The sequence below is a fragment of the Pedobacter frigoris genome, assembly GCF_032678645.1.
GTDB classification, from domain to species: Bacteria; Bacteroidota; Bacteroidia; order Sphingobacteriales; family Sphingobacteriaceae; genus Pedobacter; species Pedobacter frigoris_A.
The window spans coordinates 692,059-922,744 of record NZ_JAVTSP010000001.1 but is presented as its reverse complement, the minus strand read 5'-3'; the positions used below and the strand labels follow the sequence as shown (position 1 = coordinate 922,744).

Annotated in this window: 224 protein-coding genes, 1 other RNA gene, 2 pseudogenes and 3 riboswitches (2 of these 230 running past the window's edge); of the genes and pseudogenes, 139 read left to right on the top strand and 88 right to left on the bottom strand. The window is 39.6% G+C overall.

Features of this window, described 5'->3' with window-relative positions:
• From R2Q78_RS04105 to R2Q78_RS04090, 4 genes are all read left to right on the top strand, one after another.
• Positions 1 to 872, top strand: the 3' portion of a protein-coding gene (locus tag R2Q78_RS04105) for a PKD-like family lipoprotein (RefSeq protein ID WP_316789127.1). 676 nt of this gene lie to the left of the window's left edge; only the last 872 of its 1,548 coding nucleotides appear in the window; its start codon lies beyond the left edge, outside the window; its stop codon occupies positions 870 to 872.
• A 19-nt stretch (positions 873 to 891) separates the two neighbouring features.
• On the top strand, positions 892 to 2,001 hold the full coding sequence (locus tag R2Q78_RS04100) for an AhpC/TSA family protein (RefSeq protein WP_316789125.1): 1,110 nt from the start codon (positions 892 to 894) through the stop codon (positions 1,999 to 2,001).
• Between the two features lie 8 nt (positions 2,002 to 2,009).
• Positions 2,010 to 3,176 (top strand): TlpA disulfide reductase family protein, encoded by a 1,167-nt coding sequence (locus R2Q78_RS04095; RefSeq protein ID WP_316789123.1) that lies wholly within the window; start codon positions 2,010 to 2,012, stop codon positions 3,174 to 3,176.
• Between the two features lie 113 nt (positions 3,177 to 3,289).
• A complete protein-coding gene (locus R2Q78_RS04090) occupies positions 3,290 to 3,691 on the top strand; it encodes a hypothetical protein (RefSeq protein ID WP_316789122.1) in 402 nt (133 codons plus the stop codon).
• Between the two features lie 33 nt (positions 3,692 to 3,724).
• Here R2Q78_RS04090 and R2Q78_RS04085 read toward each other — a convergent pair whose 3' ends face one another.
• Complete coding sequence (locus R2Q78_RS04085) at positions 3,725 to 4,243, bottom strand: hypothetical protein (RefSeq protein ID WP_316789120.1); 519 nt, start codon at positions 4,241 to 4,243, stop codon at positions 3,725 to 3,727.
• A 152-nt stretch (positions 4,244 to 4,395) separates the two neighbouring features.
• On the opposite strand from R2Q78_RS04085, the gene gatB reads away from it, so the two are divergent.
• The 5 genes from gatB (at position 4,396) to R2Q78_RS04060 (ending at position 10,352) form a co-directional block, all read left to right on the top strand.
• The gene (gatB, locus tag R2Q78_RS04080) at positions 4,396 to 5,859 is read left to right on the top strand and encodes an Asp-tRNA(Asn)/Glu-tRNA(Gln) amidotransferase subunit GatB (protein WP_316789118.1); all 1,464 of its coding nucleotides are present in this window, start codon (positions 4,396 to 4,398) and stop codon (positions 5,857 to 5,859) included.
• 1 nt (position 5,860) lies between these two features.
• Positions 5,861 to 6,970 carry a TlpA disulfide reductase family protein gene (locus R2Q78_RS04075; RefSeq protein ID WP_316789116.1) on the top strand — a complete coding sequence of 370 codons (1,110 nt, stop codon included), beginning with the start codon at positions 5,861 to 5,863 and terminating at the stop codon, positions 6,968 to 6,970.
• A 105-nt stretch (positions 6,971 to 7,075) separates the two neighbouring features.
• Positions 7,076 to 7,765 (top strand): response regulator transcription factor, encoded by a 690-nt coding sequence (locus R2Q78_RS04070; protein ID WP_316789114.1) that lies wholly within the window; start codon positions 7,076 to 7,078, stop codon positions 7,763 to 7,765.
• A 69-nt stretch (positions 7,766 to 7,834) separates the two neighbouring features.
• Positions 7,835 to 8,557: an RNA pseudouridine synthase gene (locus tag R2Q78_RS04065; RefSeq protein ID WP_316789112.1), complete on the top strand. Its 723-nt coding sequence runs from the start codon at positions 7,835 to 7,837 to the stop codon at positions 8,555 to 8,557.
• A 10-nt stretch (positions 8,558 to 8,567) separates the two neighbouring features.
• Positions 8,568 to 10,352 carry a chloride channel protein gene (locus R2Q78_RS04060; RefSeq protein ID WP_316789111.1) on the top strand — a complete coding sequence of 595 codons (1,785 nt, stop codon included), beginning with the start codon at positions 8,568 to 8,570 and terminating at the stop codon, positions 10,350 to 10,352.
• 16 nt (positions 10,353 to 10,368) lie between these two features.
• On the opposite strand, the gene R2Q78_RS04055 is transcribed toward R2Q78_RS04060, so the two are convergent.
• Positions 10,369 to 11,592 (bottom strand): TlpA disulfide reductase family protein, encoded by a 1,224-nt coding sequence (locus R2Q78_RS04055; protein ID WP_316789109.1) that lies wholly within the window; start codon positions 11,590 to 11,592, stop codon positions 10,369 to 10,371.
• Between the two features lie 246 nt (positions 11,593 to 11,838).
• On the opposite strand from R2Q78_RS04055, the gene R2Q78_RS04050 reads away from it, so the two are divergent.
• From R2Q78_RS04050 to R2Q78_RS04040, 3 genes are all read left to right on the top strand, one after another.
• Entirely contained in the window at positions 11,839 to 13,617 is a 1,779-nt protein-coding gene (locus tag R2Q78_RS04050) for an ATP-binding protein (protein ID WP_316789107.1), read from the top strand.
• A 131-nt stretch (positions 13,618 to 13,748) separates the two neighbouring features.
• The gene (locus tag R2Q78_RS04045; RefSeq protein WP_316789104.1) at positions 13,749 to 14,378 is read left to right on the top strand and encodes a hypothetical protein; all 630 of its coding nucleotides are present in this window, start codon (positions 13,749 to 13,751) and stop codon (positions 14,376 to 14,378) included.
• Between the two features lie 325 nt (positions 14,379 to 14,703).
• Complete coding sequence (locus tag R2Q78_RS04040; RefSeq protein WP_316789103.1) at positions 14,704 to 15,297, top strand: RNA polymerase sigma-70 factor; 594 nt, start codon at positions 14,704 to 14,706, stop codon at positions 15,295 to 15,297.
• 3 nt (positions 15,298 to 15,300) lie between these two features.
• On the opposite strand, the gene R2Q78_RS04035 is transcribed toward R2Q78_RS04040, so the two are convergent.
• Entirely contained in the window at positions 15,301 to 15,507 is a 207-nt protein-coding gene (locus R2Q78_RS04035; RefSeq protein ID WP_316789102.1) for a helix-turn-helix transcriptional regulator, read from the bottom strand.
• 99 nt (positions 15,508 to 15,606) lie between these two features.
• A complete protein-coding gene (locus R2Q78_RS04030; RefSeq protein ID WP_316789101.1) occupies positions 15,607 to 15,960 on the bottom strand; it encodes a hypothetical protein in 354 nt (117 codons plus the stop codon).
• Positions 15,961 to 16,106: 146 nt separating this feature from the next.
• Between R2Q78_RS04030 and R2Q78_RS04025 the strand changes: the two genes are divergently transcribed.
• Positions 16,107 to 17,351: a FecR family protein gene (locus R2Q78_RS04025; protein ID WP_316789099.1), complete on the top strand. Its 1,245-nt coding sequence runs from the start codon at positions 16,107 to 16,109 to the stop codon at positions 17,349 to 17,351.
• 6 nt (positions 17,352 to 17,357) lie between these two features.
• Here the strand turns inward: R2Q78_RS04025 and R2Q78_RS04020 are convergent, their stop codons facing one another.
• The 7 genes from R2Q78_RS04020 to R2Q78_RS03990 all read right to left on the bottom strand — a co-directional run bounded on the left by R2Q78_RS04020 (position 17,358) and on the right by R2Q78_RS03990 (position 24,500).
• Positions 17,358 to 18,659 carry a TlpA disulfide reductase family protein gene (locus R2Q78_RS04020; RefSeq protein ID WP_316789098.1) on the bottom strand — a complete coding sequence of 434 codons (1,302 nt, stop codon included), beginning with the start codon at positions 18,657 to 18,659 and terminating at the stop codon, positions 17,358 to 17,360.
• A gap of 206 nt (positions 18,660 to 18,865) precedes the next feature.
• A complete protein-coding gene (locus R2Q78_RS04015; RefSeq protein WP_316789097.1) occupies positions 18,866 to 20,272 on the bottom strand; it encodes a sigma-54 dependent transcriptional regulator in 1,407 nt (468 codons plus the stop codon).
• Between the two features lie 59 nt (positions 20,273 to 20,331).
• Positions 20,332 to 20,711, bottom strand: an RNA gene (rnpB, locus tag R2Q78_RS04010) — RNase P RNA component class A.
• 22 nt (positions 20,712 to 20,733) lie between these two features.
• Positions 20,734 to 22,872 (bottom strand): hybrid sensor histidine kinase/response regulator, encoded by a 2,139-nt coding sequence (locus R2Q78_RS04005; protein ID WP_316789095.1) that lies wholly within the window; start codon positions 22,870 to 22,872, stop codon positions 20,734 to 20,736.
• A gap of 21 nt (positions 22,873 to 22,893) precedes the next feature.
• Positions 22,894 to 23,388 carry an SRPBCC domain-containing protein gene (locus R2Q78_RS04000; RefSeq protein ID WP_316789093.1) on the bottom strand — a complete coding sequence of 165 codons (495 nt, stop codon included), beginning with the start codon at positions 23,386 to 23,388 and terminating at the stop codon, positions 22,894 to 22,896.
• A 33-nt stretch (positions 23,389 to 23,421) separates the two neighbouring features.
• Positions 23,422 to 23,844: a cytochrome c gene (locus tag R2Q78_RS03995; protein WP_316789090.1), complete on the bottom strand. Its 423-nt coding sequence runs from the start codon at positions 23,842 to 23,844 to the stop codon at positions 23,422 to 23,424.
• A gap of 2 nt (positions 23,845 to 23,846) precedes the next feature.
• Positions 23,847 to 24,500 carry an SCO family protein gene (locus tag R2Q78_RS03990; protein ID WP_316789088.1) on the bottom strand — a complete coding sequence of 218 codons (654 nt, stop codon included), beginning with the start codon at positions 24,498 to 24,500 and terminating at the stop codon, positions 23,847 to 23,849.
• A 173-nt stretch (positions 24,501 to 24,673) separates the two neighbouring features.
• Positions 24,674 to 24,861: riboswitch (cobalamin riboswitch) on the top strand.
• A 259-nt stretch (positions 24,862 to 25,120) separates the two neighbouring features.
• Here R2Q78_RS03990 and metE point away from each other — a divergent pair.
• The 10 genes from metE (at position 25,121) to R2Q78_RS03940 (ending at position 38,389) form a co-directional block, all read left to right on the top strand.
• Positions 25,121 to 27,439 carry a 5-methyltetrahydropteroyltriglutamate--homocysteine S-methyltransferase gene (gene metE, locus R2Q78_RS03985; protein ID WP_316789086.1) on the top strand — a complete coding sequence of 773 codons (2,319 nt, stop codon included), beginning with the start codon at positions 25,121 to 25,123 and terminating at the stop codon, positions 27,437 to 27,439.
• Positions 27,440 to 27,494: 55 nt separating this feature from the next.
• Positions 27,495 to 28,493 carry a beta-ketoacyl-ACP synthase III gene (locus R2Q78_RS03980; protein WP_316789083.1) on the top strand — a complete coding sequence of 333 codons (999 nt, stop codon included), beginning with the start codon at positions 27,495 to 27,497 and terminating at the stop codon, positions 28,491 to 28,493.
• A gap of 106 nt (positions 28,494 to 28,599) precedes the next feature.
• On the top strand, positions 28,600 to 28,986 hold the full coding sequence (locus tag R2Q78_RS03975) for an acyl-CoA thioesterase (RefSeq protein WP_316789081.1): 387 nt from the start codon (positions 28,600 to 28,602) through the stop codon (positions 28,984 to 28,986).
• A gap of 53 nt (positions 28,987 to 29,039) precedes the next feature.
• Positions 29,040 to 29,405: a hypothetical protein gene (locus R2Q78_RS03970; protein ID WP_136836216.1), complete on the top strand. Its 366-nt coding sequence runs from the start codon at positions 29,040 to 29,042 to the stop codon at positions 29,403 to 29,405.
• A gap of 189 nt (positions 29,406 to 29,594) precedes the next feature.
• On the top strand, positions 29,595 to 31,901 hold the full coding sequence (locus R2Q78_RS03965) for a TonB-dependent receptor domain-containing protein (RefSeq protein WP_316789079.1): 2,307 nt from the start codon (positions 29,595 to 29,597) through the stop codon (positions 31,899 to 31,901).
• Entirely contained in the window at positions 31,902 to 33,182 is a 1,281-nt protein-coding gene (locus R2Q78_RS03960) for a sialidase family protein (RefSeq protein WP_316789077.1), read from the top strand.
• A gap of 26 nt (positions 33,183 to 33,208) precedes the next feature.
• Positions 33,209 to 33,643 (top strand): hypothetical protein, encoded by a 435-nt coding sequence (locus R2Q78_RS03955; RefSeq protein ID WP_316789076.1) that lies wholly within the window; start codon positions 33,209 to 33,211, stop codon positions 33,641 to 33,643.
• The gene (locus R2Q78_RS03950) at positions 33,643 to 34,275 is read left to right on the top strand and encodes an SCO family protein (protein ID WP_316789074.1); all 633 of its coding nucleotides are present in this window, start codon (positions 33,643 to 33,645) and stop codon (positions 34,273 to 34,275) included. The genes R2Q78_RS03955 and R2Q78_RS03950 overlap by 1 nt, the downstream gene beginning before the upstream one ends.
• 48 nt (positions 34,276 to 34,323) lie before the next feature.
• On the top strand, positions 34,324 to 37,254 hold the full coding sequence (locus tag R2Q78_RS03945) for a DEAD/DEAH box helicase (protein WP_316789072.1): 2,931 nt from the start codon (positions 34,324 to 34,326) through the stop codon (positions 37,252 to 37,254).
• 25 nt (positions 37,255 to 37,279) lie between these two features.
• Positions 37,280 to 38,389: a DUF4185 domain-containing protein gene (locus R2Q78_RS03940; protein WP_316789070.1), complete on the top strand. Its 1,110-nt coding sequence runs from the start codon at positions 37,280 to 37,282 to the stop codon at positions 38,387 to 38,389.
• Here the strand turns inward: R2Q78_RS03940 and R2Q78_RS03935 are convergent.
• Positions 38,366 to 40,150, bottom strand: a complete 1,785-nt coding sequence (locus R2Q78_RS03935) for a hypothetical protein (RefSeq protein ID WP_316789068.1) — start codon at positions 40,148 to 40,150, stop codon at positions 38,366 to 38,368. The two genes, R2Q78_RS03940 and R2Q78_RS03935, sit on opposite strands and share 24 nt — an antisense overlap.
• A 137-nt stretch (positions 40,151 to 40,287) precedes the next feature.
• Here R2Q78_RS03935 and R2Q78_RS03930 point away from each other — a divergent pair, with 137 nt between their 5' ends.
• The 3 genes from R2Q78_RS03930 (at position 40,288) to hemN (ending at position 43,409) form a co-directional block, all read left to right on the top strand.
• Positions 40,288 to 41,472: a PAS domain-containing sensor histidine kinase gene (locus R2Q78_RS03930; RefSeq protein WP_316789994.1), complete on the top strand. Its 1,185-nt coding sequence runs from the start codon at positions 40,288 to 40,290 to the stop codon at positions 41,470 to 41,472.
• A gap of 109 nt (positions 41,473 to 41,581) precedes the next feature.
• Positions 41,582 to 42,055, top strand: a complete 474-nt coding sequence (locus R2Q78_RS03925; protein ID WP_316789067.1) for a lactate dehydrogenase — start codon at positions 41,582 to 41,584, stop codon at positions 42,053 to 42,055.
• Positions 42,045 to 43,409 carry an oxygen-independent coproporphyrinogen III oxidase gene (gene hemN / locus R2Q78_RS03920; RefSeq protein WP_316789064.1) on the top strand — a complete coding sequence of 455 codons (1,365 nt, stop codon included), beginning with the start codon at positions 42,045 to 42,047 and terminating at the stop codon, positions 43,407 to 43,409. Before R2Q78_RS03925 ends, hemN begins: the two co-directional genes overlap by 11 nt.
• A 25-nt stretch (positions 43,410 to 43,434) precedes the next feature.
• Here hemN and R2Q78_RS03915 read toward each other — a convergent pair whose 3' ends face one another.
• The 9 genes from R2Q78_RS03915 to R2Q78_RS03875 form a co-directional block, all read right to left on the bottom strand.
• Positions 43,435 to 43,809: a group III truncated hemoglobin gene (locus tag R2Q78_RS03915; RefSeq protein ID WP_316789063.1), complete on the bottom strand. Its 375-nt coding sequence runs from the start codon at positions 43,807 to 43,809 to the stop codon at positions 43,435 to 43,437.
• Positions 43,810 to 43,814: 5 nt separating this feature from the next.
• A complete protein-coding gene (locus tag R2Q78_RS03910; RefSeq protein ID WP_316789062.1) occupies positions 43,815 to 44,474 on the bottom strand; it encodes a sulfite exporter TauE/SafE family protein in 660 nt (219 codons plus the stop codon).
• A gap of 23 nt (positions 44,475 to 44,497) precedes the next feature.
• Positions 44,498 to 44,920, bottom strand: coding sequence for a FixH family protein (locus R2Q78_RS03905; RefSeq protein WP_316789061.1), 423 nt, complete (start codon positions 44,918 to 44,920; stop codon positions 44,498 to 44,500).
• Between the two features lie 4 nt (positions 44,921 to 44,924).
• Positions 44,925 to 46,322 (bottom strand): cytochrome c oxidase accessory protein CcoG, encoded by a 1,398-nt coding sequence (gene ccoG, locus R2Q78_RS03900; protein WP_316789060.1) that lies wholly within the window; start codon positions 46,320 to 46,322, stop codon positions 44,925 to 44,927.
• A complete protein-coding gene (locus R2Q78_RS03895; RefSeq protein WP_316789059.1) occupies positions 46,322 to 47,119 on the bottom strand; it encodes a cbb3-type cytochrome c oxidase N-terminal domain-containing protein in 798 nt (265 codons plus the stop codon). The genes ccoG and R2Q78_RS03895 overlap by 1 nt, the downstream gene beginning before the upstream one ends.
• Complete coding sequence (locus R2Q78_RS03890; protein WP_316789057.1) at positions 47,116 to 47,283, bottom strand: hypothetical protein; 168 nt, start codon at positions 47,281 to 47,283, stop codon at positions 47,116 to 47,118. The genes R2Q78_RS03895 and R2Q78_RS03890 overlap by 4 nt, the downstream gene beginning before the upstream one ends.
• A 19-nt stretch (positions 47,284 to 47,302) precedes the next feature.
• Positions 47,303 to 49,414: a cytochrome-c oxidase, cbb3-type subunit I gene (gene ccoN, locus R2Q78_RS03885; protein WP_316789055.1), complete on the bottom strand. Its 2,112-nt coding sequence runs from the start codon at positions 49,412 to 49,414 to the stop codon at positions 47,303 to 47,305.
• 73 nt (positions 49,415 to 49,487) lie between these two features.
• Positions 49,488 to 49,670 (bottom strand): cbb3-type cytochrome oxidase assembly protein CcoS, encoded by a 183-nt coding sequence (ccoS, locus tag R2Q78_RS03880; RefSeq protein ID WP_316789054.1) that lies wholly within the window; start codon positions 49,668 to 49,670, stop codon positions 49,488 to 49,490.
• Positions 49,667 to 52,066 (bottom strand): heavy metal translocating P-type ATPase, encoded by a 2,400-nt coding sequence (locus R2Q78_RS03875; RefSeq protein WP_316789053.1) that lies wholly within the window; start codon positions 52,064 to 52,066, stop codon positions 49,667 to 49,669. Before R2Q78_RS03875 ends, ccoS begins: the two co-directional genes overlap by 4 nt.
• A 475-nt stretch (positions 52,067 to 52,541) precedes the next feature.
• Here R2Q78_RS03875 and R2Q78_RS03870 point away from each other — a divergent pair, with 475 nt between their 5' ends.
• A complete protein-coding gene (locus R2Q78_RS03870; protein ID WP_316789052.1) occupies positions 52,542 to 52,931 on the top strand; it encodes a DoxX family protein in 390 nt (129 codons plus the stop codon).
• Positions 52,932 to 52,998: 67 nt separating this feature from the next.
• On the opposite strand, the gene R2Q78_RS03865 is transcribed toward R2Q78_RS03870, so the two are convergent.
• Positions 52,999 to 53,229 (bottom strand): DUF4287 domain-containing protein, encoded by a 231-nt coding sequence (locus R2Q78_RS03865; protein WP_316789050.1) that lies wholly within the window; start codon positions 53,227 to 53,229, stop codon positions 52,999 to 53,001.
• A gap of 144 nt (positions 53,230 to 53,373) precedes the next feature.
• Here R2Q78_RS03865 and R2Q78_RS03860 point away from each other — a divergent pair, with 144 nt between their 5' ends.
• From R2Q78_RS03860 to R2Q78_RS03835, 6 genes are read left to right on the top strand one after another with little or no spacing between them, the layout of a single operon-like run.
• Positions 53,374 to 54,579 (top strand): Pycsar system effector family protein, encoded by a 1,206-nt coding sequence (locus R2Q78_RS03860; protein WP_316789048.1) that lies wholly within the window; start codon positions 53,374 to 53,376, stop codon positions 54,577 to 54,579.
• A 4-nt stretch (positions 54,580 to 54,583) separates the two neighbouring features.
• Positions 54,584 to 56,524, top strand: coding sequence for a polyphosphate kinase 1 (gene ppk1 / locus R2Q78_RS03855; RefSeq protein WP_316789046.1), 1,941 nt, complete (start codon positions 54,584 to 54,586; stop codon positions 56,522 to 56,524).
• A gap of 8 nt (positions 56,525 to 56,532) precedes the next feature.
• A complete protein-coding gene (locus tag R2Q78_RS03850; protein ID WP_316789044.1) occupies positions 56,533 to 57,402 on the top strand; it encodes an SdiA-regulated domain-containing protein in 870 nt (289 codons plus the stop codon).
• A gap of 42 nt (positions 57,403 to 57,444) precedes the next feature.
• The gene (locus tag R2Q78_RS03845) at positions 57,445 to 59,784 is read left to right on the top strand and encodes a GAF domain-containing protein (protein ID WP_316789042.1); all 2,340 of its coding nucleotides are present in this window, start codon (positions 57,445 to 57,447) and stop codon (positions 59,782 to 59,784) included.
• A gap of 1 nt (position 59,785) precedes the next feature.
• Positions 59,786 to 62,368: a BamA/TamA family outer membrane protein gene (locus tag R2Q78_RS03840; protein WP_316789040.1), complete on the top strand. Its 2,583-nt coding sequence runs from the start codon at positions 59,786 to 59,788 to the stop codon at positions 62,366 to 62,368.
• A 33-nt stretch (positions 62,369 to 62,401) separates the two neighbouring features.
• Complete coding sequence (locus R2Q78_RS03835; protein ID WP_316789039.1) at positions 62,402 to 62,725, top strand: c-type cytochrome; 324 nt, start codon at positions 62,402 to 62,404, stop codon at positions 62,723 to 62,725.
• Between the two features lie 10 nt (positions 62,726 to 62,735).
• Here the strand turns inward: R2Q78_RS03835 and R2Q78_RS03830 are convergent, their stop codons facing one another.
• The 10 genes from R2Q78_RS03830 to thiS all read right to left on the bottom strand — a co-directional run bounded on the left by R2Q78_RS03830 (position 62,736) and on the right by thiS (position 71,174).
• Complete coding sequence (locus tag R2Q78_RS03830) at positions 62,736 to 63,581, bottom strand: S1 RNA-binding domain-containing protein (RefSeq protein ID WP_316789037.1); 846 nt, start codon at positions 63,579 to 63,581, stop codon at positions 62,736 to 62,738.
• A gap of 169 nt (positions 63,582 to 63,750) precedes the next feature.
• On the bottom strand, positions 63,751 to 64,044 hold the full coding sequence (locus tag R2Q78_RS03825; RefSeq protein WP_316789035.1) for a hypothetical protein: 294 nt from the start codon (positions 64,042 to 64,044) through the stop codon (positions 63,751 to 63,753).
• Between the two features lie 124 nt (positions 64,045 to 64,168).
• Positions 64,169 to 65,209: a HesA/MoeB/ThiF family protein gene (locus R2Q78_RS03820; protein ID WP_316789033.1), complete on the bottom strand. Its 1,041-nt coding sequence runs from the start codon at positions 65,207 to 65,209 to the stop codon at positions 64,169 to 64,171.
• An 18-nt stretch (positions 65,210 to 65,227) separates the two neighbouring features.
• Positions 65,228 to 66,337 (bottom strand): 2-iminoacetate synthase ThiH, encoded by a 1,110-nt coding sequence (gene thiH, locus R2Q78_RS03815; RefSeq protein WP_316789032.1) that lies wholly within the window; start codon positions 66,335 to 66,337, stop codon positions 65,228 to 65,230.
• A gap of 5 nt (positions 66,338 to 66,342) precedes the next feature.
• A complete protein-coding gene (locus R2Q78_RS03810) occupies positions 66,343 to 67,110 on the bottom strand; it encodes a thiazole synthase (RefSeq protein WP_316789030.1) in 768 nt (255 codons plus the stop codon).
• Positions 67,091 to 67,744, bottom strand: coding sequence for a thiamine phosphate synthase (locus tag R2Q78_RS03805; RefSeq protein ID WP_316789028.1), 654 nt, complete (start codon positions 67,742 to 67,744; stop codon positions 67,091 to 67,093). Before R2Q78_RS03805 ends, R2Q78_RS03810 begins: the two co-directional genes overlap by 20 nt.
• Complete coding sequence (locus R2Q78_RS03800; protein ID WP_316789026.1) at positions 67,741 to 68,496, bottom strand: hydroxymethylpyrimidine/phosphomethylpyrimidine kinase; 756 nt, start codon at positions 68,494 to 68,496, stop codon at positions 67,741 to 67,743. Before R2Q78_RS03800 ends, R2Q78_RS03805 begins: the two co-directional genes overlap by 4 nt.
• Positions 68,490 to 69,059 carry a thiamine phosphate synthase gene (locus tag R2Q78_RS03795; RefSeq protein ID WP_316789024.1) on the bottom strand — a complete coding sequence of 190 codons (570 nt, stop codon included), beginning with the start codon at positions 69,057 to 69,059 and terminating at the stop codon, positions 68,490 to 68,492. Before R2Q78_RS03795 ends, R2Q78_RS03800 begins: the two co-directional genes overlap by 7 nt.
• Positions 69,060 to 69,065: 6 nt before the next feature.
• Positions 69,066 to 70,949, bottom strand: a complete 1,884-nt coding sequence (gene thiC, locus R2Q78_RS03790; RefSeq protein ID WP_316789022.1) for a phosphomethylpyrimidine synthase ThiC — start codon at positions 70,947 to 70,949, stop codon at positions 69,066 to 69,068.
• A gap of 21 nt (positions 70,950 to 70,970) precedes the next feature.
• Complete coding sequence (gene thiS / locus R2Q78_RS03785; protein ID WP_316789020.1) at positions 70,971 to 71,174, bottom strand: sulfur carrier protein ThiS; 204 nt, start codon at positions 71,172 to 71,174, stop codon at positions 70,971 to 70,973.
• A 71-nt stretch (positions 71,175 to 71,245) separates the two neighbouring features.
• Positions 71,246 to 71,333, bottom strand: a riboswitch (TPP riboswitch).
• A gap of 197 nt (positions 71,334 to 71,530) precedes the next feature.
• Here thiS and R2Q78_RS03780 point away from each other — a divergent pair.
• Positions 71,531 to 72,670, top strand: coding sequence for an MFS transporter (locus tag R2Q78_RS03780; protein WP_316789018.1), 1,140 nt, complete (start codon positions 71,531 to 71,533; stop codon positions 72,668 to 72,670).
• A gap of 21 nt (positions 72,671 to 72,691) precedes the next feature.
• Here the strand turns inward: R2Q78_RS03780 and R2Q78_RS03775 are convergent, their stop codons facing one another.
• The gene (locus R2Q78_RS03775) at positions 72,692 to 73,084 is read right to left on the bottom strand and encodes a YtxH domain-containing protein (RefSeq protein ID WP_316789016.1); all 393 of its coding nucleotides are present in this window, start codon (positions 73,082 to 73,084) and stop codon (positions 72,692 to 72,694) included.
• 78 nt (positions 73,085 to 73,162) lie between these two features.
• Between R2Q78_RS03775 and R2Q78_RS03770 the strand changes: the two genes are divergently transcribed.
• The 4 genes from R2Q78_RS03770 (at position 73,163) to R2Q78_RS03755 (ending at position 79,235) form a co-directional block, all read left to right on the top strand.
• Positions 73,163 to 74,242: a peptide-N-glycosidase F-related protein gene (locus R2Q78_RS03770; protein WP_316789013.1), complete on the top strand. Its 1,080-nt coding sequence runs from the start codon at positions 73,163 to 73,165 to the stop codon at positions 74,240 to 74,242.
• A 6-nt stretch (positions 74,243 to 74,248) separates the two neighbouring features.
• Positions 74,249 to 77,119: a tetratricopeptide repeat protein gene (locus R2Q78_RS03765; protein WP_316789011.1), complete on the top strand. Its 2,871-nt coding sequence runs from the start codon at positions 74,249 to 74,251 to the stop codon at positions 77,117 to 77,119.
• Between the two features lie 68 nt (positions 77,120 to 77,187).
• Entirely contained in the window at positions 77,188 to 78,360 is a 1,173-nt protein-coding gene (locus R2Q78_RS03760; protein ID WP_316789010.1) for an MFS transporter, read from the top strand.
• An 86-nt stretch (positions 78,361 to 78,446) separates the two neighbouring features.
• Complete coding sequence (locus R2Q78_RS03755) at positions 78,447 to 79,235, top strand: DUF3050 domain-containing protein (protein ID WP_316789008.1); 789 nt, start codon at positions 78,447 to 78,449, stop codon at positions 79,233 to 79,235.
• Here R2Q78_RS03755 and R2Q78_RS03750 read toward each other — a convergent pair.
• Positions 79,225 to 79,710 carry a peroxiredoxin family protein gene (locus R2Q78_RS03750; RefSeq protein WP_316789006.1) on the bottom strand — a complete coding sequence of 162 codons (486 nt, stop codon included), beginning with the start codon at positions 79,708 to 79,710 and terminating at the stop codon, positions 79,225 to 79,227. The two genes, R2Q78_RS03755 and R2Q78_RS03750, sit on opposite strands and share 11 nt — an antisense overlap.
• Positions 79,711 to 79,857: 147 nt before the next feature.
• On the opposite strand from R2Q78_RS03750, the gene R2Q78_RS03745 reads away from it, so the two are divergent.
• From R2Q78_RS03745 to rpiB, 4 genes are all read left to right on the top strand, one after another.
• Positions 79,858 to 82,635 carry an outer membrane beta-barrel protein gene (locus R2Q78_RS03745; RefSeq protein WP_316789004.1) on the top strand — a complete coding sequence of 926 codons (2,778 nt, stop codon included), beginning with the start codon at positions 79,858 to 79,860 and terminating at the stop codon, positions 82,633 to 82,635.
• Positions 82,636 to 82,723: 88 nt separating this feature from the next.
• Positions 82,724 to 84,184 carry an aminoacyl-histidine dipeptidase gene (locus R2Q78_RS03740; RefSeq protein WP_316789002.1) on the top strand — a complete coding sequence of 487 codons (1,461 nt, stop codon included), beginning with the start codon at positions 82,724 to 82,726 and terminating at the stop codon, positions 84,182 to 84,184.
• A 20-nt stretch (positions 84,185 to 84,204) separates the two neighbouring features.
• Positions 84,205 to 86,499 carry a c-type cytochrome gene (locus R2Q78_RS03735; protein ID WP_316789001.1) on the top strand — a complete coding sequence of 765 codons (2,295 nt, stop codon included), beginning with the start codon at positions 84,205 to 84,207 and terminating at the stop codon, positions 86,497 to 86,499.
• An 11-nt stretch (positions 86,500 to 86,510) separates the two neighbouring features.
• On the top strand, positions 86,511 to 86,960 hold the full coding sequence (gene rpiB, locus R2Q78_RS03730) for a ribose 5-phosphate isomerase B (protein ID WP_316788999.1): 450 nt from the start codon (positions 86,511 to 86,513) through the stop codon (positions 86,958 to 86,960).
• On the opposite strand, the gene R2Q78_RS03725 is transcribed toward rpiB, so the two are convergent.
• Both R2Q78_RS03725 and R2Q78_RS03720 read right to left on the bottom strand, forming a co-directional pair.
• Positions 86,961 to 87,674, bottom strand: coding sequence for a DUF4397 domain-containing protein (locus R2Q78_RS03725; protein ID WP_316788997.1), 714 nt, complete (start codon positions 87,672 to 87,674; stop codon positions 86,961 to 86,963).
• 142 nt (positions 87,675 to 87,816) lie between these two features.
• Positions 87,817 to 89,457 (bottom strand): murein L,D-transpeptidase, encoded by a 1,641-nt coding sequence (locus tag R2Q78_RS03720; protein WP_316788996.1) that lies wholly within the window; start codon positions 89,455 to 89,457, stop codon positions 87,817 to 87,819.
• A gap of 668 nt (positions 89,458 to 90,125) precedes the next feature.
• On the opposite strand from R2Q78_RS03720, the gene R2Q78_RS03715 reads away from it, so the two are divergent.
• From R2Q78_RS03715 to R2Q78_RS03655, 13 genes are all read left to right on the top strand, one after another.
• The gene (locus R2Q78_RS03715) at positions 90,126 to 90,761 is read left to right on the top strand and encodes an outer membrane beta-barrel protein (RefSeq protein ID WP_316788994.1); all 636 of its coding nucleotides are present in this window, start codon (positions 90,126 to 90,128) and stop codon (positions 90,759 to 90,761) included.
• 79 nt (positions 90,762 to 90,840) lie between these two features.
• Positions 90,841 to 92,190 (top strand): PhoH family protein, encoded by a 1,350-nt coding sequence (locus R2Q78_RS03710; RefSeq protein ID WP_316788992.1) that lies wholly within the window; start codon positions 90,841 to 90,843, stop codon positions 92,188 to 92,190.
• 98 nt (positions 92,191 to 92,288) lie between these two features.
• The gene (locus R2Q78_RS03705) at positions 92,289 to 92,891 is read left to right on the top strand and encodes an RNA polymerase sigma factor (protein WP_316788990.1); all 603 of its coding nucleotides are present in this window, start codon (positions 92,289 to 92,291) and stop codon (positions 92,889 to 92,891) included.
• 62 nt (positions 92,892 to 92,953) lie between these two features.
• Positions 92,954 to 94,162, top strand: coding sequence for a FecR family protein (locus R2Q78_RS03700; protein WP_316788989.1), 1,209 nt, complete (start codon positions 92,954 to 92,956; stop codon positions 94,160 to 94,162).
• Positions 94,163 to 94,318: 156 nt separating this feature from the next.
• Entirely contained in the window at positions 94,319 to 97,750 is a 3,432-nt protein-coding gene (locus tag R2Q78_RS03695; RefSeq protein ID WP_316788988.1) for a TonB-dependent receptor, read from the top strand.
• 21 nt (positions 97,751 to 97,771) lie between these two features.
• Positions 97,772 to 99,592, top strand: coding sequence for a RagB/SusD family nutrient uptake outer membrane protein (locus R2Q78_RS03690; RefSeq protein ID WP_316788986.1), 1,821 nt, complete (start codon positions 97,772 to 97,774; stop codon positions 99,590 to 99,592).
• Positions 99,593 to 99,691: 99 nt separating this feature from the next.
• The gene (locus tag R2Q78_RS03685; protein ID WP_316788984.1) at positions 99,692 to 101,245 is read left to right on the top strand and encodes a beta-N-acetylhexosaminidase; all 1,554 of its coding nucleotides are present in this window, start codon (positions 99,692 to 99,694) and stop codon (positions 101,243 to 101,245) included.
• A gap of 60 nt (positions 101,246 to 101,305) precedes the next feature.
• Complete coding sequence (locus R2Q78_RS03680) at positions 101,306 to 103,177, top strand: M1 family metallopeptidase (RefSeq protein WP_316788982.1); 1,872 nt, start codon at positions 101,306 to 101,308, stop codon at positions 103,175 to 103,177.
• Between the two features lie 55 nt (positions 103,178 to 103,232).
• Positions 103,233 to 103,436 carry a hypothetical protein gene (locus R2Q78_RS03675; protein ID WP_136836168.1) on the top strand — a complete coding sequence of 68 codons (204 nt, stop codon included), beginning with the start codon at positions 103,233 to 103,235 and terminating at the stop codon, positions 103,434 to 103,436.
• A gap of 13 nt (positions 103,437 to 103,449) precedes the next feature.
• Complete coding sequence (locus R2Q78_RS03670; RefSeq protein WP_316788980.1) at positions 103,450 to 103,749, top strand: hypothetical protein; 300 nt, start codon at positions 103,450 to 103,452, stop codon at positions 103,747 to 103,749.
• 47 nt (positions 103,750 to 103,796) lie between these two features.
• Positions 103,797 to 104,480, top strand: a complete 684-nt coding sequence (locus R2Q78_RS03665) for a pseudouridine synthase (RefSeq protein ID WP_316788978.1) — start codon at positions 103,797 to 103,799, stop codon at positions 104,478 to 104,480.
• Positions 104,473 to 104,865 (top strand): (deoxy)nucleoside triphosphate pyrophosphohydrolase, encoded by a 393-nt coding sequence (locus R2Q78_RS03660; RefSeq protein ID WP_316788976.1) that lies wholly within the window; start codon positions 104,473 to 104,475, stop codon positions 104,863 to 104,865. The genes R2Q78_RS03665 and R2Q78_RS03660 overlap by 8 nt, the downstream gene beginning before the upstream one ends.
• A 38-nt stretch (positions 104,866 to 104,903) precedes the next feature.
• Complete coding sequence (locus R2Q78_RS03655; protein WP_316788975.1) at positions 104,904 to 105,200, top strand: Dabb family protein; 297 nt, start codon at positions 104,904 to 104,906, stop codon at positions 105,198 to 105,200.
• 53 nt (positions 105,201 to 105,253) lie between these two features.
• Here R2Q78_RS03655 and R2Q78_RS03650 read toward each other — a convergent pair whose 3' ends face one another.
• The 4 genes from R2Q78_RS03650 to R2Q78_RS03635 form a co-directional block, all read right to left on the bottom strand.
• Complete coding sequence (locus tag R2Q78_RS03650; RefSeq protein ID WP_316788974.1) at positions 105,254 to 105,460, bottom strand: hypothetical protein; 207 nt, start codon at positions 105,458 to 105,460, stop codon at positions 105,254 to 105,256.
• A gap of 159 nt (positions 105,461 to 105,619) precedes the next feature.
• On the bottom strand, positions 105,620 to 106,792 hold the full coding sequence (locus tag R2Q78_RS03645) for an MFS transporter (RefSeq protein WP_316788973.1): 1,173 nt from the start codon (positions 106,790 to 106,792) through the stop codon (positions 105,620 to 105,622).
• Between the two features lie 107 nt (positions 106,793 to 106,899).
• Positions 106,900 to 107,115 (bottom strand): hypothetical protein, encoded by a 216-nt coding sequence (locus R2Q78_RS03640; protein ID WP_316788971.1) that lies wholly within the window; start codon positions 107,113 to 107,115, stop codon positions 106,900 to 106,902.
• A 111-nt stretch (positions 107,116 to 107,226) separates the two neighbouring features.
• Positions 107,227 to 107,418, bottom strand: coding sequence for a cold-shock protein (locus R2Q78_RS03635; protein WP_136836161.1), 192 nt, complete (start codon positions 107,416 to 107,418; stop codon positions 107,227 to 107,229).
• A gap of 121 nt (positions 107,419 to 107,539) precedes the next feature.
• On the opposite strand from R2Q78_RS03635, the gene R2Q78_RS03630 reads away from it, so the two are divergent.
• From R2Q78_RS03630 to R2Q78_RS03620, 3 genes are all read left to right on the top strand, one after another.
• Positions 107,540 to 107,911: a DUF2784 domain-containing protein gene (locus R2Q78_RS03630; protein ID WP_316788966.1), complete on the top strand. Its 372-nt coding sequence runs from the start codon at positions 107,540 to 107,542 to the stop codon at positions 107,909 to 107,911.
• The gene (locus R2Q78_RS03625; protein ID WP_316788964.1) at positions 107,908 to 108,999 is read left to right on the top strand and encodes a GNAT family N-acetyltransferase; all 1,092 of its coding nucleotides are present in this window, start codon (positions 107,908 to 107,910) and stop codon (positions 108,997 to 108,999) included. Before R2Q78_RS03630 ends, R2Q78_RS03625 begins: the two co-directional genes overlap by 4 nt.
• Before the next feature lie 94 nt (positions 109,000 to 109,093).
• Positions 109,094 to 109,285: a hypothetical protein gene (locus R2Q78_RS03620; RefSeq protein WP_316788962.1), complete on the top strand. Its 192-nt coding sequence runs from the start codon at positions 109,094 to 109,096 to the stop codon at positions 109,283 to 109,285.
• A gap of 4 nt (positions 109,286 to 109,289) precedes the next feature.
• Here R2Q78_RS03620 and R2Q78_RS03615 read toward each other — a convergent pair whose 3' ends face one another.
• Entirely contained in the window at positions 109,290 to 109,535 is a 246-nt protein-coding gene (locus R2Q78_RS03615; RefSeq protein ID WP_316788960.1) for a hypothetical protein, read from the bottom strand.
• 120 nt (positions 109,536 to 109,655) lie between these two features.
• Between R2Q78_RS03615 and R2Q78_RS03610 the strand changes: the two genes are divergently transcribed.
• The 4 genes from R2Q78_RS03610 to R2Q78_RS03595 all read left to right on the top strand — a co-directional run bounded on the left by R2Q78_RS03610 (position 109,656) and on the right by R2Q78_RS03595 (position 114,192).
• Entirely contained in the window at positions 109,656 to 111,533 is a 1,878-nt protein-coding gene (locus R2Q78_RS03610) for a gamma-glutamyltransferase family protein (protein ID WP_316788958.1), read from the top strand.
• A 43-nt stretch (positions 111,534 to 111,576) separates the two neighbouring features.
• A complete protein-coding gene (locus R2Q78_RS03605; protein ID WP_316788957.1) occupies positions 111,577 to 112,230 on the top strand; it encodes a hypothetical protein in 654 nt (217 codons plus the stop codon).
• A 27-nt stretch (positions 112,231 to 112,257) separates the two neighbouring features.
• On the top strand, positions 112,258 to 113,286 hold the full coding sequence (locus R2Q78_RS03600) for a glycoside hydrolase family 18 protein (protein WP_316788956.1): 1,029 nt from the start codon (positions 112,258 to 112,260) through the stop codon (positions 113,284 to 113,286).
• An 81-nt stretch (positions 113,287 to 113,367) separates the two neighbouring features.
• On the top strand, positions 113,368 to 114,192 hold the full coding sequence (locus R2Q78_RS03595; protein ID WP_316788954.1) for a hypothetical protein: 825 nt from the start codon (positions 113,368 to 113,370) through the stop codon (positions 114,190 to 114,192).
• 12 nt (positions 114,193 to 114,204) lie between these two features.
• Here R2Q78_RS03595 and R2Q78_RS03590 read toward each other — a convergent pair whose 3' ends face one another.
• A complete protein-coding gene (locus R2Q78_RS03590; RefSeq protein ID WP_316788952.1) occupies positions 114,205 to 115,053 on the bottom strand; it encodes a prephenate dehydrogenase in 849 nt (282 codons plus the stop codon).
• Positions 115,054 to 115,082: 29 nt separating this feature from the next.
• Positions 115,083 to 116,231, bottom strand: a complete 1,149-nt coding sequence (locus R2Q78_RS03585) for a pyridoxal phosphate-dependent aminotransferase (protein ID WP_316788950.1) — start codon at positions 116,229 to 116,231, stop codon at positions 115,083 to 115,085.
• Between the two features lie 209 nt (positions 116,232 to 116,440).
• Between R2Q78_RS03585 and R2Q78_RS03580 the strand changes: the two genes are divergently transcribed.
• Positions 116,441 to 117,349 (top strand): sugar phosphate isomerase/epimerase, encoded by a 909-nt coding sequence (locus tag R2Q78_RS03580; RefSeq protein WP_316788949.1) that lies wholly within the window; start codon positions 116,441 to 116,443, stop codon positions 117,347 to 117,349.
• 189 nt (positions 117,350 to 117,538) lie between these two features.
• Complete coding sequence (locus R2Q78_RS03575) at positions 117,539 to 120,538, top strand: glycoside hydrolase family 2 protein (protein ID WP_316788947.1); 3,000 nt, start codon at positions 117,539 to 117,541, stop codon at positions 120,536 to 120,538.
• Between the two features lie 78 nt (positions 120,539 to 120,616).
• Here R2Q78_RS03575 and R2Q78_RS03570 read toward each other — a convergent pair whose 3' ends face one another.
• From R2Q78_RS03570 to R2Q78_RS03560, 3 genes are all read right to left on the bottom strand, one after another.
• Complete coding sequence (locus tag R2Q78_RS03570; protein WP_316788945.1) at positions 120,617 to 121,267, bottom strand: hypothetical protein; 651 nt, start codon at positions 121,265 to 121,267, stop codon at positions 120,617 to 120,619.
• A gap of 87 nt (positions 121,268 to 121,354) precedes the next feature.
• The gene (locus R2Q78_RS03565) at positions 121,355 to 121,723 is read right to left on the bottom strand and encodes a YccF domain-containing protein (protein WP_316788943.1); all 369 of its coding nucleotides are present in this window, start codon (positions 121,721 to 121,723) and stop codon (positions 121,355 to 121,357) included.
• 54 nt (positions 121,724 to 121,777) lie between these two features.
• Positions 121,778 to 122,434: an alpha/beta hydrolase gene (locus R2Q78_RS03560; protein WP_316788941.1), complete on the bottom strand. Its 657-nt coding sequence runs from the start codon at positions 122,432 to 122,434 to the stop codon at positions 121,778 to 121,780.
• 100 nt (positions 122,435 to 122,534) lie between these two features.
• Between R2Q78_RS03560 and R2Q78_RS03555 the strand changes: the two genes are divergently transcribed.
• Complete coding sequence (locus R2Q78_RS03555; protein WP_316788939.1) at positions 122,535 to 123,314, top strand: hypothetical protein; 780 nt, start codon at positions 122,535 to 122,537, stop codon at positions 123,312 to 123,314.
• 83 nt (positions 123,315 to 123,397) lie between these two features.
• On the top strand, positions 123,398 to 124,039 hold the full coding sequence (locus tag R2Q78_RS03550; protein ID WP_316788937.1) for an NAD(P)H-binding protein: 642 nt from the start codon (positions 123,398 to 123,400) through the stop codon (positions 124,037 to 124,039).
• A 68-nt stretch (positions 124,040 to 124,107) separates the two neighbouring features.
• Here the strand turns inward: R2Q78_RS03550 and R2Q78_RS03545 are convergent, their stop codons facing one another.
• Together R2Q78_RS03545 and R2Q78_RS03540 are read right to left on the bottom strand one after the other, a co-directional pair.
• A complete protein-coding gene (locus R2Q78_RS03545) occupies positions 124,108 to 125,208 on the bottom strand; it encodes a DUF5074 domain-containing protein (protein ID WP_316788935.1) in 1,101 nt (366 codons plus the stop codon).
• 164 nt (positions 125,209 to 125,372) lie between these two features.
• Positions 125,373 to 125,565, bottom strand: a riboswitch (cobalamin riboswitch).
• A 53-nt stretch (positions 125,566 to 125,618) separates the two neighbouring features.
• A complete protein-coding gene (locus R2Q78_RS03540) occupies positions 125,619 to 126,488 on the bottom strand; it encodes a DUF808 domain-containing protein (RefSeq protein WP_316788933.1) in 870 nt (289 codons plus the stop codon).
• A gap of 78 nt (positions 126,489 to 126,566) precedes the next feature.
• On the opposite strand from R2Q78_RS03540, the gene R2Q78_RS03535 reads away from it, so the two are divergent.
• The 3 genes from R2Q78_RS03535 to R2Q78_RS03525 all read left to right on the top strand — a co-directional run bounded on the left by R2Q78_RS03535 (position 126,567) and on the right by R2Q78_RS03525 (position 131,508).
• On the top strand, positions 126,567 to 127,313 hold the full coding sequence (locus R2Q78_RS03535) for an AAA family ATPase (RefSeq protein ID WP_316788932.1): 747 nt from the start codon (positions 126,567 to 126,569) through the stop codon (positions 127,311 to 127,313).
• Between the two features lie 106 nt (positions 127,314 to 127,419).
• Positions 127,420 to 128,661: a 6-bladed beta-propeller gene (locus R2Q78_RS03530; RefSeq protein ID WP_316788930.1), complete on the top strand. Its 1,242-nt coding sequence runs from the start codon at positions 127,420 to 127,422 to the stop codon at positions 128,659 to 128,661.
• Positions 128,662 to 128,673: 12 nt separating this feature from the next.
• A complete protein-coding gene (locus R2Q78_RS03525; protein WP_316788928.1) occupies positions 128,674 to 131,508 on the top strand; it encodes a TonB-dependent receptor in 2,835 nt (944 codons plus the stop codon).
• Between the two features lie 8 nt (positions 131,509 to 131,516).
• Here R2Q78_RS03525 and R2Q78_RS03520 read toward each other — a convergent pair whose 3' ends face one another.
• A complete protein-coding gene (locus R2Q78_RS03520; protein ID WP_316788926.1) occupies positions 131,517 to 133,304 on the bottom strand; it encodes a mechanosensitive ion channel family protein in 1,788 nt (595 codons plus the stop codon).
• A gap of 131 nt (positions 133,305 to 133,435) precedes the next feature.
• Between R2Q78_RS03520 and R2Q78_RS03515 the strand changes: the two genes are divergently transcribed.
• Positions 133,436 to 134,032 (top strand): hypothetical protein, encoded by a 597-nt coding sequence (locus tag R2Q78_RS03515; protein WP_316788924.1) that lies wholly within the window; start codon positions 133,436 to 133,438, stop codon positions 134,030 to 134,032.
• 5 nt (positions 134,033 to 134,037) lie between these two features.
• On the opposite strand, the gene R2Q78_RS03510 is transcribed toward R2Q78_RS03515, so the two are convergent.
• Entirely contained in the window at positions 134,038 to 135,219 is a 1,182-nt protein-coding gene (locus R2Q78_RS03510) for a TlpA disulfide reductase family protein (protein WP_316788922.1), read from the bottom strand.
• 77 nt (positions 135,220 to 135,296) lie between these two features.
• Between R2Q78_RS03510 and R2Q78_RS03505 the strand changes: the two genes are divergently transcribed.
• Genes R2Q78_RS03505 through R2Q78_RS03495 form a run of 3 tightly spaced genes read left to right on the top strand, consistent with a single transcriptional unit; the run spans position 135,297 to position 136,726 of the window.
• Positions 135,297 to 135,770 (top strand): DUF6265 family protein, encoded by a 474-nt coding sequence (locus R2Q78_RS03505; protein WP_316788920.1) that lies wholly within the window; start codon positions 135,297 to 135,299, stop codon positions 135,768 to 135,770.
• An 8-nt stretch (positions 135,771 to 135,778) separates the two neighbouring features.
• On the top strand, positions 135,779 to 136,273 hold the full coding sequence (locus R2Q78_RS03500; protein WP_316788917.1) for a YdeI/OmpD-associated family protein: 495 nt from the start codon (positions 135,779 to 135,781) through the stop codon (positions 136,271 to 136,273).
• A gap of 48 nt (positions 136,274 to 136,321) precedes the next feature.
• Complete coding sequence (locus R2Q78_RS03495; protein ID WP_316788915.1) at positions 136,322 to 136,726, top strand: hypothetical protein; 405 nt, start codon at positions 136,322 to 136,324, stop codon at positions 136,724 to 136,726.
• Between the two features lie 57 nt (positions 136,727 to 136,783).
• Here the strand turns inward: R2Q78_RS03495 and R2Q78_RS03490 are convergent, their stop codons facing one another.
• Entirely contained in the window at positions 136,784 to 137,062 is a 279-nt protein-coding gene (locus tag R2Q78_RS03490; RefSeq protein WP_316788914.1) for a zf-TFIIB domain-containing protein, read from the bottom strand.
• Between the two features lie 170 nt (positions 137,063 to 137,232).
• On the opposite strand from R2Q78_RS03490, the gene R2Q78_RS03485 reads away from it, so the two are divergent.
• The 7 genes from R2Q78_RS03485 (at position 137,233) to R2Q78_RS03455 (ending at position 142,082) form a co-directional block, all read left to right on the top strand.
• Complete coding sequence (locus tag R2Q78_RS03485) at positions 137,233 to 138,243, top strand: hypothetical protein (RefSeq protein WP_316788912.1); 1,011 nt, start codon at positions 137,233 to 137,235, stop codon at positions 138,241 to 138,243.
• A 16-nt stretch (positions 138,244 to 138,259) separates the two neighbouring features.
• Positions 138,260 to 138,817: a GNAT family N-acetyltransferase gene (locus R2Q78_RS03480; protein ID WP_316788910.1), complete on the top strand. Its 558-nt coding sequence runs from the start codon at positions 138,260 to 138,262 to the stop codon at positions 138,815 to 138,817.
• A 77-nt stretch (positions 138,818 to 138,894) separates the two neighbouring features.
• Positions 138,895 to 139,764: a hypothetical protein gene (locus R2Q78_RS03475; protein ID WP_316788908.1), complete on the top strand. Its 870-nt coding sequence runs from the start codon at positions 138,895 to 138,897 to the stop codon at positions 139,762 to 139,764.
• Positions 139,765 to 139,829: 65 nt separating this feature from the next.
• Complete coding sequence (locus R2Q78_RS03470; RefSeq protein WP_316788906.1) at positions 139,830 to 140,204, top strand: hypothetical protein; 375 nt, start codon at positions 139,830 to 139,832, stop codon at positions 140,202 to 140,204.
• A gap of 147 nt (positions 140,205 to 140,351) precedes the next feature.
• Positions 140,352 to 141,074: a phytanoyl-CoA dioxygenase family protein gene (locus R2Q78_RS03465; protein WP_316788904.1), complete on the top strand. Its 723-nt coding sequence runs from the start codon at positions 140,352 to 140,354 to the stop codon at positions 141,072 to 141,074.
• Between the two features lie 6 nt (positions 141,075 to 141,080).
• Positions 141,081 to 141,542 (top strand): SRPBCC family protein, encoded by a 462-nt coding sequence (locus R2Q78_RS03460; protein ID WP_316788903.1) that lies wholly within the window; start codon positions 141,081 to 141,083, stop codon positions 141,540 to 141,542.
• Between the two features lie 162 nt (positions 141,543 to 141,704).
• Positions 141,705 to 142,082: a hypothetical protein gene (locus R2Q78_RS03455; RefSeq protein ID WP_316788902.1), complete on the top strand. Its 378-nt coding sequence runs from the start codon at positions 141,705 to 141,707 to the stop codon at positions 142,080 to 142,082.
• An 86-nt stretch (positions 142,083 to 142,168) separates the two neighbouring features.
• Here the strand turns inward: R2Q78_RS03455 and R2Q78_RS03450 are convergent, their stop codons facing one another.
• Positions 142,169 to 142,702, bottom strand: a complete 534-nt coding sequence (locus tag R2Q78_RS03450; protein ID WP_316788900.1) for a hypothetical protein — start codon at positions 142,700 to 142,702, stop codon at positions 142,169 to 142,171.
• Between the two features lie 50 nt (positions 142,703 to 142,752).
• A complete protein-coding gene (locus R2Q78_RS03445) occupies positions 142,753 to 143,334 on the bottom strand; it encodes a hypothetical protein (protein WP_316788898.1) in 582 nt (193 codons plus the stop codon).
• A gap of 72 nt (positions 143,335 to 143,406) precedes the next feature.
• Here R2Q78_RS03445 and R2Q78_RS03440 point away from each other — a divergent pair, with 72 nt between their 5' ends.
• Together R2Q78_RS03440 and R2Q78_RS03435 are read left to right on the top strand one after the other, a co-directional pair.
• On the top strand, positions 143,407 to 144,099 hold the full coding sequence (locus tag R2Q78_RS03440; protein ID WP_316788896.1) for an energy transducer TonB: 693 nt from the start codon (positions 143,407 to 143,409) through the stop codon (positions 144,097 to 144,099).
• A 38-nt stretch (positions 144,100 to 144,137) separates the two neighbouring features.
• Positions 144,138 to 144,659: a TlpA disulfide reductase family protein gene (locus tag R2Q78_RS03435; protein ID WP_316788894.1), complete on the top strand. Its 522-nt coding sequence runs from the start codon at positions 144,138 to 144,140 to the stop codon at positions 144,657 to 144,659.
• A gap of 20 nt (positions 144,660 to 144,679) precedes the next feature.
• Here R2Q78_RS03435 and R2Q78_RS03430 read toward each other — a convergent pair whose 3' ends face one another.
• A complete protein-coding gene (locus tag R2Q78_RS03430) occupies positions 144,680 to 145,147 on the bottom strand; it encodes a hypothetical protein (protein WP_316788893.1) in 468 nt (155 codons plus the stop codon).
• Between the two features lie 112 nt (positions 145,148 to 145,259).
• Between R2Q78_RS03430 and R2Q78_RS03425 the strand changes: the two genes are divergently transcribed.
• The 3 genes from R2Q78_RS03425 to R2Q78_RS03415 all read left to right on the top strand — a co-directional run bounded on the left by R2Q78_RS03425 (position 145,260) and on the right by R2Q78_RS03415 (position 147,255).
• The gene (locus tag R2Q78_RS03425) at positions 145,260 to 145,724 is read left to right on the top strand and encodes a response regulator transcription factor (protein WP_316788891.1); all 465 of its coding nucleotides are present in this window, start codon (positions 145,260 to 145,262) and stop codon (positions 145,722 to 145,724) included.
• A 112-nt stretch (positions 145,725 to 145,836) separates the two neighbouring features.
• On the top strand, positions 145,837 to 146,364 hold the full coding sequence (locus R2Q78_RS03420; RefSeq protein WP_316788889.1) for a DUF4199 domain-containing protein: 528 nt from the start codon (positions 145,837 to 145,839) through the stop codon (positions 146,362 to 146,364).
• Between the two features lie 189 nt (positions 146,365 to 146,553).
• The gene (locus R2Q78_RS03415; RefSeq protein ID WP_316788888.1) at positions 146,554 to 147,255 is read left to right on the top strand and encodes a hypothetical protein; all 702 of its coding nucleotides are present in this window, start codon (positions 146,554 to 146,556) and stop codon (positions 147,253 to 147,255) included.
• Between the two features lie 324 nt (positions 147,256 to 147,579).
• Here R2Q78_RS03415 and R2Q78_RS03410 read toward each other — a convergent pair whose 3' ends face one another.
• The gene (locus R2Q78_RS03410; protein WP_316788886.1) at positions 147,580 to 148,209 is read right to left on the bottom strand and encodes a DUF2185 domain-containing protein; all 630 of its coding nucleotides are present in this window, start codon (positions 148,207 to 148,209) and stop codon (positions 147,580 to 147,582) included.
• Positions 148,210 to 148,245: 36 nt separating this feature from the next.
• Complete coding sequence (locus R2Q78_RS03405; protein ID WP_316788884.1) at positions 148,246 to 148,605, bottom strand: hypothetical protein; 360 nt, start codon at positions 148,603 to 148,605, stop codon at positions 148,246 to 148,248.
• A gap of 278 nt (positions 148,606 to 148,883) precedes the next feature.
• Here R2Q78_RS03405 and R2Q78_RS03400 point away from each other — a divergent pair, with 278 nt between their 5' ends.
• Positions 148,884 to 150,500: a sensor histidine kinase gene (locus R2Q78_RS03400; protein WP_316788882.1), complete on the top strand. Its 1,617-nt coding sequence runs from the start codon at positions 148,884 to 148,886 to the stop codon at positions 150,498 to 150,500.
• 4 nt (positions 150,501 to 150,504) lie between these two features.
• Positions 150,505 to 151,287, top strand: a complete 783-nt coding sequence (locus tag R2Q78_RS03395) for a LytTR family DNA-binding domain-containing protein (RefSeq protein WP_316788881.1) — start codon at positions 150,505 to 150,507, stop codon at positions 151,285 to 151,287.
• Positions 151,288 to 151,599: 312 nt separating this feature from the next.
• On the opposite strand, the gene R2Q78_RS03390 is transcribed toward R2Q78_RS03395, so the two are convergent.
• The gene (locus R2Q78_RS03390) at positions 151,600 to 151,878 is read right to left on the bottom strand and encodes a hypothetical protein (RefSeq protein WP_316788879.1); all 279 of its coding nucleotides are present in this window, start codon (positions 151,876 to 151,878) and stop codon (positions 151,600 to 151,602) included.
• Between the two features lie 198 nt (positions 151,879 to 152,076).
• On the opposite strand from R2Q78_RS03390, the gene R2Q78_RS03385 reads away from it, so the two are divergent.
• Positions 152,077 to 152,988, top strand: coding sequence for a helix-turn-helix transcriptional regulator (locus R2Q78_RS03385; protein WP_316788877.1), 912 nt, complete (start codon positions 152,077 to 152,079; stop codon positions 152,986 to 152,988).
• A gap of 77 nt (positions 152,989 to 153,065) precedes the next feature.
• Entirely contained in the window at positions 153,066 to 154,853 is a 1,788-nt protein-coding gene (locus R2Q78_RS03380) for a phospholipase D-like domain-containing protein (protein WP_316788875.1), read from the top strand.
• Between the two features lie 77 nt (positions 154,854 to 154,930).
• On the opposite strand, the gene R2Q78_RS03375 is transcribed toward R2Q78_RS03380, so the two are convergent.
• The 3 genes from R2Q78_RS03375 to R2Q78_RS03365 form a co-directional block, all read right to left on the bottom strand.
• The gene (locus tag R2Q78_RS03375) at positions 154,931 to 155,569 is read right to left on the bottom strand and encodes a DUF6266 family protein (RefSeq protein ID WP_316788874.1); all 639 of its coding nucleotides are present in this window, start codon (positions 155,567 to 155,569) and stop codon (positions 154,931 to 154,933) included.
• A gap of 5 nt (positions 155,570 to 155,574) precedes the next feature.
• A complete protein-coding gene (locus R2Q78_RS03370) occupies positions 155,575 to 156,201 on the bottom strand; it encodes a DUF6266 family protein (RefSeq protein ID WP_316788872.1) in 627 nt (208 codons plus the stop codon).
• Positions 156,202 to 156,654: 453 nt separating this feature from the next.
• Positions 156,655 to 157,233: a hypothetical protein gene (locus R2Q78_RS03365; RefSeq protein ID WP_316788871.1), complete on the bottom strand. Its 579-nt coding sequence runs from the start codon at positions 157,231 to 157,233 to the stop codon at positions 156,655 to 156,657.
• A 394-nt stretch (positions 157,234 to 157,627) separates the two neighbouring features.
• Between R2Q78_RS03365 and dcm the strand changes: the two genes are divergently transcribed.
• From dcm to R2Q78_RS03345, 4 genes are read left to right on the top strand one after another with little or no spacing between them, the layout of a single operon-like run.
• Positions 157,628 to 158,926 carry a DNA (cytosine-5-)-methyltransferase gene (gene dcm, locus R2Q78_RS03360; RefSeq protein WP_316788868.1) on the top strand — a complete coding sequence of 433 codons (1,299 nt, stop codon included), beginning with the start codon at positions 157,628 to 157,630 and terminating at the stop codon, positions 158,924 to 158,926.
• A gap of 1 nt (position 158,927) precedes the next feature.
• A complete protein-coding gene (locus R2Q78_RS03355) occupies positions 158,928 to 160,463 on the top strand; it encodes an ATP-binding protein (RefSeq protein WP_316788866.1) in 1,536 nt (511 codons plus the stop codon).
• A 4-nt stretch (positions 160,464 to 160,467) separates the two neighbouring features.
• The gene (locus R2Q78_RS03350; RefSeq protein WP_316788864.1) at positions 160,468 to 162,669 is read left to right on the top strand and encodes a Z1 domain-containing protein; all 2,202 of its coding nucleotides are present in this window, start codon (positions 160,468 to 160,470) and stop codon (positions 162,667 to 162,669) included.
• Between the two features lie 2 nt (positions 162,670 to 162,671).
• The gene (locus R2Q78_RS03345; protein WP_316788862.1) at positions 162,672 to 163,655 is read left to right on the top strand and encodes a PD-(D/E)XK motif protein; all 984 of its coding nucleotides are present in this window, start codon (positions 162,672 to 162,674) and stop codon (positions 163,653 to 163,655) included.
• A 1-nt stretch (position 163,656) separates the two neighbouring features.
• On the opposite strand, the gene R2Q78_RS03340 is transcribed toward R2Q78_RS03345, so the two are convergent.
• Positions 163,657 to 164,349 carry a hypothetical protein gene (locus tag R2Q78_RS03340; protein ID WP_316788861.1) on the bottom strand — a complete coding sequence of 231 codons (693 nt, stop codon included), beginning with the start codon at positions 164,347 to 164,349 and terminating at the stop codon, positions 163,657 to 163,659.
• Between the two features lie 51 nt (positions 164,350 to 164,400).
• Positions 164,401 to 165,654, bottom strand: coding sequence for a restriction endonuclease (locus R2Q78_RS03335; protein WP_316788858.1), 1,254 nt, complete (start codon positions 165,652 to 165,654; stop codon positions 164,401 to 164,403).
• 212 nt (positions 165,655 to 165,866) lie between these two features.
• Between R2Q78_RS03335 and R2Q78_RS03330 the strand changes: the two genes are divergently transcribed.
• A complete protein-coding gene (locus tag R2Q78_RS03330; RefSeq protein WP_316788856.1) occupies positions 165,867 to 166,940 on the top strand; it encodes a hypothetical protein in 1,074 nt (357 codons plus the stop codon).
• Positions 166,940 to 168,190, top strand: a complete 1,251-nt coding sequence (locus R2Q78_RS03325) for a radical SAM protein (protein ID WP_316788854.1) — start codon at positions 166,940 to 166,942, stop codon at positions 168,188 to 168,190. Before R2Q78_RS03330 ends, R2Q78_RS03325 begins: the two co-directional genes overlap by 1 nt.
• A 96-nt stretch (positions 168,191 to 168,286) precedes the next feature.
• Here R2Q78_RS03325 and R2Q78_RS03320 read toward each other — a convergent pair whose 3' ends face one another.
• Entirely contained in the window at positions 168,287 to 168,529 is a 243-nt protein-coding gene (locus R2Q78_RS03320; RefSeq protein ID WP_316788852.1) for a helix-turn-helix transcriptional regulator, read from the bottom strand.
• A gap of 183 nt (positions 168,530 to 168,712) precedes the next feature.
• Between R2Q78_RS03320 and R2Q78_RS03315 the strand changes: the two genes are divergently transcribed.
• The 4 genes from R2Q78_RS03315 to R2Q78_RS03300 all read left to right on the top strand — a co-directional run bounded on the left by R2Q78_RS03315 (position 168,713) and on the right by R2Q78_RS03300 (position 170,786).
• A complete protein-coding gene (locus R2Q78_RS03315; protein WP_316788849.1) occupies positions 168,713 to 169,162 on the top strand; it encodes a hypothetical protein in 450 nt (149 codons plus the stop codon).
• Positions 169,163 to 169,239: 77 nt separating this feature from the next.
• The gene (locus tag R2Q78_RS03310) at positions 169,240 to 169,719 is read left to right on the top strand and encodes a hypothetical protein (RefSeq protein WP_316788847.1); all 480 of its coding nucleotides are present in this window, start codon (positions 169,240 to 169,242) and stop codon (positions 169,717 to 169,719) included.
• A gap of 145 nt (positions 169,720 to 169,864) precedes the next feature.
• Positions 169,865 to 170,080, top strand: a complete 216-nt coding sequence (locus tag R2Q78_RS03305) for an RNA 2'-phosphotransferase (protein WP_316789992.1) — start codon at positions 169,865 to 169,867, stop codon at positions 170,078 to 170,080.
• 55 nt (positions 170,081 to 170,135) lie between these two features.
• The gene (locus R2Q78_RS03300) at positions 170,136 to 170,786 is read left to right on the top strand and encodes a hypothetical protein (RefSeq protein WP_316788845.1); all 651 of its coding nucleotides are present in this window, start codon (positions 170,136 to 170,138) and stop codon (positions 170,784 to 170,786) included.
• Positions 170,787 to 170,992: 206 nt separating this feature from the next.
• On the opposite strand, the gene R2Q78_RS03295 is transcribed toward R2Q78_RS03300, so the two are convergent.
• The 6 genes from R2Q78_RS03295 to R2Q78_RS03270 all read right to left on the bottom strand — a co-directional run bounded on the left by R2Q78_RS03295 (position 170,993) and on the right by R2Q78_RS03270 (position 174,446).
• A complete protein-coding gene (locus R2Q78_RS03295; RefSeq protein ID WP_316788843.1) occupies positions 170,993 to 171,604 on the bottom strand; it encodes a hypothetical protein in 612 nt (203 codons plus the stop codon).
• A gap of 9 nt (positions 171,605 to 171,613) precedes the next feature.
• Positions 171,614 to 172,144 (bottom strand): hypothetical protein, encoded by a 531-nt coding sequence (locus tag R2Q78_RS03290; protein ID WP_316788841.1) that lies wholly within the window; start codon positions 172,142 to 172,144, stop codon positions 171,614 to 171,616.
• Between the two features lie 34 nt (positions 172,145 to 172,178).
• Entirely contained in the window at positions 172,179 to 172,769 is a 591-nt protein-coding gene (locus R2Q78_RS03285; protein WP_316788840.1) for a hypothetical protein, read from the bottom strand.
• Positions 172,770 to 172,835: 66 nt separating this feature from the next.
• Positions 172,836 to 173,366, bottom strand: a complete 531-nt coding sequence (locus R2Q78_RS03280) for a hypothetical protein (protein ID WP_316788838.1) — start codon at positions 173,364 to 173,366, stop codon at positions 172,836 to 172,838.
• Between the two features lie 44 nt (positions 173,367 to 173,410).
• Positions 173,411 to 174,040 carry a DUF6266 family protein gene (locus R2Q78_RS03275; RefSeq protein ID WP_316788836.1) on the bottom strand — a complete coding sequence of 210 codons (630 nt, stop codon included), beginning with the start codon at positions 174,038 to 174,040 and terminating at the stop codon, positions 173,411 to 173,413.
• Positions 174,041 to 174,287: 247 nt separating this feature from the next.
• On the bottom strand, positions 174,288 to 174,446 hold the full coding sequence (locus R2Q78_RS03270; protein WP_316788834.1) for a hypothetical protein: 159 nt from the start codon (positions 174,444 to 174,446) through the stop codon (positions 174,288 to 174,290).
• Between the two features lie 454 nt (positions 174,447 to 174,900).
• On the opposite strand from R2Q78_RS03270, the gene R2Q78_RS03265 reads away from it, so the two are divergent.
• Positions 174,901 to 175,356 carry a hypothetical protein gene (locus tag R2Q78_RS03265; protein WP_316788832.1) on the top strand — a complete coding sequence of 152 codons (456 nt, stop codon included), beginning with the start codon at positions 174,901 to 174,903 and terminating at the stop codon, positions 175,354 to 175,356.
• On the opposite strand, the gene R2Q78_RS03260 is transcribed toward R2Q78_RS03265, so the two are convergent.
• Entirely contained in the window at positions 175,316 to 175,501 is a 186-nt protein-coding gene (locus R2Q78_RS03260; protein ID WP_316788831.1) for a hypothetical protein, read from the bottom strand. The genes R2Q78_RS03265 and R2Q78_RS03260 overlap by 41 nt on opposite strands.
• Positions 175,502 to 175,890: 389 nt before the next feature.
• Between R2Q78_RS03260 and R2Q78_RS03255 the strand changes: the two genes are divergently transcribed.
• The 3 genes and pseudogenes from R2Q78_RS03255 to R2Q78_RS21885 form a co-directional block, all read left to right on the top strand.
• Complete coding sequence (locus R2Q78_RS03255; RefSeq protein WP_316788830.1) at positions 175,891 to 176,430, top strand: hypothetical protein; 540 nt, start codon at positions 175,891 to 175,893, stop codon at positions 176,428 to 176,430.
• A 115-nt stretch (positions 176,431 to 176,545) separates the two neighbouring features.
• The gene (locus tag R2Q78_RS03250; protein ID WP_316788828.1) at positions 176,546 to 176,764 is read left to right on the top strand and encodes a hypothetical protein; all 219 of its coding nucleotides are present in this window, start codon (positions 176,546 to 176,548) and stop codon (positions 176,762 to 176,764) included.
• A gap of 55 nt (positions 176,765 to 176,819) precedes the next feature.
• Positions 176,820 to 176,936 (top strand): annotated as a pseudogene (locus tag R2Q78_RS21885) (sigma factor-like helix-turn-helix DNA-binding protein); the annotation flags it as partial.
• 54 nt (positions 176,937 to 176,990) lie between these two features.
• On the opposite strand, the gene R2Q78_RS03245 reads toward R2Q78_RS21885, so the two are convergent.
• A complete protein-coding gene (locus R2Q78_RS03245; protein WP_316788827.1) occupies positions 176,991 to 180,467 on the bottom strand; it encodes a gliding motility-associated C-terminal domain-containing protein in 3,477 nt (1,158 codons plus the stop codon).
• A 600-nt stretch (positions 180,468 to 181,067) separates the two neighbouring features.
• On the opposite strand from R2Q78_RS03245, the gene R2Q78_RS03240 reads away from it, so the two are divergent.
• Complete coding sequence (locus R2Q78_RS03240; protein ID WP_316788825.1) at positions 181,068 to 181,424, top strand: response regulator; 357 nt, start codon at positions 181,068 to 181,070, stop codon at positions 181,422 to 181,424.
• An 18-nt stretch (positions 181,425 to 181,442) separates the two neighbouring features.
• Here R2Q78_RS03240 and R2Q78_RS03235 read toward each other — a convergent pair whose 3' ends face one another.
• Entirely contained in the window at positions 181,443 to 181,700 is a 258-nt protein-coding gene (locus R2Q78_RS03235; RefSeq protein ID WP_316788824.1) for a hypothetical protein, read from the bottom strand.
• 104 nt (positions 181,701 to 181,804) lie between these two features.
• Entirely contained in the window at positions 181,805 to 182,104 is a 300-nt protein-coding gene (locus R2Q78_RS03230) for a GIY-YIG nuclease family protein (RefSeq protein WP_316788822.1), read from the bottom strand.
• 613 nt (positions 182,105 to 182,717) lie between these two features.
• Between R2Q78_RS03230 and R2Q78_RS03225 the strand changes: the two genes are divergently transcribed.
• The 19 genes from R2Q78_RS03225 to R2Q78_RS03135 all read left to right on the top strand — a co-directional run bounded on the left by R2Q78_RS03225 (position 182,718) and on the right by R2Q78_RS03135 (position 201,885).
• Complete coding sequence (locus R2Q78_RS03225) at positions 182,718 to 183,308, top strand: RNA polymerase sigma-70 factor (RefSeq protein ID WP_316788821.1); 591 nt, start codon at positions 182,718 to 182,720, stop codon at positions 183,306 to 183,308.
• Between the two features lie 84 nt (positions 183,309 to 183,392).
• Positions 183,393 to 183,647, top strand: coding sequence for a type II toxin-antitoxin system prevent-host-death family antitoxin (locus tag R2Q78_RS03220; RefSeq protein ID WP_316788819.1), 255 nt, complete (start codon positions 183,393 to 183,395; stop codon positions 183,645 to 183,647).
• Entirely contained in the window at positions 183,644 to 183,898 is a 255-nt protein-coding gene (locus tag R2Q78_RS03215) for a Txe/YoeB family addiction module toxin (protein WP_316788818.1), read from the top strand. Before R2Q78_RS03220 ends, R2Q78_RS03215 begins: the two co-directional genes overlap by 4 nt.
• 13 nt (positions 183,899 to 183,911) lie before the next feature.
• Positions 183,912 to 184,394, top strand: a complete 483-nt coding sequence (locus tag R2Q78_RS03210) for an HAD domain-containing protein (protein ID WP_316788816.1) — start codon at positions 183,912 to 183,914, stop codon at positions 184,392 to 184,394.
• 140 nt (positions 184,395 to 184,534) lie between these two features.
• Positions 184,535 to 185,368: an ATP-binding protein gene (locus R2Q78_RS03205; protein WP_316788814.1), complete on the top strand. Its 834-nt coding sequence runs from the start codon at positions 184,535 to 184,537 to the stop codon at positions 185,366 to 185,368.
• A 128-nt stretch (positions 185,369 to 185,496) separates the two neighbouring features.
• Positions 185,497 to 186,780: a FecR family protein gene (locus R2Q78_RS03200; protein ID WP_316788813.1), complete on the top strand. Its 1,284-nt coding sequence runs from the start codon at positions 185,497 to 185,499 to the stop codon at positions 186,778 to 186,780.
• A gap of 241 nt (positions 186,781 to 187,021) precedes the next feature.
• Positions 187,022 to 190,684: a SusC/RagA family TonB-linked outer membrane protein gene (locus R2Q78_RS03195; RefSeq protein WP_316788812.1), complete on the top strand. Its 3,663-nt coding sequence runs from the start codon at positions 187,022 to 187,024 to the stop codon at positions 190,682 to 190,684.
• 4 nt (positions 190,685 to 190,688) lie between these two features.
• Entirely contained in the window at positions 190,689 to 192,095 is a 1,407-nt protein-coding gene (locus tag R2Q78_RS03190; RefSeq protein WP_316788810.1) for a RagB/SusD family nutrient uptake outer membrane protein, read from the top strand.
• A 48-nt stretch (positions 192,096 to 192,143) separates the two neighbouring features.
• On the top strand, positions 192,144 to 193,445 hold the full coding sequence (locus R2Q78_RS03185) for a TlpA disulfide reductase family protein (RefSeq protein ID WP_316788808.1): 1,302 nt from the start codon (positions 192,144 to 192,146) through the stop codon (positions 193,443 to 193,445).
• A 17-nt stretch (positions 193,446 to 193,462) separates the two neighbouring features.
• Positions 193,463 to 194,515: a TlpA disulfide reductase family protein gene (locus R2Q78_RS03180; protein ID WP_316788806.1), complete on the top strand. Its 1,053-nt coding sequence runs from the start codon at positions 193,463 to 193,465 to the stop codon at positions 194,513 to 194,515.
• Positions 194,516 to 194,518: 3 nt separating this feature from the next.
• A complete protein-coding gene (locus R2Q78_RS03175; protein WP_316788804.1) occupies positions 194,519 to 195,946 on the top strand; it encodes a trypsin-like peptidase domain-containing protein in 1,428 nt (475 codons plus the stop codon).
• Between the two features lie 4 nt (positions 195,947 to 195,950).
• Entirely contained in the window at positions 195,951 to 197,288 is a 1,338-nt protein-coding gene (locus tag R2Q78_RS03170) for a TlpA disulfide reductase family protein (RefSeq protein ID WP_316788802.1), read from the top strand.
• Positions 197,285 to 197,779, top strand: a complete 495-nt coding sequence (locus R2Q78_RS03165; RefSeq protein ID WP_316788799.1) for a protein-disulfide reductase DsbD domain-containing protein — start codon at positions 197,285 to 197,287, stop codon at positions 197,777 to 197,779. Before R2Q78_RS03170 ends, R2Q78_RS03165 begins: the two co-directional genes overlap by 4 nt.
• Before the next feature lie 5 nt (positions 197,780 to 197,784).
• Entirely contained in the window at positions 197,785 to 198,084 is a 300-nt protein-coding gene (tnpB, locus tag R2Q78_RS03160; protein ID WP_316788797.1) for an IS66 family insertion sequence element accessory protein TnpB, read from the top strand.
• A gap of 4 nt (positions 198,085 to 198,088) precedes the next feature.
• Entirely contained in the window at positions 198,089 to 198,595 is a 507-nt protein-coding gene (locus R2Q78_RS03155; RefSeq protein WP_316788796.1) for a hypothetical protein, read from the top strand.
• Between the two features lie 228 nt (positions 198,596 to 198,823).
• A complete protein-coding gene (locus R2Q78_RS03150; protein ID WP_316788794.1) occupies positions 198,824 to 199,180 on the top strand; it encodes a hypothetical protein in 357 nt (118 codons plus the stop codon).
• 295 nt (positions 199,181 to 199,475) lie between these two features.
• A complete protein-coding gene (locus tag R2Q78_RS03145; protein ID WP_316788792.1) occupies positions 199,476 to 199,841 on the top strand; it encodes a BRO family protein in 366 nt (121 codons plus the stop codon).
• A gap of 3 nt (positions 199,842 to 199,844) precedes the next feature.
• Positions 199,845 to 200,138 carry a GIY-YIG nuclease family protein gene (locus R2Q78_RS03140; protein WP_316788790.1) on the top strand — a complete coding sequence of 98 codons (294 nt, stop codon included), beginning with the start codon at positions 199,845 to 199,847 and terminating at the stop codon, positions 200,136 to 200,138.
• A 541-nt stretch (positions 200,139 to 200,679) separates the two neighbouring features.
• Complete coding sequence (locus R2Q78_RS03135) at positions 200,680 to 201,885, top strand: hypothetical protein (protein WP_316788788.1); 1,206 nt, start codon at positions 200,680 to 200,682, stop codon at positions 201,883 to 201,885.
• Positions 201,886 to 202,162: 277 nt separating this feature from the next.
• On the opposite strand, the gene R2Q78_RS03130 is transcribed toward R2Q78_RS03135, so the two are convergent.
• Together R2Q78_RS03130 and R2Q78_RS03125 are read right to left on the bottom strand one after the other, a co-directional pair.
• Complete coding sequence (locus R2Q78_RS03130; RefSeq protein ID WP_316788787.1) at positions 202,163 to 203,167, bottom strand: type IV toxin-antitoxin system AbiEi family antitoxin; 1,005 nt, start codon at positions 203,165 to 203,167, stop codon at positions 202,163 to 202,165.
• Positions 203,168 to 203,447: 280 nt separating this feature from the next.
• On the bottom strand, positions 203,448 to 204,413 hold the full coding sequence (locus R2Q78_RS03125; RefSeq protein ID WP_316788785.1) for a peptidoglycan DD-metalloendopeptidase family protein: 966 nt from the start codon (positions 204,411 to 204,413) through the stop codon (positions 203,448 to 203,450).
• A 230-nt stretch (positions 204,414 to 204,643) separates the two neighbouring features.
• On the opposite strand from R2Q78_RS03125, the gene R2Q78_RS03120 reads away from it, so the two are divergent.
• From R2Q78_RS03120 to R2Q78_RS03110, 3 genes are all read left to right on the top strand, one after another.
• Positions 204,644 to 205,288: a DUF6266 family protein gene (locus tag R2Q78_RS03120; RefSeq protein WP_316788783.1), complete on the top strand. Its 645-nt coding sequence runs from the start codon at positions 204,644 to 204,646 to the stop codon at positions 205,286 to 205,288.
• Between the two features lie 195 nt (positions 205,289 to 205,483).
• A complete protein-coding gene (locus tag R2Q78_RS03115) occupies positions 205,484 to 205,855 on the top strand; it encodes a hypothetical protein (RefSeq protein WP_316788781.1) in 372 nt (123 codons plus the stop codon).
• Positions 205,856 to 205,947: 92 nt separating this feature from the next.
• The gene (locus R2Q78_RS03110; protein WP_316788779.1) at positions 205,948 to 206,463 is read left to right on the top strand and encodes a peptidoglycan-binding protein; all 516 of its coding nucleotides are present in this window, start codon (positions 205,948 to 205,950) and stop codon (positions 206,461 to 206,463) included.
• Positions 206,464 to 206,536: 73 nt separating this feature from the next.
• On the opposite strand, the gene R2Q78_RS03105 is transcribed toward R2Q78_RS03110, so the two are convergent.
• The gene (locus R2Q78_RS03105; RefSeq protein ID WP_316788776.1) at positions 206,537 to 207,628 is read right to left on the bottom strand and encodes a DUF695 domain-containing protein; all 1,092 of its coding nucleotides are present in this window, start codon (positions 207,626 to 207,628) and stop codon (positions 206,537 to 206,539) included.
• A gap of 194 nt (positions 207,629 to 207,822) precedes the next feature.
• Here R2Q78_RS03105 and R2Q78_RS03100 point away from each other — a divergent pair, with 194 nt between their 5' ends.
• Entirely contained in the window at positions 207,823 to 208,236 is a 414-nt protein-coding gene (locus tag R2Q78_RS03100; RefSeq protein WP_316788775.1) for a hypothetical protein, read from the top strand.
• Positions 208,237 to 208,275: 39 nt separating this feature from the next.
• Complete coding sequence (locus R2Q78_RS03095; protein WP_316788774.1) at positions 208,276 to 208,746, top strand: YdeI/OmpD-associated family protein; 471 nt, start codon at positions 208,276 to 208,278, stop codon at positions 208,744 to 208,746.
• A 43-nt stretch (positions 208,747 to 208,789) separates the two neighbouring features.
• Here R2Q78_RS03095 and R2Q78_RS03090 read toward each other — a convergent pair whose 3' ends face one another.
• Entirely contained in the window at positions 208,790 to 209,149 is a 360-nt protein-coding gene (locus R2Q78_RS03090; protein WP_316788772.1) for a nuclear transport factor 2 family protein, read from the bottom strand.
• A 370-nt stretch (positions 209,150 to 209,519) separates the two neighbouring features.
• Here R2Q78_RS03090 and R2Q78_RS03085 point away from each other — a divergent pair, with 370 nt between their 5' ends.
• Positions 209,520 to 210,386: an Rpn family recombination-promoting nuclease/putative transposase gene (locus R2Q78_RS03085; RefSeq protein WP_316788770.1), complete on the top strand. Its 867-nt coding sequence runs from the start codon at positions 209,520 to 209,522 to the stop codon at positions 210,384 to 210,386.
• A gap of 13 nt (positions 210,387 to 210,399) precedes the next feature.
• Here the strand turns inward: R2Q78_RS03085 and R2Q78_RS03080 are convergent, their stop codons facing one another.
• The 4 genes from R2Q78_RS03080 to R2Q78_RS03065 form a co-directional block, all read right to left on the bottom strand.
• Positions 210,400 to 210,858 (bottom strand): SRPBCC family protein, encoded by a 459-nt coding sequence (locus R2Q78_RS03080; RefSeq protein ID WP_316788768.1) that lies wholly within the window; start codon positions 210,856 to 210,858, stop codon positions 210,400 to 210,402.
• Between the two features lie 108 nt (positions 210,859 to 210,966).
• Positions 210,967 to 211,380, bottom strand: a complete 414-nt coding sequence (gene arr / locus R2Q78_RS21880) for an NAD(+)--rifampin ADP-ribosyltransferase (RefSeq protein WP_410478477.1) — start codon at positions 211,378 to 211,380, stop codon at positions 210,967 to 210,969.
• A gap of 514 nt (positions 211,381 to 211,894) precedes the next feature.
• Complete coding sequence (locus tag R2Q78_RS03070; protein ID WP_316788765.1) at positions 211,895 to 212,443, bottom strand: dihydrofolate reductase family protein; 549 nt, start codon at positions 212,441 to 212,443, stop codon at positions 211,895 to 211,897.
• Positions 212,444 to 212,538: 95 nt separating this feature from the next.
• Positions 212,539 to 213,492 carry a CvpA family protein gene (locus R2Q78_RS03065; protein ID WP_316788763.1) on the bottom strand — a complete coding sequence of 318 codons (954 nt, stop codon included), beginning with the start codon at positions 213,490 to 213,492 and terminating at the stop codon, positions 212,539 to 212,541.
• 128 nt (positions 213,493 to 213,620) lie between these two features.
• Between R2Q78_RS03065 and R2Q78_RS03060 the strand changes: the two genes are divergently transcribed.
• Both R2Q78_RS03060 and R2Q78_RS03055 read left to right on the top strand, forming a co-directional pair.
• A complete protein-coding gene (locus R2Q78_RS03060) occupies positions 213,621 to 214,262 on the top strand; it encodes a hypothetical protein (RefSeq protein WP_316788761.1) in 642 nt (213 codons plus the stop codon).
• Positions 214,259 to 215,107: a nucleotidyl transferase AbiEii/AbiGii toxin family protein gene (locus tag R2Q78_RS03055; protein ID WP_316788759.1), complete on the top strand. Its 849-nt coding sequence runs from the start codon at positions 214,259 to 214,261 to the stop codon at positions 215,105 to 215,107. The genes R2Q78_RS03060 and R2Q78_RS03055 overlap by 4 nt, the downstream gene beginning before the upstream one ends.
• Before the next feature lie 66 nt (positions 215,108 to 215,173).
• Here the strand turns inward: R2Q78_RS03055 and R2Q78_RS03050 are convergent, their stop codons facing one another.
• The 7 genes from R2Q78_RS03050 to R2Q78_RS03020 all read right to left on the bottom strand — a co-directional run bounded on the left by R2Q78_RS03050 (position 215,174) and on the right by R2Q78_RS03020 (position 223,038).
• Complete coding sequence (locus R2Q78_RS03050; protein WP_316788757.1) at positions 215,174 to 216,901, bottom strand: DUF4091 domain-containing protein; 1,728 nt, start codon at positions 216,899 to 216,901, stop codon at positions 215,174 to 215,176.
• Between the two features lie 224 nt (positions 216,902 to 217,125).
• The gene (locus R2Q78_RS03045; protein ID WP_316788755.1) at positions 217,126 to 218,649 is read right to left on the bottom strand and encodes a hypothetical protein; all 1,524 of its coding nucleotides are present in this window, start codon (positions 218,647 to 218,649) and stop codon (positions 217,126 to 217,128) included.
• A gap of 11 nt (positions 218,650 to 218,660) precedes the next feature.
• Positions 218,661 to 219,419, bottom strand: coding sequence for a LytTR family DNA-binding domain-containing protein (locus R2Q78_RS03040; protein ID WP_316788753.1), 759 nt, complete (start codon positions 219,417 to 219,419; stop codon positions 218,661 to 218,663).
• Entirely contained in the window at positions 219,416 to 221,158 is a 1,743-nt protein-coding gene (locus tag R2Q78_RS03035) for a sensor histidine kinase (RefSeq protein WP_316788752.1), read from the bottom strand. The genes R2Q78_RS03040 and R2Q78_RS03035 overlap by 4 nt, the downstream gene beginning before the upstream one ends.
• A gap of 106 nt (positions 221,159 to 221,264) precedes the next feature.
• Positions 221,265 to 221,957, bottom strand: coding sequence for a metallophosphoesterase (locus R2Q78_RS03030; protein WP_316788750.1), 693 nt, complete (start codon positions 221,955 to 221,957; stop codon positions 221,265 to 221,267).
• Positions 221,948 to 222,451 carry a hypothetical protein gene (locus R2Q78_RS03025; RefSeq protein ID WP_316788748.1) on the bottom strand — a complete coding sequence of 168 codons (504 nt, stop codon included), beginning with the start codon at positions 222,449 to 222,451 and terminating at the stop codon, positions 221,948 to 221,950. The genes R2Q78_RS03030 and R2Q78_RS03025 overlap by 10 nt, the downstream gene beginning before the upstream one ends.
• Positions 222,448 to 223,038 carry a class I SAM-dependent methyltransferase gene (locus R2Q78_RS03020; protein ID WP_316788747.1) on the bottom strand — a complete coding sequence of 197 codons (591 nt, stop codon included), beginning with the start codon at positions 223,036 to 223,038 and terminating at the stop codon, positions 222,448 to 222,450. Before R2Q78_RS03020 ends, R2Q78_RS03025 begins: the two co-directional genes overlap by 4 nt.
• Positions 223,039 to 223,172: 134 nt before the next feature.
• On the opposite strand from R2Q78_RS03020, the gene R2Q78_RS03015 reads away from it, so the two are divergent.
• From R2Q78_RS03015 to R2Q78_RS02980, 8 genes and pseudogenes are all read left to right on the top strand, one after another.
• Positions 223,173 to 223,565: a DUF1801 domain-containing protein gene (locus R2Q78_RS03015; protein ID WP_316788745.1), complete on the top strand. Its 393-nt coding sequence runs from the start codon at positions 223,173 to 223,175 to the stop codon at positions 223,563 to 223,565.
• Between the two features lie 9 nt (positions 223,566 to 223,574).
• A complete protein-coding gene (locus tag R2Q78_RS03010; protein ID WP_316788743.1) occupies positions 223,575 to 224,666 on the top strand; it encodes a DNA alkylation repair protein in 1,092 nt (363 codons plus the stop codon).
• Positions 224,663 to 225,049 carry a DUF2809 domain-containing protein gene (locus R2Q78_RS03005; RefSeq protein WP_316788741.1) on the top strand — a complete coding sequence of 129 codons (387 nt, stop codon included), beginning with the start codon at positions 224,663 to 224,665 and terminating at the stop codon, positions 225,047 to 225,049. The genes R2Q78_RS03010 and R2Q78_RS03005 overlap by 4 nt, the downstream gene beginning before the upstream one ends.
• A 9-nt stretch (positions 225,050 to 225,058) precedes the next feature.
• The gene (locus R2Q78_RS03000; protein ID WP_316788740.1) at positions 225,059 to 225,415 is read left to right on the top strand and encodes a hypothetical protein; all 357 of its coding nucleotides are present in this window, start codon (positions 225,059 to 225,061) and stop codon (positions 225,413 to 225,415) included.
• 64 nt (positions 225,416 to 225,479) lie between these two features.
• On the top strand, positions 225,480 to 226,307 hold the full coding sequence (locus tag R2Q78_RS02995) for an ion transporter (RefSeq protein WP_316788738.1): 828 nt from the start codon (positions 225,480 to 225,482) through the stop codon (positions 226,305 to 226,307).
• A gap of 309 nt (positions 226,308 to 226,616) precedes the next feature.
• Positions 226,617 to 227,081, top strand: a pseudogene (locus tag R2Q78_RS02990) (RNA polymerase sigma-70 factor); the annotation flags it as partial.
• Positions 227,082 to 227,153: 72 nt separating this feature from the next.
• Positions 227,154 to 228,305 carry a FecR family protein gene (locus R2Q78_RS02985; RefSeq protein WP_316788736.1) on the top strand — a complete coding sequence of 384 codons (1,152 nt, stop codon included), beginning with the start codon at positions 227,154 to 227,156 and terminating at the stop codon, positions 228,303 to 228,305.
• Positions 228,306 to 228,439: 134 nt separating this feature from the next.
• A protein-coding gene (locus R2Q78_RS02980; RefSeq protein ID WP_316788734.1) for a SusC/RagA family TonB-linked outer membrane protein crosses the window boundary here: on the top strand, positions 228,440 to 230,686 show its 5' portion. Its footprint extends 1,347 nt past the window's final position; 2,247 of the gene's 3,594 nt are visible here — the first part of the coding sequence; it begins with the start codon at positions 228,440 to 228,442; the stop codon falls past the right edge of the window.

The window sequence follows — 230,686 nt, the reverse complement described above, 5'->3', positions numbered from 1 at the left end:
ACTATAGTCATTTGTTTTACCTTGCTCCAAGTATTCAGAAACCTCAATTGTTGACCTGGGTTAGTACCACAGCAACTTCTTCTAAGCTTGCGAACCTGGGATTGATCGTCAACAATGGTAAGGCTCATACTAACCTTGTAGGGGGCTTCCCGGGAGTGAAAAAATGGGGTGACGCTGCATTAAATACGTCGGGTAATCTGAATTATTCACTCGCACCTTATGCAGTAGGAGGGCCAAACGTAGATGGCATGTTTTACGACAATACTTCTAAAAGATTTTATAGCGTAATTGCTTATAGTCCAACACCTGGCGCGGGATCTTTAACCGCGTTTCCGCCAAATGCCAGTACCAGTGCATTTGACTTAAACAATGTTGGTATGGATATGTTGTTTCTGGATTCAGCAGATCAGGTTCACCAATACAATGCGATCATGAAAAGCGCTGATAATAAGCCTTGGTTGCTGCGCTTTAAGACGCAAAATACTTCCACAGCCACACCAAACCTGACAATTGAGAAAAAAGAAATGAATGCTCCGGGTGTTTTGAATTATACTGCGGCAGCCGGATCTACCAATACAGGTCATATCTATTATGGCAATGCCAATGTATTGTCGCGTTACGAAACAGGTTCAAATACAGTAGTAGAGAATTATACTTTTCCTGCAGGAGAAAACGTTACGGCAATTAAATACGCCAAGTTTACCTATCAGGATACAGCTCCTGTGAAGCTGGCCAGACTTGTGGTTGCGACCTGGAATGGAACTGAAGGAAAACTTTATTATTTCACTTTAAGTCAACTTGGAGCAATGGGTTCATTTACCAAACAGTTTACTGGTTTCTCCAAAATCGTAGACCTGGCTTATAAATATTAACGCACCTAAAAAAATATAGATGAAAAAACTAAATGGTCAATTGAAGAAATTCATGCTGATAATATTGAGTCCTCTGATGTCAGTTGGAACGGTCTATACGCAAACCAATTTTACTGTTGAAGGTAAAATAAGTGGCTTAGGCAATGAAAAAGTATTCCTCACCGCATCTGCAGGTGGTAAAAATATAGCTGATTCTACAGTAGCTGTAGATGGTGCTTTCAGTTTTAAAGGAAATACACCCGGTACTTTACTATATGGTTTACGTTTCGGACGTCAGTATAAAACAATTGTCATTCAGCCTAATGAAAAGATCCAGATCAATGGAGATCTGGGTAAGCTGAACCAGGCCGTGATTACCGGCGCCGGAGAGCAGGAATTGTGGGAAGAGTGGAGCAAAGGCTGGGCTACAATCACTGCACGTGCAGGTGTATTGTATAAAATGGCCGACAGCATTACGAAAATAGACAAGAACGGCGACAGAAGTGATGTCGACGCTGAATTTGAGAAATTGAACAAACGCCTGATTGACTCTGTGCAGGTTTTCGTAAAAAAATACCCTTCTTCATCAATGGCACCGTTTGTCATCACAGATCGTTTTGTGAACTATCCGAATCCTGAGCAGGCTAAACTAAATTATGCCGCTTTATCCGCTAAAGGGAAGAATTCATTTTATGGAAAAGAGCTTGGTGAATCACTAAGGGTAGCCGCAAAAACAGGTATTGGTGTGAAACCTGATTTCACTCTGCCGGATATAGATGGCAAACCATTGAAGTTGTCTTCTTTAAAAGGCAAGGTAGTCCTGGTTGATTTTTGGGCCAGCTGGTGCGGTCCTTGCCGTAAAGAAAACCCAAATCTGGTAAAAGCCTATGCTAAATACCACGATAAGGGCTTTGAAATCCTGGGTGTTTCACTGGATGATAAAAAAGCAAACTGGGAAAAAGCCATAGCATCAGATCAGCTGACCTGGTTGCATGCATCTGATTTGAAAGGCTGGAAAAGTGACCTGGCTTCGGAATATGGAATCAAATCTATCCCTACCAGTTTTCTGTTAGATGCAGACGGGAAAATCATCGCGAAAGACCTCAGAGGTGATGCATTGGAAAAGAAACTGGCAACAATCTTCAAATAAATAAACACATGAAATCAATCAAAATCACATACACATTTTTATTGCTGCTGTGTAGCCTGGTAACACTGGCCGCAAAACCTCCCGGTTATACCATTACAGGGACATTTACCGGCCTGTCTGACGGAACAGTATTGGAACTCATCCCTTCAGGTTCACATGATGATGAAAAGGCAATCGCCAGTATTCCGGTAAAAAACGGCCACTTTACATTTAGCGGGTCAGTAAACGAACCGAGATTGTTCAGGATAGCAGCTAAAGGATATTATGGTGGCTGCCAGGTGATGGTAGACAATACCACATCTAAAGTAGCGGTTAGTGCTGCGGCAAGCTTAACCGAACGAAATGGCAATAAATTTCTGGATCTGAAAAACCTGAAAGTTACCGGAAGTCCCATTCATGAAGCGTACCTGAAAAAGGTTGCTTATAGGGAAAAATTGAATGAAGAGCACATCGCCTACAATAAAAGGGGAGAGGCCATCGCAAAACAGGTTGGTGCTGCAAGGAGAGATAAAAACAATGCAAAACTGGATTCCTTGTATAAAACGGAAGCTTACAAAACATTTGAGGCAGAAGAAAAAGCTTTCTTTGCGAATGTAACCAAGACGTCTACCGACCTGATCACTGCGCATAAGGATTCCTGGTGGGGTGCGTTCCTGATGCTGAATGCTTATAGCTATTTCACACCAGAGCAAAAGCCATTATTTAATTCCCTGTCTAAAACAGCTCAGGAAAGCTATTACGGACAGAAAATAAAAGAAGAATTGTTTCCCAAAGGATTTTTAGGGGAGAAAGCACCGGCTTTTGAAGCGGCAACCAATGATAAGAAAGATGCTGCACTGAGTCAACTTGTGAAAGGAAATAAATATACCCTGGTAGATTTCTGGGCATCATGGTGCCAGCCTTGCCGTAAATCCATCCCTGCTTTAAAAGCCTTGTATGAGGAAATGAATAAGAAAGGGCTACAGATTGTCAGCATTTCCATTGATAAAAAAGAAGCAGACTGGCTGAAAGCTGAAAAAGAAGAGCAGCTGAAATGGCCAAGCTATCTGGATAAAGGGGCTACTTCAGTCGCTTGGAAAATCCGTACGATCCCGGCTATGTTCCTGCTTGATGAAAAGGGAGTAGTTGTGGCAGAAAATGTAACCATTGCCCAGGTAAAAGAGATGATGAAATAGCCTGAAATATCCCAGATAAAAATAATTTAAATTAAATACTACTAAATAGGTAGACTTTATTATATTTGCCCTTGTATTTAGGTGTAAGGGTAAATTTTTTAAATTATAATTGAATGGAACCAGGTAAAATTGACAGCGTATCTCAAGATGAAAGATATTTAGGACTTACAGATAAACAGTTACTTTCTTTGTTCGAAAAAGGGGATGAGTATGCGATAGGTTTAATTTATGAAAAATACTGGAAGGTACTTTATATTTCAGCTTTTAAGATCCTCAGAAATGAGGAGGAGTCGCGGATCATCGTGAAGGAGGTTTTTACCACTTTATTTAAGCATAGCACGGAATTGAAAATTGGAAATGATATCGGCGCCTATTTAAATGCGGCGGTCAGGCATCAGGTACTTTGTCAGATCAGCAATAGTAAATCATACCATCATCTGTTGGAATCCCTGAGTAATTATGTGCAGGACAAACAGGAAACATCAATAACTGCGACAGTAAAATTGAGTTATTAATACAAAGGCCGGACATTTGTCCGGCCTCTCTTTTTATCCTCTGGGTCTGATGATCCGTTCTATACCGGGATCTCTTCTTTCTCTTCTCACTTCATATCTGTCATTGTCACGTTTCCTACCACGTCCGTGATCTCTTTCATAATGTCCCCTGCCTTTATCTTTATTTTTATAGTGTCTGTCGTTGCTGTAATGAACAGGACCTCTGTTGCTATAATGGTTGTTGTATTTTACCTTATACACATTGTGATTTCTGTAAGGATGCGGGGCATTGACTACATATTTCCTTCCGGAATATAAATTATAGCTTCTGTATCTCGACGGAAGTGAGCGTGAATGGATCCACCGATTTCCACTATAATAAATAAACTGTCTGGTAGGGACGTAATAGTAACTTTCAATTTCCGGCATGTAGTAATAATCTACATGGTCATAACCCCTGGGACCCCATTGCGGTTGCGATCCGATGTTGATGCTCACATTAACCTGAGCTTTTGCGGGAGGTGCTACTGAGAATGCCAATCCGAGCATCGCCAGTAAAATTAGTCTTTTCATAGAATTGTGGTTTTAATATTTGTGTGTGTAATATTAAATTCAAAGTTTGTGCCATAAGTATAATTATGAGTACAAAGCTGTATTAATAACGCATAAATAGTTATGTTTGTATGTCTAATACATATTGATTCAAGTTAAATTATTGCCTATAAATGAGTACGAAAACCGAAGTTTCCCCATCAGTATATGAACTGGTATCTGGCTTGGAAATACACGTACAACTAAATACACAAACAAAAATATTCTCGTCGGACAGTGCCGAATTCGGTGCCGGACCGAATGAGCATATATCAGCGGTATCACTTGCCTTGCCGGGTGCACTGCCAAAACTGAATAAAGAAGTCGTTGCTAAAGCTGTAAGGATGGGTTTGGCCCTGAATTGCACCATTAATCAGGTCAATTATTTCGACCGGAAGAATTACTTCTATGCCGACCTGCCTAAAGGATACCAGATCACACAGGACAATAAACCTATTTGTCAGAACGGATACCTGGATGTGGTATTGAGCAATGGAGAAGAAAAAAGAATAGGGATCAACAGGATCCATCTTGAAGAGGATGCAGGCAAAAGTATGCATGATCAGAATGACCGGTATTCCTATGTAGACCTCAACAGGGCGGGAGTTCCACTTATAGAAATAGTTACTGAACCAGATATACGGAGTTCAGAAGAAGCCTCTGCGCTGCTCACAGAGATGAGAAAACTCGTACGCCATTTAGACGTAAGCGACGGAAATATGGAAGAAGGCAGTTTACGCTGTGATGCCAATATTTCTATTCGTCCGGCGGGGGCAACCGAGTTTGGTACCCGGTGCGAAGTAAAAAACCTGAATTCAATCAGGAACGTGCGCAGGGCGATGGACTTTGAATTTAACAGACAGGCAGAAGTGATTTCTGCCGGGGGGAAAATTATTCAGAGTACCCTGAATTTTGATGCAGAGCAGGGCACCACTTCGCCGATGAGGAGTAAAGAAGAAGCCAATGATTACCGGTATTTTCCAGATCCGGATCTGGCACCTATACACATCTCCGATGAGTGGCTGGCCCAGCTGAAATTTGATATGCCGGCATTACCGCGTGAAATTTCCAAACAGTTGATTCATGACTATGGAATGAATGCTTCAGAAGCGACTATGCTTTCAGAAGATCATGAGTTGCTGAATTATTTCAATACAGCGCTGGCCGGGATAAATAACCCGAAAAGTCTGGTCAACTGGCTAACAGGATCAGTGAGGGCGTTGTTGAGTGAGCAGGGGATCAGTATATCAGACTTTAAAGTGAGTGCAGAACAGCTTGCCGATGTCATTAACCTGGTCGACGATAAAAAGATCACACAGCAGATTGCATTGCAGCAATTACTGCCGCTGGTCATGAAGTCTGAAAACGCTGATGTAGCGAAGCTCGCTGCAGAACAAAACCTGCTGATAGCCGAAAACAGCGATGAGCTGAGTGGATTTGTGGATACCGTACTTCAAAAGTATGATGCGCAGGTACAGGCGTATAAAAAAGGAAAAAAAGGAGTATTGGGCCTTTTTGTCGGTGAAGTAATGAAACTGGCAAAAGGAAAAGCCAATCCTCAGAAAATAAATGAAATCCTACAGGAAAAACTAAAGTAACATGAACAGAATCAATTTTCTATTAATCCTACTTTGCGTGGCTTTCGCGTCATGTAAAGACAACAGTAAATTTGTAATCAACGGTGAATTTAAAAATGCGGCGCCAAAAAGTAAAGTGTACCTGTTTGGTTTAAAAAAAGATAATGCGGTTGCGCTTGATTCTACCGTGTTTTCAGATAAAGGAGAATTCAAATTTAGCCATAGTACACCGGGTGTAGATTTCTTTAGGATTACTGCGGACAATCATGAATACATGATCATCGCGAAAAACGGAGATGTTATTAAAATTACTGCGGATCTGGGTGATAAAACCTTAGCTTACCACATTTCAGGTGCAAGAGAGGCAGATAAGTTACAGGAATTAAATACCACTAAAAACGCATACATTGCTCGTATCAATACCATACAGACACAATTTGAAGAAACTGTAGCGGCCCAGCCAGATAAGCGTGAGATGATCATGGAGCAAATCAAGCCACAATACAATGCTGAAGTGGAATCTCTGAACAAGACCATTCTGAAATTTGCTCAGGACAATACAGAATCACTGGCCGGGTTTTATGCGATCAATCTTTTAAACCCTGCTGAATACGAGAAAGAGGTAGTTGACTATTCAGATAAAATAAAAAGCAGCTTTAACGACAATGAGGCGGTAACAGAATTCCTTAAAAGAATGGCAGGCCTGAAAGCGGTGCAGGTAGGGCAGATTGCGCCTGATTTTACTATTGATGGCCTGGATGGCAAACCTGTGAAACTTTCCGATTTCAAGGGGAAATATGTTTTATTGGATTTTTGGGCATCATGGTGTATGCCTTGCAGACAAGAGAACCCAAATCTTGTTAAGGCCTATCAGCAATTCAAAGATAAAAACTTCACCGTACTTGGCATTTCTTTAGATAAAGATGTTGCGGCATGGAAAAAGGCGATCGCGGACGATCAGCTGACCTGGAACCATGCCAGCGAACTGAAAGATTTTGAGGGACCGACGGTAAGGTTATATCAGATTGAAGCCATTCCAAGTTCATTTTTAATTGATCCCAATGGAAAGATTCTGGCTAAAAACCTGCGTGGTGAAGAGCTTGACGCTTTTTTAAATAAAACTTTACGGTAACCCTAAATTCATGTTAATATACATGAGTCTGTTAACAATTTGTTAACTTCGTTTTAACGGTATATTATAATTGATTACCTAATTTCGTAACAAATAATTAAAGCTATGAGCACCGTAAAACAGAAGATACTGATTGTTGATGATGAACCAGATATTTTAGAGTTAATAGAATATAACCTAAAAAAAGAGGGGTATCAGGTATTTTTGGCTAATAATGGTCAGGAAGGTATCAGCGTTGCAAAGAAAGTTCACCCTGATTTAATCATCCTGGACATCATGATGCCCAAAATGGATGGTATTGAGGCTTGCAGACTCATGCGTGCCATTCCTGAATTCAAAAATACCTTTATGGTGTTTTTAACAGCCCGAAGTGAAGAGTATTCGGAAATAGCCGGATTTAATGTAGGTGCAGATGATTATATCGCCAAGCCGATTAAGCCAAGGGCACTTGTAAGCCGCATCAATGCCATATTGAGAAGAAATTCAAGTGCCGATGAGGTATCAGATAATAAAGTCGAGATAGGAGACCTTGTGATAGACAGAGAAGCTTACCTGGTATATCAGAACGGACAGAAAGTAGTATTGGCTAAAAAAGAATTCGAACTGCTTTACCTATTGGCTTCTAAGCCAGGAAAAGTATACACCAGAGAGTCTATCTTAAAGAACATCTGGGAGGATTCAGTTGTAGTTACCAACCGTACGATAGATGTGCACATTCGCAAACTCCGTGAAAAGCTGGGAGAAAATTATGTGGCAACAGTCAAAGGTGTAGGCTATAAATTTGAGCTTTCTTAAAACAGACGGTCATTCTTCCTCCCAATGACGGGAAAATACGTACTTTTGTGTTTTACATAAAATTACCGAGTGAAGTACCCAAATTTTAAAGACCTTATACTGTTCGAAAACGATGATTATATCGTCGTAAATAAACCACCTTTTGTAGCATCGCTTGATGAGCGCGGAGGTTCAGGTGAAGTAAATATCCTTCGTCTTGCCAAGCAATATTCATCAGATGCCCAGGTTTGTCATCGTTTGGATAAAGAGACTTCCGGTGCGATTATCATAGCCAAAACACCGGAAGCTTACCGTCATGTATCGATGCAGTTTGAGCGTCGTAAGGTAAATAAAGTTTACCATGCCGTTGTAGACGGTCAATTTACGTTTAATGACCTGTTCATTGACCTGCCCATTCTGAATGACGGCAATAAAAACGTGACCATAGACAGGAAAGAAGGCAAACGTGCCGAAACCTATTTCAATACCCTCAAGAATTACAGACATTATACCCTGGTAGAATGTAAGCCTGTAACCGGCAGGATGCACCAGATCCGGATCCACCTTGCAACCCAGCGTGCTGCCATAGTTGGGGACATCATGTACAAGGGGAAGCCGGTTTACCTTTCCAGCATGAAAAAAGGTTATCGCATAGCCAAGGATGATGAAGAACAGCCGATTATGAAGCGTTTTGCTTTACATGCAAGGTATGTTACATTCAAAGGAATTGATGACCAGGATATATTTATTGACGCTCCATACCCAAAAGATTTTGCAACCCTCATCAAATTACTTGATAAATTTGATGCCTAAATTTTAAGCTATGTATGTACGGCTGGTAAATTATGTTGACGCGATTAACCACTACCGGAAGACTAAAATATCAAACAGGAACTTCCTGGTTATCGCTGCACTGATTGTCGGCGTACTGGCAGGACTTGCAGCGGCACTTTTAAAGACCGTAACCCATCATATAGAAGAGTTTTTGCAAAGCGGCTTTCACTGGCAGTATAAATACTACCTGTTTTTCTTTTTCCCATTTATCGGGATTCTGCTATCAGTTATGTATGTACGCAGGTTTATTAGAAAGGGGAAATTTGAAACCGGACTGACTCCATTATTGTATACCATTTCTAAAAAGTCCAGTAAGGTAGAACCCCATAATATTTATTCCCAGATCATTACTGCAGCTTTGACAGTTGGTTTTGGCGGGTCTACGGGACTGGAGGCGCCTATTGTGACCAGCGGCTCAGGCATAGGATCTGTTGTTGGCCGTTTTCTTGGCCTTTCCTACCGCGAAACGACGATGTTGCTGGCATGCGGTGCTGCGGCCGGTATTTCGGCTGCATTCACTAGTCCGATTGCAGGTATCGTGTTTGCCATTGAAATATTGCTCCCTGAATTTACCATTCCCGCATTTATTCCATTGTTATTAGCCTCTGCAACAGCAGCAGTTGTGGCCAGGTTTTTCTTTAATGAGCAACTCTTTTTTCTCGTTACAGAAGGATGGAAGATGGACGCGCTGATCTATTACATTATACTCGCCGTTATCATTGGTTTTTTTTCCATCTATTTCACCAAGGCAAATTATGCGATCAAATCCTTTTTTTACAAGATCAAACATCCCTATAAGAAAGTTGTAGTCGGAGGACTGGTACTTGGTTTGATGGTGTTCTTGTTTCCGACCTTATATGGAGAAGGCTATGTTACCATCAGAAATCTGCTTGGAGGAAATTATTCGGCAGTCATTACCAACAGCATATTTTCCGAATACAGCAATGTTTCCTGGATGATCATTCTATTTACCGTTGTTACTGTTTTTGCTAAATCTGTAGCTACGCTGGTTACGCTTGGCGCAGGGGGAAATGGCGGTATTTTTGCACCCAGCTTAATTGTAGGTGGTTTATTGGGATTTGTCGTTGCTTTTTCTGCCAATACATTAGGCATTGCACATTTGAATGTGGCTAACTTTATCGTGGCGGGGATGGCGGCTTCGTTAAGCGCAATTATGCATGCGCCTCTGACCGGTATATTTCTGATTGCGGAGATTACGGGTGGTTATGTACTTATGGTGCCTTTAATGATTACCTCAGCGATTTCTTACCTGATCAACCGCAGTAAAAATAAGTATTCTATTTACACCCGTCCCCTGGCTGAAAGTGGTGATCTGATGTCGCATGAGGACAAAGACAGTACCGTTCTGCAAATGATGAAGCTGAAACATCTGGTTGAAAAAGATTACCTCAGTCTGCATGAAGATGAACTCATTGCAGAGAAAATGACTGATATTTTACAGTCGAAGAGGAACATTTTCCCTGTGTTAGGAGATGACGGCGGCTTTAAAGGGTTGGTTTATGTAGAGGATGTGCTGAAAAGGAAAATAGACAATAATGAAATGAATACGGTGAATGACCTGATGCAGGCTGCCCCGGCGACAATATTTGAAGACAGCAGTATGAAAGCCGTACTTCAGAAAATGGAAAAGGAAAATGTCTGGATCCTGCCGGTGCTGGATCAGCAGGGAAGGTACCTTGGTTTCATTTCCAAAACAGCAATATTTAACAAGTATCGTGCATTGTTAAGCAGGCAGGCAGATTATATGGGATAGATAAAATGTAATCTGCCTACTTGGTATTAGCCTCTATAAAGTTCTTTAAGTTATCAAATCCATTGATCCCGGAGTCACGGAAAACTATTTTACCGAATGAATCAATCAATAGAAAGCCTGGATACCCGTCAATTTCATAATTATCAGCAAAGTTTGCATTGCCATTGCTGGCATTGAGAACTTGTATCCAATCTATTTGATATTTTTCTATATGCTTCTTAACAGGATCCAATTTGTCATTACAGGCAATGCTGATAATGGATAAATTGTTCCCTTTATTAGCTTCGTACAAAGTTTTTAAGGAAGGTAATATGGCTTTACATGGACTGCACCATGTTCCCCAGTATTCCAATAGCACATATTTTGTTTTTAAGTCAGATAGCTTGAATTTTTTATTTTCAAGAGTTACAAAAGAAAGCTCAGGAGCGAAGAAGCCGACGTTTATTCCAATAGGTTTTTCATCAGTTATTTTTGTAAGGCTCATTTGTAAACCATTAGCTGAAATGTTATTTATTGCATAATATTCATTGTTTACTGTGATTTTGTCGCCCACATGATATCCTTTCGCCAGGTTTTGGTTTTTTTTAAGCATTACAAAATCAATTGCTGAATCTGCTACGAATAATTTTACTGAATTACGCGTAAAATCTAATGGCTTTTTGGGAACAAGGTAGAAGTAAAATTTCTTTCCCCCTATATCCACCTGCTTTGAGTAGTAATTTCTGTTGCGATAGGCAAAAAAGAATTTATTTTCTAAATGATCTCCCAAATCAAGCCGCAGGGCTTTAGGCTTTATGATCGTGTAATCAAAGGTAACCGGAACAGGTTCTCCTTTCGGCCTCTTTATGGAACTGTTAAACGTCTTGTAGTTACCCTTGCTGGAGGAATTTATGGTATCCTGAAAGTAAATCACCTGGTCATCGTTAAAGTCATGGTTCATATTTTGATCAAAAACTATAAATTTCTTAGCTTCATTGTTCTCTCCGATTAATATTCCCAAGGTCTCGTCTATGCTTTTAAGATAGATAGACCGCGTTGTTGTAAAACTGGTTTTGTCGAATTTGGAGGTATTCCATCTGATGTCAGATTTAACATCTGCTTTTCCTAATGCGAAGACAGTGAATGAATTGACTACTGTGTCTGACTGAAAGCTTAACTCTACTTTGAGATTTTGTCCAAAAATAGGGTTTAGGGAAGTATTCAGTAACAGCAAAAGAAATAGAAGTATTTTAAGATTCATCTGGTTGTATTTTAGCGTTTATTTTTATCAAACCGTTATGTAATTCTAATAACTAAAGATTTAGTAAATATAAAACTAAATCTTTAGTTACATGCTATTTTATTAGAATTTTATACTGAATCCGAAAGTCTTCTTGGAACAATATTGTGGAGGACTCCAACTTATTTAACTGTTTAGTAATCTTATTTACTGATACTAGAACAAAATGAAGGTTTTTGGTGTTGTATATGAAAATTATAGAACGCCATGTTTAACTTCTTTCTTAAAAGATACAATGCTATTCTTAGAATGGAGGCAGGTTTTCTCAACCGGGCAAGAATCGGTATACTGGTGCAATTGCTGCTTGCTTTTTCTGCATTAAGTATTTTTCTCTTCATATTGTATTTTTTTCAGGAACGAAATATTCTGTTGTACAGGATTAGCATTCTTATGGTGCTTTTTATTTTCGGGCTGGTCATGATCTTTCTCAACATACCATGGAAAAAAGTTGGACATTACTTTATAATCTGCCTGACATGTTTCATCTGGTCCAATCTGTTGTTCCTAAAAGATGGAATTAATCTCGTTACCGTACAATATGTCATGATGATCGTTACCGGCGGTTATTATATTCTGGGATCACGCTGGGGGCTGGTTTATTCCCTGATAAATACCATACCGGTGGCATTACTGTTTACCTTACAGCAGTTCTATGATGTGAGCTTGTTATGGGCTACACAAAGCGTCAATATTTACGCTCATAATTTCTCCATCGTCATCAATTTTATATTGCTGATTTTCATTCATTATTTCTTTTTCCGGGCATTTAAAAAGACCAGCTGGAAAGAACAGCGTCTAACAGCCAATTTGAAGCGCTCTTTATTGTCTGCAAAAAAAATAGCCCAGGATAAGACCAATTTTCTTTCCACTATGTCGCATGAGCTACGTACCCCTTTAAACGCTGTAATTGGAATGACCAACGTTTTACTGGAAAATAATCCTAAGCCTGAGCAAAAAGAAAATCTTGAAATCCTGCATTTTTCTGCAGAGAACCTGATGGCCACGATCAATGACATCCTCAGTTTTAACAGGCTTGATGCCGGAATGGAAAAGCTGGAACAGACGTCCTTCCGCCTGGATACCTTGCTGGCTAATGTGTATGGGGCATTGAAGATCAGATCTTCAGCAAAGGGAATTGAGTTTTTGCTGGAAACCGATGACCGTTTAAAAGAAATTACCGTTTATGGCGACCAAAGCCGGCTGACCCAGATCTTATTTAACCTTGCCGGAAATGCAATTAAATTTACCCAGGAGGGCTTTGTGAAAATCACGGTAAGCCTGGAGAACACCATTAAAGATGCTTTAACCGTCAAATTTGAGGTTACAGATTCCGGTATTGGTATTCCCAAAGATCAGGTCCCGAGTATTTTTGAGCCTTACTTTCGTGCGAAGCACCGGAACAACAGGCAGTATCATGGAACAGGGCTTGGACTCAGTATAGCGAGAAGACTGGTAGATCTGCATGGCGGCAAATTAACATTTGATAGCAAGGAGGGATCCGGTACCACATTTAGATTTACGCTTGTACTGATTAAAGTAGAGGTTGCGAAAGAGGTCTCGGCAAGAACTTCAGCGGAAACTGCGGCCGAAATTAACCACCTGCGCATCTTAATTGCCGAGGATAACCTGATCAATGTTATGGTACTTCAAAAAACAATAGCCCGATGGGGATTAAAAGCAGATGTTGCCGAAAATGGTCAGCTTGCGGTAGAAGCGTTACTGGCTAAAAATTATGACGTCATATTTATGGATATCAATATGCCGGTAATGGACGGTTTTGAGGCCTCCAGGGAAATCCGTAAAATGGATGATGCTGAGAAAAGCAGTGTTTATATCATCGCAATAACTGCTTCAATCGGCATTTCCATTGAATTGCATCCGGAATTTCATTACCTCGACGATTTCCTGCTGAAGCCTTTCTATCCCGAGGACCTCCAGTTGAAGCTCGAACAGATCGCTTTACTGAGAAGCAAACCAGCAAAGTGATAAATTCGGGATACTATCCGACTGCAAGTGATGTTGTGCATTGGGGGTAGTTGGTTGTTTTTAATTGGCTGAAACATTTTCAAGATGCCAGTGGTTAAGCCTGCAGATGACAAACCTAATCTATAAGAAGCATGGAAACAAATAGAGAAAACAACGAACCTGGAGCGGCACATGTGCCGCCTCAGCAGACAGGATCAGAAATGAATGCGGTTGAAAAGATCGAGTTAGCTTCTGAAGCAGAAGCAATTCAGTTTTTCAAAACGGTAAAAGGACGTTTGTTGGATGTAAACCGCTGGACAGAAATCGCGGGAGTAGGTATGTCAGAATTTTTTCTTACCGATGCAGATGGAAACCTGGTGCAGCGAAAAGCGACAAATGGCGATCACATCCGGATTGATATACCGGGACCGGGTACACAGACCGGTGGCGGGCATGATTGGGTAACTATTGAAGAGATCAAAGCGCAGGTGCTGGATGATGCCGAAGTATTGAGCATGACCGCCAGACCATCTGCAAACCCTTTGACGAGTAGTGAGGAAACGGCTCATTTTTTAACTGACCAGGCAACTTCTACTTTCCAGGTGAAGCGCATTGGCAATACAATCTATGCGGAAGAACATGGTCGCAACGAGATACCCAATACAGGTACCGAAAATACACTGGATAATATCCGTAATACCTTTGTGGGCTGGGGTGCTAAAGTTGGTTTCTCCTATCCACAGTGGAAGGCTTTAGTTAAAGGGTTGTTGAATTTAAACTAATAGGATTTTTTACGCTTTCCTTTCACATTCCGTTCGCTTCTTCTTAAGGGTTTCCGCACACTTGCTTAAGGGTTGGTTCGTTTCCAGTCGCAGCAACCCTTAATGTGATACGGCGGAAGGCTTTAGGTGAAACAAGCGCAGAGCGCTGAGATGATGACAAAAAGTAGCGAAACTACGAATTTATTTTTCTTTTAGTTGGTTTATATGGCGGAACTTGTATAATCTTGCAACCTGCGAAGTTTACTGAGCAAGCTTCATTACAAATGAAAAAAATGATGCTTAATGAAAACAAATTACTTAACTTTAAGATAACAGGGGTAATATTATGGCTGCTTATAGCGCATATTCTGATCAGGAACTGGTTGCTTTTTTAAAGCTGGGAGATAAAACCGCTTTTGAAGAAGTATATAGCCGTTATGGTATGATGATTTATTTCAAGGTGAATCAGATGCTCAGGGATGAAGAGGCTGCAAAAGACCTGGTTCAGGATGTTTTTATGAATTTGTGGTCCAATGCAGGGCAGGTTAAAGAGGATGCTAATTTGCCGGGGTATTTGTATGTGTCATCGCGGAATAGAATATTCAACCTCATTCAGAGAGGCAAGACCAGAAATGACTATGTGAGCTCGATTTCCAGATATGCCACTGAGGCCAGCACGGAGACTATGGATAAACTGGATGAAAGGGAGCTGATGGCCATCATTGCTTTAGAAATTGCAAAACTTCCTGTAAAGATGCGGCAGGTATTTGAAATGAGCCGGTTGGAAAATCTCAGCCATAAGGAGATTGCCGAGAAGCTGGGGATCTCTGAGAAGACTGTAAAGACACAGGTTCACAATGCGCTGGATATTTTGAGGGTAAAGCTGAAATCCTATGGTCCGGGTGCTATGATTATTCTAGCAATGCTGAATAAAGACTGATGATTATTTCCAGTCTTTTTCTTCCAGTGTGAAAATCTCTTCTACAGTGGTATTGAATACTGAGGCGATCTTTAACACCAGAATACTGGAAGGGACGAACTTTCCGATCTCAATTGAATTTATCGTTTGTCTTGATACATTGACTTTGTCGGCAAGTGCGGCTTGAGTAAGGTCGTGTTTTGCCCGTTCTACCTTTATCGTGTTTTTCATCAGAATTAGTCTGTCTTTTATAGGTTATGAAGCTATCATAAGCATATCATTGCTGTTTGTAGGTAGTATGTTTAATGATGGTTTCATTATGGTGCAAAATTACGCCATAAAAATGTAAAGCCTTGAAAAACGGATAATGTTAGCAAGAGAGAATACCAGTATCAGGAAATAATTAATTGATATTAAGTCGAAGCCAATCATCTGGTGCTGGTAAAGATTGGAGATAACCAGCTTAATTGTATACCCAATAATTAATGCAAAAAGAGCTGCAGAGGACCGGATTGCACCAGATCTTTCGTCTTCCCTGGTTTGGTTGCTGATAAATAATACAAATAAGCCAGAGAGCAGGGGAAGCTCAGGATTGTGTGATTTGGAAGTTAACAGGATCGGAATCCCGATAAGAATGAGGAATAAACCCAGGAATTTAGAGAATTTTGAAAATGTTTTCATCATTTAAAGATTAGTTTGAACGTCTAAATGTACAGTTAATTTATTTAAAAGACAAGTATAGTTGTCTTTTAAATATTATTTTCATTTTCTTCTACACCCAAGGCTCTTCTGATCTGTATTACTATTAAACGTGATATAAACCACCAACAATGGACACCAACAGGATTAAAATATTACTACAAAAATATAAAGCAGGCGAGGCTACAACAGAGGAGCAACTGCTGCTTGAGAATTGGTATGCAAGAGAATCTATGCTCCAGATGCAAAATCCTGAAATGGAAGATTACCTGCGTATTAAAAACGAAATGTGGGTGAATATGGAGCAACAGATGCCGGTTGAAAGGAGGATTATTAGGCTTTGGACTCGTATCGCTGCGGTAGCAGCGGCGGTAGCGCTTATAGTTTTAGGTGTTTATTTCTTTAATGCTCCATCTCGTCATCCCGACGACAGGAGAGATCTTTCGAACTATGCTAACGACGACATAGCGCCAGGTAAGAACGGAGCTACAATCACGCTTGCCAGTGGTAAGGTGATAGAATTGAGCGATGCAAAGAGCGGAGTAATAATAGGGGATGATAAGGTCGCTTATAATGATAACACCGTCATCTCGAGCGACCCTTTGTCATCCAGAGCGAACGCGAAGGATCTCGTCGCCTCAACCGCCAAAGGACAGACTTACGAATTCATATTGCCGGATGGCACCAAGGTATGGCTTAATGCCGCCAGCACATTAAGAATCCCTTCCGACTTTTCGGGGGCAGAGTCCCGAAAAGTTGAGCTGACTGGAGAAGCCTACTTTGAGGTGGCAAAGAATAAAAAGAGACCTTTTATAGTAAAGAGCTTGGGGCAGGAGGTAACAGTGTTGGGTACTCACTTTAATATTAATGCGTATGCGGATGAACCGAGTGTCAAGACCACGTTGCTGGAGGGTAGTGTTTCGGTATCTTCATTCCAGCCGTCTCCGTCATCTCGACGCGGGGAAAGATCTTTAAACTATGCTAGCGGAAAAGCGCTGACCGCGCAGGAGCTGCGAAGCAAAATGAGTCAGGGTGCCATAATCCTAAAACCAAACGAGCAGGCTACGCTGGATAAAGACTTCCGGATACAAGTGCAGCAGGTGCAGGAAGCAGAGCGTGCCATGGCGTGGAGAAAGGTACAGGGTAAACCTGGCGACTTTTACTTCCAGAATGAAGATCTGGAATCATTAATGAGGACGGTGGCACGATGGTATGACGTAGAAGTAGTATACCAGTTTAAATATAAACGAAGTGATAAGGTCTTTGCGGGAGCAGTTTCCCGGGATGTGACGCTATCGCAGATGATGAGGGTCCTGGCGCTTACACAAGGTTTTACATTTAAGATAGAAGGGAGGAGGCTGATCATTATGGATTAAAAGCAGCTACTTTCCTGCTCCGGCTTTTGAAAGAGAAATCATGATATCCAGTTCTTTTACAACCGACTCAGGCGTACCATCAAAGCCAGCTACATTAAACCGGATATTTCCACTGCCATCTATAATAAACTTGGTGGGAATTCCTTCAACTTTGTATTTATCAGCAAAATCAAATTTTCCCGGAGCATTTGGTGTCGGGGTATCCAGCAAAACATTAAAGGTGTATTTTGGATTGGCCAACATCCAGTCCTTTACTGTTTTCTCTCTATTTTCCTCACGTTCAAAGGTATTGATGAACAGGAAAACTACATTCGGATCATTCCTGTACTTTTCGACGGCCAATTGCATACCTGGGAAGGATTTGATACATGGTCCACACCAGGTTGCCCAACAATCAATAATAACGGTTTTGCCTTTTAATGCTGCCAGGTCTGTCACTTCACCTTTCAAGTTCTTTAAAGCAAATGCAGGTGCGGGAACGTTGATCACTCTTTTGGCAAAACGCTCATTTCGCTTATTGTCTGCTTCTTTTTCCAGATTTCCATAGTATGTCTCAAAATTTTCGGTACCTGTGTATTGCGCTTTTAGTACGGTTTTTAGTTTTTCATTGGCCTGACCTGCTCTTACAAATCGTTCTGCAGCAGTTTTGGCCTCATTGTTCTTACCATTTTTTATCAGGAGCTCCAGGTAACTCATGTTTGTTTCCAAAATCGCGAAGTTATGTTTTTTGACAATATCTTCCATTAGCGCTAAGGCTTCCGAATTTTTACCCATTGTTTCCAGTACCCCTGCATATACAGGTGCGTACATCATATAATTAGCGGCCAGCTGGTTCAAATATTCTGCTCTTGACTTATAATATTTAGGGTCTTCTTTGTCCAGTTTCGCCATTTCCACCAGGTCCAGGGATCTTTTTGAGATTTTAGCGAAAAATGGTAGGTTGTCTTTTATTTTTTCTTTATCTCTACAAAAGGAAGAATATAAGGCCGCACGAATCGTCTTAGATGCGATTTTGTCAATGTAAAACTCAGTCTTTTGATAATTCTTCTCCATAAAAAAGGCCACTCCAATACTGGTAAAAGCGCGGTCGACTTTCGCTGCGTCAGCTTCTTTATTGATGTCCAGATTGAATGCTGTCAGCACCTCATTCAGCCTTTTCTCTTTTTCGTCTGCCGTTTTGATGGCCCTTATTTCGGCTACTGCTGAAGTTAACGCAGTGCTTTTGTCTTCGTTAATCTTATCTGCCTGAGCAAATGATGTAACCGCTGTCAGCATTGTAAGCGATAGTAATAAACAAAGTGATTTCATGATCTTTAGGATTATAATCAAATATAACTAAAACATTAGTTAATGTCAACCTAAATATTTAGCTTTATTCGAGCATCTCCTGAGATATTGGTAATTGGGACGTGTGGATGTTGTTTTGCCTGATGCTACGGCAGAGGTGGAGGTGGAGGTGTGCTGAGGAAGTGTAATGGGCAAAATGCCCCTGCAACTTGCAGGGGCATTTTCTACTATTCGGCTGTTCTTTTCAGCCCGTATTTTTCTATTTTGCTGTACAGGTGACTGCGTTGGATATCAATATCGTCAGCTGTTTTACTCACGTTCCAATTGTTTTTTTCTAATTTGAACTTGATGAATTCCCGCTCTGCATAATCTTTATAATCCTGGAAGTTGGTGAACTTATCATAATTAGGTACAGCAGATGACGAACTTGAAGGTGTTCCATTGGTTCCCGATGATGCACCGATGTTTGTTCCGCCTCCCGGATTGGCAAAAGCAACAACGTCATGCTCTGTAATTACTTTATCACTTAAAATGATTAAACGTTCAATCATATTGTGCAATTCACGAACATTACCTGTCCATGGCAGATTTTGCAGCGCCAGCATTCCGCCTTCACTGATCTTTTTAACAGGCATGCCATAATCCTTGCAGATGTCTTCAAGAAAGTTCTGCGCTATTTCAGGGATGTCTTCGATACGCTCACGTAAATGAGGTACATGGATATTGATCACGTTCAGACGGTGGTACAAGTCCATACGGAAATTTCCGTCTTCTATTTCTTTAAGCAGGTCTTTATTGGTTGCGGCAAGTACTCTTACATTTACCTCAAATTCTTTTTCGCCCCCTACACGTGTGATTTTATGCTCCTGTAATGCACGAAGCACTTTTGCCTGCGCAGAAAGACTCATGTCGCCGATCTCATCTAAGAACAGTGTTCCGCCATTGGCCAGTTCGAACTTACCGATGCGCTGTTTTACAGCAGAGGTAAATGAACCTTTTTCATGACCGAACAACTCACTTTCAATTAATTCAGATGGAATAGCAGCACAGTTTACTTCAATAAGCGGGCTGTCTGCACGGTTTGATTTTTCATGTAACCAGCGCGCCACAAGTTCTTTACCACTACCATTTGCACCGGTGATTAAAACCCGCGCTTCGGTAGGGGCTACGCGCTCTATAGTTTCTTTAATTTTATTGATGTTGTCGGAACTTCCAAGGATATCCCTGGTCTTGCTGACCTTTCTTTTTAAAACCTTAGTTTCAGTGACTAGAGTACCCCTGTCCAGTGCATTTCTAACAGTGATCAGTAATCTGTTTAGATCAGGTGGTTTTGAAATGAAATCAAAAGCGCCTTTTTTACTTGCTTCTATTGCGGTTTCAACCGTTCCATGTCCGGAGATCATGATAAAAGGAAGATCCGGACTGTATGCCAGTGCCTGTTCCAGCACTTCCATTCCGTCCATTTTATTCATTTTGATGTCGCAAAGTACGAGATCAAATTTCTTTTTCTTGATCAGTTCAAGTCCATCAACTCCATTATCGATATCTTCAACTTCGTAATTTTCATATTCTAAGATCTCACGTAAAGTGCTTCTTATCGCTCGCTCATCATCAATTATCAACAATTTTGCCATAGGTATTGCCTCAGTGTGTGTTTAATTATCCGTGCTAATATATTGTTTTTATTAAAATAAAAAAATGCAAGCCTGTAAGCCGGGTTCTGTTCCTCAATAAATAAGGATTCTATCATTAATCCACTATAAATGTTGCCATTTATCTCTAACGACCTACCCACTAACATCGGACGAGCAGCCCTACATGCGTTAGCCTATTTGGTCTTTCAACTCCCGGGGTTTACCAGCCCTGCCATCACTGGCAAAACTCGTGAGCTCTTACCTCACGTTTTCAACCTTACCTGTGCCTTTTCAGGCCATCGGCGGTGTGCTTTCTGCGGCACTTTCCATAACCCGGGTATTCAATCCCGAGCCTCTTCCCGTTAGGAAGCGAGATGCTCTGTGTTGCCCGGACTTTCCTCTCCAATAATTAAATTGCAGCGATAGAACGGCTTGCATTTTGATGCAAATATACCAGTTTTTTATGCAACGCCAGACATTTTATCCAATGCTTTTAGCAGCTGGGTAATGATGTCTTGCTCAACAAAAGGTTTTGATATAAAACCGCAAAATCCTTTGTCTTCAAATCCCTTTTCACCTGTGGTGTCAGACTGGCCGCTGACAGCGACAACCGGGATCTGATTTAAAGGACTTTTAAGTGCTCTTATCGCCTCCAAAAGCTGATCTCCATTCATTCCAGGGAGCTGTATGTCTGTCAAGACCAATTTGATATTGCCTTCCTTTATAATCTTAAGCGCTTCTTCGGCCGTAGAGCTCTGGTGAAAATCAACATTCCATTTATGCGTCATTACTTTCAGGAACATCAGGTTGAGCTCATTGTCGTCAACTGCAAGGATACTGATGCCATTGAGGAGGGATACCATATTTTCAGTTCCCGGATTGCCGGATATTGCCTGTTCGTTCTTTTGATACGGAATGTAGAAAGTAAATGTCGTTCCGGTTCCAGGGGTGCTTTTTACGCTGATATTGCCATTTTGCAGCTCGATAAGCTGTTTACATATGTAAAGTCCGAGTCCGGTGCCTACCTGACCTTTTGACGATGTGGTCTGGTAGTATTTGGAGAACAGATTGGTCTGCTGATCCAGGCTGATTCCTGCACCTGTATCAGTCACTTCCACCTGCAGACCATTCTCCGGGTTTAGCTGGGCTCTTACTGTAATGTTTCCCTGAGCAGTGTATTTGATGGCATTGCTCAGCAGGTTGATCAGGATTTGTTTCAGCCTGAAGCTGTCTCCGAGTACTATTGCCTGTTGGTCTCCCTTGAATTTATAGTCCATACCAAGGTTTTTCTTGGTCGCACTATAACTCATGCTTTCTATCACCTCGTTTAACGTGAAATCCGGATTGAAAGCGTCATTGTTGATCTTGAATTCACTGTTTTCCATTTTTGCGGCATCAAGGGTGTCATTCAGCGTGAGCAGCAGCATATCAGAAGATCCCCTGATGGAATCCAGCATTTCTTTCTGACGCTGGGTAAGAGTAGTTCTGCTGAAAATATATAGGAAGCCTTTGATTGCGGTTAGCGGATTGCGTATTTCATGGCTCATGTGGAGCAGCAAGTCCATTTTTTGCTGTGCCATGGTTACTGAACGCTCATTTTCTTTTCTTAAAAAGATTTCGGATTTATTGAGCTGCATGATGAAGATAATCAGTAATATGGCAAATACCAGAACTAAAAATAAAGCTGCCAGGTAGAATTTATTTAAAAGGTTGGTTGTTTCCTGATAATTCCTAAAAGCCATGGTTTTGAGCTCGTCTGCTACTCTATAGTTGATGTCTTTCAAGTCGTTGATGATACGTTCAAGTTCGTTGCTGATATCAGAATTGAGACTGATGAGCTGTTTTTGCATACTCAGCAGGGTGACATTACGCTCCTGCAGCAGCTGCAACTGCTTAGAAAAATTGTTTCTGTCTGCCGCAATCATCTTTTGGGTAGTCAGGTCGGCAGTGTTGCTATTTTTATTATGGTTGATGATGATGACATCTTTCTCGCCGGTTTTTTTATTGGCGATGGCATCTTTTATCCTCCCAAAGAGCCCTTTTTTTTCTCCGCCGACTACTTTTACTATAGTATCAGTTTTTATGTTGATGTTCTTTTTGGTTGGTTTTACCTCTGTTTTGATTTTAGTAGCTGGTATTTGTTCTACCTCGCCGTTAAACCGGGCATACACGGTTAGCAGAGAGTCAAAGTTATGTTTTAACACCAGGAGCCGTTCTGAAAGAATTATTTTTTTTGAATAAAGTGACCTTACTATCTTGCTTTGTGCTGAAGTCAGGTCTGCCGTATCTGTATTGTTTTTTAAGAGGGTATCAATATTGTTAAATGCCGCATTAAGTTTGGCTTTATAGCTGTTACTTCTGATGCTATCCGGATTTAACAATGACTCCTGAAAATCTTCTTCAGCCTGCTGGAGTAAAAGCAAGGTCTGTTGCGGTTTCAGCTGATCACGTTCTACATTGCTGGCAAGTTTTGAAATATGTTCCAGTTTCGCAGTGATGGAACTGCGAACGAAAATTGCTGCAATGGAAACTACAATTACAAACGCTAAAAACGTGAGTAGAATTTTTCTGGCTAATGTTTTAGTGTGAGTAACTTTCATGAATTGCTTAGTTAGAGAACATTAATTGTTGATCATTGGATTCAAATGCCTGTCTTTATTTCTCAAGTCTATACCACCTTCGTAGATTGACTTCATGTTGACCAGATAAAATGCCCAACCACTTGAGCAACCCAGTCTGACGAATTGTTTGGACTGGTCGTCGGTCGGAATCTGGTGCTGTTTCAGTTCTACGATGGTATATCCTTTCGACTCGCTTAGTTTGACGTCTACAAGGCATTCTCCCTCAAATATGAATTGTAAAAAATCCCTGCCATTGGCAGATGTGATATTTCCTGTCATGGCATCCGGGTATAAATACCAGGTCCATTCATAGGTATTGTCTTTAGAAGCATTGATGTATTTGCTCAATGCCTTTTTATTGCCGTCATAAAATCCTGCCTTTTCCAGGAACCATTTTTCGAGTTCCGCAGATTTTGTCCAGGCATTATAAATATCAGCCATTTTAGCCTTTATGGCGATGCGTTTAGTAAACGAAGTCCAGTCGAAATTTTCCATAATCTACCATAAACATAATTAAAAACTATTGATTTATTTACAGTTTTTGAGATCATCAGCTACTTGTTCCGGAGTATAATGACCTTGTTTATTGCCAAATGAATTGGTAATGTAAACAATGATCTGAGCGATGTCAATATTGGCGAGGGTAGGGAAATCAGGCATTTTCTCCTGATACTGGCGTCCATGAACGGTAATAGGTTCGCTTAGTCCATTTTTAATGTAACAGGCGATTTTTTGTTTGTTTTGCTGGAGGAATACCGTGTCGGTAAGTGGCGGAGCGAGGGCACTTAGTCCCTCTCCATTTGCACCATGACAATTCTGACAATATTTAATATACAGATCGCGCCCGTTGGTATAATAGATGTCCTGCTTCAGTTGGCTTGCATTCTGACAGGAATAGATGATTAAACCAATGGAGCTAAGGAATAATATACTTAATAAGCGTCTTCGCATAGTTATTTCTTATCTTCTGCCAGTAAAACAGGAATGTCTTTCATTAATTGTGCTACCTGTTCCTTTACTGTACCGTCATAGGCACCGCGTATGCGCTTTTGTTTGTCTATCAAAACAAGCCATCCCTGGTGTATATAGCCGTCTCTTTGAGTTGAATCTTCGCCAACGGCAACAAGGTAATCCTTCTCTGCTATTTTGTAAACACTATCCTTTGTTCCGTAAGCAAATTGCCATTTTGGCCCATCTACACCTAGTTTTTGAGCATATTTCTTTAATCTGTAAGGTGTGTCGTACTTAAAGTCGATGGTGTGTGAAAGATACATTACATCCGGATTGTCCTTGTACTTTTCAAAGACCTCTTTCATATTTCGGTGCATGGTAGGACAGATGGTAGAGCAGGAGGTGAAGAAAAAATCAGCGATGTAGATCTTATCCTTAAAAGTATCATTGGTGATGTAGGTACTGTCCTGGTTTAAAAACTTAAATGCCGGTATCGTTTGGTAGACTGTGTCTATACTAACGGTTCCATCAGCATTTTTTACCTCTTTTGCTTCCCTTTGTCCATATATAGGCAGTTTCTTTTGTTCCTTACAGGATGTAAAGGAAAGGGTTATGGCCAACAGGGCAGCTGGAAAAAGGTAATGTTTGAATTTCATGATACGGTGTTTAATTGCTGCAAAGGTACGTTACTGAAAAAATTAAGTGTAATGTGGAGGTAATAATTTAGGTTGTTATAGCATTTGAGGGCTATTTATATCGTTTGTTGTTTTCGTGTTTTATTTAGCGTAATAATACCTAAGTTTGCAACTGATAAGTTCTTTACTTTATTTCTTCATCAACCGGAAGAGGTTTTACTTAGCTGTAGATTAATAGGGAATCGTGTGTAAATCACGAGCTGTCGCGCAACTGTAAGTAACACAAAAGGTTTTTACCCTTAGTAGTCCACTGTTCAACAGAATGGGAAGGACGGTAAAAATGTTACAAGTCAGGAGACCTGCCTTTACCGAATTGACAATGCTTTCGCGATTTGAAGCAAAGGTTAGTTTGATGTTAAACTAATATCTAATGGTTATGCCATTATGATATTCGCATTGGTGTTCGTCATCTCGATGGAAGCGTAGCGAAGAGAGATCTTTGAAAGATATCTCCCTGCGGTTCGATATGACGTGCTGATGGGCTATTCGTTTACATCCGCTTTCTTTTTTCTTTTTTCCGTTCGCATTGTGAAGTTCAGCAAAGCGCTTTTAACTGATTTTTTCAATTAAATGCAAGAAAAATGCTAACAAACAATCTAGGCTATCCGCGAATTGGTAGCAACAGAGAACTCAAAAAAGCCTGCGAGCAATATTGGTCGGGCAAAACAACCATTCAGCAGCTGGTACAGGTTGGTAAAACCATCCGCCAGCAAAATTGGGAGCTGCAGCAGACAGCAGGAATAGCGCTTATTCCGAGTAATGATTTCTCATTTTATGATCAGGTATTGGACCTTTCCTTGACGGTAGGTGCTATTCCAAAACGTTATCATGAAGTGATCCTCAACAAGAGTAATTCAGAACTGGACCTGTATTTTGCAATGGCAAGGGGTTATCAGAAAGATGGTCTGGACATTACTGCAATGGAAATGACCAAATGGTTTGATACCAACTACCATTACATTGTGCCAGAATTTGTAAAAGATCAGCAGTTTAAGCTTTTCTCGACAAAATTGCTGGATGACTATAACGAGGGTAAAAGACTGGGTATCAAAACAAAACCGGTCATTATTGGTCCGGTTACTTACTTGTTGCTGGGTAAGGAGAAAGAAGCTGGTTTTGAAAGGATCGACCTGATTAAAAACCTGCTTCCGGTATACCTGGATATTTTGAAGAAACTGGATGAACAGCATGTGGAGTGGGTGCAGTTTGACGAGCCATTCCTTTCCCTGGACCTGACTGAAAAAGACAAGGCAGCTTTTAAATATGTATATACTGAAATCAGGAAGGCATTTCCAAGATTAAAGGTCTTACTTACTACATATTTTGAGGCTTTAAAAGACAATGTGACCTTGGCTGTTTCACTACCTGTTACGGCACTGCACATCGACCTGGTGCGTGCCCCTGAACAATTGGAGTCAGTTCTCGCAGCTATTCCGTCTAATCTGACACTTTCTCTGGGAGTGGTAGATGGGCGTAACATTTGGAAGAATGATTATCAGAAGTCGCTTGCGCAGCTGGAAAATGCGTTGACAAAATTGGGGACTGACAGGTTGATCATCAGTCCTTCATGCTCTTTAATTCATTCGCCCTGCGACCTCTCACTGGAAACGAATGATGCTACATTGACCCCTGAGATCAAACAATGGCTTGCATTTGCCAGACAAAAAGTAGATGAAGTTGTGGTATTAAAAAAGTTGCTGAACAAAGAGGATCTTGATCCTTCGATATTATCAGATAATATACAAGCGCATGAAAATCGCCGGATTTCTTCTTTGATTCACAATCAGGCTGTAAAGCAGCGTGTGGCGGGTATTTCTGAAAAAGACGACCGTAGAAATCATGATTTTGCTGTGCGTAAAGCTGCTCAGCGCGAAGCTTTAGGTTTACCTTTATTTCCAACTACTACTATAGGTTCGTTTCCACAAACTGCAGAAGTGAGGAGCTGGAGGTCTAAATATAAAAAAGGAGAACTTACCCTGGCCGAATACGATGCTTTGATTGAAAAGGAAACAGAAGAAACCATTCGTTTCCAGGAAGAATCAGGTATTGATGTGCTGGTGCATGGTGAATTTGAAAGAAATGACATGGTGGAGTATTTCGGTGAGCAACTTGCTGGTTTTACGTTCACTAAAAATGGCTGGGTACAGAGTTATGGCAGCAGATGTGTAAAACCTCCTGTAATTTATGGTGATGTGCACAGACCGAAGGCCATGACAGTAAGGTGGTCTGCATTTGCCCAGTCGCTAAGCGAGAAATGGGTAAAAGGAATGCTAACAGGTCCGGTAACGATTTTGCAATGGTCATTTGTCCGCAATGACCAGTCACGCTCAGAAACCTGTACACAAATCGCTCTGGCTATCAGGGACGAAGTAGTTGACCTGGAAAAAGCAGGTATTAAAATCATACAGATTGACGAACCCGCAATTCGTGAGGGACTGCCTTTACGTAAAGCCGATTGGCAAGCTTATCTGGAATGGGCAGTTAAGGCATTCCGCATTTCCGCAAGTGGGGTGGCTGATGAAACGCAGATCCATACACACATGTGCTACTCAGAATTCAACGATATTATTCAGAATATTGCCGATATGGATGCTGATGTGATCACAATTGAGTGTTCCCGTTCGCAAATGGAACTGCTGGATGCTTTTGCTGATTTTAAGTATCCGAATGAGATCGGGCCTGGTGTGTATGATATCCATTCTCCTCGAGTACCTTCTAAAAATGAGATGGTTAGCTTACTGGAAAAGGCCAAAGCCGTAATTCCTATTGATCAGCTTTGGGTAAATCCGGACTGTGGTTTGAAAACCAGACACTGGGACGAAACAAAAAAAGCTTTAATAGAAATGGTCGCAGCTGCAAAAGTACTGCGGGAATCTGTGGAAGAAGCCGTAACTTTGTAAAAAATAAAAGGGCAGGTTACATGCCTGCCTTTTTTACAGAATTACATACACATAAATGAGAATAAGGAAAAATGCGGTAATTACTGCGGTTGGAGGTTATGTTCCAGATACGGTTTTGAGTAACCATGACCTTGAAAAAATGGTGGATACCAACAATGAATGGATCATTGCCAGAACAGGAATAAAGGAGCGGAGGATCGTAAATGATCCAAATATCGCTACTTCCGACATGGCAACCCTTGCATTGAAAAGATTAATGGAAGATGGTCATGTAGATCCAGATGAAATTGATTGTGTCATCGTATCGACTTCAACACCTGATTATGTGATGGTAAGTACCGGAAGTATGGTTTGCGAAAAAGCAGGCCTTAAAAATGCCTGGGGTATAGATACCAACGCCGCTTGCAGCGGTTTTTTATATGCATTGACTTTAGGTGCAAGTATGATTGAAAGTGGACGCTGTAAGAAGGTTGTTGTGATTGGTGCCGATAAAAACAGCGCAATCGTAAATTATACTGACCGCAATACCTGTATTTTATTCGGAGATGGTGCCGGCGCTGTTTTGCTGGAGCAAACTGAAGAGCCTGTAGGTTTGATGGATAGCTTTTTCAGAACAGATGGTACGGGTAAAGAAAATCTTATCGTTACAGCTGGTGGTTCTAAATACCCGGCTTCACAGGCTACTTTGGACGAAAAATTACATTACGTGCGTCAGGATGGTCGTGTGGTTTTCAAAGCCGCTATTCAGGGTATGACTGATACTTGTAATGAGGTACTAAAGTCTAATGACCTGATCAGCTCCCAAATCAATTACCTTATTCCTCATCAGGCGAACTTAAGGATTATTCAATCTGTAGGTGATTATCTGGGATTATCGGCCGATCAGGTAAAAGTAAATATCGACAGGTACGGTAACACCACTGCAGCCACAATTCCTTTATGTTTATGGGATTTCAAAGATGATTTTAAATATGGGGACAAGATGATCCTTACTGCTTTTGGTGCAGGATTCTCATGGGGCGCGACTTATTTGAAATGGGGAAAGCTGCGCTAAGGAAAAAATTGACCATTCTCTTCGGCGACTGGAACAAATGCGCTGATGAAGCGCAATGATTCCTATGTTGCTTCTGAGAAGGTAAATTTTAAGTATAAATACGCAAATGACAATAGAAGATAAAATTAAGGCATCGGAAACGCGGATCTTTAAGGCTGTATTTCCGAATACGACTAATCATTACGATACCTTGTTTGGCGGTACTGCTATGCATATGATGGATGAGGTAGCTTTTATTACTGCTACCAGGTTTAGCAGGCAGCGAATGGTAACAGTAAGCAGTGACCGGATAGATTTTAACCGGCCTATACCTGCCGGAACTATAGTAGAACTCGTAGGGACGGTAAGCCATATTGGTAATACGAGTATGAAGGTTAAGGTGGAGATTTATGTGGAACAAATGTATTCCGAGGAGCGGGAAAAGGCAGTAACCGGAGAATTTTCATTCGTAGCCATCGACGAAAATAAAAAACCGGTCTCCATCACCAAATAAATTCATTCTAAAGCAGGTCGTCGGACCTGCTTTTTTTATATCTTTGCCGCAGAATGCTGTTGAAACCCATATCCATATTACTTTTGTTTAGTTTGCTGTCGGCAAACTGTTCAAGCTTATTGGTGTTTTTGGGTTTTGAAGCCAATCAGAATTATATCGCCAAAGAGCTTTGTGAAAACAAAGATAAACCTGAAATGCATTGTAATGGAAAGTGCTATTTGATGAAAAAATTAAAGCAGGCGCAGGACAAAGAGCAAAAACAGGAACGCCAATCGCAAAAGACACAGATACAGGATGCTTTGGTAGTGAAACCTTTGGTGTTTAAACAGTATGCCTTTGCGGAAATTAATCTTCATGTTCCTTTTTCTACAGGAATGCCGCAAAGTATTAAGAATTCTATATTTCATCCGCCACAGTAAAATTGACCATTCTCTTCAGAGACTGGAACAAATGCGCTGAAGAAGCGCAATGGTTCCTATGTCTCCTCTGAGAAGGTAAATTTTAGCCAAACGAATGGCTGAAAGTAAATTTTAGCGAAACGAATAAAATAACATCACCCGTCAGATTTTTCTGATGCGGTAGATTCTTATGTAAATAATATAATTTTAATGAACCCATACAGATATTTAATACTATCTATTGGCCTGATGTGCTGCTTTTTGCAGGGCATGGCCCAAACAAAGGCTTTAAAAGGCCATATATATGATTCTCAAACCAGACAGCCATTAGCAGGTGTACTTTTGTTTACTGTATCCGGTCAGCAGCTTGGTAAATCAGATGCTAAAGGTTTTTTCGAGATTAGTGCAGACCAGCCGGAAGGTAAAGTGAGTACTTCAATGGCCGGTTATAAAAATCAGATGATCAGGATATCATCAGCTGATAACGAACTGAATGTGCAACTGGAAGCTGATGCCGTTCGTCTCAATGAAGTACGCGTGGCAGGATATAGCGCAAATAAGACGAGTAAGGAGACGGCGGGATCTGTCGCTTTACTCACCGCAAGGGATATTAGTCGTGGCAGCGCGGTGTCTCTGCAGCCCGCTCTAAACAGCATTCCGGGAGTGCGCATGGACCAAAGTACACTTTCTGAAGCACGTATCTCCATTCGTGGAAATGGTGTCCGTGCTTCTTATGGTATCAGAAATGTGAAGATCTATGTAAATGAGATTCCGGTAACAGAAGCAGATGGAACTACACGGATAGAAGCGCTTGATGTGAACAGCATCGGCAGGGCCGAAGTGATCAAAGGACCAGCTTCAAGCATTTACGGCGCTGGCACAGGAGGAGTCATCAACTTTCAAATGCAGCGTTCTCCTTACCAGGAACAGAGCATTGAGGCCTCAGGTTTGTTAGGCGCCTATGGACTGCACAGGTTGGCAACTACTTACCGCAATGGTGGTGATAAAGTCAATAGCTACGTTTCTTACGGCTGGCAGGAATATAAAGGTTACCGTGAGCACAGCAAGGATATGCGGAGATTCCTTACAGGTAATTTTCAGCTTTTTCCAAGTGATAAGCGCATCATTACTTTGTTGCTGAACAGAACCACACAGTATTCGCAGATCCCCGGTTCGCTAACCCTTGATCAGGTAAATGCTAATCCTTTGCAGGCTAATACCACCAATCTGGATAAAGCCGCAGGCAGGTACCAGACCTGGACACGAATTGGCCTGGGCCAGCAATACCATTTCAATGACCAGTTTTCCAATAGCACAAGCGTGTTTACATACTTTTACGATCTGAATCATCCGCTTCCATATGCTTACATCCGTAACTTTTATCAAAGCTACGGCGGAAGGACGCGCTTCAGCTATGACCCTGAATTCGAGCTGTTCCCAACCCGTTTTACAGTTGGTGCAGAATTCAATGAAGGACTGACCAAAGGTTCACAGTACGTCAACAATAAAGGCACGGAGGGGACAATGAATGCAAATGTTGATTATCGAAATACGAATTACTCCCTGTTTTATCAATCAGAAACTTCATTAGGCCCAAAAACAACACTTACTTTGGGTTTAAGCTACAATAGTTTAAATTATGATGTGAAGGATTATCTGAAGACCAACCAGACGGGCGTGAAAAAGTTCGATCCCCAGGCAAGCCCACGTATTGCACTGAGTCATAATTTCAGTGAAGCGCTTAGTCTGCATGCCAGCGTGAGCTCAGGATTTTCTCCTCCCTCGAGTTCTGAAATCAAAAATGTAGATGGTTCCATCAACCCTGTACTTCAGGCTGAAAAGGGCTGGAACTATGAAGTAAATGCCAAAGGAAACTTATTTAAGTCGCGTCTGGCTTATGATCTGGCTGTTTTCAAGCTGGATATGAAAGGAGAATTGATCGCGCAATCCGTACAGCAAGGCATTACGATTTATAATAACGCCGGTAAAACAAGTCATGATGGAGCAGAACTTGCACTTTCTTACCAGCTTTTGAAAGCGGAAGATCAGCATGAAGTTGTTAGCTTACGTCCTTTCGCTGCAGTTACTTATTCTGATTTTAAATTTAAAGATTACAAAATCCTGAATGCGCAGAATATAGTTACCGCAACATACGATGGTAATAAGTTGACAGGCATTGCTCCCTGGGTGTTCAATGCTGGTGTAGATATAGAAACAAGGATGGGTGTTTACTTTTATGGTAATTACTTCTTTAGCGACAAACTGCCTCTGAATGATGCAAATACTGCTTTTAATGATGCTTATCAGGTGTTGAATGCGAAAATCGGCTTTAAAAAGCAATTGATCAAATGCCTGGAAGTGAACGTATATGCCGGACTGGATAACATCCTGAATGAAAGTTACAGTTCAATCGTCTCGCTGAATGCTGTGGGTTACAATGGAGCGCAATCACCTTTCTACAGCCCTTCTCCAAAAAGAAATGGCTACGGAGGTTTAAATCTTAAATACCTATTTTAAATGAAAAGCATATTTATAATAATAATTGCAGCGGCAAGTTTCCTGACTTCCTGTAAAACAGAAAAGCCGACATTGCCGACCCTGGTGAGTACAGCAGGTGCGACTGCCGCAGGCCCGTATTTTACAAATGATAACAAAGGAAATCCGGTACTTTGCTGGACTGAGCAGGATGGTAAAGATTCACTGTTCCGCCTCAAATATGCTGTTTACAATGTGCAAACCAATACTTTTAATCAGCCAGTTACTGTTCCCGCTTCGGCGGGCAGCAGTAACTCTGCTGAGAGCATGGCTAAGGTAGCATTTAAGTCTGACGGTACTGTTGTCGCCCTTTTTGCCAAACGTTTTCCCGCGGAAAAAAACCCTTTTGCAGGCGCCATTTATTACAGTACTTCCGGTGATGATGGAAGAACATGGTCTGAAGTACAATACCTTCATTCCGATACTGCTCATGCTTATGGACGCAGTTTTTTTGATGTAGCAGTTTTAAAGGATGGAGAACTGGCAGCTGTATGGCTGGATGGGAGGTATGCCAAGGAAATCAAAGGTTCAGCGCTGTTTTTTGCACGTACAGAAAAAGGTAAAGGATTCGGATTGGATACCTGTCTGGAGAAAGGAACCTGTGAATGTTGCCGTACAGACCTTTTTGCAGATAAGGAGGGCAACCTGCACCTGGCTTACAGAAACATTATGTATCCTTCTGTACTTTCAGGTAAACAAGTAAGAGATATGGTATACAAGCTCTCCAAAGACAATGGAAAGAGTTTTACTACACCGAAAACGATCAGCAATGACAACTGGGAGATAGAGGGATGTCCACATTCAGGACCTTCCATCGCTCGTACACAAGCTGGTACGAATGCCCTGTGGTTTACTGCTGGTGGAGGTGCCGGTTTGTACTATACCGTATCAAAAGGTTTGGGTGGTGATTTTAACAACAGGAAACTCATCAGTGCTTCAGGAAGACACCCTCAGATGACAGCTCTTAAAGATGGCACGCTGGCTATGGTATTCGAAGAAATGGCAGCAGCAGAACCACCGCATGACATGAAAATGGACCATTCCAAGGGAGGCATGAAGATGAGTCACGGACCTGCTGCATCGGCTAAGGTAGTGCTCAAAATTGTGTCCAATGGTGAAGTGGAAAAATCGATAGCAATGACTAACGGTGACCTTTCTGATAACCATGCCGTGTTAACTGAAACCGATAAGGGACTGCTTGTTTCCTGGGTTAGGGAAGGCCATAAGGGCGCTGAAATCTATTATACAATGGTGAAGCCTTAATGAGGTAATTAATAAACTATATACAGATGAAAAAAATAACTGGAATATTATTAGCGGCTACTATGCTGGCTGCTTGTCAGCAAGGTACAGACTACAAAGCTGTGCGTGACGATGTGATGAAATTTCATGACGTTGTAATGGCCGATCATGGGGTCATCGTCAGCAATCAAATGAAGCTGGACACACTTATAAAAGACCTTAAAGGGTTGAAAGTAACGTTTCCAGAGCTAGATACGGTGAAAGAGCGGACAGCGATGAATGCGCTTAAACTTGAACTTGTAAAGGCAGAGGATGCGATGAATGACTGGATGCATCAGTTTGAGCCCGACATTACCGGTAAATCAAATGCAGAAGCTGTAAAGTACTTTGAAGCGGAAAAGAAGAAGATAGCGGATATTGACAGCATTTACAAACAGGAAATCAAAATCTCGAATGAATACCTGATCAAATTTAAGAAATAATGAGAAGGCTATTTTTAACAGGTTTAGTAGTGATTGTACTGCTTTCATCCTGTAAGGATAAGTCTGCAAGACTGCCGTTTCTTCAAATGGAAGCAGTGGAGAAGGTGGTGGATGGAAAGACCGTGACTGATACAGTTTTTAGGAAAATCCCTGCTTTCAAGTTGCTGAACCAGGACAGTATGGTGGTTACTGAAAATGACTTCGATGGAACCATTTATGTCGCTGATTTTTTCTTTACCTCTTGTCCTACAATTTGTCCGACGATGCACCGCAACTTGCTGAAGGTTTACCAGAAATTTAAAGGTAATCCTGAAGTTAAGTTTGCTTCTCATACCATTGATGTGAAATACGATACGCCATCGAGAATGAAGGCGTATGCCGATAAGCTTGGTATCAGGGGAACACAATGGGAATATCTTTGGGGAACAAGGGACGAGATCTACGCGCTGGCCGAACGCAATTACCTGGTCTCTGCACAGGAAAATAAAAATGCGCCGGGAGGCTTTGTTCACCAGGGTTACCTGATGCTGATTGACAAAGAAAAACGCATCAGAGGTGCCTATGATGGTACACTGGATCATGAAGTTGAGCAATTGATGAAGGATATGGAGATTCTCCTTAGAACGCATTGAGAGTTTCATTATCTTTAGACGCCGTAATCAACTGCCGATAAAGATTCAATGAACGATAGAGAAGAACGAAATTCAGGGAAACTAGACCTGACCAGGCTTAATGCCATTTTGAAGGCTGATAAGACTGGCAAGTTGCCCTCCGGAAGTAATGTCGTTCTTGCAAAAACGGTGCTGATATTGAGTCAGCATCGTTTTTACCGTCACCTTGTAATTGAGCTGGCGGAAGCTGAAATGGCCCGGAATGGAAAACTTAAGAATCCCATTAAATTTATTGATCCCCTGGATATGGTCTGGAAGACGGACAACCATGAGGAACTGAAGTTTTATACCGGAGTTTCCAGGTTTAAAAACAATTATTCTGAAAGCAGGGCAGAGTCAGATCTGGATGCATTGAAGGCAATTGTCCGTAATCCCCTGAACCTGGAGGTTTACCTCCACGATGACAAAATAGCCTCCAGTATTACTGCCGCTTCAATTTTTCCTGCTAAAATGGAATCATTGAAGCCCGATCTCCTTCTTTCTGTGAATGAAAAGGCAGATCATTTTGAAATTTCCGGTAAACTGATGCTGGAGGATAAATCCTATGGACTGGAAAGCATCAGGCTCAGGTACAACTATTTTATACAGGTGCAGCACCATCTTTACCTGGTTGATAATCCATATTTTTTGAGTGTCATCGATTTCTTTAAATTTCAGAATGATACGATAGTCCTGGAGCGGGAGGAATATGAGGGATTTTATGAAAATATCCTTTCTGTGCTCGAGGAGAAGATCAAGATCAATTATTCCTATCTGAGGCGAGCAACGAAAAAACAGATCATAGAACAAGGTTTTGACCTGGAAAATGAACTGATTCTTTACCTGTCGGAGTCTGAAGATTTTGTGCTGATCACACCTGTTATGAAGTATGGAAGTCTGGAGATTCCGGTTATCTCTCAAAAGCAGATCAAATCAAAAGATAAACTGGGCAAGATGTTTACACTGGCCCGTGATGAAGAAAGAGAACTTCAATTTATTACCATTATTGCAAAAATGCATCCTCAGTTCATGGAGCAGATGGAAGAGTTTCCTGAACAGAAACATGCCGACTGCTTTTACCTGCACCGTAAGAATTTTCTGGACGCTGCTTGGTTTTTGGATGCTTTTGAAGCCTGGCGAAGCAAAGGAATAGCAATACTCGGTTTCAATGAACTGAAGAACAATCCGGTAAATCCCTATAAGGCGGAAATTTCAATCGTAGTCAACAGCGGTATGGATTGGTTTGAAACAGCTATTAAGGTCAAGTTTAATAAAGAGACTGTTGCGCTTAAACACCTGCACAAATCGATCCGTAACAAAAGCAAGTTCGTACAGCTGGATGACGGTACTATGGGCATCTTACCCGATGAATGGATTGAAAAGTTTACCGCTTATTTTGGTGCAGGAGAGGTAGTAGAAGAAACCATACGAACGCCAAATATCAGCTATAGCGCAGTAGAAGAGTTGTATGAGGATGAGGTGCTTGATCAGCAGGTCAGGAGTCAGCTGATGCATTATAAATCTAAACTGAACGCATTTAAGGAAATTGAAACTATTGCTGTTCCTGAAGGATTGAATGCAGAATTAAGAGGGTATCAGAAGGAGGGACTGAACTGGCTGAATTTTTTGGATGAGTTTAATTTCGGTGCCTGTCTTGCCGATGATATGGGTCTGGGTAAAACCATACAGGTGATCGCTTTTATCCTGAGTCAGCGTGATAAATCGGCACACAATACAAATCTGATCGTAGTTCCTGCATCTTTGATTTTTAACTGGCAAAAAGAAGTAGAAAAATTTGCACCTTCCATCAAGGTCCGTACGATTTATGGAGCTGACAGGGCCAAAGTGGTGCATGATTTTGATCAGTACGAGATCATACTCACTTCTTACGGCACCTTACTTGCAGACATCCGCTTTTTGAAAGATTACAGGTTTAATTATATTTTTTTAGACGAATCTCAGACTATAAAGAATCCTGATTCACAACGTTATAAAGCCGTTCGTATGCTGCGATCGCGCAATAAAGTGGTGCTGACCGGCACACCCATAGAGAACAATACTTTTGATCTGTATGGTCAGTTGTCTTTTGCCTGTCCGGGATTGCTGGGCACGAAGCAGTATTTTAAGCAGATTTATTCAGTGCCTATCGACCAGTTTAAAGACAGTAAAAGAGCTGCTGAACTTCATCGGAAAATCAATCCATTTATCTTAAGGAGAACAAAAGAACAGGTGGCGAAGGAACTGCCTGATAAGACTGAAATGGTCATCTATTGCGAGATGGGAGAGCAGCAGCGTGAGGTTTATGACAGTGCAAGAGAAGAAATCCGGGATTTCCTGATGGGAAGATCAGAAGATGAGCTGGCTAAAAGTAGTATGCACGTTTTAAAGGGCATCACTAAATTGAGGCAGATCTGTAATTCCCCGGCTTTACTGAGCAATGATAAATTTTACGGAAATGCTTCGGCTAAAATGGATGTGCTGATGGAACAGATTGAAAGCAAAGCCCCACAGCATAAGATCCTTATATTTTCCCAGTTTGTGACCATGCTTGATCTCATAAAGGAAGAACTTCAGGTAAGAAATGTACGCTATGAATACCTGACCGGACAAACCAGAAACAGGCAGGCCGTAGTAGAATCCTTTCAAAACAATCCTGAAATCCGTATTTTTCTGATTAGTCTGAAGGCAGGAGGTACGGGATTGAACCTGACACAGGCGGATTATGTCTACCTGGTAGATCCATGGTGGAATCCTGCGGTGGAGAATCAAGCCATAGACAGGTCATACCGTATCGGACAAAAGAAAAATGTAGTAGCCGTCAGGCTGATTTGTCCTGATACCGTTGAGGAAAAGATCATGATGATGCAGGAATCTAAAAAGGAAATTGCCAACGACCTCATTAAAACAGAAGAATCCATTTTTAAATCCCTCAGTAAAAAGGACCTGCTGGGTTTGTTGTAAGCTATATTTTGCTTAATTTACTGAAATGGTAAGTTTCCCTGAAAATAAAATACCGGTCATCGCTTCAATATGTTTCTTTTTCAGTTTAGCCGCCTGCACAGCATTGCGGGAGAAAGGCAGGCCGAATTTAAGTAGTGACGTGGTTCCCTATGAAATTGCCCGTGTGGCGCGGGTGACAGGTAAAACACAGCCTGGCGAGCACCTGCCAAATCCAAATCAAACCCATGACCGGTACGATATTGGAGGTACAGACCTGGGAATTGCATGGGACATGGGGGATGGTAAAACAGGCCTGCTTTTCGGGGATACCTATGGGAAGGACTGGGCGCCTGTAAAGGAAGGAGGTCCGGGCAGGGCTGGCAACTGGCGGTCTAATGTGCTTGGGATCGCTGAGGACCGGCAATTAGAAGACGGGATTACTTTTACCAGTATGATCAGTCATGAACTGATTCCCTCGCCACATATTGTGGATGGCTCTGGAAGTCATACCGCTATCCCGACTGCAGCTGTAAATATAGCAGGTGTGGATTATGTTCATTTTATGGACATCAGAAAATGGGGCGGTCCGGGCAGCTGGGCGACTAACTATTCCGGCTTATACCGATCTCCTGATAAAGGAAAGCGATGGGAAAAGTGTAATGAAATCCGGTTTTCTGCAAACAGTAACTTTGCTCAGACAGCCTATGCTAAAAAATCGGGATATGTATACATGACGGGGACAGTCTCAGGAAGATGGGGTGCCATTTATCTTGCCCGTTTTAAGGAATCAGCTATATTGAAACAAGAACAGTACGAATACTGGAACAAAACAAAAGGTTGGGTGTCGAATGACGAAAAAGCGGCTGATCCCATTATTAATGCTCCCGCTGGAGAACTTTCACTTGCATACTATACCAAATTCAGGCGCTGGATAATTACGTATCTGAATGAAGATAAACATCAACTCGTCATGAGAACGGCTAAAGAAATTAGTGGCATATGGAGTGCTGAGCAGACACTGGCCAGTGCGGCAGAATATCCCGGACTGTATGGTGCATTTATTTATCCCGGGTATGGAAATACCGATCAGCTTTTCTTCCTGATGTCTATGTGGCAGCCATATAACGTGTTTTTAATGAAGGCCAGGTTGAAGTAATAAATATTGTTCGGCCTGTAGCAGGAGGCTGTGCATTTCTTTTACAGAAAAACCAGAATGCTTACTTATTTCAGGGATCAGTTGTTTGTAATAACTGATACCACTCATTAACTGTTCCTTGAACTTACTGAAGTATTTGATCTTTTTAGCGTTCAGCTCGTTGATCTGACCGGAAATATCCTTTTTTAGATAATCTATATAAAGATTTAGTTCATTGATGAACAGGTTTGGTCTGCTCATGTTTTCCAGCAGGTTTTCCCGTCCGTAAATGTGATTGATCATCTCCTTTAAGCTGTATTTTCTGGAAAAATAAGCCAGGTTTGGTCCGGGACAGATGCTGACTGCCTTATTTTCTTTTGGCTTTAGCATGGTGTTTTTCAGGTATGCCGATGCACATAGTCCTTCGCAGAGGCAAACCTTTTCGGTCACTGCTTCAAATTGCTGCCTGTAATTTTCGGGGCTAAGGCCCATTTCATTCAGCTGTTTAATCTTGAGGTGCTGGTATTCCCTGGAAGCTGTACAAATCGGCAATTCCGTAAATTCTGTATTGGTGCAGAGGAATTTCTTGGTGCATGGGCTTCCCGGTCTTCCTTTTGCTATGCGGTCGACCCGCTGCTGTTCTATGCTGCTGCCTCTGAAATTATTGAACAGGACGCCAAGAGGAGAAGCGTTACTCAGGTAAAAATCGTCTTTTTCAGCTTGTTCCAGTTTCAGAAGGGTGTCATCATCTACATTTGTAGCTTCCGGTACCAGTAAAAATGGGCTGCCCCAGCCTGCTGCATCCAATTGATAGTAATTGAGTAAAAATGCATGCTCTTCCGCTGTTCCTATTCCTCCTTGTGCAGTGATCTTTTGCGGAGGAAGTATTGGCTGTGCGAATCCTTTGCTGATGAGAATGGTGCTGTAAATTTCATATAGTTCTTCTGCCAGTACCCCACGTTTTTCTTTAAATTCCTCCAGTATGGGTCCCAGTAAGAAGCCCTCAGTTGCAAATGCATGTCCTCCGCAGTTCAGACCTGATTCTACCCTGAATTCCGACACCCATAATCCTTTTTTCGCGAGTATTTTAGCCTGAATCATGGCTGACCTGAAATCGCTTACTTTGAGTATGATCTTTTTTGTCAAAGACCCGGACGCGTCAGGATAAAAACATGCACATTGTTCCATATATGCATACAATCTTGGGTTTAACCCTGCCGATATGATTACCGCGGAGTTAAGATCGCTATTGGCGAAGCCACGCATCGCGGCCAGCGCATCGGTATAATCGTCGCCCAGGTATTCGTTATCAGTGTTATAATTTGCCTTGTCGACCTTTGACATGATGTTTACATCAATTTGTCCTGACCTTATTGCCGCTTTTAATTCCTTTTCTATCATCAGCCTTTCTGGTCCGCTCATTCGCAACATGCAGAGGTAGGAGGTTTTCAGTACTGACTGTTCAGGTAGCAATTCAAAATAGGTGGTCAACTCTGTTCCCTCTTTAAATTCTTCTTCTTTCAGTTTTGAAAATTGCTTGTATACCAGTCTGTTCAGCAGGTTTAAGTAAGCAGTGATGCGCAGCGCCCTGCTGTCTTCCGTCTTCTTGTCGATCTGCTCATACTTTTCACCATTTTGTTCCATATGAAATTTTCTCATGCGTTCTGTCAGCTCATCATCTACAATGGACACGACAGATGAAATGCCAAAGCGGGCAATTTTTAAAGGAGTATCTATAGAATAGCCAAGGCCTAAGACAGGAATGTGAAAAGTATGGTTCATGTGTTTTTTTAAAGATTGATTTCAGGTACAAAATAGCAGTGTATTTTCAGCTTAAAATATGACAGGAGTCATGTTTTAACATGATAGGGATAACAAATCAATACTGTTCAAATTGTATATTTGTGAAAAGTAGCATAATGGAGCAAGTCAGGTTATTAGAAGCAATTATTGAGACAGCAATCGATGGGATCATTACCATCGACAATCGTGGGAATATAGAAAGTCTCAATCCTGCCGCGCTTAAGCTATTTGGTTATACTATTGAAGAAGTAAAGGGCAGGAACATCAAGATGCTGATGCCGGAACCTGATAAGAGCGGCCATGATGGTTATATTGAACGTTATCAAACCACGCGGGAAAAACGTATTATCGGTAAGGGTAGAGAAGTAAGGGGTTTAAGGAAGGATGGTACAACTTTCCCTTTTAGGTTGGCTGTAAGTGAAGTTCAATACGACGACAGGATCATCTATACAGGTTTTATTCATGATCTTTCCAAAGAGAAAGAAGCAGAGGAACGTCTGAGAGAATACGCTGCTGAGCTGGAAGAACTGGTCGAAGAACGTACCAAATCATTGAAAAAGACGGTGAAAGCCTTGAGTGAGGCAAAAGAAGAGGTGAGCTTGTCGCTGGAAAAGGAAAAAGAACTGAACCAGATGAAAAGCAGGTTTGTATCTATGGCCTCGCATGAATTCAGGACGCCTTTAAGTTCTGTTCAGTTATCAGCATCGTTGATAGAAAAATATGCTCATCCTTTTGAGAATGAAAATATTACCAAGCATGTAGGAAAAATCAAGAATGCAGTGGGTAATCTTACTACTATTCTGAATGATTTCCTTTCTCTCGAACGCCTGGAAGCGGGAAAGGTAGAGCCTGCTTTTAGTTCCTTCGACTTAGTTAAACTTTCTGAAGAGGTAACTGAAGAAATGCAACTGATTGCCAAGCAGAACCAGAATATAATCTATCAGCATACCGGGTTGACCAGTATTGTGAATTTAGATCAAAACCTGCTTCGTAATTGTATGATTAACCTGATTTCTAACTCCATTAAATACTCCGGGGAAAATACTTTTATTGAGTTCAATACAGAGATCAATGACCATGAATATACAGTGGTTGTCAAGGATAATGGGATTGGTATTCCCGAGGCTGATCAGAAGCATCTGTTTCAACCTTTCTTTAGAGCCAATAATATTGGAAACATTCCCGGGACAGGATTGGGACTTAACATTGTCCGTCGATATGTGTCCCTGATGGATGGATTACTTCACTTTGAAAGTACGATCAATAAAGAAACCACCTTTAAACTTTCTTTTAGAAGGTAGTCTGTCCTGCATCGGGCTTTAAAATTGATAAACATCACTTTTCTGGCTGACGACCCTCATTCTCCGGGACATGCGATACTGCTAATTTTGATTTTAAAATCAAGTCAGCATGAAAGTAGTCGCATACAGTATCAAGTCTTCGGAAAAAGAACCGTTGGCAATAGCCAATCATAAAAAGCATGAAATAACTCTGATTTCTAATTCTTTAAGCATAGAAACTGTAAGTTATGCTTCAGGTAAGGAAGCGGTCATCGTATTTGAGGAGGATGATGTTTCTGCAGCCGTGATCAATAAACTTGCTGAACTGGGTGTAAAGTATATTGCAACAAGATCGACCTCCAGCGCTCACATTGATCAGGACGTAGCGGCAGTTTATGGAATCAGACTGGCTAGCGTGCCTGAAGAGATATTGACAGGACTTACACCAGCAGAACTTCCATTGGCCCTTGCTTCAGAAACCATTCTAAATCTCGATAAATGGCAGCAGAACCGTTGTCTGGGACTTTCCTGTGTCTGTTCCAGGTCTTGCGACAAAGCCAGTGAATTAACGACAATCAACAAAACACACCACCATGACCACTAATTTATTGATCGACAAGTATTGTGTCTCTGCACCACGCTATACCAGTTATCCGACTGTTCCTTATTGGGATACAGCTTCATTTGATGAAGTCAAATGGAAAAACGCAGTAAAAGGAACTTTTGAAGCCAGCAATCACCTCGACGGGATTAGTCTGTATATTCACCTGCCTTTCTGTGAAAGTCTGTGTACTTACTGCGGATGCAATACCAGGATCACCAAAAATCATAAAGTAGAAGTTCCATACATAGCCACTGTTTTAAAAGAATGGCAGTTGTATGTTGCTTTATTCGATACACGTCCGGTTATAAGAGAGCTGCATCTTGGAGGGGGTACGCCAACTTTTTTCAGTCCCAAGAATCTGGCCTCACTGCTGAACGGGATCTTTGAATATGCTGATATGCATGAAGAAGCAGAATTTAGCGTTGAAGCACATCCGGCAAATACGACTGGTTTACACCTCACCAAATTGAAAAAACTAGGTTTCAAACGCCTGAGTTTAGGTATTCAGGATTTTGATATCCGTGTACAGCGGGTCATCAACCGTGTACAGAGCGTGGAGGACGTGAAGACAGTGACGGAACTTGCGCGTAAGGCAGGGTACTATTCAGTGAACTATGATCTGATTTATGGTCTTCCTTTACAAACTACACAGGGATTGCGGAATACTATGGATGAGGTCCTCAAACTGAAACCTGACCGCATTGCATTTTACAGTTATGCACACGTGCCCTGGATGAAACCAGGACAAAGGCATTTTTCTGAGCAGGATTTGCCAACTGCGGGGCAAAAACAGGAACTGTATGAACTGGGTCGCCAGCTTTTGAAAGATGGAGGCTACATCGAAATCGGGATGGATCATTTTACGCTGAGTACGGACAGTCTGTATGAAGCAGGAGAGCGGGGGAAGTTACACCGGAATTTTATGGGTTACACCCATCAATACAGCAAACTCATGATTGGTCTCGGTGTTTCATCCATCAGTGACACCTGGGGTGCTTTTGCCCAGAACGTAAAGAAGGTAGAAGAATATACCGATATGGTGAATGATGACCGTTTACCGGTTTTTAAAGGACATATCCTGGACGAAGAAGATCTGGTGATTCGCAGACATATCATCAACATCATGTGCAGGGGATATACTTCCTGGCGGTTACCTGAAGAAAGAACTGAAGCTTTAATGCAGGGCCTGGAACGCATGCGGTGGCTGGCTCAGGATGGTTTGGTGATTTTATCTGAGGACCATTTGAGTGTGACACCGTTCGGGAAAAGGTTTTTGAGAAATATTTGCATGAGCCTTGATGCAAGGCTGTATGATCATCAGCCTGAAACGGCACTTTTTAGCGTTGCAGGGTAATTAATTATCCTGCAGCAATATGGTGTTATTTTCTGTTTGCTGCTATTTTGAACCGCATGAGCTTTGCGATAGAATCGGCTCTGTTGACAGCCTGCTGAGCATTGAGCCCGTTGAACTTATCAGTTACTGTCATTGTCCAGATGCTCATCCAGCGATCAAAATGTTCAGGTTCTAATGGGACGGTTTTGTCTAATGTGATGTGCTTCAGCATCGGATTCCCTTTATAAGTGACGACATCCAGTAAAATCGTTTCCCAGAAGGTGACCATTACAGGGACGTGTGCTTCCAAAGAGAAGTTAGCGGCGTTAAAAACAGGGCCTATCAGTTCGTCTTTCAGGGCTTTCTGGTAAAAGGTTTCTACCAGATATTGTATGTCTTCTCTATTTTGTATATCTCTCATTTTAGTTATTTACATATTGTTGCTTCATTCGGGGCTTGCGGACTTAAATATGGTATATTAAGTTCCATACCCCTTAGGATAAACCAGATGCCAAGGCAAAGCATCATATAAGGGATGATTTTATTTATCCTCTTTCTGAACAGTTGTCCTGTAAAGCCCATGCTGAACGTAGCAATGAACATTAAAGGTACGGTGCCCAGACCAAACCAGAACATGTACGATACCGCATTTTGTATATTTCCGGTATTTAATGCTCCGGCCAGCGCAAGGTACACAAAGCCACAAGGCAAAAGCCCATTGACAAGTCCGATAATGAGGTGGCTGGCCTTATTTTTCAATGCATAGCTGAACAAACGGTTAAATGGTTTCAGTAAAAAGGAGGGGTTTTTGCTGAAATAAGAAAGTTTGGTTATCCGGGATATCGCCGCCAGGAGGATCAGGATGCCACTGAGGATACTGATTAGCTGCTGAAATCCCGAAAGCCAGATCTGACGGCCGATTGTACCAATGATCAAACCAAGCAGACAATAGGAGATGATCCTCCCAAGCTGATAGCTAAGTTTGTCTAGCGCAACATACAGCCAGGCGCCTCTAAGCGAAGGGACTGCAAAAGCAAGTGGTCCGCACATACCAACACAGTGCAGGCTGCCCAAAAGGCCGATCATAAAAGCTAGTTTGTCGCTACTCATTACAGATTTACCTCCTGTTCGTACAAGTATGATTTCTCTTTGCTCTTCCAGCTGATGATCAATCGCCACCGGCCTTTAGCTATATCTGTTGTAGGTACCATGAATTCATAATCAGCATTGGTCTCAAAACTGATCTTTTTATCCATTTTCTTATCTGAAACACGCATTAGCCTGAGGTTCCCAACGGCAATATTCTTAAATTTCAGTACGATGCTTTCAGTCGATAGCTGGATTTCCGGTGCTGCATTATCTGTTTTTACCTGTTCCTTGCCGGTGTATTCCTGGTTGTAGTTCAGACCTTTTTCATAGTAGTCAATATCCACCAAAGCATCAGTTTTGCTGTTGAACATCAATACTGCCAATACAATGATGAAGGTCATAAACATACCCATTCCGATCATTAATTTTGTTCCCCAGTTCATGTGCTTAATGGTTAGGTGGTGCGATAAATGTGGTTTCAAAAAGATCCAGCGTCTTTCCTCCGGATACCAGTCTGAAGCTGATTTCAGTCTTGTATTTTTTGATCTCGCTTTGAGGAAGGATCACAAAGAAGGTTAGTTTTGCGACGCCTCCATAGGCTATGGAATCCTGAGTTTGTATGTATTGGATCTTTGCTCTAGGATGGTCCGGGATGATATGGAACTTCAATCCTTTACTTGTTTTGTTGATGAGTTCGGTATTATATAAATTACTGACTGTCTGGTCTTCTTCTCTTGTTTGATAAAGTGTTCCATTAGCCCGTAGGATCGTAGTCTTAATCTCACTTCTGGTCATCAGCAAATAAGACAAGGCACTCATAAGGACAATCAATACAGCAGAATATGCATAGACGCGTTTATTGAGTTTAAAGCCTTTTTTGTCCCTGATCTCGTCCTCAGATTTGAAGCCAATGAGTCTGATGGGCCGGCTAACCTTTTCCATTACCATATCACAGGCATCTATACAGGCGGTGCAGTTGACACATTCCATTTGTGTGCCATTTCGGATGTCGATTCCAGTGGGGCAGACATCAACACATAGTTTGCAATCTATACAATCGCCCTTGATGTTTTCAGCATCCTTGATGCGCTTAGACCTTGGCTCACCACGCTCATAATCATAAGCCACTATGATACTCTGGTTATCCAGCAGTACGCCTTGTAAACGTCCATAGGGACAAACCACGGTACATACCAGTTCACGCATCCTGGAAAACACCAGGTAGAATACAATGGTGAATATGCAGATGGAAATAAAGCCCGACAAATGAAGGAATACAGGCTCCGTAATGATTTTAATGAGTGCTGCCGAACTGATGATATAGGCCAGGAATACATTGGCGATCAGGAATGAGATGCTAAGGTAAATGATATGCTTAAAACCCTTTTTGAAGATCTTTTCCGATGTGAGCGGGCCTTCGTCCAGTTTTTTGCGTTTGAACTGGTCGCCTTCGATCCAGATTTCAATTTTACGGAATACCATTTCGAGGAATATGGTCTGGGGGCATGCCCAGCCACAAAATACACGGCCGAAGACAACGGTAAACAAGACCACGAAAACAATAAAAGTAAGCAGAGCCAGCACAAATAAGTAAAAATCCTGCGGCCAAAAGATTACCCCGAAAAACACAAACTTCCTTTCCAGTACATTTAGCAAGATCAGTTGTTCACCGTTTAGTCTGATAAAGGGAGCAGCAAACAGGAGGGTCAAAAAGAAATAGCTGAGCCGGCTTCGATATCGGTACAGCTTTCCCTTTTCCACACGGGGGTAAAGCCATTTTCGCTTTGTACCATCATCGGTAAGGGTGGAAAGTTGTGTTCTGAAATGTGCCGGACGCTGTGACATTATGGTTGTTTTGTACCCTGAGGAGCTTTAGCACCTGCCGGATTGCTTCCCTGGATAGATAAAATGTAACTGCTGATCTCGGCGATCTGTTTTGCATTCATAGTTTTCTCCCATGCGATCATGCCTTTTTCAGGTACGCCATACTTGATGGTTTTAAAGATTTCTTTGATGGTTCCCCCATGCAGCCAAAATTCATCGGTCAGGTTAGGGCCTACCAGTCCCTGTCCATGCTCACCATGACAAGGCGCACATACGTTTTTGAATAATGCGCCTCCGGCCTGAAGTACAGCAGCGTCTGTAGATGCCTCTACATTGGTTTCATTTATTTTATTGGCTTTATTGCCAGGTTTTTGTAGTAATGCAATCCGGTCGTCTTCTGCCTGCTGTAATTCAGCGGCATATTCATCCTCCTGTAATTTACCCCAATCCATCACATGATAGCTGAACATATATACAACAGCAAAGATCATTGTGCCGTAGAATAATACCATGAACCAGGCAGGAGTGGGGTTATCCAGCTCTGCAATGCCATCAAACTCATGGTCCATCATCAGGTTTTTTTCTTCGGATATCGGCTTTAATCCCATAATCGTGTTCCAGATGCATGATTTGGCTTTCTTTTTCATCTCCAGCTGTTCCTGTTGCAGATGGTATTCTGCTTTTTCTGCTTCCGTCGCAAAACGTGTAGGATTGATACTTTCCTGTACAAAGAGCCTGATTACTTTTAAAACCAGTACCGAAACAACCAGGATAATTATTGCGGTAAACAGTAAGGCCCAGATCAATATATCGGTCATTTTTCTTCGTCATTTAATGGTAGTTCACTCATGTATTTTACTTCATCCTTTTTCATGATGATCAGCAGGATGGCGACCACGATGAAAAAAAGCATGAATATTCCCAGTGAAGTGATCAGGTAACCCTGGTTGCCGTCTACCTGATCTAAAAATTGCTTAAACATATGCTTGTTGTTTAATGTGTTATTTTGCTTTAATGTCAGTTCCCAAACGTTGCAGATAAGCAATCAGGGCAATGATTTCCTTGTCGCTCGCTACTCTCACGTTGTTATTTTTAAGGTCGGTAGCAATACTTTTTGCCTGCTTGTCCAGATCCTGATTTGCTTCGTTTTCATATCCCAATTCGTATGGTACACCCAGTGTGCGCATCGCATTGATCTTTGACCGCGTCGTAGTCGTATCCAGTTGCTGTGTGATCAGCCATTCATAAGGGGGCATGATGCTGCCCGGCGACATGGTTTGCGGATCCAGCATGTGATTAAAATGCCATACATTGCCATATTTACCGCCTTCACGCTGCAAATCAGGTCCCGTACGCTTCGATCCCCAGAGAAAAGGATGGTCATATACAAATTCACCAGCCTTGCTGTATTCGCCATAGCGTTCGGTTTCAGAACGGAATGGGCGTATCATCTGAGAGTGACAGTTTACGCAGCCCTCGCGGATATATAAGTCGCGCCCCTGCAGTTCCAGCGGTGAGTAAGGTTTTACACTGCTAATGGTGGGGATATTGGATTTAATGGTAAAAGTAGGCATCATTTCTACCATACCGCCAATGAGGATGACGATGAGAGAAAGTACCAGAAACACCATCGGTTTGCGTTCCAATACCCTGTGCAGTTTTTTCTCGCTGCCTTGCGGCTGGTAGTCTTTAGCCAGCGCCATCGCTTCGGCCGGTTCATTGGCCAGTAGTTTACCTGTCTTAACGGTTTTGATGAGGTTGTAGGTCATCGCAATCACACCAATCAGGTATAGCGCGCCTCCAATAGCCCTAAGGACGTACATTGGAATGATCTGGATGACTGTTTCCAGGAAATTGGGATATTTTAACATGCCCTCTTCGGTAAACTCTTTCCACATCAAACCTTGCGTAAAACCTGCGAAATAAAGCGGGACAGCATAAAATATAATCCCCAGTGTTCCGATCCAGAAATGAAAAGCAGCCAGTTTTTTAGACCATAGCGGAGTTCTGTAGATTCTTGGGATCAGCCAGTACAAGATGCCGAATGTCAGGAATCCATTCCATCCCAGGGCACCCACATGTACGTGTGCTACAATCCAGTCGGTATAGTGTGCAATTGCATTGATCTGTTTCAAAGCCAGCATCGGGCCTTCAAAGGTGGCCATACCATAGGCAGTCAGTCCCACCACCATGAATTTCAGAGTCGCGTCTTCACGGACTTTATCCCAGGCTCCTCTAAGGGTAAGCAGGCCATTGATCATTCCGCCCCAGCTTGGTGCAATCAGCATGATGGAGAAGGCTACACCTAATGACTGAGCCCATCCTGGAAGTGAGGTGTAAAGCAGGTGATGTGGGCCTGCCCAGATATAAATGAAGATGAGCGACCAGAAGTGAAGGATACTTAGCTTGTAGGAATAAACCGGTCGCCCGGCCATTTTTGGCAGGAAGTAATACATCATCCCCAAGTAAGGGGTGGTCAGGAAAAACGCTACTGCGTTGTGGCCATACCACCACTGTACGAGAGCATCTTGAACCCCTGCGTATAAATAATAACTTTTGAATGCTGATATCGGTAACTGGAAGGAGTTGACGATGTGCAATACTGCAACAGTAACGAAAGTAGCGATGTAAAACCAGATGGCCACATACATATGTTTCTCTCTTCTTTTGAAAATGGTACCAAACATATTTACTCCAAAAACCACCCAGATCAAAGTGATGGCAATATCAATCGGCCACTCCAGTTCTGCATATTCATGAGATGAAGACAGACCAAGCGGCAGGGTGATTACAGCAGATACAATGATCAGTTGCCACCCCCAGAAATGGATTTTGCTGAGTACATCGCTGAACATGCGTGCCTTAAGCAATCTTTGCAGCGAATAGTATACTCCCATAAATATGGCATTACCTACAAAGGCAAAGATGACTGCATTGGTATGCAAAGGCCGGATGCGGCCGAATGTAGTGTATTGGGAACCCATGTTCAATGCAGGCTTAAAAAGCTGCATGGCGACAAGGAGTCCGACTGTCATGCCAATGATACCCCATACAATGGTGGCTATGGCAAAGTTTCTGACGATTTTGTTGTCGTAGTAAAATTTTTCAGTCATGTCAAAATAATGAATGGTTTATGTATGTAAAGCTAGTGTAGGGTGCGTTTTTATAGAATGACCTTTGTTCTGGCTAAACATGATTTTCGTCACTTTTTGCATGGTTTTCAGGTGTTGGCTCATCTTCAAAAAGGATACGTACCGCAGGAGTATAGGTGTCGTCATGCTGGCCGGTTTTACTTGCCCAGAAAAACGCAGCTAAAAAAATAAGCGCGAGCACTATGCTGCATCCTATCAGGAAGTAGATCATATTCATAGCAATTTGTTTTTACGTGCGTACAACCTGATGGCTATGCTGGTGAAAAGAATGATAGTAACGGTGCTCAGTGGCATCAGCACAGCTGCGAATAGCGGAGAGAGTATACCCTGTACCGCAAAGTACAGGCCCAGTGCATTGTAAGCCAGTGATATGGCAAAGCTGAGGTGAATTACAGTTACAGCATCTTTTGCCTGGCGGATAAACATCGGCAATTTATGGAATGCCGCACCATCAAGGATGGCATCACAGTCAGGGGAGAAGTTGTTGATGTTATCGGTCACTGCCACACCTACATTGCTCTGACGCAATGCTCCGGCATCGTTTAGTCCATCACCCAGCATCATGATTTTTTTATGTCTTTGCTGTAATGCTTTGATGTACTCCAGTTTATGCTGTGGTGTTTGCTGGAATCGCATTTGTTGTGCGCTAGGGAAAAAGGGGATCAGTGTGTGTTTGTCATGATCCTGATCGCCGGATAAGAGGTGAAGATCTGCCCACTTGCTCAGTTTAAAGATCAGGTCTTTGAAACCTTTGCGCCATTGCTGTTCAAAGAGGAAGTGGCCCAGGTATTCGCCATTGATCATGACATGTACTGCGCTGTTCATTGGAGAGTTGATCAGCGGCAGGCCGATAAAAGCGGAACTTCCCAATTTCACTTCTATTCCATTGATTCTTCCGCTGATTCCTCTTCCAATTTTTTCTGTATAATCGACCGTCGGATAGCATTTTTTTATATTCAGCAACTGCACCAGCTCCCTGCTTAGTGGATGCCCCGAGTTTGCCGCGAGGTCATTGACCAGTTGTTTTTGTGCGGCAGTAATGTTGCCTTTGAAAGTAATTCCCGTAGCTTCCGGGTTGGTAATGGTTCCGGTCTTATCAAATACAAAGGTGTCGATCCGTGCCAGTTCCTCCACCACAGCGGTGCTTTTAAGGTAAAATTTATTCTTGTCTAATATGCTAAGTACAGCTGCAAGCGTAAAAGGAGAGCTTAAAGCAAGTGCGCATGGACAAGCAATGATCAGTACTGCAGTAAATGATGCGATGGCTTTTTCTGCCTCGCCGGTAAACATCCAGTAAGCTCCCGCTCCTCCGGCGATGAGTAGCAATGCAATGCTGAAATACTTGCTGGCCGTATCGCTGAAGGTTTTGATGCGGTCTTTTTCACTGAAAAAAGCTTCATTGTTCCATAGGCTGGTCAGGTAACTTTGAGACACCGGTTTGATGACTTCCAGTTCTATGGCACTGCCGAGTTGGCGGCCGCCTGCGTACACAATTTCACCAAGTGTTTTGGTCACCGGTATAGACTCACCAGTTACGAAACTAAAGTCGATCTCCGCTTCTCCTTTTAACAGGATGGCATCGGCGGGAATAATTTCATTGCTCCTGATCAGGATTCTATGGCCTTGCTTTAGTTCGCCAAGCGGAAGGGAGCTGGTTTCACCATTTTTGATAATGGTGACAGCCACTGGAAAATAGGAACGGTAATCCCGCTCAAAAGAAAGGTGGTGATAAGTACGCTGTTGCATCCATTTCCCAATCAGCAGAAAGAAAATCAATCCACACAGGGTGTCTGCAAATCCGGCGCCGGTACCGGTAATGATTTCTGCCAGGGTACGCATGAACATTACTGTAATGCCCAATGCCAGGGGAAAGTCGAGGTTAAGTACTTTATTCTTTAAATTGGTATATGCTGAAATAAAATAATCACGGCCGCTGTAAAAAGTTACAGGAATGCAGAATGCGATGTTTAACCATCCAAAAAATGTCCTGAATTCATTTTCCATCCGGGATAACCCAAAATAATCGGGGAAGCTGAGCAGCATGACATTGCCAAAGCAAAATCCGGCAACTGCAATTTTAGCAACCAGGTTTCTTTCAGAGCGGTCCGATTGTTGTTTTTTAACAACATCCTGCAAAGAGATTAAGGGCTCATAACCTATGGAAACCAGCATTTCTACTACTTTTCTAAGAGATACGTCCTGATTCTTAAAGGTGATTTTTACGGTTTTTTTCAGGAAATCAATCCTGGACTGCCGGACAGCAGGATTGATCTTGTGCAGGTTTTCCAGCAGCCAGATACAGGAACTACAATGGATAGCAGGGATAAAAAGGGTAATGACCGTATTTTTTTCATCCATATAATCCACAAGATCAGCCATGATGCTGGGCTCATCCAGGTATTCAAAATGTCCGACCGGATGCTTTTGCGTTTGTCCTGGTACATCGTTGTAAATGTAATAGTTGCAGAGGTTGTTGTCTGAAAGGATTTTGTATACACCCTGACAGCCCAGACAACAAAATTGTCTGTCATCGAAAAAGTATGGTTTTGAAGGGAGTTCGTCTCCGCAATGATAACATTGGGTTTCCGTATCGATGGTCTTTTCTGTAAACATGATCAAAATCAATATTGCCAAAGTTCAGTAGCCCGAGCAGAACTTTACATGACAGTAGTCAGGGGCAATAGTGATGTGTATCACTTATACTCAAATTCGATTCATGATGACTTCGTAATGAATGCATGTTGTTTTTACTTTAAATGAATGGTGAGTCCACGTTTTTACTAGGAAAAGGTGGACTCACCCTGCACTCATGGTGCAGTCATGGTGCACTCATTACGAACGGAATACGATCTTTGCCTTATTCCATTGTGCTATACAGGTACAGATTAGTGAATTGACTTTGTGCACAGGTCTTATTTCCTGCTATTGGCGTAATTTGATTTTTAAATATGATTATGTTAAAGAATCTTTATTAAATTGGTATTAATTATCGTTAAGTCTGTTTACCCAGGGGGCTGTTTTTTACCAAAATCCTCCAGTAAAATTGATAGAAGTATTAATTTGAAAACCAACCTAAACTAAAACAAACATGAAAATTGTAAAAAACATCCTTAGCGCATTATTCGGTTTAATGTTTCTAAATGCCGGACTTGACAAATTTTTTCATTACAATCCGATGCCCAAAATGTCGCCTGAAGAATTGGCTCAAATGATGAAACTGTATGAGGCTTTCGGAACAATTAAATGGTTAATGCCTTTAGTTGGATTTATAGAGGTTCTGGGCGGATTGCTTTTTATATTCCCTAAAACAAGAGCGCTCGGTGCCATTGTGATCTTGCCGGTAATGGTGGGTATCGTATTGCACAATGCAGTACACATGCCATCAGGGATGGGGATGGGAATTGCATGCGTAATGTTGCTCATTAACATCTGGATGATTGCAGACAATTGGAAAAAATATCAGCCTATGGTAGCTTAAATGGAGCTAAACAAAGGCATCTCACAATAAATTGAAAAAGATAACGAAGTCAATTAGTCAAAATTTATCATTGACTATTTTCATTCTTAATTCCCTTTAGAAGTGCGTATATGGCCATTGAATGTCCGTGTCCCAGGTCATAATCATTTTTTAGCCAGGATACAATTTCACCTGCTTTTACTTCTGGTCTAAGTAGGCCATTTTCAGTGAAATGTTTTTCTTCAGCTTTATTTCTGAAATCACCTGGTTCTAAACCAGTCTTTTCCTTTATGGTTTTTAAGTATCCTTGAAATGACATATTGCTATTTTTAGTTTCTAACTACACAAATATAGAAGTAAAGGAAGCGAGAAGAAATGGTTAAACACGACAAATTAAAGGGCCAACTACGACTTTATTAATAAAAAAACCCTCATATTTATACAATAAAAAGTATGTATTAAGATGCAGTACCGGGAAATATTAGATCAGCTACGCGCTCACGTTGCAAATCTTTTTCAATCCAATAAGGATGAGAGGTTTATTTACCACAATTTACGCCATACAGAACAAGTTGTTGAGAATGCAGTAAGGATAGGGAATCACTACCAGTTATCCGATCCGGATTTTTTTATTGTAACTGCTGCCTGCTGGTTTCATGATCTTGGGTATATGGTAGACTGTGGACAACATGAGGCAAAAGGCGCTGAACTTGCAGAGCAGTTTTTAAAAGAAAGAGGCTTGGGGCAGGAAGTAACAGATCAGGTAAAAGGATGTATACTGGCAACAAAGATGCCCCAGCAACCGGAAGGTTTACTACAACAGATTGTGTGTGATGCTGACCTGTTTCATCTCGGTGGTGATAGTTTTAAAGAAAAAAACAAGTTGATGCGCAGTGAAGTTGAGGCCTTCACCGGATACAAAATAGATAAAGGGCGATGGAGAGAAAAAACCATTGCGCTTTTTAAGATGCATCATTACCATACTGATTACTGTCAGCAGTTATTAAATGAGAAAAAGGCAGCTAATCTGGCCGAATTAGAAGATAAAATGAACGAAAAGAAATCGGAAGTTGTAGCAGATACTAAGATCTCACTTATTAAAGAGGAGAAGAAGGAAGAGAAAAAGAAAAAGAATGAGAGGCCGGAGCGTGGTGTAGAGACCATGTTCAGGATCACTTCCACAAATCACCAGCGTTTAAGTGATATGGCTGATAATAAGGCCCATATTATGATCTCTACAAACTCCATCATACTTTCGGTAATATTGAGTTTGCTGTTGCGAAAACTTGAAGACAATCCTCATTTGATCATTCCGACATTATTGCTGCTGATCATTTGTGTAGTTACTATGGTATTCTCTATTTTGGCCACTAGACCTTCGATACCTGAAGGTATATTCACACCGGACGACATCAAAGCGAAACGTGTAAACCTTTTATTTTTTGGTAACTTTTACAGAATGAGCCTGCCTGATTATGAAAGTGGAATGATCAAGTTAATGGATGACCGTGATTTTCTTTATGGGAGCCTAATCAAGGACGTTTATTCTCAGGGTGTCGTACTCGGACGTAAATACAGGTTGCTTAGAATTGCATATAACGTATTTATGTTTGGTATTATAGCTGCGGTACTTGCCTTTATCGTAGCTGCTGCGGCAGTAACCATGTAGATTTATGGAAGAAACTGTTTTCTTTAACAGGGATTTAAGCTGGCTTGGTTTTAATGAAAGGGTGCTTTTGGAAGCCGCGGATGATGCTGTTCCAATTTTAGAAAGGATTAAGTTTCTTTCCATATACTCTTCTAATCTTGACGAGTTTTATAGGGTAAGGATGCCGGTTTTAATGGCCGTTGACGAATACTACGAACAGGCAAAATCGGCCATTAATACCCAACAGCAAAAATTTGGTGAAATTATATCCAGCCAGATTCTTCCTGCCCTGGAAGATCTCGGTGTGCACTGGATCTATAACAAGCCGATTCCTGACAAGATAGCCAATCAGGTCTCAGAACTGTTTTTTACAGAAGTACTTGCCTATATTCATTCAGACCCTATAGATAAAGACCTGAAATCTTTTTTTGCAGAGAATAATAAGCTGTACCAGGTGGTCATTTTAAAAGATAAAAAAGGAATTGAGCGGCTTGAGCTCATCAACATACCTTCTGAATCAATGTCCAGATTATATGCCATTGAATACCAGAGTGAAAAGTACGTTGTGTTCCTGGAGGACATCATCAAACAAAACATGAGCTATCTGTTTCCTGATGATGAAATAAGAGGGGTATTTAACCTGAAGATTACCAGAGATGCCGAGCTAAAGATAGATGAAAAAAGCAATGAAGATATAACGGAAGCTTTGGAACGTCAGCTTGAAACCAGAGATTTTGGTTTTGCAACGCGTTTTTTGTGCGAACCGGGTATTCCGCTTCGTAGCCTGTACAGCATGATCTATTCATTGAACCTGCAAAAGGCATCAATAGTAGAAGGGGGGACATACCACAATTTAAAAGATCTGAGTGATTTTCCGCTGCAGGGCAGTCAGTATAGTTATCCAAAATGGCCGGCAGCAGATTCAGTTAAGGTTTCTCCGGATAGTACTTTGTTTGAGGAAATCCTTAAAAAGGACATCCTTGTTAATGTCCCTTATCAGCGGTATGACCCTGTGTTGAGATTTTTTAATGAAGCTGCAAACGACCGGAGGGTAGCTGAAATTTTTACCACGTTATACCGGGTAGCCAATAATTCCAGAATAGTAAGTGCGTTGATCAGTGCTGCAAGAAACGGCAAGAAAGTAGTTGTACTGGTAGAGCTCAAGGCCAGGTTTGATGAGGCAAATAACATCAAATGGGCTAAGAAAATGAAGGCATCTGGTGTCAAAATAATTTACAGCAGTATAGATCTTAAAGTGCATGCGAAAGTAGCGCTCGTAAAACGTAAGTTAGAAAGTGATATGGAATATCTGGGATTGCTGGCTACCGGTAATCTGAATGAGACCACTGCGAGGTTTTATACCGATCAGATTTTGCTTACTGCACATCAGCCAATGCTCAAAGAGCTGGAATTTTTGTTTGGGTTTTTAAGCAAGCGTAAAAAAGTACCGTTGGCAGAAGATCAGATAGAATTCAATCACCTATTGGTAGCCCAGTTTAATTTACAGCAGCGATTTTTGGATTTAATAGACCGCGAAATACGACATTCGAAAAGCGGAATTCCTGCCGGTATAACAATTAAGCTAAATAATCTGGAGGAAAGAATATTAATTACAAAGCTGTATGAGGCTTCACAGGCAGGGGTTAAGGTGCAGCTTATCGTGAGGGGAATATGCTGTCTGGTTCCCGGTGTGGCTGGGCTTAGTGAAAATATTAGCGTAATACGTATTGTAGACCGTTATCTGGAACATGCCCGAATCTTTGTATTTGAAAATAATGGCAATAAAGAGGTGTTTATGGGTTCTGCGGACTGGATGAACCGGAATATATATAGCCGGGTAGAAGTTTGTTTTCCGCTTTATGATGAAGATTTAAAAAGTATTGTGATGAAAATCATTAACTTACAGCTAAATGATAATGCACAGCAATCTATTTACTTATTTTTGCAGAACCAAACAAATAAATAGCGCCGCTTATGAAGTACGTCTACATTGCATTTTTTTATATACTGGTTATGGTAGTGTCTTTTTTTGGGGCTTATTCCTGCCAGAATCCCAATGGCAAATACACCAGTCCAAAAGGTTATAATTTCGATAAACCCGATAAGTTCAACATGCCTTCAAGTTTATTGGAAATATCTGGGATTGCATTCTATAAAAATAACAGCGATACCGTTTACAGTATTCAGGATGAAGACGGTAAGCTGTTCCGCCAAAAATGGGATGTCAAGAAGCAGAAAAACATGAAATTTGCATCAAAAGGTGATTTTGAAGATCTGGCAATTTTTAATGAGCGGGTATTTGTGCTAAAAAGCAACGGCGCTTTATATACTTTCCCGTTTTCTGAAGCAGTAAAAGAAGAATCTAAAAATGTAAAGGAAACAAAACACATCATACCTAAAGCAGAGTACGAAAGTATATATGCAGATCCTGCAACCAGCAAGCTTTATGTACTTTGTAAAAGCTGTCCGGTAGACAAGAAGCAAAAGCAGATTACAGGCTACTTACTGGATTATAAGGCTGATCTTGATTCAATCGTGCTTGCAGATAGTTTCAAGCTGGATCTTAACCAGATCAAAGCGGTTAATCCCAAACTGAAGCCGAGCTTGAGTCCTTCGGCGATGACCAAAAATCCAAAGACAAATGAATGGTACATTCTCTCCTCGGCCAATAAATTGCTCGTGATCACGGATGAAAAGTGGAAAATAAAAGCTGTACATAAACTGAATTCTTCAACCTTTAATCAGCCGGAGGGAATTGCTTTTGATAAGGATATGAATTTATTTATCTCCAATGAAGGAGATGAGATTACAGACGGTAATATTATAAAATTCAAATACAGATAGTATACTCAGATGCAAGCCATAACGCTAAATTTAAATCAGAGATTGAATGGGGAATCAGGAGCGTATTCGATAGGTGCTGACATCAGACTGTCTTTGAATCCTTTTATAAGGTACATAGAAAAGAGGGCCAGTACTGAGAAGACTGCGAAGATCAACTTTTACAGGTATATCCTGGAACAGTTTAATCAATACCCTGAGCTTAAAGATCCGATTTCAACTGAAGAGGCCAAGAAATATTCTGCGCTTTTTGAACTGATATATACTTCTTTGTCACCTATTATAAATGACGAGAACCAGCAGTTTTGGGCGATAAGCACACCAATAACTCCATGTTTTCATTATGGGACCAATGCATTTTACAATGTATTGATGGATGCTACCAGTTGTAGTATAAGGACTGATATCTCTTTACCTTCTAAAAAAGATATGGAGAAGAATGTACTTTCTGCATTCTACAATCTTGTGCTGGAACGCTTTTATAATTTTTCACTAACAGGAAATCAGGTAGTGGTCAATTCGATTATTGATCCGGATACACATTTGCTAAAGTATTATAAGCTTAATGTTGATACACGTTTCCTCGAGGTAACAACAAAAGCCAAACTTCCTGAATATAATCTTAAGGATGTGAAGGATTATATACAGGACGAGCGTAATACCTTAAAGATTTTATCGAAGCTGATACCACCGGATCTGTTTACGGTTGAGGGTATTTCCATAGTCACACTCACCGACGTTACAGGAGAGTATGCGCTGGAGACCATAAAGAATATCATTATTGAACACAGTGAGTCACAAAAGGGGCATTATACTAAATCTATTGCAACCGCACTGAAAACGCTCGTAGGTACAGATCAAATTGATTTTGGACTGATACCTTATATCAGACTGAATAACAGGCTTCAGATCAATGAGCATTCCGGGTTCACCAGTATACTTATACAGCTTGCTAAAGAAAATGATGTAGACGATGCCGCATACCTGGATCTCATAGCCGATTATATTTTAAATCCGAGAACATTGATCTTTCCGGAGATATCTGATGACGAGCGGTCTAAATATCCTATGCTGACTTTACTCGGGCAGGTGGGCGTAAAATCATATGCATTGTTCCCGTTGTACTATAATGCAAAACTTGTAGGTTGTCTTGAACTCTACACAAAAGATTCGAGTAAATTTAATGGAAATACGTTAACGAAGATAGAAGCTGCTTTTCCATTGCTGGCACAGCTCTTTCAGAATATCATTATTGATTTTAACAATGATATACAGGACATTATCACCGATAAATTTACTGCCTTGCAACCAGCTATACAGTGGCGTTTCCATGAAGCAGCATACAATTATTTACAGTCAGGTGCCAGAGAAAGGAATCTGCCTGTTGAACCTATTTTCTTCAGAGATGTTTATCCATTTTATGGCGCGGTAGATATTAGAAATTCAAGTATTCAACGTAATTCGGCAATCAGGAGAGATCTTTATTCGCATTTTGAAATACTTGAACAAACCATTAAGTCGATAAAGAGCACAATTACTTTGTGTAAAGAAAATGAGATACCCCATGAAGAAGCAATCTGGAATTATAAAAATCTGGATGAATTGTCAGATCGCGAAATCTTAAAAACAGAAGATTATTTGCAAAGACAAATTCCTGCGGCTATGGACCAATTGCGGGTCAGTCACCCTGAACTCGAGGGAATTATAAAAAAGTACTTTAAAGAGACAGGGGTAAATGGCAAGATCTTCGAGAACAGGGAGAAATATGAGAAAAGCATGCAAATGATCAATCTCGCAGTAAGCCGTCATCTTGATGAATTTAATGCAGAATTGCAAAGCATATACCCTAATTATTTTGAAAAGTTCAGGACGGATGGTGTAGAGTTTGATATTTATCTGGGGCAATCCATCGCACCTAAGATTCCTTTTACGGATGATTTGCTTGGCAGCTTCAGAATGAAGCAACTCAGGGTGCTTGCGGAAGTAGCACAGACGACTAATAATTTAGGTCCTTATTTCTCATTGCCGCTCGAAACGACACAATTGATTTTTGTATATGATAAACCTATTGATGTGAGTTTCAGGATCGATGAGCAAAGGTTTGACGTGGAGGGAAGCTACAATATCCGCTATCAGATGGTGAAGAAAAGGATTGATAAGGCACACATAAAAAATACCGATGAGCGACTGACACAGCCCGGGAAAATAGCGATTGTATATTTCAACAGTTCTGAAGCGAAGGAGTATGTCGGTTATATTAAGAAATTGCAGAAACTAGGCTTGCTGACAAACGATCTGGAATACCTGGAAATAGAAGAATTGCAGGGTGTTGAGGGGTTAAAGGCGCTAAGGGTAGGCGTTAGTTTAAAAAGAATAATGAATTGATATGCCATTGAAAAAGCTCCTGATTGTTTTTTTACTTATAATTTCGTTGCCAGCCTTTGCTCAGAAGGCTGATTCCATTACGATTGCTGTGGGCCCCGAATATGATAAAGTGAGTCCGTTACACCGTTTTTTTCTTGGAGAGAGCTACCGAAGGGTTTGGGCTACTCCTGTGAAGATCCGAATCATTAATCTTCAGAAAGAAAAAGGGGGTTTTAAAATCGTAAAACTTGGTGGCGGGATGCAGACACGCTCATTACGCCTTGTTGATCCTACAGGCAAGGAATGGGCGCTTAGGACTGTACAAAAATACCCTGAAAGAGGTCTTCCCGAGAGTCTGAGGCCTACTATTGCTAAAGATATTGTACAGGATCAGGTTTCCACAAACCACCCTTTTGCGGCATTAATTGTGCCTCCACTTGCGGACGCGGTGGGGTTAGTTACGGCCAGACCGGAGTTGGTATATGTAGGAGATGATCCTGGTTTTGGCGAATACAGAAAGGATTTTGCCAATGCTGTTTATCTTCTCGAACCACGCTCGCCTTTTGAAGAGGAGACGGACAATACCTTAAAAGTGCAGCGGAAAATACAAGAAGACAATGACAAAAAAGCCGATCAAAAGCTAACTTTAAGGGCGCGGTTACTTGATTTTGTATTGGGTGACTGGGACAGGCACGAAGATAACTGGCGTTGGCTCCCTCAAAAGGAAAAAGGCGAAACTACGTATATTCCTGTTCCCAAAGATAGGGATAAGGTATTCTATAAGACCTCAGGCCTATTTCCATGGGTACTTAATCACCAGTGGCTGAAATCTCATTTGCAGCCTTACAGTCCTACAATCAGAGATGTAAATCACTGGAGCTTTAACGAGCGGTATTTTGACAGGTATTTCCTGAATGAGCTTAGCGAGCAGGATTGGAAAGATGAGATTAAACTGGTGCAGGAAAAACTGACCGATGGGATTGTCAGGGATGCTTTCAGAAAGATGCCAGATACTATATTTAAGTTAAGTGGAGAAGAATTAATGCGCTTTTTTACTTCGCGCAGAGACAAGCTGGATACACTGGCATTGCAATACTATAAGTTTTTGTCTATCAATGTTGACATACCTGCCTCGGATAAGAAAGAAATTTTTGAAGTTAACTATGCCGATGATGGTAAGTTAGAACTTACTGTTAACAATATCAATAAAGAAGGTAAAAAGGGGAGGTTAATTTATAAACGAACATTCGATCCGGCAGTGACCAAAGAAATAAGGTTATTTGGAATGGCAGGTGAAGATGTGTTTTCCGTAATGGGAAAAGGGAATTCAGGCGTCAAAGTAAGGATGATTGGTGGGGCTGATCACGATAAGTTTGAAATAGCAAAAGAGGTGGGCAATAAGCCTTTCGTATACGATCGTTCCGATGAGCCGAATACATTTCCGGAACGTTCTTCTGCGAAGCTGCGTTTGGGAAGAGATACTATGGTAAATTACTTCGATAAAAATAGCTTTTTATATGACAGGTCCGGGCCACTCTTTAGCGGAGGATATAATATAGATCAGGGTGTACAGCTTGGTTTGGGGTATGTTTATGAAAAGCAGGGCTTCAGGAAAACGCCATATGCCACAAAGCATGAATTTTGGGCTAATTACTCTGCCGGCAGAAAGTCTTTTATACTCGATTACGTTGGAGATTTTAAGAAAGCCATTGGTCATAATGACCTCACGGTACACGCTAATTTTCTCGGCCCAAATAACCTGAGTAATTTTTTTGGTCTTGGTAACAATACAGCATTTTTAGATCAGGATTTTGATGATGAAACAGAGGAATTGTTAGACCGTGAGGATGGTATTTCATATTACCGCAACCGGTACAACTATTTAAATGTTGATGTTAAGCTCAGTAGAAAACTCAACCAGTTTCTAAAGCTTGAAGGAGGTGTACTCGCTTCTTATTATACCAGTGAGGTAGAGGGTAACGAGGAACGGTTCTTTAAAGATTATAATGCTGCAAACCCTGAACAGGAAATATTAAAAGATAAATATTATGGAGGTTTAGTAGCCGGCCTTATTTACGATAACAGGGACAATGCAGCTATTCCAACAAAAGGTATTTATTGGAAGACATCTTTTACAGCCCAGCATCGTTTGGATAAAACAAATGATAAATATGGGGCGGTAACTTCAGAATTCCGTTTTTATATCCATCCGAACAAATCCGGACTGGTATTGGCAAACCGTATAGGAGTGGGGACAGTAATAGGAGAACCTACATTTTTTCAGCGCATGCAGATCGGTGGTATAAATAGTTTAAGGGGTTTCAATAGCAAGCGTTTTACCGGTACTTCCATGTTCTATCACAACCTGGATTTACGTATGAAACTATTTAATTTCACTTCTTATCTTGTACCGGGGACTGTCGGTATGATTGGTTTCAATGATGTTGGAAGGGTTTGGGAAAAAGGGGAATCTTCAGGCAGGTGGCATCAGGGATATGGAGGTGGACTGTATGTGATTCCTGGTGAAGTGTTGTTGATCCAGGCTACTGTTGGCTTTTCCAAAGAGGCAACCATGCCTTATTTTTCGATAGGATTTAATTTCTAATGCCTTATTGATGCTGAGTCATAAAGAATCAGAATGAAGAAAGTAGGTTTGGTTTTAGCTTTTAGTGTCGTTCTGATAAACCTGTTTCAGCGATCAGGTATTTCAGAAGGAGCGAAATTAGTTGATAAATCAGATTGCAGGAACTGTCACCATCAATCTAAAAAAATTATTGGGCCTTCTTTCTTATCGATTGCCGGAAAATACTCCGCAAATGAAAAGAATCTTCGTTCACTTACAGACAAAATCATCGACGGAGGTGGAGGGGTATGGGGAGATTCACCAATGACACCACATCCTGATTTGAAAAAAAGCGATGCTAAATTAATGGTATTATATATATTATCCCTGAAGAAGTAAATTTATGAGGCTATTCAGCCTCATTGTCTATAAGAAGTTTAATTTCATGATCTGAAATGGTAATCAGTCTGTCTTTATACAGGCCCCCAATTACTTTCTTGAAGGCATTTTTACTGATTTTAAACCTATGGTAAATTTCATCAGGCGAACTTTTATCACCCAATGCGATGGTGCCGCCACTGTCTTTTAGCTCTTCCAGTAAACTATCCTTGGTGTCAAGAATGTGACCATATCCCATAGGCTGAAGGCTCAGGTCAATTTTGCCCCCGATGCGGATCTTTTTGATCCAGCCTTTTCTTAATTCCCCGGGATTCAATTCATCAAACAATTCATTGGTATACAATAATCCGATGTATTTATTGTCGATAATGGCATTATAACCCATGTCAGACCTGTCTACAATGAGCAGGCTTACTTCGTCGCCTTCCTCAAGATCGATTTCTATCTCTTCAACGAAATTGGTCAATCTGGAGGACGCGACCATACGATCATTGCTTTCATCCAGGAAAACATAAACAACATGACGGTCACCCTTAAACATAGGACGTTTTTGCTCCCTTGTGGGAACAAAAATATCTTTATCAAGGCCAAGGTCCATAAAAGCACCTTTATCATCATCGGCAACTACAGTCAGATAAGCAAAATCACCTACGCATGCCAATGGTCTTTTCGTCGTAGCCATTAATCTGCCGTCTTTGTGCATGTAAACAAATACGTTAAGGTTATCACCGATCTCTGAATTTTTAGGCACGTCAACATATGGAAGCAGTACTTCTTTATCTCCTTCTGTTAAAATCAGACCTGCTTCAGTTTTGGTAATTATCCTTAAATCGTTGTATTGTCCTATTGCTATCATCTTGTAGTTAATTTAGAGTGTGTCTGAAAAGGTACATATCATCCTGAGTTTATTTCAGGATGACGCAGTGCAAATAAATAGCAAATTTACCTTTTCGGACAATCTCCTGCATTTTTGTTTGGAATTACAAAGGTAGCAATCTGAATTCAAATCAGGCCTTTTCTGAAGATTACTTCTTTTTTGTAAGTTCTTTATAGGTAAGGCAGCGAATTTCAGTATTCAATAAACCACCAGAAGGAAGTTCAAAAATGCGTTCATATTTTAAGCCGACACTATATGGGATTTCTTCTTTCGAACCTTCAGGTATGTTTTTGTAATTGTTCACTGTTGTGTTACATTTTCCCATGATCCCAGGGATTTTCTTAACAATTTCGTCGTATTCCGATTTTGTTAAATTGTTCAGACATTCCTGTATTTTGTACTTTTTTGGTAATTCCCTTTTGTTTTTACCTTTTACTTCCATAATAATTCTTTACAGTGATAAATTTTAAATTTATTATTTGATTACTGCAAGATTCCTCTTAAAAGAGTATTGAGTGGTTGAAACTAATGGAATTTATTTTATTTTTTTTCTAAACGGCTTTAATTCATTCAGATATGGGGGCAATCAAGGTGTAAATTTCACCTTGAAAATCTTTTCTAAGTAAATTAACTGCGATTTTACTCCTTATGCCTGAAGAACAACAGAAAACAAGAATTGGATGTTTAAGCAATTCCGGGATATGTTCATTTAAACTGTATAAGGGGATGTTAATGCCGCCTGTGTTATATTCATCGTATTCATAGGGTTCCCTAACATCTATCAATTGATAGCTGGTTTTATCGTCATTCCATTTTTGCAGGTCGCTGATATTCAGTTCGCTCTTATTGATAGCTTGTATTTTCTTAATTGGATCTTTTGTAGATGGGCAGCCAGGTTTTTTAACTTCTTTGTGGAAATTTAATATCAGGGTTTCATTATCAAGAGTGTTAAAAGTCAGTAGTTTTCCTGACAGGACCTCACCAAAGCCGCAGACTATTTTAATTACCTCGTTGGCCATGATACTCCCAACTATTCCGGGCAAAGGGCCGATTACGCCACTTTCAGCACAGTTGGGGACGTCTTCCGAGGCAGGTGGTTCGGGATAAAGTGAACGGTAATCAGGGCCATTCTGGTAGTTAAACACAGATACTTGCCCTTCGAATTGAAATATAGACCCAAACACCAGGACTCTGTTTAAGACAACACAAGTGTCATTTACCAGGTAACGTGTAGCAAAATTATCTGACCCGTCTACAATAATGTCGTATTGTCTAAGCAATTCAGTCGCATTTTCTGCAGTTAGCCTGTGAGGATAAGCTTTGAAATTGACATATGGGTTGAGCAGCTGAAGTTTTTCCGCTGCCGCTATTGCCTTTGATTTGCCAATATCGGCCATGTGATACAGTACCTGTCGGTGAAGGTTGGTTTCATCAACGACATCATCGTCTATTATCCCAATGTGTCCTATACCTGCTCCGACAATGTAAAGCAGAGCCGGGCATCCGAGTCCGCCAGCTCCAATTACAAGAACAGACGATTGCTGAAGCTTTAGCTGGCCTTCGATTCCTACCTCTGTGAGTCTGATTTGTCTGTCGTACCTTTTCATATTTAACATCTTTGCCATTTAGGTCAGACTGCTGTCCCAATCTTTCCAAACCGGCTCATAACCTTGCTGATTAATCATTGCCGCGATTTCCGGTGCGCTTCGTTCGTCTGAGATCTCGAATTGCTCTAACGATTGCGGTTCCACAGCGTAACCACCAGGATTCGTTTTAGAACCTGCACTCATTGCCGTGATCCCCAATTTGATGATGTTGTTTCTGAAAACATCAGATTCCCTTGTTGAGATCGAGAGCTCAACCTCTTCGTTGAATAAACGGTAAGCACAGATCAGCTGTACAAGCTCTCTGTCGCTCATCGCAATCTTAGGTTCCAGTCCACCGCTAAAAGGACGGAGTCTTGGAAAAGAAATGCTGTATTTGCTCTGCCAATATTGCTTTTCCAGGTAGGAGAGGTGCATGGCGGTAAAATAAGAATCAGTTCGCCAGTCTTCGAGACCGATGAGAACCCCTAATCCCATTTTATGGATGCCAGCTTTTCCGAGTCTGTCGGGTGTATCCAGTCGGTACTGGAAATTTGATTTCTTACCTTTAGGATGGTGTTTCTTATAATCCTCTTCGTGATAGGTCTCCTGGTACACCAGCACCGTATTTAGCCCATATGGAGTAAGTTCCATGTAATCTTCAAGATCAAGAGGCTGTACCTCCATAGAAATATGTGAGAAATGCGGTTTGATCAGGTCAAGCACCTTTTTGAAATAATCTGTATGCACAGATTGATTGGCTTCACCGGTGACCAGTAAAACATGATCAAAACCCATGTCTTTGATTACAGCTACTTCCTGCATGACTTCGATAGATGAAAGGGTTTTACGCCTCACCTTATTGTCGTAGCTAAACCCGCAATAGGTGCAGATGTTGTTACATTCATTAGATAAGTAGAGCGGTACATACATCTGAATAACCTTGCCAAAGCGTTTTAATGTCAGCTGCTGACTGATTTTCGCCATTTGTTCAAGGTATGGTGCCGCTGCCGGTGAAATCAGGGCCTTAAAATCCTCGAGAGATCTTTTAGAAGCGGCCAATGCTCTTTCGACATCAAAAGCAGTCTTAGCATAAATGCTTTTACTTGTGTCATCCCAACTGCAGGATCTAAATATTTCAGTGAAACTCATGTCGGTTATAGTTCGTCCAGGAAAGAAGTAAGTGGACTGCTGGCCATAGCTGCCTGATTCTTACTTCCTAATTTAGCTTCATATGCCATTCTTCCTGCCTCCACTGCCATTTTAAAAGCGGCAGCCATTTGTACAGGATGTTGCGAGACAGCGATGGCAGTATTTACCAATACTGCATCGGCACCGATCTCCATTGCTTTAGCCGCGTCAGACGGGGCGCCAATTCCTGCGTCAACAATTACCGGGACGTTACTTTGACTAATGATGATCTCCAGAAAATCGATGGTCCTTAATCCTTTGTTGCTGCCAATTGGAGAGCCCAATGGCATTACAGCCGATGTGCCGGCATTTTCCAGACGTTTACACAGTACAGGATCTGCATGAATATAAGGCAGCACAATAAATCCAAGTTTTGCAAGTTCTTCCGTTGCCAGAAGTGTTTCTATAGGATCTGGCATCAGGTATTTCGGATCAGGATGTATTTCAAGTTTGATCCAGTTGGTCTCCAACGCCTCACGTGCCATCTGAGCAGCAAATACGGCTTCTTTAGCGTTGCGTACGCCGGATGTATTCGGCAATAAACTGATGTGCGGATGTTTGAGTCTCAAAAGGATATCATCTTCGTCATCTTTAAGATCTACCCGTTTGAGCGCTACAGTTACCAATTCCGATTCAGATGCAAGCAGTGCATATTCCATCTCTTCTGAAGAACTGAATTTGCCGGTTCCTGTGAACAGGCGGGAGTTAAATGTTCTATCTGCTATCCTTAACATATTGCATTTTTTTTGTTAACGATTCATTCATGTATTTTAACTTTTCAGTGATATGTGGATCTTTACTTAATGCCCCCGATACGGCGACTCCATATAATCCTGTTTCCATTAACAAGGGAATATCCTCTGTTTCAATACCACCTATTGCGATGATTGGAATGTCGAGTCCTTCGTTTCTTACCTGTTCCATGATTGCCTGGTATCCGGCTAATCCAATGATCGGACTTAATTTTTCCTTAGTAGAAGTAAAACGGTAGGGGCCTAAACCTATATAATTGGCGCCATCGGCCACTCTGGTTAAAATATGCTGGAAGGTATTTGCAGTTCCTCCAATGATCATCTGTTCCCCTACAATTTCCCTGGCAGTTCTGATGGGCATGTCATCAAGCCCGAGGTGTACACCATAAGCTCCTGCGGCCCTGGCTATTTCGGGGTAGTCATTGACAATTAATTTAGCGCCGTATGACTGGCACAAGGAATTTGCTCTTAGTGCCAGATCCAGTACAATTTCTTCCGGTTGGTTTTTTACCCTAAGCTGAATCCATTTTCCTCCGGATTGTAATACCTTATCAATGGAGTCGAGGTGACTTCCATTTTCAGGTGACTGTGATATGTAATGTAATTTATCGATCATAAAGAATGGTACCCCAGAAGGGTTGAATTACTGTTTAAAAATTGTTCTATATAAGCTTTAGCAAGTTTGCAGGCTTCTGTGAGCGAATAACCCAAGGCAAGATTAGCTGCTATTGAAGCCGATAATATACAACCGGAGCCGTGTTTCTGTTCAATTTCCTGAGTTGTAGGTTCAAGTGTTTGAAAACTCCCATATTCAAATAAAAAATCTGTCCCGGGGGCATACGCGTTGTGTCCGCCTTTCAATAATACCGGGCAATACCTGGCCCAGCCAGAAGCAGCTTTGTGCATATCCTCATCTGCTGCATTTCCCATTTTTTTAAATTCATGATAATTCGGGGTAATCAGGCTGATCTGTTTTAAAACAGGGATCAATTGTGTCAGTCCATTTTGCCAGTCATGGAATTCAAATCCTGCTGTTGCGGTAAGAACGGGATCCAACACAATTTTTATATCCGGATTGTGCTGTTTTAGATATGTAGTTACCTGAAGCAGAACTTTAATATTTTCTATCAAACCAATTTTACACACAGCAACTTTAAACTTATTCAGAAGAGGAGCCAGCTGTGCGATGATCTGCTGAGCAGAAATCCACTGATTCTTTATAAAGTCAGTATCATTCTGAATTGTAAGAGAACTGCATATCCCAAAACCATAGACCTGATGTTGCTCAAAACACTTGACATCTGCAAGGACGCCGGCACCTGCACTGGGGTCAAAGCCAGCTATACTGATCACGTAGGGCCTCAACATATTGCCTGTATCTTTTTAAAATTGTTGATTGCCTGTAAAGGTTCATTCCATAACGCACCCATTAGTGCCATGCTTTTAAAACCCATATCAATTACCTGTTGGACATTGTCAAGATGAATACCTCCCAATGCAACCATTTTTACAGGTGTTTCAGGAAGTCTGAAGCCATCTTTTATTACTCCTTGATATCCCGGCTTAGATAAACTGTTGAACACAGGACTAAAAAACGCATAGTCGAATTGCCTGATTTCTGATAAGGCATCCCAGCTGTGAATAGACGTACTCAGTGTATTATTCGGCGGCGCGGATAAATTATCCTTTCTTAGTCTTTCAGGGTAATGTAACCTGGTAATCCCGAAATCCGGAGCGAGTTCGTGGAACTGATGTAAGGCTATACGAGGATGAAAAGCAGGATCAATTGCATTGATTAGTTCAATGAAATTAGCTTCATCAGTGTTGTTCTTTCTTAAATGAAGAATGTTTAGGTCATTGTAAAACAGTTTATTGATGAGTTTACCTTCATCTTTAAAATAGCTGTCATTTGAAATTACAATCAGTTCCATTTTCTATTATAGATAGATCTCACTTCCTTTTTCTGTAAACTCTTTTGATTTTTCAGCCATGCCTTTTTCCAGTGCATCCTCTGCGTCCACACCTTGTTTAGCAGCATAATCCCTAACATCCTGTGTAATTTTCATAGAACAGAAGTTGGGGCCGCACATTGAACAGAAATGGGCTATTTTAGCGCCATCGGCAGGCAGTGTTTCATCGTGGAATTCTTTGGCGGTGTCCGGATCCAGAGACAGGTTGAACTGATCTTCCCATCTGAATTCAAACCTCGCTTTACTTAAGGCATTGTCGCGGTATTGTGCACCCGGATGTCCTTTGGCGAGATCGGCAGCATGAGCGGCAATTTTATAGGTAATCACGCCGTCTTTTACGTCTTTTTTATTAGGCAGTCCAAGGTGTTCTTTTGGAGTTACATAACAAAGCATTGCTGTACCAAACCAGCCGATCATCGCTGCGCCGATAGCAGAAGTAATGTGGTCATATCCAGGTGCGATATCGGTTGTAAGCGGGCCTAACGTATAGAATGGGGCTTCCGAACAGTGCTCCAACTGCTTTTCCATGTTTTCTTTAATCAGGTGCATAGGAACGTGTCCCGGACCTTCAATAATCGTTTGTACATCATGCTTCCAGGCAATTTTGGTCAGTTCACCCAAAGTTTCCAGTTCCCCAAACTGTGCTTCATCATTCGCATCCGCAATACAGCCAGGTCTCAGTCCGTCTCCAAGAGAAAAAGCTACATCGTAAGCTTTCATGATCTCACAGATCTCCTCAAAATGTGTGTATAAGAAATTTTCTTTATGGTGTGCCAGACACCATTTGGCCATGATGGATCCACCTCTGGACACGATACCGGTTACCCTTTTTGCTGTTAACGGTACATAACGCAATAATACACCAGCATGAATGGTGAAATAATCAACACCCTGTTCGGCTTGCTCTATCAGTGTATCCCTAAACAACTCCCAGGTCAGGTCTTCAGCTTTTCCATTTACTTTTTCTAATGCCTGGTAGATCGGTACAGTACCAATTGGCACAGGAGAATTTCTGATGATCCATTCACGGGTTTCATGAATATTTTTGCCGGTAGATAAGTCCATGATGGTATCCGCTCCCCATCTGCAGGCCCATACCGCTTTTTCTACTTCTTCTTCAATGGAAGATGTAACGGCAGAATTGCCGATGTTGGCATTGATCTTCACCAGGAAATTGCGTCCGATAATCATTGGTTCAAGCTCAGGGTGATTGATGTTACAGGGGATAACAGCACGGCCGGCTGCTACTTCAGAACGGACAAATTCAGGAGTGATGTAACCTTTAGGCGTATTTGCTCCGAAACTATGGCCTTTATGCTGATGGTTCATTACTTCATATTGCTTACCAAGTTGTTCGCTTAGTAAATCAATACGCTGATTTTCTCTGATGGCAATATATTCCATTTCAGCCGTAATGATGCCTTTTTTAGCATAATGCATTTGGGAAACATTAGCACCTTTTACAGCCTTGTAGGGTTTTTTTACGTAATTGAAGCGCAAAGCATCCAGTTTATTGTCCGCTAGCCGCTGCTGGCCATAGTCAGATGAGATTTTGTCCAATTGTTCCACATCCTGTCTGCCTGTGATCCATTTCTCCCTTAACCTTGCTAAGCCTTGTTTTACATCAATGTTAGCTTCAGGATCGGTATATGGGCCACTCGTATCGTATACGGTTACTGGCGGATTAGGTTCCGTAAGACCAAAGCCATTGTGTATTTTGGTGTCCTGGAGACTAATTTCACGCATCGCCACCTCAATGTCGTGCAGTTGTCCCTTTACATATATCTTACGTGAAGCCGGAAACGGTTTACGGCTAATGACTTGTTCGTCAGGAGTTTTTTCTACTTTCATGTCTTCTTGGAGTTTTAAGTTTTATCCGCCTTGAGTGGCTTTAATGAGTAATATCTGATCGCCCTCCTTTAGCAGCTGAGCGGACCAGTGGGGTTTAGAAATGATACTTTGATTGATGGCTACAGCAATTCCTTTAGCCTCTTTTTGGAGTACAACAGAGAGCATTTGTTCTACCGAACAAGCATCATCAAGTACATAATTTTTGTGGTTTACAGTTACTTTCATTGTTACCGGTAATAATTTATAACAAGAAAACTGTAGGGGATGGCCCATAACGGGTCGAAAAGACAGCAAATGAATTTGCTTCTACTTTTCCCTTCGGCAGTACTAACTGCATCAGGTTCAAAGGGTATATCTCAGCGCAAGGCACCCCTAAAGTTTTTTGTAAAGCTATATTATTTTTTCTGAATAAAAAAACAGCTCTTTTCAGATGTCTTTAAAGATGTTTTGCAAATTGGTAAAACATCCTTAATTATCAGCTAAATAGTTTTTTCAGCTACAAATAGAATGTTTACATTTGTATGCTGACTTTTATGGGATAGTTAGCTGTTTTGGTGTATAAACGCTTTCAATCGATCTCGATGATTTCAAATAATAAACACAGGTTTTTTTTAAGTCTTTTCTTTTTTATCTCCGGATTCAGTTTCGCCACATGGGCGTCGCGGATACCTACTATTAAAACTGCCTTCGGATTTAATGAAGCAGAGCTTGGTACAATTTTACTTGCCATGCCTCTTGGTTCATTATTGGGTTTGCCCATATCAGGATGGCTGGTCTCAAAATACAACAGCAGGGTGCCACTTACGGTTGGATATGCTCTGAATGGACTGTCATTGGCGTTAATCGGTTTTGCTCAAAATACCTTTAGTCTTGTTGCAGCCATTTGTATTTTTGCTTTCACGACCCGTATTTTTAATATTTCGGTAAATACTCAGACGTTAACTCTTCAAAAGCGATTTGAAAAAAAGATTATCGGTTCATTCCATGGATTCTGGAGTATTGGGGGTATAGCGGGAATAGCATTGTCAACTTTTCTTTTGACTTTAAATGTCTCTCTCCACCTGCATTTTTCGATAGTAGCGGTCGTTATGCTTTTAGTTACGGCTTATTCTTATCAGTTTCTTTTAAAAGGCGATAGGTCGGAGACAGGTAATAAGCTTATACTAAGTAAGCCGGATCCTTATATTTTTTACCTGGGTATTGTCGTTTTTTTATGTGCGATATGTGAAGGTGGAATGTTCGACTGGAGTGGGATTTACTTTCAGGAAGTACTCCATGTAGAGATTTTTACTTATGGTTATCTGATATTCATGACCTTTATGGCAGCATCCAGATTCCTGTCAGATATCATCATCGCCAGGTTTGGAATGCCAAAAACTTATGTCATGAGCGCTGTTTGTATTGTATCAGGAATAAGTCTGGCAGTCATATTTCCAACATTTTGGACGGCAATGATTGGGTTTTCACTGGTAGGTTTCGGTACTGCATCCATTATTCCAATGTCGTATGCCCTTGCGGGGGCATCAAAAAAGTACTCTCCGGGAATGGCAATCTCCATTATAGCTACTTATTCCATTACCGGAATGCTGTTGGGTCCGCCTTTAATAGGCTATCTTGCCCATGCGTTTAACCTCAGGATTTCTTTTGTTGTGTTTGGGATATGTGGTCTGATGCTTGTGCCGATCACACGTCTATTCTTTAACCACCAGAAAACACAATAAAAAAGCGGGTTTTAAGCCCGCTTATGTATTCTGAATGTTATTGTTAAGATCGTCTGCCGCAGACTTGACTTTTTCAAGCTCAGCATCTCTGAAATCTTTAAATTCCTGCGAGGTCTGATCTACTTTTGATTTTACATTGTGTACAACACGGTCTTTTAGTCCTACAAGACTATCTTTTCCTGTGTTTATTTTATCCTTTAAAGAATATAAACCATCTTTTGCGCTATCTGCAAAGTCCAATGCTTTGTCAGATATGCGTTCTCTTGTTTTTTTACCGCTATCTGGTGCAAATAATACTCCAAGAACTGCTCCAACTGCCAGACCAGCCAATAAAGCTACTGCTGCTGTTGATTTATCCTGAGTGTTACACGATAAGTTTGATAAACGATTAGTCATTAATTTCCTGTAATTCATAGCATATTTTTTATTAAGGTTAAGCATAAACCATACCAAAGAACTTTGTTAAGTGTATATGATTTCTATATTTGTTTTATGAAAACCAGACATTTATATCCGGCGGTTTTATGTGCAGTAATTTTGATATCATCTTGCACCAGCCGCCTAACTTCTTCAAAAAACACTTCACCGGCTCCCGCGGTAATTAACGTAATTTCCAAAGGTGTATTTTATGATATTTATGCCGATGATAAAAAAATTGTTAAAAGAGCATCAGAACAGGAAGGACTGATCAGAATTTCCAATGAAGAGATAACCAGGAAAATTACGGGTGATAACAGGAGACAATTGAGTAATGATTTGGTACTTAAAGTAACACTCAATCCACTTTGCGATAACTATGACCGCATTGCTTCCATTAAATTGGTAACCGTTGATGCCGGTAAACCTTATAATGATGCTTCAGCAGTGTCACAGGAGATATTCCGGTTCACCACACCCTTTATGAACAAGAATAAAATGCCTGATACGGTTGTATTTGTAACTAATATAAGTCAGCTAAGTACTGTTTTCGCTGATAAAACAAAAGACATTTGGATTAAGGCGGGAATTGGGGGTACTACTAGTGCTGGTCAAAGGCAAGTAGAGAATTGCAAAGAAAGTTTTGAAACCTCTATGCTGACAGTAGATATTGTGTCAAATACGAATAAGAAGGTAATTAAGCAAAAATACCTTCCCGTTACCAGCTTTTATGCGCTGACGGATGGTGCTACTGACGCTGGTAATGCAAAGAATTTTGAGTTTGAAATTTCAGAAAAACACAGTCAGGATACTTTGTATTTCATCACGTCAGCACACGGTGCTGCAAGAGGGGGCGAAGAGTATACGACGCGTGAACATGTATTGTACATGGATGGCAAAGAGATCAACCGCTTTACGCAAAACCTCGACTGTACCACATACGCAAAGTATAATACCCAGGGTAATGGGATATACAGAGGATATTCATTTGCAAGAAACAAAAGAAGCTGGTGCCCCGGAGCAGCAGTTCCTGTTCATAAAATTGCTTTGCCTGCACTTGCTAAAGGAAAGCATAGCTTTAAAGTAGATGTACCAGAAGCTAACCTTAAAAATGGTTATATTCATGTGTCCGCCTATATTGTAAGTAGAATTTAAATAGCGATGAGAAGAATTAGTTGCCTCCTGTTTGTGCTCTTATTTAACATTTACGAATCAAAATCACAAAATATTCATCCGGATGAAACCCTAAAAATACAGCAGGCACTGCAAGATGCCAGAGGGCAGTTGCTTCAAAAGGCAGGTTCAGCTAATGTAGATATTGAAACGGTAGACCGTATGTTGCAATTGGGATTGTGGAGAGAAGCTAAACTCATCATTGATAAACATAAGGGTGTTGACTATCAGTTATTATTAGCCGATTATCTGATCTTGAACAATGATTTTAAAGAGGCAGAAAAACTAGTCAATAGCGTTTTAAAGCAATCATCAAAAAATGAAAAGGCGCTGTTATTGAAAGGTTTTCTGGAGATACAGGCATGGCGACTACAACAAGCTGCTGAAATCGCACAGCGGATTATTAAAAGCAATGCCTCAAGCGAGGCGGGTAATTTGCTGCTGGGCAGAGTTAGGTTACTTCAAAAAGATTACAATAATGCATTGGCAATCGCTAAAAAAGTAGCAACTGTAAATCCAAAAAGTGCAGGTTCTTATCTTTTAGAAGCAGATGTATACTTTTGGAACCAACATCCGGAACAGGCAGAAAAGCCTTTGATTAAATCCCTGGAACTGGACCCTTTTAACGCAGATGCCCGTTTTAGTTATGGCTATGCCATCTGGAGAAGGATCGATGCCACGCAATTGAACGCTATGGCTGCTCAATGGGAACTGGCATTGAATATCAATCCGCTGCACTACCAGACGCACTGGCATTGGGGCAATGGCCATACCAATCTGACTTATGCAGATTATGCGGAGAAGGATGACGAGGCCATAAGGCAGGAACTGGCCAAAGCAGACTCGCTGGTGACATCCAATGACGTAAAATCTGCATTGGAATTTACCAGGGTTATTCAACAGAAATACCCGAAGTCTGTACTTCCGCTGATGCACCGCGCTTCGATTTATTACAGTGCTTTCGATCAGGACCGCAAAATGAGATTAGATTCGGCGGAGGTATTGTTTAAAAAAGTCCTGAGTATAAAAAAACATTATGGACCTGCACACAATGGCCTGTCTGCAGTCATTAAATCAAAGCGGATTCCCTACCTGCAGGTGTTTGATTCCATTACCAATGTGTTAAATACCACTAAAATAGCCGACAGGGAGAACTTTTTAAAGGTCTTTCCAGATGTAGCTTACTATCCCGGAGAAACAGCCAAGGCGATGGTGTGGAATCAAATGTATACTTCTGTGGTGTATTTCCCTTTCTTATCCAGGCAAAACAACAATTTCAGGATTCCGCCACTGCATCACGATCTGGCGATCACCATGCGTTCGCCTTCATTCCGGTACATGACCACATTTGACAACCGTCAATGGATGGACATCAGGGGAGTAGGAAGCGGAGCTGCCGCTATAGAGTATGTAGAGCGGGGTGCTTTTCTGGAACGTAATGTGGTTTTGCACGAATATGTACACCTGTTTCATGGGACCGTACTTACAGATGCTGAAAACCGGCAGATCCGAAAGTTGTATTACAACGCAATGAAAGAAAAGCGTACACTCGATTACTACTCTCAGAATAATGAAAGTGAATACTTTGCCCAGACTTACCCGGCATTCTTTGAACCGGTAAAAGTACATCCGCTGGATTTTAAATCAATGAATACTACGCTGGATCTGAAAACTAAGGATCCGGATATGTATCATTTTCTGGACCAGCTGGTAAAAAAAGAAAAGGCATACCTGGCCGGAGATCAAAAAGCCATGGCCAGCAATTGGGCCGAAGTATATTTAAACCTTAGCAAAAGATACGGAAGTTCTCCAGCAGCCAGGAATTACCTGGATACAGCCCTGACTTATGATGATAAATACCTGCCGGCGTACCTGGCAATGAGCAATTTCTTTATCAATAGTAAAAACCTAACGGAAGCAGAAAAATGGCTGATGAAAGCAAGGTCGGTAGATTCAACATATGCACCTATATATGTTTCCTACGCTGCATTAATAGGAGCGAAGTACCAGTCCAAAGAAATTGATCAGCAAAGTTCCATCAGACAACAGGCCGGTTACCTCCAAAAGGCACTGAAGCTGGAAGATGATTATCAGGAGCTGGCCAGGGTAAATGGATTGTTGAGAGAGCTTTACAAAAGAAATGCGATGCTTGCCGATGCGATCAAAGTAGCAGACCAATATGCTAAAACCGGGGCAAGGGTATCAACTTATCTGAGAGACCGTATAGATGATGCTTCAGCTTTTTCGGCTGTGCTCAAATCTGAAATGGGAGATCAATCAGCGGTAGCTGTTTTGAAAAATCTGGTAGCCCAAAAACCACAGAACTTTGAATACAGGAATATGTACGCCGACGCATTGGCCGTTAACGGCCAATATCCGGAAGCGATCAACACACTAAAAGAAGCCCAGAGAATTCTTAGCGCGTCCGGAAATGCCAGGACGGACTATAACCTGAGGATTGCTGAATTTTACAATGCTGATGGGAATAAAGACAGCGTGAATACCTACCTGACACCATTTTTGACGGGAAAATACCAGATTAGAGGAGCTGATCAGATTAGATACATCAACCTGTTGATTAAGACGGGTAACAAAGAAAAGGCCGCAGACTTATTAAAAAGTATGAACCTAACCGGTGATAATTTCTATATGGGCGGGTATTTATATGCTACAGCTAAATTACAGGAAGCAAACGGACTTGCCTCAGAAAGCGCAGCATCCCTGGAAAAGGCGATTGCCTCCAATCCGTATCATCTTGCAGCTTACAGAGATCTGGTGGCCTATCTAAAAATACAGAAACAAACTTTGAAGGCAGGCGAACTGCAGGAGAAAATGAGGATTCTTTTTTACCAAAAATAGACGGAAAGCAGGCATTTTTATCATTACTTTTGTGGTGTGTAATTTGTACACTAACTACAATGTTTTTTATGAAAAGAAGCCTGCTTACATTAACTCTTGGAGGATTAGGAATCGGGATCACAGAATTTGTGATGATGGGTTTACTTCCGGATATTGCTAAAGATCTGTCGATTACCATACCGCAGGCAGGTCATTTGATTTCTGCATATGCCCTTGGTGTTGTTATCGGAGCTCCGCTACTTGTCGCAATAGCGGGCAGTTATCCGCCGAAAAAAATCCTGATTGTCTTAATGATGATGTTTACCGGTTTTAATGCGCTATCGGCATTCGCTCCAGACTATACCACGATGTTTGTTGCGCGTTTGTTGGCAGGCCTGCCTCACGGGGCGTTTTTCGGCGTTGGTTCCGTTGTAGCCAGCCGGCTTGCTGATAAGGGCAGAGAAGCACAGGCAGTTTCCTTAATGTTTGCCGGACTTACGGTCGCCAATATACTCGGAGTTCCTCTTGGTACTTTCATAGGCCACAATTACTCATGGCGTTACACTTTTATCATCATCGTTATAGTGGGTCTGGTCACTTTGCTGACCTTAAAACTCTGGATGCCTGCATTACCAGCTACTAAAAACAGGAATTTAAAAGAAGAACTGAGTTTTTTCAAACTGCCAGAAGCCTGGCTGATCATTCTGATGATCGCTATTGGCACCGGTGGGTTATTCTCATGGTACAGCTATATTGCACCTTTATTGACAGACGTGTCTGGATTCTCTGCAGACAGCATCACTTATATTTTGGTATTGGCCGGTTTAGGCATGCTGGTAGGTAATTTCATAGGAGGGAGACTGGCAGATAAATTTTCTCCGGCCAAGGCCTGTATATCGCTGTTGATCGTAATGGCAGTTACCTTATTTATTGTTCATTATGTTTCAGGTAATCAGGTTATTTCCTTAATCATGACTTTCATTACCGGAGCTGTGGCATTTGCGCTGGCCGCACCAATACAGATGTTGATGATCAATACAGCAAAGGGTTCCGAAATGCTTGCAGCATCAGTGAGCCAGGCGAGTTTTAACATTGGAAATGCACTGGGTGCTTTTTTAGGCGGATTGCCACTTGCTGCGGGGTACGATTATACATCGCCAGTATGGGTGGGATCTGTTATGGCCTTGATCGGAGCAGCTTTTGCATGGATGCTGATTTCACGAAATAAGAGAAATGCCCAACTGAGTTATGTCGGTCGATAAAATATCAATGATGAAAGTTGCCTGACAAGAACCTGAATTATTTAAAGCAGAAACAATTATCTTTGCCGCTCATAAAAAATGATCAAATGAAGGCAGCGCTGGAGAGAATTCAAATTGCAATAGAGCCCCTTAGGCAGGAAATTATAAATCATAAGGTTTATTCAGTAATTAACGATATTGAAGACCTCAGAATATTCATGGAACACCATGTTTATGCGGTTTGGGATTTCATGTCGCTCTTAAAATCCTTGCAAATTAATCTTACCTGCACTACTTTGCCGTGGTTTCCTGTAGGCTCAGGAAATACCAGGTCTTTGATCAATGAGATCGTAGCGGGAGAAGAATCAGACATTGATGCCAATGGCATAAAAAAAAGTCATTTTGAGATGTACCTGGAGGCGATGGAACAATGTGGAGCAGATACCGCTGAAATCCATAGTTTTATTGCAGCATTAAAGGAATCAAATGATTTTGAAAGAGCTTATCGTGTTGCCGGAACTCCTGCTGCTGCACAAAGTTTTGTGGATTTTACGTTTGAAACCATTTACAGTAATCAAGCGCATCTTCAGGCCAGCACATTTACATTTGGCAGGGAAGACCTGATTCCAAATATGTTTCTGACCATTGTCAATGATTTAAACCAAAAGTTTCCTGATCAGATCTCACTGTTTAAATATTATTTGGACAGGCATATAGAAGTAGACGGAGATCACCATAGCCATCTGGCACTTGAAATGACTGCTGAGCTTTGTGGTGACAATGACACCTATTGGAAAGCAGCAGAAGAAGCTACTATAGCATCATTAAGAAAACGTCTAGAACTTTGGGATGGAGCTTATCAAAAAATAACCGCCAATCAGCTGATTAAGGCTTGATCAGTTTGAAGAATTTAGGTACATCATTATCGTTACTTGAATAATAGATCAGTTTCCTGTCAGATCCGAATAAATACAATGAAGGGTATTGTTTGGGGTGGAACAGGGGGATAAACACATGGTCTTTGTCCTGCAAAATACTCACATTCTTCATGCTCAATAATGCTTTTCCATAATTCGTCATGAAGTAATCTATAGACCGTTGCTCATCCTGAGTTACTAAAATCAAGTTGATGTCGGCGAATTCCTTATTTCTTTTAGACATTGCAGCAGCTGTTTTCTGGCAGTGACCACAGGTAGCATCAAAGAACATCAGCAAGGTCTTTTTTCCCTTAGCAATCTGGTCCGTTGAAAATGTTCCGCCAGCTTTTTTATAAAAAACTGCCTTAGGTATCTCTGTTCCGGGAGTGAGTTCCTGACTGTAAGCCAAGGTTGCGAAGGCTGAAAAGAAAAGGGCTAAAAGAAATTGCTTCATATAGTACAAAATATTAAACACCGCTAATATCAGATTCTTTCCGTTTAGTTGTGTCATTTTAATATAATGTAGATTTTTTTGGATGTTATAATTTTATAATTATCTTTAACTAAGTTTTTAGTAGATTATTTCAGCCAAATATAAATTATGAAAAAGATAACGCTCTCCTTATTTTTTCTTTTGCTTTCCTGCGTTGTGTTCGCGCAAAAGAATGGTGTCATTACAGGTTCTCTTGTTGACAGTACCAATCACAAAGTGACTCTCAATTATGCTACGGTATCAGTATTCAAAGCGGGGGATACTGTGCTCATTACCTATAAACTTTCAGATGATAAAGGCGTATTTGTGATCAATGGTCTGCAAACGGGTATAAAATACAAACTGGTGATTAATGCCTGGCAGTACCACATCCTGCGTAAAGAGGTGATGCTGGAAGCCTCATCACCTAAAATAGATCTGGGACAATTGATATTGTCTGAAAAGGCCAATAACCTCCAGGAAATAGTGATAAAGGCAGAACGGCCGCCTATAATAGTCCGAAAAGACACCATAGAATTTAATGCGGAGTCATTCAAGACCCTGCCAAGTGCGGTTGTAGAAGATCTGTTGAAAAAACTGCCGGGTGTGAGTCTTGATGACGACGGGAATATTAAGGTAAATGGTAAATCTGTAAGTAAGATCCTCGTAGATGGAAAAGAGTTTTTTGGCGGAGACCAGCAAATTGCTACCAAGAACCTGCCTGCTAATATTATCGACAAGGTGCAGGTGATGGACGATCAGGAGGCCAAGCGTGCAAATCCGGATTTAGTTGCAGCCGATGTTCCTCAGGTTATTAATCTCAAATTAAAAAGAGCAATCAAGCAGGGAATGTTTGGTAAATTGTATGGGGGAGGCGGTTCAGCGGAACTGTTTGAAACAGGGGGAATTCTCAATGTTTTTAGAGATACGTCGCAAGTTAGTGTTTTAGGTTATGGCAATAATGTAAACAAGCCTGGGTTTAGTATGGCTGATATACAAAGGATTGGAGGCTTTGCAAGGGGCGGTTCCAGTTCGATGATGATAAGTTCCAGTGGTGGCTTTAGTCTGGATAATATATCGTTCGGCGGACTTGGCTCAGGAGTACAGACCTCAGCAGGAGCCGGAGCCAATTTTAATACAGTTACTAAAAAAGGCATTAAAATAAACGCGAAGTACTTTTATGGACAAACCAGCGACTTGATCACCAGAGAAACTAATGAAGATCAGAAGCTAGGTCAGGGCAGTCTGATTACAAGGAACAGTTCAAAACAAGAAAACAAGAATTATATCCACACCATTAGCGGAAGGATAGATTTTAAAATAGATAGTCTTACCAGTTTATTTATTACTCCCTCAGTATCTTTAGGGACAAGTAGAGGCGATGGGTTGGATCTCAAGAACAGCTATCGTGGCAGTGATACCAAAATCAATGATGCTGAGAATAATAGTATTTCCGATGGAAGCAATACAGATTATTCTGTCTCTGCTACCCTTAACAGGAGTTTTAAGAAGAGAGGCAGGTCGTTTAATTCAAATTTAAATATCAATAAAAAAGACAATGGAAATGATAATTTTAACACTTCAGTAGTCAATTTTTACGACGATGGGACAAGCAGGAATATTGATCAGTTAAGGGGAAATGAAGTGCGGAATTTTGGAATGTCACTCTCTGCTAATTATAGCGAACCGATCAGTAAAGAGCTGTCTTTGTCATTTGTAGCACGATCTAATTATCTTGACAATGAAAACGCCCTGGCTACCTTTTATAAAAATCCACTGAATCAGTCGTTTGATATAGCAGTGCCTTCTCTTTCAGAGACGGTGAGGCAAAGTGGAATTAAAAATAACCTCGCTTCTTCACTAAGGTGGAGAATAACCAAAGATCTGGATATTAATCCAGGTATGGTATTCAACACCATAAGTTTGAGAAACAGGTTCATCAAGTACGAGAATTTTAACCAGAATTATGCTTTTTTCGCTCCGCAACTGTCTGTAAGGTACAAGATTCTGTCCATGCAATATACCCCTTCATTTTCAGAGCCAAATGTAAACTCTATACAGCCGGTAGCAAACAATACTGATCCGCTATTCATTCAGGAAGGAAATACTTCACTCCAGCCTGAAAAATCTCATAGTGTTTATTTGAGTATGTTCAAGTATGACCTGAAGCAGTCTATGAATTACAATTTTAGTATAAACGGAAGTTTGCGTGATAATTCTACTGTGATGTCCAGAAAGGTAAGTGCTGAAGGTGTACAGACCAGCAGGCCTGTGAATGTAAATGGGATATGGTCGTTTTCTATGTTTGGAAATTTAAGTAAGGACTATAAGAACGAGAAAACACAGATTAACGTTGGTTTAGGTTTCAGTACTGGTTATCGTAAAAGTCTGGTAATCGTTAATGATATCAAAAGTAACACCTATAATTTTTCTTTCACGCCAAGGGCAAATATCAGGTTCAACCTGAATGATAAGTTTGAATTTAGCCAGCGATATTCGATAACATCGAATAAAAGCATGTACGATGATCCCTTTTATACCGATTTAAGAACAATCTCTCAGACCAGTTCTTCAGAACTCGTGGTCCGGTTTCCAAAAGGAGTGGTGTGGGAAAGCAATTATAATATACAGTTCAACAATCAAAAAGTAGCTGGTTTCAACAATCGTTTGCAGATGTGGAATGCAGGTGTATATTTCCTGTTCCTGAAAAACGACCGCCTGCAACTTAAGTTTTCGGTGAATGATATCCTTAATTCAAATGTGGGACGTACTGTCTATATTTCTGAGAATTCAATCAGGGATATGCAGACCAATAATCTGGGGCGATATGGACTGATGACCCTGACTTATAACATCCAGAATTTTGGCGGAAAAGTAGGAGGTAAGGAGCGCTTCTTTGGTTTTTAATGCAACAAAAAGAGTATATAACAGCCTCTACAAGTGTTTCTGGAAACTTTTATTTAAGTTTGTTTAAATACAAATGAATAGATTATAAATGGAAGTTAAGGATTTGGAGCCTAAGGCACTCTGGCAAAATTTTGCAAGCCTGAATGCGATACCACGTGCATCAAAAAAAGAAGCGAAAGTAATTCAGTTTATGGTTGATTTTGGCAATAGCCTGGGATTAGAGACTATAAAAGATCAGATTGGAAATGTAGTCATTAAAAAGCCTGCAACAGCCGGCATGGAAAACAGGAAAACTGTGATCATGCAATCACATCTGGATATGGTGCATCAAAAGAATGGCGACAGTACTTTTAACTTCGAAACCCAGGGGATAGATATGTATGTGGAGAATGACTGGGTAAGAGCAAAAGGTACCACCTTAGGAGCTGATAATGGCATAGGGGTCGCGACCATTATGAGTATTTTGGCGGCTTCGGACATTCAGCATCCGGCTGTAGAAGCATTATTTACCATTGATGAAGAGACCGGAATGACCGGAGCAAAACAGCTTGATCCAGCCAATCTATCCGGTACCATACTTTTGAATCTTGACACAGAAGAAGATCATGAACTTACGATTGGTTGTGCCGGTGGAATAGATACCAATACCATTTATAACTATAAACAAGTGCCGGTAAGCAATGGAAGTGTTGCTTTTCAAGTGACCATTAAAGGTCTGTTGGGAGGGCATTCTGGAATGGATATTCATAAAGGAAGAGCAAATGCCAATAAGCTGATGAACCGTTTATTGTTCAATGCAATTAAAGATATCGAATTGCAGCTGAGTACAATAGATGGAGGAAGCTTAAGGAATGCAATACCAAGAGAATCGAAAGCAGTAGTGGTAGTTCCAGACAATCAGCAAGAAGCATTTCTTTCGTTTATAAAAGACTTCAGTGAAGTCATTAAAACTGAATACAATTCGATTGAGCCATCATTAAACATCACTGCAGATACAGCTGAAGTTCCGTCACATGCTGTTGAACATTCAGATTTTGTAAAGATCATAAATGCTATATATGCACTCCCAAATGGCGTTTTCCGGATGAGTCCGGATATTGAAGACCTGGTAGAAGCATCATCAAATCTCGCGCGTGTTATTGTAAAGGGAGGTGATTTTATCACACAATCACTTCAGCGCAGCAGTGTGGAAAGCAGCAAAACAGATGTGGCTTATTCCGTTGCGGCGGCATTTGAAATCATGGGCTGTAATGTTTCCAGAAGCGGCGATTATCCTGGCTGGAAACCGAATGCAGATTCAGACATATTGAGGCTGATGACGGGTATATATAAGGAAACTTTCTCTGAAGATCCAGATGTGAATGCTTGTCACGCGGGGCTGGAATGTGGTATTTTAGGAGCACATCTTCTAGGTATGGATATGATTTCTTTCGGACCAACCATCCACGGAGCACATTCACCAGACGAAAAAGTAAAGATATCTTCAGTTCTAAAATTCTGGGGTTATTTACTTAAAGTGCTTAGTCAGACTCCTGAAAAAACTAATTGAGCGAGAGGTTCTTAATGAATATGAAATCATATAAATATGTCGTTTTGGTAATCGCATTGTTTTCTCTATACCAATGCCAGAGTTATAAGAGCGTAGTTGGCTCCAACAATATTACAGGGATAGCAAAAGGAATTGATTTTAGTACCTCCCCTGTAGTGCCTGCCCAGGAATCCATCGGTAAGATGAGGATCGAGGATGGATTTGATGTCCAACTGGTAGCTGCTGAGCCATTGGTAAGTACTCCTGTCGCCATGTCATTTGATGCCAATGGTCGCATGTGGGTGGTAGAGATGAGCGGTTACATGCCTGATTCTATGGGTAGAGGTGAAGATAAGCCAAGCGGCAAGATTGTAATTCTGGAGGATAAAAATCATGATGGCGTTGCAGATACCCGAAAAGTATTTTTGGATTCACTGGTGCTGCCAAGATCTATATGCCTGATTGAGGATGGGATACTGGTTGCGGAACCGCCCAGGTTGTGGTACTATAAAATTAAGAATGATAAACCTGCAGGACGGACGCTGGTAGATGCAAAGTTTGCCGATGAGGGTAATGTAGAGCATCAGCCAAACGGGCTCATGAGGGCGCTGGACAACTGGATTTACAATGCCAAAGACAGCAAGCGTTTTAGAAAACGAGGCGATAAATGGATTGTAGAACAAACGCATTTCAGGGGCCAATGGGGTATAACCCAGGATGACTATGGCCGTTTGTATTACAACGACAATTCGACTAACCTGATCGGTGATTTCTTTTCGCCCGGATTCGGTGCGGGCAACAAAAATTTAAGGGGTGTATCGGGATACAATGAACGTTCAGTGGCTGATAACCGTGTTTATCCGATCAGACCTACTACAGGTATAAACAGAGGCTATGTACCCGGAATGCTGGACGATAGTCTGAGGCTTAAAGAATTTACGGCAGCCTGCGGGCCGGTGATTTATAGGGGCGATCTGTTTGGTGATGCGTACAAGTGGAATGCTTTTGTGGCAGAACCGACTGGTAACCTGATCAAAAGAGATATCCTGACACAAGATGGATTTAAAATAAAAGGAAAACAGGCTTATCAGAACAAAGAATTTCTGGCTAGTGTAGATGAGCGTTTCAGACCTGTGAGCTTATACAATGGCCCGGATGGAGCTTTGTATGTGGTCGACATGTATCGCGGCATTATACAGCATAAAACCTATGTAACGCCTTATTTAAGAAATGAATTTGCCAAAAGAAATCTTTCTGAGCCTTTGGGTTGCGGCAGGATCTATAAGATTGTTCCCAAAAACAAGAAGGCTAATTTTGTTACCATTCCTAATGACCCTCAGCAGCAGGTAGCCTTACTGGGTAATGCAAACGGTTTTATAAGGGATCTTACGCAGCAGGTCATGGTAGATCAGAAGAATAAAAATGCTATACCTTATTTAAAAGCAGCGTTAAAAAACCGCGCCAACCCATTGCAGGTTATACATGCCATGTGGACTTTAGAGGGAGTTGATGCATTGCAGACCAACGAAGTACTGGCCTTGCTGAAAGATTCAAACTGGATCATCAGGGCACAAGCATTGAGCGTATTGCCTTCCGTGATCAATACTTCAAGCTATCAGTTTTATGCCGATGCATTGCAGCAACTGATCGTAAATGATGACCAGCTTGCAGCCCCATATATAGCCTATACAGCCAATTACATCAAGCCCTTCAATGACAAATCAGCTGATGCTCTACTGATATCTGTGGTTAAAAAGTATCCAAATGATAATTTTGTGATCGATGCTGTGGTGAGCACTTTGACTTACAAGGAAGAGCTATTTAAACAGGCTATTGCAAAAGATCTGCCTGATACTGCATTGCGGATCAACAAGCAATTGCAGCGTGCGATTAATAACTTTAAAAGCACACAAAAGAACAGAGATCCTGAACTCATCGCGAAGGCGTATCCAAAAGGTGCTGCATTATTTCTTTCTACCTGTCAGACCTGTCATGCACCTGATGGCAATGGCATCAAATCACTGGCGCCGCCTTTGAATAAATCAGAATGGGTAAATGGAGATAAAAATAAACTGATTTCCATTGTGATGTATGGACTGACCGGGCCAATAAAAGTGAATGGGCATGTATACGAGTCGCCGGAAATTTCTGCTGATATGCCTGGTATAGGGCATAGTGAGGAGATTTCTGATGAAGATATCGCCCAGGTGCTTAACTTTATCCGAAATTCATGGCAAAACGATGGCAGCAAGATTGATGTTAAAGATATAGGTGCTATTCGTGCAAAATATAAGGGGCGTGAAAAAGCATTCACAGAAGAAGAGTTAAATAGATAAATCAGGATATCATGAAAGTTATTATAGGTTCAGATCATGCAGGATTTCAATACAAAGAGATATTGATTGATGTAATGCAGCAAAATGGTTATGAGGTGATAGATAAAGGCACCTATAACCAACAACCAACAGATTATCCTGACCATGCTGCAGATGTTGCTTTGGCGCTGCTTAATAAAGAAGGAGAAAGAGGGATCCTGATTTGTGGAAGCTCCGTAGGAGTGAGCATTGCTGCTAATAAATTTAAAGGTATCAGGGCAGGAGTCTGCCATGATACCTATTCTGCACATCAGTCGGTAGAACACGATGATGTCAATATTTTGTGCCTTGGAGAGCGTGTTGTGGGTATAGAACTTGCCAAGGATATTGTTTTTAGTTTTCTTAAGGCCGAATTCTCAAATGAAGAGCGTCATGTAAAACGGCTTGAAAAAATAAAGGCAATTGAAGACAATGAGCTATAACTATTTGTTGGTGATTACCTGTCCGCTAAAAGCCCTTTCAGTATCAGTAGCGTTCAGTAAACCTCTAGCAATCACTGTGTAGATACCGCCCTTTTTAATATCTACATCTTTCAATTCGGCTTTAACTGCAGTTGTAGCTTTATCCCTGATCTCAAAAGTATATAATTTAGCATCCACTTCCAGGAAAGCCCCTGCAGATTTATAGGCTTTATCGGTGGCAATGGCAGCTCCGTCTTTTACGCTTAAATTTAGCGGAGTAGCATCAGGAGAAAGATTGATGAACCTGATAAGGGCTTTATCTGTCCCCGGGACTTTGATGTCATCAGTAATTTGCAGATAATCTAATTTGTCGGCTTTGTCAATCACGAACAAGGAGTAAATTTTATCCTTTTCAAGGACAATCTTTTTGGTAAGCAGGCTTTCTGTGTTATCTTCTGTGGTCAATTTTGCATTGTACTCACCAGGATTCACCTGAAGATAAGGAATTGTCCCCCCAAAAGGTAAAGCGCCTGTATTTGCCTTACTTTGGTTCAGGTAAAAATTGAAGGTACTTAAAGTAGGTGAGGTATTGGTGACGCTCAAATAAGAAGTGTTGACAGTAGTAACAGGATCTTTTTTGCAGGAATCCAATATTAATACTACCATGAGCATTCCTAAAATGATGGCTATTGCCAATAATGATTTTAACAGCGGTTTAGCGGGTGAGTTGGTCATATGTGTATTGTTTCTATTGTGGTTAGTGATTTAAAAAGAAAAGGGGCTGGATCCGCAGACCCAACCCCCATATCTAATTTAACGCTCTCAATAAACTAAACGATCCAACTCCGTATATCGCTACACTTGTAGCTGAAAAAAATCAATCTTTTTTTAATAGCATGTCTGCCAGAGGTTTATCGCGCTCATATATGTCCTTTCTAAAATTCAACAGGTTGTTCCTGTCTGTAAATGCGGTAAAGTAGGCAATAAAAACAGGAACTTTTTCCTTTAATGTAATGTACTTTTCCTTTCCTGAGTTCATGGCTTCCTTTATTTTTTCTCCATCCCATCCCTTTGCGTTTCTTAGCAGGAAGCCCGCAAGTTTAGCTGGCTGTTCTATTCGGATACAACCGTGGCTAAATGCCCTGGATGATTCATTGAACAATGTTTTCGAAGGCGTGTCGTGCAGGTAAATATTGTAGCTGTTCGGAAACAAAAACTTTACCTGGCCCAACGAATTCTTAGACCCTGGCTTTTGTCTGATGACCGGCAATCCTCCTTCGCGTCCGGTAACCTCCATTTGGTGGTCCCTGAGGTAATTTGAATTGCGTCGCATATCTGGCAGCACTTCGTTTTTAACAATGCTGGGAGGGACATTCCAATAAGGGCTAAAAACTACATATTTCATATCTCCTGCAAAAATTACAGTCTTATGGACAGACTGACCTACCACCACATTACAGCTCCACAAAAGGCTGTCGGCATGATATACATGGAGTTTAAATTCAGGGATGTTTACTGCGAGGTAATCTGTGTTTACCTGTACCGGCAGCCAGCGGCTGCGTTCCATATTTACCAGCAGCTGCCTGATCCTGGTATTGAGCGGTACATTCAATTCATTCAGTGTGCCTTTGCCTATGGCGCCGTCGGCTACCAGACCGTGCCTTTCCTGAAACTGTTTCATTGCCTCTAGCAATTTATCGTCATATAGGATGTTTGTAGTGTCCCCCTTGAAATCCTCCAGTTTAAACAATCGTGTTTTAATCTGCGAAATCACGGGAGAGGAATCACCTGGCTTGTAAGACTTTTGATCTGCAATGATGGCAGGCCACTTCTCCTTTTCCTCCAATGCTTTGTATTTCAATAGAAAGTTCTTAAGCAATTCGTATTGTCTGTAGACAGGGGCAACACCAATACCTGCAAATTTCCCGGGAGTTTTTACCAGGCTATCCAGGTATTCTTCGTAAGAAAACTTTTTCCTGGGCAAGAACCACTGTGTTTTTTTACTGATTGCAGCATCCATACCTTGCCATGCAAGTTTGGCAAAAACAAAATATTGAGCAGTAAGCATTAACTCCAGGTTGAGGTCAGGCTTCTTAGCTGATTTCAGGTAAAGCATGGAATCCAGCTGGGTAATGTAGGGGATAGGTTTCGTAATGCCTTCTTCCGGAAGGTTTTTTACCCTGTCGGCAAGATTACCCGCCTGTTCTATCAATCCGCTTTTGCTGTACCAGGCGTAGGCAAAATTTCTTCCCGAGTAGAATTTAGCTATAGACTCCTTATATTCAGTGAGTTGAGGATACTGCTCCAGAAATGAAGCGATCTGTAATGTGTCGAAAAACAGCTCCTGTTTATGGTTGAAACTACCGGGAATGGTTTTGTTCCAATCTTTTATAGAACGCTCTTTAATGGCCTCTTTGCTAATCTTTTGCTTTTTTTTATCTTTTTGACGGCAGCTTTGAAGATAAACAGTTGTTGATAGGAACAAGATCAGCAGGAGCAGGTGCGATGATTTCTTCATAGAATGGGTCGATATACCGTAAATATGTGAATAAAGTGTGTATAAAGCACAAATAACTGTGCAAAAATTGTTAGAAACTTGTGTATAAGTTTAATGAAATAAAACTTGCTTTTTATTGTAAAGGTCTGTATATTAGATCTATCAATTAGCACGTACTTTGACAGTCTGAAAGAAATTCCAAAAAGAATACTTAGCCTAAGGGCAGAAAGATTCTGGCAATTTCAGGAACAGCATATGACGCTTAATATTCGAAGGAGACAGAGAATATATAGATAGATCTAAACTTACCGGTCCGCTGCAAAGCAATTGGTTTGGCTGAGTCCAACAGACATTACAGATCGTATAAAAGGTTTTACGAAACAATTTATAAAGAGGTAATTTTATCGGGGTTTGAAGTTCTTCGGGACTAAAAAACACAACGGAAGGTTAAAGGCACAAAAGCAATTGATAGTTATTTGCAGCTAAGGCTGTAAATGATTGGAAACGGAGAACTTGAATCGAAAGAAGAAAGTCTCCGTTTTCTTTTTTATATGAAAATTTCCTTTTGATTACGTTTACAGATAATCCACACATCATTAGTCTTAATTATGTTACATAAGTCGAATAATAAATATTGATTTTTGAGAATTAATGTGTTTATATTTAGGCCACACACAAATAAAACACATATGAAAAAACAACTATTTACTGCTGCGGCGGTATTGCTATCCGTTTGTGGATACGCTCAGACAAAAGGAACAAGTGCTCTGGGTTTTGGGATTAATTCAAATTCTAATAAGTACGAGTATTCCAGTCCCGGACAATCCACTGAAAACAAATCGACCGGTACTTCAGTCAGCCTCAGCTATGGTTTATTTATTAAGGATAATACCAAGCTAGGTATTGATTTGACTTATGGGGAGCAAGATCAAAAGAGTGGTGATACTGAGTATAAAACTAAACAGTACGGTGGAAATCTCAACTATCAACATTATTATCCTATTGTTAAAAGTCTATTTGCCTATGCAGGTGGAAGAGCCGGATACACCTACACCGAAACAAATCATACTCAAATATCTACCAGTGCTACTGAGGTGTCTGGCAACGGATATAATCTAGGTGCCTACGGTGGTATTACCTGGTTTCTTTCAAAAAGATTTGCATTAGAAACCAGGCTGCTTTCTGCCGATGCTAGTTACAGTCTTATGAAAACTAAAGGTGGATACTCCAGTGGTGACAATCAGAAGCAAACTACAACCAATTTCGACTTAAGTACTCAAGGCTTTATCAAAGATCTCGGGTTCAAAATCTATTTACTATTTTAACTCAAAATATAACGGTTTAAACAAAAAAGCGGCTCTTTAGGGCTGCTTTTTTGTTTGTATTGCTTATTTTTATAATATCATGAGCAAGTCCATAAAGCAACCTTCCCAGCAGCAGAAAATTTTTGTATTAGATACCTCCGTTATTTTATACGATCATAATGCCTTTCATAGCTTTCAGGAACACGATGTTGCTATCCCTATTCAGGTATTAGAGGAACTGGACAATATGAAAAGCGGGAATGAAACCCGTAATGCTGAAGCCAGGAGTTTCATCAGATTGATGGATAAAGCTTCAGGAGAAAAAATCATGAACAAATGGATTCCACTTAATGGGAGTAAGAGTGGGCGGTTTAAGGTGGTAATGGATAGCAAACCTGACCATCTGGATGCTGAGGCTATTTTCGGTGCCGGAAAAATGGACCATAGGATATTGAATGCGGCTTTGAGCCTGAAACAGGAATTTCCACAAAAGAAGGTAGTGCTGGTTTCAAAAGATATTTGTCTGCGGCTGAAGGCAAAATCTCTCGACTTAAATGCCGAAGATTATGAAACAGGTAAGGTAAAAAACCTGGATGAGCTGTATACCGGAAAGACCATTCTGAATAAAGTCCCGGAAGACCTCTTTCTAGCATTAAAAACAGAGGGGAGTATTAGTGCCACCGACCTCAACTTATCTAACAAGTCGGGCAACCACTTTTGTATCCTGAAGAATAATCGTAAAACCACAACGGGCTGGTATGATTTTCAATCGGAGCGAGTATTTTCAGTAAAGCCAAAAAATATCTTTGGTATTTCCCCAAGGAACCATGAGCAATCCTTTGCCATACATGCTTTGTTGAACCCAGATGTAAAGCTGGTGACCATACAGGGCAAGGCCGGAACGGGCAAGACTCTGCTTGCCATTGCAAGTGCATTGGAACAGCGTAAAGATTACAGGCAGATCTATGTTACACGCCCCATTGTCGCATTGAGCAATAAGGATATTGGCTTTCTTCCCGGAGATATCAAATCGAAAATAGATCCCTATATGGCGCCGATATGGGATAACCTGAGGTTCATCAAAGAACAATACAATGATGATCCGAAGATGCAGGCAAGGATAGATGATTTTGTGAAAACGGAGAAGATTGTGATCACCCCACTTGCCTACATTAGAGGGAGGACGCTGACGAAGATCTTTTTTATTGTCGACGAAGCACAAAATCTGACTCCACATGAAATCAAAACCATCATTTCGAGAGCAGGTGAGGATACCAAGATCGTTTTTACCGGCGATATTTATCAAATAGATACACCTTATCTTGATGCGGAAAGTAATGGATTGTCTTATTTAATTGAGAATGCTAAAAACCATCCATTATATGCGCACATCACCCTGGATAAGGGAGAGCGAAGTGAACTGGCTAATCTGGCCAATGACTTGTTATAAGGAAGAACTGTAAAAATCTGTTTAATCTCCGCCTGATATAAATACTCACTTAGAAGTTGTTATATTTGACTATAAACTAACATCAAACCGAAGTTTTAATGGCCTTACAGCATGTAAAAGATATTGATCAGGTAGATTTGCTGAATAGACTTAGAGATAGTGACGAGGCGGCATTTACCGAACTTTATAAAACATATAGTTTACAAATGTATGCCAATACATTAAAAATGGTAAAAGATGAACAAGTTGCTGAAGAACTGGTTCAGGAGCTTTTTACCAAGATATGGCAAAAACGCGAAACTATAGAGGTAGAAGTCGATTTTAAATCTTATTTACATAAAATAGGACAGAATCTGGTTTATGATTTTTTCAGAAAGCTTCAACGGGACGAAAGAATGTATGAACGCTTTAAAGCAGTTGCCACTGAACATTATTCTCATATTGAAGAATCTTTACACCTAAAACAAAGTGAAGCTGTTTTAGAAATAGCTTTGAGTAAATTGTCTGTTCAACAAAGGAAAGTATATCAGTTGTGCAAGATTGATGGCTTTACTTATAAACAGACCGCAGAAAGAATGGGGATATCACCTCATACTGTAAAAGAATACCTTACCAAGGCAAATCAGATCGTGAAGCAATATCTGCTGGATAACCTGGATATATCTATGACGATTTTGTTATTTATGTTTCTTAGAAAATAAAAGTGACTGAACATCCCCCCATATTTTTTTTTGAAGCGTCTTTAATGAAAGAGCGCTTATAAATGAAAAAGAATAGTTCAAATGAATTTAATAACCTGCTGAATAATCAATGTTCGCCGACTGAATTGGATGAATTTCTCATTCAGATTAGCGATGATCATTACAAAAAAATATATTTAGAATTAATCTCCAAGACGCTTGCTCAGGATATAGGGGATTATGACGTTGACCATCTGGTAAAACAGCGGCTTGACAGACGCCTCCAACTCATATTAATCAACGAGAAAGGTGCGAAAGCACCTCATACCGGTAAGCAAATCAATTTTAAGCTTTATTACAAATATGCTGCTGCCGCATTGGTATTCTTAATCTTGTCAGTCGGCCTGATTTATTACATCCAAACATCCGGTAACCGCTCAGAAACCCACTTAACTGCAAATATAAAACCCGGGGGTAACAAGGCTGTTTTAACACTCTCGGATGGGTCAAGGATATTGCTGACTGACGCAAAGAATGGAGAGCTAGCCAGCCAGTCGGGAATTAAAATCGTTAAAACCAGGGATGGACAATTGGTCTATCACATTTCCGGTGAACAATCGTCAGAAAATACTGCCTCTACGATGAAATACAATAAACTGGAGACTCCGCGTGGGGGACAATACCAGGTGAATTTACCTGATGGTACAAAAGTTTGGCTTAACGCGGAGTCGTCCTTAACATTTCCGCCAACTTTTGCAGGTTTGACCGAGCGCAGTATTGAACTCGAGGGAGAAGCTTATTTCGAAGTGGCAAAAGATCAGAACAAGCCTTTCAAGGTATTGGCAGCATCAGGAGCCGGGTTAAAACAGGAAGTTAGAGTTTTAGGAACCCATTTCAATATCAATAGTTACAAGGATGAAAGTACTACGAAGACCACACTGCTTGAAGGCTCGGTAATAGTCGCCGCTTCTGGTAAAACAAGAAATTTAAAGCCTGGACAGCAATCTATACTTAGCAGTGCCGAAATTCATGTAAAAGAAGTCGACGTGCAGGAGATCGTAGCATGGAAAAATGGGTTTTTCATTTTTGAAAATGATAATCTGGAAGGGATACTTAAGAAATTAGCCCGCTGGTATGATGTTGAGGTTTCTTACAATGGGAATTTGAATAATGTTAAAGTTATGGGTTCTGTATCCCGGAACATGGAACTATCGGATGTACTGAGGATTTTAGAGAAAACAGATAAGTTCAAATTTAAATTAGAAGGAAGGAGGATATCAGTTATGCCATAATTCTATTATTGGTCTAATCTGATCCACAAAAAAACCAGAGGTGTTGTAGCACCCCTGGCTTATAATTTGGATCAGACAATTAATTACATTCACTATAAACTGAACTTGAAGGTTCATTCTATTGCTTTCATTTCTTAAACCAAACTAATCAAATGTATGAAAATTTACGATTTTAAATCGTACTGGGCTTCCAGTATGGGCAATAAAATTATATTAACCATGAAACTTACAACTGTATTGTTGTTGACGCTATTATTACAGGTAAGTGCTAAGAGCATTGCACAAAAGAAAGTAACTCTTTCTGAAAAAAATGCAAAACTTGAAACAGTACTTACGACAATAAAAAACCAAACGGGTTATAATTTGGTGATCATTTCAACAAATATCGATTCAGCCAATCCCGTTACCATAAATATGAAACATGCCTTATTAACGGATGTTTTAAACCAGTGCTTTTTAAATCAACCGCTGACTTATATCATCGATAATAAAACTATTATTGTGAAGGAGCGGCAGATACCTGTCACAAAAAGAAGTATCGTAGCATTTAAGGTGTCAGGTACGGTAAAGGATGAGTTAGGTTTACCTATCGCTGGCTTAACTGTACGCGTGCTTGGTACGCAAAAGGCGGTGCAAACTTCAAATATCGGCCGATATACTATTGAAGCAGAATTGAAGGATAGCCTTGAATTCGCTTATATAGGTTATAAAACGCAACACATTCTGGTAAATGGTTTAGACGATATAAACGTGGTGATGCGTGGTGATGAAAATAACCTGAAAGATGTCGTAGTTGTTGGCTACGGTGCACAGAAAAAGGAAAGTGTTGTCAGTTCCATAAGTACAGTAAAGGGTGAGCAACTGAAATTTCCAACCAGGAGCTTAACTAACAACATCGCAGGTCAGGTTTCTGGTTTAATTGCGATACAGAGGTCAGGAGAACCAGGTTATGACAATTCCGAATTTTGGATCAGAGGCGTAAGTACATTTGCCGGAGGTAGTGCTGCTCTCGTTTTGGTAGATGGAGTGCCAAGAAGTATTAATGATATTGAACCTGATGAGATTGAAACCTTTTCGGTACTTAAAGACGCGGCTGCAACTGCGGTTTACGGTGCTGAAGGTGCAAATGGGGTTATCTTAATTACTTCCAAAAGAGGCAAGACACAAAAAGCGATAATTTCCTTTAGAACAGAGCACAGTATCGTAAAGCCAACTCGTTTGCCGGAATTTGTTGGTTCTGAGGAATATATGACTTTGTTCAATGAAGCCCTTTATAATGATGGTATTGCACCATTATTTACAGAGGAACTGATTTCAAAATACAGGAACCGTGTCGACGCTGATCTTTATCCAAATACCAACTGGATAGATGAGATGCTAAGAAAAACAACCGGTAACCACAGGTATACTTTAAACGTGAGGGGCGGAACCGAAAAAGCGAAATATTTCGTATCTGGAGCTTATTTTGGTGAAAGTGGTATTTTTAAAGATGATCCGGGAGAAAAATACAGCACTAATATCGGTATCAAAAGATTTAACCTGCGCAGCAATATTGATTTGGAAGTCAGCAAATCCACAATAGTTAGTGTTGATCTAAGCGGGCAATACCTGCTGGCAAATTATCCCGGAATTGGTACAGGTACAATATTCAGACAAATGCTTATTACACCCCCGCATACCTTCCCTGCGGTTTATAGTGATGGCACAATAGCGACCTATCTTCAGGAGCGGGATTCGCAAATGCGTAACCCCTTCAACTCACTGATGAATTCCGGTTATGCAAAAGAATGGAGAAGCGGAATACAATCGAACGTCCGTCTGAACCAAAAACTGGATTTCATCACCACTGGATTGGCACTGAAAGGAAATGTGAGTTACGATTATGATGGTACTTTTACTTCTACCAGAACTTATAACCCGAGCAGATATAATGCTACCGGGCGAGATGCAAATGGAAAGTTGATTTTCTCTAAAACATTTTCGGGTAATCCGGATCTTACTGAGCCCGCCGAAGGAAACAGTGCAAACAAAAAGGTATACATTGAGACCTCTTTAAATTACAACAGAACGTTTGGCAAGCATGCACTTGCTGCTATGGCATTATATATGCAAAAGGAGAGTCAACTACACAATCAGGCTTTGGCCTTTAGAAAACAAAGTGTGGTGGGCAGGCTGACATACGCTTTTGACAATCGTTATTTTGTTGAAGGCAATTTCGGGTACACTGGTAGTGAGTCATTTGCCAAAAGCTACCGTTATGGATTCTTTCCCGCTTTGGGACTAGGATATCAGGTGTCAAATGAGTCCTTCTATCCAGAGGCATTAAAGCGCGTAGTTTCTAACCTAAAATTAAGGGCGTCCATCGGTCGTACCGGAAATGACAATACCGGTGGGGATAGATTTTTATACAGACCGCTTTATAATTTTGCTGCTGCAACATTTAGTCAGGGGATGACTGCTTCCGGTGGTACAAATGCCTACGGAGCAGGGATAACAGAATCCCGTTTTGAAGCGCCATACCTTGTATGGGAGATTGAAGACAAGCAAAACTATGGCATAAATATGGGCTTGTTCAATAATAAAATTGAGATTGTCGCCGATTATTTCACTTCTGAAAGATCAGGGATTTTGTTGCCAAGAAGAACCATACCTGCAGTTGCAGGCTTCAGATCCGCACCATATGAAAATTTCGGTAAAGTAAAAAATGGCGGGTTTGATGCCAGCATCGACGCAAGAGAGAGTTTTGGGAATTTCAAATTGAGCACCAGGGGTACTTTTACATTTGCCAGGAACAAGATTACAGAATATGATGAATTGAAAACTCCTTATCCCTGGATGGCGCTTACCGGCACACGTGTAGGAGAGAATACGCTCTATATTGCTGATGGTCTATATAAGACCGACGATTTTATTGCGACTGACAATACCAATGGTACAAAATCTTATACGCTTAAACCGGGTTTACCGGTGCCAACTTTAGGTGGTAAATTGGGTCCAGGGGACATCAAGTACAAAGATTTAAATAACGATGGCAAAATTGATGGTTTTGACAGGCAAAGAGGTGGTGTATCAAATCCCTCCAATCCGGAGATTGTTTATGGATTCGGCTTTAACGTAGAATATAAAGGGTTTTATGCAAGTACTTTTTTTCAGGGAACTGCAAATACATCAGTCATTTTCGGTTCGGCAATCCCAGAGGGATGGCACCCGTTCTCATGGGGAGTAGACCAATCCAGCTACCGGACTTTTGCAACAAACAGGTGGACCGAAGCCAATCAGGGAGAAGGTGTTTTAATGCCAAGAATCCATAGTGCTAACGTAAACAATGCGAATAATACAGTGGCAAGTACATTTTGGTTAAGAAACGGTGCCTTTTTAAGATTAAAAAATGTGGAAGTGGGTTATAACATACCAAAACCATTATTGAGTAAATTGAAAATTCAATCAGCAAGGCTCTATGCGATGGGCTATAATCTCGGTGTTTGGGATGACATTAAATACTACGATCCTGAGCAAGGTGGAGCCAATGGTGGAAATCCGTATCCGATTACGAGTACCTACACATTTGGCTTAGAATTAACATTTTAAAGGAACTTAACATATATAAAGATGAAATTTAATTTATCAATTATTATATTCTTTGTAATAACAGGCTTGACGTCCTGCAAGAAATATTTAGATGTCTCTGATGAGTTGGCTGGTGGACTTACATCTACAGACCAGGTTTTTCAAAACCCGGCATACACCAGACGTTGGTATGCAAATGTAATGTCAGGAGTTGCAGATTATTCCGCTATTATTGGCGCCAATGGAATAGGTAACCCATGGACAGGAATGAGTGATGAAATTGCAACAGGTTACGGAGATGTGGCAAATTACAATATTTCGCCAAAGAATTCACTGAACTCAAGTTTTCAGCGCTGGGAACTACTTTATCAATTAATCAGACAAGCAAATATTTTCCTTGAAAAAGCAAAGCCAATACCAGCTTCCGGAACTGATGCAGATATGTTAAACGATGTTGAATTTAAAATGCTTAAATCCAATGTTTTGTTTATGAGGGCATATTATCATTATCTGTTATTTGAACAATATGGACCTATTCCTATTGTTACAGCATCACTAGAACCCACGGCGAATTTGGATTTGCCCCGTCAATCTGTTGATGAGGTTGTAGCGTTTATCAATAAGGAATTAACAGATGTCATTCCGTCGTTGCCACAAACGGCTATAACTGATGAACTCTACCTTGCAAATCCTACAAAGGGAGTTGCCCTTGCTGTAAAAGCAAAATTATGGATGTATGCAGCAAGCCCATTGCTAAATGGAGGATACCAACCGGCATTAGGCGTCGCGAATAAAGATGGCAAGAAGCTATTCCCGGTAAAAGACCAGACCAAATGGAATAAAGCAATGGCTGCTACCAAAGAATTAATCAGCTTTGCTGAACAGGGTAACTACGAACTTTATAAGGCGTATACAAATAATGTTTTAGATCCGGAAAAGTCGGTCTATGATTTATTTCAGGTTTACAATAAAGAGATTATCTGGGCAACTGCTAAAAACGGATGGGGAGGTATGGATGGTGACTTATTGGATCGAAGATCAACTCCAAGAAGTGAACCTAACGGATTAGGAAACACTGCTGTTCTACAGGAATTGGTTGATGATTTTTACATGAAAGATGGGCTGCCGATTAATAACTCCGGGTTTTTACCGGCCTCGCCCTTATATACTGAGACAGGTAAGAGCTCTTATAACGGAGTGAATGTGTCAAATATGTGGATCAACAGAGAGCCAAGGTTTTACAACACCGTTTTTTTTGCCGGCAGGAAATGGCATGTTACCAATAGAGAGATTAACTTCTATAAAGGTTCGCCAAATGATAGAAGCGGACAGTCTACTGTGAGTGGTTATATGCTTTACAAACGATTTAACAGGAAGGTGCACAAGACCAGTCCTGGTGTAGCTGCTGTATTCAGACCATCAATAGTGTTTAGATTGGCGGAGTTTTATTTACTTTATGCAGAGGCATTAAATGAAGTAGAACCAGGTAATGCAGATGTGTTGAAATACACAAATCTTGTGAGAGAACGCGCTGGGTTGCCAAATCTTCAATTGTTAAACCCTGCTTTGGCAGGCAATCAGGAATTGCAAAGAGAAGCCATCCGTCGTGAAAGCAGAGTAGAGCTTTGTACAGAAGGACAGCGTTACTTCGACGTTAGAAGATGGATGATTGCTGAACAGTCAAGTGGCAAAGATAAACAAGGAGGCAATTTTTACGGGATGAATATGGACGGAGATGCAACTACATTTTTCCAGCGTACGCTAGTTCAGCAGCGTGTTTTTGAAACCAAACAATACCTCTACCCAATACCTTATAATGAACTTGAAAAAAGCAAATTATTGGTTCAAAATCCAGGATGGTAATTGAAGTTTATTAGTAATTAACCTCTGATTAAGGCGGCCGTGATGTCATGGTCGCCTTTTTGATATATTTACATTTAATTTTAAAGGACATCCGCGTTTATGAGAATATTAAAAATCACGACTGCCTTCATATTGCTTACCATCGCGCTGAAAGCGCAAACTATTTTACCAACACCTAAAATTTTCCAACTAAAACAGGGGAATTTTATTTTGGGATCTAAGGTGCTGGTGGCTATTCAAAACAAAAATAGTATGGTGCTGCCTTACCTTTCTAAAGAGGTTTTAAAAAACACTCAAATGAGCGTAGCAACTGCAAATACGAAAAAAAAGGCAGATATCGTGTTTATCACAGACCGTACCTTGAAGAACGAGGCATATCTGCTTGATATCAAACCAGGCCAGATTGTGATCAAAGCAGCCGGAGATCCTGGTTTTTTCTATGCCGTTCAGTCAATTTATCAGTTACTGTTAAGTAATAAGTCTGGACAGCTTCCGTGTGTTTACATTGAAGATGAGCCAAAGTTTCAGTTGAGATCTTTTATGTTGGATTCAGGGCGGCAATATCAGAAGGTGGCGACGATCAAAAAGTACCTTGATATGATGGCAATGCTAAAAATGAATACCTTTCACTGGCATCTCACGGAGGGATTGGGCTGGAGAATAGAGATTCTAAAATATCCCAAACTGACGAGTAAAGGAGCATTTGTAGATGGAGCAGCCGAACGTCAGGGTTTTTATACCCAAAAAGAAATACGGGAACTCATTAAATATGCAGCAGCAAGAAATATCAACATTATTCCCGAAATTGATATGCCAGGACACGCAGAAGCCGCATTGATAGCTTACCCGCAATTTAGTTGTTTTGGAGATACCATCAGGTTAAAAGAAGGACAAGGATTTTCAGACAATATCTTCTGTGCCGGAAAGACCGGAACCTTAGCCTTTTTAAAAGATGTATTGGATGAAGTATGCGACCTTTTTCCTTCTGCTTATATTCATGTGGGTGGTGATGAAGCACCTAAGGCAAACTGGAACAGGTGTTCTGATTGCCAGCGTGTGATCAAATCTGAGAAGCTGGAAAATAGTGGGGAATTACAATCTTATTTTTCATCACAGATTGCTAATTACTTGCTTTCAAAGAATAAAAAGGCTGTTTTTTGGGAAGATGTAATGTATCATGATAAATATAGATTGCCAAAAAATGTGGTGGTTCATTGGTGGAACTGGAGGGGTCATAAAGATGAAGGCATGAAAAAAGCTATAAAATATAACCACGAGGTAATTAACGGTACGAATTATTATACCTATTTGAACTTTCCGGTTTCTCCATGGAGAGGATACGAGACAGACCGGACATTTGATATCCGGGACGTTTATGAAAATAATCCGTCTGCAAAAAATACAGACCCCAATTTGACGCTAGGTATGAGTACAGCCTTATGGACGGATTATAATGTAACGGAAGATAAAATCGACAGGAGATTATTTCCGCGCATATTTGCACTGACTGAACAAATGTGGCACAAAGGGGAGGCTCTTCCTTTTGATCAGTTTTATAATAATGTACAAAAGATCAGGAGTAATTTCGAGAAGAAGCGGTATCAATTTGGGCCTGGTTTGAAAAGCGAAGTCCAGACAGATTACCAGTGGTAAAATAAGATATCCTCTTTTATAACAGGATATCTTACTTTTGTTGGAAAGCTTATTATCCTTATGAAAAAATTACTCTTCTTTATCCCGGTTTTAATGATCTTATCCTGCAAACAGAAAACTCAGTCTGAAGATGGGCAAAATAACGACCCTCATTCATTTTCAAATCCTGCTGAAGCTGTAGTAAAGCATTTGGATCTTGATATCAAAGTAGATTTTGAAAAGCAGCAAATTGCTGGTAAGGCGGTATGGACAATAGAGAATAAGACCGGCGTTGATGAGATTGTTTTTGATAACAGTGGGTTGGATATAGAGAAAGTTACGCTTGGGAGGGAAGAGAAAAAAACGACCTATAAAACCGGACCGGAAAAGAAATACATGGGCACGGCGCTGCAGGTTGCGATAACTCCTGAAACAAAACAGGTAAATATTTATTATAAAACCGGTAAGGAAGCCAGTGCTTTACAATGGCTGAATCCTCAGCAAACTGCAGGTAAAAAACATCCTTACCTATTCACTCAATCTCAGAGCATTGCAGCCAGGAGCTGGGTTCCTTGTCAGGACAGTCCTGGTATAAGGTTTACTTATAATGCGAAAGTGTCCGTACCCAAAGAATTGCTGGCATTGATGAGTGCTGAAAATCCACAGGTAAGAAATGAAACCGGTACTTATGAATTTAAACAAGTTCATCCTATACCATCGTATTTGCTGGCGCTTGCAGTTGGTGATATTGTATTTAAATCTGTAGATGATCGTACCGGAATTTATGCAGAACCTTCGGTATTGGACAAGGCTGTATATGAGTTTGCAGATATGGGCAAAATGGTGCATGCTGCAGAAAAGTTATATGGTCCTTACAGATGGGGCAGGTATGACTTGCTGGTACTTCCTCCGAGTTTTCCGTTTGGCGGAATGGAAAATCCTAACCTGACTTTCATCACACCTACGGTGCTGGCCGGCGACAGGTCGTTGGTGAGTATCATCTGTCATGAACTGGCACATAGCTGGAGCGGCAACCTGGTGACTAACCGCACATGGAATGATTTCTGGCTGAATGAGGGTTTTACCAATTATTTTGAACGCAGGATTGACGAAGAAATCTTTGGCAAGAATGAGGCTGCTATGCAGGAGGTGTTTGCAAAACAAGCACTGGAAGCTGCGGTAAAGGATATGGGGGCTGATCAAAAAGATACGCATTTGAAAACTGATTATACAGACCGCAGTCCTGATGAGGGCACGAATGATATTGCTTATGAAAAGGGATATTTCTTCTTACGTACCATAGAAGAGGCAGTAGGGCGAACAAAATTTGATGCTTTTCTGCGAAACTATTTTGATAGTCATGCTTTTCAGTCATTGTCTACGGAAGAATTCTTGGCAGACCTAGATAAAAATCTGATCAAAGGTGATACTGAACTGGCAAAGAAAATAAGAATAAAGGATTGGGTGTATGGCCCTGGTATTCCTTCAAATGTGGTCGCGGTAGGTTCGGAACGATTTAAAGTAATAGATGGATTGATCGCTGGCTGGAAAAAGACAGGTTCTGTGAAAGGACTAAGTAAAGAGATCGCGTCCAGCAATGAGAAGAAGTATTTCATCAGTCAGTTGCCGACAGACCTGACTGCTGCTAAGATGGCTGATTTGGATAGGGAGTTTAATTTTACAGGATCTGAGAATACGGATATTCAGCTGAATTGGTATACGCTGGCAATCAGATACCACTATACTTATGCAGATGCAAGAATTAAAGCTTATTTGCTTGAAAATGGACGCATGTGGCACATTATTCCTTTGTACAAGGAAATGCTGACTACGCCAGAGGGTGCAAAAAGGGCTATGGCAATATATATAGAAGCGAGGCCTAATTATCATCCTTTGACTTATCAGACTATAGATGAAATATTAAAGGTGAAAAATATTTCAGGTTTATTGTAGCGTTTTGAGGTGTTGATACGTCTTATGATCACAGACTAACCAACAATTTAACGTAATGATGAACTCAACCGACTCCAAGTTTTTAGTGATAGACAGTGATGATATGACACAGGTAGAAAACCTTGCTGTGATGTTTCCTAAGCTTACCAAGCTGATCCAAAGTAACGAGAATAAGAATTTTGTCATTAACTTTAAAGACGGGGAACGATCGCTGATTGTGATGGTCGTATCTAAAAACAAAATCCCTATAGCAAGTTAAATACGAAATACTCATGAAAAAGATATTTATTTTATTGATGCTCGGCCTTGCTGCGGCAGGATGCAGCAGTACTAAACAAGCCGGTAATGCAAATCTGGTAGAACTAAGTGGTAAACTTGAAGAAATGGGGATGACTACTTTTCAGTATGGAACTCATAAGCTGGTTTCAGGAGATAAGACTTATGCCTTAAAAAGTAAACTGGACCTGAATAAATACCTCAACAAAAACGTAAATGTAAAAGGGACAAAGGTATCTGGGTATCCTGTTGAAAATGGTCCTGAATTTATTGATGTGACTGCTGTCGCCGAGTAAAATTAGCGGGATTGATTTTTTAAGCTATCTTCGCGAAAAAAATAAACATGCTTGAAATTGTATACCAGGACGACCATTTGATTGCAATTAATAAACCTCATGGTTTACTGGTTCACCGCTCATCTATCGCAAATGATGCCAAGGAGTTTGCATTGCAGCTTTTGAGAGATCAGGTAAACAGGCATGTCAGTCCGGTTCACCGTTTAGATAGAAAAACCGGAGGCTTATTACTTTTTGCTTTTGAAAAGGACGTGGAAATAGCCATGCACCAGCAGTTTCAAAATGGCGAGGTTATAAAAAAATATCTGGCGATCCTGAGGGGATATGCGCCGGATAGCCTGGAAATAGATTATCCACTGGCTAAGGAAAATGGCACAATCCAGGATGCTTTTACCGCATTTGTTACGTTGAAACGTTCTGAAATAGACGTTGCATTTGGTAAGCATCCGACTTCGAGATATTCATTGGTGGAAGCAACGCCTACCACGGGAAGGATGCATCAGCTGAGAAAGCATTTTGCGCATATTTTTTATCCGATTATCGGCGACCGTAAACATGGCTGCAATAAACAAAATAAGTTTTTTAAAGAGCAGTGGGAGATGACCACCATGTTGCTCCATGCTTCGGAGTTGCAGTTTAAACATCCTGTGACCGGTGAAAATATTCATTTAAAAGCAGAGGTACAGGACGAGTTTAGACGCGTAAAACAATTAATGGGTTGGGATGATTGAGGTAACCTGTGCGATAATTACAAATGAAGAAGGGCAGGTGCTGGTGACACAGCGGAGTGCCAATATGAAGCTGCCTTTAAAGTTTGAATTTCCCGGTGGAAAGATAGAAACAGGGGAGTCTGCTGAACAATGTTTGTTGCGGGAGGTAAAAGAGGAACTGAATCTGGAAATAGAAATTGTATCGTCTTTATCTCCGGTCATTTATCCTTATCCCGAATTTTCTATCCGTTTAATTCCTTTTGTTTGTTGTATCAAGTCTGGTAATCTGATCCTGAGAGAACATGCATCCTCTGGCTGGCGAAGTGTAGATCAGTCTTTACTGGATTTGGACTGGGCTGCTGCGGATATTCCTATAGTCCGGGAGTTTTTGAGTATCGGAGCATAAACCCGTATTCATTATATTTGTTAAAAAAAAATAGAAAAATGATAGTTCACCACGTTTTATTCTGGCTTAAAGCCGACACTACTGAAGATCAAAAAGCCGCATTTCGTAAAAGCCTTGAAACGCTTGAAAACATTGAAGTTGTAAAAAACTTTCATATTGGTACACCGGCCCCAATATCGCGCGCAGTAGTTGATACTACTTATACTTTTTCATTGACCTTATTCTTCGAAGATCTTGCAGGGCATGATGTTTATCAGGTTCATGATCTGCATAAGGCATTTTTAGATGAGTTCCGCAGTACCTTTGATAAGGTAATCATCTACGACGCTCACTAAGCAAAATATTGGCATCCTGTTGGCATTATTGTCGACAGGTATTGCCTCATTTGTTATGCCATCTGCTCACAATGAAAGCCCTTTTCTTTTAAAAAGTGGTTTACCACATCAGCGCAAGGTACTGAAGTAAATATTCTAAGGATGCGTTCTTCGAATGCAAATAACCAGTTTTTCTCTCCAAACAGAAGATTAAACAAAGGAGCAATATTGATCAGGTCTTTATTGCCCTCTACGGAAGTTTTAAAAATAACCATATTCATCGCTTTACTTTTTAGTTGTTATAGAAATCTGTACTATTAATTTTTACTAAAGTTGCCTGATTTTAGCAAGCATTTCTATAGAACAAAGGCTGCTTCAAGTAAAAGGGCGGTGAATGGCGAAAAATAATCGGTAAAAAAGACTGGTAGTGTATCGACTTTTTAAATTGAAGCTTTTGCTTTATAAAAGAACTGTAAATAAACTAATGCAACTAGGGTAATGCCTGTACAATAATAGAACGTTACCGGTATCATTCTTATATCATCAATAAATAACCCTCCTGCAAGCAAGGCTCCTAAACCAATTCCGGCTTCTAATGCAATATACATGGTGGCCATAGCTTTTCCTCTTTGTTTAGGCTCGCTGAGATCGACTGTCCAGGCTGTGGCCGTAGGTGATAACATCCCGGTTGCTACGCCATACAGAGCCGAAGCAAGCATCAATACGAAAGAAGAATCGGCAAGGGCAATTGCGGCCATTGAAATGGCCAGCAGGAATAATGAGATTTTCAGGATCAGCGGTCTTCCATAATTGTCTGATGCTTTTCCTGCCACAAATCGGATCAGTAAGGAGGTGAGCGTAAAAACCATAAAGAATAATCCTTTGTTGCTGGTTCCGAGGTGAGCACTCCAATCTGAAATCACAGTAAGGATGGCCCCATAGCTAATGTAGCTTAGAAAAATAATAACAACGGCAGGCATTACTTTCCACTCTATGATGTCTTTTCTATTGATCTTTAAATGGGTGGGGTGAAATTTTTGCTTGTCTGGCAGGGTTTCCTTCATGTTGGCCAAAATGACAATAGACAACAATGCGAAGATGGATGAACAATAAAAAAGAACATTTATTGAATAGTGATCGGTGATGGTACTCCCAATGGCAGGACCTATTGCAAGTCCGGTACTAAAACACACCCCGTGAACACCCATAGCTTCTCCCCATTTTCCGGCGGGAACGAGGTCGGCCACATAAGCCGCTGTGGCTGTGGGTTTGAAGCCGGTGGAGAATCCATGAATTAGCCTCAGGAAAAGAAAACCTGCAACTGTAGTAAGCAGAGGATAAAGAAATCCGCAAAGAAAACATACGATAGAACCAACTGCCATTACAGGTATGCGACCTATGGTATCTGTAAGTTTCCCGCTGAAGGGCCTCGAAATACCTGCAGTCAGCGTGAAAAGTGCGATGATGAGACCTTTGTATTCTGCTCCTCCCATTTTACTCAAATAGGCAGGCAGTTCGGGAATGAGCATGTTAAAACTTGCAGAGAAGAGGAATGAACTTAGACAGACTAGCCCGAATTGTAAGGTGTAAATGGTATCAGCAGGTTTTGACATGAACTGGGAGGTATTGCAAATGATGTTGCAAATATAACCAAAACAACGGAGCTGCTTGTTTGGCAGAAGTCATATGAGGTTACAGATGTTGATTTTATAAAATAAAATCAGGTCGATTTTTTAGAACTTATCAGTATCACGACACCAGCGACCAGAATGATACCACCTACATATGGGGGCCAGTTTACGCTTTTTTCTTTATCTGCTGAGATCTGGATAGGACCGGCATCAACTACTTTTTCTTTTTTTGTATAACTAAAGCCTGTCCAGACAAGCATTAAAATGCCAAGGACAATCATAATCAATGCGATGCTTCTGTTCATAACGTTGTGATTTAGGTTCGGTTAAATAACAACGCTTGGATATGAATGTTTTGAAATAAAAAAAGCATCCTTTATGGGGATGCTTTTTATTAATTTATAAAATGAGTTTAATTAACTGATCTTAACATTAATTGCGTTTAAGCCTTTTTTACCTTGCTCAACGTCATAGCTTACTGAATCATTCTCACGAATGCTATCGATTAAGCCTGAAGTGTGTACAAAAATTTCAGCATCACCATTAGCTGGGATGATAAATCCAAAACCTTTTGTCTCATTGAAAAACTTTACTGTTCCTTGTTGCATTATATTGTAATTTAATTATATACAAATGTACAATTAATTTATTGAAAATCAGTAATATATTTATTTTGCTTGTTAATAACATATTTGTCGACCTTTATTATACTGATATGAAACCCTAATTATGAATCATTTGCTCGACGTGCTGTTTACTTTTTTACATCTCATTATTATTGGATTTAACCTTTTTGCCTGGATATGGAGACCTACCAGAAGATTGCACCTGATTGTCGCCGGACTTACATTAGGGTCGTGGTTTATACTAGGTATATGGTTTGGAATAGGCTATTGTCCGGTTACAGACTGGCAATGGAAAATTAAAGAAAGCCTTGGGGAAACCAATCTTCCGAATTCATTCATAAAATATTATGCAGACAAAATCAGTGGCTTAGATATTTCTTCTGATGTTATTGATGCAATAACCGTAATAAGTTTTTTATCTGCTATATCTTTGTCAGTATACTTGAACTTTTTTAAGAGGAAACAGCAACAATGAAGGTATTTGCAGAAACAGACCGTATTATATTGAGAGAAATCGTAATGGGAGATGCTCCTGCGATGTTTGAAATGGACTCAGATCCTGAAGTACACAGGTATCTGGGTAATAATCCGGTGAAGACCATCTCAGAAATTGAGGATGCTATTCTATTTATTAGGAAGCAATATACCGATTTCGGAATAGGCAGATGGGCAATAGTTGATAAAGCTACGGGTGAATTTTTGGGCTGGGGAGGTTTAAAATACCGGACAGATACGGTGATAGGCCATACAGGATTCTATGATGTTGGGTACCGTTTGCTCCGTAAATTCTGGGGAATGGGCTATGCTACAGAGTCGGCTAAGGCTTCTGTGAAGTATGCATTTGAAAAATTGAAGCTTGATTCGGTATATGCGATGGCTGATGTGGAGAATGCTGCTTCCAGAAATGCGCTCTTAAAAACAGGGCTTAAAATAACAGCCCAACTCGATCATGAAGGGACTCCCTGCGATTGGTTTGAACTCAGCAGGGCAGAATGGAATAAGCAAAACTGTATCAGGCAAGCATTATCAACCGATGCGCCGAAAATTGCTGAACTCATTATTGCTGCTATGGACGATCTGGCTTTAAAATTTTCAGGAGCTGCAGAAGCACAGGGCGCAATTCCTTTATTTCAGCATTTCGCCGGACTTCAGGGCAATCAATATAGTTATGAGAATGTATTGGTTTATCAGGATGAAGACGATGTTTGCGGGATCATTTGTGGTTATGATGGAGCGGATCTTGAATCTTTACGTAAACCATTTTTGGATTATATAAGAACAGAATCAGGAATAGTTTTGGACCCTGAATTTGAAACCCAGGCAGGGGAGTATTATATCGACAGTCTGAGTGTGGCCCCTGATCAGCAGGGAAAAGGGATTGCAAAAAAACTAATTATTGCGTTGATTGGAAAGGCGCGATCATTGGGACATAAAAATGTAGGCTTGCTGGTAAATGTGCATAATCCTAAAGCTAAAAAATTGTATCTGAACCTGGGATTTGTAGTGGTAAATGAAAGGAAGTTTATGGGAGGTGATTACTTTCATATGCAATACCTTGTGTAACAAAATCTTATTCGCTAAAAGAAAACCAATTGTCCGTGATTTTTGTTAAATTGACGATAGCAATTAGTAGCTATACAATTTAAAACCAAATATTATGGAAAATCAGGAAATCAGATCAATGCTTGAGGTTATCGATCAACAGGTAAGTTCGTCTATTTTAGGAGGAATGGAAGAACAGTATGAGGAACTGGAAGCGCTGGGGTATGTAATGATCAACAGGCATTCTATTCAGCACTGGGCTGCTATAACGCCAAAAGGGCAGGAGTTTTTAAACCAGCACGACTAACTATTTACTTTACCTGATTTTCAAGGTAAGTATTGAGTATATTCTTCAGGTACACTTCAGGCTTAGGCATGGTAACTACGGTTCCAGGTTCTTTATCCTGTGACTGTTTAATGTAGTTTGCTTTTATTTTGCCCCAGTCTTTTGAGTATAGCTGGATAAAAGTATCAACGAATTGTTTGTCGGTATAATCCTTTGGAAGCTTACTTAATACAACTGCTATTTTCTCTTCTTTTCTATGTAATACTGCCATGGTAATAAATTGTTATGTCGACAAAGTTACAACAAATTTCAGCCTTATAAAGGTTGTAAAAGTAAATCCCTGATTTATTTCTTTAATTTGTAGTGGAGGCAATAAGCTTTTCAACTGATTATGAAATACATATGTTTGTTTTTTTTAGGCTTGATTGCCACATCGTTATATGGTCAGCAGACACAGAAACCAGTTTTGCATGGTCGCAACTGGATGGCCATCACAGGTAAACCCCTTGCTGCAACGGCGGGAGCAATTACTTTTCAAAAAGGAGGGAACGCAGTGGATGCTGCGTGTGCTATGCTGGCGGCCACATGCACCATGTGGGATACATTGAGCTGGGGAGGAGAGACCCAGGTGTTGATTTATAATCCTAAAACAAAAAAAGTGATAGCGATCAATGCTATGGGATTTGCGCCTACTGGTGCTACTGCAGATTTCTTTAAAAACAAAGGATACAATTTCCCTCCTGAATACGGGCCTTTGGCCGCAACCACACCTGGAACTCCTGGAGGATTAATTTATATGCTTGCCAATTATGGCACCATGAGTCTGGAAGAGGTATTGGCCCCTGCAATTCAAATGGCAGGAGGTTATCCTATTGAAGCTCAGGCAGCCAATTATATTGAACGTCAAAAGGACCTGATCAAAGAATGGCCATATAGTAAAAAAGTGTTTTTAACCCATTCAGGAGAAAAAAGGGAAGCTCCGGAAGCTGGAGAGATTTTTGTGCAGAATGATCTGCTGAAAACATTAAATAAAATGGTTGAGGCTGAAAGAAATGCATTAAAGAAAGGCAAAAGCCGGAAAGATGCATTGATGGCTGCTTATGACCGTTTCTATAAAGGAGATATAGCAGAGGAGTTTGTGAGGGGATGTCAGGAGCAGGGTGGATTGATCACTATGCAGGATTTGGCAAAATGGAAACCCGTTGAAGAGGCTCCTCTGATGGTGAATTACAAAGGAATCGATGTCTATAAGCTTCAGCAATGGACTCAGGGACCAGTTATGCTCCAGGCACTGAATATTCTGGAGAACTTTGACTTGAAAAGTATGGGATTCAATAGTCCGAAATATATACATACCATATATCAGGCGATGAACCTGGCGTTTGCAGATCGTGATTTCTATTACGGTGATCCCTACAAAAAGCCTGAAGAGCCTATAAAGGGATTATTGAGTAAGGAGTATGCTAAGCAAAGGGCTTCATTGATCAGGTATGATAAAAACGATGCAACTATAGGTCCAGGTAATCCTTATCCTTTTCAAGGACTTTCTAATCCCTATATCAATCTGCTGAAAAACAGGGGATATGAGATGGATACCACTAAACGTAATTTTGCGCCTAAGCATGATATGGGTAATCATTCGATTAAGGAGGCATATGAGGATAGGTTGTGGCGTGGTACTACCTCAGTAGAGGCGGCTGATAAAGAGGGATGGGTAGTTTCTATCACCCCAAGTGGTGGATGGTTGCCGGCCTGTATTGCGGGAAATACGGGAATTGGTATGAGCCAGAGGATGCAGAGTTTTGTACTGGATTCTGCAATAAATCCTTTTAATGTTGTAGAGCCGGGTAAGAGACCAAGAGTTACGCTTTCTCCTTCACTGGCTTTAAAAGACGGGAAGCCTTTTCTTTCTTCGGCTGTTCAGGGTGGGGATACTCAGGACCAAAACCTGTTACAGTTTTTTCTCAATGTTGTCGAATTTGGGATGAATGTACAACAAGCCTCGGAAGCTCCTAATATCAATTCAAATCAGTTATGGCTTTCATTAGGAGGAACTAAAACTTCCGACAGAAAACCTAAACCTGGTCAGTTACTGCTGAACAGCAATACGCCGGAAGCTGTGCGTAAGGAAATGAAAAAGATGGGTTATACGCTTAGTTTTGCTGAACGAACAAGTGGACCGATCAACGCTATTTATTTTGACTGGAAACACGGAAGTCTTTGGGGTGGTTCAAGTAATCATGGAGAGGATTATGGAATAGGATGGTAATGTGCATCCTTGTAAAAAGAAAACCATAATTTAAAAGAACAACATGAAGAAAACGCTCCTAATGCTAACGATGTTTACCGTTACAGTTTTAATGGCCGATGCTCAATCGACAACATCCAAAGCCGATACTTTGCAATCGCAAATGTCTAATTTCCAGAAAATACTGGGAGAAACAAATATGGCATTTAAAATGCCGGAGGGAGCGGTTGAAATCCCAATTGTAAAAAATGCTCAGATGCATTATGAATATGCGGTGAAATTTCCAGATAAAAACCTGGAAGTTCGCTATTCCGTTGCACCCCTAAAAAAGAGAATGGAGGAATTCAGAGAAAGAGAAAAGAACAAGAAACCTGGTGAAAACGTTCAGAACCCAAATGCTAGTTCAGCAGCGATTTCATATGCTGTGGCACTGAACATCGGTGGAGGAAAAATGGATACTACAATTAAATTCGGACCTTTTCGCCCGGATGCTGTAAAGAAGGAGTTTGGTGCCGACTGGGGTGGCACTACCTTAGCAAAACTCCATAAATCTTTCGGTACAGATTATACCAATTGTATTATGGTTACACTTCATAAGAATGACATTGCTGATGCATATATATTCTATATGGGCGACAGTAGAGAGAATTTGATGAAGCTGTTTGCAGAATTAGTAAGTAAGAATGGTGTTTTTTATGCGCTAACATTCAAGCAGTAATGCTAACTTTTTATTAGCTTAGTAGGTATGAAGACCATTTATTCGGCTTTATGCCTGCTATTCATCACCATTGTATGTTTTGCTCAACAGCAACAAAAATCAACTCCAAAAGTAAAGGCTGGCAATAGGGTAATTATAGCCTATGTGACCGCACGTGGAAATGTAATGCCTGATCCTGAATATGTGACACATATCAATTACGCTTTCGGACATGTATCCAAAACTTTCGACGGAGTGGTTGTCGAGAATGAAGCCCGGTTAAAACAAATAACGGAATTGAAGTTAAAATATCCTAAACTTAAGGTTTTGCTTTCGATAGGCGGATGGAAAAGTGGCAGGTTTAGTGAAATGGCAGCCTCCGTGGAAAATAGAGGAAAGTTTGTTGATGACTGTGGACGTTTGGTTAAGGAGTTCAATCTCGACGGAATTGATATCGACTGGGAATATCCAACGAGTTCGGAGGCAGGAATATCATCTTCTCCGGACGACACGAAAAACTATACGCTGCTGATGTCGGAGATCAGGAAAAAGATCGGTAAGAAGAATTTGTTGACACTAGCCTCTGTTTCGGATGCAAAATACATTGATTTCAAGACGATTGTGCCTTTAGTAGATTTCGTTAATGTGATGACTTATGATATGGGACTACCTCCTTATCATCATGCCGGACTTTACCGATCGGAACATACCAAGACGATCAGTGTTGATGAAGGTGTTACTGCTCATTTGAATGCCGGAATCCCAGCAAATAAATTGGTGCTTGGAATGCCATTTTACGGACATGGAAAAGATCCTATCGCCTGGTATATTGATTATAAGAACATTGTCAAACTGGAAGGATATACCAGACAGTGGGATGATAAGGCCAAAGCACCTTATTTGACCGATCCCAAAGGGGAGTTTCTCTGTTCTTATGAAGATACTGAGTCTATCGGCATAAAATGTCAGTATTTATTAAACAGGGGGTTATTGGGCGCAATGTATTGGGATTATGCCGCAGATACGCCAGATGGCGTGCTGAGGAAGGCGGTTCATAAAGGGGTGTATGAAAAGTAATGGGTGATAATTATTTCATAATAATTATCTTTCATGAATTTTTTAGTTTGATTTTCTTTAACGCCATTTTTTTGCATAAATATGAATCCAATTTTTTCCAGTAAACTTATTGTGAAGCCTTTTGTTTTTATTTTCATCGTATTAGTTTTTACTTTTCAATCGTGTAAAAAAGAAGAAATAGCACAAAATTCCTTAAAAGGGAAACTCAAAATTGAGAAAATTCTTGGAGGTGGAGGTGGGGAATATTATTTTGGATATAATCCTGATCATCAAGTTTCAATTTTCGCACAGTCGTTTCAAGGGCGACGTATATCACAAGAACTTCCTAAATATAAAGATGGGTTTCTCACCGAAGTAGCAGTTGCAACTTTAGGTTCCTCAGATCAGATATTTAATCTCTTTCTGACAAAACTTTATAGTTATGAAAATAATAATGTTTCAGAGATCAAAGAAGTTTTGAAAGGTCAGGTCGTCTCCAACGGTTATACGCCTATGAATTATGAATTTGAATATGACTCGGAAAATAAATTAAAATCTCTGAAGCAAGAGCATGCAATTTTAGGAGAGAAAGAGCTACTACGTGAGTTATTTATTCAAACCGACACGAGAGGGAACATTATAAAATTAACTACTAAAGCTTACTCAGATGGAGTTTTAATAGGAACAATTGAAGGAGAATATGAATATGATGATAAAGTAAATCCTAAATATAAACTATATGACCCCGCTCAGATCCTCGAATATTTTTCTCCTAACAATTGGATTAAATATAAGGTTACACAGACAAGCGGCCCTGAAATCAAAATTTCAAGGTCATTTGAATATAATTCAGCTAATCTGCCTGTTAAAATTTATTCCGATGTTAGTGGAACAATGAAACTGAGCAATGAATACGAATACTATTAATACTCTTCCTGATTATTCTTTGCGGTTCAGTACATCCGTGATTTTATTCGCATTTTCCATCAATTCAGAAAGGTAAGCCCAGTTTTCTTTTTCAATGCATGCCTTGAATTTTCTAAGTTGAGTAATGTGTTCGTTTAACACATCGAGTACGTTTTCTTTGTTTTGCTGAAAAATAGGCATCCACATAGCCGGACTACTTTTTGCAAGCCTTACCGTACTTTCAAAACCCGCACTGGCAAGCTCAAAGATTGTATTCTCTTCCCTTTCTTTTTCAAGTACTGTGTTTGCCAGGGCAAAAGAGGTAATGTGGGAGATATGACTCACATAAGCTACATGGACATCATGGTCTTTTCCTTCCATATACACATTGTACATGCCAAGCAGTGTGTATAGCTTTTCTACAGTTTCTAGTGCATCTTTGTCACTTTCTGTTGCATTACAGATTACATTTGCACGTCCATCAAATGCATCTTCCGTTGCAGCCTCGGGTCCGCTGAATTCAGTACCCCACATTGGGTGGGTAGCTATATATCTGCCCCGTTTGGCATGCCCCTTTGCGGCTGCGAGGAGGGACATTTTCGTGGAACCTGTATCCAGAACGATCTGGTTGTTTATTTGATCCAATACCTGTGGCAATAGTATGGTACATGCACTGACTGGGGCACTTAATATAATCAGGTCACTATTTGCTATTGCTCCGCTCAAATCGGTTATTTCATCAACAATTCCAAGTTCGAGTGCTTTCTTTGTATGCGCCTCCTGATTGTCTACACCAAATACTTTCGAGGCAAAGCCTTTTTGCTTTAACACCAAAGCCATGGAACCTCCAATAAGTCCGAGGCCGACTACCGCTATCTTCATTGCTCAATTTAATTATTATATGCTGTATTTTACTTATTATTTATACGTGTTATGGCTTGCTCAAACCTGGAAATATCACCACAAAGGCTGATCCTGATGTAACGGTTGCCCTGACTTCCGAATATTCCGCCAGGGGTGAGGAACACATTTGACCCGTAAAGGACTTCATCACTTAAGGCATAGCCGTCTTCATAATGATCGGGGATCTTAGCCCATACAAACATACCGACCTGATTCAACGAATAATGACATTTGAGCATGTCGAGAATCTGATAAACCTTGGTTCTCCTTTCAGCATAGATGCTATTAATGTAATTGTACCAGTCGGCGCCCAGCCCTAAAGCTTTCGCAGCGGCCAGTTGAAGTGGCATAAACATACCACTGTCCATGTTGCTTTTAAACCTCAGTATTTCTTCAATCCGTTCTTTCGCACCACAAAGTATACCGATCCGCCATCCGGCCATATTATGTGACTTACTGAGCGAATTCAGTTCAAGTACTACTTCTTTCGCGCCAGGCAGTTTTAGCAGACTTACAGGATGGTCATTCAGTATGAAACTATAAGGGTTGTCATGCACAAGAAGGATATGATGCGCTTTTGCAAAGTTGATTAGTTTTTCAAAGAATCCCGTTTCAGCTTGCTGACCGGTAGGCATATGCGGGTAATTCACAAACATGAGTTTCACTTTGCTCAGATCCTGGGCAGCTAGTGCTTCCAGGTCGGGATGCCAGTTTTTTTCTTCTGTTAAATCATAACTAACTGCTGTTCCACCTGCCAGTTTAACAGCGCTTCCGTAAGTCGGATAGCCTGGATTTGGGATCAATGCTTCATCACCGTCATTCAGATAAGTCATACAGATGTGCATGATGCCTTCTTTTGAACCGAGCAATGGTAATATTTCCGTATCCGGATTAAGGATTACGTGGTACCATTGCTGATACCAATCCGCGAAAGCCTGTCGCAATGCCGGTATCCCTTTGTAACCCTGATAACCGTGTACGCCGGGTTTCGCAGCTTCTTCCTGCAATGTTTTAATCACTTCAGGATGCGGCGGCAAATCCGGACTGCCAATACCCAGGTTTATGATGTTCTTACCTTCTTTATTCAGGGACTCAATTTCCCTTAGTTTTTGGGAGAAATAGTATTCACTAATGCCCTCCAATCTTTTTGCAATCATGATTGAAATTTGTTTATCGAGGTCCGGTTAAAAACAGCGCATATGCCTGCTTTTAACTAAGCCTGTCAGTTTCAGTACTCCGGTATGATATTCGTAATTAACCCAGAAATAAGTTTCTAAATTTATAAAATATTGGGTAACTAGATAAATTATTGTTAAATATTTAATATTATAGTTTTACCTTGGTGTCATAATCAAAAATCACACAAATGAATATTATAAAACAAACTACTATTTTAACTAAATCAGCGAGCTTTACCGCTAAGATCTTTTCAGGGTTATGCCTGTTATTTTTACTAAGCAATTGTAAAAGCATGAATTCAGGCAGCGGTACGTCTGTCGCTAAAACTCCGGAGACTAAGCTCGGTTGGAAACTGGGTTCTCAGGCATATACTTTCAGACTTTATTCGTTTGCACAGGCGATAAGTAAGATCGACAGCTGTAACCTGAGGTATGTAGAAGCATTTCCTGGTCAGCAAATTGGAGGGGGTATTGAAGGAACAATGACACCTGATATGGATGTTGCCAAAAGAAAGGCTGTTTTGGAAATGCTGAAAGCTAAGAACGTAAAGATCGTTGCTTTCGGTGTTACGGGTGCAAATAGTGAAGCAGGTTGGAACAAGCTATTCGAATTCTGTAAATTCATGGGTATTCAGACCATTACATCAGAACCAAGCGAAAAAGATATTCCGTTGCTATCTAAACTTGCTGATCAGTATGAAATCAATATAGCTATTCATAATCATCCTGATCCTTCTCATTACTGGAATCCTGACGTGGTGCTAAATGCTATCAAAGGTCAAAGCAAGCGTATTGGTGCCTGTGCTGATATCGGTCACTGGTCACGTTCAGGCCTGAATCCGGTAGAATGTCTTAAAAAACTGGACGGTCATATTTTGCATTCGCATATGAAAGACCTCCATGTTAAAGGAAAAGGTGGACATGATGTACACTGGGGAGAGGGTGTATGTGATATACCAGGTGTTATCGCTGAATTGAAAAGACAAAATTTTAAAGGAGCAATTTCTGCGGAGTACGAGTACAACTGGCAGACCAACAGTAAGGACGTGGCTCAAAGTGTGGTGAACTTCAGAGAGATGGTTTCTAAAACCAAATAGAAACATCATGTCAGAATAATAAACGAAAGCCCCGGAATTTCCGGGGCTTTCGTTATTTTAAGGTCGTTTATTCTTATAAAAGTTTTAGTTTATGAATATTCAGTTTTAGTTATTCTTCAGCATGGCGGATATATTTGCGTCATGTTTAGCATACATGAGTACACGACGCAAACTTATACATTTAAATTTATGACTATTAACATAAAACCTACTTCTTTAGTAAGGAATATACCGAGATTTTTATTTTTTCTGATAGCCATGTTGCTTCAAAAGGAAGTTAAGGGACAAGAACAGGCGTATAATTTGCCGGTTAAAACAACAGGTGTTAAAAAGCCGGTTCTATCTCTCAATGGAGAATGGAAATTTCAGTTGAATGCACAATCAAACTGGGATGTTATCACGGTTCCCGGTGAAGCAGTGATGCAGGGATATGGATTAGAACATGATAAGTCATTCTTTTATAAAAGAGCTTTTTCATTACCGGCCGATTTTAATGGAAAAAAAATTATTATAAGATTTGACGGAGTTTATAGCGAAGCAACCTTGATCATCAACGGAAAAGTGCTGAGAAAACATAAAGGTGGATTTACCAGATGGGAAACCGATATTACCCCATATGTTTCATTTGACAAGGCAAATGAGGTACTATTGGAGATTCAGGATAAGGTGAGTGACATTTCATATGCTTCGGGCTATGCACATCATCCAATAGGAGGCATCTTGAGGGATGTAACGCTTTTTGCAACTTCAATGAATGCTGTTCACGACTTTGGATTGGAAACACAACTGGATAATGAATTCAGGAATGCCGTAGTGAATCTTAATTTTAAAGCTGAGCAGGTTGAAGGATCAACGATTCATTATGTTTTATACGATAAAAAGAATAATCCGGTACCAGGTACTGCAAAACAATTTAAGGTTAATAAAGGTGAGAATGTAAACAGCTTTAGTGTTGTTAACCCATTAAAATGGGATGCAGAACATCCTAACCTTTATCGCATGAATATCAAGGTTAAAAAGGATGGGAAAGAAACCTATACATTTGATCAGCAAGTAGGATTTAGATCAGTGAAAGTGGTGGGAGATCAGCTAATGGTAAATGGGCGGCCTGTAAAACTAAGAGGAGCCAACCGCCATGATGTGAGTCCGACATTGGGGAGAACCACCACCAGGCAATATGATAGCCTGGATGTAATCTTGTTTAAAGAATCTCATATTAATTTCGTGAGGACATCGCATTATCCCCCAACCGAACGTTTTGTGGAGTTTTGCAATCGTTATGGGATCTACGTAGAGGTAGAAACAGCAGTTTGCTTTGTTGATACTTACAGGCAACAAAACTATGCTCCGGGAGCAACCCAAAATGATCCGGCGTATACTGATCAATACGTGGGACAATGTCGTGAAATGGTCAATACCTTTAAAACCCACCCAGCAGTGATCATCTGGTCCATTGGCAATGAATCTATCTACGGAACCAATTTCAAGAAAAGCTGGGACTATGTAAAAAGTGCCGATAAAAGCAGGCCTGTTATCTGGAGCTATCCGGGATCTCAGAAAGATGGCGACAATATCTATGAGATTTTAAGTATGCATTATCAGGATGTAAACGGAAACCTTTCTCAACGCGGAAAAACAACCAGGGGATATGAAGGGCATGGCATTCCTGCACTATTTGATGAGTGGGCACATCCTCCTTGCTATACATATAAGACATTGCGTGATGATCCAAACATCAGGGAATTCTGGGGTATTTCCATGGACATGATGTGGGGAAGGTTATTCCCTACAAAAGGTGGTCTAGGTGGCGCGATATGGGGATATGTAGATGATATCTTTATGATACCTCAACAGTTGAAAAAAGGGACGCCACTCTGGAGAGATTTTGCAAAAGGCCAAAAGCCGGCAGCATATCAGGGACATGAAGTTGGTTACGGTGAATGGGGAATAGTAGATGTTTGGAGAAGAAGAAAACCTGAATTCTGGTCGACTAAGAAAGCGCAGTCACCTATCCGAATACTGCAGGAAGGCAAACTGATTAAAGATTTTAAGCCCAATCAACACATTCAATTACCTGTATACAATAGATACGATCACACTAATCTTAATGAGGTAAAGCTTCAATATGTGTACAACACTAAAAAGAAAACAATTGAATTACCAGACATTAACCCGCATGAAAAGGGAGTTTTTCAATTGCCAGCTGAAGATTGGAAATCTGGAAAGTCCATATTGCTTAATTTTATTGACCGTGATGGACGTATAGTGGATACTTATGAATACTTTTTGGGTGAACGTCCTGTTGCCATGCCAATCGCTTCGCATAAGGGTGTTTTAAAATTAGAGGAAACAGATACCAAGTTCATTATCAAAGGGCAGAATTTCGAAATCCCTGTCTCTAAGTCTACAGGACTGATTGAAAATGCCCTTTTGGATGGCAAAATATTTATCGGAAAAGGTCCTTATCTAAATATGGACATCAATCTGAATCACCTAACGGGAGCTGAGGTAAGGAAGAGTGCAGACAAATATCTGGTTCAGGATAAGGACTGGTTGAAGCAGGATGTTAAATGCAGCATTCAGAATGGCATGGCCAGGATTGCAATAACAGGAACTTATAAAGGGCTAAAGGTGTATTTTGATGTTCTGGTAAAATCAGAAGGAGAAATTATAACGGACTACCGTACTGAAGGAGAACCTAATGGTTATGTTAGAGAAATCGGCATAAAATACCATATGCCTAATGATATCAATAAACTGAACTGGGCGAGAGATGGCTATTGGAATTATTATCCAGAAGGCGACTTTGCGGGCAATACCGGAATGGCTACATTATTTGAAAATAAGCAGGCTGCTTATGGACAGAAGCCAACGCAGCCATGGGATCAGGATACACACAATTACTACTATTGGTCTGATCAAGGTGCGGGTAGCAAAAAACCTTTCACCCAAAAAGCCAAGGGCATGAAGGAGAATATCTATTACTACACCATATCCGACTCAAAAGCCAGCAGAATGTCTGTCGTGTCGCCTAAAGCTGATGTGGCTTGCAGAATGGATCGGTTGGAAGATGAGCAAATCGTTTTGTACATCAACAACAAATGGGATTATCCGGAAATAGCATGGGGTAATTATTGTAAAACGCTGGAAGCTTCTCCATGCAAGGGGGCAATCACGGTTAGGTTTTAATAATATGCTTAACTGATCGACTTGCCAAACGGTGTGAAAGCCAAGGCCCGGAATTTCCGGGCCTTTGGCGTATTAGATTTAATTTGCCGTAAAATTAAGAACCAATTGAATTCTGGAATCTATTGGTTTTTCATCAATATAAGCGGGTATCCAATCCTGAGGGAGTGAATTAAATATCCTTAAGAATTCTTCATCGGTACCGAATCCAACCTTACTTTCTATTTTGGGATTGATCATTTTCCCCTCTTTGGTTATAGTGGCCAACAATACATTTGTGCCTTTAAGGGTGCCAGGGTGTTTGATTGTAGAGAGTAAGATCTCAAATATTTTGTCATCTCCTCCCAAAAACACTGGTCGTGCGTCTGTTTCTTTCAAAACATTTCCATTCTCTATAATCCATGCATTTTGAATCAATTTTGATTCTTCATATAAGAGCAGGCTTTTTTTATCGGCATCATATTCTTGGGTGATTATATTGTTACGATAATAGCGCCATACGCCGATTTTTTTTCCATTATCGTATTGCCCCTTTTCACTTGTAAATACGAGGGTGCTTGAATATTCTCCATGCTTAATGTCTGGATTTGATTTCAAAACATCATATGTATCTACGGTTGTATAAGATCCATGGGAGATTTTCTTCTTTATTTTTTTGACTGTTTGAGCATGAACGCTGGAGATGAGAATCGAGGCTGCAAAAAGTAATGAGATCGGTAATTTAAACTTCATTTTGAAAAATTATATTTTCGTTGAAAATAACATTTTGAAACGAGAAAATCAATTGGTGAAAGCAAGCATATTTAATTATCAAGATACCTAACTGATCGACTTACCAAACGGTGTGAAAGCCAGGTTCATCAGCTTAAAATGCTGTCGGCCAAATGGAATACCGATGATGGTGATACAGAACAACAAGCCAAAAAATAAATGGGTGAGGGCAATCCAGAAGCCACCGAATACCAGCCAGATGATATTCATTATCGTAGAAAGGCAACCTGTATTGGAAGAAGTATCTGAGATTTTTACTCCAAAAGGTGCCAGTCCTACTATTGCAAATTTGAAGCATTGAATTCCGAAAGGGATTCCAACAATGGTGAGACAGAGGATGATTCCTCCAAGTATGTATTCAAAGAAAATGAATATTCCACCAAATATTATCCAGATGAGATTGCCTATAAAATTCATAATCGTTTTCCTTTTAGAGTACAAATGAAAGGATTAGTTACGATATGAAGATTTTTACCATAAATTCTGTTTTAGAATTTCGTTGATGAGCTCGGTCACTTTAGCTGCATCTGCATACACCATAAAGTGCCCTCCACCTTTTACGATAAGGTCAGGACTGGTATAACGGATTGGAATTGTCCTGTCAGCCGTACCATGCAGATGGGTCAGATTCATTGGCTTCTCCGTATTTCTCCATTCTAAGATGGCAGTTAATGCCCATTTCATAAATAAAGGATCAGTTTCACGTATCAACGTTTTCAATAACGTTTTTTCTTCAGGGGTTTTCCCTCCAAGTAATCCCGCTGGTAAAAATTTCGATTGTTTGATTAGGCCTGTTGTAAGTATTTTTTGCAATCGCAGATTGCCTGCAAGTCTGAAATACCAGGGAAGCTGAAGATAGGTGGGGGCAGAAGAAATAAGAAAAGTATGAAGAGGATTTAATTTCCTGCTTATTTCTGTGGCAATCATGCCCCCAAGTGAAAGACCAATTAAATAAAAGGGTTGAGTGTGGTCAATGCCGCTACCAAGTCTCAAAGCGTAATCGGCTAGAGATTCCTTTTCCAGCGGAGGAATCCAATCCAGGTATATGAGCTTATATTCTGGAAATTTCATTTTCCTGAAAACCCTGCTGTCAGCACCTAAACCGCTTATAAAATAGATTGTCTTCACATTTGTAAATGTAGATAAGTTCGAATGTATTTTGTTGTTTACAAATGATTTTTTGGTATCAAATTTTGTAGTATTGATTACACACATAAATGAAACCGATATGAAAAAACTAATCATTGTCGTAATGGCCTGCTATGGCCTGAACGCTCGTGCCCAGGTGGACGAATCTAAAAATTTTCTGTACTTCTACTCAGATTCTGTGGTCTATGCCAATAGCATTAAGCTGAGACCCGATTTCTACAATTCCTGGCAGCTCAGGGCTGATTCCAGACGTGTTCCGCAAGAACAGGTCAAGTTTTTTAATAATGAAAATGGCTTTTTTGCTAATACCAGGAGGCACACTATTATGGAAAGAGGATCATTTTCCGAACGGATTGTACAGGGAAAAATCAATCTATTTCAAGAGGTAGCGTACGATGCTTTTTTGTACGATAGAGGGTACAGGTACGGCAGACACAGGTATGGTCCTCCTGTTCAGCAGCCAGTAAACCTCAGTATGTACTATAATAAAGGGTATGCTGACTTGAAGAAAGTTAATTACAACAATCTGAAGCGTGATATGGCCGACAATCCTGTAAGTATGGATTTACTGGAAGGTTACCGCAAAAGTGCGAACGGCAGTAAAATTCTGTATGTGGCCGCTGGAGCATCTATCGTAGCAGGACTGGTTTCTTTTGTCGTTAAAGGAAGTAGTAACACAAGATTGTCAGACATGAACTCCTTTGGACACCAGCAGGGTTTTTCAAGTATGAGCAGTCCTAATTTTGCTTCAAGCTTTATATTCCTCGGACTCGGAGCAGGTTTGGCTGCGGGAGGATATGCCGTAGACAGATCTGGTTACAGAAAGCTGGAAATGGCTGTAGATGCTTACAACAGGTAGTCTATTTTTGAATTAATAAAGACTTGCTGATTTACAGCAAGTCTTTATTAATTATTTATATTAGAACACACTAATCCACAACTATGATGAAGGCATTGATAATAGGAGCAACAGGCGCAACGGGAAAAGACCTGGTTGATGAGCTTCTGTGGGATAATGATTATGAAACTGTTACCATTTTTGTGAGAAAAGCCACAGGTAAACAGCATAGCAAACTTATTGAGCATGTCGTTGATTTTTCCAGGCCAGATGATTATGTGAGTTTAATCGTTGGCGACGTACTTTTTTCGTGTTTAGGTACTACACTGAAAGTTGCCGGATCAAAGGAAAAGCAATGGAAAATTGATTTTGATATTCCTTTAAAATTTGCCGAATTAGCCAGGCAAAATAATGTTTCGACTTTCGTACTTGTTTCTGCATTGGGTGCTTCGGCCAAAAGCAAAATATTCTATTCAAGAATGAAGGGCGAACTGGAAGACAGAATTTTGGGATTGGATTTCAAAAAGTGCATTATATTCAGACCAGGGCTACTTGAACGCCCGGACACTGACCGGCTAGGAGAGAAGTTTGCCTTAAATATACTTGGATTTTTTAACGGACTGGGAATGTTTAGAAAACACCGGCCGCTGCCCACAAGGATACTGGCTCAGAAATTAGCCAAAGCGCCAAAATCACAACCAGAAGGGATTACTTATATAGAGAAGGATAAGATATTTTCTTTTTAAAGAAGTAATCGCCACCCTGAACACGCGTTGGCTGTAAACCTGTCCCGGTTCAGGGCAACGAAAAAAAATTAATTAAATACTGTCAGATTAGGGAAGTAGATCTTGTTGAAATCAGTCGTCACACCGTCACCACCATATTTAATTTTCTTTACCAGCGCACCGGTTGAAGCATTATAGATCAATAGGAAATTAGCTGTCGATGCAGCTCCATATCCCTGTATGCCGTTAACCACGATATAATCTTTGTTTTTATCATAACGTATAGCACCATATACCATAAAAGGATTCTCATCGATATTGATAAAAGGTGCAGCCAGTGATGAAGCATTACCATCTATGTACTTATAAATTGATTTTCCTGAATGATAAAAAACAGCGTTCTCTTTTGTTGATGCAGTAATTCTGTTTGGTGCATCTAAGCCAAATGCGCCTATGCTTGCCTTCAATTGTACACCAGCAGTATCCAGATTATCATCAATAGCAATTAAACGTGTACCGGTAGATGCCCAAACTTTGCCATTCGGTGTTTGTGCAAATCCACGGCTGATGTTTGAAAAGGTTTTTACAAAAGAATAATTGCTGGCTGAAATAATCTTAGTGCCGTTACTTTGTAACAGGTATACGTATTCACCTTTTTTCCACATATCCCCGGTATTCAATGCGCCTGCTGTTGTCAGTTTATTTTGAATAGCAAGTGTGCTCAAATCGACCTGGTATACGCCATCATTGGAACTTACCAGTCCGCGATTTCCATCCACCTGTATCAGACTTCTCCAGTTGGTAGCATCCTGTACGTATCTGGCTTCTTCCTTAAGTGTTTGTGCATTTACTTTCACTAATGGACCATTCATTTTGCACATCAGGAAAATGCTGCCGTTAACGACAGAGGCAAATTGCAATGTACTTGTCTTCGCTGCATTAGATAATATTTTTCCAGGGTTTTCTTTTTCGTAAGCTCTTGCAATTACAGTATCGTCACCGTATCTGTAGAAATTAATTGTGCCAGAGTTTTGTCCTATAGCACCTTCACCTATGATAAAAAATCCGTTTTCATATTTTCCTGATACCGGATCAGTGGGTATTGGATCAGCATTGTCCTTTTTACAAGCATACAGGCCTGTAGTTAGCAATGCTGCGACTAAAAATTGTTTGATGTTTACGTGTTTCATTATGATATATTAATTTATGGATTGACATTTTTTGAGTCGTCGGGGAAGAGGCAAAAGGATAGCCCTGCGATGAATACATCACAATAAAAAGAGAGAAAACGGACACAAAAATAGTGTAACACATAAATCGTACATCTCATCCCAGCTTCAATCCCCGAAAGCTATGAAATCATAATGCTGAAGGCAGGTCTCCTGACTTACGCCCGATTTTCTGCCTTCCCATTCGTTTAATTGGAACAGTGGCCAGATTTGAAAACCGTTTAGGCGCTTACAGTTGCGGGACAGTTACGGATTCTCACCGTATTCCCTTTTAATCCAGGATAACATAATCCAGGAACCAAAAGCGGTGCAAAGCTAAAAAAATATTGGTATGATTTGTAGTATTGTCTAAATGTATTAAATCAATAGCTTTAATGACTGCTTTTTAAGTTAAAAATTGATTTGACAGCAGTAGCCAGTCCAACAGCTACCAGACCTGCGACAAGTCCAAAAATGAGCTCTTTAATTATCGTCGGCAAGCTTGGCAATAAATGATGGAAAAACTCAATATTGTGAACAAAGATGCCACCTGAAACCAGGATCAACGCAATTGTTCCAACGACCGCCAGAATCCTGATGATCACAGGCAATGATTTAACCAATAGATGTCCGATGCCAGCAAGGATGCCTTTGTCATCAGCGCTTTTGATCAGCTTATAACCGGCATCATCCATTCTCACAATGAGCGCAACGATACCATAAACACCCACCGTAGCCAATAGTGCAACTACGCATACTGTTAAAATTTGTATGGTTAGGTTTTGCTCCAAAACACTTCCTAGTGCAATGATTACAATTTCTATAGATAGAATGAAGTCGGTCATCACAGCAGATTTAACCTTGGCTTTTTCCGCATCTTTACCATCTTGTTTGATCTCTTTAACAACTTCATGACCTTCCTTTTTGCGGTGAAAGAAGTACTCAATTATTTTTTCAACGCCCTCATAAGCCAGGTATAGGCCACCTAGTATCAGTATGATCTTAATAGCAGCGGGAAAAAATGCGTTTAACAATAAAGCGATTGGGACAATGATAATCTTGTTAATAAATGAGCCTTTTGTGATTGCCCAAAGCACAGGTAATTCCCTTGAAGACAGGAAGCCAGTTGCTTTTTCCGCATTCACCGCCAGATCATCACCCAGGATACCTGCAGTTTTTTTTGTCGCAATTTTCGCAGTCACCGCCACATCATCCATTAAAGCTGCTATATCATCTAAAATCGCAAAAAAACCTGAAGCCATATTCTCTCATTTATTAAGGCCGCAAAATATCCTTTAAAACCATATATAAAAAGAAAAAAATGTAATAATTTGGCCATTATGGATTTTTACGGATATGTAAATACAGTTGAGTTAAATGCACCGGATGGTATTCCTGCAGAATATCCATTTGACATCCCATGCGTCCGAAACTTCAAAAAGTTGAACTTTCATTCGAAGGTAACCTATTTGATTGGTGAAAATGGAATGGGAAAATCGACACTGCTGGAGGCTATTGCTGTTGCATTAGGATTTAATGCAGAGGGAGGTACACGAAATTTTAAATTTGATACTCAATCTACACATTCCATTTTACATAATTATCTGAGGATTAGCAAGGGAATTCACAGAATTAAAGACGGTTTCTTTTTAAGAGGTGAAAGTTTTTATAATGTAGCATCGGAAATTGACGAACTGGATAAGGAACCAGGATCGGCACCACCGATTATTGATTCCTATGGAGGAAAATCATTGCATGAACAATCGCATGGCGAATCTTTCTGGGCCTTATTTATGAACCGTTTCGGAGGCTCAGGATTGTATATTCTGGACGAACCGGAATCAGCGCTGTCTGTAACCCGCCAGATGGCCATGTTGACACAGATGGATAAACTAGTCAATAAGCGTTCACAATTTATTATTGCTACACATTCACCAATTATACTGGCATATCCGGACGCAACCATTTATCAGATGACAGAGGAAGGAATCAGGAAAGTAAAGTATAAGGAGACTGATACCTATCAACTATACAAAGGATTTTTGGACAATCCTGAGCAAATGACCTCTATATTATTGGGAGACTAAAAAGTCTCAATATAAATTCTCAGTCAGCACTACGCAAACGTTTGTGTGAAATCTAAAACTGAATAATCTTTTCCTTACTTTCGAAACAAATATTTAGATGATTAAAATGCGCCTCAAATCCTTTTTTCTTACTTGCCTGCTGGCATCAGTATTTTTCACAACAACAGCACAGGATATAAAAGTTGACAGCTCCTCTGCGAAAACATTACGTATAGACCCACAGTATGCCCGTGGAGCTACAGTATCCCAACTCTATGACGAAGTAGAATTTATTCCCTTGGAAACCAACAAGGAATGTTTATTTGGGAATATCAGTTCGCTTAAACTCGTGAAGGATAATTACGTCTTTTATGATTATGATACCAAAGGGGTATACATTTTTACCAATCAAGGAAAGTTTAAAGCTAAGATCAATGCCAGCAAGTTTCAGCAGGATCCCACTGATAAGGATAAAGAAAAGTCAGAATTTTGGGGTTTTACTGTTGTTAAAGATGGTGAACAAGATCTAATCAAACTTCAGACTTCAAAATATTCGTTCTATTTTGATCTGGATGGCAAGCAGGTGAAACGAGTACTCAAAAATGATGAGAAGTATACCAGTTCATTCCGGTTTAGCGATGGAAAAACTTCTATCGATCGCTATTTTCAAAAGATAACAGGAAAAGACACCATCAGGTACCAGATGGTCTTTGTCAGGAACAATAAGGATAGCGTGGGGTATTTCCCTTACAAGCCCAATGAGGTATACCCAGCAGGGCAAAGGATTCATAACAGCAATAGCCCTGATGAATACATGTATCACAACTATAATTCCTACGACTTGTTCAAGGTTACCCCTGATAAGATAAGTCTGGCATATCGTGTAGTATTACCTGCTGCCATTACTTTTTCTAAGGATATTGTGAGTAATCCCTTATTTAAAAAAAGCAGTTTTGAATTTCTACTCAACAACAAGGTTGTTTTTGATATTGATAAGATTCAATTCATAGGAAACCAACTATATCTCAAATTGGATAGCCACAACTGGACACAATCAACAAAAAAGATGTTTGCTTACAATTTAAAAACATCAGAGGTTACCTCGTTGCAAGATATAGAACCCGACAGTTTGTCTCATTTTCTGCCTGTAAACGATGGCGGTTCATTTTACGACTTCATTAATTACGGGTTTCAACTTTATGAAAACGGTTATTTATATACCAGTTATTCTTCCTTGGCTATGTTCACGTTCAAAGAGCAGAGTGAGGGTAAAAAAGCAAAGTTCCCTCCTGTATTAGATAATTACTTCAAGAGCAGCAATAAAAAAAGCAATCCTGTGATCATCAAACTAAAGCCTAAAAAGATCTAATCTAACCTCTCCATGCGTAATATTTTTTTTCCTCTCCTGACGATGTTCATCTTAGGATGTATCAACCAATCCTTTAGTCAGCAAACAACACCAAATAACTTAGGCTCCGTAAAAGGGGTATTGAGAGATACCACAAACAACTATCACCTGAAGTCAGCCACGGTTTCACTTTTTAAGGCAGATAGTACCTTGCTTAGCTACCAGCTTAGTAATAACTATGGCGAGTTTTCATTTGGCAAACTGCCTCTAAATTCCAAGATGTACATTGAGGTGAGTCACCTGGGCTACCATCTGTTCAGGAAAAACTTCGTCATTACCGATGTTAAAGCACCACTGGATTTAAAAACATTGATCATCGCAACTAAAGATTTTTCCCTGAAAGAAGTGCAGATCAAGATCCCGCCGATCAGTATGAATGGCGACACACTTGAATTCAACGCAGCGGCTTTTAAGCTGGATAGCAATGCAGTGGTAGAGGATTTGTTAAGGAAAATCCCGAACATTACCCTATGGGGCGACGGACAAATCACGGTAAACGGCAGAGAAGTAAAAAGCATTTTGGTAAACGGAAAGCCTTTCTTTGGTGGAGATTTTAAAACGGCTACTCAAAACATTTCTAAGAATGCCCTGGAGAAGGTGCAGGTTTACAATACGATAAAGGATAGAAGTAATCCCTTAGACAGCACGTTAGAGATGAACTTAAAACTGAAAAAAGGGAAGGACATCGGCTATTTTGGTAAGGTTGGCGGGGGTATGGGCACCGATCGCAGGTTTGAAGGAGATGCCAGTATCAACATGTTTTCGCCAAAAGTTCAAGCCGCCATTATCGGTGCAAGTAATAATATCAACAAGGTAGCAAATAGCGTAGGAGCACTTACGGCCAACAGTACCTTTAAGGGTGTAGGTACAAATGTTGAATACCAACCCGATTTTAGACAAACGGGGATCAATAAGACTTTTACAGGAGGAGTAAACCTAACCTACAATTTTGTGGTGACACCGGATTACAACAATAGGAATACGCTGACCGCCAATTATTTTGAACAAAGGAAGTTTTACGACAACCTGGAAGACCGCGAAACCATCATCACCCGAAATACAAATGACAAGCTGTTCGATAGAAGTATAAGTAAAAGTGAGTCAAATAATGACAATCATGCTTTCGATGCTACCTATACTTTAAACAAGAAAGGCTCACAATTGTCTGTCACTCCGTCCTTTAATTTTAATAAAGGTGACAACAGCAGTACTTCTGAGCGCAGTACTTTTAATAATGAAAATAAACTGGCCAGTACCAATGTCAGCAGCAATAACGGCGAACTGGACAATAAAAGATTCAATGTCGTAGCTCGCTACAATTTCCGTCCCACGGTGATATACTCAGACAGACGTATGTTTCAAGGCCTGAATATCAATTACTCCATGGGAGTGCAGGATAATAACTCGGAAAGATACAATATTACCAAATTCAGATCTGAAATAGATGCGGCTCAAAACCGGGACTTCAACAGAAAGTATACTACTCAAAGTGATAATCTGAATCAGAGAATTGATTTCGAATTGCCGGGTCTGACTGCATGGCTCTTCGGTTATAATAGCACTAAAATCGTGAATGTAGATGTTTTCAATAATTTCTCCAATTCTGCTAATAAAACCAATAGCAAGGTTGAAGATCTGATTGTAGGCACTAACAGTTATAAGCCCAATGATTCCCTTACTAATTTCAACCAGACCAATCAGATTGACGACAACTTTGGAATAAACTTATCTAAAAGCTTTAACAAAAGTTTAAGTAACAGATTTAATAAAGGTCTGACATTCCGTGCCACTCTGGCCAATCGTTTAATCTATCAGGACAATAAATCCGATAGATCTTTTCAGAACATCAAAAGAAACTATACCAACTTTATCCCAAGTGCCTCTATAAGTCACAATAATAACCAATATGGTGAATTCTACAGATCGATTTCAATTTCTTATAACACAGATATTTCCATTCCCAACTTACAGCAATTGGCTCCAATAATAGATGATTCAAATGTGTACTCCATCAGTTATGGTAATCTAAATCTGAAAGAGGCCATAGTAAGAAGTATTAGGTTTAACCTCAGTCATAATACCCAAAAGAGCAAAAATAATCTAAATATCAACCTCAGCGGAGCGTATTCAACTACAGACGATAATGTGATTGACAGTTTATTCATAGATGAGCAGAACAAACGTGTGAATTACCTGGTAAATGGCGATGGTACTAAAAGCTACAATGGGAATCTGAACATTAGAAAAGCTTATAAATTAAAAACCAGTGAGCTTCAGTTGACAGCATATTCATCATTTAACGCCAGCAAAAATCCCGGATATTTCAACAGTGTGTTTTTATATTCCGATAACTTGAATAATAGCAATAGCCTGTCGGTAAATTATACTTACCGGGACAAATGGGCGCTGGAAGGTGCGCAGTCATTTAATTATTCCCAATCAAAACAGGCGTCATTCAATACCGAATATGATACTAAAACATGGACTAGCGCCGTGAGTACCCGGTATAATGTGACAAAGAGGTTTTCCATTAATAGCAACATCAGTTTTAACAGCAATAAAGCGAGCAATAATGAGGCTGTTAATTTTAAAATCTGGAATGCGAATGTTACATACAGGTTCCTAAAGGGTAATAATGCAGAATTTAAATTTGCAGCTTTAGATATTTTAAGACAGAATAATAACATTATAAATTACACCGGCATAAACAGTGTAACAAGAGGAACTCAAAAAGTATTGCAGCAATATTTTATGACCACTTTCTCTTATTATCCACGTAAGTTCGGAAAAGATGCGCCAAAGAAATAAATTTACTATTATTCCTTCCCGCCATCTCTAACAACATGATAGCTGGGCGACATAATTTCTACATTGGCCTGTTTGAAGACTTCCTGTATATTTTCGAATAGACTACTGTAGATCAATGCCTGTTTGTTCGCCTCTTTAGTATAAGCGTTAATTTGGTAAGAGATATAGAAGTTATCGAGACTTGTTTGCAGGACAAAAGGCTTTGGATCTTCCAGCACGTGAACGGTTTTTAAAGCTGATTCAATCAACAGTTCGTAGACCTGTTGCCATGGTACATCATAACCTATTGTCACCGTATAATGCACAATCAATCCTTGTTTTTCATTTTTTGTATGACTGGAATAATTGATTGTGGAGCTGGAGAGTACCATGGAATTGGGTACCGTAATGTCTTCATTTTTAATGGTTTTTATTCGCGTTACAAGCATTGATTTTTCCATTACATCACCTACGACTTCACCGATTTTTACACGGTCGCCTATTCTGAAAGGTCTCATGTAAGTGATTACCAGTCCAGCTACGATATTTGTAATTGCGCTGGATGATCCCAATGAGATCAGTATACCCAGAAAAACTGATACGCCCTGAAAAGCAGGGGAGCTGGAGCCAGGAAGAAATGGAAATACCAATACCAGCATAAAGGCATAGAGTATAAAACGCAGGATGTTGAATGTAGGGATGGCCCAGTCAGCGTGAAATCCGCTAAACTGTATGTTGCCACGTTTCATTTCATAAAACAGATACTTGACGGCCTTCAAAAGGTATTTAAAAATCAGATAAATAACAATCACTTTAAACAGGTCCGGCAGGTAATCCAGTATTGCCTTAGCTGCAGATCTTAGCGGACTCAATATCCAGCCGATCAAGGTTCCCGTCCATGCTTCCGTTTCCGGAAAAATGCTGAACAGCAAAGGTAGCGACAAGTAGACGATCAGAATGATGATGAGGATTTTTACTATGGTATTCAATCGTTGAAGAGCAGCTTCCAGGTGATCCGCAGTAATGATCTTTATGTTTTTAAGATTTAGGCCGTTAAGATACTTTTCCTTGTTCGATGAGATAAAGCCCGAAATTCGCTTAAATACCTTGTTTAGTACTGAAATAACAATAGCCAGGATAGCAATGATTAGTATGACCAGACCAAGGCGTTTGAGCAGATTGAACAGACTATGACTTTCGCGCTCCTTTATAATGCTTTTCCTGATGATCTTCAAATAATCATCAGCGAGTTCGGCACTGCTCTTCCCAAACCAAAGACCATCCAGGTTCCCCACACTGACGATCACATCAGTATTTTTATAAATCAGGTCAAAACTGCCCTCATTTTCGGCGATCAATAGTGAATCAGATTTAAAGAAAGGATCGTCATAGAGCTTCTCAATCTTAAGAGAGATGGCTTTAGCCCTGTCTTTAGCATGGAAAGAACCTGTGCGGGTGTAGATGAAAAATAGGGTGTCCTGATTGAGTATCACTGGATAACCGGTCGTTGTCTTCTTAAGTGCTTTAAGTTTTTGAGTCTGTGTAATTAGCCTTATAGAATCATTTACAGCGATTTGCCTTAATTTGGCTTCCAGTTCCTTAGTCCGTTTTTCATTCCCTGCTGCCGTGGTAAGTTCCTTGTTTAACTGCACTTTGACCAAAGAATCTATTCGCCTCTGTTGTTCATCCTTTATCAGCAGTGCTTCATTTAGGTTTGTACTGTCGCTGGCTGCTGTTGTCTTTGAGTGTTGCGCCATGCAGTAGCCGCTGATCAAAGTAAAAGAGAGAAAGACGAGCAGTAATTTGAAATTAAACATAGTCGTGTTTTTGTAGCAATAGGAGAGAAATTATGGATTTTATTTTATAACAGCAAATGCGTTTCATTTTTAATAATAATCTTTAGTAACATTATCAGATTTTTAAATCTAATACAATAAACAATAACAATATGACGCCTCGTAAGAAAATACTATTTGTACTCCTTGGATTGATACTTATTCTTGTAGTACTTATCGCCGGAGGGATTTCCAGTTTCTCATATAAGGATTCCATAATTAATTCTACATCAAATTCAAATTGGTCTGATGAAAGCACCTCTACGACATTTGGTGAAGTAAAGGAAGTAAAGTCGAATTATAAGCCTGCTGATATGTCGTTAGTGGTTTTGTTGGATGGAGATACTTTATATAAGGATATTAATAAACTTATGCCTATCGTACTAACTATTGACGCTTATGAAGTAGGTCCCTTATGGATGCCTTTACGTAAATCAGCTGATTTTTCAGCAGCAGGATCGATAAAGATTAACCGTAAAGTAGAAACAACTTCCGGATCTGATCTAATAAGCTCATTTAACACGAAATTATCAGGACAATTTACTGTAAGCGGCAATGTAGCTTTAAATGGCTTTTACTCTCATAATGAAGCAAAAAAGTTGGTTCAGGATCTGGTGGTAGAAAACTTTGTCGCTAAAGCAAAAGAACATTTCAAAACATTTTCACCTGAAAATCTGCAAAACTTTGCGGTAATGCAGTCGATAGAATAAGCAATCTATTCAATGATAAGAAAAGTCAATTTCTGTCTCGTTTTCACCAATTCAATTCCATACTTTTTCAACAAGTTGGCTTTAAAGCTTTCGAAGTCCTGTGCAGGGACCTGCAGGAAATCATAGCCGTTCTTGTCGTCGGTTTCTGCTTTGCAAAAAACACCAAATTGCCTTTCGAAATTTGCGGCAAGTTCTGTTAGGGTTGCATTCATTACTGTCAGGAAAGATTCAGCTCTAATAGAGTTAGAGAATTTCCCACCACCATCACTTCCTTTTTTGCCGGTCATAATAGTTGGGGCTAACTTATCAGGGGCGACTACTTTTAGTGAATATACTACGGTATCAATGTCTTGCACACTCGCTTTAAATCCATATCGTTCTCCGATCATTCCGATCAGTTGCGATTTCATTTTATCAGGATCCGTATTTGTCACCAGAGCATCAACAGCGATTTTCTTATTTGTAAGATCTTTATCAGACTGATAGATAATCCTGTTGTGTTGATTGTTGTAGAGTGCGGCAATGATCTCAGAGATAGGTGCCAATTGAGCTTTGAACATAGAAGTGTCAGGCTTTAAGGACCAGGATAAGGAATATTTCATAGGAAGTTTCTCTTCCAAAATATGGACGTTAAATGTACCCATTGCAGGAATAGCAGTTAGCTTTCTATCAGATAATTTAGCTGGTGATGTATTTGGGTTGTAAACAGTTTTCGTTTCTCCCGTAATTAAAAATTTATCAAGTAGCTCAGGGGTAACTTGTCGTCCATTGCCAGACCATTTGATGATACCGTCTTTATCTATGAGATAAGCACGAGGGATACCAAAGACGCCAAAGTTTTCAAAGGTTTTTCCATTGTCCAGCAAAAACTGATGTTTGAAATTCTGAGATTTTATAAATTTCTCTATGTTGACTGAAGTTGTATCAGTAATGGCAATGAATTCAAATTTGTCTTTATAGCGATCTATAAAATCATTTGTTTCGATCAACCCGGCAACGCATGGCCCGCACCAGGTGGCCCAGAAGTCCAAAATGATCGGTTTTCCCTTAGGCACCTTATAATTTTTAGTGTACGATTTCTGAAATTCGATTTTAGGAGCTTGTGCGCCAACTTTAAGTTCATTCTGAGCAAACAGGAGAGTGATATTCAGACTTAACAGTACTATCAAAAGCAGTTTTTTGTACATGAGCGTGGGATTTGTTTCTAAGTTATAGAATAGTCATTAATATTTCAATTTAATCTTATTTTTGAAAGAAAAAGATCATGAAAACAAGGTTCACTATCTTTTTTATGCTCCTTATGAGTATGGGGCGTATTGCATCGGCGCAGGAAAGTACCACTCAACAATTCAAAAAGCTGGAATGGCTGATTGGCAAATGGCAGCGTACTAACCCTAAAGCAGGGCAGTCGGGCTATGAAGTATGGGACAAGATTTCAGGCACCAAACTAACAGGAAAGGGGATCACACTTGAAGGTAAAAAAACAGTTTTTGAAGAGCAACTTGAATTGAGTGTTCAGAACAACCAGATTTTTTATATGGTTAGGTTGACAGGAGATCCGAAACCTGTAGCTTTTAAGTTGACCTCTATTAGCAAAAATGCTTTTGTCTGTGAAAACCCTGAGCATGACTTTCCGAAAAAGATCGCTTATACCAGGAATGGCAACACCGTAAAAGCAGTAATATCTGGAAATGGGCATAGCGTGGACTATGAATTTTCTATATTTAAGGAAAAATAGAGAATTCCATGCCTGCCAAAAATGAATTCAAAGCAGAAATACAGATTATCGGTATCAATCCATTTGTTGATGTGCCGGAAGATATTTTAAATAAGGTGTTTAAGCAGGCCGGAAGAAGTAAAAGTCCAATTCCAATTAAAGGCACAGTTAATGGCAAATCCTATCATCAGACCCTGGTAAGATACAGTGGAGCATGGCGTTTATACATCAACACCGTTATGCTGGAACATTCACCAAAGCGAATAGGGGAAACGATAGTGGTTACAGTCAGTTTTGACCCTGTAGAAAGAAAAATTGAGGCTCATCCCGAATTGTTAAAAGCATTATCCGAAAATAAGGAAGCAAAAGCTGTATTTGATGGACTGACACCATCATTGAGGCATGAAATCGTCAGGTATATTAGCAATTTGAAAACCCAGGAGAGTATTGGAAAGAATGTGCAAAAGGCAATAGACTTCCTGTTGGGCAAAGGCAGGTTTGTTGGAAGGGAACTTAAAAATTAAGTGTAACCCAGCATTCATGAAAATTAAATCATAGTCTTTAGATACTTTATGTTTCGCAATAACAAACATCCTGATTTTGTAATATCTGGTCTTGATAAAGCCATTGTATACAGTATAGGTGGCTGCTTTATGCTGTGGCTATTGGGGATGTCCTTGTACGGCGCTTTATTTGGTCCAACCTTTCAAGAGCAGGTGCGCATAGATTTTTCAAACGAAATTTTTGAAGGGAGAGTTGACACCATCTACCATGAGGGACAAAACCGTAATGCACTTGTGGCTATACTTTCAAATCAGCAGAAATACTATATCACTCCAGAGTGGGAGACTTTAATATCCATTGACGATTCGTTGCAAAAGAAATATAACTCATTCATTTTAGAGGTTTATTCAAAAGATGGTAAAGTCAAGAAACTCGATTTTAGAGAGGTTTCTAAACCAGAGTTTTATAGGTAACATACTGTATCCTATAGTGCTACATCCTATTAATCCTCATTCCTTATATCAGCATGATTAAAAGTCAAAAATATCTCCGAGGAACGACCCTTTTTTCTTGTGATATGGCTTTTGATATTCCTGACTACGTTGCTGATACTCCTGATCACGTTGTGAATAACGCTCCTGATCTTTTCCGTAATTGTCTTTGCTTGAATAGTGTGTTGCTGACCTTTCAATAATTTTATCAAGTTCGCCACGATCCAACCAGATGCCCCGGCAATTTGGGCAATAGTCAATTTCAATTCCGTTTTTATCACTCATCAATAGGGTTTCGTTACAACTTGGACATTTCATGCTTTATACTTTAAGTTTTCTTTGAAATACAACGTTTTTAGAAGAATGATGTTTTATTATAATTGTAACTTTCCTGCGGTGTACTCGTAGGCAGGACTTCGGAAAAAGTTTATAAATGCAAGTTGAATTTGCTAAAATCCATATCTTCATGGCATATTTATTTTAACGCAATGAAATTTAAAATTTTCCTGTATCTCTGTTTTTTAAGCACTTCGGTTTTAGCTCAGATAAAGACATCAGAACTTTATGGCTCTTGGATTGCCACTCGTGTCACCTATTTGAGTGGGGAGGAATTGCCTGATGAAAACATTCTAAAATATACTTATGTGAAGTATAATTTCAAACCCACTGACAAAATGTTTTATTCAGGCGTCTATTACAATCTAGGCTGGGAAATGTTCTTCAACGTTGTAGGGGATAGAATAAACGTGAGCAGTTCAGCAGGCACTGTAGTAAATGTTTTCAAAGTACTGGATTTGAAGAAATCGACTCTGGTTATTGTACAAAGTACCGCTCAGGGGTTTACAGACCCCATGGCAATAAAGTATACGTTTACCAGGGAAGAAATTTTGCAAGATGCTATGCCATTAACGAACGCAGATGTTTTCCGTATCAATGGGACGGATACGCTATATCAATCAGGTCAAAAAATATATGCACAATTTAGTGGTCCAGACTTCAGTGATTATATATCTGCTAATATGGGTAAAAGAGAGATATCAGTCAAATCTGGGGAATTATTGGTTAGCTTCATCGTAGACAAAGATGGTGTAGCCGATAGTCTAAAAATTTTGCAGGGTATAAATCCAAAATACGATAAAGCTTATGTCGAAATATTTAATTCCGCAAAGCACAAATGGAGTCCAGCACGTATCAACGGTAAGCCGGTTTCTGTCTTGATGCAGCAAGAAAAGAAATATTTTACATCAGACAAAGCGATCCCAAGCTACTTTGAGGGAAACAAGGCCAATTTAGCGTACAACAATGGAAATTACGAACTTGCTCTTCACTACTATAACCTGGCTCTTGGAAGTAAGCCAGATGATAAAGAACAATTATATAAAAGGGGGATTTGTAAACAGAAATTGGGTAATCTAAACGGAGCCTGTGAAGATTGGCGAAAAGTTAAAGCTTTAGGAGGAGAAGAAGCTAATGCTTTGCTGGAGAAGTTTTGTAAATAAACCCTAGATTCATTATATGCTACAAATCAACTTACCACAGCTTCCCGATATTACGACGAGCCGTTTATTAATGAGAGAACAGACACTTTCAGATGCTCCCGCACTGTTCAACCTTAGAACGAATCCTGAAGTTATGCGTTACATTGAGCGCCCTCGTCCTAAAGCAGTAGCTGATTCTGAAGCAGTAATTAGAAGCATCAACGAGAATTTTCATAAAGGCATGAACATGATCTGGGCGATCACCCTCAAAGAAAACCCTGAGCAGATGATTGGTAATCTGGGTTACTGGAGAACAGATCTTGCCAATCATAGGGCAGAGATCGGTTATATGCTGCATCCTGATTATTGGAGACAGGGCATTCTTTCTGAAGCCTTAACTGCGATAATCGACTTTGGTTTTAATACCATGGGCCTGCATTCCATGTGTGCAAACATAAACCCCGCAAATGATGCTTCAAGACAACTACTGCTTAAACATGGTTTTATCAAGGAAGCCTATTTCAGAGAAGATTATTATTTCGATGGCAAGTTCCTGGATAGTGAGATTTATGGCTTGCTGAATAGCGCGGGGTAGGGACTATATTATACCAGTTCTCTAAAAGCCATTATGGAAATTGGTAAATTACTGCATCCTTGTTAAAACCTTAGAACTTGAAAAAGCTACAATTGATATTGACCAATCCCTGTTCAAAGCAATGGGATGACATGCAACAGGCCGGTTCCGGTCGTTATTGCGACAGTTGCGAAAAACATATAGTGGACCTCACCGGTAAATCCGATGCGGAGCTGATCAGTTTTTTCACGAAGAAGAAAGACAATGTCTGCGGACGCTTATTGTCAGAACAGCTTTACCGTGAACTGTTGTTGCCACCATCAAAACCAAGCTGGAAGTGGTTATTGCCGCTGGCCGTGGGTACTATCTTGTATACCCCGGCACAGGCAAACGAATTGAGACCAGTGGTAGAACAGGATAGTCAGACTAGCGCACTACGTCCGACTTTTGTAGAGCCAACTGTCAAGCCATCTGTAGCCGCAGATACCATTAGGGGTAGAATACTAGATGAACTCACGGGCGAGCCTTTAAAAGGGGTGAAGGTGGTACAAAAAGGTTTCGGAAATGTGCTTGCGCAGACACATGTCGATGGTAAATTTAACCTGAGCGTAGCAGATGCGGATCATGGGACACTCTTTATCTTTACTTTGCTTGGCTATTCCAAGATAGAAATTCCTTTGAAAGATGGTATGGTCATTAAAATGGCAGAGCAAAAAATTATATTGGGCGGTATATCTTCAGTATTGGTAAACCAGGAACCTATGTATCTTATCTATGCGGGCAAGAAGAGCTGTACAATAAACGCAGAAAAAATGAAGGAAATTCCTCCTGGTTGGATCGAAAAAGTTGATGTGTTGAAAGGTGCTGAGGCAACTGCGCTTTATGGTGCTAAAGCCGCTAATGGAGTAATACTTATAGAGATTAAGAAAGATTATGCGAAGAAGATAGATTTTTCTGAGAAGAAGTAGATTTTCGGTGACAAGCACGTAATGGCATGACCTTTGCCTTTAATTGGATACATTAAATCTATATTATGAGAAAATCAATTCAATTTTTAGGCATGCTTTTAATAGCAACAGTAGTTATGATGTCTTGCAAAAAGGATACAGATCCGGCAGACAAAGATCTTTTTGTAGGAACCTATAAAGGAACAGTTTCATACAAAAAAGACGGTACAACGATTAACAGCTCAGATGGGAAAATTACTGTGAGTAAAATTGATGATAAGTACAGTTTTTACTTTGGTAATAATATACCAGACCTTACCGGAATTAAATTCGAGAAAAAAGACGACAATTCTTATGTAAGTGTTGGATCCGGGTTCACGGGTATCACCATTAATGCCAGTACTTTAAAAATGCTTGTTGTAAAAGACGGAGCGACCTGGACAGCAGATTGTACCAGATAGTTTAGTCAACAGTAATACTAAAATAGCCCGATCATTAAATTGATCGGGCTATTTTTTTGTCTAAGTGTAGATGCTGCGATTGACAGAAGCCTTGATTTTATATAAGCAAACTTGTTCGATGAAGAATAACTGCTAACTTCGTTTTCCATGAACGTCAATAAAGCTCAAATCGAAACCGAGGGGTTTACAACTATCAGCAATGTGTTTACCTCTGAGCAGATCCAACAGTTTTGTGAAATAATAGAACATGCAAATGGCTCTGGCGAAACTTTCAGAAGATCAGCCGATCTCTTTGCAATCCGACAGTTCCTGAAAGAAGTACCGGAAATCGGTCCGTTGATTTTTATAGACGCATTTAAAGATCTAATTGCGCAGCTGTTCGGTAAAGATTACTTTGTTGTCAAATCTATTTATTTTGATAAGCCAGAGCAATCAAACTGGTTTGTTTCTTATCATCAGGACCTCACGATATCAGTAGACCGGCGACTGGAACTAGATGGGTATACGAATTGGACGGTGAGACAAGGGCAGTTTGCTGTGCAGCCTCCTTTAAATATTTTGGAAAGCAGCTTTACAGTCAGGATTCATTTGGACGACACAGATGAAGAGAATGGAGCGTTAAAAGTTGTTCCGGGCTCACACCGCAAGGAGGTTTACCGTGCTGAAGACATTAACTGGGAAAAGGAAATGGAAGTAGTCTGTGCTGTTCCAAAAGGAGGCATAATGATTATGAAGCCGTTGTTACTTCATAGTTCCAGTAGAACAACCAATAACAATCGAAGAAGGGTTATTCATATCGAGTTCTGTAATCAGGAGCTTCTGGGAAATTTGGCTTGGTCGGAAAGAATAAATTCAAAGGAAATCCATTAATTATATATGCCTGTCATTCGATTAGAAACTTTCATTGATGCACCAAAACAAACGGTGTTTGACCTCGCAAGAAGCATCGATCTTCACCAGATCTCTACAGCTCATACCAATGAGAAAGCCGTAGCTGGTAAGAAATCCGGATTGATTGAGTTGAACGAATGGGTAACATGGGAAGCTAGGCACTTCTGGATTGTCCAAAAGCTTACTTCAAAAATTACTGCGATGAATGCTCCTGATTATTTTGTCGATGAAATGGTTTCTGGAGCTTTTAAGAGCTTTAAACATGAACATATTTTTGAAGCACAAGGTGAGGCTACACTAATGATCGACGTATTTAATTATGTTTCGCCACTTGGTCTTTTAGGAAAACTGGCAGACAAAATTTTCTTAAAACAGTATATGAGTGCACTGCTGGTTCAAAGAAATAAAGTAGTAAAGGAGTACGCAGAAAAAAGAGAGCAAAAATAACTCACGAGTCAACGTGTTTTTAAAACGCGGTGATAATGTCGGAGGTGGCATTCTCACACAAATCCATGAACTCTGGATATTTGATATATTTAATTAGCTACAATGCACAGAAGCCTAATCATACTGACAATCTTTCTACTTGGGTGTTCTACTCCTTCGAGATTGTTGACAACAAATCCAATTGCTAACAACAATAAAGACGTATTCATACTTTCAACATTAGTTGGTGATCATTTGAGGCAAACCAATGGTCGAGAGTTTAGCCTTTTTGAGCTACACAAAAATGACTCGTTAAAAAGGATTTCAAATAATTTTGATCTGATTGAGATGAAGGCTAAAGGAGGCTATATTTCAATTTATTTTAAATTTTCAAAGTCAAGAGACGAAAGTGAAATTGAATTATCAGATCAAGAAAAAGAAATGCTTGTTCGGAACAATTGGACTGAGAAGCGATTTGACGAAAACTATGACGGTGAAATTCGGTTCGACTATGGCGAACGTTTTTATCGGATAAAAAGATTAGCTCTGAAAAGAGAATAGCACAACAAATTATAAAGCTGCTCAGACATGAGTAGCTTTATTATACTTCACAAGATAATCCAATAGTGACTAAGGATAAAGTCGTTTTACAGCTTTTTAGTTGTGATAAATACGCCGAATTTTGGATCACCTTGTTTATATTTTGATGGCAAATCCTGACCCTTTACGACCTTAGTCGCTATGAAACTTTCAGTGTTTATAGCAGCAAGTTCACGTTCTAACGATTTTCCTAAAACCTCCTCATTTAGGATATAAATTATCCCTTCCTCACTGCTTTTATTCGATAAAAGACTGGCGTACTCACTGGATCTGGAAGATAAAAAACTTTGATACCTTTTTCTTGCAAAGGCTTTAGTTTCCAGGTAAGCAAGCGGCATTTCACCATTGTATCCAGCTTTTATAATAGCATCTTTGTTTTCAATAACTGTAAAAGAGGCGATATTGTCGATAGGTATCAATTGAATATCACTCCTGGATATTTTTACGCTATCTGCGAAAAATATAGCGTTTTTTTGAGGTGGCCCAATAGGTAAAGGTTTTTGAGCTGCTGTATTGGATTGTGCTTCCGAACTAAGTGCTGCTGCGATCAGTGTGAATGAGAGTATTAATTTTTTGATCATGATGTTTGATTATAAAGCGTTAAATGCAATATATGAAAAAATGAGTTTTATTACTTGCCCATAGCCAAACTATTTTTCATCTTTCCAGTGAAAAAGACTTTAGGCAGCTCTGCGAATTTGTTTCTTGTATCCTCAGCAATCTTCTCAACGATAGATTTATAAAGTATTTCTTTTGCTTTACGATGCGAACAAATTCCAGTAATATTTAGTCTGCCAATAATATTTATTCGTATTTCCAGATGTCTGATAAGACCATTCGATCGATTCTCATAACCAACTCCAAAGAGAGAAGTACTTGCAACAGCACTATAATTAGTTGATTTATATAGCGGAAACCATAATGGGCCTGAATCCAGTTTGTCAATTTTGACTACAATAGGGACAAATTTATTAATCTTTTTGTACAAGGTATCTCTTCCAGATAAGATTACGATAGACAGGTCATTTTTATTGACCATTTGGCTAACCTCATTTTCGGGCTCAGAAGTGTTAATGCCCTTCCAGTTAATAGTTGATGTTAATCTAGTATTAGATTTATAAAAATCGATTTTGATTAATCCTGTTTCCCGAATTGCGATACTAATCAAAAGTATTGCAGCCAATGCAATATAGATAATGCTTTTTGTTTTCATTGAGATTCGTTAATTCAGGTATGAAAGTACAAATAATTATAAATTTTGTTAACTTCATTATAAATTAACGATATGAACTCAACTTTTAACGCACTCCTGTCCACAGTTTTTCTAAGCTTTTTTTTCAAGTGTACGTTTGCTCAGGAAACACAAAAAGTATCCAGAACACAGACCAATCCGAATTACACGATCAACGAAAAGTACAGTGTATTAAAAGCTAACCCGGAAGTAAAACATGGACTTTATTCGGCCAGTATTTCTCGCTATTCAGAACTTGGCGAATACGATCATGACAAAAAAATTGGTGTTTGGGAATGCTTTGACGACGGAAAGTTGGTTCAGAGGTACGATTTTGGTAGCCAGACTTTTTTACTGGGCGCTGAAACTAAGATGATAGTAGAGGTAGAGCAGTTAGACGATCAGGGTAATTTGGTTCGGAAGCTTATCACTAAAGGCGTTTACTTTGGTGGTGACGCAAAGTTGTCAGCCATTATGCTTCGCAGTATGAGGTATCCTGCTGATGCACAACAAAACGATATTCAGGGGACAGTTATTATTGATGCTATCATTAGCAAAGAAGGGAACGTGATTAAGGAAAAAGCTATAACTAATATTGGCTATGGACTGGAACAGGAAGCTTTACGTGTATTTAAGTCTCTGCCATCAGATTGGGTTCCTACTATTGTTGATGGTAAGGCCGTGGATGTAAAAGTCAAAATGAAAATGTCGTTTAGATTATCGCACCTGCCTGCGCCTAAAGGATAGATTGCTAGATAATTCAGTTTGAATCTTTATCTTTAGTTATGAAAACATTAAAACTAATCCTACTTATTGCCTTGCTGCCGATTGCAGTTCTAGCGCAAACTGACCCTACAACACTCACAAAAGTAGGAGATAAACTGCCTGATTTTTCTTTTGAAATTGAGAAAGGTAAAACGGTAAATATCGCCGATTACAAAGGCAAGCTGGTATTAATTAACTTTTTCGCCACTTGGTGCGGCCCCTGCAATGCTGAGTTGCCCCTGGTACAGGAAAAGATCTGGAATAAATATAAAAACAATCCTAAGTTTGCGTTCCTGGTATTCGGCCGCGAGGAGGGCTGGGATATCCTTGATCCTTTCAAACTGAAAAAAGGATTCACCTTCCCAATGCTTCCGGATTTGAAACGCGACATCTTCAAGTTATTTGCTACACAGTCCATTCCCCGTAATGTTATTGCCGACGAAAATGGTAAGATCATTTATCAGTCGATCGGATTCAACGAAAAGGAATTTGATGAAATGGTTAAGTTTATAGAAGAGAGAATGAGTAAACTCGCTAAATAAGGATGGCCATCGCTATAGGGTTAGTCGGCTTTCTTATTGTTAAATTTTAAAGTCTTACAAGCTTTAATCAACAGTTCTTCATTAGCCGTTGTCAGATTTCGGCCACTAAGCTGAAATCTGACTCTACCTATGTTTGAGTAACCGATGCTGTCAATGTAAACTCCGGTAGTTCCCTTCCCTGAAATCATAGGCCTCACTATCTTAGCTTTCTTATTGTCAATAGTCAGATACTCATAAAGTTGGTCTTTATCATTCAGACGATTGGAATAGGCTCCTAGATCAAATCCAGCAGCTTCCTGATCATTAATTTTAATTCTTCCTACGTAGCTATCAATTCCATTCACCTTAACTTGCTGCCAATGTTTGGGAACTTTAATTGTAAATTGTCCAAAGTCGAGTAATTGAGTTGCTTTTGGAGAACAAGAAGCCAGAAGCAATGCGAAAATGCAAAAGAAGTGTGTTGTTTTTAATCTTATAAATAACTTCATGTTTTTAGAGCGTTAATTATCACGTTATAAATCTAATGTTTTTTAGAGAAACGTAAGATTTAAACGGAATTGTTATTTATCTTATTTTTGATCTTCATATAAACTAAAACTCTTGAAATTCATTATACGCAACCGGTCTATACTATTATACGGAGCATCGCTGGCTGTGTTGTTATTGATCATGAAATGGCTCGAATGGCGCCTCGTCGTACTTGATCATGCTTTCGAATTGTATGCAGGTGCAATTGCCCTGATGTTTATGGCACTGGGTATCTGGCTGTCAAGGAAACTAACTCAACCCAAAACAAATACAATAATTGTAGAGAAGGAGGTGGTTGTTGAAGCCGGAGATTTCATATTGAATGAGGCGGAGCTTTCCCGCCTGGGGCTGACCAGTAGGGAAATGGAAGTACTGCAGTCCATAGCAGACGGACTGAGTAATCAGCAAATTGCCGAACGCTTGTTTTTATCGTTGAACACTATTAAAACACACTCGTCAAAACTCTTTGAAAAATTGGAAGTACAACGCCGTACTCAGGCTGTTGAAAAAGCCAGGAAGTTAAAAATCATACCTTAGTCTCAATCACCTTTTATTATAAACCCTATTTTTTATTAAATTCATACTAAAGTATGAGGCAAAAAATAAGTGTAAAGCACAACTTTGAAGCCTAAACTTAATTCAAATCAACATGAAGAGAAATGTACTCGTTTACGGACTGATATCGGGTGTCTGCGTGGCTACCTTTATGGCTGCCTCTATTGAGTATTGTTACAATAAGGACTCGTTTGAAGGCAGCATGCTCCTTGGCTATGCAGCCATGTTGCTGTCTTTTTCTCTCATATTTGTAGGAGTAAAAAACTACAGGGATAAATATAATGGTGGAGTAATCAGCTTTGGCAAGGCTTTTTTGATGTCCTTATATATGGCACTCATTGCTTCGACCCTGTATGTTCTTGGTTGGATGATCGCTTACTATAATTTCTTCCCCGATTTCATAGATAAACTAGCAGCCTACCAGTTGAGTCCCGCTAAAACAAGCCAAATGAGCGCTGAGCAGGTAACTGCCGTTCGCCAACAAATAGACATGTTTAGAGAGTGGTACAGTAGTTGGATTGGGGTAGCAGGAGCCACCTATATGGAAATATTGCCGGTTGGATTATTGGTGGCTATCGTAACGGCTTTGGTGTTAAAGCGGAAAATGCCGAAGTTAGAATAGTCGTCTCCAGAAATATCCATAGCGTTAAAACCGAATTATATCCGAAAGCATATAGCTTCATTAAATTCTTTAAGATCGGGTTTAGATTTTAGTAGATTGCATTAAATTCATCATGCTATGAAATGCTTCGCCATAATCGCTCTTGTGTTATCAACCGCATATTCTTCCTTTGCGTTAGATGCACCATCAATGGAAACCAAGCTTCTAAATCAGTTTCGCGAAATAGGGAAGTGGTATGAGTTTCAACGTACGCATCCTAAAGTAGAATATGGAGATTCGCTGGTTAAAGCAAATCAGCTTTTTCAGAGCATGCTTGCAAAATATGGAAACGACCCTGGTACATTGGGTTTTGATTTCAAGGCCTTAAAGAAATCAGGAGTGTCCATTGTAAGTTCAGATGATGGATTGTTCAGGATCTATTCCTGGGATACTTTACTCGGTGGAACTATGCATATCTACTACAATGTTTATCAATACAAGATTCGTGGCAAGGTTTGGACTAAAGCCATCGTCACTGAGAACTTTGATGCAGGTAAACTCTATTCAAAAATCTACACACTCTACAATGATGGAAAGTTATATTATCTGGGGATAGGGAACTCGGTATTTTCAACAAAAGACAGCCGCCAAGGCATTAGTGTTTTCAGAATAAACGATGTTGGTCTTGATGACCAAGTAAAATTGATTAAGACAAAAAGCGGACTGACTAATAAGCTAAGTCTGGATTACGACTTTTTCTCGGTCGTCGACAGGCCCGAACGACCAGTTAGTCTGATTACTTACAACAAAGACTCAAAGATGATAAAGTTAGCTTTAGTTGATGAAAAGCATAGGGTGACTAATAAATTTATCACGTACAAGTTTACTGGGAAGTATTTTGAAAGGTTGTAACGTTGTTGGCTGCTTTCGGATCAGAACGTTTTCCTGATAAGCGGTGATGTGATATATTCGATCATCTTTGTGAACTCTTGTTTTATAGCCGTCTATTAGAATATCTCGAACATGACGTCCAGTATCGGTAATCTAAGCAGGTATGCTATAAATAATATAGGTGCTACCAGAATGTAAGACTTCGCATAAGACAGCGTGCTAGTTTTTATGTTGATTGTACAAGTAATATAGTGAATATCCGAATAATTCTGTTTAGCCTATATTGCGATATTAGGATGATAAAACAATCTACTGGAGTATAGCAAAGACGCTGGAAAGTTATTGCTAAATACTAAAATAATCTCCAGTGACATTATCTCTCGCAAATTCAGAGTCCATTGGCTCATCAAGCAAATGAATGAAGCTGTCATCAATGTTTAATATCGTTCCTAACGATATATACTGAAGATTAACGGGGTCATCTACGTAGTCCTGACTTTCGTGGTCACTCATCAAAGTCCAACCTGAATAATTTTCATAGTCACCATCTTCTTTAAATAGCCTTCCAACCTTATAACCGTCCTTTATAATATGGTTAGAAACAAAACATCTTTTATTATATTTCTCAATCATTTCTCCAAGTGGATCTTCGATGTCTAATTCATCAAGCGTATCGTAGTCGATAATGTTTTCTTTTCCAAAAGTGATTGTATCCCCTAATTTTAAGTCTTGTATATACAGTGGCTCATTATCTAATACACCGGTATAAATTCCATTGTTTTCTGCCGAGTCTATAGTGACCCACATTCGTTCTGCACTCGGAGCTTCCGGATCAACGGAATCGAAAGAAAATATCAGTTTGACAATAGACGCCCCTGGTATCAGGTGATCAATGATATGATCAGACGGTTTATAAAAAGTATATGGGGCTTCCTTTCTAATTTCGTTAGCATCCTCTAATTTCCAGCTAGGCATTGGTAATGTTTTTTAGGTAAACAGTTATGAGAGTCATTAATCAATAGTTTCCCAATCTAAATAGCTACTCCAATATTCTTTTCCAGGTTTAATACGCAGAATCAATCTTTTTTTTGGTTTTTCCATCACTTTTGTTTTCTCGTTGAATATCATGAGGTTTTCATTATCATAATAGATAATTCCCTTTGCTATACAATCGTCGTCGACATATAAATCTTCCTGTCTTTCACTTACGAATCCATGTTCATAACGAAATAATAAGGTATCTCCAAGTTTATAAGACTCATATCGCTCTTTCTTTTGTTTCAAAGCAACACTATCTGCATTTTTACGGAATTCCCGACTTGACAATAATAATAAAAATGCCAGGCAGTGATTTGATAATGTCCAATTCATATTTGATAGAGAGCACATTAATCCAATATATAAAGTTATTCATTTTAAGGAATTAATCGTTATTCCAAGACAGATGAACTGTTTCGGAATTGTTATTTATCTTATTTTTGATCTTCATATAAACTAAAACTCTTGAAAGTCATGATACGTAACCGGTCTGTATTTCCAAATACTGCACAAACCTATACCTCTGCTATTTGAAACAGTACTCTTGCTATTTTATGGTTTTAGTTTCGCTATTATTGTGACAAGTTTGGTGAGAAATCAAACTTGTCAATATGAAAAAGATCCTCTTCACATTTCTCTGCCTCATAATAACATTATCCACTGCAAATGCGCAAAAAGGTATCAATTATTCCAGTAATTATGCTACTGGAGGGAAAATGCTCATGTCTATAGACAGTTCGGCAAGAAACGTTTTTTACGCCAATATATTTCCAAATCAGCCGCATACAGCCTTCAATTTCTTACCCGAAATTAACAATATAAGCGTTGCAATTTATTTTAGAAAGAAGGATAATCCAGAGCACTATCGGTATACTATTTTGGAGGATGACACGCCAATAATCGTAAATAAACCGATAGACGTAGCAAAGTTGAAAAATGTCGACAGGGGTGAGGATGAAATACTCCGCTCTACCGATTTCGGTGTCTTTACTGTAAAAAACAAAATCATTACCATAATTACCTACGACATTCAAAAACCTCAGGATGTTTACAAAACCATCTTTTACGGAAAGCCTATTCCGATGGCGAAAATCAAATTCTTTTCTAAACTTACCGGAGAAAAAGGAAATTATAGTTACACTAACATCACCGATCTCAGGGGAATTACGAAGCTTACTTTTGCCAAACGTGACCTCACCCTAACCCTGATAAAAGATGCATCAGATATTGATTATCTCTATTCCATGTCGATAAAAGACAAGCAAACTAATAAAGTTGTCTTCGAAACCAAAACCTGGAACTACGGTGGCTATATTGATGAATCGCGCCGATCTTCACCTAACATAGAAATAGACAAAAGCGTCTTTAAAAAATCGGGAGATTATGAAATCATCATCGAGCCATCAATAAGATGGGACAATTGCAGGAATTGCGACCTCACAGCAAAAGACGTAGAAAAGTACATCACCAGACATACCCTTTCTGTAACTGTAGATGAAGAAAACTATACCAAAAAAGAACTTGTGATCTATACACTGATCGTCGCGCTACTGATAGGACTCATCTTTTTAATCATCCTTTACTTCAACAAAAAAAGAAATAAAAAAAAACTGGTAGAGCATGAGCAGCAAAAGAACATTGCAAAGCTCCAGTTAAACTCTATCCGCTCTCAACTTAACCCTCATTTTCTCTTTAACGCGCTCTCCGGCATTCAAAACCTCATGAATAAAAATGAGGTGGAGAATGCCAATCAATACCTGTCTAAATTTGCCAGATTGACCCGCAACGTACTTAATAGTAAGGAACTGATCAGTCTGTCACAGGAGAAAACCTTATTGGATGATTACCTGCAAATGGAGCAGCTGCGGTTCGGTTTCCAATACGAAATCAATCATTCCGAAGACCTAAATTTAGATATTGTAGAAATACCCAGCATGCTGCTACAGCCCTTTGTAGAGAATGCAGTGAAGCACGGCATAGCAAAAAAAACTACCAATGGAAAAGTGACGATCACGATGGCAAAGCAAGAAAATGATTTGGTGTTGACTGTCGCCGATAATGGGAATGGATTTGATATACAGAAAGCGGGCAAGGGTTTTGGGCTCCCGTTAAGTCACAATAGAATAGCGCTGCTAAATAGTATTTATAGAAAAAATCGCTTTACTTTGGCCATACAATCCAGTACTGCAGGCACTAAAATAAGCTTAACATTAACAGACTGGGTTTAATACCATGAAGGCAATTTTAATAGACGACGAAATTTCCAACTTAGAAAACCTGCGGATCTTGCTGGAAAAGCACTGTCCGCAGGTAACGATAGTGGCTACGGCTGGAACTGTAAATGATGCGGTTGATGCTATTGAGCGATATTTACCTGATCTGGTGTTTCTGGATATTCAAATGGGCGATGAAACAGGTTTTGATGTACTCAGGCAATTATCAACGCGTAATTTCGAAGTTATATTTGTGACCGCTTACGACCACTATGGCATACAGGCTGTAAAATTTGCCGCCTTAGATTATCTTTTGAAGCCTATCGATATCCAGGAATTAAAGGAGGCGGTAAATAAAGCCGAACAGAAACTTGCCACACCAATACCTACTTCACAGCTTGATTTTTTACTGCAACAACTCAAAAAGCCTGAAACGAATGGTACCAAAATAGCCTTGCAGATGCAGAGCGAAATCAGGTACGTGACTTTGTCAGAAATTATCCGTTGCGAAGCAGACAATACCTATACCCGTTTTTACCTTTCAAACGACGAAAGGATACTGGTTTCTAAATCACTTAAAGAATATGCTGATTTATTGACGCCTAACGGCTTTTTAAGAACGCACCAAACTCATCTGGTCAATCCAAAATATGTGAAAAGCTGGTTGAGAGAAGACGGTGGCATTCTACTCCTGATGTCCGGAGAAAAGATACCCATTTCTAAAGCCAATAAGGATACTGTGAGAGAAGCTTTGGGGCAGGGCACTTATTCATCACTTTCCAATAGAACAAGCCCCCAATAGTGTATGTAATTACATCAACTGGATCACTGGTATATCTCTCCATCCAAAATGGAATCACCATTTCGAATATGACGCTAAATGCAACAACAATAAAAACAACTTGCCAAAGCATTAGTATAAAATCCGATTGTTGCAATACCAACCTCATAAACCACTTGCTAAGGGTAGCAACTATAGGCACGACAAGGAGATCATTTAAATACCATTGTATCAGGTTTGGAAAAATATAACCAGCCTTGTTCATGATGTAAACAAAAAGTGAAATCAAAGAAAAAGACCAGAATAATGTTAGATTAAGCATGATTTTAAATCTTAGCCGGTATGTAGAATAATAATAGCAATAATGATTAGAATAAAGCCGATAAACACGTTTGTTGCGAAATTCGAAACCTTCCTTACATAAGGGTTTTGCTTTGCTAATCTGGCATTTTCAAGCTCCTCTTCGGCTTTTCTGGTTTCTTCCAGTACCTTTAGCCTGGTGATTTTTTCTTCCTCAATTAATTGATCACAATTTTTGCAGCGATCATGCAATTTTCCTTCCCACTCCGTCCATTGTTTGCAATGTGGACACTTAATTTCAAGTCTTCCCATAACTATATTTAACCTAAAAATTCATGCGCAAAAATCGGGCATCGCAGCTCTTTTTAAAAGAGCGTTAATTCGGCTAAAGTGGTCGAAAGCACGGTTGTTTAATTTTTCAAAAGCCATTTATTGCGTGTAGTGAGGAATCGATAATGGTGAACTGGAAATTTTATCTATTTTTATCTCGATTAAATTATCTCAACAACGATGGGAACAAAGACTGTTATTCCTGAGTTTAGCCTTTTGGAAATTGTAACATCTGAATTGAAAGATCAGGAGAAAACGGAGCTTGATTATTTCGTAGCTTCTTTCTCTTCTCCAATGCAGTTGAGCAAATTCCCGCATCGTGCTTCCTATTTCGGCATTGCGGTATGTACCAGGGGAAGTGCGACTTTATTTGCCAATTTAGAACAATACCATCTTTCACCCGGTTCCCTGATTGCAATGGAACCAGGTGTCATTAGAAGTTGGGATGCGCAGTCTGATGGCTATGCAGAGGAAGTTTTGTTCTTTACAGGCCCTTTTCTTTTAGAAACTATTAAACAACTTGACTTGCTAAAGGGCTTTAGGTTCTTTCAGCATGAAACACTAAAGGTTATCCAAATAAATAACGAAGAAGTCAGCCTTGTCAATGGCCTTTTACAGGATATTAAAAAAAGAACCAATTCTCCCAACCACTATAAAAATGAGATCATCAGAAGTTATATAAATATTGTTTTGCATGAAGTAGCAGGCCTTTATGATAGATATGATCGTGAGGAATTTGTGAGATCAAATATCCAATCAACAATGGTTATGCGGTTTAAGCAACTACTAGTTCAAAAACATCTTCAACTTCGGACAGTTAACGGATATGCCGAACTGTTAAATGTAACGCCTAAACACCTTAGTGAAACCGTAAAGGCAACTACAGGAAAAACAGCACGGGATTGGATTCATCACATTATCATTCTCGAATCAAAGGCAAAACTAAAACAGACATCGTTAAGCATCACTCAAATAGCAGATGCGCTAAATTTCAGCGATGCTTCTTTATTTGGTAAATATTTTAAACGTTATGCCGGATATTCTCCCGCTTCATACAGAAAGCGACTGGCTCAGCAGGAAGATGTAGTTTAAGAGAAGTTTTGTATGAGATTTTAATTTGTTTAACTATCTTTATTACAAATAGTTAACGTTAATCTAAATTACATCTCATGAGGGCTAAATCAGATCTCGTTTCCGGATACACTGTATACGCGATATCCGGTGTCAACACCATTTCATTTGCTATTGATTTTCGACAAGCGGATACCGCCGGACTGCTTGGTTTTGCCGTCGAGCGGCTAGATCAGCAGTCGGGCAACAGGCGGTATATTAAAGGGTACAAAGTATTCAAGGAAATTATTCCAGATCCGAATGAAGATACGGTGGTGAGTACCGAAGATCATCCGGTACAGAGTTTTGTATGGGACGATTTTACCTGTAAGGAGAATTCCAGGTATACCTATTGGTTTCATCCGATTAAGGGAACACCAAACGCATTAGATAGATCTGCCGAACCTATTGCGGTGGAGATCAGTACTGAACCACTTTTTAGCGATCAGGAACACGATGTCTTTTTCAACAGGGGAGTGGCGAGTAGTCAGGCATACCGGATAAGGTTCAATAACCTTGGGCCAAAAGATATACAGGACCCTGCAAAAAAACAGGAAGCCCTTGATTGGCTCAGCAGGGAATTGGATGAGGCGATGTTTGCCTTTATAGATCGATGCGTAGAAGGGGATGAGCTTTATTGTTGCTTTTACGAATTCAGGTATAGTCCGCTTCTGGATAAGCTAAAATCGGCACTGGAAAGAAGAGTTAAGGTCAAGATCATCATTGATGCTAAAGACAATTCAAGTTATGATACTAAAAAACAGAAAGATGTAGAAGCTTTCCCCTGGAGAGACAATATCCGTTTTATAGAGGCTGCAGAAATCCCCATGTCCGCGATTATTGAACGCAAGGCTAACAAAAGTAACATCCAACACAACAAGTTTATGGTCTACAAACCTGTTGGAGCAGTTGCCAAGGAGGTTTGGACCGGATCTACAAATATCTCCGATGGTGGCATTCACGGGCAGACCAACGTTGGCCACTGGGTCAGAAATGAAGCCGTTGCGAAAAAGTTCTTAGCCTATTGGGATATACTGTCTGCCGATCCAGGTGCGCAGGCGGGAGATGATAAAAACACCGGCATGGCCAAAAACAAAGAACTGAAGCTTGCGGTAGAGAAACTTCAGCCAAATTTCAAATACAGCCGTCTGGAGGATATTGCGGAGGGTATAACCACAGTGTTTAGTCCGCGCCGCGGACCAGATGTATTGGAAAGTTATGTGAAGATGTTGGATAGTGCACGGAGCGTTTCCTGCATTACACTTGCTTTTGGTATCAATAAGTTGTTCAAAGAAGCCGTGTTGGACAACGATGCGACGTCGGCGGTTACTTTTTTCTTGCTGGAAAAAGAGGACGCTGCGACAGAGAAGAACAAATCAACATTTGTGAAGATCGGCTACAGACAGAATGTTTATCAGGCCTTTGGAAACTATCTCAAGGACTCCCTTTATCAGTGGGCAAAGGAGATTTCTCCGCAGAAATTAGGGGTGAACAAACATGTTTCCTACATTCACTCTAAGTTTTTGCTAGTCGATCCTTTAAGTAGTGATCCACTGGTGGTTACGGGCTCCGCTAATTTTAGTACGGCATCTACGAATAGTAACGACGAAAACATGCTCATCATCCGTGGGAATATGCGCGTTGCAGATATCTATTTTACCGAATACAATCGAATCTTCAATCATTATTATTTTAGGTCGGTCTATAACAAGGTTAAAAAAAATGCAGCTTCTAAAAGTCAGAGCCCATTTTTGGATACAACCGGGGTTTGGCTGGAAAAATATGAGTCGGGTACTTTTAGGTATAAGAGAGTGATGGCGTATGTATCTATGCAGGGGTTTGGTTAGAAAGGTTAGCGTTTTTTACATAACCGATCAGGTTGGACTTTTTGGAGTGTGAGAGAAGCTTTGCAAAAGCTTTAGGATCAGATATTGACCAATCCGGTATACACGCTATCCGAAGTTGCCGTTCTATCCGTATTCACAAAGGCAATATACGTCTCTACCGAGCCGACCCTCATTTCTGCTGGAATCTCCAAAACCATACTACCGGCGGCTCTGTTGACCCCTCCGAGTATATACACCGCATTGCCCGTAGCAGGGTAATACGCCATTAACATCACCTGATCCCAGTCAGACTGCTGCGGTTGTAGCTGATCTGTAAACCAACTGAATAACAAACCCTCGGGATCCAGAATCACAGTCGGCAACTGAGCAGGGAGCAAAGAGCCTTTAGAAAGCAAAGCCTTGCTGTAGTCCAGCTCTACTATAGAACCTACAATTTTGATAGCGTGCTTCTTGTGATAAGACATGGCGAGGTGATAAGCAGAACTCTTTTTCAGTTTAGCCTCTGGCAACCAACCCACTCGCAGAAATTTCAAGACCGACTTCACGAAGAAAGTAGCCAGGGCCATCTCGCGTCTACAATACTGTTGGTCATCACTAGGATCCGTAGTGATCTCGCCCTTCGAGCGTACATAAGTCTTGTCATTCACTTGATAGAAGACCAGACTGCCGACCTTGCCGCTGTAGTTACCGAAAATGCCATTATTTACTCTTGCCATGATTTTTAAAGTGTCAATAGTCCAACATATATACTGTTACTTACCTTTCTGTACTTTGCCGAGCGGAGGCTCATGTAGCAATGGATTTTGCCATAGGCAAAAGGCTCCGGCAACTGCAAAGCGTAGCTACAGGCGCTGCGCTTTACCGTATCTACACTGGCCATGGGCAAGTTCTGGTCTTCATTGTAGACCATAAAGCTAGCCAGGTCATCATAATCGCAATGGCTGGTCAAAGCCCATTTGTACAAGACAGAGCCCGACGCGAAAGATACAAGCGGATTGAAAGGCGCTTCCAAACTGCCTTTGCTGTATAAAAAAGCCCGATAGTCCAGCTTGTATTCAGTGCCATCATCTACCAGGGCATGCTCAAAATTGTAAGACAGGGCTTGCGTGAAGGCGTTGCCTTTTTTAAAAGCGTACTTGAAACCTGTAGCGATGAGTGCTTTTAGCGGTTGCTGAAATTCAAACATATAGTTGAATTTTTCGTTGTGGTAGTTCTGGGCATCTGTTCTAGGGATATTGCTAGAGTGATGCAGTCCGGTGATGACGTTCTGCCCTTTTACACGGCGACCTGTGAGCGGACCAGTTTTTTGTTGGAAGCCACCGAAGATTCCGTTTTTTAGAATTCCCATTTCGGTTAGGTTTAAGAGGTTGTTATTTGGTTGTTTTTATTTGGTATCTTGTTGATTTGTAGTAGATAACGGAATAAAGCTAAATCATAGTTTTCAGAACTGCAATAGTGAAGGGGCTGTCTAAGGATAAGTTGACAACAATTGACAACAATTGATCTTTTTTTTTTATGCAAAACTCCGGTGAAAGTCCACAGAAATTCAGGAGAAAGCCTAGAAAGATTGCGACGAATTTGCGATTGATATTCGACTCCTCTTCGATATTGCTTCGATTAAAATCGAAATTTAGACGGATAGAGAGGGAAGATATAAGGAAGTTTTTCCAGAATTTTTAGGCTGTTTGTGGGAAGCTTTTGGAGAGATACTTATGACTACTAAATAACTATCTTAAAATGGTGTATTTCCTTAACCTCTTTTTCTTTTGTAATTAATAACACGGACACTGTCTGTCATGGTTTAGAACAAGCCTACTATTTTAGACATCTTCTTATAGGCATCAGGATTGGGCGGGTTTTTAATAGATTTATGAGGAGGTTGGAATTGGTAACTACCCGTGTCGCTATTTATTTTGTATTGGACCTTGATGATGCCCAGATCTGTGGCCGCCATATTATCAACTCCCGGGTCTTCCCTTTTGGATACACCTGCTTGTATTATTTTATTAAGGATGGTATCTAGCCCAGAGCTATTAATTTGATACTTGTTGTAAGGGCTTTTGCGGGGTTCCGGTGGATAAAAGCTAAAACTGCGCTTGGTAATGTAATAGAGGGCGCGGTATTGCCCTTTATTGTAAGTGATGATGGTGTGGTTGCCGTGCCCCATGCTCAATTCACTAAGTCTTATTTCAATTTCATTAGCAGAATGGCTAATGTTCAATAGTCTCGTAAATCCAGTTGATTCGTCGAATTCCGGGCAATCGCAGGACTTTACAAACTTCTTCCATTTGCGGACTTGTGCAGGAGTTTGCGCAAGAATTGCAGTAGAAAAGAGCAGGGCTAGGAGCGTGAGCAGGTATAGTTTCGAGTTCGTTAACATAGGTTCAATGGTTGACTAAATATAGGATTATCTAGACTTTCTGCGCGAGACAAAATGTTGCCAAATTTCTTCATGGACTGTTTGTCTATGAAGATGCCGTTCTTGTTATTCATTTGGATCCAGTCGATAATATCCAGCTCTTCATCCGTTTACTTACTTCATTTTGCATTTTTGATCTTGTATTAATGGTTTGTAATAAAGATCAGAAATATCAAACTTAGGAACTTTTATTTGGATGCTTACGAAAGCATCTTAATCAAAATATTATTTTAGTTTTTTAGTTGTTTAAATAAACTTCATATTTACGATATATTAGATTAATTGCTTTCGGTTTGCTATTATTTTTAGTAATTTGTAGGCGCTTGATCTATAATTAATAATCGACTTAAAAATAATGCTTCAAATAAAAAACAAACAGTTAACGTTTATTGATCTTTTCGCAGGCTTAGGAGGATTTCATTTGGCCTTGGCTGGTTTAGGGCACAAATGTGTCTTTGCAAGTGAATTAAATGAAGACCTGAGAGCTCTTTATAAAAACAATCATGATACTGATATTTCAGGAGATATAAATCTTGTAAAGGTCAGCCAAATTCCTAAGCATGATGTACTATGTGCAGGTTTTCCATGTCAGCCATTTTCTAAAGCTGGGGCTCAAATGGGATTGTCAGATCCTACTAACGGAAATCTTTTTTATAAAATCATGGAAATTGTTAACTTTCATAAACCAACTTATATTTTCCTTGAAAACGTCGCAAATTTAAGAGGTCATGATAATGGCAATACTTGGAAAATAATTTACGAAAGTCTTTCGAAGCTTTATGATGTAAGAGAGCAGGTAATTTCCCCTCATCAATTTGGCGTTGCGCAACATAGGTCTAGGATATATATAGTTTGTAAATTGAAATCTGAAGGAGGATTGTCTTATTTTCAGTTTCCTGAAAAGGAAATTCATGAAAAAATAAGTATTTTAGATATAATAGAGGAGGGAGCAACTGAATATATGTCATTGAGGCCAAATACACTCAATCACTTAGGTGTGTGGCAAAAGTTTTTGGACAATTTGACACCCGAGGAAGCACCAAGCTTTCCAATTTGGGCGATGGAATTTGGTGCTACATATCCTTATGAAGGTATAGCACCTATAAAACAAGAATTTGAGACCCTAAAAAAATATAAAGGAAAGTTTGGTTGTGACATCGAGGGTCATTCGATGGATGATTTATTAGAATGCCTGCCTATATACTCTCAATCGGAGCCTAAGGATAATAAGTCTGACTTTCCTGATTGGAAAAAGACATATATTCGGCAAAATCGGGCTTTTTATGAAAAACATAAAGCTTGGTTAGACATATGGATTCTTAAGATACAGCAGTTTGAAAATAGCCATCAGAAGTTCGAATGGAATTGCGGAACAAAAGTTACTTTGACGATAAATGATAAAATAGTTCAATTTAGACCCTCTGGAATCCGGGTAAAATTGCCTACCTATTCACCGGCATTAGTTCTAACCAGTACTCAAATACCAATTTTTCCTTGGCTAGAGAGATATATGACTAAAAAAGAAGCTGCAAGAATTCAATGTATGGACGATCTTAAAGAACTTCCAGTTACTATGACTAAAGCATTTAAGGCACTGGGAAATGCTGTAAATGTATGTGTCGTTTCGAAAATTGCTAGAAATTTAATTCAGTAATATGGATAATATTCAGTCTGTTTCAATAAAATTTAGGCCGGGAACCTATGGGGTCTTTAGGAACTTACAAAATAAGGTTTGGTATGCGGTTGGAGAGTATGTTGATAATGCTGTACAAAGTTATGAAAATAACAAAGAGAAGTTTTATAAAATAGATCAGAATTATCAATTTGAGATTAGAATTACAGTTGATTGGGAGAAGGATGAAATGGTAATAAGCGATAATGCTGCGGGAATTAATTCCCATGACTTTATCAGAGCATTCGAGCCTGCAAATATTCCCATAGATAATACTGGATTGCATGAATTCGGTATGGGAATGAAAACTGCATCTATTTGGCTATCCAATATTTGGATTTTAAGAACGGCAGCTATCGGTGAGGTTGTTGAAAGAACGGTGGTTTTTGACTTAAATAAGGTTTTAGATGAAGAGAAGGAAATTTTAGATGTCCTTACAACGAATAAAGAGGCCAATTTGCATTTTACCGAGATTACCCTAAAAGAATTATCTTCAAACGCGCCGACAATTCATCAAATGACAAAATTGAGAAGTCATTTGTCCAGTATTTACAGGAAGTTTATTCGAAGTGGTCAATTGATTTTGATAGTTAATGATGAAATTTTAGAATATGATGATCCTGAAATTCTTATTGCGCCAATTTATACTGAACCAAATGGCACTGACATCACTTGGAAAAAGGAAATAGATTTTCGACTTGGAAAATATAGAGTAGCTGGTTTTGTTGGGTTGCTTAGAGAGCTTTCGACTTCAAAGTATAACGGGTTGTCTTTATTCAGAAGAGGCAGAGTTATAGAAGGTAGCCATGATGAGAAATATACACCAAAAATTCTTTTTGGACAAGTAGGTTCATTCAGGTATAAACGTTTATTTGGAGAACTCGAGTTGGAAGGTTTTGAAGTTAGTTTCAACAAAGGCTCTTTCCAAGAGCAGGGTGATATGGAAGCGTTAATGGAATCTCTGAAAATCGAATTATCAGGTCGCGAATTTAATCTTTTGAAGCAAGCTGATGAGTACAGAAAGCCTAAACAATTGGAGGAAAAAGTTGAGGTTGCTAAACAATTAGTGGCATCGCTAGGAAAAGAGGAAAGGGCCGAGTCATTAAGTCATAAAATCGATATCTCAATACAGGAAATTGAGAACCATTCTATAAATGAGCAGAACATTCAACTTTCTCAGAAAGCTAATATCCTGGATATTCATAAAGATTCCTACGAAATAAAAGGCGTAAAATATCTATTGAAGATGGAACTTATAAATGAGCCTGAAATTTCTTACCTGTATGAAATGGAGGTTGAAGATAATAATATGTTTCAAAAGACAGCGTCCTACAAAATAAATCTTAGTCATCCATTGTTTTCTAGATTTGAACATCAATTCAATGAGGAGGAGGATTTTAAGCCGATTATTTTAATTATTAGATCCTTAGTTATCGCTGAGATATATGCACCTTCCCAAGGCACAAAGAATGCAGGTAATGTTAGAATGAATTTCAATACTTTTCTTAGACACTTATAGTATTATGAAAAAAATAGAAATACTACCCATAGTTGCTAATAGCTTTAAAATAGTTCAGGGCTTCCACACCACCAGTTTGCTAGACCGCTTTACGAAACTTAATACTAATGAGAGACAGAATTTAGTTAGAGAAACAATCAAGATCTTATCAAATTGTAATAACCCCACAAACGATATTGCAAATGCTAAAAGTACGAGTGGTATAGTTATAGGATACGTGCAAAGTGGCAAGACAATGTCCTTCACAACTCTTACCGCCTTGGCAATAGATAATGGCTTTAGGATTATTATTTATTTTGCTGGTATAAAGAATAACCTTTTAGAGCAAACTACAAAACGGTTGAAAAAGGATTTGTTAACTGATTCTGAAAACGCGAGGAGCTTTAAAGTTTATCAAAGTCCTACATTAGATGAGAATGTTCATCTGAAAATTAAGGGCGCGTTAGGTTTGCAGCATAAACCAGCTATTTTAATAACGGTTCTGAAGCACTACAAACACATTAAAGAGCTAACAGATATTTTCAATACCTATGATGTAAAGGAAGCACTGGGAAACAGCGGGGTTATGATTATTGACGACGAAGCTGACCAAGCAAGTTTGAACACTTATGCAAGAAAAAATAGTAAATCGGAAGACTGGGAAGACGATGAATACAGTTCTACTTATTCCAGCATATTACAATTAAAAGACGCGATACCAAATCATTCTTATTTACAATATACTGCCACTCCTCAAGCTCCGCTTTTAATAAATATATTAGACTTACTTTCGCCTAAATTTCACGTAGTATTAACACCTGGGGATGGTTACACTGGAGGAAAGATTTTTTTTAAAGAGAATACTGATTTAATACTTAAAATTCCCGATCAAGAAGTTTATCATCACAAAAACAACAAGTTAACCGATTGTCCTCAAAGTTTGATTGATGCCTTGCAGTTATTTCTGATGGGAGTAGCTGTTGTAGTCAACATACAAGGAAAGGAAAACTTTCTATCAATGTTGATCCATGCAGATCGGGAACAGGATGCAAGTCGTATTTTTCATAAATGGGTGAAAGACTTGTTAGACAATTGGCAAGAAAGATTGAATAAGTTGAAAACAAATGACCCCAGCAGACAGGAACTAGTAGCGGAGTTTATGAATCTATATCCTGAAGCGACTAAATTGATTGAAAATCCTCCATCTTTTGATGAAGTAATTAATAGTGTTGTTCAAGTCACATTGGACTATAATATCGAATTAGTAATTAGCAAAAGCTCTACCGGGAAACAAAAGAAAACATCGGAAATCGATTGGAGTAATGCTTCAGCGCATATATTAGTAGGAGCTGAGATGTTAAATCGTGGTTACACTGTAGAAGGTTTAGCTGTATCTTATATGCCGCGAAATACTATAAGTAAATCTAATGCGGATACCATTCAGCAACGATGTCGATTCTTTGGTTATAAGCAGCAATATCTTGCTTCCTGTAGAGTTTTTCTCCCTGGAACTGCGATTAATGAATATGTAGAATATGTTGAACATGAAGAGATTCTGAGAGCAGAGCTAAAAACTAAGAGTCTAGAAGAATGTGAACAATTGCTAATACTCAGTAGCATTATGAATCCAACTCGGAATAATATTTTATCAGTTGATTTAGTGAAAAATAAAATGAGCGGGTGGAGACAGTTTAATGCACTTCAACACATTGAGGAAAATACTTACTTTATGACCAGATTTTTGAGTGAGCATCACTTTACAAACTTCAAGGATTATGGCACGAATGATCGAAACCACAGATACATAAAATTAGAGATTGATAGCATAATAGAGTTCCTAAGAGACTTCAAAATTGCCAATATGCCAGATGCGTTAAGAAAATCTTCCACTATTCAGTACTTAAGATACCTTAAGGATAATAGGGAGGTAAAGTATGGTTATATATTTGAAATGGCTTACGCAGTTGATAAAGGACGGGAGAGGGCTTTAATACAGGAGAACTCATCATATAAAATCAGTAATATTTTTTCAGGACGATCGACGAGTGGTTCACAAACGTACGTTGGTGATAGAGAAATTTTATTTAAAGATTTTTTATGCATTCAGATTCATAAAATTAGGCTAAAACATGACTCAATGAAATGGGGAAATAAAGTTGTCTATACATTGGGAGTTTATTATCCTGAAGAATTATCTCATTCGTTTGTTGGTATTGCAAAAATATAAATATGGCAATCCTAAGTAAAGAATTTGAAAAACTTATTGCCGAAAACTCTACTCAGTCCGAAGCTTATTTGGTGACAGATATTCCGAAATTTCAGCAGCACAAGTTGGGAATATCTGAATTTGGTTTGCCGTCGTTTTTTATTCTCTGTGATAAGGTTGATGAATCTTGTATGGACTATCGATTAGAAATGATAGATATTCAATCTGGAAGAAATTGTCAATTATTGATAGATAGTAAAGAAAAAATAACTGGAGTTTACACAATTATTTCTTTGAAAAGTGATATGTTACAAGTTTTAGATTATTTTTTAGATGCTATATTTCTTTTGATTACTAATTTACCATTGACTGTTAAATCCAAGGAGTTGGGTAGTGAACTGGAAAGATTGGCTAGGCTTTTTAATAAATTTTCATTACCCGCAACTAATACGATTCAAGGGCTATGGGCTGAATTATTAATAATCGAGTTGTCGAAAAATCCAATCTACCTAGTGAACTCTTGGCATTATAAATCAAATGACAAATATGACTTTAATGACGGAGTCGATAAAATAGAGATAAAAAGTACTTCTGGGGAAAGAAGAGTTCATAATTTCTCTCTAGATCAGCTAAATCCGAATGTTAACTCAAATTTGGTTATTTCTTCCGTACTGGTGAAAAGAACTGGCTATGGGAAGAGCGTTTTTGAACTGACTAGAAGTATAGAAAGAAGACTTTTAAATAATGAAGACATCTTGAGATTTAGAGAGATGGTTGCTTCAACTTTGGGAGTAGATTTTTATAGTGCTTCTGAGGTCTTTTATGACTACCAATTTGCTGTAGATAACTTAGCGCATTACGATTATCAGTCTATCCCACGTATTAAATCGATTGATATACCACGCTCAGTAACAAATGTGAAGTTTAGTTGTGATCTAACTGGACTGGATGAATTCAGTATAGGTTCATTGGATTCCAAGTTGATCAATTGCCTAATGAAAATTTAATTTAGTGGAGATTATCGTAGGTTTTCTTTACTAATTCAAACCATTCACTGAAACTTAGCTCGTAGCCTTTTTTGCTATAAAATTCGCTGCACGAATTGACTGCTTCCAGAATTCTGTTTTCTTTTAATAATGGAATTATATCTGCTAAAATCCGAGGATCCTCCAATTTATCAAGTTTAGGACTCGATAAAATCTCATCTAAATTATTTAAATGTTTTTGATCTGAATATAATAAATCGTGATGCTTGAAAAAAGTAGAAAGCAAGTTTGGTTTAAATGCAATAAATTTTCCGCCACTTTTCAACATACCAAATGCAAACTTTGAATCATCTGTTTTTGATTGAATTGAAGTTCTAGAGTACAACGAAACATTTTTTCTCGCATTAAGTCTTTCCTTAATTTCACCTGGTTCCCAATTTACAAAGACGTCGTGCTTTGGATCATAACCCAGTACTATAAAAGGAGTGTCTGAATTCATTATAGCATCATAATGGTTACTTGAGGGAAGTTGTATTCTACTTACATCTGGAGAATCTTTGAAATATGCAGGTGTCAGATATTTCAAAAAAATGAAATAGTCAATTCCAGTTATTTTGATTGTAAAAGGATTTAGGTCGGTTTGTTTATATTCGAATTCACATTTAAGTGATGAAATAAAAATGGATTTAAGATTTTTTCTTGAGAGATCTGTCATTTGATTAAAATATTGCAATATAATACAATAATTTTGATTTATTTAAATCAACTATATTTCATCAATAATCGAGCTGTAATGTGTAGTTCTAATATTTGTTTTGGACCATTCGTCTTCTATTTCTACTATTTCTTGTAACGTCTTTCCCGTTCGATTTATGTAATTTAGAAGCAACTCAGATGCTTTTTTTCCATTTATGAGGATAATAGGTAATTGGTCATCTTTTATTTCTTCCTGTGCTTTTCTTGTGAAAGTGTCCAATGTCACAACTACACCAATGTATCCTCTAGTCATTCTTGAAGCAACCCTCGTTAATCTTTCTCCTGATATGGGACTTTTATATCGTTTTGATTGACCAAGCACGATTAATGAATTGCTTGAAAATGCATCATGTCCAATGTCAAGCCTACCAACAAAATCAACTCCTCTGTCACTAGATCCCGCGGTTATCCATCCCCTGGAGTAAGTAGAATTCTCAAAGTAAAGTTCTGTAATGAATGATGCAAGAGCTTCAAATCGTATTCCATCCTTGGATGGGTCTGGATAATACACGTTTAAAAGATCATTGATAATTTTTTTGTTTTGGATCGGCATATTTTTTTGCTCCTGCTCATCGATAATTCTATACGATTTTATATTTAATCTTATTTGGCTAATGATTTCATTCCCTTTTTCTACCCATAATTTCCAATTAGTTGGTGCGTGTTTTAGAGAGCTAATATCATCAAGCGTACTATTTCTCCGATCATCGATCCATTTCCAGTCGAATTCCTCTTCAGGCGTTAAAGAAATCAATGTTACTTCAAACTGATAATTTGAAAAGACTTGGTTTGTTTTTTTCTCATACTGCTGTACTAATTTTGGGCTTTGGTTAATTAATCCGACGCCAATAAATTGACGATATCCAGTTCTTCCTTTTAGTTTGACAGTTTTTGTTATAATAATAGGTGGGGCCTTTAGCCTGTCAATTTTGCTCTTTGAGGAATAAAGATTTATTAATTCTAGAACTTTTCTGTTACCTCTTGCTTCATGTGCAGCGAAATTTGAACTTTTATTATCTCCATTATATATCACACGGCCCGCGGACTGAAAAATTAGATCTCGCCAAGGTGTCTGTTCTTGATCCTCTTTGTAATGATTGGTATGAAAAACAATCAAGGGAGTTCTATCTAATGCTTTTTTGAAAAATTCAATTCCTTTTGCAGTATTAAGGGGAACACCTAACGTACCAGCTGTTAAATAATTCCATTGCGTAAATTCCTCATCAGCATTGTTAGAAAAGATTTGGTTAAGTTTAATTTTCATTAAATATTTAATGTTTATTCCCAAAATACTGATAAATCATGTAAGAATTTGATTTTCTTTTCATATATCATAATTGTGAACTCATTGAGATTCGATTTCATGGTCCAATAAATTTTTAACGATATCGTTTTGGAAATTATTTATCCGAACTTTTATGTAAAGCCTATATAGTAGGATTTTTTCGGTAATTTAGATTTCAAATTTGGTAGCAAATGGAAAAGTTAGATTTTTCAAATATTGATTGGTGGAATGGAGAGCAGCGACCTTCAACAGAATTTATTAACAGAGTGAATGTTGAGCTCACAAGAATTCAGGAATCTCTTGAGAAAATACCTGAGTCGGAGCCTGAGGGGACGAGTTTAGAGAGGAAATCCAAATTACTTGAAGGTCTGATAAAACATTACTTAGACCTTACGAAGGTATTAGATCAACGGAGAGGAGATTACTATAAAGCCGCCTTGCAGATGAGTGCAATTGGCCTTACAGGTTTTGGATTACTTATAAAATTAATCGATTTTTCACCTATTACCGTTGTTTCATTATTGAGCCTTTCGGTTTGCCTTGGACTTCTTTCAATTTTAGCGACAGCATTTCTTGTTATAGACAAATATTACTGGCAAACTAATTCAAAACGCTATCATTTTCTCAAACTAAATTCTCCGAAAGTAAAGGTTCTAGGTAATAGTTGGATGTATTTCTACCATGGTATTCCTGGAGTAGGAGAAATACCTTTTACATCCAATCCATTTAAGGAGGTGGATAAATTAAAAGATCAGGAAAATGGTGTAGAAAAATATGTTGCTGGGGCTGCATTTTATTTTGATCAGTTTATAAATGCTACTTCCAGGGAACTATATATTCAAAATTTGAGACACACGTATATGTTGTTAATCCATAACGCATATAAAAATAAATTTGATGCGCAATTGACCAGTATAATGAGTAGGGGAACCCGTATCACATTTGTTATTACATTTATTTGTATTTTGTTGTCATTTATTTTTTGGCCGATAGCGAATCTAGATTTCGCTGTAGATGAAAGTAAAACTAAAATTGAATTGAACTATAATCCCTCGAAAACTGATTCTTTAAGATCTCCACGGCAAACTCCGGAAAGTCAGTGGCTGAATTCTTCAGCACAAATGAAAATCCCACCTGCTGATTCGGTAATACAAGCAAATCGAACTAAAGATTCATTGACGAAGATTTCTCTAGAAAAGAAGAATTACCTAAACCATGACAAAGGCAAAATAAATCAGCCGGCAATTAATCAGGATTCAAAATAATGAGTCAACAAAAATATCGCTACGCTCTAAGTTTAAGTTCTCAGATTCCTCATTGTAGCTTACCATTGAGGTTGGATACTTATTCTAAATGTTCTTTTAGATGTAGTTATTGTTTCGCAAAAAATAGAGGTGGAAATCATCCACCAGCAGGTATGAAAGTTATTGATACTAAGGCTTTAGATAAACTTCTTTATCGTTCGGTTGAGGACAATTTAGCTAAAGATACAGTCCTGCTACAGATGCTTGGAAGACGTGTGCCATTGCATTTTGGCGGCATGAGTGATCCATTCATGCATTATGAAGCTATAGGAAGGAAATCTCTTACAACTCTTTCAATACTCTCAAAGTACAAATACCCAACAGTAATTTCTACCAAAGGAGATTTATTATTTGATGATCGGTATTTGGAAATGATATCTTTAGGGTGTTTTGCTATTCAGTTGTCTTTTAGTTCTTTAGATGATAATGTCTCAAGTCTTCTAGAATTCAATACTCCAAGGCCATCACGTCGCATTGAACTAATTAAAAGCCTATCGAAATTATCCTGGGTTTCAGCCCGCCTGCAACCAATGATTCCTGGGGATCTAGATAGGGCAAAGGATAACATTAAAGTTCTTGCTGCTGCCGGCGTTAGACATGTGTCGGTAGAGTTTCTGAAAATACCATTTATTGATAGCAAAAATCAAATGGCAACTATTGGAAAGGCTGTTGGAAGGGATCTTTCGGAATATTATTCTCAAAGAAGGACTTGTGGTCTTGAATTTTTGATAAATGAGAATTATGCTTTACATTGGCATACTGAACTCATAAAAGTTGCAAGGGAGAATAAGATTTCATATTCTTCCGCTGATACTGATCTTTTACCATATGACGCAAGCGATTCGTGTTGTTCTGGTACTGCTGAGATAGAGGGATTTGGTAACTATTACCGTTATACTTTTCCGCAAGCAATTAGAAATGCAATACGCCTTGGTGAAACTGAATTGAAATTCGCTCATCTTGAATCGGAGTGGGCGCCTTCCGGTTCTATAAAACATTTCTTAAATTCCAAAACTAGAATTGAAGGTATAAATGATGTTTGTCGTTTCATGGCCGATAAATGGAATAATTCAAATAGAACCATTGGCCCTCTTGCCTTTCAAGGAATTTCAGATACCGATAGAAGGGATGAAAACGGTATGAAAATTTATATAATAACTGATTCAGCATTTGGACTTGCTAAAACCCTCGGACTCAATAATAATATATGAGGAAACAGGAATAGACTTTCAGCTTAAAGACCTTATCACTTAAACATAAATTTAACCCGTTTCCGTTGGACTGGGTACTAAATGTATTACTGATAGCTACAAAGATTTTTCCGGCAAAAACTCTTTAGGAGATAAGCCGAAATGATCGGCTAACTTATTTACATGTGTCAAATTGTATTTAGCTCGATTTTTAGCACCCTCGACATTGGTGATAAACGTTCGCTTAACATCTAAGATGGTAGCTATATCCTCTTGATTTAGATTATGCTTGTTCCTAAGCTTAATTACATAGTCGATGACATATTGTTCAATCGGGGATATATTATTAGGCTCAGTCATAGAAGCCGTAAAAGACTTAAAAAATATTAGTCAAAATGTTATACATGTGTGACATTATCGTTATATTCGCTTAACAAAACATACATCACCATGAATAGCTAAACTAAACATTCCAAAATCCATTTCCATCACTATTAAAAAACGAATAAACCAAGCGTAATGGCATTGCTATGCCCAAACCATATGAAAAGATCTAAGGTACCAACACCGCATATTCTAATAAAAGCCAACACTACCAGTGTATGGGATGAGATCACATTTGCGATCATACATACCTCAGAGGATTGGAAAGCGCTAATGGCTGAGCGTTTAGCGGACATTAGTCAGTTTAAATCAGACGGGAGTTTTTATGCTCATATCTATTGGGACGCGCAATTGGATTATTTTACAGGAGCTAAGCTTAGTAACCTATTCGATAAGATCCTCCGGCGTCATGAGGATTATATTTTCATTAGGCTGGAGCCAGAAGAAGAATATTCACTTGCCAGACAGGTTAATAAATTGGATGCACACCAATTATTCATCACAAAAAATGGAATAGCACACTACAAGGCATATGGCAAAAATACGGGAGAGGAGTATTGGACAGAAGAGTTTAATCTGTACAGGTTGATTGCTGGAAAGCCTACGTGAACATGAGATCCCTCGCTGCACTCGGGATGACAATAAGTCGATATATCAAAAAAAGCTAACAAACTAAACATATCATCATGAAAAAAACGATTCAATCGGTCGTAATGGCCGCGCTTTGCCTGAATTTTTGCTACGGACAGAACAAAAAGACTTGTCCTAAGCCTGAAACTACCCGTACCTATGTCTATGCCTTTTCCGGTTTTAAATCGGGTTATAAGACCGGCTACCGCATTAGTGAAGATCAGTTTATGAAGGGTAGGGTGCTTACAGTGCGCAATTACACAATCACTCAGCTATTTGCCTTGGCGCTACGGTTAGAGCGGCCTCATGATACTTCAGAAAAAGCCAATGATCAGGAGCGGATCGTCATTGATGTGCGTCAGCCTGAAAAGCTGAAGCGGATATACTGCTATAAATTGGTAGTGCCTTACAATCATCAGGATGATTTTTATGTGCTGATGCAAAGGAGTTTGAATGACGAGTTTCCAGAGTACATTGTAAAAATGGAAAAGAGGGATAAGGAGTATTTTATGGTAATCAGGGATAAGGAATATTAAAGCCCTTAATCGTTCTGTACTCGAAGTCTTATTGACAGTTTATTTATATTTGTTCGATGAAATATTTTTATCGCTACTTTGTCTTTTAAGATGGACACTAAACGGATAAATTCGATAAGCAAGTTTCTAAGTCTGGTCCGCCGTCATAAACACAGGTCTTGAAAAACGGCAACGGCAACATGTACACCTCAGTAAGGATATTCATACTGCTACTCAGGTAGGGGGAAGACATGGTAAACCAGTAATATTGACTGTTCTAGCTGGTCAGATGCAGGCGGCGGGTTATATGTTTTACTTATCTGAGAACAAAGTATGGTTGACGGATCACGTTCCGGTCGAGTTTATTAGGTTGGACGACTAGGAGACAGTTAACTAGCTATTATATATTTGTTTAATTGTAGTTTAATGCTTTCATTATGAAAAATGTATCACTTAAAGTCTCGGCATTTGCACTACTAATGTTCGGATGTATTGCTGAAGTAGAAAAGAAGGATAAATCTAACTTGAAGAGTCTGGTGACCGACGAGATATTGGCAGAAAACAGAAAGTTACTAGTTGACTCTCTGCCCGGCTGGGGCAATAAAAATTTGAATATGGATATACAACAGGTAGAATTTCATAGGGACACATTAAGTTTTGTAACTACCGGTTGGTTTTTTTATTATCCCTATGGAAAACATGCAACCATAGCTTCATTTAGAAAAGCGTATCCCCAATTTACCGTCATTGAAGAGAAAGCTTCCCTTAATAACGACGCTATGCTCCTGTACCGAGTGAAGCAGAAAAATAGCTTTGTAAAATTAATTTATCAGCCCGATACAGAAAGAATGGAGATCGTATCTGCAAAGATTAATGATACGGAATTTACATTTAAAAATGGCGTTAAAATAGGTATGCAGAAAGAAGACTTTATTAAAGAATTTTTTTCGCATCCTTTTTCTTTAAAAGGGTATAATCACATCAAAATTATATCCGCGTTGGATGGCATTAATCATAACTATCATTTTGAAGATAATACGCTTAGGTCAATCGAATTGAAAACGGATTACATGTTCAATCAAAATTAAGTAACTGGCTATTAAACAACAATAAGGAATAATAATAATATCAATAACCCGATTGGTATTATCAAAGTCAAGACCCAGTTAGCTTTATTTTTTATTGTAATTTTTTCAATCATTTCAAAATTAATAGAAGGAGAAGAGGAGCTGGGAGTATTTTATGGTGATCAGGGATAAAGAGTGTTAATAATAGGTTTTTATTACATCAGGAATTAGAGCTTTCGTATTTGAAGGTTTAATTCTAGTTTCTTTGTGATATTTTCTGCTTCTTCTAGGGTCAACCAATCTACAATTCTTATTACCGATTGATTCGTCGTGATTGTCACGGATTGGTTGGCATTGGAAAACAGATAATTTAATCTAACATAATATTTGGTCCTTTCAATACCTAAATCTAAAATACCAATTTTCTGTATTTCATCTTTTAGAAAAATTCTCGGACTACTGAACAGCTTGTTTTTAGTTGTTATTTTCAGTCCATTTGATGAGATTTCAAAAACAGTCTTACCAAATGTGTTCCATAGCCATACGTATAACAGGAAAATAAAGAATCCAATTGGTATAGCTGCATTATACAGGTAATTCAATATAGAGAGTATAGTTAAACTTTCAACTGAAACTAGAGGTAACAGGACAACAATAAGGAACAATAATATCAATAACCCGATTGGTATTATCAAAGTCAACACCCAGTTAGCTTTATTTTTTATTGTAATTTTTTCCATCATTTCATATTTAATAGAAGGAGAAAAGGAGCCGGGAGTATTATGGTGATCAGGAATAAGGAATTTTGATGCTTTGTCGAAATTTTGATGTAGTGACATAGATTTAAATCAATTACCCGTTACTACATCGGGGTTTTTGCTTTTCCTGGAATTGATTTCTTCAAGGTATTCCTTTAGTGAGCTCATGGAGATTATTGTTGAATCATCAATAGTAGCTAGAGTGAGCAGATATTTTCCATAGTAATAGGTTTTATATGATTTTCCGGACACATAGTCGGTCTTTTTTACGGATAGCTTCAGCGCTTTAATTGTTTGATTGATCTCTAATATAGTTTTCGGTTCTCTGCTGACGAACAGTAACGTTTTTGGCGCTCTTTTGCCGGCATCGGCTATCTTGATCGTAGTTCTTTGAGGCTTTCCTAAAGGTGCGCCTATAAAACGCCACTGAGTCATTTTAACAGAATTGTTGTTTTGCGTGGTGCTATGTTCATTGACCCACTTATTCTGATCTATTGTTTGTCCGATTTTTTGAATGTCAGTATCAAATAGTCTTGTAAGCACATGAATGTCAAAAGCCTGAGCAAAGCTGGTGTTGGCAGTCAACAAAATCAAGGCTGTAAGTAAAGGTAATTTTAGCATAGATGAGTTTTAATATCCCTGTCTTTTTATTGAACTATATAGTTTTCGAGCCATACAAGATTTGCTTAGCAATGTAGTATACAACAACCGCATTCCAATCTTTTAAATAGCTGTAAGATTTGTAAATTTTGGGATTGCTTTTAGAATATAGCGCGAAGTAGCTATTGTACTCTGCAAATTCGACATCATCATGAGATACCTCTTCGCTACCAAGCTTTACGCTATTAGACCCGAACTGTGTACCCAATATCTCTACTGACGATGTCTTCCGAAAGGTTTCAATATACCTGTCGTATATGTCTTCATGGTGGCTACTTAATGCTTTTAATATAGTTGTAAAGTTCTTCCGGAGGATTTTATCTCTTATTCCGTATAGAGATTTAAATCTGATCTTTATCACCCTGTTGTCGACTCCTTTAATGTCAATATTGTACCTACGGCCGATAGTAAAAGCATAACCTTGTAACGGTTCAACACCAAATCTATATGCTGCAACTTCGCCTCTATTAAAAGTTGTATTTGGAATATCCTTCCAGTCAGAATCATCGTAAGTTATGAGTTCGGAGTTAATTATCAGTTTCCTGTCTCTATCAAATAAGCTTGACTTGATTTCTATTTCTAGCATTTATAACTAATATCACTCTTAAGAATTGACTTGACTGAAATCCATAGCTGTAAGATAAGGTAATATTTATTTAATCACTTCAAATATCTCAGGATCTTCCTCTGAACACAATAATTGTAACGTATCACCAGATAATAAAGAATAGTCTTTATTTATTACTTCCTGTGTCCATACTTTGCCGTTTAGCTCATATGTGAATATGGCATAAGGAGTCCGACTACTTTTCCCTCTTTTTATATACAATTCAGTAACTATTCCAGAAGTGGTTACGCCATGGTCTGAGAGTTGTTTTTCTACATAATACCTATGTAAAATAATAACTGGGTAAATGATAGGGCCGCCGATAAATAGGTAATATAGCAGAGTTCTTAACTTGTCCCATTTGCTGTTATTTTCCAACCATATATAATAAGGCACATATAGGGCTAATCCGCCGGCTAAAACCACCCATAGATTGAGATCAAATCCGAAGTAGCGGTGAGAATGGAAAATGCCGAAATAGCTACATGCAATAATGACGATTATTGAAGCAATCAACCAATAACGGTTTCTGTTTTTGTTAGCCGCATTATTGCGCTTGTTGTATCGTATTTTCACCAGATGCGTTAATTGTATGACGAAGCGAAAATAACAATTTGTTTTTAAATTGATCTCCACATACTATCACTCACGCTCGTTTTGTCATCGGCCATAAACGAGATGTAGGTATGCATTGGTTGATCAAGCAGATTGGCAGGAAGTTCCAGAAAATCCCGGCCTTCTTTTCTTTGTGCTCCGCTGAAGATGTAAATCGCCTGCTGCTGTTCCGGAAAATAAGCCAGGAGCATGGTTCGGTCGTTTTTGATACCCCATTCCATATCCTGCGCAACTTCCCAGGTAAACTCAACGCCATTTGCCAGGAGCGAAACTGCCGGATTTATTGCGGATTGCAGCGAACCTTTACTGACCAGTGCTTTGCTGTAATCCATTTCTATATTTGGGTATTCGCCCTGCAAGGCATGGAGCCTGTTGTAAGAAAGCGCTTCATTGTGCTGATGCTTTGCTGTTCCCTCAATAGCAAAGAGAAAGCCCAGGTTTATGAATGGAATAATGGGTTTAAGGAAAGCGTTTGTAACGGCCATTTTCTGGCGGTTGATGAGCTGGGCAAGGGTAGGAGGCTTGCTGGTTTTGCCCGCTATACGTACTACGTTCTTCCCCCTTAAGGTATAACTTACTAAATTTCCTACTTTACCTTTTATTGGCCCAAAAGGCCCATTGTTCATGCTTCCCATATTTTGCTTTTTTAATTAGACTGGCATCTTAACAAAGAAGCAATTGATAAAGTTTTTATAAGCATTTGATTCGGTAATTAACCGAACCAACTCCCTGTCAACACCGAGACAATTCCCTGTCAAATGCTTGACAAAATAAAAGGGTTTTCGTTCCGAATAGGCTATACAAGATTAAGGGCGAGATTTTAAGATTTTTCCTGGTCGAATACTCTAAAAGTACAATTATCTAAAAACAAAGTTTAAGCAATTATTTTAATTTTGCTTTATCTAAAATCTTTGATGCTTGTTCTACTTGTGCTGAAAAATCTACCGAACCTTTTTTTGAGGAATTTGCACTAGCATTTCTTACAAACTTCGTTGCTACTTTTGCTTGAAGAACAGGAATTGATTTAATAGCTAATGCCATGATTTCTAACTTTATATTTCAAAAATAGGTAATTTATCACAAATAACTCCCGACATGTATTATTTTATCTAACAGCTTTGGTTATCGAAACCAAATATAGTAACATAGTTTATTATAATAAAATAAATATTAATTAATATGAATTTAAAATATCAAAATAACTAATAATATTTCAGTTTCTTATTTGTGTTTTTAGAATATTGAATAGCACCACATCATCCTGACTTTAGCACAGCGGAAAGCTACTGAGTAAATCTTTGAAATCAATTGCCGGTAAGAAAGAGAAAGCAACCAACATCTGAACAACGCAATTGAAAGTATTGAATTTAAGTAAGATTGCAATGAAGAGTTGGTATCAAGATAACATTAGTTATAGTCAATATTTTATAAGTTTTTAAGGTAACAGACTATTATTATTGTAGATGTAAATTCATCTGCCAGCTAAACATAAACTATGAAAAATTCAAAATTCTTTGTCATCGCCTTTTTAATCGCAATGAGTTCGATGACAACTTTTGCGCAAAGCACAGACACGAAAAGCCTTCAAAAGACGGTCGAAACGATAAATCTGTCATTAAATAGAGATAAGGCCAAGTATCTCGATTCGTTTCTCGATAACATGAAGATCTACCCTGGTAAATTTTCTGCTGCCACTAGTTCGGTACGGGATTCTGCGAGAAACGACCTTCAGATCGAATATAATAGTCTGCTATTGACAATTTTTAATAGGAATAAAGAAAAAGGAGCCGTCGACATCAAAAAATCTATGTCTAAAACCTTTAGTAACTGCTTTAAGTTGTTGAATGGTAACGAATGGACAAAAGAAAGGCAAGATCGACTTGAGAAACTCGTAACTCATACAAAAGACCTCATAAGAAAGTACGATTTTTTATCTGAAGGCAAATCTTGAGCTGCGGGTCATCGTCTTTTTGAGTATATCCCTTTTTCTCCAGCAATTGATTTATCCTGACAACAATATCAGTGTACTGGCGTACAAAAATCCTGGTTTCTTCAGGAGTTTCATCTAAAATCTGCTTTGCAATTTTGCTTCTCATGATTATTTGTTATAGGTAAATTCTATGCAGCGTACAGAGAGTTTTAGTATCATAATTTTAATGGTTTTTTTAAATAAATAATCCTGGTAAATCTCATTACGTTTATTTATAAAAACCACTTTTTTTGAAACAAATTTATTTTATTCAAATAATTAATAAACAGTTTAGTATGTTGTTTTTTTGAGCGGAATTTTGAATGGCGTTCTTGTCATCTCGACTGTTAAGGAGAGATCTCTTGAACTGTGGACAAAAGATCTCTCACATTCGTTCGAGATGACGGACAGGATGCTCTAATCCCTTTGAACTAAAAAGAGGGTTTGGCTACCTTCCATTGAAAGCCTTGCAATAATTAGAATACTGAAGCGATAAAAATTAGATACTATTGTAAGATGAAAATGAAATTAATGGTTGTAGCAGTTATCTTTTGCAGTTCTGCAGTAGCGCAGCAACATATCTCGGTAAGCCCCAACGTGAGTTTAAAAATGCCAGATAACAAGATTGCATTTAAAGATGATAAATCAGTAATGGAGCTTCAGGATTTCAATACTGGAAAACTAACTATAGTAGAAGTTAGCAAGGATTATAAGATTGATGACATTATAGTAAGGATAAGTACTTCCAAAGTACCACAGCCAAAAGATGTTTTAGCAAACATTAAGGATACATATGATAGCAGTTTTAAGAAAAGACCATTTCATGGGGAGCCAGTTAAAGTAGACTATACTACCGAAACAAAAAAAATCAATAATAATGAGGTTCTGATCTTTAGGATGACAGCCAAAGAAACAGGTTTTTTAACAGCTCATGTTTATAATGAGCTGTTAAAAAAAGTTGTTAAATATCGTGTTGAATATAAGTTGATTGCCGGTGAGAAAGAGAAAGCAAACAACATCCTGAACCACGCAATTGAAAGTATAGAATTTAAGTGAGATAGTGTGTAAGCTGGATGACGAGAAGCTCCTCTAATCCTTTTAGCAAGAAAAACTACGAATTTGTTTTTCTTTTAGTTGGTTTTTATAAAATATCTGAATGAATTTCGCTGACATGAAAATTAAAGGAAAGAGCACCACTATGGGAATCGAAGAATTGTTACTGGACCGTGCAAAGCACGAAGGAAAAGTTGAAGGAAAGTTAGAGGGAAAAGTTGAAGGGAAATTAGAAGAACAAAGAGAAATAGCTCGTGAACTAAAGAAAGAGGGTTTGGCTATTGAATTTATTGCTAAGACTACGAAGCTTTCTGTAGAAGAAGTTGAGCAGTTATAAAGAATAATTGAATAAGTATATATAGGCTGGTTATGTAAATGACCAGCCTTTTTTATTGGATGACGGCCGACTTAGAAAAGTTAATTTATACAGCAGGGGGGACGGACTCAGCAATACGGAAATAGCGGAGAAAATGAATATATCTGAAAAAGGAGTAGAGGCAAATCTTACCAGGGCTTTGAAAGTTGTAAGAGACAATCTTAAAAATACATTAAGTTTTGATGCGCTAGCGGATGATTGTCAGGCTGCCTTTCTGCAAGCCACAGCCTCTTTTCAAATCTATGATGTAGTAGTAAGTACCAATCGGGAGGTCGGCGCCACCGGATCTGCCGTTGAATGGGGTTTTATAACCCACAGCGTCAAAAACTTTAACTCCATAGCGGTTATAGATTGAAACCGTTGCGGTGGGGTAATTGATAATCCCCGGGATTAACCATTCGTCGTTTTGCCCATCTGAATTTGGCGAAAAGGCATTGGCCAGTTTGCCAATTCCGTCATTTTCAATCGTAACTTTTACTGTTGCCGGAGCACTTTGACAATTTCCCTGCTGCATCACCACAGTGTAAGTCTGGGTTTGCGCTACATCCAGTTTAAAAGTACCCGTGTTGCTTGTTTCGATTAGCTTGCCACTGTCATCGTAAATGGTATATGAACCTTTGTCTGCAGCCATCACCTGTACCACGGCCTTTCCTGCTGAGCATACCTTGATGTCATTTACCACCGGTGTTGGCAGGCTGGCACTTTGATCCAGCACGGTGTAAGTGAAAGTTTGCCTTCCACATTCCAGGGCATCACCTACAGTCAATCGGTAATCTCCGGCTTTTAGCTCGCTTAGTACCGGTGATGAACCAATAATGCGGCCATCCTTATCTTTCCACTCATAGAAGTAAGGCCGCTGGCCGCCGCTAAGCAAGGGAGCAGTAATCTGGCCCTTTCCAAAGCCGCATTGATCATTGGTAACCATTGCTGAGCCGGGGTTTATGTTAGCGGGCTGGGTGTTTGATATGCTGTACTGCTGGGCAAACTTTGTACAACCCAGATCGTTGACAAAATACAGGTCATAAGCCCCAGGAGGTTGATTTTCCAATATTCTTGAATGTCCTATGATTTGTCCGCCGGCATTTTTCCAAAAACAAGATGAGGGTTGATTGTGGGAGAATATCGCTTCAATTTTTCCATTGGCCAATCCGCAGGTCGCATTAGTCAGGATTTTTGTGGTGCCGTAATTTAAAGCAGACTGAGCCATTTCGATGGTAAATTCTTCGCTGGTTTTATCACAGGTGCTGTTGGAGGCGACAAGACGGTATTTGCCCGGGGGCATACCGGTAAGACTGAGTGTAGTGGCTACGGTTGTACCGCCGGCATCAAGCCATTTATAGCCCGTTGCGCCGGTTGTAGTGATTCCGGTGATGCTGCCATTGCTGGTGTTGCAGGTAGATTTGGTGAATGTTACGGTTGAAGCGTCAATGCTGATGCCGTTGATTTCGGAGACGGCTATGGGAGCGGAAAACAAGGCTGGACAAGCACTCTCATCTTTTACCTCAAGGGTGTAAACACCGGTAGGGACATTTAGGAGTTCCAGCGCATTACCTACGTCATCACCAGCTGCATTTTTCCATTTATAAGTAATAATTCCGGTTCCTGTAACTTCGATATTTTTGATGTAGCCAGTTGAGGTATTACAGGCGCTGCCCTGGACATTTGCAAGGGACTGATTGATTGCCGGGCCGGTTTGATGGAGTAGTGTATAAGGGCCGAAATTCTTAACGCATCCAGTTGAACCAGTTAGCCTGAGTGTATAAGTCCCCGCGGGGACATTGATTAACTCCCTGTCTACACCTTTTACAATGCCGTTTTCGTCTAGCCATTCCAGTTCTGAATAGTAGTTTGGAAAGAGATTCAGAATGGATCCTCCATTACCACATGATGGGTGGATCAGTTGCTGGGTAGCACCGAAAGCCAGTTGAGGTATTTGATTTTCAATAACAATCCACTCTGATTCTACGATGCACCCGAATTGATTAGCTCTAAGCTTATACTTGCCAGAAAAAAGGTCGATGTCAAGGGTATTTCCTACTACATCGCCGGTTTCGTTTACCCATTCTACCTTATCGGCATTGACGGTAAATGCGCCTTCAATTTTTCCTTTAGTATTGTCGCAGGTTTGATGGGTTACAGTCAATGCTGACTGTCCGGATTGGAACATGTAAATTCGGGGATCAGAAAATTCGGAAGTGACCTGATTTAATGTTGCCGAGGCCATTACAGACACTCCGGTCTCGACTACCCCATCATACCTCCAGTTGCCAGATCCATCAGCGGTTACTGTAGCAAAATAACGCTTTGGCTGACAATTGGTACATTCAGGATCTGTGTAATACAGTTCTACCCTCGCACCGGCCTTAGTGGTGCCAGCCACATAAGTCGCTGTTTTTTCCTTTAAAAAGACGTCCAGAGGCTTGTTAAAAGGACCGGTGTAGGTATATAGAAAAGGTATTCCCGGGTTGCAGTATAAAGTATTGTGACTTAACTCCACTGCCGACGTATATTCAGCGGTAATTCCAAACTGGTCTTTCGGATAAATGGGCGCTGCACTGGTGTTGGTGATGACATTTCCCTCCGCTGTTGATGTGCCTCCTACCAAAATCTTTCCATTACAATGATAAAAGTTCATGGCCTGAGCCATCATAGGTAGTTTTGTACTCTGGTTGCGTGAAGTGCCAAAGAAATTACGACTTACCCCAATATTGCAATTGTCGAGCCCTTGAAAACTTAAGATTGCGCCATATACATTGTCGGTAACCTCAACATTTACTGTTGCCGTATGATTTAGGTTGGCATCAGCGGAAAATATATGGCCAGGATGGCCAATAGCTGTTATTCCTGGTCTGTCCCCGTTTATGTTTGCGCCAAAGACGTTATTTCTGATCAGTATAGCTACATTTCGGGTAACCATTTCTCCTGGCTGTGCAAGGTAAAATGACGTACCCCCGTTAATCACGTTGCCTTCTTCGGCAGTGACGCCGCCAATTGTAAGCGTATAAACCCTGGTTATATTTAGACCGTTACCTGTTAATGGGGGGATATCGATGCCGTTCTCTTTAACTCCAAAGTAATTGGCCTTTAAAGTGAGACTTTGGATCTGATGTTTGGGGTCGTCGTGGTCAGATTTCACATAGATGCCATAAACATTATAAAATACATTCCCTTTTCCGGGAGCCCCAAAAATTACATTTCCATTGATTCCTGAAAATTCAATTGCCGTGATACTTGAAGTGCTGATGCCAAAATTGTATAAAAAATTTCTGATGACGATGCCATACAGTTCGAACCTGTCTACCCCATTGACCCTGAAAAGTTGTGCACGCTGAGGTGAATATACCCGGTCAGTGCCATCGATAATTACCTTTGCATGATTGGCGGAAGCCTCCTGGCCTGCTTGTGTGGATGCGTCAATCACTACACTTGAAGTAATTTCCGGAAAATCTGATAGAACTTTTATGACGTGATCCGAAGCAAGGCTTCCAGGCAAATTGAAATGAATGTAGTCAACTTCTGAAGTTCCGTTTGCGTTTGCTTTATCGATAGCTTCCCTGAGTGTTCCGGTGCCGCTGTCGGCGTTACTGGTTACAATGAAGGTCTCTGAAAAAGCGACGAGGCTTTGACAAAGTAAAATGAGTAATAGAAATAGCCGTATTTTCAATTCAAGAGCGCTGAGGTAATAGATCAGCTAAAATAAAGATTTTTTTATTCTGATGTAGGGTAAAGTTGTTTTCAAAGTACAACCATATAAATAAGGCTATTGAGATAGTATATTTTGAAAATGGAACTGAACAGACTGGCATATTGGTACGATGTAGAAATTGTATATGATCGTAGCGAGAGACCTCCGCGGTGAAGAGTTGGAAAAGGCACTGCAAAAACTCATTAAATTTCATTTTTCGTAAGGAACTCTTTACTAGAAAACTATGAGTACTTCCGAGCTTCGAGGAACTGAGCCCTTCGGGCTCAGCGTAAGGCTAAAGTCCATTTAATCGAGTTGCTTATTAAACTTAAATCTAGCCATATAGTTCGCACTAAAAATACTTATTAGAATCTATTCCTTTACAAGTAAATGTTTTTTATAATACAAGTATTAGGTAGGTGGCAGATTTAATTTCTTAAAGTTTTATATGAGTAAAGAAAATGTCGGAAATACAATTGCTTCGGATGTAAAGCAAGAATGCCCTAAAAACAATAGGGTTAAATTGAACGGATATACTGGTTATTCTTCATACATTTACTCATAATAAAATTGGTCAAGATGAAGAAAAAAGTTGTTCTTATTCAGGATGATGAAGATATCCTGAATATTATGGATGAGGTTTTGAAGGAAGAAGGTTTTGATGTTACTGGGTCTCTGACGATTGATCCTATCGAAAAAATTAATGAGATTGAGCCCGATGTGGTTATTGTAGATGATCACATCAAGGGAAAAAAGAAAGGATCTGCGGTTATTAAAGAATTAAAATCTGATCCTGAAACGCAGGACGTATCGGCCGTGCTGACCTCTACATCACCCGACTTATCTGAAAAGGCCAAAGCATGTAAAGCTGATGACTATATTGAAAAACCATTTGATATCGACCACATGATAGAAGTGGTTAAGAAAAACGCTTAACTGTATTAAAAATATTATTTATAGTTCTTGAATTTCTTCGATTGAAAGGCTTGTAGTTTTTGCAATGAGTTCGATTGATAAACCTTCTTTTTTTAAGTTTTTAGCAATTTCAATTTTTTCCTGAAGTTTGCCTTGTTCCAGACCTTGTTCCAGACCTTGTTCTAAACCTTGTTGTGCTGCCTGCTTCTTAGCCCAGTCCATACCGCCATTCCAATCAGATTTGGCTTTCAAATCTGATTCATACAACTCACGTTCCTCATTAGTCATTTTATTCATATTGTATTTTATATGTGTTTATTAATAATTATTTGTTTTTTATTCCGTCATCTCGAACGAGGCACGAGGAGAGATCTTTGTCCCCTGCAGCGTTAAAAGCTTTACTACCATCGTTGTATCTCTGCTGATAAGTCATCCCATTTAGGGTTTAAAGTATTTATCAAATCAACTTTCTTGCCTCTGCGCCATTTTTTTATTTCTTTTTCCCTTGCAATTGCTTCTTCAATTGATGGATGCATTTCATAGTAGATACAATGATGTAATTTATATCTGTTAGTAAATGATTTAGGATTTTTACCTACTTGATGTTCCTGTATTCTCGCTTGTAGATCGGAGGTAACGCCTATGTAAAATGTTGTTCTTAAATGATTTGTCATTATGTATATGCAACCTCCTCTATCCATGATGTATATAATTTACTCTTGAATATTTTGATATTCCAGGGTACAAAGATCTCTCCTGCCGTCGAGATGACGGGAATAGTGCATAATCCGTAAGCGGATCAATGAAACGTGCTTTTGTCATAAATAATAAGAATTAGTGTAGGCAAATCTCCTTCAGATTATTTATAAAAACCACATTTTCAAAACAAATTTATTTTATTTAAATATTTGATATACAGTTTAATATGTTGATTTTCTGAGCGGCATTTTGAATGGTGTTCTCGCCATTCTGAATTATTCGGTAGTGCTTATTGATCTTTGTCTTTATGAGCACTCCGTGGTTATTTTGCTCCGCAGCTACTGCGTGGTCAGTATCGCATTTGAATAGGTTTGAATGACGTGTGTACTGAAACAAGTTCAGCACAGGCTAAGATCATGAAATAAATTTGCTTCGCAGCTTCTTCGAGGTCAGGATGATGACCGTGTTATTACTAGAGTTGGAAGAATCCCTTCTAATTCCTTTTAGCAATAAAAACTATGAATTTATTTTTCTTTTAGTTGGTTTATGTGCAATAACTTATATAATATTTGTATGAGAAATTGCTTAACTTTAAGATAACGGGGGTAATACGTCATGGCTGTTTATAGCGCATATACTGATCAGGAACTGGTTGCTTTGCTAAAGCAGGGGGATGAGCTGGCATTTGACCGTTTGTTCCGGAAATTTTATCCGGCCTTGTGTTTCTTTGCCAGGCGGTATGTTCATGTTGCGGGATTGGCGGAGGAGGTGGTGCAGGATACAATGGTTAAATTGTGGCAGCGGCATGGTGATTTTGATAATTTTAATTCAGTAAAAGCCTTTTTGTACATCAGCATTAAGAATGCCTGCCTGGATGGTGCGGAAAGTGAGCAACGGAAATTGAACAGGGATACGAACTGGTATATGCAGCAGGAACATCTGGAGCAGGGTGTGGAAGAGCACGTTATACAGGCGGAGGTATTGATGGAGATCAGTCAGGCCATAGCGATGCTTCCTGAACAGTGCCGGAATATTATGAGGATGAGTTATGAGCAGGGCATGAGCGGGAAAGAAATTGCGGAGGCTATGCAGATTACGGTAAGTACTGTCAATAATCAAAAGGCAAGAGGGATATTGTTGCTCAGGAAAATGCTAAGTGCCAGGGGGCTGGCGACTTTGGTGCTTTTGTTTCAAAACGACTGGTGAGGGAATTAGATTTTGATGATTGTACAGGTTATTGTACAAGTATTTTTTTTTATTTAACTTTGAATACATTTTATGAATGATATCATGGAGATTACAACATACTCTAATTTTAGACAACATTTAAAAAGCTTTTTAGATAAGGTGTTTTTAGATCAAAACCCATTATACGTTAGCAGGACAAATGGAGAAGATGTTGTCGTGCTTTCTAAGTCTGACTATGAAAGTATGATGGAAACATTTCATTTATTGAAAAGTCCTAAAAATGCTTCAAGGCTTATGGAAGGGATTGAAGAATACAAAAAAGGCAAAGGAGAGGAAAGATCGTTAATTGAAGAATGAGAATTGTATTTCAAAGTGTTGCCTGGGAAGATTATCTGTACTGGCAACAAACTGATAAATCAATCTTAAAAAAGATAAATACTTTAATCAAAGAAATTGAAAGAACGCCTTACGAAGGCCAGGGTAAACCAGAAATGCTTAAGCATAGTTTGTCGGGATGGTGGTCCAGAAGAATAAATCTAGAGCATCGCCTGGTTTATAGAGTGGATGATCAATCGATCGTTATTTTGCAGTGCAGGTATCATTATTGATTATTTTAAGAGCATGCTAATCTTGTTAGACATTGACGGTGTTATGGTTCCTGCAAATTCATGGAGAAGACCTGAGTTTCATGAGGATGGTTTTCCTGTGTTTAGTGATAAAGCTGTGAATGCACTTAACAGGATCATTACCGAGACGAATGCTAAAGTTATTTTAACAACTTCTCATAAATCAAAATATAGCATAGCAAAGTGGAAGGCTATATTTAACCATAGGGGTGTTCAAATCCGTGGTATAGAAAAGCTAAGCAATAGTAAAATCATGTATGACCGAAAGGATGAAATAGTCACATGGTTTAATAAGAGAAAAGATAGCGATGTTGAAGAGTTTGTCATCATTGATGATGATAAAATGCTGAATGGATTGCCTGGTTTTATAAAAGAAAATTTAGTGCTGACCAGTCCTTCAATAGGGCTGACTGATGAACTGGCACAGGATGCTATAGATAAGTTAAAGCACCATAAAGTAGGTGGTGGTAAGTTTTGACACAATTTTTTGGGTATAAATTCAGTATATTGTATTGATAATCAGATAATTGTAAATATTTTTTTTCTAATTAACTTGGTCTTTTTGCTTGAAAGTGTGGAGCTTTGTTTTGCATCTCAAATGATGCTTGAAATAAAGCTATGAGCCAATCAATCAGAGAAGATAATAAAACTGAATTTAAAAGCAGGTTTTCCGGGGTGGATATAGAATTATCTACTATTGAGACATCATGGGATTCTTATCCTGCGCATGGGATAACACTGGCAGATTTGGATTTTAAGAAGATTGAACGCTTTATCGAAAAAGTAAATGAAACCGGAAGATTTGTTTTGGAGGGGAGTGTTTTAGAAAGCCTGGAAAAACTGAGCCTTATTAAAGGGCAATTGGTAACAAACGCTGCATGGCTGCTGTTTAATAAAGAAGGTACAGGTTATAACATTTACTTAGGTAGGTTCAAAACCCCTTCTCATATCATAGATGATAAAATGCATAACGGAACTTTGTTTGATATGGTCGAGACTATAATGAGATACTTGATCTCACAAATTAAGGTTGCTTTTGAAATAAAGGGTATGCCTACACAACGAACGGAGATCTTTGAATATCCTTTACCAGCTTTGAGGGAAATGGCCATAAACTGTTTGATACATAGAAATTACCTAAGCCCGATAGACGTGCAGATATGTTTATTTGATAACTATGTTGAATTTTATAATCCCGGCGGATTGGCAGGTAGTTTAACTGTTGAGGACTTGAAAAGAGATGATTATAAGGCTCATGCCCGTAATAAGCTGATAGCTGAGGCATTTTACCTAACAGGCGATATAGAGAAGTATGGAAGTGGTTTTTTAAGAATAAGGAAGGAAATATTGACTTACCCTACCATGAAATTGGAGTTTAGGGAAGCGCCTAATGGCTTTTTGAATAAGCTAAGTTATAGAGATCAGAAAATATTTACTAAGCCAGTGGAGTGAGTAAATATCTAAGAGTAGTGACTGAATAACAGTTGAACGATGGCAACAATCAATATTTTTTTTACAATCCTTTAGAGATTTGTTTGGTTGGTACCGTTTCTATATTAAATCGGGATTAAAAAAAGGGTATGACAAGCATTGAAAGTACATTTGGAATAGGAAGGCTGATTGCCAAACATCTTACGGATGCGCTTGATGCTGAAGAGCAGAATCAGCTTGATGCATGGCTTAAGGAAGATGAAAATCATGTGGAGGTGTTTAACCGGATTGTGGCACATGAAAGTCTGGCTGCGGCCTTGATTGAAATGGAACAGTTTAATACCGAACTGGCGCTGACAAATGTGAAATCAAGAATAAGTGAGCTGGATGAACGTAAGCCGGTAAGGTTGTGGCCAAGGGTTGCGGCGGTAGCAGCAGCAGTGGCGATGGTTGTGTTTGGGGTTTGGTTTTTTAACTATAAAGGTGAGATCCTTCGCGATGCTCTGGATGACAAAGGCGTGGTGGTGAATGATATTGCGCCGGGCAAAAACGGTGCGACGATTACACTTGCTAATGGTAAAGTAATTCAATTGAGCGATGAGAAGACTGGAGTAGTGATAGGGGATGATAAGTTAGCTTATAATGATAATACCGTCATCTCGAGCGAAACGAAAGATCTCTCGTCGCTGCGCTCTGTCGAGATGACGGCCAGCACCACCAAAGGCCAGACATATATATTCACATTGCCGGATGGCACCAAGGTATGGCTTAATGCCGTCAGCACATTAACAATCCCTTCCGACTTTTCGGGGACAGAGTCCCGAAAGGTTGAGCTGACCGGCGAAGCCTACTTTGAGGTGGCTAAGAATAAGAGACGACCGTTTATTGTAGAAAGCAATGGGCAGGAAGTGACAGTACTGGGTACGCACTTTAATATAAATGCTTATAGGGATGAAGGAGCGATTAAGACGACTTTGTTAGAAGGGTCTGTGCGCGTCGCTTCATTCCTGGCTTCATCGTCATCTCGAGGGAAGCGTAGCGACGAGAGATCTTTGAACTATACAAACGGAAAAGATCTCTCCTTACGTCGACATGACGGGCAGGGAGGAGAGAGTAGCATAATCTTAAAACCAAATGAGCAAGCAACAGTAACCGGTTCCAACCGGATAACCGTAAAAGAGGTTGAAGTAAGTGAAGCGGTGGCCTGGAAGGAAGGTAAGTTTAGCTTTAACCGTGAGGAGATGGGGGTAATTATGAAAAAGATAGCACGATGGTATAATATAGAACCAGTTTACCAGAATGGTGCAGACCAGGTGAAATTTACAGGTGCAGTTTCCAGGTATGAAAATATATCAAGTGTGATCAAGATGTTGGAATCAACAGATGAACTGAAATTTAAAGTTGAAGGAAGAAAAATTTATATCAGTAAATAATTAAATCAAATCATCGGGGTCTAACCAACCCTCATTATATCAATTAACCAAGGGGATAATTAACTAAACTAACCAGATGAAAAGAAACTTACAAAAGCGGGAATAGCCTACATCAGAGGGGTGACTTATATAACAAAGCCGAATAATGCTTCGAACACTATCCGGCAAGAGTTGAGTCAACCTGTCCCAAAGGGACGAAACAATTTGTGAACCGTTTATCATTAACTCAACTATCAAAGATATGAATTATACTTTGAAACCGGGTGTGCTGCGCTATTTTGGCCTGCCGCCTAAAATATTATTGATTATGACCTCGAAGCTTTTTCAGCTGAGAAGCCATAACGCTATAAAAAAACTATTACTTGTTATGAACCTAGTCGTAGTCATATTTTTTGCCTGTCTGATGCAGGTTAGTGCAAGTTCGCTTGCGCAGAGAATTACTTTGTCTGAAAAGAACAGCTCGCTTGAACAGGTTTTAAGAAAGATAAAATCACAAATCGGATATGAGATCTTATTTGCCAGCGATGTGCTGGACCAAACTAAAAATGTTACTATAAATATTAACAATGTGCCGTTGACAGATGGCCTGGATAAAATTTTTGAGGAACAGGCTTTAACTTATGAAATAAAGGATAATACGATAATTGTAAAACGTAAAACGCCCAGTTTTCTGGATTTACCTAAGTCTGCTTTTACTTTTGTTGATGTCCGCGGGAGGGTTTTGGATGAGGGAGGTAAGCCTTTGGAGGGGGCGACGGTGGTGCTGAAGGGTTCGAGTAGGACGGTGAAGACGGATGTGAAGGGTGAGTTTGTGATGGCAAATGTGCCGGATGATGGGGTGTTGGTGATCAGGTATGTGGGTTATAAACAATTGGAAATCAGCTTGAAGGATGCGGTTATACCTTTGGAGATTAAGTTGAATGTGGCTACCGGGGAGTTGGAGGAAGTGAAGGTTACTTATAACACAGGATATCAAAATATCCCGAAAGAGCGGGCTACTGGTTCGTTTGTGCAAATTGATAATAAAACCCTGAATCGTACTGTTTCAACTGGGATATTAGATCGAATTGCCTATTTGACTAGTAGTTTAAGAAAGGGTTTGAATGGGACTGGAGATGGTGATAATGAATCCGACATCAGTATTCGGGGAATAAGCACGATAAATGCTAATAGACGCCCTTTGATTGTTGTTGATGGCTTTCCATATGAGGAACAAGGACAAGCCTTCGCAACAAATACACTTCAGAATTTAAATCCAAACGATGTGGAATCGATCACGATATTGAGAGATGCAGCAGCAGCTTCTATCTGGGGTGCTCGATCAGCAAATGGAGTAATAGTAATCACTACCAAAAGTGGCCGGTTTAATCAGCAAACTTCTCTGCAATTTAATAGCAGCATTAACATTATTCAACGACCAGATCTTTTTAAAGCCAACATAATGTCATCGGCCGACGTAATTGATTTCGAAAAGAATCTGTTTGCCACAGGTGTCTACAATCCTTATGATGATCAATACCCCTCTTTTAATACTTATCCAGTTCTATCTCCGGTTATTGAAATATTATTAGCTCAACGACGTGGTGATATTTTGGAGAGTGATGCAAATGCACAACTACAAAAACTTGCTCAAAATGATCTCCGTAATGATGTTCTAAAATATTTATTGCGGCCTGCAGTAAATCAACAGTATAACCTAAATGTTTCTGGTGGGAATGAAAAAATGAGCTATTATGGTTCAATAGGATTAGATAGGAATCTAGAAGGTACTATGGGTAATGACAATACGAGGCTGACATTATATTTTAAAAATACTTACCGTCCAATCAAGAATTTAGAGTTAAATACTTATATCAATTACACACAGGGAAAAAGTAGTATTTCGTCGGTGGACCCTGCTCATTATTTTCCAGGCGGAACCAATTTTTTTACTGGCCCATATTTACAATTGGCCGATGTGGAAGGGAATTCTCTACGCGTTCTTCGTACTGGTGCTGGTTATCGTAGCGCTTATTTGGATACGCTTAGCACTCGGGGATTACTGGATTGGAATTATAAACCTCTTAATGAAATAAAAAATAGTGATAATACAAATGAAAATTTCACCTCTCGTTTTGGTGGCGGGATAAAATATATCATTCTTCCAGGAATAGAAATCAATCTAAGCGGGCAGTATGAACGATCTCTAATCAATAATGATAATCACCATACTATTGACTCCTATTTCACAAGGGACCACATTAATCGGTTTATGTTTTTAAATTCTCAGGGAGTACCGCAATATCCAGTCCCACTGGGAGGAATATTGGACATTACCAATAATATACAAGCAACTTATAATCTTAGAGGGCAAATTAATGTGAACAAAACATTTAATAGCCATAATATTTCTGCAATAACTGGTGTCGATGCTAGCCAAAGAGATTTTCAATCAAATATGAATAGATTATACGGTTACGATCCTAATACACTAGGTTATGCAACCAGTATGGATTTCGTAAATGAATATGCTGTGAGACCTGAATTAAATCCTCAAAGAATAGGGGATCAGAAGACGCTGAGAGGGACACTCAATAGGTTTTTGAGTTATTATGGCAATTTGGCATATACTTATAAGAACCGATATGCTCTTAGTGGGAGTGTTCGTATTGATGGAAGTAATTATTTTGGTGTAAAAGCTAACCGGCGATTTTCTCCTTTATGGTCGTTGGGAGCCAGTTGGGATATAATGCGTGAAAACTTTTTTGCCCCAAGTATGTTTTCTATGCTTAAATTAAGAGCATCATACGGCTACAATGGTAATTTGGATAATAGTATTAATACTTTACCTATTATTCGATATGGATTTCCCTCCAACCCTACATCCAGTTCTCCACCGCTTCCAGCAACAGTTATTGCCGGTAATCCTGGATTAACCTGGGAGAAGGTTGGCATTATGAATTTTGGTCTTGATTTTGGCCTAGTTGGTAATAGAATTAGTGGAAGTCTAGAGTATTATGTGAAGCATGCCAAAAATTTAATAGGAACGGTATTAGCAGACCCATCAATTGGTGTAAGCGAGTATAGAGGCAATACATCGAGTCTAAAGGGAAAAGGTTTTGATTTTAACTTGCAAGGAGTATGGTTAAGTAAAAAAGTTAGTTTTCAAACTAATTTATCTATTAGTTATAATACTGATAAAGTATCTGATTATTATCTGGATCCAACAATACTTGAATATGGAACTACCTATCTAGGTGGATATCCGATTATAGGCAAACCACTCAATAGTATTTATAGTTATAAATGGGCTGGCCTAAATCCAGAAAGTGGTGATCCAATGGGTTTTATAAATGGTGAGAAAGTACCTTTTGCCACTGTCTTAGGTTATGACGTAAATAACAAACCTAATGTTAAGCCGAATGATTTAGTATATCATGGCAGAGCTAATCCTTCTGTATTTGGAAATATAATAAACACAGTGTCCTATAAACATATTACATTGTCTTTCAATTGTGTGTACGGTTTGGGGTTCTACTTTAGAAGTCGATCTATAGATTATAATAGAGTACAGGATTACTGGTCGGGTCATGGCGACTATGCTAAGCGCTGGCAAAAACCCGGAGATGAATTAGCTACAAATGTGCCTTCATATAATCTTGATTCGCGATATCTATTCTACTCGAATTCTGAGGTGCTGGTTGAACGAGGAGATTATCTCTATTTACAAGATGCCAGATTGTCCTATCAGCTGGTATCAAAAACATCGAGCAAATTATTCCGGGATGCTCAATTTTTCATTAATGCAAATAATTTGGGAATGTTATGGACTGAAAATGATAAAGGTCTTGACGCGCGTGTAATTGGAAATTTTAATATTCCTAAGCCTGTTGAGGTAGCATTTGGTTTAAATTTAAATTTTTAGGAAAATGAGAACGAAATTTAATAATGTGATAAGCACAAGAATACCTTCTTTCTTATGTTTGATAATACTAATGTGCTTGACTCAGGGATGTAAAAAGGACTGGCTTGATGTTAAAGCGGATAAACAACAAGCCATTCCAACAACAGTTGTTGATATGCAAGCAATTTTAGATGATCGACTTATATACTCCAATTATTGTTTTGAATTGAATGAGGTGGCCGCTGACGCACATCACTATTCTGATCAAGTTTATCAAGGTTTTAATCCAGATTATTTACGTATTCAAAATGCTTACACTTGGTCTAAGATAGAATCATTCAACAACATGGAAGATTATACAGTTAAATATGCCGGTCATTATGCTCAAATATTTAGGTGCAATGTAATTTTGGAGGTAAAGCAGGGCAGCAATGATAATAGCGAATTTAAGCATGTACGTGCTCAGGCCTTATTTACAAGAGCAAGACATTACTACGACTTGTCCCAAACATTTGCAGTGCCTTATACTGTAGCGACGGCAGATCAGGATTTAGGGGTGCCATTACGTTTAAATACCGATAATACTGAGGTTTCTAAACGGGCAAGTGTTAAACAAACATATGAGCAAATTATTTATGACTTGAAAGTAGCCGTAAATGATTTGCCGATTGTTTCATCTTATCTAACACGTGGATCTAAACCTGCAGCATATGGATTGTTATCCAGGGTATATCTGACAATGGGAGATTATACGAATGCACTTCATTATGCAAATGAATACCTAACCTTGAAAAATGAACTGTTAGATTATAATTCACTTAATCCATCTTCGAATGTTATTGGTGTTAATATTGAAACTACTTTTTTTCAAAGCATCCTGGTTGGCGCTTACCTGAATACGCAGTATCTTATTACTCAAGAATTGTTTGACAGCTATGATGATAACGATTTGAGAAAGAAACAATTTTTTAGAATAACGGCCTCAGGTATAATCTTTAAAGGAGATTACTCCCCAAGTAGAACTTTTATGTTTACCGGAATAGCAACAGATGAAATTTATCTGATTAGCGCAGAATGTAAAGCTCGCAAAGGGGATATAGGTGGTGCTATGAAGGATTTGAATGACCTATTGCGAAAAAGATGGGCAAAAAACATTGATGGGACTAGCAAGTATGTTGATCAAACGGCGACTGATGAGACTGATGCTTTGAGAAAGATATTTGTCGAAAGAAGAAAAGAGTTAATCTTAAGGGGCTTAAGATGGACAGACTTGCGACGTCTAAACCAAGATCCACGGTTTGCAGTAACCTTAAAAAGAACTATAGCTGGAAAAGAGTATACCTTAGAGCCCAATAGCAGCGGTTATACTTTTCCTTTTCCAAAAGAGGCGGTGGAACGCTCAGAAATTAAACAGAATCCGGGCTGGGAATAGACCAGGTGGCAAAATTCCAAATATTTTATAATAAAAGCTAACATACAAATGAAAAAAATAGAATTAATGTTAATTCTGGTGCTTTCCTGTACCCAAGGATTCTCTCAAACCAAAGAAGGATCCACGACTGAAGCAGATGAGTTTTGGAAAACAATGCCAAGTTTCATTCCTTGGGGTAGTTTTCAAGGAAAAGCCATTGATACAATTAATGAAGTTCCAATATATGCTAAGTCTGAAGCAGACTTATTAAGACAATTTTATTTTAAACAAGAGATTTCTTATGAGCTGTTTGCCAGATATCTGAGAGAATGGGGTATCGTGTTTTGGGAAAAGTTTCCAACAGATCCCAGGCGCTTTGAATGGTTTAAAATGACCACAGTATATTATCCTCCGCGGTACTTTGCGGACATATCAGAGGGAGCAAGAATGATGGGCCAAATAAGGAAAAATAATGGAGTTGTAAGTATCGATACGGTAGCAAGAGACATATGGAAATCTCAATATGTTAAATTTAGAAATGAATTCTTAACATCTACGGAAGTGACAGATAAGGATAAGGAGGAGTTATTGCATAGTGAATTAGATTATCCTTTAAAGTACCATTGGAGAGCTAAAGTTTCTGATAAGCCAGATTTTAAGGATTGGTTCGAGAAAGCAAATTATTTCGTTAACAAGTATATACCTAATCTGAAAGATGCCAATCAAAATATTTCTTCAAGATTATTAATGAGCATGGCTAGTAGTTTTTTTCAACAAAAAGATGACTACGGCTTAAACGAAGACGACTTGAAATTGATCATTGATTTGTTTGAACATTCGGAATCAATGGTTTTCAAAAGGTTCTCTACGCAAATGAAAACACTACTGAAGCTTCAGGAAGAACCCTTGCAGATGGTAGCTAAAACCTATAAGGGTAGTGCATTCAATTTGAAGGATTATAGGGGAAAGCTGGTACTGGTGGATTTCTGGACATTAGGCTGTTCTGGCTGTATTGCTAAAATGCCGGAAATAGCAAGGGTTTATCAACAATATAAGTCTAAGGGGTTTGAGGTGATTTCTGCCTGCTTTATAGTGGGGAAAAATAGTAGCGGTGAAGAAATCTACAAAAATGAAAAGGACAAAATCAAGGAAGTTTATAATAAAGTTGGGGCCAACTGGCCAATGATTTACTTAGAGAGAACACCTGGGGAAAAGAAAAATATCATTTGGGAAACTTATGGGTTTGTTGGTGTGCCTCAATTAATGTTGCTGGATGAGAGCGGAAGACTAATTCACTACAATGGGGATTTGCTATTCTCAAAAGGTGGCCTTGAAAGGCTTGTGGAAGATCATTTTAAAAATAAAAACTAACAATTAAAATAGAAACTATGAAATATTGGAATTATTTACTGGTAGTACTTATAGTATTTGCTAGTTACTCAAGTCATGCACAAAAATCTCAAGGCTTTGAATTAAGTGGGGATATTTTGGGATTAAATGACTTAACAACAGTGTATCTTTTAAAAAACAATGAAGGTGGTAGTGGTATAGATACTATTTCAAAGATAAAGTCTAGGGGATCAAAATTTACATTTACAGGAATTGTAAAAGGGGGAGCAAATTTCTATTTCATTAAACTCGATTCCAATGTATCAAAGGAATTCAGTAATGCCTTATGGCTGATGAATAAAAAGTTAACTGTTAGTGGGAAATTGGATGATTTTAGAAATTTAATCTTAAAAAGCTCTGAAGCACAGGATACCTGGTTAGCTTTTAAGGATTTAAAAGGAAGAACTAATCCTGAACAAATGACTGCTATGGTAGATGAATTTATCCTTTCACATCTTAATTCATTATTTACTCCTTATATCATTGTAAACTCGAGCAATATTGAAGATATGTATCTGAAATTATCTGAAGATGCTAAAAACAGCTTTTGGGGGTTGAAAGTTAAAGAAAAGGTAAATCTAACTAAGTACAAAAAACTACCGGACTTCAATGTAGAAAACATTGATGGTAAAATTATATCAATATATCAAGCCATAAAAAACTCCAAATATACATTAATTGACATATGGGCGAGCTGGTGCAAACCTTGCAGGGAGGCTATTCCGGAAATGAAAAAAGTATACGATGAATTTAATAAACAAGGCTTTAATATCATTGGTGTATCAATTGACAAGATAGCAGTTGATTGGAAGAATGCAGTAAAAGAAGATGGCTCATCATGGATTCATGTTCTGGATCAAAAAGGAATTTTAAAGAATACTTTAGGATCAGTTGCGGTTCCATCGTACATATTGATTGACGAAAATGGTAATATAGTTCAATCGGAGCTTAATAGTTCAATTGAACTAACTCAAAAATATCCCGGTAAGTATTTCAGTCACAATTTGTATGAAATAATTGAAATGCTTTTTAAAGAAGAAAAAGGGAAATAGGATATGAAAGTAAAGAGCAACATAGGACTTGCATTTAATTTAATGATAATCTGCTTATTGACGAGCCTTCAAATGCAAGCTCAGGCAAGAAAATATTTCACAATCGAAGGCAATATTGATGGTTTGAAAGCCGGCAGCAAACTTTGCATGATTTTTAAAAAATATGGAAAGATCGATACGATTTCGAGATGCGTTAGTTCTAATGAAGGGTTTAAGTTTAGAAATGTTAGGCTCCCTATTGATTATCCTGATTTTTACATGATATGTGTTCAAACAGAATTTGTGGAGAATTTGAACTTATACTTAGATGGAGCAAATGATGTAAAAATTAAAGGTGAGCTGAAAAAATGGCCGAACGTGATTGTTGCAGGGTCAAAAACGCATGAAGATTTTGAACGTGCTAAAAAGATTCAGAATAAAATATGGGATGAGGATTTTGCTGTTAGGCACCCAAAGAGAACAGCATATCTAGATACCATTTTGATGTATAGTATTAAAGGTATGTATGCAGTTATGGACCAAATGCCTGATTCTTACTATTTGCCACAGATGCTTGCTAATTGGACTTTTACTTCTGAAAAAAAGGTTGTTCCTGCTGATATAAAGAAGCCGTTATATGATCGGTTATCACTAAATGCAAAAGATAGTCACTATGGAAAAATCTTGGAAAAACAAATAGTTGATGCTGCCAGAGTTCCGGAGTTAATTGCAAAATTAAAAAGTGGTACAGAAGGCTTACCTTGTATAACGACATTAACAGTTCTTGAAGAGCTTCGGAATAACCGTATGGTGAAAATAAACATCGAACGTGATCCTATGCTAAGTGGTAAGCTTACTGAACGTCAGCTTATTAGAAAACTAGAGCGAGGAACTTTAATAGTAAACTTGGCTTATAAGCCAAGCGATACTGCTTTGATACAAATAAATGCTACTACTGCTTATGTAATTGATGGAAGGGGAATTTGCGTTACGAATTATCATGTTGGCGAGGAGTACGCAGAGAATCCTTATTCGTCTTTTTCTGTAATGACTGTTGAAGGTAAAAGTTACCCGGTGATAAAAGTATTGTCTAGTTCTGAAAGTGATGATTTGATGGTTTTTCAGGTAGATACAAAAGGGGATAAACTCGTTACGTTGCCATTGGGAAATGTTGTGACTAAAGAGACAAAAATCCATGTAATGGGTCATCCACGAGGGAAATTCTATCAGTTTTCTTCAGGTTTCGTGACAGGGTATACTACTTCAGTATTGGCTCGTAAGTCATGTAATATAATGAGTATTACCGCTGATTTTAATGTAGGTAGCAGTGGCGGACCAATTGTGGACGAGTTTGGTAATGTAGTTGGGACGGTATCAAGAATCGATGGTGGAGGTATGAAGGTGGGGATTCCGGTAAGTGAACTTAAGAAGTTAATTGAATTTAAGAAATGATAATATGAGAAAGTGTAAATTATTTCGATTGCTCGCAATCATGGGATTGATAATTGTCGGTGCAACATATAGTGTAGCCGGGCAAGAAAAATACGGTGCCTTATTGCATGTTGGTTCGAAAATGCCTGATTTATTATTCCATACAATGGTTAATTATCCGGGTGGCAAGGCCAGACTTTCAGATTTTGCTGGGAAACCGGTAATTCTTGACTTGTGGCATGTGCAATGTGGCGCTTGTATTCAAGGAATGCCGAAAATGCAGCTTTTGCAACGAAAGTTTGGGAATGAAATTCAAATTATCGCGCTTGGAATGAACAATATATCTGACTACAAAAAATTGAAAAAGACATCTTCAATTTTGAGAGATATTACAACACTTCCGTTGGCGTTGCAGGCAGATACCTTGTTCATCCATAATCTTGCAGATTCTTACCCAACACATGTATGGATAGATCGTGAGGGCATTATTAGGGCAATAACGAACTCTGTCAATAGTACAGAAAAACACATTCAGGAATTTATAGATGGAAAAGCTCTGGATTTTATTATGCAAAAGCCTAAAAATTCGATTCAACGAATGTATCCTAATGACACTTCAATGCTGGTACAAGGGAATGGTCAGAATTTGAAAAATCTAGCATATCATTCCTTGTTTACGGGCCGTTTGGATTATGGTGAAGCATCTGAAATTAATGAAGGGCCAATAAGACCCGGGATAAAGATCATTAATAGTACACTTATGGACTTCTTAATTCATTGGCGTAACGACGAGACAGCGCAACACGCTAAGCTTGTTTTTGAAACTGAGGATCTAAAGAAATACTTATTGCCAAATGATGATGATAGTTATGATGAATGGAGAAAGAGTAATACTTATTGTTATGAATTGAGTTTGCCTGAAAGTGTTACTTACACCAGAGATTATGTTTTGGCTTGTATGAAAGAAGATGTTCAACGATTTTTTCGAGTTGATATTAAAATTAATAAGCAATTAACCAACTGTCTTGTATTATACAGGTTGGATAGTGTTGATAGAATTAAAACAAAGGGAGGTGCAGGTTTTTTAAAAGATTATAAGAGCAATGGTTATAATAAAGGAACTCTTTATACAAATTTTCCTATGAAAACAGTGATCGAGCAAGTCGAAGCCGACTTATCAAGGAGGCAAGAGCCAGTAAAAATAATTGACGAAACCAATTATAAATTCAATGTTGATATCAAATTTGACACCAAGTTAGATGATGTGAATTTAGTAAGGGCTGGCTTTAAAAAATATGGATTGGGGTTGAAGGAAGAACAAAGAATAGTGGATTGTATTGTTGTAAGCAATGCCAGGCTATGAAAAGGAGCAAATTAATCATTTTTTTCCTAATCTTAGCTGTAGTAACGCAAGCCCAGATATTGAAACCAGTAAAATGGACTTTTAGCGGCGTACCGGTAAAAGGGAAGGCTGGAATATATGAGGTACATATGACGGCTATGATTGATAAGGGTTGGAAAACCTACAGCCAAAGTACACCTGAGGATGGGCCAGTGGCGACTGTGGTTAAGTTTAAACCAAATCCTTTGGTGCTGCTGGGCGGAAAGGTGAAAGAAGTAGGTGAAATGCATAAAGTGCATGAAGAAGCTTTTGGAGTAGATGTGTGGTATTATAAGGACAAAGTAGATTTTGTGCAGGTGGTAAAACTGAAGAATGCCCTCTCTCCCCACAAGGGGGATCTCTCCCAAAGGGAGAGAGAAGTGATACTGCAAGGAACAGTAGCATTTATGGTCTGTGATGCGCACCAGTGTCTCCCGGTTGAGGAAATAGAATTTAGTGTTGAATTAAAATAAGAACTATGAACAAACTAATTAAACTAAGCAACAATTTCTTGTTTAAGACTTTTATTGGGGATAGGGGACTGCGGGTTTATAAAAAAGAAGTTGACAGAAGGCTGGGTGTGCCAGGCCTGACCAAGTTGGTAAAAGAAGCTACCGGTCAGGAGTTAAATCCCGAGGAAGCGTATTGCTTCTGTATCAAAAATCAGAATACGATTAAAATACTGACGAAGGATCACCAGAGTGCCAGCATGATATCAGTATATGATGAAGATGCTAAGGGGATTAAGGAGGAGATTAGGGAGTTGGGGTTGATGTAAACTTATGAAGAACAAAAGCAAAAGGGGCATAGAACCCTTTATTTACAAAGTAATTCAGTTTTTACAAGTTGAGAAGGAATTTAAAACAAAGGACGGTATTGTCCTCAGCGCTACCGAAAATAACATGGTCAGGGCATCAAAAATACTGAAGCTTGCGGGCAACAGGACTTGTGAGCTATACAAGGTATATAATGCGGAGGACTACAAAGGAAACGTAGCGCTGAGCAGATCAGAACTGGAACAATATGAGGTCGATGATTTGTTTACCCGCCACTATCCGATTTATATAAACATTCTTGATCTGGATATGGAACTGACTTTTCAGCTCAGGCTTTATGAATCGGATGATGACGAGAATTTCGAAATGGTGATTCATAGTCTGCAAGATCATTTCTATGATGAATGTAAAGAACTGGAGAGTGAAAAAGATTATGTGGATTATCTGAACAGTAGGGAGGGATTGCTCTATGCGGTACATGAATGCCGGAACAAGTTTAGCAACGCAAAATAAGAAAATGATCTACCTAAGGGGGTATAAAAGGTGTTTGGGGGAGTTATAATTTAAACTTAAAAGAGTGAGATTGTTGATCAAAGCTCTCCCAACGCCTTTTTTTAGATCCTTCGCGATGCTCTGGATGACAAAGGGCTCTGGATGATAAAGGAACTCAGGATGATACTGAAACAAGTTCAGCACAGGCTGTAAAAATATGACGAATAGAATAGACATTAAAGAATTGTTATGAGATTGATACTGGTGCCTATAGAGCTGGCGAAAGGCAGGAAACGTAATTTGAGGTATTTTCGGGAAACAATTTCGAGTATTGCTAATGGTAGGTATGATGATGAGTACACGGAGATGTATCTGCAATTGTCTTGCTTTGATATGCGCATGGATATGGAAATTGCAATGACATTGTATCCTGAAAGCAGCAGGACACAGCTGAAATTATATGCTGAAGGAATTGCCGGTTGCCTGGAAAGGATCAATGGAATGTGTGAAAGTGCTGATTACAGAGAAAAGAAGCGGTTGAACGCCGTTTGTGACGCATTGCAGAGATTGGGCGGGTTTATCTGGGATTTGCTGATTGAGGAGTAATGAGCTGGGCTAAGCCAAATCAGAAATTTGAGAATTAGTGCAAGGAATTGAGATCCTTCGCGATGCTCTGGATGACAAGAGCAATGCTCTGGATGACAAGAGCGATGCTCCCGAAGCGAGTTCGGGACAAGTGCTGGATGACAAAAAAATGGCGCTGTGATAGCATCAGGCCTTTCGGATGAAGGGAAAGAAGTTCTTTGAATTGTTGTTGAGTTGAAGCCCGGAATAAATTAACCGGATATTTTGTGGTTTACTGGATTAAAAGTTGGGTAACTTAGCTCTTAATATTTATAATATGGATATCAAACTGTTTGAAAGCAAGCGAATCCGCTCTGAATGGAGCGAAACTGACCAGAAATGGTATTTTTCTATTGTTGATGTGGTTGGAACATTGACGGAAAGTGTAGATCCTTTAGCTTATTGGAGGAAACTAAAAGAAAGACTAAAAAAGGAAGGAAATGAAACCGTGACGAATTGTCACGGGTTGAAGATGGTGGCTGCTGATGGGAAGATGAGGATGACAGATGTAGCAGATACTGAGCAGTTATTAAGATTAATTCAATCCGTCCCCTCACCTAAAGCTGAGCCATTTAAATATTCAGCACGTCATCCTGAATTTATTTCAGGATCTCCGCTTATGCATGCAAGATGTGCAGCCTAGGATATGGAAAGAGGTGGTTGTATATACCTACTAACTAATAAATATCACACAGTGTTCTACATTGGAGTTACTTCAGATTTATATTTTAGGATTAAGGAACATAAAGAAAAGCACTACCCTGATTCTTTTACGGCCAAGTATAATTGTGACAAGCTTGTTTATTTTGAGCAGTTTAGTTCAATCGAAGAGGCCATCGCTAAAGAAAAGCAGTTAAAGAATTGGCGAAAATCATGGAAAATAAACCTGATCAAAAGTTTAAATCCAAACTGGAAAGATTTGTTTGACGACTTGGAATAGCGACTGCGGAGATCCTGAAATAAATTCAGGATGACGTAGCGCAGGAAAAAAGGGTGGTAAAATAGCAAAGGACGCCAGGCTGGCTCTTGAAGCTAAGACTGGTAAGAAGGTAATATCTGAGGAGAATTTCTTGCCACCTGCCAAGCAGAAAAAAAAATTGGAGTAACAATATGTCTATAGCCTAGGCTAAACTCAACAACTATTTATTGAATGATCCCATCAGGTGCTTTTTGGCACCTGATGGGATTGTATAATAGGATAAGGTTTAACTGCGTTGAGCTCGCTTTGAAGGGCTCGGTTGGTTCCAGTTCGTTATACTTTTGAGAGCGGTATATCGGCTGGGTTAAGCCAAGTCAAAAAATTGAGAGTTTGTGCAAGAAATTGGGATCCTTCGCGATGCTCTGGATGACAAGGGCGATGCTCCCGAAGCGAGTTCGGGACAAGTGCTGGATGACAAAAAAATGGGAAATATAATAGGGGATAATTAAGAAACGAGATGTGATACATGCGGGTATGACTAATTTTTTATTTTATCTAATTTATGAGTGCAAAATTTGAATTGACGCTTTTTGAGGGGATGTTAAAGACTGACCTTCATCCTAAAAACATTGAGAAAACAATAAAGACAAAAACTGTAGATGAGCTGAGGCTGGTCATTGAAAATGAAACTTGCAGGATCATCGACACCGTTAAGAATGTGCTGTGTGGTGATTATGATGAACATCACCTGGAAAGGTATATTCAGTTGCATGTACGGTCGGCGACGAGTCTATTGGATCAGGCGTATGCGTTTGTAAAGCCTGACACGGATTTTAGCAATATCAAGGGATGTGATGATTGTGTGAAGGTGTATTTTTGCCTGAAAGCAGGTTTAAAAACTATTCTGAACTATATCGAAAAGGAACTGGACCGGTATTTTGACCTGGGTTTGCCTGTGCCGGATAGTTTTCGCATTACCTCTGCCAGACAGCTGATGGAGGACCGGAATGTATTGCAGGCTAAGCTACGCTCTAAGGATGTGGATGTTTTGTTGCAGGATCTGATCCTGAGTTATGTTTCCAATCATTGTGCTTTGGAGAGCTGTAGTTACCTGGAGCAGAAGTACGCCAAATTGGTAATGGCAAGTTTGCTAAAGGTACTCCGGAGCAATAAGGTAAAGGACTGGAACCGTAAGGTCATTGTAGAGCTGATTTACCTGAACTTCAACAAGAGTACTTTCTTTACCTGGTGCAGGAAATTCATCGCCGTGGAGATTGATGATTTTAAGACGGTGAAGGAGCAGGCCCTGCGGTTCAACTGGTACCGGAAGGAGATTAAACCAATAGACACTAAGCCTAATGTGTTTTATAAGCCTGGCAGGCCGGGTGTAAAGGAATTGCTGGAGCATTACATCGCCGGTGAGCTGGTTTACTTGTCGGAGTTTCATAAGGGGCATGGCGCTGAGCCGGTACAGAACTTTAAGGAAAGGGCGGAGAAGTTTGATTTTAAATTGCCGCTGAGTTTGTCGGTAAGCCAGCTGGCTCTATTTATAGAACTGTTTATCCGCACGGGCGTATTCCCTGTAGAGAAGGGTAAGATGAAAGCTACCATGGGTTTCTTCGCAGCGAATGTGACCACAGTGGGTACTGAAGAGATTTCGTTGAAAAGTCTGGATAATAACAGGAGACCGAAGCCAAAGGTCTGTGATGCTATTGAAGGGATATTGGAACGGATGCTGGATTTGCTGAGGAATGATTTTATGAAGTAAAGGGCGGAGAGGTTCGTCATCTCGACCTCAGGAGAGATCTTTTAAGGTTGCAGGCGACAAAGATCTCTCCTCGTGCCTCGTTCGAGATGACGTGGTTCAGAGATAAATTATACAATTTGGTGTTAGTGAACGTCTATTTGGAGACCGTGAGTAAGTCCGGTCTCCGGACATCCACATGTCTTTCGCGATAGCTCCGATTAAATAAAAATCGATATCTAATTGGGATAACTGTTCTTCCAGGAAAATAAAAACCTCTTGTAAGTTTTCCTGTTTGATTTTAATCAAATCTATTTTGTAAATGTTGCTCATATATTCTTTGTGCTGTTTCTGCGTTTCTTGAATCACCGTGGTTTATCAAGTCAGCGTAAGCTAATATTTCAGGTACATATTGTTTCTCCGGCTCGCTATCGCGCCAAAATTTCTTGTATAGTTTAATATTTCCCTTGGGATCAGGTAGAAGCTTTAATTCCTTCATCACTTCCAGCTTTGTTTGGCTGGTATATAAAATCAACTCGCCCGGACGCAGATAGTTGGTAATTAGAGCACCGGCCGGTTCGCCGCCCCATTGCAAAGCCGGGGCATTAAGTTTCAATTCCTTCCAGCTATCTAATGCTATCTTGCTTACAAAACGAAAATTTCCTATGAACAAATCTGGTTTGAGTCTGACATCATATTCCTGAATCCAGCGGTCTAACAATTGCTTTAAGTTGATCAGTTTATTTTTTTTATCGCTTATGCGGATAATGAACCCCATTTCTTTGAGTCCATTTATCACATTGTGGACCGTATCTAAAGCCACCTTAAGGTCATCCGCAATAACTCTGTAAGGTAGGTTCATTAGCTGTGGATCTTCTAAGAATGCAAACACGACTTTTAATCCGGTTTTGGTGAAAGCACGATTTTTATTCGTTTCTTTCAATTGCTTTCTTTTTAATCCATCAGTATAGATTAGAATAGGTGCATCATCTATACATATATTACCCGCGGCATCAACATAATTAATTTTTGCTTTCCGGAGTTCTTCTTTTACAGGGTTGCTGATGTGATTGGCAATTACCAGAATTGGGCCTGAATCATGATTTCTGGCTTTGAAATATGGCAAATGGATCAGTCGTGGCTCTGCTTTATATTCAGCGGTAAATTTTTTTTCTATTTTAGGGATACTTACACAGACAGCATCAAACGTAAATTGATTGGGAGCTGGTAGTACCTTGAACTCAATATTTCCAGGTAAGATGTCTGTCAGATGATCTAAAATGTTATCTATTTTTTGAGTATCCATGTTCGTTTATTTTGTTTGTTTGCGAAACGCGAACATTCAAATATAGCGAACAAATTTGATGTTGTCAATTATTGTTCAAATATTTATCCACCTAACCAATAGTGTTTTGGATATATCGACTATAGCCTAGGGAAGAGATCTTTTAAGGTTGCAGGCGACAAAGATCTCTCCTCGTACCTCGTTCGAGATGACGTGAGTAGGATGACCTGATTCAGAATATTGGAATTTCAGATGAAACTGTTTTTAACAAAAGTGAAAGTTGCTAAATATATCCTGCTTTTTAATTTCCGAGGCTCACTTTGTCACCTTTAATAGGTGAATATTCTGTTTCGGCAGTACCGTTTACTTTAAGCTTGTCAAAGTAACACTTTATACCCGTGGCCATGGTGAAATCTTCTTTATCCTGAATGTGAAAATGCAAGTGTGCTTCAGATGAATTACCGGAGTTGCCACAAAGGCCTAAAAATTGTCCGCGTTTTACCAGATCACCTTGTTTTACTTTAACAGAGTTTTGCTTGAAATGTGCAAAGAGGATATACTCATTGTTTCTGGTTTTGAGTAGTACAGAGTTACCTAAAACATACATGGGATTTACGACGCCCGGTATATTGTCTTTAATTCCATCAACTGAAAGCACTACTTCGGCATCGCAGGGTGCAAAAAGCTGCTGGCCGAAAGCATAATAATCTTCATTTGTTTTTCCTGTGGTTTTGAAACTTTTACCTGCTGCGTTTTGGATTACAATGTCGAATGCATTCTTTTGAAATTTAGAAACAACATGGTAATTGGTTTCTTTGGTGTCGCCACCCCAGAATACTGTCCATTCTCCTTTAAAAGGTAAACTCATTGGCGTAATGTTTCTTTTTGCGGCTCCTGCCGGTTCTTCATAAGGTTTTGCATATAACCCAATGATCTCCCTATTGTTGTCTACAGCTATATTAAGGGCTATCACAGCTTTTTGGAATTCTGATTTGTACACTCCAAAACCATCATGGTACTCCTGGAAGGTCATTGCGTTCAGGTCGCCAAAGTTGGTTCTCAGTTGGTTTAGAAAAGCCCTGGTTTTTTCTAGAGGTAAATTGACCTTTGCACTGGCAGATAATATTGAAAATATACTGTCGGGCTGATTGGCATTATAGTAATTCTTGAACTTGCTAACTGCATATTTACTTTCAGGGTTTTCAGTTTGAGCATAAGCAAAACCAATAGTTAAGGACAGCAGGAGGGTGATGAACGGTTTCTTCATGTTTTTCATTTAAGGCATTAGTTGTATAAGTTATTAAAAACTTACATAGGGCAGAACGCTTAAAAAAATAATTAAAAATATTTTCCTGCTTTTTGAGCAATTCAAGAGGGGGTGGATAGGGGGTGGAGTCCACCTCTCCACCCCCTTTCGCGTTCCTGATTTTGGATGTTTGTACTGTTGACTTGCAAGGAGACTTAACAGATTATTAAACATTTAAAAAATTAGAAAACATGGGAAAATTAACAGGAGGTCCGTACTATGACCTCATCGGCAGGACGGGAAACAACGTTGGTCGCAGGGTAAAAGGTAAGAATGTCTTTTCGATGCGGCCGGCAAAATCTAACAGACCACCATCGGTATTGCAGCTGGCACAGCGCAATAAGTTCGGGTATTTAGTCGACTGGCTAGCTGAGTTAAACCAGTTTATAAAAATTGGTTTTAAAGATTATGATTCGGAAATGTCGCCGATGAATGCTTGTGTGAAAGTGAATTCAAAGCTGGGTGTGGTAACAGGAACATATCCATTGCTGACGTTGGATTATCAGAAAGTGGTATTGAGTCAGGGTTTATTGGATGGGGCTTATCATCCTGAACTTGCTTCAGTAGCGGGGGGTAATGTATCCTTTACCTGGACATTGAAAACCGGTAGTACAAATGGGGAACCTACTGACAAGGCGACTATAATTCTGTATGGTAAGAATACGGGTTTGTATGAAATGCTGATCGGGGTTGTTGACAGGTCTGCATTGGAATATGAGCTGGAATTGTCGGAAGACTTTCTTGGTGATGTTGTGCAAGGGTTTATTGCCTTTGTATCGGCTGATGGTAAGTTGGTTAGTGATAGTGCCTGGGCTGGTTCAGTGACGGTTGTATAAGTAGTTCTGAAAAAGACATGGTACACTCCTCGCGGGCTGCAATGAGTTTCGCTACTGTCGTAGCTCAAATAAGTGCTATGCCCGCTCGGAGGTACCTGTCTTTTTCTGCTAACGAACTAATTAAATCAACCTTGCACTGCCCTGATGGAGGCACTGTCTAAGGAGGAAAGTCCACACATTAAAAATTAAAGAATTATGAAAACATTGAATTTAAGGTCGGCTTGGGTGCCGACGAGGAAAATTATAGAGCGGGTTTTGCAGCTGGTGATTGTATTGCTGGTTTGGTATTCAGCGCCGCTGTTGTTTGAGTTGCCGCAGGGTAATTCGATAGAGATAGCAAAGAGTATTGGATTGATGCTGGTATTGGCACTGGCGGCTTTTGTAGTGGTTATAGCGGTTTGCTGGTGGTTGCTTGGCCGGGTACTGGTGGTGTTGGAGTTGCCATTGATTGGCAGTATAGTTTTAAGGTTTAATGAATTGGAATTATGGGAACAAGTAAAGGTTTGTTTTGGGCTGTTTGCATTGTTTGTATTTGCAGCAGTAGGGGTTATACTGGCGGTGTTGTAGAGGCCTCGTCATCTCGACGACAGGAGAGATCTTTGTCGTTTGCGTGGTACAAAGATCTCTCGTCGCTACGCTCTGTCGAGATGACGAGCAAAATGTTTATAAGGAAATTTAAAAAGAATGAATATGAAACAATTATTGGAATCGCCAGAAAAGAAATTGGTGTGGTGGAAAGAACTGGGCGAAATGATGGTGAGAGAATTGCTGAATATCTTGCTTACTGTAATATTAAATCGCCGGCGCCGTACTGCGCGGCCTGGGTAAGTTGGGTGTTTGGACAAGCGGGATACTCACTGCCACGGACGGCATGGTCTCCGGCATTGTTTCCTAAGGGGAGGGTCTTAGTCTCCTCTCTGGCTAAAGCCATCTCTCCTCGGGGAGGAGAGAGAAACAGGGAGCATAGGTATGGTGGTCAGGGTTTGGTTTATGGGATTTGGTTTACGAAGTTGAATAGGATTGGGCATTGCGGAATTGTAGAGTCCCTAAAGGGTGATTGGATTAACGGGATTGAGGCCAATACGAATGTACAGGGAAGCCGGGAAGGTGATGGTGTATGGCGGAGGATCAGGCACAGGAGGACGATCCATTGCTTTGCGGATTGGCTGGAATGATAAAGTGTTTTGATGCATGAGCCGAATAGGAAGATTATTCGGCTCATGCTCAGTATAATAAGAAGATGAAATCTTATTGCTCATACCTGGCAAGTGACCTCCAGTATTTGTCCTTATAGATCTCATAACTGATATTGAGTCTGCCTGCATATGCTTGCTCAATATCATATACCGCTTTAGCTGGCTTTCTGAATTCTTTGCAGGCAAAGTAGATCGTCCGAAGACCATCGCCTGTTTCTCTGCCTACATTCAGGTAACCATCCTCAGGGCTGAGGCGAAGCATGAGTTCATCCTCCATTTCATTGAGCAGCTCAAAGGTTTGCTGATCTGGTAGTCCAGAATTCTGGCGTCCATCATATTTAATTTCAATGGCCATCATCCAGGGATGTGAGGCTTTGGCATCCCAATTAAGTAATCCCATATTGAGCATAGCAAGAAAAGGTTGTCCATCTTTTGATTCTGCTTCAAAGCTGCCGTATTCATCATTATCGGTATTGTGCCGGATACCGTCGTATTTCTCGATGAATTCTTTCTCCCTCCAGGTTAAAAAAGCCTTCAGTTTTGCTATAGGAACAAGTTCCTTTTCAGCTTTGTCTTTTCCTCTGATGACGATATTATCGATCATGGTGGCAAAATTCAACTCACCCAGGTAGTTGTCGAGGAAGATAAAAATGCCAGTTGAAATTTCCTTTTCATTGTTTTCATTGAGATCGTCATGAACGACGGTGATGTCAATTTCGTCGGGTTGATAGGGATTGTCATTCGCATAAAAATGTATGTTTTCAGTCTTAAATTGATAATCATACATGTTGATCGCAAACTTGTCGATTTCTATAGGCGGTTTGAGTGCTGTGAACTTCCAGCCATCGAGTTTAGGCGCGTCGTTTACCAATTGCTCCACGAAAACAAAGTTCTTAATGGTTCCGTCGGCAGTAAGCACTAGTTCGGCAGTATTGTCGTTCAGCATCCCTGTAAGAAAGAAAAAGCCTTCCTTAAGTTGAGCGAGTTTAGGCGATATTTTATCAAAGAATCCTTTTTCGATGTCTACATGTGCTTTTACGGTCTTAAAGAAACTCTTTTCGTTTTTGACAAACCAGTTCCAGAAGTCTTCATTGGATTGAATAGGAGCATCTGGTTTATTGAATATATTTTTTAAAAAATTCATGATCTGATAATAGTTATTTATGCTCCCTAAATAATTGATAAACATATTGATAGTTTATTGTAGGAGCTCACGTAGCGTTAATTGGTTTGTTTTTGCTAATATATGATTGTGCATTATAAAAAACCAATTTATACTGACTTTGCCTTCCGATAGTATTTACGCATATTTTAAAATTTTCCCTATCTTTAATTCATATGAAAACATTGTTGTTAGTCTGCTCCTTTGTCATTGCTTCCTTTTCGGTTAGCGCTCAGGAAGGTGTTGCTGTTGATCAAATAATTGGTCATTGGGATTTGAAAGATATTCCCAAAGCTGTAGGAAAGGAAGTTGTGATAGTCGATTCTGTGTATGACGGTAGAGCATTTGAAAACCATACCTTACTGAATGTAGGAGGTAAGTATCCAGGTCAGCTTATTTCTGTGTTTATTGCTAAAAAAGATTATAAAAATTTTAGTGATGATATTTTGAAATTGTACCTGCATAAAAAAATTAGTGTCAGCGGAAAATTATCAATTTTCAATGAGAAGGCGCAAATTGTTGTAACCGATCCGAAACAGATTAATTCTCATCTGAACTATAAACAGAAAGTGCTGAATGTGATTTTTTAATTCCATCGACTTTAAAAAAATGCGTTATTTAGTGGTGTTATGAATACTGTACTCTTAGACGAAGTACTGATGCTGGAGAGGTTTCCCGGAAAAGGAGGCTGGACTTATGTGGTATTACCGCAACTTAAGACCCCGTCGGGCAAACCTTTGGGCTGGGATAAGGTTCGTGCCTTGTTTGATGAGCATGAAGTGCCTGAGATTGGTCTGATGTCTTTAGGTAATGGAAAGCGTTTCTTACCTGTAAAAGCTGAAATCAGGAAAGTGATAGGTAAGGAGGCCGGTCATCAAATCAGATTGCAACTATTCTCACAGACTGAAGAATTGGATGTAAGGGCGGAATTCCTACTTTGCCTGGAGGATGATCCTGCAGCTTTGAAGCATTTCAAAAGCTGGAAAGCTGAGGAACGTGACAAGTACATAGTCTGGATTGAACAAGGGCAAAGCACGGAGCAGCAGGTTGAGCGTATGGCACAGGCGGTCGACCGCATTGCCGCGGGATTGTTGTTTTAAGGTTGCGATACGTTCGTGTATGTTTCTTTCAGAAACTGAATCCTTAATGAGGATTATCAATCACATAGGAGCTCATTTTAACAACCTTGTCATCTTTAAAGTGATAAATGTCGCAGAAGTTACTTTGATACTCCTTGCCATTGGATTCCTTCTTTGTGGCGGTACCTTGTACAGAGGCCATATCTCCTTCAATCACAATAGTGCTAAACTGGAAGTTGCTATGTTCAGGCATATCGCTCACATCCATGTTGCTGAGTTCTGCTGCTCCGTTGTATCTGATATGACCTTTAGCGGAATACATGTCCCAAACGAGATCTTCTGAAAGGTAGTCCATAAAATCCTCCATTCTGTTTTCAGTAAAGAGGAGGTTAATTTGTTCTATAAGTTCTTTTGTAGTTGCCATGATAGTTAAACAGTTGATGTATAATTTTGTTCAGATAAAGGATGTTAATTTATTAATTTATGAACATAAAGTATTATTGTAAATTAATTATTTTGCACTTAAATCATGATAGTATTTAAAACCATTGGTATAATTTTAATTCTGCTAGGAATAGCTATGTTCCTTGTAGGGATTTCAATGTTTTCTTATTTAGGCCCTCCGTTAGACTCTATTGTGGTTAAAATAGGTATGTATTCGTTTTTATGGTGGTTGCCTACAATATTATTTGGTGTTTTTCTCGTTGTGATTTCCCCCAAAAAAAGAACTTAAACGTAGAATAACCGATTAATCGACATCCCGCATTTTATATTTGGAAAACTCTAATTCATTTATGATTAAGCAATCCAAACCTACCACTTTTATTGATGCTTTTGTCGATTTTTCATTCAAAAGACTATTCGCTACCGAAGACAGTAAACCCATTTTGATTGGGCTTTTAAACCATTTATTCAGAGGTCTTAAATACATCACGGCAATTAATTATGGTAAGAACGAATATCCGGGAGAAATTACGACTGAGGGTGGTGCGGTGTTCGATGTGATTTGTACAGATGCTGATGGCACCAAATTCATTATCGAAATTCAACGCGGTTATCAGCAGAATTTTAAAGATAGGGCTCTGTTCTATACGTCGCGGGCCATTAGTGAGCAGGCACCAAAAGGAAACAGAAGGGAGTGGGGCTATCAATTGACCGAAGTATACCTCGTTGCTTTTCTGGAAGATTTTAATCTTCCGGATAGCCCAAAAGGCGAATATCTACAGGATATTTGTCTGGCTAACAGGTACACAGGTAAAATATTCTGTGAAAAATTGAGCTTTATGTTCATTGAGATGCTTAACTTTGTTAAAGAGCCAATTGAGCTGCATACCGAACTTGACAAATGGCTTTATGCGCTGAAACACCTAAGTGAGTTTAGGGAGCGCCCGGAGTATCTAAATGGTCCGGAATTTGATCAATTATTTAATCTGGCAAGATATGCCAATTTAACAAAGGAGGAGCGAGACATGTACAATACGAGTTTGAAACATAAGTGGGACAATAAGAATGTAATGGACTTTGCTGTCGCGCAGGCTGAGCAGAAGGGTGAGCGAAAAAAGGCCGTTGATATGGCCCTGGAAATGCTGGCAGATCACGAACCTGTTGAGAAAATCATGAGATACACAAAGTTGTCTTTAGAAGAGATTGAGAATCTTTAGTCTGCGAATCTGTCTAACTCATTTTAGCCAATTCCTGTTCTAGTTTATCCATATTCTCTTCGTTCTTGTCTTCTACATAGGGCTTTATTTTATTGCATTCCTTTTCAGTAGCAAAAACCTGTCTGAATACGACTTTAGTTTGCCCTTCACTTACTTCCTCGAAAGTTGCTATAACGTCAAATAAGGGCTGAGAGATGCGTTTCCATATGATAACCGAAGGCTCTTCAATAACGGTAAACTCGCATTCATTCTGATAATTCCCTTTCTCAGGTCCGTGCATGGTAAATTTCCACCGGCCGCCTGGTCTAAAGTCGAACTCATGAAATGTGTTGGTAAAGCCTGCCGGTCCCCACCAGTTTTTCAGGTGATCCGGCTCTGCCCAGGCTTTGAAAGCCAGTGCCTGTGATGCATTTACTATTCTGCTGGTTACAATTTCGCAGTTAGGATTAATAGGGGGGATTGCTGTACTCATAGTCTAAAGTTTTCTTAAAATTAGTAAATATGGTAACACATATGATAGTATCATATGATACTATCAAAGCTATGGATAAATTGAGATAGTAATAATATATATATATGGTTAATTGATGATCTCTCCTTTATTATTGGCTAGCTTTTCACGCCATTTTTGAAGTTCTGCAGGGGGCATTCTTTCCCAATCTGTTACCTCGCCGGTGATTTTTAATGGTAATTGTGAGCGATAAGAACGCGTTGGATTGCCGGGGAATTTTTTGTCAGTAACATTTGGATCATTTTCAAAAGTCCCTGTCGGTTCTACGATATACACCCGTTCAGGTCCGTCATTTTTTGCCAGTGCAGCGGCCAGTCCGGCTCCGTTAACCAAGGCTGTGAAATAAATGTGATTCATTTTGAGTTCGGGCTGGTAATTAGAACTGCCTCCAGGGTTCAGCAAATCGCCAATCTGTAAGTTTGCTTTCGTCCCGTGATAAAAAGGACCTTTGTCAGACGGATTGTCATTAAATGAGGTTGCCAATTCATAATTCTCCTTAGCTTTTTCAGCGTCGCCCAATTCCTCGTGGCATTTAGCAATGTTTGAATATAGGGCAGGGAAGGCGCTTTTGACAGCGTCGTTATTTATTTTTAGTGCAAACTCCAAAGCTGCTTCCAGCCATTTCAATTTGTCAGATACATCTTTTTGATGACGGGCTACATAATGCGCTGCAATAAATTTTTCTAAGTCGTCTGTCGCTTCATTCCAGGCTTGCAGAAAAAGTTTACTTGCTTCTTCAGGTTTGCCTTGTTCTTCCATGCCCATACCTTGAAGACAGAGTTTGACCACATTATTGCCAGGATTGAATTCCATATTTAATTCTTTTGTTGCTAAGGTTAATTGTTCGTTTTGGTGATGACTTTGACAGCCCTGAAAATACAGAATTACTGCATCAGAACTATTTAAATAGCTTCATAACTTAATAATACATTATTGAGGTCTTTATAGTAGCCATCCAGGCTTATAAAGTTAAATACGCTTAGTTTGCTCATAATATTTATTTAAGTGGCTCATAGTAAAATATTACTGCACCACCATCAAATATTTTAGTTTTTAGGAGTTTAAGAAGGGTTCTGTCCTTTATATTTTCAAATAGGGGCAAGCTTGTTCCCGCTATAACAGGGTAAATACAAAGCTGCAATTCATCAAGTAAATTAAGATTCATCAGCTGTATAATCAAACTCCGGCTGCCCACTAAAATGTCTTTACCCGATTGTTGTTTGAGTGCTGAAACTTCTTCTTCAATAGCTTGATTTGACAATCTTGCACTGTCCCAATCTACATCTTTGAGCGTGTGCGAAAAGACAATTTTTGGAATTTTGTCTATAGCAACTGCAAAATCATTCATTGATTTTTTATCAGAAGGATTTTCTAAAATGGTTCGCCAAAATTCCATGAGGTGATAGGTTATCCTTCCATATAGAATGGTGTCTGCGCTATTTAGCAGATCTGTGTAATGCTGATGTACTTCTTCATCCGGAATTCCTGCTGTGTGATCGCAAGACCCGTCAAGTGTCATATTGATTGCTGCAATTACTTTTCTCATTGTACTTCGTTGTAAATCAATTTCCTTAACCCAAATTTAAAGAAGAGGTGGCACAAAAGTGAGGTGTAATCGCGACAATATGAGGGTGTTTTTAATCAGTTTCTAAAGTTCTGGGTGATCATCAATCCATAGACTCCTCCATCGAGAATGCCAATGCCCAACCGGCCGAAACCAGACCTCAGGATATTTCTCCGGTGACCTGGTGAATTCATCAAACCCCGATGTGCGATTGCTAATGTTTGTGCCAGTGCGAGATTCTCTCCGGCAGTTAGGAAAATGATTTTTTCAGCTTGAATTCGTTGAAATGGATCGACTCCCTCGGGTGTGACATGTGAGAAGTAACCCCTTGCGAACATGTCTGCCGAGTGTTTTCTAGCTGCGACGGCGATTTCCGGATCAGCTTTTAAAGGTTTGAGCCTATGTTTTTTCCGCTCCTCATTTACCAATACCAGCATTTCTGCCTCCAGATCAGGCCTTATTCTTGGGTTTTCGACTTTGTATGGAAGTTTGACAGCATCTGACTTTCCAATTACAGCTTCTGATTTTGACGCCATTTGATAGGATAGCTCACCGAAAACAGGTACAAGTCTATCCCGCATCCAATTTACTTTGCGGATTGACCATTCACTTAGTTTACTGTTTCTGGCTGATTCTGTGCTGTTGGTGATAGGCATCAGCAGCAATATTGTCGACAATAGTGCTACCCATATGAACCCATTTACCAGCCCTGGAAGGATTCCATAGAGTTTGTTGGCGGTGCTTTCGTGGTCTTCCTGGGATACATTAGATAAAATTTTCCTGGATAATACCTCGAGTAAGATCCTGCTGCCGATTAGAATGACGATAAATGACAGGGGGGATGTCCATGAACTGGCAGATAGAAGATATTTTTCAACGAAACTACTGAGATGACTGTATAGTAAAAAACTGAGTGTAAGACTACCTATCCAGCAAAGCAATTCTAAGGTGGCGAGAATGAAACCACGCCGCATACTGCTGAGCATTGATAATAATAGGATCAGAATTAAAATGATGTCTACCCAGTTCATGAAATCTAATTTAATAAAAAAGGCGAAACGCAACTATAACTTGTTTTTAAAAGGTTAAGATTAATGTATTTATTTAAATAGATAATCGGTTTTTTTCCGTTTATCTATTTATTTTTTTACATTTGTGTATGGATTTAATGCAGTCAATTCGTAGTTACGGCAAACAACCGATCACTCATCAGTTGTTAATTGCATTGCTAAAGGATTACAAAAGACCTAATGATAAAATCCACGACTTACTTAAAGAAGGAATTTTGTCACCTTTAAAGAGGGGTATTTACGTAGTCGGAACGCAATTAAGCGAGCAGATCCGGCCGGAACCTTTTTTGGTGGCTAATCATTTGTTAGGACCAAGTTATGTTTCTTTGGATGCAGCCTTATCTTTTCATGGCTTGATACCAGAAAGGGTTTTTGAAATAACATCTGTTACTATTAAAGCTTCACGCAGTTTTCCAACTTCTATTGGGTTGTTTTCTTACGAGCGTTTGGGACTTCCATATTACACATTTGGCATTCAGCAGATTCAGCTGGGTGATGAGCAATGGGCAATGATCGCATCACCAGAAAAAGCTTTGTTAGATAAAATTGTAACAACCTCTGGAGTTGTATTGAGAAGTGCAAAAGCCGCTGAAAGCTATCTGTTGGAAGACCTAAGGATTGATGCAGACAGGTTAAAAGAATTGGATGTTGAACAAATGAGTACATGGATGGATGATGCGCCGAAAAAAGATAGCTTAACTCATATACTTAAAATGATAAAGACTTTATGATAAAAGAATGGTTGGAATCTTATCATCCCGCTAATAAAGATGAGGCAGGGCAGGCCTTGCGTGAAATTATGCAGGAAATTGCACTCGCTGGTTTACAACGGGCAGGTTTTTTTGAAAAAGCTGCATTTTATGGAGGAACAGCTTTACGTATATTTTATGGACTGGATCGTTTTTCAGAAGATTTAGACTTTTCTTTATTAAATAAGGATATGGATTTTTCTCTGGATAGATATCTGGAGGCAGTTACCACAGAGTTCGCATCTCAGGGTATGACTGTTTCGGTTACAGAGAAGAAAAAGACTAAAGAAAATAATATTGATTCTGCTTTCTTAAAGTCTGAGACGATCTGGAAGGAACTGGTATTAGAAGGAATTATTCCTCAAAGCGGAGTTGATCAGAGAGCGAATATTAAGATCAAACTTGAGGTAGACAAGCTGCCGCCTCTTGGGTTCGAAACAGAAGAAAAGCTACTTTTAAAACCGTTTTCTTTTTATGTTAAATGTTTTTCATTATCTGATCTATATGCTGGTAAAATGCATGCTTTACTGTTTAGGAAATGGGGCAATAATGTAAAAGGGAGGGATTGGTATGATATGGAATGGTATATTAAGAAAGGGGTGCAGTTAAATTTGAAACATTTCATATTAAGAGCACGGGATAGTGGCGATTGGACTGAAGATGACATGACCGAAAAAGAGTTTAGAGAGTTACTTCGTGTCAAGATTGAAACTGTAAATTTCAACCGTATTAAAGCAGATATTAGCAGATTTATAGCAGACCGTTCTGTATTGGATATCTGGTCAGTAGATTATTTTAATGATCTGGTTACTCATTTGAAAATATAACAGCTGAAGAATAAAGCCACTGTATATTCTTCACAGTGGCTTTTATTATGAATAACTTTCCGCAATTTATTGGTTCAGCAAATGCTTTACGCTTTTCAAAACATCATCAGCAGTAGTTGTAGCCAGTGATTTGATCTCAAATTTCGTTAAAGCCTGATTCAGTTCAGCCAATTGTTTGGTCTGCTTATTTTTTTCATATGCTGATTGCAGGTATTTGATCTTCTCAAAGTCCTGTGCACCTTCAATTAGTTTTTCAAACCTTACCGAACTTAATGCGCCAGGATAAACGAGGTAGGTGTCGCCGGCTGGCCATGCGGTAAACCTTGTGTCGGTTAGTGGTGATTTAGTCCAGCTGTTGTAAGCCCAACGCAGATATCCGTCCATTTTCTTGCCTGCTGTATACCAGCCCATCCAAACCGGTTCTGCCGGTGATGAGAAACTGAAAGCATTTGGATAGGGCTCTGTACAGCAGGTGTACCAGGTACTGATCTTACCTTGCTGCATGCGCTTTTGCAAGACATCGGCAGGGAATTCCCATTTAGAAGCAATGCAATAGTTGTCGATATCCTGTTCAATTTCAGGATGATATTCTCCTGCTAAAGCTAGTTTCCAGGAAGGGTCAACTTCTTTCAATAATTTGATAACTGACTGCATGGCTTTCATAGGCCTTTCGTCCATGGCGATATAGGTTTTGCCAAACCAGTTTTTTTGTTTCAGGTGTCTTGTGAAATCAGTCAGCATGGTTTTCCAAAAAACGTTGTATGCAGGCGTGCCAATCGCATCGGTAAAAACAGCTTCTTTCTGAGTGCTTTCGTCGTAATAAGTAAAAGCTATTTTCCAGGGAACCATACTGTAGCAATTGATGCGCTCAGTAATGCCACAGGACATTACAAAGCTGATGTATTTGTCGAACAAGCTGTAATCGTAAGTCCAGCTGCCGTCCTTTTTCTTAGTCCATTTAATCAGGGAAGGATAGTCATCAAAAGTTTGATGGCCCCATGGTTCGTTTACGATACTTGCTGTTATGGTTTTTTGTCCGGCATCAGCAAGCATCTGGTAATACTTTTTCATCAGCGTAAAATGCGCATCGCTCCAGAGTTCTACCTGATGTACACGTGCAATTGATGCAGGATGCTGCCACAGGTCGAGGTCATATGCCCAGTTTTTAGGAGCCGGTAATGCTTTGTCCAGCACCGTAATGTTGATGGGCAGGGTATAAGTTTTATCGCCTTTGATCTTTATAGAACCTGTATAGGTACCCGCGCTGGTATTCTGCGGTACTTTTAAACTGATCCATACGGGTTGTGTGGTTTCTTTTTGCAATGTCGCAGATGTCGCTTTTGTATCGATCAGATCGGCTACATAAGAACTGTCAAAGTCCTTTGCCTGGCGGTAGCCACAACCGTTTTTAAATTCATCGGTGATGACATATCTGATCAGGCCGGTAGTGATGTTTTCACTTTTAATGGTCTTTCCTTTGTTGTCCTTTAAATCCAGAACTTCCCAGCTGATGTTTGCAACATCGGCTTTTGTCCACAGCAAAATCTGCGTATAGATTTTCTCGCCTTTCCAGGCTTTTGCCTGCCAGGTATTGATGGATTTGACCTGTGGCGGCAGTTCTTTGGCAAAGCGGGTATCTGATGAAGCGAAACTCAAATTGAGTCCGTTTGGCACAGCTTTCCATTCATTAACTGAATTGCTTAAGTTAGCTTTCTTTTGCAGGGCGAGGCTGGCATCCTGAGCGTTTAAACTTAATGTACTGCTTATAAAAAGGGCAAAAAATAGGTATTTCATAAACCTAAGTTACTGATTTGGATATGAAGTCAAGACAATTTTGATGAGTTTTGCTTACGCAAACGTTTGTTTTTGTTTAGTCATACTATACGATATCCTATTCTGTGAACTTCTTTAGCCACGGCTTTTTAGCCATGGAAGCCGATATGCCGGGTGCTGGCCTTTGGCCCTGCACCCGGTATCGTTTTTTATTGTGTGTGATGGGAGAGCGTGTTGTTTTTTATTTAAAGGCCTGCTACTTTTTTGAGGCTTTCTCTATTCAAAGCTCCCATGCGGGTAATGACTTTGGAGTTTGCCTTACCATTGATGTCGACCGCAACATAAGTTGGGAACCCGCCCTCTGCATTAAGTATAGCTCTCACACTCGCTAATACTTTTTCGTTGATGAAAATATGGGTGCCAGGGATTTCCTTTTCTGCGACTTTCTTTTTCCACAAATCCATATTAGAACCATCGGTAGTGCACAGGTATATGTACTCTATTGGGAGGTCTTTATTGTTCTCATGTAATGTCTTACTGGAAGGCAGATCGCTTATACAAGGGCCGCACCAGGTAGCCCAGATGTCTATGATTAAGGCTTTTTTCGGGAACTTTGATTTCAGGTTCAATAGAAAATCCTCGGCTTTTGTTTGTTCATCAACTTCGTAAAGGTTGGCTTCAAACGTAGTTGTAACTAAAGGTTTGCCAATATCTGCTTTCTCTAGTTTTTTTGACAGGGAGAATAAGCTATCTACCTTTTTTTGATTGAGGTTGGCCTTGGCCAGTTCATTTTCTGCGATTTTTTTGCACCATGCGGTCTTTAGGCTATTGATGATTGCCGGATATGCTGTAGCCGATTGATCTTTATAAGTATCTAAAAGAAATACCTTAAGTACATCGGCTTTCTGTGGGGCGTATAAACTGTCTATAACTGTAAGAATGCCTTCTATTCCTTTTCTTTTTGAAAGTTTTCCATTCAAAGAATAGTTTTGCAGGTATCTATAAAAAGGAGAACCGTCATTGCTGGTGAAATAAGGTTTATGGTTGCTGATTTCTTTAAAAAGTCCAGCGGGCATCAGATCGCCCCAATAGGTGACAGATAGGTTTCCGTAAAAACCTGATAAAGTTTCATCCTTAATTGCCCAGCCATAATCGGGATGACTGGCAATAAATTCTTCATCTATTTTTAATAGCGCGTTTTTAATAGAATCGGCTTTGGTCAGTATAATATTTTCTGTAAGTTTTCCTTTCAGCGTTTTTAAGTTCCTGAGGCTTTCAGTCAGGTTTTCCCTTTCGGTCTTTTTAAAAAGCACATTTTTATTCATCACCGTGTTTAGCTTTCCATCATCACCCAGATATTCAACTCCATCGGCAATCATATATGCCCGTTTCTTTTGCAGTTTTTTTGCATCGAGTGCTACGGTTAATCCTGAATTGACGTAAATGCCTGCATACAGATATGGCCCTACGCTCAACCAGATTTGCTGATAAGGTAAGTTCTGATCAAGCACTATTTTGGCTACTCCTGAAGCATCTGTTTCGGCATATCTGTCAGCTTGAAAGCCCACTCCGAGCTGGACAAGTGATAAATCAATCTTGACCTTCTTTATGCTGTCAGGAAGATTTTTGATCTGAATGGTTAACGTTGCCGGTTTTCGGTTGCTGAGATATGCATCCATTTTTTTGTCTTCTATCTGAAGAGGGGCACTTTTTTGTGCATACACCTGAGTGCCGCTGAATAACAGCAGAAAATATAAGATTCGTTTCATTTAATTTGGTTTTATTTTTTTATGGTGTTTAATGCTTTTAATACGTTTTCTTTTTTGCCCCTGGAAATTGGGATGCGGGTATCATCGTTCAGCAGCAGGTAGCCGCTATCTTCCTTGACTAAGCTCTTTATGAACTTAGCATTGACCAAATGAGACTGGTGACAGCGGATAAAGTCATAACTGGCCAGCATTTCTTCATATTCAAAGATGGGCTTTGATACCATGATGTTTTTGCCATCTGTGAGATAGAACTGCGTGTAGGCATTGGAAGACTCACAACGAATGATTTCATCGGTATTTACAAACCTGATTTCTTTGGTTGAGGCCAGCGCCAGTTTATGGTCTTTTTTTGCATCCTTATTCTTGATGAGGTCCATTAGGTTTTCTAGCTGGACGTTTTGTTTTCGTTGGTTTAGCTTTGCTTCAACCTTCAGAATTGACATTTTTAATTCCTCTGGGTTGACCGGCTTGAGGAGGTAGTCTATAGCGGAGAATTTTACAGCCTGGATGCCGTACTGGTCGAATGCTGTAACAAAAATCACCTCAAACTGATAATGCGGCAAAGCTTTGAGCACATCAAATCCATTCTTACCCGGCATTTGTATGTCCAGAAACAGTAAGTCGGGATTGGTAGTGGCGATGGTTGTTATGGCATCGTCCGCATTGGTAGCAGAACCCACGATATCTACAGGCAATTCGTGTTTACGCAGCAGGCCCAGCAAGGTTTCAATGTTGTTCTTTTCGTCGTCGATGATTACGGCTCTTATCATATTAACCAGTTTTTAAAGTAGATGGTAACTTGTGTTTCATTTTGTATGCGGGTTACAGAAAATTCAATATGCTGTCCGTTGAGTGTCTGATTCAGTAGTTTGATTCTTTCCCGGGTCAACTGCAGTCCAAATCCACCGGACTTAATGTTTTGATCGAAGCCCTGGCCATTGTCCCTAACCTGAACGGACATATCATTGTCTATTTTGTTGAATGATACGCTAAGCATTCCATGTTCCTGCAGTGAGGATATGCCGTGTTTTACTGCATTCTCTACCAGGGGTTGTAAAAAGAGACTTGGGATTTCTATGGCGTTGGTGTCTATCTGTTCGCTTGCTTCGATTCTGTAATTAAAGCCGAAACGCAACTTCTCGAGATTCAGGTAGTTTTCCAGGATCTTTATTTCACTGGAAATGCTTACAAATTCGTTATTGGTTGCTTTTAATGATTCGCGCATCAGGTTGCTGAATTCGATCAGGTATTTAGATGCATTTTCAGAATCGTTTTTGGTGATCAGGCCCTGTATGGAGCTCAATGCATTGAAGACAAAATGGGGATTGAATTGCGAACGGATGGATTTGAGTTCAGTCTGGACGAGTTGCTTTAAGGTGTCCTGGGCTTTCAGCTTCTCAGCTTGTTGGCCGGAGCGCCTTAAGAGTATGACGAACCCGATGGCCAGCAGACCAAGTACACACAGGCCTATTTTTGCCCATAGGGTCTGGTACCAGGCAGGATGAATGGTAAATGTGTATTTGCATACGTGCATTCGCTGCACGCTGTATCGGATCAGCAGTTCGTACTTGCCAGGTGAAAGGTTCTTAAGCCAGACGAGGTTGAAATCAAAGTCATTTACAGTCCAGCCTGTGCTGTCCGTTCCCTTCACGAGATTGTACTCAATGATATTTTTAGACTTAATGATGTCATCCAGATAGAAGATCAGGTTGTTTTCATTCGAGCTAAACTCCTTTTTTAATTTCAAAAAAGTAGTGTTTTTACTCCAGTCTACATGCTCTGAATTCAGCCTCTGATCTTTCCATTGTTCTTTGAAAACACTTAGAAACTCAGGAAGCTGAGAAAATGTAAATACGCCAACCACCCTTGGTCGCCATTTCGCCCAGTAAGCTGATAAAGAAATGGCAATGCTATCTGGTCTGTCCACCTGCCGTACCTCGAAGGTTAGTGCTTTACCATAATCTCCTTTAAACTGCCCGAGGTAAGCGGTGACATCATCTGTTTTGGTAGAGTCTGCAATTCTGGTCATAATGTAAGAATCGACGAATAATCTAGGCGTAGTCCAGGGCAAAACTACTTTGTTGTTGTTCTCAAGTACCCTAAACTGGTACTTGTTTGCATTTTGAGCGTTGATCCCATTTACGGTCACTATTATTCCTGTTGAATCAAATATGGGGATTGTAAAAGCTCCGGCATAAGTTTCGAGCCCCCGGACATATGCTTTTGTTTTTCTATGAGTATAGGTTTTTAATTGCGGTATTTTTTCCAGTACATGTTCGTAATTTACGGCCAGTTTATTGGAAAAGAAAGCCGAAATCATGAGGTTGTTCTGCAAAGAAAATTTAGTGTGATTGCTATAGAATGTGTGTGAGAAATATTTACGGATTGAATCACCATGCTGATCGTGCTGAATAATAGGATTGATGCTGTTCAGGTTCATCTCCAGCTTTTGTGCGTAGCAAAAGATCTGCGAAAAATAGAAAAGTATAAATAGAATCGTGCTGCGCATCTGTTTGTCTGAAATTATTTACATCAAAGTAAAGGCTTTCATTCATTGGTTGTATACGCGGATTTGAATCTTGCAGGTTCTATTTTGAATCAGGTAAGGCTGGATGCTAGCTGACTGTAATTTTTACAATTTCTTTTGGACAGTTGAAGCGGAATGGGAAGGTATCGCCAAGCCCTCTGCTAACAATCAGGGTGGTGTCCATAATCTGTTTTCTATCAGCGCAATGCTTGTATAAAAGACAGGCAGGGAAATTTGAGTTGTCCTTTGTCCTGAAAAATATGAACTGTCCGCCGTGCAGGTGACCTGCGAGAATGAGCTGAATGTTTGAAAGTTCTTCGGTTTTTATCTTTTCAGGATTATGGATAAGAACGATATTTTTCTCCTGACTATTGCAGGGTAGGTGGACCCGATTTTTCCAGGAGGTAATGTTGTAGCAGAATCCTTTTTTCGAGCGGTATTTGTACATATATTCTTCTACATCGAAACAATTCGGAATACCTGAAAGTAAGTTTGAGATCCTGCGTCCATAAAGCCGGTCATGATTGCCTTTAATAAAAACGATAGTGTATTCTCGGGATACCTCAATTAAAAATTTCCTGAAGTTATGTGCGCCTATTGGCAGGTCGTAATAGTCGCCAGTGAGTGCAATTAAATCAGGTTTATGAGTGGCAATCAGGGTTTTTAATTTTCCCAGTATAGCTGTTGAATACCATAGATGGACATCACTGATATGGAATATCGATAGCTCTTCAAGACCATCAAATAAATTTATGTGCTCGTAGCGTTCTGTTATTTCCATACGTGTGCGAGATAAACAATCAAATAACTCAAAATACAGATCAAGCTTTTAGTGCTAAATGGAGGCAGTAAGTTTTGTCGCCGGAAAGGACTCTTTATAAAATAATTGGCGATGCCCCAAAATAGGATGGAAAGCCCGATATCCCAAAAGTCGAACCGTCCGTTTGTAAGGTGAAGAAGCTGGAATAACTCTAAACCTATGGCAAACAGGAGCGGTGCAAAAAGCAAGCTGAACTCACGGCGGGCAATTCTTATGAACAGGAATTTCGATGTTAGTGTAATGCAAAAGACCCACAATGCTTCGGGTAATGAATAGATAATATGTTCATTGAGGGGAAATGCTGTTGTGATACAGGCTCTTATCGCAGAAAAGCTATTGAAGGAGATCATGTAAATCAGTATTTCATTGACTACGGTTTTTTCTGTGCGGTAAAACAAATAGATGAAGAGGCTGATCAACAAGGATATAATGATTAAGAAATAGTGCTTTTTCATGCCTTTCCATAGATTAAAAGTTTGAAATAGGAGAAATGGCCAAAACTGGTTTCCTTTAGCAGTCTGAATTTTTTTATTGAAGAAATACTATCGATATAAAAAAGTGATTTGAAATGAAATATTCTGGAAAGCGGCTGAAAGGATTGGTCGACATACTTTAACCAGTTGTGCGGTGTAAAATGGTTGAGGATAAAGATTTTTCCGTAGGGTTTCAATACACGATGGATTTCCTGCAGTAACCTTTCAGGATCGTCGACTACTGCGATTACATGAGAGAGTATTACATAGTCAAAAGATTGATCTGGAAATAAGAGTTGCTCGCCATTCATCTGGAGGAGTTCAATGTTAGGATATTTTTGCTTTGTTGCTATTTCCAGCATAGCTGAAGAAGTATCGATGCCGGTGATCTTGTGTATTGAGTAAAGCGGAAGATGCTTTCCGTTTCCGACCCCGATTTCAAGTAATTGTCCGTAAGGGAGCGTATTGATCTCCTCAAATAACCTGCGCTTTTGTGGTTTCAGAAATACATCTACCATAGGGTAGAGAAAGGAAAAGTTGTTATAAAAATGGTCTGTTTGTATACTCATGTAAAAGTACTTTGTGTTTCAAAGTTAGTAGATAGGTTTTATTTAAGCAAGAGCTTTAAATAGTTCAGAAGATATTAATATCTTAGATCTGCTTTTCTGATATGGCATGTTATTGTACTTAGACCGACAAAGAAATGAATAAAGAAATTCAGGCTTATAATGATTTGCAATCCACAGAAGATCAAGAGATCTGTAATTTATTGGCGGGGGAAATTGATAAGAGCCTGCATGAGGCTGAAAATAAGATCTGGCACCGTCATCCAGTTTGGTTTTTGGATGGCAATCCTATTGTGGGCTATAGCAAGCTTAAAGGCTGCGTACGCTTAATGTTTTGGAGTGGCGCAAGTTTCGAAGAGGAGCAACTGAAGATAGGTACAGGGAAGTTTAAAGATGCTTCAATTCCATATACCTCAGTAAGTCAGATTAACTTATCAGACCTGAAGCGCTGGCTGGAAAAGTCGAGGGAAATACAGTGGGATTACAAGAATGTGGTGAAACGAAAAGGTGTATTGATACGTTTAAATTAGTGATTTGAGATGGAACCATTAAAAGAAATGTTTAACCGGGCATTTTATCAGCATTTTGCCGGTGTATTTGCTGATGCTGACCGGAACTTCAATACGGCAGAATTTTTAGAGGATGTGACTGTCAAACTGGATGAACTGGAACTGAACGGAAGACTTCGCAATACGTCTGTAACTTTAAGAAAATATTTACCGGATAATTTTGAAAAGGCTGTTGACATACTTTATAAAGCAGCTCCTGCATTAAGAAGAGGATATACAGCTTTGGTGCTGCCTGATTTTATAGCGCTTTATGGTAAGGAGCATTTCGATCTTTCTATGGAAGCGCTTAAAGATTTTACTTCGCTTGGCTCTTCAGAATTTGCGATCAGAGAATTTTTAAAAACTGATTTGGATAAAACCCTGAAAGTAATGAGTTACTGGGCGGAGCACCCTGACGAGCACGTGCGCAGACTGGCATCGGAGGGGGCCAGGCCTCGTTTGCCCTGGTCATTTAAACTGGAACAGATCATAAAAGATCCTTCGCTTACTACGGGTATCCTGGAAAGGCTCAAAGCAGATGAAGCGCCTTATGTTCGCAAATCCGTAGCAAATCACCTGAATGATATATCTAAAGATAATGCCTCTTATATGCTGCAACTGGTTAAGGCCTGGGATACTGATAATGTACATACCCGCTGGATCATTAAACATGCCAGTCGTACACTTATAAAAAAAGGTGATCAGGATTCATTGTCCTTGTTTGATTTTGAAAAGGATGTGAAACTGAGTATTGATAACTTTAGCATCAGTTCGCATCATGTCCAACTGGGAGAGGAGCTGCAGGTCAATTTTGAAGTGAAAAGTTTAAAAGACACACCTCAAAAGCTGGTTATTGATTATGCCATTCATTATGTAAAGGCTTCAGGCGAGCATTCAAGAAAAGTGTTTAAACTGAAGGAAATAAACTTATTGCCAGATCAAACTGTAGCGGTCTCGAAACGGCAGATTTTTAAGGATATGACCACACGCAAGCATTATGCAGGAAAGCATATCATCGAGATCATCATTAATGGGAAGGATTACGGCAGTAAGGAGTTCAATCTTGTTACACAACAGATATGACTAAAGCAAAATTGAAATACGCTGGCTTAATTCTCCTAATAATAATGATGGGCCTTTTATCGAGGAAGGTTCAGGTAATTCCAGTAGCTACAGGAGATGCGTTATGGGCTATGATGATCTTTTTCATCCTAAGATTTCTGTTTATTAATGTTAGTATCAGAACAATCGTTCTCTTCAGCTTATTAATATGCTGTTTGGTTGAGGTCAGTCAGCTTTATCAGGAAGAATGGATTAATAATTTACGACAGACAATCTTAGGACGATTGATTTTAGGTCAGGGATTTTTATGGAGCGATCTTCTGGCATATGCTGTTGGGATTTTCGTCGGTTGTTTAATAGAACTGGGTTTACAAAAAAAGATTAAAGCATTAAATGTATCTTAGCATTTTTTAATGAAAATGGAAGTTACGGTACATAAGAATTTTAAACTCGCGGCATATTTAATTTTTGCATCAATAGTAATTGATTTGGCAGGAGGGTTCATCCAATACAACAATAACCCTGATTTTGATATCGCTACTATAGTTGAGGTTGCATTATTATTTATGACGTTTGGCTACTTTACAATCATCGGAAAGCCCTGGATCAAATGGGTAATATTGATGGTGACTGTTCTTAGTGTATTTCCTTTGATTACATCAAAAGAAGTATTTAGCGATGCCAGTCCATTTTACTTCTCACAGCTTTTCTCCGGGTTTTTGAAGATTACTTCGTTTTTTGTGTTATTATTTGTTCCGCAGGAAAAGTAATTGAGTAGCCAGGACATTCTTATTGTTGTCCAGAACATCCTGAAGGTTTTTATGTTATACGTAAATGAAAACACCTGGATCTAAAGACTGGCAGTTTCGTCTGCACGAGGTTATTTACGAATCTAATACTCCCGCGGGTAAGTTGTTCGATGTAGCTTTATTAATTGCTATTTTTACAAGTATTGCAGTCGTAATGCTTGATAGTGTTCAAAGTTTGCACTTGAAATATGGTAATCTGTTTTCAAATCTGGAATGGATATTTACGGGACTTTTTACAATTGAATATTTACTGAGACTCATTTGTATTAAAAAGCCATTCCGGTATGTTTTTAGTTTGCTGGGTATTATAGATATGATTGCGCTGATTCCATCTTATCTGAGTTTCTTTTTTATTGGAGCGCAATCCTTGCTGGTGTTTAGAGCGCTTAGATTGCTTCGGATATTCAGGATCTTTAAGCTGGGACATTTTCTCACAGAGATCAATTTCCTAACCACTGCGCTGAAGGGGAGTGTCAGAAAGATCAGCATTTTTTTGCTAACCGTTTTGATGCTCACTGTAATCCTTGGATCAATTATGTATCTGGTGGAAAAGCGGGAAAATGGCTTTTCCAATATTCCGGAAAGTATCTACTGGGCAATTGTAACCATCACTACGGTTGGTTATGGAGATATTTCACCCATTACGCCAATGGGCAAATTTGTAGCTTCTGTGGTGATGCTAATCGGTTATTCAATTATAGCTGTTCCTACGGGAATATTGACCCATGATCTCGCTATGCTGGCGCGTCAGAAAAAGGAATTACCCGAGTCATGTCCAACCTGTAGCAGGGAAGGACATGATTTGGATGCAGAGTTCTGTAAATATTGCGGGGCGTCGCTAATGAGAGATTAGCGCTACTCTATCCAAGATTCTATATCTGAATGAGTCGTCAATAGCGTCCATATTGCGCTCGCAGCCGGCCGGCTTTCAGACCTTTTTAAAAGCTTTACTATGATATGTAGATGTGTCTACCGTAGACCCTGGTGATTTTATGTGCTTAATGCTGAACAAATAACACTACAATTTATTAACTTTATCAACGATAATAATTACATGTCTGCATATTCCAAAAATACCGATCCGGAATTACTGACGCTATTAAAAGCGGGTGATCAGGATGCCTTTGCGGAATTATTTGACAGATAGAATCGGCTACTTTACGTAAATGCCTGTAAGTTGCTTGAAGACAAAGAAGAAGCGAGGGATGTAGTACAGGAAATATTTATCTCACTTTGGGAAAACCGGACAAAGATATTTGTGAAAAGTAATTTTGCAGGGTTCCTCTATACCATTATCCGTAACCGGATTTTTGATAAACTTTCTCATAAAAAGGTTGAATTCAAGTATCTGGAATCGATGAAGCAATTTAAATCTATTGAGGAAGAAGGTACAGACGATTTATTGCGTACCAGGCAGTTGCAGACAATTATAGAAAAGGAAATATCGTTTCTGCCAGATAAAATGCGGGAGATTTTTGAATTGAGCCGTAAACAACACCTGAGCCATAAGGAGATTGCCCAGCAGCTGGATGTTTCCGAGAAAACGGTGAAGAACCAGGTCAATAATGCATTGAAAATTTTGAGGACTAAACTTGGTATGATTTCCTATTTACTGCCTTTTATATAAAATTTAATTTTCTTCTGGGCCCTAAGTCTTTGCTTGCCGTCTTGCTATTGTACTTCAATTATATTTTGAATAATGAGCCAGACAGAGATCAAACATTTACTGGAAAAATACAGAATAGGACAATGCACTGAGAAAGAGCAGGCATTGTTAGATTCTTGGTATTTGCAGCAATTGGATAAACCAGCTAACATTTCTCTTGATGAGATCAGGAATGCTGAAACTCAGATCAGGTCTGAAGTATTTAAACATATCAAATCAAGTCAGCAACGAAATTCCAGGAAATTATGGGCCGCCGGAATTGCTGCGTCTTTACTGGTTGTTATGGGACTGGCTTTAGGGCAGTATTTTTTCAATAAAGAACAAAAGGATACCAAAGGCAGTGAAATTGCTTATTTAAATGATGTTGCACCGGGGAAGAATCAGGCTGTTTTGCAATTAGCTAATGGAAGAACCATTGAGCTTAGCGATACCAAAACAGGGGTAGTATTTAACGGTGCGAGTGCGACTTACGATGATGGCAGTGCGTTAAATACATCGTCTAGCATCGGAAGAAATAATCAGATTGTCAGCGCAACTACTCCAAAAGGGGGAACCTACAGAATTGTACTTTCTGACGGTACTAAGGTATGGTTGAATGCTGCTTCTTCATTGAAATTTCCTCAATCTTTTGAAAATACATCCGTAAGAAGGGTGGAATTAAAAGGGGAAGGATATTTCGAAGTAGCCAAGGTAACCGGGAATGGGCAGAAGCGGAAGCCTTTTATTGTAGTAACCGATAAACAGGAAGTAGAGGTATTGGGCACCCATTTCAATGTCAGTAGCTATGATGATGATACAGATACTAAAACTACGCTGCTGGAGGGAGCAGTTAAGGTTACGGCAATAAATCATCAGAAGTCATTGAACAACGAGATTGTTTTGAAGCCAGGAAATCTTTCGGTGTTGAAAGGAAGTAAATTTACAGTTTCGGAAGTTGATACAGAAGAAGCTGTAGCATGGAAAAACGGAGAGTTTCTTTTTAAGAATGAAGAATTATCCAGTATTATGCGCAAAATTTCCCGCTGGTATGATGTAGAAGTAATCTACGAAGGCGAATTTGCCAACATGCAGTTTGGGGGAGGCGTATCCAGGTTTAAAAATATATCAGAAGTACTGAGAAAATTCGAATTAACAGGAAAAATTCACTTTAAAATTGAAGGAAGGAGAATTATCGTTATGCCATAAACTTTACACAACACATCGCATATATGATAAGATAAACAACCGGAAGTGATTGGACCCACTCCCGGCACGTCTATGGTTATCATCAAAAATTGTAGTCACACAACCGAATCAACTAACCACAAACATTCAAATGTATGAAATTTTACATTCAATTGAAGCGTGAGCGATTTGCTTATTGCAAAGGGCTGATGCTTTCCAAAAAAACGATCATGCGAATAAACCTAACCTGTATAATATTGATGCTAACACTGTTGCAGGTAAGCGCGTCTGGTTTTGCCCAGAAAATCAGTTTGTCCGAAAAGAACATCACTTTACAACAGCTTTTCAAAGAGATTAAAACCCAGAGTGGATATGATTTCTTGTACGAAACCGGTGAATTGAGAAATGCAAAGCGTGTCAATATCGACGTTGTTAATGAGGACCTTAAGAAGGTATTGGACGAAATCTTCTTATCACAGCCATTGACCTATTCAATAGATCAGAACACCATAGTAATCAGGAAAAAAGACAGGCAGAGATTCGAAAGTGTATTTGAATTTCTGAAACTTATAAATATTAAAGGAAAAGTAACTGATGCAAATGGTCTTTTACTGTCTGGCGCAACCATTCAGGTAAAAGGCGGTGGCCGGGGGATAATTACCGACGCTCAGGGAGAATTTGAAATGAATAACGTCAATAAAGGACAAGTACTGGTTGTTTCCTTTGTTGGGTATAAAACCAAAGAGGTCACAGTAGGGGATTCCGAAAATATAACGGTTGTTCTGGAATTAAACCCAGCCCAGCTGGAAGCTGTTACTGTAGTAAGTACTGGTTATCAGACGCTTTCCAAGGAGCGTGCAACCGGATCATACGACGTAGTTGGACAGGAGATCTTATCCAAGAGACCAGTTTCTAATATTTCTACCGCACTTCAGGGTACCGTGGCTGGCTTGCAGGCTAGAGAAAATCAGGATGGTAGTGTTTCCTTTTTATTAAGGGGTGCTGGTACGATGAGTACGAATGCATCCCAACCGCTTAATGTAACGCAACCCCTGGTAGTGGTCGATGGCTTTGCCATTGCTGGTTTTGATTTTAATAACATCAATCAGAATGATGTGGAATCAATCACTGTTTTAAAAGATGCCGCTGCTTTGTCTATTTGGGGATCGAGGGGTGCAAATGGCGTAATTGTCATTCAAACGAAAAAGGCTAAAGGGGGCAAATCTCAAGTTGATGTTCAGGCATTCACTCGTGTCTCAGATATGATAAATCTTGATCAGGTTATGAGGCAGGCCAACTCTGCAGATCATATTAAATATGAAAAGCTTGCTTTTGACAGAAATTTGTTCCTGTCCCAATATGCAGGCGGCTTCATGGAAATTGGAAAGTCCCTTACCTTAGCTCAGGAGCAAATGTTTGCTTTCAAAAACGGCAGCATTACAGAAACACAAATGAATGCAGAATTGGCCCGCTTGAGTGCAATTGACAACCGATCGCAGCTACGAGAGCAATTGATGCAGCGCGCGTTGGTGAACCAGGCCAATATCAATTTCTTAGGCGGTAATGATAAACTGCAAACAGCGGCGTCTTTGCTGTATGAGAATAATCAGGAAGGGTTTAAATATAGAGGTTACGACAGGTTCGTGTTAAATGTCAATAACAGTTTTAACGCTACGCGCTTCCTGAGTTTGAACTTTGGAGTAAACGTTTCTTATAGAAAAAATAATGCAAGCGGTTCCAGTGTTGGTGAACTAGAAGGACTCTCACCCTATGAATTGTTATTGAACGACGACGGAAGTTATGGCGTAAACCTGCGGAATTATAACCGCCTGGAGATGGGTAAGCTACCTTTAGGTAGTTTTCCTTATCAGGATTGGAGTTATAACTTGTTAAGAGAAGTTCGTGGCAGGGAATTAATAAACGACAATATCAGTGCACGTTTTCAGGGTGGAATCAATGTGAGAATTCTAAGCGGGTTGAGCTTTGACGGTAAAGTTCAATACGAAAGGCGTAAGACAACCTCAAGTTCAGGTTATAACGAAGAGACATTTGAAGTAAGAAATCAGGTAAATACTTATGTGGAGTATAACGATGCAACCAAGGTAGTTGGCAGAACATTCATCCCTAAAGGCGGCATCCTGCGCTCAAGTCAGGGAGAATACGAAGGCTTAAGTTTACGAGCTCAGTTCAACTATGATAAAGTAATAGACGGGCGGCATCAGATTACTGCAGTAGCAGGTACAGAGGTTGTAGACGAGCTCACTACCGGAATAACTAATCCTACAGCTTATGGATATTTTCCTGAAAAAAACCAGGTAACCACGCCGCCATATGGTTATGGCAGCGCAGTAGATCAACTGCGTACATTTACCTCAACCACAGCGGCGGCTACCATCGCTGGC

Bases quoted from the DNA above. Each gene is read 5' to 3' on its own strand.
- R2Q78_RS04100 (WP_316789125.1), top strand. From the start codon at position 892: ATGAAAAAACTAAATGGTCAATTGAAGAAATTCATGCTGATAATATTG.
- R2Q78_RS04095 (WP_316789123.1), top strand. From the start codon at position 2,010: ATGAAATCAATCAAAATCACATACACATTTTTATTGCTGCTGTGTAGC.
- R2Q78_RS04090 (WP_316789122.1), top strand. From the start codon at position 3,290: ATGGAACCAGGTAAAATTGACAGCGTATCTCAAGATGAAAGATATTTA.
- R2Q78_RS04085 (WP_316789120.1), bottom strand. From the start codon at position 4,243: ATGAAAAGACTAATTTTACTGGCGATGCTCGGATTGGCATTCTCAGTA.
- gatB (WP_316789118.1), top strand. From the start codon at position 4,396: ATGAGTACGAAAACCGAAGTTTCCCCATCAGTATATGAACTGGTATCT.
- R2Q78_RS04075 (WP_316789116.1), top strand. From the start codon at position 5,861: ATGAACAGAATCAATTTTCTATTAATCCTACTTTGCGTGGCTTTCGCG.
- R2Q78_RS04070 (WP_316789114.1), top strand. From the start codon at position 7,076: ATGAGCACCGTAAAACAGAAGATACTGATTGTTGATGATGAACCAGAT.
- R2Q78_RS04060 (WP_316789111.1), top strand. From the start codon at position 8,568: ATGTATGTACGGCTGGTAAATTATGTTGACGCGATTAACCACTACCGG.
- R2Q78_RS04055 (WP_316789109.1), bottom strand. From the start codon at position 11,592: ATGAATCTTAAAATACTTCTATTTCTTTTGCTGTTACTGAATACTTCC.
- R2Q78_RS04050 (WP_316789107.1), top strand. From the start codon at position 11,839: ATGTTTAACTTCTTTCTTAAAAGATACAATGCTATTCTTAGAATGGAG.
- R2Q78_RS04045 (WP_316789104.1), top strand. From the start codon at position 13,749: ATGGAAACAAATAGAGAAAACAACGAACCTGGAGCGGCACATGTGCCG.
- R2Q78_RS04040 (WP_316789103.1), top strand. From the start codon at position 14,704: ATGGCTGCTTATAGCGCATATTCTGATCAGGAACTGGTTGCTTTTTTA.
- R2Q78_RS04035 (WP_316789102.1), bottom strand. From the start codon at position 15,507: ATGAAAAACACGATAAAGGTAGAACGGGCAAAACACGACCTTACTCAA.
- R2Q78_RS04030 (WP_316789101.1), bottom strand. From the start codon at position 15,960: ATGATGAAAACATTTTCAAAATTCTCTAAATTCCTGGGTTTATTCCTC.
- R2Q78_RS04025 (WP_316789099.1), top strand. From the start codon at position 16,107: ATGGACACCAACAGGATTAAAATATTACTACAAAAATATAAAGCAGGC.
- R2Q78_RS04020 (WP_316789098.1), bottom strand. From the start codon at position 18,659: ATGAAATCACTTTGTTTATTACTATCGCTTACAATGCTGACAGCGGTT.
- R2Q78_RS04015 (WP_316789097.1), bottom strand. From the start codon at position 20,272: ATGGCAAAATTGTTGATAATTGATGATGAGCGAGCGATAAGAAGCACT.
- R2Q78_RS04005 (WP_316789095.1), bottom strand. From the start codon at position 22,872: ATGAAAGTTACTCACACTAAAACATTAGCCAGAAAAATTCTACTCACG.
- R2Q78_RS04000 (WP_316789093.1), bottom strand. From the start codon at position 23,388: ATGGAAAATTTCGACTGGACTTCGTTTACTAAACGCATCGCCATAAAG.
- R2Q78_RS03995 (WP_316789090.1), bottom strand. From the start codon at position 23,844: ATGCGAAGACGCTTATTAAGTATATTATTCCTTAGCTCCATTGGTTTA.
- R2Q78_RS03990 (WP_316789088.1), bottom strand. From the start codon at position 24,500: ATGAAATTCAAACATTACCTTTTTCCAGCTGCCCTGTTGGCCATAACC.
- metE (WP_316789086.1), top strand. From the start codon at position 25,121: ATGCTAACAAACAATCTAGGCTATCCGCGAATTGGTAGCAACAGAGAA.
- R2Q78_RS03980 (WP_316789083.1), top strand. From the start codon at position 27,495: ATGAGAATAAGGAAAAATGCGGTAATTACTGCGGTTGGAGGTTATGTT.
- R2Q78_RS03975 (WP_316789081.1), top strand. From the start codon at position 28,600: ATGACAATAGAAGATAAAATTAAGGCATCGGAAACGCGGATCTTTAAG.
- R2Q78_RS03970 (WP_136836216.1), top strand. From the start codon at position 29,040: ATGCTGTTGAAACCCATATCCATATTACTTTTGTTTAGTTTGCTGTCG.
- R2Q78_RS03965 (WP_316789079.1), top strand. From the start codon at position 29,595: ATGAACCCATACAGATATTTAATACTATCTATTGGCCTGATGTGCTGC.
- R2Q78_RS03960 (WP_316789077.1), top strand. From the start codon at position 31,902: ATGAAAAGCATATTTATAATAATAATTGCAGCGGCAAGTTTCCTGACT.
- R2Q78_RS03955 (WP_316789076.1), top strand. From the start codon at position 33,209: ATGAAAAAAATAACTGGAATATTATTAGCGGCTACTATGCTGGCTGCT.
- R2Q78_RS03950 (WP_316789074.1), top strand. From the start codon at position 33,643: ATGAGAAGGCTATTTTTAACAGGTTTAGTAGTGATTGTACTGCTTTCA.
- R2Q78_RS03945 (WP_316789072.1), top strand. From the start codon at position 34,324: ATGAACGATAGAGAAGAACGAAATTCAGGGAAACTAGACCTGACCAGG.
- R2Q78_RS03940 (WP_316789070.1), top strand. From the start codon at position 37,280: ATGGTAAGTTTCCCTGAAAATAAAATACCGGTCATCGCTTCAATATGT.
- R2Q78_RS03935 (WP_316789068.1), bottom strand. From the start codon at position 40,150: ATGAACCATACTTTTCACATTCCTGTCTTAGGCCTTGGCTATTCTATA.
- R2Q78_RS03930 (WP_316789994.1), top strand. From the start codon at position 40,288: ATGGAGCAAGTCAGGTTATTAGAAGCAATTATTGAGACAGCAATCGAT.
- R2Q78_RS03925 (WP_316789067.1), top strand. From the start codon at position 41,582: ATGAAAGTAGTCGCATACAGTATCAAGTCTTCGGAAAAAGAACCGTTG.
- hemN (WP_316789064.1), top strand. From the start codon at position 42,045: ATGACCACTAATTTATTGATCGACAAGTATTGTGTCTCTGCACCACGC.
- R2Q78_RS03915 (WP_316789063.1), bottom strand. From the start codon at position 43,809: ATGAGAGATATACAAAATAGAGAAGACATACAATATCTGGTAGAAACC.
- R2Q78_RS03910 (WP_316789062.1), bottom strand. From the start codon at position 44,474: ATGATCGGCCTTTTGGGCAGCCTGCACTGTGTTGGTATGTGCGGACCA.
- R2Q78_RS03905 (WP_316789061.1), bottom strand. From the start codon at position 44,920: ATGAACTGGGGAACAAAATTAATGATCGGAATGGGTATGTTTATGACC.
- ccoG (WP_316789060.1), bottom strand. From the start codon at position 46,322: ATGTCACAGCGTCCGGCACATTTCAGAACACAACTTTCCACCCTTACC.
- R2Q78_RS03895 (WP_316789059.1), bottom strand. From the start codon at position 47,119: ATGACCGATATATTGATCTGGGCCTTACTGTTTACCGCAATAATTATC.
- R2Q78_RS03890 (WP_316789057.1), bottom strand. From the start codon at position 47,283: ATGTTTAAGCAATTTTTAGATCAGGTAGACGGCAACCAGGGTTACCTG.
- ccoN (WP_316789055.1), bottom strand. From the start codon at position 49,414: ATGACTGAAAAATTTTACTACGACAACAAAATCGTCAGAAACTTTGCC.
- ccoS (WP_316789054.1), bottom strand. From the start codon at position 49,670: ATGAATATGATCTACTTCCTGATAGGATGCAGCATAGTGCTCGCGCTT.
- R2Q78_RS03875 (WP_316789053.1), bottom strand. From the start codon at position 52,066: ATGTTTACAGAAAAGACCATCGATACGGAAACCCAATGTTATCATTGC.
- R2Q78_RS03870 (WP_316789052.1), top strand. From the start codon at position 52,542: ATGAAAATTGTAAAAAACATCCTTAGCGCATTATTCGGTTTAATGTTT.
- R2Q78_RS03865 (WP_316789050.1), bottom strand. From the start codon at position 53,229: ATGTCATTTCAAGGATACTTAAAAACCATAAAGGAAAAGACTGGTTTA.
- R2Q78_RS03860 (WP_316789048.1), top strand. From the start codon at position 53,374: ATGCAGTACCGGGAAATATTAGATCAGCTACGCGCTCACGTTGCAAAT.
- ppk1 (WP_316789046.1), top strand. From the start codon at position 54,584: ATGGAAGAAACTGTTTTCTTTAACAGGGATTTAAGCTGGCTTGGTTTT.
- R2Q78_RS03850 (WP_316789044.1), top strand. From the start codon at position 56,533: ATGAAGTACGTCTACATTGCATTTTTTTATATACTGGTTATGGTAGTG.
- R2Q78_RS03840 (WP_316789040.1), top strand. From the start codon at position 59,786: ATGCCATTGAAAAAGCTCCTGATTGTTTTTTTACTTATAATTTCGTTG.
- R2Q78_RS03835 (WP_316789039.1), top strand. From the start codon at position 62,402: ATGAAGAAAGTAGGTTTGGTTTTAGCTTTTAGTGTCGTTCTGATAAAC.
- R2Q78_RS03830 (WP_316789037.1), bottom strand. From the start codon at position 63,581: ATGATAGCAATAGGACAATACAACGATTTAAGGATAATTACCAAAACT.
- R2Q78_RS03825 (WP_316789035.1), bottom strand. From the start codon at position 64,044: ATGGAAGTAAAAGGTAAAAACAAAAGGGAATTACCAAAAAAGTACAAA.
- R2Q78_RS03820 (WP_316789033.1), bottom strand. From the start codon at position 65,209: ATGAAAAGGTACGACAGACAAATCAGACTCACAGAGGTAGGAATCGAA.
- thiH (WP_316789032.1), bottom strand. From the start codon at position 66,337: ATGAGTTTCACTGAAATATTTAGATCCTGCAGTTGGGATGACACAAGT.
- R2Q78_RS03810 (WP_316789030.1), bottom strand. From the start codon at position 67,110: ATGTTAAGGATAGCAGATAGAACATTTAACTCCCGCCTGTTCACAGGA.
- R2Q78_RS03805 (WP_316789028.1), bottom strand. From the start codon at position 67,744: ATGATCGATAAATTACATTACATATCACAGTCACCTGAAAATGGAAGT.
- R2Q78_RS03800 (WP_316789026.1), bottom strand. From the start codon at position 68,496: ATGTTGAGGCCCTACGTGATCAGTATAGCTGGCTTTGACCCCAGTGCA.
- R2Q78_RS03795 (WP_316789024.1), bottom strand. From the start codon at position 69,059: ATGGAACTGATTGTAATTTCAAATGACAGCTATTTTAAAGATGAAGGT.
- thiC (WP_316789022.1), bottom strand. From the start codon at position 70,949: ATGAAAGTAGAAAAAACTCCTGACGAACAAGTCATTAGCCGTAAACCG.
- thiS (WP_316789020.1), bottom strand. From the start codon at position 71,174: ATGAAAGTAACTGTAAACCACAAAAATTATGTACTTGATGATGCTTGT.
- R2Q78_RS03780 (WP_316789018.1), top strand. From the start codon at position 71,531: ATGATTTCAAATAATAAACACAGGTTTTTTTTAAGTCTTTTCTTTTTT.
- R2Q78_RS03775 (WP_316789016.1), bottom strand. From the start codon at position 73,084: ATGAATTACAGGAAATTAATGACTAATCGTTTATCAAACTTATCGTGT.
- R2Q78_RS03770 (WP_316789013.1), top strand. From the start codon at position 73,163: ATGAAAACCAGACATTTATATCCGGCGGTTTTATGTGCAGTAATTTTG.
- R2Q78_RS03765 (WP_316789011.1), top strand. From the start codon at position 74,249: ATGAGAAGAATTAGTTGCCTCCTGTTTGTGCTCTTATTTAACATTTAC.
- R2Q78_RS03760 (WP_316789010.1), top strand. From the start codon at position 77,188: ATGAAAAGAAGCCTGCTTACATTAACTCTTGGAGGATTAGGAATCGGG.
- R2Q78_RS03755 (WP_316789008.1), top strand. From the start codon at position 78,447: ATGAAGGCAGCGCTGGAGAGAATTCAAATTGCAATAGAGCCCCTTAGG.
- R2Q78_RS03750 (WP_316789006.1), bottom strand. From the start codon at position 79,710: ATGAAGCAATTTCTTTTAGCCCTTTTCTTTTCAGCCTTCGCAACCTTG.
- R2Q78_RS03745 (WP_316789004.1), top strand. From the start codon at position 79,858: ATGAAAAAGATAACGCTCTCCTTATTTTTTCTTTTGCTTTCCTGCGTT.
- R2Q78_RS03740 (WP_316789002.1), top strand. From the start codon at position 82,724: ATGGAAGTTAAGGATTTGGAGCCTAAGGCACTCTGGCAAAATTTTGCA.
- R2Q78_RS03735 (WP_316789001.1), top strand. From the start codon at position 84,205: ATGAAATCATATAAATATGTCGTTTTGGTAATCGCATTGTTTTCTCTA.
- rpiB (WP_316788999.1), top strand. From the start codon at position 86,511: ATGAAAGTTATTATAGGTTCAGATCATGCAGGATTTCAATACAAAGAG.
- R2Q78_RS03725 (WP_316788997.1), bottom strand. From the start codon at position 87,674: ATGACCAACTCACCCGCTAAACCGCTGTTAAAATCATTATTGGCAATA.
- R2Q78_RS03720 (WP_316788996.1), bottom strand. From the start codon at position 89,457: ATGAAGAAATCATCGCACCTGCTCCTGCTGATCTTGTTCCTATCAACA.
- R2Q78_RS03715 (WP_316788994.1), top strand. From the start codon at position 90,126: ATGAAAAAACAACTATTTACTGCTGCGGCGGTATTGCTATCCGTTTGT.
- R2Q78_RS03710 (WP_316788992.1), top strand. From the start codon at position 90,841: ATGAGCAAGTCCATAAAGCAACCTTCCCAGCAGCAGAAAATTTTTGTA.
- R2Q78_RS03705 (WP_316788990.1), top strand. From the start codon at position 92,289: ATGGCCTTACAGCATGTAAAAGATATTGATCAGGTAGATTTGCTGAAT.
- R2Q78_RS03700 (WP_316788989.1), top strand. From the start codon at position 92,954: ATGAAAAAGAATAGTTCAAATGAATTTAATAACCTGCTGAATAATCAA.
- R2Q78_RS03695 (WP_316788988.1), top strand. From the start codon at position 94,319: ATGAAAATTTACGATTTTAAATCGTACTGGGCTTCCAGTATGGGCAAT.
- R2Q78_RS03690 (WP_316788986.1), top strand. From the start codon at position 97,772: ATGAAATTTAATTTATCAATTATTATATTCTTTGTAATAACAGGCTTG.
- R2Q78_RS03685 (WP_316788984.1), top strand. From the start codon at position 99,692: ATGAGAATATTAAAAATCACGACTGCCTTCATATTGCTTACCATCGCG.
- R2Q78_RS03680 (WP_316788982.1), top strand. From the start codon at position 101,306: ATGAAAAAATTACTCTTCTTTATCCCGGTTTTAATGATCTTATCCTGC.
- R2Q78_RS03675 (WP_136836168.1), top strand. From the start codon at position 103,233: ATGATGAACTCAACCGACTCCAAGTTTTTAGTGATAGACAGTGATGAT.
- R2Q78_RS03670 (WP_316788980.1), top strand. From the start codon at position 103,450: ATGAAAAAGATATTTATTTTATTGATGCTCGGCCTTGCTGCGGCAGGA.
- R2Q78_RS03665 (WP_316788978.1), top strand. From the start codon at position 103,797: ATGCTTGAAATTGTATACCAGGACGACCATTTGATTGCAATTAATAAA.
- R2Q78_RS03660 (WP_316788976.1), top strand. From the start codon at position 104,473: ATGATTGAGGTAACCTGTGCGATAATTACAAATGAAGAAGGGCAGGTG.
- R2Q78_RS03655 (WP_316788975.1), top strand. From the start codon at position 104,904: ATGATAGTTCACCACGTTTTATTCTGGCTTAAAGCCGACACTACTGAA.
- R2Q78_RS03650 (WP_316788974.1), bottom strand. From the start codon at position 105,460: ATGAATATGGTTATTTTTAAAACTTCCGTAGAGGGCAATAAAGACCTG.
- R2Q78_RS03645 (WP_316788973.1), bottom strand. From the start codon at position 106,792: ATGTCAAAACCTGCTGATACCATTTACACCTTACAATTCGGGCTAGTC.
- R2Q78_RS03640 (WP_316788971.1), bottom strand. From the start codon at position 107,115: ATGAACAGAAGCATCGCATTGATTATGATTGTCCTTGGCATTTTAATG.
- R2Q78_RS03635 (WP_136836161.1), bottom strand. From the start codon at position 107,418: ATGCAACAAGGAACAGTAAAGTTTTTCAATGAGACAAAAGGTTTTGGA.
- R2Q78_RS03630 (WP_316788966.1), top strand. From the start codon at position 107,540: ATGAATCATTTGCTCGACGTGCTGTTTACTTTTTTACATCTCATTATT.
- R2Q78_RS03625 (WP_316788964.1), top strand. From the start codon at position 107,908: ATGAAGGTATTTGCAGAAACAGACCGTATTATATTGAGAGAAATCGTA.
- R2Q78_RS03620 (WP_316788962.1), top strand. From the start codon at position 109,094: ATGGAAAATCAGGAAATCAGATCAATGCTTGAGGTTATCGATCAACAG.
- R2Q78_RS03615 (WP_316788960.1), bottom strand. From the start codon at position 109,535: ATGGCAGTATTACATAGAAAAGAAGAGAAAATAGCAGTTGTATTAAGT.
- R2Q78_RS03610 (WP_316788958.1), top strand. From the start codon at position 109,656: ATGAAATACATATGTTTGTTTTTTTTAGGCTTGATTGCCACATCGTTA.
- R2Q78_RS03605 (WP_316788957.1), top strand. From the start codon at position 111,577: ATGAAGAAAACGCTCCTAATGCTAACGATGTTTACCGTTACAGTTTTA.
- R2Q78_RS03600 (WP_316788956.1), top strand. From the start codon at position 112,258: ATGAAGACCATTTATTCGGCTTTATGCCTGCTATTCATCACCATTGTA.
- R2Q78_RS03595 (WP_316788954.1), top strand. From the start codon at position 113,368: ATGAATCCAATTTTTTCCAGTAAACTTATTGTGAAGCCTTTTGTTTTT.
- R2Q78_RS03590 (WP_316788952.1), bottom strand. From the start codon at position 115,053: ATGAAGATAGCGGTAGTCGGCCTCGGACTTATTGGAGGTTCCATGGCT.
- R2Q78_RS03585 (WP_316788950.1), bottom strand. From the start codon at position 116,231: ATGATTGCAAAAAGATTGGAGGGCATTAGTGAATACTATTTCTCCCAA.
- R2Q78_RS03580 (WP_316788949.1), top strand. From the start codon at position 116,441: ATGAATATTATAAAACAAACTACTATTTTAACTAAATCAGCGAGCTTT.
- R2Q78_RS03575 (WP_316788947.1), top strand. From the start codon at position 117,539: ATGACTATTAACATAAAACCTACTTCTTTAGTAAGGAATATACCGAGA.
- R2Q78_RS03570 (WP_316788945.1), bottom strand. From the start codon at position 121,267: ATGAAGTTTAAATTACCGATCTCATTACTTTTTGCAGCCTCGATTCTC.
- R2Q78_RS03565 (WP_316788943.1), bottom strand. From the start codon at position 121,723: ATGAATTTTATAGGCAATCTCATCTGGATAATATTTGGTGGAATATTC.
- R2Q78_RS03555 (WP_316788939.1), top strand. From the start codon at position 122,535: ATGAAAAAACTAATCATTGTCGTAATGGCCTGCTATGGCCTGAACGCT.
- R2Q78_RS03550 (WP_316788937.1), top strand. From the start codon at position 123,398: ATGATGAAGGCATTGATAATAGGAGCAACAGGCGCAACGGGAAAAGAC.
- R2Q78_RS03545 (WP_316788935.1), bottom strand. From the start codon at position 125,208: ATGAAACACGTAAACATCAAACAATTTTTAGTCGCAGCATTGCTAACT.
- R2Q78_RS03540 (WP_316788933.1), bottom strand. From the start codon at position 126,488: ATGGCTTCAGGTTTTTTTGCGATTTTAGATGATATAGCAGCTTTAATG.
- R2Q78_RS03535 (WP_316788932.1), top strand. From the start codon at position 126,567: ATGGATTTTTACGGATATGTAAATACAGTTGAGTTAAATGCACCGGAT.
- R2Q78_RS03530 (WP_316788930.1), top strand. From the start codon at position 127,420: ATGCGCCTCAAATCCTTTTTTCTTACTTGCCTGCTGGCATCAGTATTT.
- R2Q78_RS03525 (WP_316788928.1), top strand. From the start codon at position 128,674: ATGCGTAATATTTTTTTTCCTCTCCTGACGATGTTCATCTTAGGATGT.
- R2Q78_RS03520 (WP_316788926.1), bottom strand. From the start codon at position 133,304: ATGTTTAATTTCAAATTACTGCTCGTCTTTCTCTCTTTTACTTTGATC.
- R2Q78_RS03515 (WP_316788924.1), top strand. From the start codon at position 133,436: ATGACGCCTCGTAAGAAAATACTATTTGTACTCCTTGGATTGATACTT.
- R2Q78_RS03510 (WP_316788922.1), bottom strand. From the start codon at position 135,219: ATGTACAAAAAACTGCTTTTGATAGTACTGTTAAGTCTGAATATCACT.
- R2Q78_RS03505 (WP_316788920.1), top strand. From the start codon at position 135,297: ATGAAAACAAGGTTCACTATCTTTTTTATGCTCCTTATGAGTATGGGG.
- R2Q78_RS03500 (WP_316788917.1), top strand. From the start codon at position 135,779: ATGCCTGCCAAAAATGAATTCAAAGCAGAAATACAGATTATCGGTATC.
- R2Q78_RS03495 (WP_316788915.1), top strand. From the start codon at position 136,322: ATGTTTCGCAATAACAAACATCCTGATTTTGTAATATCTGGTCTTGAT.
- R2Q78_RS03490 (WP_316788914.1), bottom strand. From the start codon at position 137,062: ATGAAATGTCCAAGTTGTAACGAAACCCTATTGATGAGTGATAAAAAC.
- R2Q78_RS03485 (WP_316788912.1), top strand. From the start codon at position 137,233: ATGAAATTTAAAATTTTCCTGTATCTCTGTTTTTTAAGCACTTCGGTT.
- R2Q78_RS03480 (WP_316788910.1), top strand. From the start codon at position 138,260: ATGCTACAAATCAACTTACCACAGCTTCCCGATATTACGACGAGCCGT.
- R2Q78_RS03470 (WP_316788906.1), top strand. From the start codon at position 139,830: ATGAGAAAATCAATTCAATTTTTAGGCATGCTTTTAATAGCAACAGTA.
- R2Q78_RS03465 (WP_316788904.1), top strand. From the start codon at position 140,352: ATGAACGTCAATAAAGCTCAAATCGAAACCGAGGGGTTTACAACTATC.
- R2Q78_RS03460 (WP_316788903.1), top strand. From the start codon at position 141,081: ATGCCTGTCATTCGATTAGAAACTTTCATTGATGCACCAAAACAAACG.
- R2Q78_RS03450 (WP_316788900.1), bottom strand. From the start codon at position 142,702: ATGATCAAAAAATTAATACTCTCATTCACACTGATCGCAGCAGCACTT.
- R2Q78_RS03445 (WP_316788898.1), bottom strand. From the start codon at position 143,334: ATGAAAACAAAAAGCATTATCTATATTGCATTGGCTGCAATACTTTTG.
- R2Q78_RS03440 (WP_316788896.1), top strand. From the start codon at position 143,407: ATGAACTCAACTTTTAACGCACTCCTGTCCACAGTTTTTCTAAGCTTT.
- R2Q78_RS03435 (WP_316788894.1), top strand. From the start codon at position 144,138: ATGAAAACATTAAAACTAATCCTACTTATTGCCTTGCTGCCGATTGCA.
- R2Q78_RS03430 (WP_316788893.1), bottom strand. From the start codon at position 145,147: ATGAAGTTATTTATAAGATTAAAAACAACACACTTCTTTTGCATTTTC.
- R2Q78_RS03420 (WP_316788889.1), top strand. From the start codon at position 145,837: ATGAAGAGAAATGTACTCGTTTACGGACTGATATCGGGTGTCTGCGTG.
- R2Q78_RS03415 (WP_316788888.1), top strand. From the start codon at position 146,554: ATGGAAACCAAGCTTCTAAATCAGTTTCGCGAAATAGGGAAGTGGTAT.
- R2Q78_RS03410 (WP_316788886.1), bottom strand. From the start codon at position 148,209: ATGCCTAGCTGGAAATTAGAGGATGCTAACGAAATTAGAAAGGAAGCC.
- R2Q78_RS03405 (WP_316788884.1), bottom strand. From the start codon at position 148,605: ATGAATTGGACATTATCAAATCACTGCCTGGCATTTTTATTATTATTG.
- R2Q78_RS03400 (WP_316788882.1), top strand. From the start codon at position 148,884: ATGAAAAAGATCCTCTTCACATTTCTCTGCCTCATAATAACATTATCC.
- R2Q78_RS03395 (WP_316788881.1), top strand. From the start codon at position 150,505: ATGAAGGCAATTTTAATAGACGACGAAATTTCCAACTTAGAAAACCTG.
- R2Q78_RS03390 (WP_316788879.1), bottom strand. From the start codon at position 151,878: ATGGGAAGACTTGAAATTAAGTGTCCACATTGCAAACAATGGACGGAG.
- R2Q78_RS03385 (WP_316788877.1), top strand. From the start codon at position 152,077: ATGGGAACAAAGACTGTTATTCCTGAGTTTAGCCTTTTGGAAATTGTA.
- R2Q78_RS03380 (WP_316788875.1), top strand. From the start codon at position 153,066: ATGAGGGCTAAATCAGATCTCGTTTCCGGATACACTGTATACGCGATA.
- R2Q78_RS03375 (WP_316788874.1), bottom strand. From the start codon at position 155,569: ATGGCAAGAGTAAATAATGGCATTTTCGGTAACTACAGCGGCAAGGTC.
- R2Q78_RS03370 (WP_316788872.1), bottom strand. From the start codon at position 156,201: ATGGGAATTCTAAAAAACGGAATCTTCGGTGGCTTCCAACAAAAAACT.
- R2Q78_RS03365 (WP_316788871.1), bottom strand. From the start codon at position 157,233: ATGTTAACGAACTCGAAACTATACCTGCTCACGCTCCTAGCCCTGCTC.
- dcm (WP_316788868.1), top strand. From the start codon at position 157,628: ATGCTTCAAATAAAAAACAAACAGTTAACGTTTATTGATCTTTTCGCA.
- R2Q78_RS03355 (WP_316788866.1), top strand. From the start codon at position 158,928: ATGGATAATATTCAGTCTGTTTCAATAAAATTTAGGCCGGGAACCTAT.
- R2Q78_RS03350 (WP_316788864.1), top strand. From the start codon at position 160,468: ATGAAAAAAATAGAAATACTACCCATAGTTGCTAATAGCTTTAAAATA.
- R2Q78_RS03345 (WP_316788862.1), top strand. From the start codon at position 162,672: ATGGCAATCCTAAGTAAAGAATTTGAAAAACTTATTGCCGAAAACTCT.
- R2Q78_RS03340 (WP_316788861.1), bottom strand. From the start codon at position 164,349: ATGACAGATCTCTCAAGAAAAAATCTTAAATCCATTTTTATTTCATCA.
- R2Q78_RS03335 (WP_316788858.1), bottom strand. From the start codon at position 165,654: ATGAAAATTAAACTTAACCAAATCTTTTCTAACAATGCTGATGAGGAA.
- R2Q78_RS03330 (WP_316788856.1), top strand. From the start codon at position 165,867: ATGGAAAAGTTAGATTTTTCAAATATTGATTGGTGGAATGGAGAGCAG.
- R2Q78_RS03325 (WP_316788854.1), top strand. From the start codon at position 166,940: ATGAGTCAACAAAAATATCGCTACGCTCTAAGTTTAAGTTCTCAGATT.
- R2Q78_RS03320 (WP_316788852.1), bottom strand. From the start codon at position 168,529: ATGACTGAGCCTAATAATATATCCCCGATTGAACAATATGTCATCGAC.
- R2Q78_RS03315 (WP_316788849.1), top strand. From the start codon at position 168,713: ATGAAAAGATCTAAGGTACCAACACCGCATATTCTAATAAAAGCCAAC.
- R2Q78_RS03310 (WP_316788847.1), top strand. From the start codon at position 169,240: ATGAAAAAAACGATTCAATCGGTCGTAATGGCCGCGCTTTGCCTGAAT.
- R2Q78_RS03300 (WP_316788845.1), top strand. From the start codon at position 170,136: ATGAAAAATGTATCACTTAAAGTCTCGGCATTTGCACTACTAATGTTC.
- R2Q78_RS03295 (WP_316788843.1), bottom strand. From the start codon at position 171,604: ATGTCACTACATCAAAATTTCGACAAAGCATCAAAATTCCTTATTCCT.
- R2Q78_RS03290 (WP_316788841.1), bottom strand. From the start codon at position 172,144: ATGCTAAAATTACCTTTACTTACAGCCTTGATTTTGTTGACTGCCAAC.
- R2Q78_RS03285 (WP_316788840.1), bottom strand. From the start codon at position 172,769: ATGCTAGAAATAGAAATCAAGTCAAGCTTATTTGATAGAGACAGGAAA.
- R2Q78_RS03275 (WP_316788836.1), bottom strand. From the start codon at position 174,040: ATGGGAAGCATGAACAATGGGCCTTTTGGGCCAATAAAAGGTAAAGTA.
- R2Q78_RS03270 (WP_316788834.1), bottom strand. From the start codon at position 174,446: ATGGCATTAGCTATTAAATCAATTCCTGTTCTTCAAGCAAAAGTAGCA.
- R2Q78_RS03265 (WP_316788832.1), top strand. From the start codon at position 174,901: ATGAAAAATTCAAAATTCTTTGTCATCGCCTTTTTAATCGCAATGAGT.
- R2Q78_RS03260 (WP_316788831.1), bottom strand. From the start codon at position 175,501: ATGAGAAGCAAAATTGCAAAGCAGATTTTAGATGAAACTCCTGAAGAA.
- R2Q78_RS03255 (WP_316788830.1), top strand. From the start codon at position 175,891: ATGAAAATGAAATTAATGGTTGTAGCAGTTATCTTTTGCAGTTCTGCA.
- R2Q78_RS03250 (WP_316788828.1), top strand. From the start codon at position 176,546: ATGAAAATTAAAGGAAAGAGCACCACTATGGGAATCGAAGAATTGTTA.
- R2Q78_RS03240 (WP_316788825.1), top strand. From the start codon at position 181,068: ATGAAGAAAAAAGTTGTTCTTATTCAGGATGATGAAGATATCCTGAAT.
- R2Q78_RS03235 (WP_316788824.1), bottom strand. From the start codon at position 181,700: ATGAATAAAATGACTAATGAGGAACGTGAGTTGTATGAATCAGATTTG.
- R2Q78_RS03230 (WP_316788822.1), bottom strand. From the start codon at position 182,104: ATGGATAGAGGAGGTTGCATATACATAATGACAAATCATTTAAGAACA.
- R2Q78_RS03225 (WP_316788821.1), top strand. From the start codon at position 182,718: ATGGCTGTTTATAGCGCATATACTGATCAGGAACTGGTTGCTTTGCTA.
- R2Q78_RS03220 (WP_316788819.1), top strand. From the start codon at position 183,393: ATGGAGATTACAACATACTCTAATTTTAGACAACATTTAAAAAGCTTT.
- R2Q78_RS03215 (WP_316788818.1), top strand. From the start codon at position 183,644: ATGAGAATTGTATTTCAAAGTGTTGCCTGGGAAGATTATCTGTACTGG.
- R2Q78_RS03210 (WP_316788816.1), top strand. From the start codon at position 183,912: ATGCTAATCTTGTTAGACATTGACGGTGTTATGGTTCCTGCAAATTCA.
- R2Q78_RS03205 (WP_316788814.1), top strand. From the start codon at position 184,535: ATGAGCCAATCAATCAGAGAAGATAATAAAACTGAATTTAAAAGCAGG.
- R2Q78_RS03200 (WP_316788813.1), top strand. From the start codon at position 185,497: ATGACAAGCATTGAAAGTACATTTGGAATAGGAAGGCTGATTGCCAAA.
- R2Q78_RS03195 (WP_316788812.1), top strand. From the start codon at position 187,022: ATGAATTATACTTTGAAACCGGGTGTGCTGCGCTATTTTGGCCTGCCG.
- R2Q78_RS03190 (WP_316788810.1), top strand. From the start codon at position 190,689: ATGAGAACGAAATTTAATAATGTGATAAGCACAAGAATACCTTCTTTC.
- R2Q78_RS03185 (WP_316788808.1), top strand. From the start codon at position 192,144: ATGAAAAAAATAGAATTAATGTTAATTCTGGTGCTTTCCTGTACCCAA.
- R2Q78_RS03180 (WP_316788806.1), top strand. From the start codon at position 193,463: ATGAAATATTGGAATTATTTACTGGTAGTACTTATAGTATTTGCTAGT.
- R2Q78_RS03175 (WP_316788804.1), top strand. From the start codon at position 194,519: ATGAAAGTAAAGAGCAACATAGGACTTGCATTTAATTTAATGATAATC.
- R2Q78_RS03170 (WP_316788802.1), top strand. From the start codon at position 195,951: ATGAGAAAGTGTAAATTATTTCGATTGCTCGCAATCATGGGATTGATA.
- R2Q78_RS03165 (WP_316788799.1), top strand. From the start codon at position 197,285: ATGAAAAGGAGCAAATTAATCATTTTTTTCCTAATCTTAGCTGTAGTA.
- tnpB (WP_316788797.1), top strand. From the start codon at position 197,785: ATGAACAAACTAATTAAACTAAGCAACAATTTCTTGTTTAAGACTTTT.
- R2Q78_RS03155 (WP_316788796.1), top strand. From the start codon at position 198,089: ATGAAGAACAAAAGCAAAAGGGGCATAGAACCCTTTATTTACAAAGTA.
- R2Q78_RS03150 (WP_316788794.1), top strand. From the start codon at position 198,824: ATGAGATTGATACTGGTGCCTATAGAGCTGGCGAAAGGCAGGAAACGT.
- R2Q78_RS03145 (WP_316788792.1), top strand. From the start codon at position 199,476: ATGGATATCAAACTGTTTGAAAGCAAGCGAATCCGCTCTGAATGGAGC.
- R2Q78_RS03140 (WP_316788790.1), top strand. From the start codon at position 199,845: ATGGAAAGAGGTGGTTGTATATACCTACTAACTAATAAATATCACACA.
- R2Q78_RS03135 (WP_316788788.1), top strand. From the start codon at position 200,680: ATGAGTGCAAAATTTGAATTGACGCTTTTTGAGGGGATGTTAAAGACT.
- R2Q78_RS03130 (WP_316788787.1), bottom strand. From the start codon at position 203,167: ATGGATACTCAAAAAATAGATAACATTTTAGATCATCTGACAGACATC.
- R2Q78_RS03125 (WP_316788785.1), bottom strand. From the start codon at position 204,413: ATGAAGAAACCGTTCATCACCCTCCTGCTGTCCTTAACTATTGGTTTT.
- R2Q78_RS03120 (WP_316788783.1), top strand. From the start codon at position 204,644: ATGGGAAAATTAACAGGAGGTCCGTACTATGACCTCATCGGCAGGACG.
- R2Q78_RS03115 (WP_316788781.1), top strand. From the start codon at position 205,484: ATGAAAACATTGAATTTAAGGTCGGCTTGGGTGCCGACGAGGAAAATT.
- R2Q78_RS03110 (WP_316788779.1), top strand. From the start codon at position 205,948: ATGTTTATAAGGAAATTTAAAAAGAATGAATATGAAACAATTATTGGA.
- R2Q78_RS03105 (WP_316788776.1), bottom strand. From the start codon at position 207,628: ATGAATTTTTTAAAAAATATATTCAATAAACCAGATGCTCCTATTCAA.
- R2Q78_RS03100 (WP_316788775.1), top strand. From the start codon at position 207,823: ATGAAAACATTGTTGTTAGTCTGCTCCTTTGTCATTGCTTCCTTTTCG.
- R2Q78_RS03095 (WP_316788774.1), top strand. From the start codon at position 208,276: ATGAATACTGTACTCTTAGACGAAGTACTGATGCTGGAGAGGTTTCCC.
- R2Q78_RS03090 (WP_316788772.1), bottom strand. From the start codon at position 209,149: ATGGCAACTACAAAAGAACTTATAGAACAAATTAACCTCCTCTTTACT.
- R2Q78_RS03085 (WP_316788770.1), top strand. From the start codon at position 209,520: ATGATTAAGCAATCCAAACCTACCACTTTTATTGATGCTTTTGTCGAT.
- R2Q78_RS03080 (WP_316788768.1), bottom strand. From the start codon at position 210,858: ATGAGTACAGCAATCCCCCCTATTAATCCTAACTGCGAAATTGTAACC.
- R2Q78_RS03070 (WP_316788765.1), bottom strand. From the start codon at position 212,443: ATGAGAAAAGTAATTGCAGCAATCAATATGACACTTGACGGGTCTTGC.
- R2Q78_RS03065 (WP_316788763.1), bottom strand. From the start codon at position 213,492: ATGAACTGGGTAGACATCATTTTAATTCTGATCCTATTATTATCAATG.
- R2Q78_RS03060 (WP_316788761.1), top strand. From the start codon at position 213,621: ATGGATTTAATGCAGTCAATTCGTAGTTACGGCAAACAACCGATCACT.
- R2Q78_RS03055 (WP_316788759.1), top strand. From the start codon at position 214,259: ATGATAAAAGAATGGTTGGAATCTTATCATCCCGCTAATAAAGATGAG.
- R2Q78_RS03050 (WP_316788757.1), bottom strand. From the start codon at position 216,901: ATGAAATACCTATTTTTTGCCCTTTTTATAAGCAGTACATTAAGTTTA.
- R2Q78_RS03045 (WP_316788755.1), bottom strand. From the start codon at position 218,649: ATGAAACGAATCTTATATTTTCTGCTGTTATTCAGCGGCACTCAGGTG.
- R2Q78_RS03040 (WP_316788753.1), bottom strand. From the start codon at position 219,419: ATGATAAGAGCCGTAATCATCGACGACGAAAAGAACAACATTGAAACC.
- R2Q78_RS03035 (WP_316788752.1), bottom strand. From the start codon at position 221,158: ATGCGCAGCACGATTCTATTTATACTTTTCTATTTTTCGCAGATCTTT.
- R2Q78_RS03030 (WP_316788750.1), bottom strand. From the start codon at position 221,957: ATGGAAATAACAGAACGCTACGAGCACATAAATTTATTTGATGGTCTT.
- R2Q78_RS03025 (WP_316788748.1), bottom strand. From the start codon at position 222,451: ATGAAAAAGCACTATTTCTTAATCATTATATCCTTGTTGATCAGCCTC.
- R2Q78_RS03020 (WP_316788747.1), bottom strand. From the start codon at position 223,038: ATGAGTATACAAACAGACCATTTTTATAACAACTTTTCCTTTCTCTAC.
- R2Q78_RS03015 (WP_316788745.1), top strand. From the start codon at position 223,173: ATGAATAAAGAAATTCAGGCTTATAATGATTTGCAATCCACAGAAGAT.
- R2Q78_RS03010 (WP_316788743.1), top strand. From the start codon at position 223,575: ATGGAACCATTAAAAGAAATGTTTAACCGGGCATTTTATCAGCATTTT.
- R2Q78_RS03005 (WP_316788741.1), top strand. From the start codon at position 224,663: ATGACTAAAGCAAAATTGAAATACGCTGGCTTAATTCTCCTAATAATA.
- R2Q78_RS03000 (WP_316788740.1), top strand. From the start codon at position 225,059: ATGAAAATGGAAGTTACGGTACATAAGAATTTTAAACTCGCGGCATAT.
- R2Q78_RS02995 (WP_316788738.1), top strand. From the start codon at position 225,480: ATGAAAACACCTGGATCTAAAGACTGGCAGTTTCGTCTGCACGAGGTT.
- R2Q78_RS02985 (WP_316788736.1), top strand. From the start codon at position 227,154: ATGAGCCAGACAGAGATCAAACATTTACTGGAAAAATACAGAATAGGA.